Below are 192267 nucleotides of genomic sequence, written 5' to 3'. Positions count from 1 at the left end.
ACATAAGTACTGAGATAGGATAATAAATCATCGGTTTATCAAAAATTGGAAGTAACTGTTTACTTACTCCTTTAGTGATCGGATATAAACGAGTGCCGGAACCTCCAGCTAAAACAATGCCTTTCATGATAATAGATTACAGATCAAATATTAATCAATAGAACTATTTGGATACTGATTTTCCTCTATCATCTTCAGCATATCTACAGCCTCCTGTTCATCTATCGATAAAGTTTTATTATCCCAATAATCTATAATTGCATGAGCTTCCTTTGCCAACTCTTCTTCAAAAACTTCTCCATAACAATATGTCAAAAGCTGACACTTGAGCAAAGAAGACGGGAGAGACTCTAACACAAGCAAGGAACGATCCAGAATAACCTGTTTCTTAGATTCCTTATCGCCATAATCATAGATTGTTGCATTGTAGCCCATCAAGAGAGCCAGGCAAAGTCGTGCTTCTTCTTCCGGATTTTCTCCTTTCAAAGCAAACAAAGCATCAGATTTTTGAAGCACTTCAGTGTTTAATTGACGGAAACTGTCGGCATAGATAGGAGAACCGTCAGCGCCCAAATACAATAATTCGTGAGCCACATGTTGCAGCTCATGAATCTGGGTCATAAGAGTATTCATTTTATATGATAAAATATTACTGATTACGGTGCGAGAATGCGAAGGTAGCTTTTAGGAACCTTGACACTGGCAGATAAAACGCCACGAATACGGATAGTGACATAAGTACGATTAGAAAGACTGGCCAGTTCACCTTCAACTCCACAAAAATCTCCCTTGATAACTTGTACTTTGGTGCCAACTGCGAAACAATCATCGTTGAGGATAACAGCAGCAGGGTCGAGATTCATGACAAACATAAAATCTTTCATCTGCTTATCGGGAACAATAAGCATACTCTTAGTGTCAAAATCACGCATATAGAAAAGACGAACCCCGTATTCGTTGGCAATAGCACAAGCAAACTCTTTGGTAGCATGTACGAAAATAAGATTACGAATGACAGGAACTTCTACACGACGCCGGCGATATTTCAATTGACGAATGACAAATTGGGTCGGCAAAAAGTACTCGACGCCTATTTTCTCTAATGCGTCACGAGTAGTAAGCTCCTGATCCTTACGGGTACGGGCAGCGAACCAATATTCTTGTTGTTGAGACATTTAGAAGGATATATTCCTGAGTGATTTACTTAAGTCCGGGTATGCTTCGCAGTTGGGTGAGACTCTTTTTCTCAGCCAAACTGCAAGATTTTTTATGACTTATTTTAGGTGGAAACGAACGGATTCGATCAATTGATGTTTCAAAAGACGTTCGTTTAATAGCACAAAGGTATAAACTAAATTTTGATGTACAAAATATTTTTAGATGAAAAAGTAAATATACTTCTTTATATGCTGATTATCAGATAATAATCTGGTAATAAAAACAGCTTTTTACTTATTTTGCATGTGGTCTTTTATCTCCATAATTGATGTTTCAAAAGACGAACGTCTTTTGAAACACATTCACTACTGAATATCAGTTAATTACCAAAGAATTTACTCTTTTTGTTCTTTTTACGTTTACCACATAATATACTGATAATAAACAAATTACCCAACAAAATAAAATCTTCATTATTCTATCTATAAAGGTTTAGAAACTATATACTCCCAAAAGCATTCTGTCACATTGTATTTTGAGTAACTTCAGGAATCCCTTATTTACGGACCACTGACTTAGTTGTTATAAAAAACACCAGGATTCCATTTTCACCAATATCATATCTCCACCAAATAAATCAGATCACCAGTCACAAGTTCAATAAACATGTACTAATTTCAATCAGTAAGCAACGGCAAAGGCATCCTATACCTCCAAAATAACATTCAGGAATGATTCATATTGACCTATGTTACAGAAAAGAATTCTATAGTTTTTGTTCAATAAATGAAACCGTTAGGCAAAAAGTAGGAGAATTTTCAATAAAAATGAATTTCGTAACTATACGAAGTTAACTTCGTATTTTCTTATAACTAACTTCTTCTTCACAAGAAGTTAATGTTTTGCAAAGACGAAGTTAACATCGTATGAAGAGTACACGTATGAAGAAACGAATTAAAGGCAAGTTAATGCTCCATCACTTGCTATTTCATCACTTTCTCAAGACAACAGAGTTTTTAAAACAAGAAAAAAGCAGACTTAAAGATATCAGAATCTCTATTTTACTATCAGAATAACAGAAGAGGCAAACTTAATGAGGAATAGAAAAGGAAGTCGACAAGAGATAAAGTATTTACCTCCCGTCGACTAATAATGATTTTATGATCGTGATACTTGGAATCCCTTATCCGACAGCGTCATTTCAACGAAGCGTGCACGAGGATTCGGAGCGTTTTCTGTCAGTATCTTACGAATACGAACAGCAGCTTGCGGATCTTTCGCTACCATATATAGGTACCCGCCACCACCGGCTCCCGGCAATTTATATCCCAAAGTATAATCTTTTATCAGATCGATAATTGCCTCCACAGCCGGAGGATTCGTTCCGCTATCCAATGCTTTGTTTTGTTCCCAGGTTTTTCCTACTAAACGGCCAAACTCAACAAAACTTCCACGCTGTATAGCTTCATTCATATCCAATGCATGTGCCTTCATTTCCGAGAGCAAATTGAGATGCAACGATGAATTGAGGAACATGGAACTGACTATTTCTGCCAAGATTCCTTTTGCCGTACGAGTTATGCCGGTATAATAAAGCAAGTGACAGTCTTTATATTCAGGATGCGTAAATAAATGATCGGGCAGCCACCGCACCAATGGGCTTTGAGCAAAGCCCGCCTCGGTCTGAAGAAGCTTCACACCCTGCAACACACCTCCATACTGATCCTGCCATCCACCACCGGTAGTCAACAATTGTTCAAGAACAAGGGTGCGTTGACAAATCTCATTCTTATCCCAGGCTAAACCACAGAAATCGTTAATGGCACCAAGTACGGTAGAAGCTAAAATAGAACTTGTACCCAAGCCGGAACCTGCCGGAATAGCCGCCAATAAAGTCACTTCAATACCTGCACCGAAATCTTTAAGCTGTTCCTCCAATGAAGCATAAGATACAGCAGAAAACGCAGGTGCAAAGCCTGCCAACGATAGAGCGGCTTTCGGTATAGAGAATGGTGAACCGATCTTCTTATAATCCTGCAATTCATCAAACGTAGATACTATTTCCATGGCACCCATATCGATAGAACGCAGGACGATATGGAAGTCTTTGCACGGCTTCACATAAACCTGTAAGGGAGGTTGTCCGTTCAACTCAATGGCCAGATTCACAACGTTTCCTCCCGAATAAAGTGAATAAGGAGGAGTGTCGGTCCACCCTCCTGCCATATCGATACGTACAGGACTGCGTCCCCAAACAATCTGATCGGAATATACATCCAGTTTTGGTTCACTCTTGCGGTTGCTGATCTCGCCCAACAATCCATCGCGCAGCAGATCAAAAGCAGCCTGTTCTTCCGGACGATAGTCTTTCCCATCTAATTTCAAAATACGCGCACGCAACATCCGGTTATGGATTCGTGACATCTGCAGAGCATCCTCAGGCAATAACTCAGGCATATCCAAACCAAGACGTACAAAATCTTCGGCCGCATCGGCCAGATCGAGCTGATAAAAAACACTTTTTTCATGATTAACGGCCAATGCTTTCCAGTTTCCTTTCCGAAACTCTTCACGCTGTGCATACAAACGTTTCAGATTGGCACCTGCCGAAATCTCGTCTGCAGAGAAACGTTCGGAACGTAACCAAATGCTCTTTCCCTCTTCCAACTCAGGTTCGGACAGCATCCACCTCAACACCAATCCCAATTCTTCAGCAGATTTAACCAAAGGAAATATAGAAGCAGCCTGCAAGTCGTCCGTACGTCCTTTCAAATCTGTATATGAAAGACCACGTTTCGCCATCCATTCACCCAAAGGAATACCCGTCAGGGTTGTTTTAGAATCTCTCAAATCTCCTTTGAAAACATCGTCCAGACCGTATGGACGGGCAACAAAGCCCTTATCTCCCATCGGAACCACATCTACACACACTCCGGCAGGAACAGTCAATGTCCAGTCATTTTCCGGTACACCGGTTATGATATGTCGTGAAGCTATCTTCCACTGAGCCCCTATATGGCTGTTTTCAATCCATAAATCAGCATTTTCTGCACAGAGAGGTATCTGCACTACAGCATTTTGGACAAACATAGCCGGATTGGGTTTTACTTTACGATGCATGATACGACGCTGATCGTACACTTTATTCTGCACAGAAAGAGTGGAAGAAATCAGCTCTTTACTGGTACCATAATGATAAAACTCTCCCCCGGGCAAAGGTAAAATAGCAACCGACAAAGTATTCACCTCTTCATCTTCAATGCACGGGTGTGCGCCAAGAGCCAATCCAAAATCGGAATAAAGATCGTAATATCTCAGTTCCTCAGAATTCTCTTTATAGGAACGCTTCATCAACACCTCCACAGCACGGTCACTCAAAAGCCAGATGCCAATATCCATCAGAAAAAGATGAGTCTTTGACAATGACTCCAGTTCATCCAAAGAAGGTTTTTGGAGCATGAAGTCAAGTTTTTCAGGATGTTTCCGGTCGGAAGCAAATACACCATGATGAGTGGCCAATGAAGGATCAACCCATAGTCCATAGCAAACTACATCTGCATCCGGAATGGTTTGTAAAGGCTTCTCCGAACGAATATATACATCACCGCTCGCAATCAATGTATGCAGATTTTCCGGAGCTAAAGACATGATCTTTTCATACAGAGGCAACTGTAAGGAAAGCAAGTTCTGCCCAAGGTGTTGCCCCCTCTCCCATCGGAACACAGGAACCGGTGTCAGTATCTTGCCCGATGGTGCGTAACCGGGCAGACGACGGCTTTGTCCGCCTGCATGCAACAGAATTCTTTTCTCTTTTCCCAGCCACCCGGAAAAAGAGATCCCGTCAGCAAATTCGTTATAACATTCTTTCAGTAACCAAGCTGTTCCACCTCCGGAACCAAGTTTTTTGCCTACCGGATCGGAAGTACAAAACCAATCGGTACGGTTTACCCGCTCTAATTCATGAAAGGACTGAACCAGATTAGGAGGCAAAGATAGTAGTTTTTGCATATCGTCAGAGTTTAAATATACGTTCCATCATTTTCCATTTCTCGTGTGATGCTTGTCCTGGCAACGAACGCTGGAAACGGGACATATAAGCTTCCCATTCAGCCTGCCGAGGCAGTTTAGCCAGACGTTCGTTATCTTTTATCCAATCGAATTCATCTACCGTATCGACAATCATAAAGAGAGTATGTTCGTGGATATAAATCTGCATATCGAGTATCCCGACTTCACGGATACCTGCTTTAATTTCCGGCCACACATGCTGATGTTCTGCAACATAAGCACGAATCAATTCCGAATCGTCGTACAATTCGAGTGTTTGGCAATATCTTTTCATGGTATTATAAATTAAATAAATATCTTATTTCTAAAAAGGCAAAGGTCCGTCATTGCTTCCTCCGAACGGATTACCTCCCTGAGGGGCAAATTCAGCTGGAGGCGGAGGTACACTCCCGGTATTATTCATGCGCGACCCCAACATAGCTCCTGCATCAGGCAACGGAATCACCATATCGTCATCCGGATTCTGGAAACGGGTATATTCACCTTTGAATCGCAACAGAACATCGCCAACTGCACCATTACGATGTTTAGCGATAATAATTTCGGCCATTCCACGGAGATCGTTTCCTTTATCATCCTGAAATATCTTGTAATATTCGGGACGGTGAATGAAGCACACCATATCGGCATCCTGCTCAATGGCACCGGATTCACGAAGGTCACTCAACTGAGGACGCTTTCCTTCAAGTCCTTCACGACTCTCGACACCACGGTTCAACTGTGACAGAGCAATAATCGGGATATTCAACTCCTTGGCAAGTCCCTTCAATGAACGTGAAATGGTACTGACCTCTTCCTGGCGGCTGCCGAATGCCATACCGCTGGCGTTCATCAACTGCAAGTAGTCAATGATGATAATTCTCACTCCATGCTCACGTACCAACCGACGCGCCTTGGTACGAAGTTCAAATACGGAAAGTGAAGGTGTATCGTCCACATAAAGCGGTGCATCCAGCAAATCCTTTAGTTTATAATCGAGCTGTTGCCATTCATAAGCTGCCAATTGTCCGCTCTTGATTTTTTCACTCGGAATTTCACAAACGTTCGAGATCAGACGATTGACCAACTGAACGTTACTCATTTCAAGAGAAAACAAGGCTACCGGATTCCTAAAATTCACGGCAATATTCTTAGCCATTGAAAGTACAAAAGCCGTTTTACCCATGGCCGGACGGGCTGCAATAATTATCAAGTCGGATTTCTGCCATCCGGAAGTCATCTTATCCAGTTTGGTATATCCACTCTCCAATCCGCTCAGACCATCGGTACGTGCGGCGGCTTTCTGAATCTGTTCGTAAGCTTCCGCTATGATCGGATTGATCTGCGTATAGTCTTTCTTCATGTTCCGCTGCGAAATCTCAAAGAGTTTTCCTTCAGCTTCTTGCATAAGATCATCTACATCAAGAGTCTCATCAAACGCCTTACTCTGAATATTACTTGTAAAAGTTATAAGTTCTCTTGCCAGATATTTTTGTGCTATGATACGAGCATGATATTCAATGTGAGCAGAAGATGCCACTTTACTGCTCAATTGAGTAATATAAAATGGTCCTCCGACTTCTTCCAATTCGCCACGCTTACTGAGTTGCTCTTTTACTGTCAGAATATCTACCGGTTTTTGATTAACGGCAAGGTCGGTAATAGCAGCATAAATCAACTGATGCCGATGTTCATAAAACGATTCCGGACGGAGAATCTCACTCACCAGCGAATAAGCATCTTTTTCAATCATCAAGGCCCCGAGCACAGCTTCTTCCAGTTCCGGCGCTTGCGGCTGGATACGCCCATAATCATTTACGGGTTGAACCTTGGACTTAGTGGTACTACGGGTATTTCTTCTTTGTTCGGCCATCTGTTTTTTTATTGAAATATAGAAAATGAATAGTGGATTAAGTTGTATACATCCACAAAATGTAGGCAAAGATAATTCTCTATTATCAATTTTCCATTATCAAATCTGAATTATTTATTTAACTTTGCGTCCATTAGATAGCATTAATCATTAACCACGAATCATTAATAGTCCAAAGACATGATTACATTTCCGAATGCCAAAATAAACCTGGGGCTGAACATTACTGAAAAACGTCCGGACGGATACCATAACCTGGAAACAGTGTTCTATCCTGTACCTCTGGAAGATGCTCTGGAAATTACAATATTGAATGACTCTAAACAGAAATTTGCTTTGCATCAATCCGGTCTTGAAATCAGTGGAGAACCCGAAAACAATCTGGTAGTAAAAGCTTATCTTTTACTTGATCGGGAATTTCAATTACCCCCGATAGATATATACTTGTACAAACACATTCCTTCGGGTGCCGGATTAGGAGGTGGCTCTGCAGATGCTGCTTTCATGCTGAAGCTGCTAAATGAAAAATTTCACCTGCATCTGACAGACGAGAAACTGGAAGAATATGCTGCCATGTTAGGAGCAGACTGCGCTTTTTTTATAAAAAACAAACCAACTTTCGCAGAAGGTATCGGAAATGTCTTTTCCCCTGTCGATTTATCACTGAAAGGGTATCAGTTAGTACTTGTAAAACCCGATATCTTTGTCTCGACGCGGGAAGCTTTTTCATTCATTAGGCCCCGCCATCCCGAACATTCATTAAAAGAAATCATCAAACGTCCGGTAAACGAATGGAAAGACAACATGCTGAATGATTTTGAAGAAAGTGTCTTCCCACAGTACCCTGTAATCGAAGATATCAAAAAAGAACTTTACCGCAAAGGAGCCGTATATGCTGCCATGTCTGGTTCCGGTTCATCTGTCTTCGGTTTATTCAACCCTGAAGAAGAAATAGCAGATTTAGATTTCGGCCAGGCATTCTGTTTTCAAACGAAATTGAAATAGCCCCATCATAAATTATAATACAATGAAAAACTACTTATTGGCATACGGATGTGCTATGCTTTTATTAGCCTCTTGTACCTCTCCATCAGGAGAAACGAAAGCGCCCGGACAGATAGATATTGTTGGAAAAATTAAAAATCCAACGGAACTTAAAGCTTCCGATTTTCTAAAGGAAATCAATTATATAGCATTAGAAACCACAGACAGTTGTCTGATCAATAACAATCCGGATATACAAGTTTATAAAAACAACATTATCGTTAGCACAAACAAGCAATGCTTAGTCTTCGATAAAACCAACGGCAAATTCATACGTTCTATCGGACATGTAGGTAACGATCCGGGAGGATATAGTGAAGCGACTTTCTGGATCGATGATGTGGCAGAAGAACTATATTTTGTCGGGTGGAACGGTAGTTTAATGCGCTACGATCTGAAAGGTAATTATTTAGGCGAAGTTAAGGTTTCCAAAAGCTTAGGCCCAAGAAATCCTGCTTGCTTTGTTTTCACAGATTCATTAATCATCAGTTACCAATCCGACCTTTTCCCGATAAAAGGAACGGAAAAGAAGCCCCCTTTTCTCCTCCTTGACAAAAAGGGGGAAATATTAGACAGTATCCCATCTCTACTGCCAGTTATACCCGTAGCCATAAATACAATACGAATAAACATATTAAAGAATGAAAAAGCACGAGAGTTCTACGGCAACATGGGGATCTATGGCATGATAATAGCATACTTTAACAGTGATGAGGTCATTGAATCTCCACGGATGCTTTCTACATTATGGAAACATGATGGAAAAGTACGTTTTAAAGAAGCTTATCTGGACACAATCTACACCTTATCCGGAAATAAGTCACATCCTTATCTGGTTTTCAATACAGGAAAATATCATTATCCGGTAGAAGAAAGATACCAGAAAAAGAAAAATGATGAAAGAATTAAAATCGATCATGTGATGGAAAGTGCTTCAATCATCATATTCCAGTTCAGGCAGAGAGATGAGGTATACACCGGCATATACAATAAAAACACTCAAACGACTCAAGTGAGCAAAGGACAGAGTTTTATGAACGATATTGATAACTTCATGCCTCTGAATCCCCGTAGATGTAATGCTGATAATGAATATGTAGATCTTATTCAGGCAAGTAGTGTTTTAGAATGGATGGAAGAGCATCCGGAAATTAAACCAAATGGCAAGTTTGCTTTTGCAAAAGAGATCAACGAGGAATCTAATCCGGTAGTCATCTTTATGAAATAGATTTTTCAAGAATCAAAAAACTAAATATTTTGGTTATTTAACTACAACAAATAGTTTAATCACTAAAATATTTAGTTTATTTGTCCTTCATAACGAACAACAGGTATTTTATAACCTAAAATAAATGATAAAAACATGAAGAGACAAATTGTACCATGTGGCATTTTCGCCCTATTATTATTGCCTTCTTGCAATAGAACACAGCAAACCTCGGAAATCAATCAGATAGATATTGCCGAAGGAATAGAAAAACTGGCAGAGCTCAAAGTATCTGATCTTGGAAAAACAATCCAATACATCCCTTTAGAAACAACAGACTCTTGTTTAATCGGAGATTTTCCGGAAGTTAAACTTTTGGATGATAAGATTATGATCCATAATGGGAAACAATGTTTGTTGTTTGATAAGCAAACCGGAAAGTTTATTTGCTCCGTAGGACATAGAGGAGATGATCCGGAGGCTTATAATAGTACTAATGGATATCTGAATCCACAAAACCAGTTGTTATATTTTAACCGTGAACCTAGTCAACTGGTAAAATATGACCAAAAAGGTAAATTTGCGGGAATCATTACCATTCCCACTCCGGAAACCTCAACCGGCAGTATTCAAATAAATCGTCCCGGACTCAACGGATTTATATTTTGTGATTCTATTATTGTAGGACATTATGTAGGTGGTTTGGGTCAGAAATGTCCCAGTTCGGTATTATACTTTTCTGAAAAAGGCAATTTTATAGATACAATCCCTAATATTATACCTGAATTAGGTACAGGGCAGGTAGACGATATTAGCAGTATTTCCGTACGCAAAGGATTCGGACTGTTAGGTGGTATCATCCACATACAATACCGTAATGGAAAGCAGAGCATTTGTGTGCCTAATCATACGGCACTTTGGAAAAATAATAATGAAATCCGTTTCAAGGAATTGTTTACTGACACCATTTATACATTGAAAGATTATCAATTGGAAAAACACATGATATTCAATACCGGCAAATATCATTGGCCGGCAGAAGAACGAACACTTTCGGAAAACAATAGTGACCGTATCCTGGTCAGCTATGCAATAGAGAATAACAAATTACTCTATTTCCAATTTATCAGAGGACTATACACAGAAAAGCCTGTTTTATACAATGGAATTTATGATAAAAAGACGAAGGTAACCCATATAGCTTTAGCTGATAATAAATTCATCGATGACTTAACTCAGCTTATGCCTTTCAACCCTACTTTCTTTAATGAAAAAGGAGAATATGCCTCTTTAGTCCAGGCAGACGACATTCTTAGCTGGCTGGAGGAACATCCTGAAATAAAAATAGAGAAAGAACTAAGTGTCTTAAAAGAATTGAATGAAGAATCGAATCCGGTAGTAGTATTGGTAAAGTGATTTAAAAGTGTAATCACATTTTGTTCTCAGACAATAATCTGACAAAGCGGAAGAAGATAAATCAAATAAAGTTCATAATAAAAAAACAGTACCACGACTCACGTCGTAGTACTGTCACAACACAAACACAAAATAAAACACGACAAAACTACTATGCAATCTTACCTGTCTATGCCGGGGAGGCATAAGTACCAATTATGGATATTCACATACACATAAACAGCATCAGGCCGATTTGCATCCTATAAACAAATGTATAAAAACATTTGTTCATTTCTTATATGTTAATTAAAACAATATTCTAATTTATTGGATACCTCTTTCACGAAGTTTCAACTGCCAAGCCCATGCAGAGCGCAGTGTATCTTCAAGAGTTTCCTGTGCCTTCCATCCTAATTCATTGTTTGCATAATCAGGATTAGCCCACACTTTTTCTATATCACCGGCACGGCGCCCTACAATCTGATAGTTCAGTTTTACGCCTGTAGCTTTCTCAAATCCGTTGATCAGTTCAAGAACCGAAACTCCACGACCTGTACCGATATTGAAAGTCTCAACTTTATCTTTTTGTTTCTTTTCAAGAATACGTGCGATAGCAATCACATGTGCTTTGGCAAGATCTACAACATTAATAAAATCACGGATACATGAACCATCGGGTGTATCATAATCATCACCAAACACGCTCAGTTTTTCACGAATTCCGATAGCTGTCTGGGTTAAATATGGAACAAGATTTTGTGGTACGCCATTAGGAAGTTCTCCCAATAATGCTGTTGGATGAGCACCGATCGGATTAAAGTAGCGCAACAAAATAGCATTTATCGGAGCACCTGAAGTTACAGTATCCCTGACAATCTCTTCGTTAATCTGTTTTGTATTTCCATAGGGAGAAGTAGCTTTCTTAATCGGAGCATTCTCTGTTACAGGTAATTCATCCGGTTCACCATATACAGTACATGAAGAAGAAAATACAATACCTTCTACACCATGTTTTGGCATCAGCTCAAGCAGATTGATTAAAGAAACCAGATTATTGCGGTAGTACAGCAATGGTTTTTCTACAGATTCACCTACTGCCTTGCTGGCTGCAAAGTGAATAATTGCCTTAATACCTTTATATTTATTGAACACGGCATCCAAACCGTTAAAATCCAAACAGTCCAGTTTCTCAAAAACAGGACGAATACCTGATACTTTCTCGATGTTATCTACTACATCAGCATTTGAATTAGATAAGTTATCAATGATGATTACTTCGTATCCACTGTTTTGCAGCTCTACTACAGTATGAGAGCCGATATATCCGGTTCCGCCTGTTACTAAAATTCTTTCTTTCATAACGTGTATAATGGTTAGTTTTTTCGGTTTTCTTGTAAAGTGTTTGCAAATGTAACAAAATAAATTTAGATAAATGCACAAAAAACGAATATTATTTCATGATGGAAATGTGCATTAAGACAAAATAACAGAAAAAGCGACGGAAGAACTACCTTAACGATAGCCTGTCCGCCGCTCATCCTTCAGTTGTTTGTCGTCAGGATTTATACCACTCCGGAGAATCCCATAAATGCCATAGCCAGCAATCCGGCTGTAATTAAAGCAATCGGAGTTCCCTTCATACCTTCGGGAATTTTCACAAGGCTCATTTGCTCACGGAGTCCGGCAAAAAGCACCAAGGCTAAGCCAAAACCGATAGCAGTAGAGAATGCATAGACAACTCCCGTCAATAAATCATAATCTTTCTGGATAACAAGAATAGCCACACCCAAAATACAACAGTTTGTCGTAATTAAGGGAAGGAATACGCCCAGTGCCTGATAAAGTGCAGGGGAAACCTTTTTTAGAATAATTTCCACCATCTGGACCAGTGCCGCAATGACCAAAATAAACGTAATAGTCTGCAAGTACTGCAATCCGAAAGCATCGAGCACAAACTTCTGGATCAGGAACGTTACGATTGTGGCAATGGTAAGCACAAAAGCCACCGCTGCACTCATACCCAACGCTGTATCCACTTTCTTGGAAACACCCAGAAACGGACAGATTCCCAGAAATTGCGACAACACAATGTTATTAACAAAGATTGCCGAGATAAATATCAATATATATTCCATAATCGTTTATTTTAATTTGCTTTCTTAAGGCTGTTAATCAGCGCAATCAGATATCCTAATGCAATAAACGCACCCGGAGCAAGAACAAAGACAAGCATACCATATTCTTCGGGGATGATTGACAAGTTGAATATCTTACCTGTACCCAGAAACTCGCGGACAGCTCCCAACAATGTAAGAGCAATCGTAAAGCCCAGTCCCATACCAATTCCGTCGAACATGGACGAAAGAGCATTATTCTTAGCTGCAAATGCTTCTGCACGTCCCAATACAATACAGTTCACAACAATCAACGGAATAAAAAGCCCTAATGTAGCATACAATCCAGGGACATAAGCCTGCATCACCATCTGAAGCAAAGTCACAAAAGACGCGATTACCACAATGAATGACGGAATGCGTACCATGTCCGGAATCAAGTTCTTTATCAACGAGATCACCACATTAGAGCAAATCAAAACAAACATAGTGGCAAGTCCCATACCCATACCGTTAATGGCCGAAGAAGTCGTACCCAATGTAGGACACATACCAAGCAGGAGCACAAATGTCGGATTCTCTTTAACAATCCCATTCATCAATACTTTAAAGTTATTCATATCTTTATACTCCTTTCTTATTTAATAACTACTGAATCGACAATCGCAGTTTCAGACTCCTGTACTGGAGCGGCTTTCTGAGAAGCACCGGTTGTCCCGTTAGTATCGCCATTGCCTTTATAAGCACCATACGCAGCGTTCACGGCATTCAAGAAAGCGCGTGAAGTGATTGTAGAAGCGGTAATAGCATCTACCTGTCCACCATCCTTACTTACCGTTAACGGTTGCTCACCCGGATTCATTCCTTTAATACTACCTTTATTGCCTTCCTTAAACCAATCGGCCGCTTTTGAACCAAGCCCGGGAGTCTCGGCATGTGACAACAATGAATAGTTATAGATTTTGCCTTCGGCATCAAAACCAACCAGTACTTTCAGCTCTCCGCCAAATCCCATCGATTTAGCTTCAACCGCCGTCCCGACCCATTGTTCTCCGTTTTTAGCCGGATAAATAATAAAGTCAACAACCTTCTTACCGTCTTTCTCACTAAACATAGTATCACACTCTGCAACCGGATTATTCGTGAATTCGGGTAAGACTTCTTTTAAAGCCTCATTCAGTGTTTTTGCATTTGCTTCTGCAATAGGCCCTTTGGTCAACTCATTCACATAAGCCAGCAGAGCTACCGAAATAGCTGTTACTCCCGTGAGTACCAGCAACATATTTTTCAATGATGATTCTAACTTTTTCATTTCTTCTTCGCTACCTCCCCAAAGCGTTTTGGTTTACAATATGTATTGATTAGCGGAGTGAATGCATTCATAATCAGAATAGCAAATGACATACCTTCCGGATATGCACCGAATAAACGGATAACAACTGTCAGCAAACCGATGCAAACACCATAAATCAGCATACCTTTTTTACTCATCGGAGAAGTCACATAATCAGTCGCCATAAAAATGGCACCCAGCATCAGACCTCCCGAAAGCAACTGGATTACCGGAGAAGCATAAGCTTCCGGATTGGCCAGGTACATAATGCCTGAGAATACAAATACAGTGGCCAGAATAGATACCGGAATATGCCATGTAATGATTCTCTTCCATAACATATAGAGGAGGCCCAAAATCAAAGCAGCTGCACTCACCTCGCCCAAACATCCGCCATTATTGCCAATGAACAAATTCCAGGCATCAGGAAGTTGGCTAAAAGCTGAGGCATCACCATGAACGGCTTGTTTCATCAAGGCTAACGGAGTAGCAGCGGTAGTAGCATCAGTATAGGCAGTCAACTGACCAACCACCGGCCACGAAGTCATTTGCACAGGGAATGATAACAACAGAAACACACGTCCTGCCAATGCCGGGTTAAACGGATTATTTCCCAATCCGCCAAATGACATCTTACCGACACCAATAGCGAATAAAGCACCTAAAATAATGATCCAAATAGGCAGGTTCGACGGAAGATTGAATGCCAGCAACACCCCTGTGATGATAGCAGACCCATCACAAATAGTAGTGGTTTCTTTCTTCAGCAAGAACTTACCGATTGCCCATTCAAAAAACAGACAGGCTATCACAGAAGTCGCTGTGACAATCAACGCACCCAGTCCGAAATATACGAGCGAAACGATGAAGGCAGGAATCAGTGCGATCAACACACCGTACATATTTTTCTGTACACTGTCTCCACCATGAACGTGAGGCGATAATGATACGATTAATTTATTTTCCATACTTATTATTTTTTAGCTTGACGTGCACGAATCATGGCACCAACTTTTCCTTTACCCAAACGACAATAGTCGAGTAACGGACGATTGGCAGGACAAGTGAATTGGCAAGAACCGCACTCGATACAATCCATGATTCTTTCTGATTCCATTCTTTCAAATTCTGTGTTCTCGGCCAAAGCGGAAAGCAGATATGGTTCCAGTCCCATCGGACAGGCACTTACACACTTCGCACAACGGATGCAATTTTGTATTTCTCCGCGTTTAGCCTCTTTCCGGTTCATAATCAAAATTCCGGAACTTCCCTTAGCAGTAGGAACATCGGTATTAACCAATGCTTTACCCATCATCGGGCCGCCTCCAATTACCTTTCCGGTGTCTTCGGGCAAACCGCCACAGGCATCAATCAGTTGTTGCATCGGAGTTCCGATACGTGCCAGGAAGTTGGAAGGTTTAGCAACCGATTTACCGGTCACCGTAATCACACGTTCAAACAAAGGCTTATTTTTCTGCACAGCCTGGTATACTGCAAATGCTGTACCTACATTCTGAACAACCGCTCCTGTAGAGATGGGTAGTGCACCACTCGCAACCTGACGTTTGGTTATAGCATCGATCAGCTGCTTCTCACCTCCTTGCGGATATTTCACCTTCAAAGGTACAACCTCGATACCAGCATAACTGGATGCAACTTTTGTCATCAACTCAATAGCATCGGGTTTATTGTTTTCAATACCGATAAATGCCTTATTTACCTTTACGGCTTTCATCAGAATGGAAACTCCTACCATTACCTCTTCGGCATGCTCCAACATCAACTGATGGTCGGCGGTTAAATAAGGCTCACACTCTACAGCGTTTATAATAACACATTCTGCTTTAAATGAAGGAGGCGGACAGAGTTTAACCTGAGTGGGGAAACAAGCTCCTCCCAAACCAACAATACCGGCATCGGCTATCTTCTTCACAATCTCTTCCGAAGTCAATTCGCACTCTTTCACCAGTTCAGGGCTGCGATCGATAGATTCTTCCCATTCGTCCCCGTCTACATCTATAAAAATAGCAGGTTTGGCATAACCACTCGCATCGACGATTGAATCAACCTTAGCGACTTTGCCACTGACAGAAGAGTGAATGGCAGCCGAAACAAAGCCATTGGCTTCGGCTATTTTAGTGCCCACCTTCACCACATCACCTTTTGCCACAATAGGCTTAGCAGGTGCACCGATATGCTGCCCCAAAAGTATCACAGCTTTTGCCGGAACTTCCGCCGTAATAATGGGTTGATGTGCTGACAGTTTATTTTCGTGTGGATGAACACCACCAATTGAAAATGTCTTCAACATACAATTCTGTATTTTATCTGTTTATTACTCGTTTTCTTAAGCTTCAGCTGTTTTAGCAGCTTCGGCAACAGGTGCTTCCTCTTTGGGTTTGCGCGGAGGGAAATTCAACTCGATGATAGTGTTCTGGGGACAAACTTCAACACACTTACGACAAGACTTACATTTGTTGTAGTCAATGTAAGCAAGATTGTTCTCAAGTGTGATTGCTTCAAACGGACAAGTCTTGACACACTTACCACAACCGATGCAACTTACCGTACAAGCTTTACGCGCAACAGCCCCCTTGTCTTTATTGACACAAGATACATATACGCGGCGGGATTTTTTGCCCTTAGCACGAAGTTCGATTATCGCTTTCGGACAAGCTTTGACGCAAGCACCACAGGCTGTACACTTTTCTTCATCCACTTCAGGAAGTCCTGTTTCGGGATTCATGTGAATAGCATCAAACTGGCAAGCAGCCACACAATCGCCACATCCCAGACACCCATAGCTACAGCCGGTTTCTCCACCATAAAGCGAAGCGGCAATAGCACAACTCTTTGCACCGTCATACATATTTGTACGCGGACGGTTCGTGCAGGTTCCGTTACATCTAACCACTGCCACCATCGGTTCTGCAGTTCCGGCGTCCAGCCCGAGGATCGAAGCAACCTGCGACATCACAGGTTGTCCGCCTACCGGACAAAACTTACCTTCCAGCGAACCGGCTTTGACGCAAGCATCAGCAAATCCGCTGCAACCCGGATAACCACATCCACCGCAGTTAGCCTGAGGCAACACTTCGGATACCTGGGCAATTCGTGGGTCTTCGTACACGGCAAATTTCTTGGAAGCAACATACAATATCGCAGCCAGTACAAGCGCAATAGCTCCCAAAGAAATCACTGCAATCAGAATCAAATTCATAATTTTTAGTTATTTATTGGTTTTATAGTAAAAGAAAATTTTTGTTTCAACCGAGTTCTGTTCAGCCATATTATATAATAATAAGGAACAAGCACCGCTAAAGCAGCAAGCGCTCCATATAGTTCACTATGAAGAACTGTCTTGAAAACGAAAAGGCCGAGAATTAAAAGAAAGAGAGGAATAACAAAGGCCAGAAATACAGCCTGCATACCCATGGAAGTAGCACCAATAATTGTCACCTCGTCACCTACCTTCCATACAGATGAAGTGTCGGTAATCTCAATTACCTTCTCTTTGCTATCTGCCGAAGAGCAATGTCCCTTGACACTGCAAGTTGAGCAGGCCGATGTTTGGATGATCCTCACAGAAACCTGAGAACCACTTATGTTTTCCACAATACCTTGATGAGTTATTATATTAGTCATTTTGCAAACTGCACATTACAAATTGCGGCAAATTTAAGCATAAGTTTGAGAACTACGAAGTATTTGAATGTTTTTTATAGCGCAATAAGAGTTCTTTTTGAAGTATTTTTTTACTCCATTAATCAGGAGTAGAAACAGAAAAAGCAGGCTTTTTGCCTGCTTTACTGCTAAATTGTTATCATCCTCCGATATTTTAAAATAAATTAGAAACAGAAACCGATTCTTTTATCACTTTCTGTTCATTTCCTTATTTTACATCTTCAAACATTCATTTATCTCAATCATCCGAATCAAATCTGTCCGTTGAATGGAAAAAGTGCTGCTTTCTTTCTGAACATACTTCAGTAAAGTGAGCCCGTCCTGGCGCAGTTTAGACTTTTGCAAAATATTAGACTCCATCTCATCCGAAATCTTCAGCAGGGTCATGGCAGCCAGTTCTATCTTTCCCATCCGGTTAGGATCTCCTTCATAATGGTCAATCAGTTCATCCGGATTCATACTCTGCAACTGCTCCTGAGGAAGTCCTAAAATCTGTCGTGTAAGACAGTCGTACTCTGTCCATTCATCCTTACGAAACTTCTTTTTATTCAAAATCATATTAACAATTAATGAAATGATTTCCTGAATCATTCGTATCAGATAATCTTGTTTAATCATAAGGCGCTTTCTTTAAGTATAACATTTTAATTACAGCGATGAAATTTGCACTACCGGAAACAACAGAGCCGACTGAAAACTCCAGCCGGCCCCATATTTATCTTTGTGTCAACTATTCCTTTACCATTTATAGTTCAGACCAAAACTGAGCAACTCTTTCAACTGGAAATAACTGCTACCGGTGGTCGGCTTTGCACTGTCATCAAAGCGTGCATGCACAAAAAGCTTAGTAGAAAGATAACGGTTCAATACAAAATTGAAAGTATTTTCCCACTCAATGCGTACCCATTTATAGTTAGTCAGATAGTTCAGACGGGAATCGACTACAATGGACGGAATAATGGTCCATGAAATGGTAGGTTGTACCTGTGCACCAAAGTCATTCTTTGAACATTTACCTTTATCCAGTCCGAACTTGGTTTCGTCCACATTTTTGTTACCAATATAACGAAGGTTATAGGTCAATGGAGACATGAATACGGAAAGGTTGAATTTTTTCTTTTTCAGCTTATAATCCATACCGACACTGACAATCACATCGGCAGGAGCAAGGAAAGCAGCAACCAGTTCTTCACTGTTAGCCTTATAACCTTTAACAAACTGAGTCTTAAACTCACCGGTGATAGTATAGTACCAATTATGTGCAGCCTGGATACCTAATTTGGAATACAAGCGCAACTGGTCGGTATTGACCAGATACTTATGATATTCATCCGATGGAGAAGAGTTGAATCCTAATTTAGCCTCCAACAGATTCTCAAACTGCACTTTCTCACGGTCATTGTAATTGGCAAACAACTGTAAATTAGCCATTACAGCATTGTTACTCTCACCACCTTTATACCAGTTGTCCGATATATAGTTCTGAGTAATTTGAAGCGAACCGTTACCTCCCGTCACCCACCAGTTAGGTTTCGAAATTACCATTTCTGCTTCACCTACATTCTCTTCTACCTTATCTGCACGGAACAGGCTTTTCACTTCCGTCTTCGGAATTTCAATCTTTTTATTGCCATGATACAATTTACGGCTCATTATATGATCTTCGGTAGTAACAACCAAATTGGGATGGTTCAGGTATAAATCCATCAAAGCAGCATCTACCAGCCGGGCCGATCTCTTGATTTTGGTAAACTGCAAAGTGTCACACGGTGATAACTGCTCATTAAGAGAAGGTGCAGTAAAAGGCTCTTTAAATTTCCAGCGCATAGTAGAATATTCCGCAATAGGCGAATAATAATAAGTTAGCGGAACAAACAGGCGGTAGTAATCCGGATCTGTTTTCACATAACGCATAGGTACTGAAGGATCATTGAGGTATTCCAACTCTCCTATATAATTATTATATAAGATGGACACTGTATCCATCTTGGGCTTCGGACCATCCAGATTCAGTTTCAGGAGAAGGTACTGCTGAAGCACCTCGGAAAGTGTATCAGCTTTCACTTCATTTTGCACTGTCTCGGAAACCGGTTTTATCGTCTTCTGCGCCATCACTGACGAAGAAAACAGGATTGCAAATGCTAATGTTGAGATGTGACTAGTCTTCATTTTTATAACAAATTTGAGGGCAAATTTACATTAAATAGTTTAGATTACATAAAATTCGCTCATTTTTAATAGGAATAACCGATCAAACGGATCGATGAAACAACCGATCTGTTTTACCGGAATTTGTATGGCATGCATGAGCTACACGGATTTATCCTGTAGACAGGTTTATGCTACTTATGCCACCACACGGATAAAGCCCCATTCATCCGTTAGAGGCATACAACTTTTTGTCGTCCAAACATTTCGGAACCCGGAATTGCATTTTTTAATAAATTTGTTTTGTAGAAAGCATCTGTTCTTCCCCATTTTTTTGTAATTTTGCGGTTTTTAAGATTCAAATCAAACGATTTAGAAACAAATTATTAAAACAGTTATAGCTGTGGGAGAAACAAAGTATATTTTCGTAACCGGTGGTGTTGCCTCTTCTTTAGGAAAAGGTATCATTTCATCTTCCATCGGTAAATTGCTGCAAGCAAGAGGTTATAAAGTAACTATCCAAAAGTTTGACCCGTACATCAACATTGACCCGGGAACATTGAACCCTTATGAACACGGAGAATGCTACGTGACTGTAGACGGCCATGAAGCCGACCTTGACTTAGGACACTACGAACGTTTCCTGGGCATCCAGACTACAAAGGCCAACAATATCACTACAGGCCGTATCTATAAGAGTGTCATTGATAAAGAACGCCGTGGAGACTATCTGGGAAAAACCATTCAAGTCATTCCCCACATCACGGATGAAATCAAGCGTAACGTCAAGTTGCTGGGCAACAAGTATAAGTTCGACTTTGTAATTACAGAAATCGGAGGCACGGTAGGTGACATCGAGTCCTTGCCTTATCTGGAAAGTATCCGTCAGTTGAAATGGGAGTTGGGACAGAATGCGTTGTGCGTGCATTTAACTTATGTACCTTTCCTGTCTGCCGCTCAAGAACTGAAAACCAAACCGACCCAACACTCTGTAAAAGAATTGCAGTCACTCGGAGTGCAACCGGATATTCTGGTGCTTCGTACCGAACATGACCTGAACGCCAACCTGCGTAAGAAAGTGGCATTGTTCTGTAATGTTGCCGAGAATGCGGTCGTTCAGTCAATCGATGCTTCAACTATATATGAAGTACCCCTGTTGATGCAGGAACAAGGCTTGGACGAAACCATACTTCAGAAAATGGGCTTACCTGTGGGCGAACGTCCGCCGTTGGGACCTTGGAAAGACTTCTTGAACCGTCGTGCCAATGCTACCGAAACGGTGACTATTGCAATGGTAGGTAAATACGTTGAACTGCAGGATGCGTATAAGTCTATCCTGGAATCACTGTCACAGGCTGCCACTTATAATGACCGTAAAGTTAAAATAGAATATGTATCATCCGAACACCTCACTCCGGACAATGTGGACGAACAGCTGGGACATGTAGACGGAGTAGTTATCTGTCCGGGATTCGGTTCACGTGGTATCGAAGGTAAGTTCGTAGCTGCCAAGTACACCCGCGAACATAACATTCCGACTTTTGGTATCTGTCTGGGTATGCAATGCATGGCCATCGAATTTGCCCGCAACGTACTGGGTTATGCCGATGCCAATTCTATTGAAATGGACGAAAAGACCAAACATAACGTTATCGACATCATGGAAGAGCAGAAGGCCATCACCAATATGGGAGGTACAATGCGTCTGGGTGCTTACGAATGCGTCTTGAAAAAAGACTCTAAAGTATACGAAGCTTATAAACAAGAACATATTCAGGAGCGTCATCGCCACCGTTACGAATTCAACAACGACTATCGCAAGCAATTCGAAGAGGCCGGCATGAAATGTGTAGGTATCAATCCGGAATCGGACCTGGTAGAGATTGTAGAGATCCCTACATTGAAATGGTACATCGGAACGCAGTTCCATCCGGAATACAGCAGTACGGTGCTACACCCGCATCCGTTGTTCGTATCGTTCATTAAGGCTGCAATCGATAAGTAAAATCACTATCGTATAGATTATTAATCATTAATCACTAAAACAAGAGAATGGATAAAAACACCATCACAGGCCTCGTTTTAATAGGTATATTACTGGTAGGATTCAGTTTTCTGAGCCGTCCCAGCGAGGAGCAAATAGCCGCCCAGAAGCGGTATTATGACTCTATAGCCGTGGTACAGCAGCAAGAAGAAGCACTGAAAGCCAAAACCGAAGCTGCACTGGCTAACGAAAAAGAGGAAACAGCCGCCGATTCGGCATCTCTCTTCTTCAATGCCACCCAAGGTAAAGAGGCGTTTACTACTATCCAGAACAATTTGGTAGAAATCACTCTGGATAACAAAGGCGGCCGCGTTTACTCTGCCCTGTTGAAAAACTACATGGGACAAGATAAGAAACCGGTTGTGTTGTTCAACGGCAGCGATGCTTCCATGAACTTCAACTTCTACAATAAGAAGGGTGCCCTCCAGACAAAAGACTTCTATTTCGAAGCAGTCAATAAAACAGACAGCAGTGTTACGATGCGTCTGGCCGCCGACAGTGCCAGCTATATCGACTTTATTTATACACTGAAACCGGATAATTATCTGATGAGCTTTGTGATTAAAGCAACAGGTATGGAAGGCAAATTGGCTGCTACTACAAACTATGTGGACATCTCGTGGTCACAACGTGCCCGCCAGATCGAGAAAGGATATACTTACGAGAACCGTTTGGCAGACCTCACCTACAAATATACAGGTGATGATGTGGACAACCTTTCGGCAAGTAAAGACGATGAAAAGTCAGTACCGGAGCGTCTGGACTGGATTGCTTTCAAAAACCAGTTCTTCTCTTCTGTATTCATTGCAGAACAGGATTTCGAAAAGACTACGGTCAGATCGAAAATGGAGAAACAGGGAAGTGGCTACATCAAAGACTACTCGGCTGAAATGAGTACGTTCTTCGATCCTACCGGTAAGCAACCGACCGACATGTATTTCTACTTCGGCCCAAACCACTATAAAACACTGACCGCATTGGACAAGGGACGTGAAGAGAAATGGGAACTCAACAACCTGGTATATCTGGGTTGGCCGTTGATTCGATGGATCAACAAATGGATCACCATCAACGTGTTCGACTGGTTGTCAGGTTGGGGATTAGGCATGGGTGTCGTACTGTTGCTATTGACAATTATGGTGAAAGTTGTGGTTTTTCCGGCAACCTGGAAGACTTATATGTCATCGGCCAAGATGCGTGTACTGAAACCAAAAATTGACGAGATCAATAAGAAATATCCCAAGCAGGAAGATGCGATGAAGAAACAGCAAGAGGTAATGGGACTATACAGTCAATACGGTGTAAGCCCGATGGGCGGCTGTTTGCCGATGCTTGTTCAATTCCCTATCCTGATGGCATTGTTCATGTTTGTGCCGAGCGCTATCGAACTCCGCCAGCAGAGTTTCCTTTGGGCGGACGACTTATCGACCTACGACGCATTCATCACTTTCCCGTTCCATATTCCGTTCTTGGGTAATCACCTCAGCTTGTTCTGCCTGCTGATGACCATTACCAATATCCTGAACACGAAGTACACGATGCAGCAGCAGGATACAGGTGCCCAGCCGCAAATGGCAGCAATGAAGTGGATGATGTATCTGATGCCGATTATGTTCCTCTTCGTTTTGAACGACTATCCTTCGGGATTGAACTATTACTACTTCATTTCGACTTTGATCAGTGTGGTAACCATGATCATACTGCGCCGGACAACTGACGAAGACAAGTTGCTCGCCGATCTGGAAGCAAAGAAAAAAGATCCGAAGCAAATGAAGAAGACCGGATTTTCCGCACGTTTGGAAGCCATGCAGAAACAGCAGGAACAGATGGCAAAAGAACGGGCTAATAAGCAGAATAAGCGATAAGAAATAAAAATTAGCTTAAAGACCGAAGAGCCGGGCAAGCAGTATATGTTTGTCCGGCTTTTTTTCCCCTTTATAGAATATATAAAAACATGACTACCAAATACACATACAAAGAGATATGGCTCATAGCCTACCCTATCCTGATCAGCCTGATCATGGAACAATTAATAGGTATGACAGACACTGCCTTCCTGGGACGGGTAGGCGAAATAGAACTGGGGGCCTCGGCCATCGCAGGCGTATATTATCTGGCCATTTTCATGATGGCGTTCGGATTCAGCATCGGAGCACAAATCCTGATAGCCCGGCGAAACGGCGAGCAACAATACCGCACCATCGGACCGATATTCTATCAGGGGGTCTATTTTTTGCTGGCATTGGCAATAGTGGCATTTACCCTTTCTTTATGCTTCTCTCCTCATTTGCTGAAACTGGTTATCAGTTCGCAGCACATTTATGACGCGTCCATCAGCTACATCAACTGGAGAGTTTTTGGTTTCTTTTTCTCTTTCGTCGGCGTGATGTTCCGGGCATTTTTTGTAGGTACCACACAGACCAAGACCCTGACATTGAATTCAATCGTAATGGTATTGTCCAACATAGTATTCAACTATATCCTGATATTCGGTAAGTTCGGCTTCCCCGCATTAGGTATTGCCGGAGCTGCTATCGGGTCGTCACTGGCCGAAATGGTATCGGTCATCTTTTTCATCGTCTATACCTGGAAGCGGATAGACTGTAAGAAGTATGCACTGAACCAGCTTCCCAGTTTCCAACCGGAAACATTAAAACGAATATTAAACGTATCTTTTTGGACTATGATCCAAAATTTCTTCTCACTATCCACCTGGTTCATGTTCTTCCTTTTTGTGGAACATCTGGGCGAACGCGCACTGGCCATTACGAACATTATCCGCAACGTATCGGGTATTCCATTTATGGTTGCGATGGCATTTGCCACCACATGCGGCTCCCTGGTGAGCAACCTGATAGGCGCAGGAGAGATTAAAAGCGTACCCGGAACTATCCGGCAGCATGTACGCATCGGCTATGTTTTTGTATTACCTCTGGTACTGTTCTTCGCCCTCTTCCCTGATCTGGTGTTAAGTATCTATACAGATATACCGGATCTGAAAGAGGCTTCCATCCCCTCGTTATGGGTATTATGTTCCGCCTATCTGATATTGGTCCCGGCCAATGTTTATTTCCAGGCGGTATCCGGAACGGGCAATACACGTACGGCACTGGGATTAGAACTCTGCGTGCTGGCTGTCTATCTGGCTTATATCACGTATGTCATCCTCTATCTGAGAGTAGACGTAGCCTTCTGCTGGACTACAGAGCATTTATACGGAATCTGTATCCTGACTCTGTCGTACATCTATATAAAGAAAGGAAACTGGCAAAAAAAGCAGATTTGACCTGATTTTTGCTTATCTTCGCAACTCAAATAATCAATTATTAAAAACTTATGAGACAAGTAAACCTATTTATTATGTCGGCAACAATGATGTTAGCATCCTGTGGCGGAACCAAGGATGCAGGCAAAACGGACCAGGCGCTGATCGGAAAATCCGATATCAAAATCGAGGGGAAGCGGATGACTCCCGAAGCACTCTGGGCAATGGGACGTATCGGCGGACTCTCTGTATCGCCCGATGGAAAACAGATAGCCTATACAGTGGCTTACTACAGTGTACCCGAAAACAAAAGCAACCGGGAAGTTTTTGTGATGAACGCAGACGGAACCGACAACCGGCAAATCACTCACACTCCTTTTCAGGAAAATGAAGTGACTTGGGCAACGGACGGAAGCAAACTGCTTTTCCTGAGCAACGACAACGGCAGCAGCCAACTGTACGAAATGAACCCCGACGGTAGCGGACGCAAACAGATTTCCAATTATGACGGAAATATCGAAGGATATTCCATCTCGCCGGACGGCAAGAAGATACTGTTCATCGCCCAAGTAAAGACTGTTAAAAGCACGGCTGACAAATATCCTGACCTGGACAAAGCAACCGGCATCATCATCACCGACCTGATGTACAAACATTGGGATGAATGGGTGACAACTGCCCCCCACCCCTTTATCGCCGATTTCGATGGCAAGTCGGTAACCAACATCGTAGACGTGCTGGAAGGTGAGCCTTACGAAAGTCCGATGAAACCATGGGGAGGTATCGAACAACTGGCATGGAACACGACCTCGGATAAAGTGGCTTATACCTGTCGAAAGAAAACGGGACTGGCTTATGCCATTTCTACCAACTCGGATATCTATGTATACGACCTCAATACCAAGAAAACAATAAATATCACCGAAGGTATGATGGGTTATGATACTAATCCGCAATATTCTCCGGATGGAAAGAGCATCGCCTGGCAAAGTATGGAGCGTGATGGTTACGAAGCAGACCAGAACCGTCTCTTCATCATGAATCTGGAAACCGGAGAAAAACGTTTTGCCAGCAAAGCGTTCGATTCGAATGTAGATGCATTCGTATGGAGCCAGGATGCCAAGACGATCTATTTCACCGGTGTATGGCATGGTGAAACTCAAATCTACTCACTCGATCTGACCAATGATTCTGTACGTCCTGTCACTTCGGGTATGTACGACTATGAAGGCGTTGCCCTCTTCGGTGATAAACTGATTGCCAAACGTCACTCTATGAGCATGGGAGATGAAATTTATGCCGTTTCCTTGGATGGGCAGACGACACAACTGACTCAAGAGAACAAGCAGATCTACGATCAGATAGAGATGGGCAAAGTTGAAGGACGCTGGATGAAAACGACAGATGGCAAAGAAATGCTGACATGGGTCATCTATCCGCCCCAGTTCGATCCGAATAAGAAATATCCGACACTGCTCTTCTGCGAAGGCGGTCCACAGAGCCCGGTAAGCCAATTCTGGAGTTATCGCTGGAACATGCAGATTATGGCTGCCAACGGCTATATCGTTGTAGCACCGAACCGCCGCGGACTTCCCGGTTTCGGAGTGGAATGGAACGAAGCTATCAGCGGAGATTACGGTGGCCAATGCATGAAGGATTATTTCACGGCAATCGACGAAATGGCAAAAGAACCTTTCGTTGACAAAGACCACCTGGGCTGTGTGGGTGCCAGCTTCGGAGGATTCTCCGTCTACTGGCTGGCAGGACATCACAACAAACGTTTCAAAGCCTTCATTGCCCACGATGGTATCTTCAACATGGAGATGCAATACCTGGAGACAGAAGAGAAATGGTTTGCCAATTGGGATATGGGAGGCGCATACTGGGAAAAGCAGAATCCGGTTGCCCAGCGCACTTTTGCGAACTCTCCGCACTTGTTCGTCGAAAAATGGGATACCCCGATTCTTTGCATCCACGGTGAGAAGGATTACCGTATCCTTGCCAATCAGGCCATGGCTGCGTTCGACGCTGCCGTAATGCGTGGCGTACCAGCTGAACTGCTTATTTATCCGGACGAGAACCACTGGGTGTTGAAACCGCAAAACGGTGTGTTGTGGCAACGCACTTTCTTCGAATGGCTGGACAAATGGTTGAAACCAAACACTACAGATTCCAAATAAAGGCTCTGTTCTGCTAAAATAAAGGCTCTGTTCCGACGGAACAGAGCCTTTATTTTAGCAGAACAGAGTGTCCGTTTACTCCTTCGGAAAGCTTACATCCGCTTCAACTTGACAATCTCTCCAAGTACCGGAATATACACGTCTATCCTACGTTTCTTTGCTTCGGCAGTAAAAACCTGCGGAGGGTCATGCAGAGGTTCGTCCGACAAGTCGAACGTACCATAATGCATCGGGATGGTAAGAGCTGCTTTCATATCGGTGGACGCTGTCAGTGCATCGTAAGGTGAAATGTGATTGGGCTGCATAAACCAACGCGGCTTATAAGCACCGATACCCACCAAAGCATAATCGGGTGTCCCGAATAGCTCGGGTATCTCACGGAAATGCCTGGAATATCCGGTATCGCCACTGTAATAGATGGAGATGCCGTCACCCTGTACCATAAACGCTCCCCACAGCCTTCGTCCTCCGTCACGCACCGAACGCTTGCTCCAATGCTGGGCAGGAAGAAAAGTAATCTTCAACCTGTCATCTTCTATCTGTTGGTACCATCCGGCCTCCGTTACCTCAAGCTCCGGAAACCAACTCTTTATCAATTCACCGGTACCCAACCCACAGAAAAGTTTCATCCGGGGATTGTTCTTCACCAGCCGGGCTACACTTTGCTTATCCAAATGGTCGAAATGGTCGTGACTGATAAGCAGGTAATCTATATCGGTAAAAATATCGGGGTTTGCCGGAAAATCACTCTGACGTTTGACAAAAGGGATATCTCCAAAAACAGGATCGAACATGACACGTTTTCCTGCCAATTGAAGGAAGAAGGAGTTATGCCCCAGCCATATCAGCGAATTACCGACCACCCCTTCCAATGAACGCAGATAACTCATCCGGGGATTCCACTTCACACTCTTCTTCTCTTTCCGCTGCGGATTGGGAGAAAGGCGCCATTTCAAGACACTTCCCATCCCGGGACGAAAACGATGCTGGCGATTGACAAACTTTCCTCTCACCACAGGATTACCCCGCCAATGCGGGTTTACCGTTGCCAGTCTTTCATTTCTTCTGAAACATATATGCTCGCCCATACACTTATATACTTTTTTCGTTGTGTAACAAACAAAAATAACAAAAGATTTGTGTATAGTCGCAGAATAAGACATTTTTTTAACTTAAAAAGATCACCCTCACGTCAAACAGGATTGTAACGTGAGGGGTAATCTTCGCAAGCGTCATCCGTATGCAGTATGGCGAGTACGACCAGCATCGCTCTCTACAAGCCAATGCTACCGATAAATAAATACGTTATCATTGTTTTTGGTTCCAGACAGTCAGTACCCTAACTTATCGACCCACTCACGAATGGATTTTTCATTGGCACGATTAAGTAATCTTCCCTCTTTCCATTTCAAATTGTGATAGTCTTTTTTCAATGCTGTCACACTACCTGTAATACTGCTTCCTCCCGAAGTGGCAAAAGGTATGATGATCTTATTTTTAAGATCATGACTTTCAATGAAAGTGTTCACAACCCGAGGTGCAAGATTCCACCAGATGGGATAGCCGATAAAGATCACTTCATAATCGGCTATGTTTTCTTTTTTATTCTTAAGGACCGGACGTGATTTCAGATCGTTCATCTCCACCGAGCTGCGCGATTGTTTGTTATGCCAGTCAAGATCGGCATTCGTATAAGGTTTTGCAGGAGTGATGGCATACAGTTCACCACCCGTAACCTGAGCCAGTTTCTTTGCAGCTTCCGCCGTAGTACCGGTTGCCGAAAAGTAGGCAACTAAAATTCGTTTACCATTGTGCCCCTGCTTTATGGGATTTTGTGCCGCTGCGTGTAAATTCATAAATAAGATTGCTAAAAGCGTTAGTAAAACAGATTTTGTTCTCATATTATTCAATATTTTAATAAGTTATTTTATTACTTTTCTCATACGTTTACGATTGCTGCAATGCAAGCCGTCGATCGTTGCCTGCCACCATCCTTTGCTAAAGCTCAAACCATACAGGAGTACTGTCAAATATACGGCAGTTATACTCCGAATTTAGCAACTCTTCATCTTCAGCTCTATTCAGGGACTATTGATTTGATGAATTTCGCCGGAACTCCTCCGACAATGACATTCGGCGGCACATCTTTTGTGACCACCGCTCCCGCCGCAATAACGGCATTGTCACCAATCATCACACCCGGAAGAATTGTGGCATTTGCCCCTACCCAGACATTTTTTCCTAAAACAATCGGAGCAGGATACGTTGTTCCGCGGTCTTCAGGAGCAAGCCCGTGATTAAGAGTGGCAAACACTACATTATGTCCGATTTGGCAACTGTCGCCAATGGTTATGCCACCGTGATCCTGAAAGTGGCAACAGGCATTTATGAATACATCATCACCTATCACTATATTCTTCCCAAAATCAGTATAGAACGGAGGAAATACGCAAAGTGTAGGCGGAACCGGACTTCCAAAAAGCTCGGATAATAAATTTCGCACTTCGGCCGGCGTATGGTAAGAAGCATTCAGCCTGAATGTAAAACGCCTTGCCTCGTTACTCATATCATCCATAAAACAGTGGATTTCTTCTGTGTTGAGAGGCTTACGTGACTTTACATACTCTTTAAAACTTTCGATAGTCATATTATTGTCGTTATAATTTTACTCATACATCTTTGGCTACATCCTATGTCGCGATACCAATCCGATAGCCGATATATTTAATTGCAAAATTACCGGAATAAAAAGGAGCGGTTGTATATGATTTACGGATACTCATACCCGAATCCCCGATTTTGAAATAAAACGCATATTATCTACAAAAAAAAATACCTTCCGGACACACAACGGAAGGTATTTCTACACATGTCAATCTATTCATGGACAGGTCATCCGACCAAAAGGAAAGGATAAGGCCATCCCAAATAAGACAGGTTGATAACAAAGATTACGGCTGCCAGCACCCACAGTATCAATAAAGACCATTTCAGTCCGGACACCATAGCCGGCCAATCAAATATCTGTCGGAGAATAGCATAAATGATCCCCGCCAAAGGTATGCCCACCAATGCTACTCCTGCAATACTTCCTACAATGGTCATCATCGGCGAAGTGGAGATCAGCGGTGACCAATCGACTGCTGGCAGCATATGATAGAGAGCAGCTCCACCACCAATGGCTACTGCAATGGCAGCAATCACCAGAGCAACAAAAACAATGGCAAGCACAAAAAGCACCGGACTGCATATAATGGCGAGCACCACCAGACAGGCTTTCAGAAAGAAACCCGCTATCGATACCAACGCATCGCCCACCTTCTGCAGAAAACTGCGGGGCTTACCTGAATTTACATAATTGTTCACCCCGTTGGCTACCCTTTCAAACCCATCAGTCACCGTCTTACCGATATTCTCTATGGTGATATCCTCACCGCGCATACTCAACTTCTCGGCTGCCGTACGGGCCTCGGGAATAATCAGCCAACAGATGATGTATATAGGAATCAACACTCCATATCCACAGATCAGCACAACGAACATAATCAGTCGCAACAGCGTTACATCCCAGTTCAGATATGCAGCCAGCCCGCTAATCACCCCTCCCAATATTTTATCATCCGGATTACGGTAAAAACGGCGATGAATGGTTGTGCCGGATTGTGCCCCTGTATGTCCGGCTGTCTTTTGAGGTTCGTCTTCCTCACTCTCCTCACCAAAATCTTCGGGTTTTCCCATCCGGGCAATCACTTCTTCTACGTCGGCAATCGTAATCACTTGCGATCCGGCAGCCAACTTCTCGGCAAATAGTTCGGAGATGCGATTCTCTATATCGTTCACAATCTCCTCTGCTCCTTCTTGTTTGCGGAAGTGAAGTTTTAGGTTGCACAAATAATTATCGAGCAACCGGTAGGCATCCTCGTCGATATGAAAAACGGTTCCACCTAAATTTACGGTTAATGTTTTTTTCATCTTTATTTCTTTTTAAATGGATTCTCTATTAGCAATATGATTCACAGTTTCGTTCAGCTCCCTCCACGAAAGTTCCAGTTCGCCAAGGAACAACTCGCCTTTCTCTGTCAGCTTATAATACTTCCGTGGCGGTCCCTGTGTAGATTCCACCCATTCGTAACTAAGTAAATCATCGTTTTTCAATCGGGTCAACAATGGATACAATGTGCCCTCCACCACAATCAGCTTTGCCTCTTTCAACTTCTGGATGATATCCGAAGCGTAAGCCGGCTCTTTATGCAACAGCAGCATGATGCAATATTCCAGCATGCCTTTTCGCATTTGCGACTTTACATTATCTACATTCATAAGCTTTACCTTTTTGATGCGACAAATATATGCATAACTTTAGTACTATGCAATGCAAAGTACCTTAAATTCATACTAATTAACTTATTAAGATACCTCCACCTTATTATAAAAGCAAATTATCACTATATTTGCGACATAAACCGAAAAATACAACAAACATGTTTACTATCCGAAAAGCCACTTCAGATGATTGCATACTGATTAACAAACTGGCGAAACAGGTATTTCCGACTACTTACAAAGAAATACTTTCGCCCGATCAACTTGACTACATGATGGAATGGATGTACGCGCCCCTGAATATCCGCAAACAAATGGAAAAAGAAGGACACGTATACTTCATCGCTTACCAGGAAGATGAACCTTGCGGCTATGTATCAGTACAGCCTCAAGGAGATGATGTGTTTCATCTCCAGAAAATATATGTCCTTCCCTCTTTTCAGGGAGCACACCTGGGAAGCAAACTATTTGACCATGCAGTACAATACATCAAAGAGATTCATCCGTCTCCCTGTCTGATGGAATTAAATGTCAACCGGAATAACAAGGCATTGCACTTTTATGAACATAAAGGGATGAAAAAACTACGTGAAGGTGATTTTCACATCGGAAACGGATATTATATGAATGACTATATCATGGGATTGGAACTCTGATGCGCATGTAAAGAAAATGCCAATATAAGAAACGCCCCATTACATATATTGTTATCGTAATAACAAATAATGTAACGGGGCGTTTGGTGTATAGATACAACCCGAAGGTTATGCTACTTTTTCAAGTTTCTTCATGATAGAGAAGATGAACAGAGCGGCCAGCAGACAGCATACGATAAGTACACTCCATACCATCCACAACTGCATGCCACCCCACAGATAACCAATGATGGCAACGAGGTAGTTACCAATGGCAGTTGCGGCAAACCATCCACCCATCATCATACCTTTGTATTTAGGAGGAGCTACTTTCGAAACAAACGAAATACCCATCGGAGAGAGGAACAACTCGGCGAAAGTAAGCACCAGATAAGTAGAGATCAACCAGTTTGGAGAAACCAGTGCGTCTTTCTCGATGCCACTGGCTGCCAGAGCATCCGGAGTAGGCAACCCGATAGACCCAATGGCCATTATCAAGAAACCGCATACGGCAATCATCATACCGATACCGATTTTACGCGGAGCAGAAGGTTCTTTCCCTTTTCTGGCAAGATATCCAAACACCGCCAGTGAAACCGGAGTCAAGGCAATCACGAAGAACGGATTGAATTGCTGGAAGATCTGAGGCAGAATATTAACAGTAGGATCCATAGAGCTATAGCTCCATCCCAGACAGAGAAGTGCGGCAGCAACTACTATACCGGCAATCATTTTTGATTTGCCGGTCTTTCCCTGGAACAGTGAAAAAAGTCCGTAAATAACAATCAACAAGAAGGTGAGGTTCACGATATTGAAGCCCAAACGGTCGAGTCCGGTCACCTCTTGTGCGGTATAATCACGTGCAAAGAATGTCAGTGTCAGTCCGTTCTGGTGGAAAGCCATCCAGAAGAAAATAACTACGGCAAATACAAGCAACAAAGCCACGATGCGCTGTTTGGTTTGTTCCGGAGTCAACTTCTCCTCAACTACGTTAGCCGGTTTAGCTTGTTTAGAGTTGTAGTCGGCATGTTTAAATGTAGAGCGGAAAGCGACGTAAATCAACATCGAAATAATCAATGATACACATGCCACACCAAATCCATAGTTATATGCTTCAGAAAGCTTATCGATATAAGTAGTACAGAATGTGGCAATGTCGCCGGTAAAGTTCTGTGCAGCCTGCAATGATTCCAAAGTAGCCTGGTTAGCAGGAGTGATTGTACCGTCAAGATATTGATGTGCCAATGAAGGAATCTGAGGAACATACGAAAGCCCTGCCTTGCCCAACATATAGTTGGTTACCTTTGTAGCAGCTGTCGGAGCGTACATCGCACCGATATTGATAGCCATATAGAATATACTGAACGCCGTGTCACGTTTGGAGCTATATTCGGGGGCATCATACAAATTACCCACCATTACCTGCAAATTACCTTTAAAAAGTCCGGTACCGCAAGCAATCAGAGCCAGTGCACCAAACATCATTACTTTGCCGGAATCGTTGGAAGTCGGGATGGCAAGCAGTGCGTAGCCGATAAACATGACTACAATACCCATTGTCACCATTTTGCCATAACCAAACTTATCGGCAAGAATACCACCAAAGAACGGAATAAAATAAACAGCAGCCAAAAAGCATCCGAAAATGGTAGAAGTTTCAGCAGCAGTGTAACCAAACTTTGCTTGTAGAAACAAAGTAAAAATCGCAAGCATGGTATAGTAACCGAATCGCTCGCCTGTGTTGGCAAGTGCCAGAGCATACAAACCCTTAGGTTGTCCTTCAAACATAAAATTAGAATATTAGATTATTAAATAGATATTTTCTGCAAATATATACTTTTTACTGAAATTAAACAGTATATAATACACAAACTTCCGCCCGAACCTCGTTTATTAGCTCTTTAGGATCAATTTTTATCTGTAATCCGCGTTGCCCCGCACTTACATAAATATACGGAAACTCCAGACAGGTTTCATGGATATAGGTGGGAAAATGTTTTTTCATTCCGACAGGCGAACAGGCACCGCGGATATATCCGGTGACGGAAAGAAGCTCTTTCATAGGAATCATATCACAACTCTTATTACCGGACACCTTTGCGGCAAGCTTCAGATTTACCTCTTTGTCTCCGGGAATCACGCAAACGAAGTATCCCGTTTTATCGCCATGAAGCACAAGAGTTTTAAAAACCTGATCAATATTCTCTCCCAAACTGGCCGCTACATGCACAGCACTCAAATCATTTTCGTCTACCTCGTAAGGGATAAGTTCATAGGAAATTTTGGCCTTATCCAACAGACGGGCAGCATTGGTCTTATTGATTTTCATAGATATATGTATATTGGAGCAGCCATAGAAAAAAGCTGCTATTAGTAAGTTAATAACGTAACTCTACAAAGTTAACTTCGTAGTTGCAGGAAGTTAACTTTGTACAAATACGATATTAACTCTTTATTATTTAACAAGTTAATATCGTATATACAAATTATCAATCGATTCTCAGTTCTTCGCGAAGAAACTTCGGGGTATATCCTTTTGTACTCTTCGCAACCTCTTCCGGTGTCCCGAAACTGAGAAGTTCCCCTCCCCCTTTACCGCCTTCGGGGCCCATGTCGATAATGTAATCCGCCATCTTTATCACATCCAGATTATGCTCAATGACGATCACAGTATTACCTTTATCCACCAATTTATTTAATACTCCCATCAGCACACGGATATCCTCAAAATGCAGACCGGTAGTCGGTTCATCAAGAATATACAAAGTCTTTCCCGTATCTCGTTTCGAAAGCTCCGTTGCCAATTTTACGCGCTGGCTTTCACCTCCCGAAAGGGTGGTTGATGATTGCCCTAATTTAATGTATCCCAATCCAACATCCTGGATAGTCTTAATTTTGTTCAGAATCTGAGGAACATTTTCAAAGAACTCTACCGCACGGTTAATGGTCATATCGAGCACATCGGCAATGGATTTTCCCTTGAAACGCACTTCCAGAGTTTCGCGGTTATAACGTTTGCCATGACAAACTTCACATGGAACATATACATCGGGCAGGAAATTCATTTCGATTGTCTTGTAGCCATTCCCGGAACATGCCTCACAACGTCCTCCGGAGACATTGAAAGAAAAACGACCGGGTTTATAGCCACGAATCTTAGCTTCCGGCAATCCGACAAAAAGACTGCGGATATCTGAAAAGACACCGGTATAAGTGGCAGGATTGGAACGCGGAGTACGCCCCAACGGAGACTGGTCCACATTGACAACCTTATCTATGTTCTCCAATCCTTCAATAGAATCGTATTCCAAAGGATCCTGCAAAGAACGATAGAACTTCTGCGAAAGTATCGGTTGCAAAGTTTCATTTATCAACGTAGACTTACCACTACCGGATACTCCCGTAACACAAATCAGTTTGCCTAACGGAAATTCGACATCTACATTCTTCAGATTATTCCCTTTAGCGCCACGCAACCATAAAGATTTTCCATTACCGGGACGCCGCTTGGAAGGCACTTCGATGGCAGTTTGTCCGTTGAGATACTGTGAAGTAAGCGTACTGGTCTTCAACATCTTTTGCGGAGTTCCGGCAAAAACAACTTCTCCCCCCAGTCGTCCGGCTTTAGGCCCCATGTCAATCACATAGTCGGCAGCCAGCATCATATCTTTATCATGCTCTACCACGATCACAGAGTTACCCATATCACGCAGTTCTTTCAAGGAGTTGATTAACCGCAGGTTATCACGTTGGTGCAGCCCGATGCTCGGCTCGTCAAGAATATAAAGCACATTGACCAGTTGAGAACCAATTTGTGTGGCCAGACGGATACGCTGACTCTCCCCACCCGACAGACTGACGGAACTACGGTTTAAAGACAGATAATCCAATCCTACATCCAACAGGAATTTTAAGCGGGTACGTATCTCCTTCAAAATCTCTGCGGCAATCATTTTCTGCTTATCCGTCAGAAATTCGTCCACTTTCATCAACCAGTCATACAACTCATTGATGTCCATATTTGAAAGTTCATTGATATTTTTATCATGGATACGGAAGTGGAGTGCTTCCTTATTCAGTTTCGCTCCCTTACATTCAGGGCAAACTGTGGTTTTGGCAAATTGTTCCGCCCATTTCTGTGCAGTGGCCGAAGCATCTTTCTCCTGCAACATCTGGATATACTTGACAACACCTTCATACGTCACAAAATAATCGGAAGAAGTACCTATCAAAGAGCTTTTTATCTTGATACGTTCGTCCGAGCCATACAGAATCTCGTCGATTGCATCATTTGGCAAATCTTTTACGGGAGTCTTCAATGACGCATCATATTTCTCCAGCAAAGCACCGATCTGCCAGAAAATCATTGCATTCTTATATTTACCTAAAGGAGCTATCGCCCCTTCATATATAGACAACTCTTTATCAGGAATCACCTTATCTACATCAATCTGACTGACTACCCCCAATCCCTTACAACGCGGACAAGCTCCCTGCGGAGAATTGAACGAAAAGTTGTGCGGAGCCGGTTCACGATACGACAGTCCCGTGACAGGGCACATCAGGCGTTTACTGTAGTGACGGATACTCTCTGTCTGTGCATCAAGAATCATCAATAATCCGTCGCCCTGCCGCATAGCAGTAGCGACACTCTGTTTCAACCTCTTGTCATCCTTATCTTCCACGATAAGCTTATCCACAACGACTTCGATGTCGTGGTTTTTATAACGATCCAGTTTCAGTCCGTGGGTGATTTCGCGTACTTCTCCATCTATACGGACATACAAATATCCCTTTTTGCGAATCTGCTCGAAGAGTTCTTTGTAATGTCCCTTACGTGAACGCACCAAAGGTGCCAGCATATAAATTTTCTTTCCTTTATAATCTTTCAGGATCAGTTCCAGTATCTGTTCCTCAGTGTATTTCACCATCTTTTCTCCCGAGAGATAAGAATAGGCTATTCCGGCACGGGCATAAAGCAGACGGAGATAATCGTAAATCTCTGTAGTAGTGCCGACCGTGGAACGGGGATTTTTATTCGTAGTCTTTTGTTCTATGGAAATAACCGGACTCAACCCTGTAATCTTATCTACATCCGGACGCTCCAGATTGCCCAAAAAGTTGCGGGCATAAGCCGAAAAGGTTTCAATATAGCGGCGCTGGCCCTCTGCAAATATTGTATCGAAAGCAAGAGATGATTTCCCGCTTCCACTCAGTCCGGTAATCACAGTCAGGCTGTCACGTGGTATTTCCGCATCAATGTCTTTCAGATTGTGTACGCGCGCACCGTACACATTTATATATTCTGTTTCCTGCATACTCTAACTTTTATTGAGTTGCAAAATTAATGTTTCCGCCCGAAATATAGTTTTAAAAAACACAATATTATTTTCTTAACTCAATATATTATGTGAATCTATGACATTATTCGTACCTTTGCCGTAATCAATTGAGAATTGAATAGTAAAAATTACAAATTAAGATTAATAAATTGATGAAATCAATCAAACGAATCTTCTTTCTCCTGTCTTTTATAAGTGTTTCCTATTTAAGCACATTGGCACAAGAGAACCAATCCTACTTCCTTCACACTATTGAAAAGGGGCAAAGCTTATATTCCATCTCAAGTATGTATGGAGTCAGCAAAGCAGATATTATTCGCCTGAACCCCGGTTGTGAGGACAAAATCTATGCAGGACAAGCCATCAAAATCCCACAGAACAAAACCGCCCAGAAAAGTGAAATGTTCCATACCATTCAACCGGGAGAAACCCTTTATCGGTTGACAACCACCTATAAAGTTTCTGCAAAAGCCATTTGTGACGCCAATCCGGGATTAAGTGCAGAGAACTTCCGTATCGGACAGGTTATCCGTATCCCTTCCGCTGCAGAAGCCATCGACTCTACAGTAGAAGCAGTAGTCACAACTCCCGAACAACCCATTATCCAACCGGCTGTAAAGCCCCGTTGCAGAGACATGCACAAAGTGAAACGCAGAGAGACTATTTTCAGCGTCAGCCGTGAATATGGCATTTCTGAACAGGAACTGATTGCAGCCAATCCGGAGTTGAAGAACGGTATGAAGAAGGGACAATTCCTTTGTATCCCCTATCCGTCAGAGAAATCGGCAGTCACTACTCCCCAGACAGACACCAATATCACACCGCCAAGCAACAGCGAATTGTTCCGTGAAAACAAAGAAACACCCAAAAGCATTTCTACCATCAAAGCGGCTCTCTTGTTACCCTTTGACGACAAAAGAATGGTAGAATATTATGAAGGCTTCCTGATGGCAGTCGACAGTCTGAAACGTACCGGCACTTCAATCGATCTATACGTCTACGATTGCAATAAAGAAAGTTCATCATTGAACAACATTCTGGCAAAAAGTGAGATGAAGAATATGAATGTCATTTTTGGTCCGGCACAGCAACAGCATATTAAACCGTTAGCAGCTTTCGCGAAGAAAAATGATATTCGCCTGGTTGTCCCTTTCTCTTCAAAAGAAGGCGAAGTATTCAGCAACCCGTTTATTTATCAAATCAATACTCCACAGTCTTATCTGTACTCCGAAGTCTACGAGCACTTCACACGTCAATTCCCGAATGCTAACGTGATTCTTTTGGAATCTTCGGTTGTGGATAAAGATAAAGTTGAATTTATCAAAGGCTTAAAACAGGAACTGGGAAGCAAAGGGATTCCGGTGAAAACATTAAAGGAAAACGCCCCGGTGGAAACGCTGAAAGCAACTTTGCGTAACGACAAAGAGAACTTCTTCATCCCCACCTCCGGTAACGATTTGACGCTTTTGAAAATCATTCCCCAATTGACATTACTTGTAAGAGATAACCCGGAAGCGCGTATTCATCTATTCGGTTATCCTGAATGGCAAACTTATACAAAGGATCATCTGGAAAGTTTCTTTGAGCTGGACACCTATTTCTATTCGTCATTCTACACGAATAATCTGCTACCTGCTGCAATCAACTTCACTCATGCTTATCGCAAATGGTACAGCAAAGAGATGGAAGAACGGTACCCGAAATACGGCATGCTGGGTTTTGACACAGGATACTTCTTCCTCAAAGGACTGTCCAAATACGGTTCCGAACTGGAAAAAAATCTCCCTCTGATGGATTTAACTCCTATCCAAACCGGATTTAAATTCCAACGTGTCAATAACTGGGGAGGATTTGTAAACAAGAAAGTATTCTTTGTCCATTTCACAAAGAACTTTGAATTGATTAAACTTGACTTCGAATGAAAAAGAATCAACTGAAATCAATCCTACTGGGAACTGCTTTGCTGGCAGGAATTGTACTGCCAGCAAATGCCCAGATAGGCGAACAACGACATAATTTTGCCATCGGAATTAATGGAGGTGCAAATTACAGTACCGTTTCTTTCCAACCTACCATTAAGCAAAACGGATTATTAGGAATTACCGGAGGAGTAACAGCACGTTATATTTCCGAAAAATACTTCGCTATGATTTGTGGAGCACAATTGGAACTTAACTTCTCGCAACGGGGATGGGACGAAAAATTCGACCCCGAGCAAGGCTTTTCTTCAGAAGACTCTTATGTCCGTACCCTGAACTACCTTGAAATACCTTTTCTTGCCCATTTGGCTTTCGGCAAAGACAGAGGAGCACAGTTCTTCATCAACCTGGGACCGCAAATAGGTTTCTTGTTAAGCGAAAACGAAAAAAGAGAAGGTAGTTGGAAAACAGCCAATCGGGCACCCAACGAACAATATGGAAAACGGATAGAAAATAAATTCGACTATGGAATTGCAGGTGGCGGCGGAATCGAAGTCAGGACTAAGGCCGGAAATTTTCTTTTAGAAGGAAGATATTATTTTGGACTGGCCGATTTTTATAACAGCACCAAAAAAGACTATTTTGCACGTTCGGCCAATAGTACCATTACAGCAAAAATCACTTATTTATTTGACATAAAGAAGTAAAAGCGTATAAATGAATTCACCACAAAGGATATGGTGTCCATAGAGACATCCTGTATCCTTTGTGGTGAATCTTTTTTATCGGAGACGGTCGGCAGCCTTTACCATCACTTCATCCCGTCCTATCGCACGAATAGCCAAATAGTTGAGAATAATCGAAATCAACGGCAGGCACAACGCCCATGAAATCTGAAAAGCAGCATTCAGATCTTTCTTCAGGACAAACATAAAAGCAAGAAAGGTAAGATAATAACCAATCAACAAAATGCTATTGAATATCGACATGCGAATCTGCAACATACGGTTCTTGAAAAGAAAGATTGTGGCAAATGCGATGATTGCACTAAGCAACAATATACCAAATACTCCCCAAGTAGAATAAAACATTCCGTTCTGTTCCACCCCCAATGGTTTGAAAGTATACATGGCAGCATCAGCACCCATAAAGCTGCCGACAGGCAGACACATACTTGTTATCAGTAATGCAGTAACAAGCAAAAGATAAATCGTTTGAATTCGTTGAATCATAGTTTTTAAAGTTGTGTTTAATCCGGAATAAAAAAGTCAAGCAATAAGAGATAGAAGAATAGACTCCTACTTACTACTTGACTGTTAACTCTTCAACCGACGAAGAAAATTACTGTAATTTTTCTTTTTCCTTTGCCGGGTTTCTATAATAGATCTTTCCTTCTACATACTCTTGCGCAGCAATCAAATCGGGTTTCGGCAATTTCTCGTAGTAACGTGAAATTTCGATCTGCTCTCTATTTTCAAATACCTCCTCCAAATTATCGTTGTAGGAAGCAAACTCCGCAAGTTTCTTGGAAAGGTCGTTCTTTATTTCCACACTGATCTGATTGGCACGCTTACCAATGATAGCTACTGTTTCATAAACATTACCGGTATCGGCACATAAGTCCATCATATCACGGGTAATGGTATTCGTCGGAGCATTTGTTTTCTTGTAATCCATAAATCTATTTATAATTTAGTCTTTAATTACTTTTTGAGAATCTTTGAATATCCTTTCGGCTTCCTTCAGATATTTACTTTCCGGAAATTCATTCTTGAAAGCATAATATTCGTCTACCGTTTCACGGTAACGATCCATCTTCTTGTCTTCCACACTATTCACCGCCATTTCATACTTGGCCCGGAGAATCAATATAGATAGTTCTTCACGATAATCAGTATAAGGATAGTCCTTTAAAGCATTCTGGGCAGTGATCACACAAGACATGAAGTTATTGCCCAGATAATTACCAAGATTATAATATAATCTGGCAGACAGAAGTTCTTTCAAAACCAACTTGTCCTGCAAAGCAAAAATCATATTTTGTGCCTCCTGTTTTCTGCTGCTCTGGGGATAATATTCCAGAAACATCTGCAACTGCTGGATAGCCTGATAAGTACTTGATTGATCCAAACGGGGTTCAGGAGTATCCAAATACAGAGCTTTACCGGCATGGAAGCGGGCCAACTCTGAGAACTGACCACGCGGATATGTATTGAAGTAAGTGATAAATGACTGGGCCGCAGTAGAATAATCTTTCTGATTATAATAACTCATAGCCAGCATGTATAATGATTCTTCTGCTTTATCCGTACCTTTCAAGATAGTTATCAACTCGTTCAGCAATGTAGCCGATCGATTATACTGACCTTTAGCGAAGTAGTTCTTAGCGGCCTCATACTTGTATTCGTAATCGGTGCTTTTTAGCAACTTATTGTACTCTCCACACGAGGATAAAACAGTAGCTGCAAGCAGCGTTATAATGATGTTCTTCTTCATTCTGTATTTAAATAATGCGCAAAGTTAAAGATTCGCGCTGAATAAACCAATTAATCAATGTTTTTTAAGATAAAAAAGAATGGAAGAATAGAGTTTAGTTACGAATAGTGAATAAGCGATGATGGATGGTTAATTTATAAACAATGCAACAGTCATTCACTAACCACCCATCACTACTCACAGGTTTTACAGTTTATACAGGTCGCTTGCCGCCAGCAAGTCAACTTTCTTCTCTGTTAACACCCGGATACAATTTTCCATATCGTTGGGACGGATAATCACATTTGCAGAATTATTATTGGCAAATGAATACATATATTCAATGAAAACCCCTTCATTGGAAAGATATTGTAATACTTTAGCCAACGCACCAGGCACGTTAGGGCAGTTAATACCTACCACCTCCGTCACATTGACTGCGAAATGGTTATCTTTTAAAGCTTTGTAAGCCTTATCCGGATCGGATACAATTCCGCGGAGAATACCAAAATCGGCGTTCTCGGCAATGCAAAGAGCCGAAAGATTAATACCTTCCTTTGCCAATACTTCAGTCACCTCTGTCAGTCGACCTGATTTATTTTCCAAAAAAATGGAAAGTTGTTTTGCTACCATAATAAATGACTTTATATTTATATTCGTTATAGTTTTCTATTATCAATTACACGCTTCGCTTTACCCACACTACGCTCGATGCTGCGAGGTTCCACCAACTTCACATCTACTCCCAAACCTAACACACTCTGCAAACGTGCTGTCAGCTTTTTCTTTAAAGCCAGCATCTTATTTATTTCATCCGAATAATAGTCCGGACGAACTTCAACTTTCAGTTCCATAGTATCCGTATTATTCTTACGGTCGATAGTCAGCAGGTAATGCGGCTCAAACTCTACCATTTCCAAAATAACAGATTCAATCTGTGTGGGGAATACGTTGACTCCACGGATAATAAGCATATCATCGCTGCGTCCCAGAATACGATCCATACGTACCAAAGTACGTCCACAAGAGCATTTTTCATAATGCAATGCGGTCAGATCTTTCGTCCTGTAACGCAATAGAGGCATACCCTCTTTAGTCAGATGGGTGAAAACCAATTCACCGGTTTGCCCGGGCTCTACAGGCTGTAATGTATGCGGATCTATTATTTCAGGGAAGAAATGATCTTCATTCAAGTGGGTACCGTTTTGACACTCACATTCATATCCGACGCCGGGACCTGCAATTTCACTTAATCCATATATATCATAAGCCTTAATCCCTAATTTTGCCTCGATGTCTTTACGCATGCTTTCTGTCCAGGGTTCCGCACCGAAGGCGCCTGCTTTCAGCTTAAACTCTTCACGCGGGAAACCGGAATCATTAATCGCATCAGCCAGATAAAGGGCATAAGACGGTGTACAACATAGGACGGTTGATCCGAAATCATGCATCAAAGTAATCTGTTTCTCCGTATTACCACTCGACATGGGAATAACTGAAGCCCCGATATTTTCGGCACCGGCATGTGCTCCCAGCCCACCTGTAAACAGACCGTAGCCATATGATACCTGAAATATATCCGAACGGCTTGCTCCATAGGCCGTAAAGGCACGGGACAAACACTCTGCCCAGGACGATAAGTCTTTACGGGTATACCCTACTACAGTCGGTTTGCCGGTAGTACCCGATGATGCATGGATACGTACAATCTGACTCATAGGCACGGCACACAGTCCGAATGGATAATTGTCGCGTAAATCTAATTTAGTGGTAAATGGTAGTTTGGAGATGTCTTCTATTCCGTTGATATCATCAGGAGTGATACCTAATTCTTGCATTTTCCTACGATAGAACGGCGTATTGTGATAAACGTATTCTACTATTTTCTTTAGTCTAATGCTCTGGATTTTACGCAAATTATCGCGTTCCATGCATTCGATGCTCTCATTCCAAATCATGTCTTTCGTTGTATTTTGTTAGTTATGTTGTGCAAAGTAAAGGATTTATTTTAAAAATCTATTTGTTTATCAAGAAAATTAATCATTAAAATCATAAACCACCAAACTTCAGAGCAGGAAAAGAGTAAGAGCATAATAAGAGAAGTCAATTAGAATCTTACTTTATCACCGAAAAAAACTCCGGTCCCTAAGAACCGGAGCTACCATAATAAAGGTCAAATAGAAATCCCTAATCCAATTACCTTATTCTTTCACTATTTCGCCTTTTTCATTCAAAAGAACAGTAACATCCTCTGTAGATTGATCTTCTTTAGTTACAGTCAATACAACTTTATAAACCTTGCCAGTTTCTTTTTCAGCTACAAAAGCGTTTTTTAATGCAGCACCTTCATAATCTTTGGCCAAGGCATTGATAACTACGGCAGGAACATCCTTAACATCAATTTTTGTAAATTCATCTTGGGGCGTCTGCATGGTCTGCTCTACTGCTAAAGTATCACCCGATACACCAGCGAATGCCACTGAAGTTCCCAATCCCATAATCATTGCTAACGCTACTAATACCTTTTTCATAATTGTAATCTTTTAGTGTGAATAATTAAAACTAACTCTTATGCCAAATAAAAAACAAAAGGCATGCCAGAATACGGACAGGATACAAAACATCTATCAAACAGCAAGTTAAGCACAAAGCAATATAAGGAAGACTGGGGAACAAATGGAGAATAGCCACACATCTTGGGGAATAAATACACAAAAGCTCCTAATCTTTCACCCCGGAGCATTACACATTATTATAATAACAAAGTTCACACCCAACTGATAAAGATAGTATCTCTACTTAGAATAGCAACTGCCAACCCTATAAATAAACACTTTTGGATTAACAGAATACCTATACAAAGCAGACTTTCACAAAGAGTTCAAAAGTAAATTGATTAATAGTCGTGAAAACAAACTCAAATAAAACCGACAACTCTCTTCAAGAGTAGAATTTGCACAAATCCTTATCAGTTTATTAAATATGAGAATTAATTTGTTTTTTATACAAGCATAAACAGAAAAAAATCATCCATATTTGCACGCAAAAATATATCTGCCGGTTTTATAACTGCCTGGTAGTTGAACCTTAACAAAGATAGAACAGTTCGACAAAGTAAGGCAGAACTTTAGGCAAGCCATCCAATCGCGACAGGAAAGCAATGGAATGAAACTATAACCATTATATTTTCATGAAGAAAAATAAAAACACTCAAACATTTTATGATCACATAAGCATTTATTTTTGCACGCATTGTTGACTAAGTCAACTATTCTATTTACATTTGCACCATGAAACAAGAGCATATAGATTATATCAGAGCTTTTAATAGGTTTTATACCAAAAATTTAGGTATCCTGAACAAAACCTATTTAGGGAGCGAATTGGGGCTTCCTGAAATCCGTGTTATCCAAGATGTTTATTTATATCCTAATCGGAATGCAAAAGCCATATCCATAGCACTTAATATGGATAAAGGATTATTATCCCGTATATTGAAAAAACTGGAAATGAAAGGTTATATATATCGGGAAAAAACAATAAAAGACAGCCGTGCAGAGTTAATAAGTCTTACAAACAATGGAATAAAAGTTTATCACACCTTAGATATAGCAGCAAACCAATCCGTCAAAGAGATATTTGCAGGATTGGAAGAAAATCAGTTGCTGGAAATTGTAAAAAGTATGAAAACAATATCTTTCATTATGGCACGCAATTAATTGGATATTGCAACTATGGCAAATGCAGGTAGTGCTTAGCTCGGCCATCTGTGACAATGAAAAAGGTTTATATTATCTTTTAGGTATAATTTATATATCTCATTTATGGATTATTTTACAAGTAACACCACTTGTTATAAATGTACAATAGTGACAGAATGCCTGCTACATCAATAAAATATTTGAATCGAAAAGAAGTTATTCTAAATTAAATACAAAAATAAAATGATAGAAATTGAAAAATATTCAGAGCGTGATAAAGATGAAATTATTGCTATAGTACTGCATTGTCAAAATGACGGAACTCGTCCATTGGTTAGCGTTGAAGATCAGCCGGAACTACTTTGCATACGCGAAAAATACATCGACAATGGAGGATGTTTTTGGGTAGCAAAAGAAAACGGAAAAGTTGTAGGAACTATCGGCTTGATGAACAAAGGAAATGGATTGTGTATACTGAAAAAATTTTTTGTGTATAAGCCTTATAGAGGAAATCCACATCATCTTGGACAGCAATTATACACAGTTTTCTTAGACTTTGCAAAAGTTCACGGCTTCTCAAAAATCATCCTCGACACTCCCAAAAACACTGATAGGGCACACTCATTTTATGAAAAATCTGGATTTAAGAAAATCGAGAAAGAAGAACTTCCGATCAAATACGATTATCCGTATGATGATTCTCATTTCTTCTATTTGGACTTATAGTAACGTGGAAACCTCCGGTAGAATAACACTGGAAGTTTTCACGGCACTAATTACAAAAAACAATCTATCATGATTGTTTTTTGTAATTAGTGCCGTACGTATGTATATGAAAAGGAATTATTTGCCAGCACAGCACTACAAATCACTGAAATTCATACAATTCTAAATCGTTACCACTACTTCTCAAAAACTCCGCTAAAAGTTTATTTTTTAATAGGTCGTGTCAAACCGATAAAAACTTAAAATATACATAGCATGGAAACTCAAAATCTTGACGATACATAATCCCTGATTATTTTCCAAGAGTTTATTTGAGTAGCATAATACAATCTGAAGAGCAACTGTTTATAAGATAATTTGAGAAAAACTATTTGTTTATCTCAACTATTTTGCCGAATATTGTCTTCTGAAAGAAAAAAGAAACATGAATTTTGAATTAACATCCGCATACAAGCCAACCGGAGATCAGCCGGAAGCAATCGCACAACTGACCGAAGGAGTTCTTGAAGGTATACCGGCACAAACGTTACTGGGTGTAACCGGTTCCGGAAAGACATTCACCATTGCCAATGTTATTGCCAATATCAATAAACCTACGTTGATTCTGAGCCATAACAAAACGCTGGCAGCTCAGCTATATGGTGAGTTTAAAGGATTTTTCCCCAATAACGCTGTCGAATATTACGTCTCTTATTACGATTATTACCAGCCGGAAGCCTACCTTCCGAGTTCGGATACATATATAGAAAAGGACCTCGCTATCAATGATGAAATTGACAAGCTCAGATTGGCTGCAACTTCAGCTCTCCTTTCCGGAAGAAAAGATGTGGTGGTGGTATCTTCCGTATCTTGCATCTATGGTATGGGAAATCCATCGGATTTCTATGATAATGTTATTGAAATAGAGAGAGGACGAACCATCAACCGCAATGTGTTTCTCCGACGATTGGTAGATAGTCTGTATATGCGTAACGACATCGAACTCAATCGTGGAAATTTCCGGGTAAAAGGAGACACGGTAGACATTTATCTGGCCTACTCGGACAATTTACTTCGGGTTACCTTTTGGGGGGATGAAATTGACGGCATCGAAGAAGTAGATCCGGTTTCCGGAGTAACCATCGCACCTTTTGAGGCTTATAAAATATATCCCGCCAACCTGTTTATGACTACCAAAGAAGCAACCTTACGCGCCATCCATGAAATAGAGGATGATCTCACCAAACAGGTTGCCTATTTCGAATCTATCGGCAAAGAATATGAAGCGAAACGCCTTTATGAGCGAGTAACATATGATATGGAAATGATACGGGAACTGGGTCATTGTTCCGGCATCGAAAACTATTCACGATACTTTGACGGTCGTGCAGCAGGTACACGCCCTTACTGTCTGTTAGATTTTTTTCCGGATGATTTCTTGATTGTAATAGATGAAAGTCATGTAAGTGTTCCGCAAATACGTGCTATGTACGGAGGAGACCGGGCCCGCAAAATTAACTTGGTGGAATATGGCTTCCGACTGCCTGCCGCAATGGACAATCGCCCGTTAAAGTTCGAAGAGTTCGAATCAATGGCTAAACAGGTTATCTATGTAAGTGCTACCCCCGCCGATTACGAACTGGTGCAATCAGAAGGCATCGTCGTTGAGCAAGTGATCCGCCCTACCGGTCTATTGGATCCTATTATCGAAGTACGCCCCAGTCTAAACCAAATAGACGATTTGATGGAAGAGATCCAACTCCGTATCGAACGGGAAGAGCGCGTACTCGTAACTACTCTGACTAAACGTATGGCTGAAGAATTAACGGAATATCTATTAAATAATAATGTACGTTGCAACTATATCCACAGCGATGTGGATACCTTAGAGCGCGTCAAGATCATGGATGATCTTCGCCAAGGTGTATATGACGTATTGATCGGGGTAAATTTATTACGTGAAGGACTTGACCTTCCGGAAGTATCACTGGTGGCCATCCTCGACGCAGATAAAGAAGGTTTTCTCCGTTCACACCGCTCATTAACCCAAACGGCCGGACGAGCTGCCCGAAACGTAAACGGAATGGTAATTATGTATGCCGACAAGATCACGGACAGCATGCGACTGACCATTGACGAAACTAACCGCCGCCGCGAAAAACAACTCGCATACAATGAAGAGCATGGAATCACTCCACAGCAGATCAAGAAAGCACGCAACCTGGCTGTATTCGGCAACGGTAACGAAATGGAGGAAACGCAAAAAACAACCCGTGCATACGTGGAACCCTCTTCACCCAATATTGCCGCAGACCCGGTCGTACAGTATATGAGTAAAGCTCAGCTGGAGAAAAGTATGGAACGCACCCGTAAACTGATGCAAGAAGCAGCTAAGAAGCTGGAATTCATTGAAGCTGCCCAATACAGGGACGAATTGCTCAAGATGGAAGACTTAATGAAAGAGAAGTGGCCAGGATAAAAAGCACCTTGGTTTTGATAGAATAACAAGTAGTTAGAATATATCGGAGAAACCATCTTTTTCTTAATTATCCTAACAAATTCAATTAAGAAATAAAATAAATGTTATAAAATCAGGCGTTTCTAATAAAACGCTTGCCAATATCTGAAAAAGCTGTATCTTTGCAATGTGTTTTTCATAGTATTAGATTTAAGGTTAACAAAGGTTGGAGCAAGGCGTTGCTCCTTTTTTTATGCTTTCAAGTCAACTTTCAACCCAAATCCCTATCTTTGCAAAGAACTCTGAATATAAAAAATGAAAAAGATTATCTTTATAGGAGCACCTTTATTGCTGACAGTTCTTGTAATTACCATCTATGTATGTAATCGGACTATTCAGAAAAACAGTGAAGCATATCTTTATTCAACAGTATCCGATATTCCCTATAATAAAGTAGGTCTGTTATTGGGCACCTCGCCCAAATTGAAAAACGGGAAAAACAATCTGTATTTCGACTATCGGATTAAAGCTGCCACAGAATTATATAACGCAGGAAAAATCAAATATATATTGGTGAGCGGTGACAATCGGAGAAATGATTATAATGAACCCGAAGAAATGAAGCAGGCATTAATTGCCACAGGTATTCCCGAACAGCAAATCATATTAGACTATGCCGGTCTGAGAACATTGGACTCTGTTATAAGAGCGCATTTAATTTTTGGTCTGGAGCGTTTCACTCTGATTTCACAAGAATTTCACAATGAACGGGCTATTTTTCTGGCTCAGCAAAACCATCTTCAGGTTATTGGATATAATGCTCAGGACGTGAGTGCATATGCCGGCTTTAAAACCAACCTTCGAGAATTACTGGCAAGAGTAAAAGTCTTTATGGATATCATTACCGATAAAGCTCCCAAACATCTTGGGGAAAAGGTAGAGATACCGGAATAATAATTTTAATATTTCCCTAATAACTCATTATCATGAAAAACATGCAAAAGTTGCTATTTCTTTTTTTATTGTCGCTGATGCCATTTTCTTTCCTGTGTCATGCTCAGACAACTTATCGAATGGTGACAAGAAATTACTCTCCGGTCACAGATTCTTATCCACAAGAGGTTTCTGATTTTAAAAAGGCAGACAGTGTCTACCATTTCACCGTAAAAGTATCCAAAGCTTATGACGATACCTTAAAAAGGAAAGCAGCAGAAAAGGCCCTTTATATCCCCAATGACATCTATGACGAAGAGGTTGCTCCTTATCTGAACCCAACCAAACTTATCGACTATTCTTCTCCTGCTATCGAACTCATAACAGACTCTTTATTCAAAGGTGAAGACAGTACAATGATAATTATTAAAAAAGGCTTAGAGTTTGTATCCCATTATATAAGTTTTGACGATTCTTTAGCCATGGCTATTTCAAAAGGTGATTGTAAAACATTGGATGTAAATCATATCCTCCAAAGAAAGAAAGGTACTTGTAGCGAATACACCAATTTGTTCACGGCACTTATGAGAAAGAAAGGAATTCCTTGCCGTTTTGTTGCCGGCTTTATTTTTATACCTGAACAAAAATTCTATGGATGTCATGCCTGGGCCGAATGTTACCTTAAACAATACGGATGGATGGCAGTAGACCCGCAATCTGGCAAAAGCTGGCTACCGACAACTATAATCCGACTCTTTGCCGGAAAAGATTATGCAGACTGCGGACTGAACTCTTTCATGGATTTAGTACCTAAATCTATAGAAATAGTAAAAGAATAAATACATATCAAAAATATAGAAAGGTGAATAACATTTAGATAATTATGGAACAACAACTTCAACTCAACGACCACAACAAACAAAAATATCCCCCTATGCATAGCATAAATCATTCTAGCTTATCACACTCAAATATTAGCCACAAAACGAAAATAAATCTTAAGAAACTATTCCTTTTTATTTTTATAATATTTGGCATGTCATCTTGTGCTGCTATAGACCCTATTACTCCAGTCAGTTATAATATTCTACTAACCAAAATTAATGACCTACTTAATCTATGTATCATACTTTTAAACCAGCCAGAGCAGTATCATGGACAAATAATTTCAAGACTTTATTATGGTTATTATCATTTAGCACGCTTACTATATATCAATTATTACAATTATGATGCAGGAGGGCATGGAAAAACATGGAAAAAACTACCAAAAAACATTTGTGAATTTGGACTAAAAATGAAAATATTGAGAGAAAAATATGATTACGATGCTATTGACTCAATAGATTTAAGTGAAAATATAGACATAGATTTTAAGACAATATTAGACGAAGAAGAGAATGCTAACAATTTATTAGAAGAACTTGAAAATACATTAGATAAATGCACCTACTTATCGAACAAAGACATAAAAAGATGCAAAAGTAAAATTAACGATATAAAAGAAACGCATAAAATATTAGTAGAACAAATAAAAGAAAAATAATTTTTACTACATACAATAATCAAATTGACAAATGAAATATTATTTAAAATAATATTTAACTAATAATATGAGCTGCAATTAGACTATATACAACCCTGCTTCAGGATGTATCAATTACATATATAACATATCATTAAAAAATTATCAACATCTACAATGGACTTAGAACTAAAATTACAGCAAGGAATTAAAATACTTCTGATGAAATCAGAAAATTCAGAAGAATATTACGTCATTGGTAAATCTTTCATCACAGATTTACTCAATGGTATGGGTAAATTATCTATAAAATACCATAAGCATCAACTTATAGACTTTCCTTATATCTATGGTGAAAGACAACTTGATAGTATTATATTACCGACTCTTTCAAAGATTTGTGATGGAGCCGTTTTAGCAGAGTTACCAACAAAAAGAAATTGTTTTCTAAAGAGTCACGAAATAGAGGATTCATCTGGTAGAATTGATTATTGGTGTATATATAAAGATTACTCCATTATACTTGAAGTAAAACATAGTTTCGATGCTTTTTTGACAAACAAAACTAGAGAAAAGAAAGTTGTTGAGAAATGGGAATATATGACAATAGACCAACTCCAGTCAATCAAAGACGACATAAAACAACAATGTGAAGAAAACACTAAAGGTATAATAAGGCTTGGGCTACACTTTATAACATCATATTCAGATAAACAACCAAGCATTACTATTATAAATAAATATAGCAAATTATTACCAATAATCATAAAGACATATATAAAATGAAAACAAGTTCCAAATAAATATAGATAAATCATCTATATATCAATAATTTATATACGAGTTTTTATTTTCAGTTGTTTTCTACGTTTTCTGTTGCTTTGCTTTTTTTAGGTGCATTTTTGTTTCTTGTTTGTTTCTTGATTTCGTTTTTTATTTGTACCTTTGTGATAGGAAATAACGAATAAAAGGACACAAATATGCCAAGGACCAGAAAGCCAATAAAAGTAAAGGAGCCGATTCGTCTTCGGACGAAGGAGTTGGCCAATGGCAGCAAGAGTTTGTATCTGGATATATACCGAAATGGTAAGCGGACATACGAGTATCTGAAAATGTATCTTATTCCGGAAACGGATCGTAATGCCCGCCAACAGAACGAAACGACAATGGCTGCCGCAAATGCAATCAAATCGAAGCGTATCATAGAGTTGACAAGTGGTGAAGCCGGTATCATGAATCACAAGGATAAGGTTTATCTGCTGGACTGGATGCAACTCTATAAAGAGGAACAGAAGAAACGTGGTAAGAAAAACATAGGCCAGATAAAATCTGTTACCGATATCTTGAAAGAGTATGCAGGAGAAAGATTCACATTAAATCAGATTGACCTCACTTTTTGCCACGGCTATATCGACTATATGCTGACAAACTACCGTCCCAAAGGAAAACCCATCTCGGCTTCTACGCGTAATACCTATTACCAGATTTTCAACGGTGCGTTAAATGCCGCTGTCCGTGCGAAACGGATCTTAAAGAATCCATTCAACGAAATGGAAAAATCGGAGAAGCCCAAGATGCCGGAAAGTGTGCGTTCGTATATGACTATTGAAGAAGTGAGATCATTAATCGCTACACCAATGCAGAACGAAGGGGTAAAAAGTGCCTACCTGTTCTCCTGCTTCTGTGGACTACGTATCAGTGACATTATCGGATTGCAATGGAAAGATGTGTTTATTGACAACGGCCAATACCGCTTGGCAGTAGCCATGCAGAAGACGAAAGAACCGATTTACCTTCCGCTCTCCAATGAAGCGTTGAAGTGGATGCCGGAACGTGGGGACAAGACAGCAGACGACCATGTGTTCGATTTGCCTTCTGGTATCAACCAGCTTATCAAACCATGGGCCAAAGCCGCCGGAATTTCCAAGCGATTCACCTTTCATACCGCCCGCCACACGTTCGCCACAATGATGCTGACATTGGGGGCCGATTTGTACACTGTATCTAAATTACTCGGTCATACATCTGTAAAGATGACCCAAGTGTATGCCAAAATCGTCAATAAGAAAAAAGACGATGCAGTAAATCTGACCAACGGTTTATTCGATTGACAATGCAATGAACATCAGATATGTAATCACTTATAAGGGTGTTGTTCCGACAGGATTCTCTTTCGGGAGCAACACTCTTATAATATATCATATAAATCCAATTTAAAATATTTCATCATGAAAAGACCTAACAATGGCTCTCTCTCTTTTTGGAGGGAAAAAACATCTGCACCATTTTGTTGCAGAACAGGATGTAGCGAAAGAATTATTCGCATTGCTCGTTGAAGCAAAAACAATGTATCTCCGTGATGTCGTGACGGGCAATAAGCAGTACTACCGTTACGTGGAGGATTTCGTAAACAGCCACCGGTATATCGACTGTGACCATGCGGTCTGCCGGAACTGCCATGAAATGAACATTCATATCGTCAAGGGGCTATTAAACGATTGCTCCCATCTTATCCGAGCATTTTTTACCGAAGCAGACTTCTCGTTCGAGAAGTGTATGGAACTGAAACGAACGTATGATACGTTTGTGCCACCATCACAGTCCGTCACGTGCTGCAAAGATGGACCGACAAGAATTTATCCTCTTTCTTTTGGATGCAATCTCACTCGTAAACAGATGATAGGTATTACAGCTTGTGCCAATGCTTATCATCTGTTTTGCGTTTCTACCCTACACGTTGAAGATATGGAAGCCCTGCTTTCCTGTAAAGAAGGATTCTGTATTCGTGTAAACAATATCCGCCATGTGGCCATCCTGTTTGATACACTCCTTGAGCACTCGTTTATCCAAGCCAAATGGCAGTCCGTTCTCAGTAGTGGGCGGTTCTTGCAAACCAAGGATGGAAAAGGATTCGTTTCAGCTTCAAGCCTTTCATCCGCTCTGTCTGCCTTGCGTAACAACATGACATCAACAGGTTACGGTATCAGACGAGCCATTGATGAACTGAGAGAGTGGTAAGAAGTGCCAATAAGCGAAGTATGTGAAAGGTAAAAGCGTGACAGTTGCCGTGATACGTGGTTACTATCACGGTACAAACTCACGCTGACCTTTTGGGTTGCCCTATCTTTGACCTCCGTTAGCGCGCTACATAACGGAGGATATACTTCATTGTCTAAATTTATAATAACTCATTTATGCAAAATAATAGATTGACATTCATGGAACGGCTGAGTGAACGGCTTACAAGCGTCGAAGCCATCCTAAAGAAATTAGATCCGATAGAAAGTCTGTTGGAACGCATCGCATTGCTGGAAAAAAATATATATACCACCAAACAGGTGTTTACCTTCCAAGAGGCTTGTATGTATATCGGAATATCCGAGAGTATGCTGTACAAGCTAACATCAGGCAAGGAGATTCCGCACTACAAGCCACGTGGCAAAATGATATATTTCGCCAAAGAAGATCTGGACGAATGGCTTTTGCAGAATTATGAACCAACCGTAGATGAAGCAGCACGTATGGCAAACGAGGCCGCTGCCACACAACCTTTCTTTAATCAAAGACGCCATGGAAAACGAAAGAAGAACTGAATATAATGTGGATATGAGGCCGGAGGAGGATTTCTTATCGGATATCCTCTCCGCCTCGCAGATTCGGGCGACGGATACCTATGAAACGCCGCCACAGATTATCTGGATAGACAACTCGACCATTGCTACGCTCGGCAACTTCAGCGCATCAACCGGCAAGGCGAAATCAAAAAAAACATTTAACGTTTCGGCCATTGTCGCTGCATCGCTGGCAGGGAAACAAGTGCTGAACTACCGGGCGCACCTCCCGGAAGGTAAACGCAAGATTCTGTACGTGGACACGGAGCAGAGCCGCTTCCATTGTCACAATGTACTGGAACGCATCTTGCGGCTTGCCGGACTGCCCACTACAACCGACAGTGAAAACCTCGACTTTATTTGCTTGCGCGAATACTCTCCGGCAATACGCATTGGGGTCATCGACTACGCCTTACGTCAAAGAAAAGGATACGGACTTGTTATCATCGACGGTATCCGTGACCTGATGCTTGACATAAACAGTACCGGTGAGTCCGTGGAAGTCATTAACAAGATGATGGAATGGTCATCAAAGTATGACCTGCATATCCACTGTGTGCTACATTTGAATAAAGGAGATAACAATGTGCGCGGGCATATCGGTACGGAAATGAGCAACAAGGCGGAGACTGTACTGGTCATCAGCAAAAACAACGATTGTCCCAACGTCAGCGAAGTTCATGCGTTACACATCCGTGAGAAAGAGTTTAAACCTTTTGCTTTCACTGTCAATGAGGGCGGGCTCCCGGTTCTCGCAGAAGGGCATTTGTTTGAGAATGCCCCACATCAGAAACCGAAACAGCGGACGGGTTTTATGGAACTAAGCATCGAACAGCACCGTGAAGCCCTTTCCGCTGCATTTGGAGACAAACCCATCCGTGGGTTTGAAAATATGCTGCAAGCCATGATGACTGCTTACGAGGCAATCGGGTTTAAGCGTGGGAGAAACGTAATGGTCAAACTGCTGCAATATCTGACTGACACCTTAAAACTGGTTATCAAACGAGATAAACTTTTTTATTATGACATGACACAGGCAGAAACCATGCTTTTCGATGAAGAATGAGAGCGGGCGCGGGCCTATATAATTCAGTTTAATTTAGTATTTATATATATAGGGACGCAAACTAAACTAAACCGCTTTTGTACAAAACAAGTGAAAAGAAATTTAATATGACCATAGACGAAGCAAAACGAGTGCGTATCGTGGACTTTTTGGCCCAGCTCGGCCACCGTGCGCAGTATATGAAATCAGAGCAATATTGGTATCTTTCGCCTCTCAGGAAAGAGGTGACGCCATCGTTCAAAGTCAATGACCGGCTGAATGAATGGTATGATTTTGGCGAGGCTACCGGAGGCGACCTTGTGGAACTGGGTAAGTACCTTTGCGGAACTAAAAGTGTGAGTGAAGCATTAGCATACATCAAACGGTATGTCAATGGTGTGTCGCTGCCGAGAACCCGGGCGTTGCCCGCAACCTCTCGACCAGTGGAAGCCGACATGAAGAATTTGATTATCGTGCCGCTGCGACACCACGCACTGCTCTCATATCTCCATTCACGTATGATTGATTCGGATATCGGACGAATGTTCTGCAAGGAAGTCCATTACGAACTGCGCCAGAGACGTTACTTTGCACTGGCCTTTGGCAATATATCCGGTGGATACGAGGTACGAAACCCTTATTACAAAGGATGTATCAAGAACAAGGACATTTCCTTGATACCCCAATCGCGTGGTGAGGCACAGAGCCGTGTCTGCCTATTTGAAGGATTCATGGACTTTCTGTCCTATCTAACCCTAAAACAGACGGACGATAGTGCCATTTGCATTAATGCCCCCTGTGACTACCTTGTTATGAACTCGGTCAGTAATCTGAAAAGGACATTGACGTATTTGCAAAAATACACGTATATTCACTGTTACCTTGACAATGACCTTGCCGGACAAAAGACAGTGGAAACCATAGCCGGGATGTATGGCAGATGCGTCTATAACGAATCAAACTGTTATGCCGGTTACAAAGACCTGAACGACTACTTACGTGGGAAGAAACAATGAACAACCCGCTCCCTAAGCCCTCCTTCATCACGGAGGGCTTTTTTTATATCCCGACTTTTCCTGTTTTCTTATCCAAAATCATATTTGAATATGATTTTGAAATATGATTTTTGGATTTTGAAAAAATATTATATTGAAACGATACGTTTTATAATCAATAATTTTATCTTTCAAATTATCCATTCTTATTTTGCACACACAACCAAATATAAAAATCATATTATACAAAAATATATGAAATCATATTTTATTTTCACCATTGTCCTGACGGTTGTCTATCTCGTCTATTATGCAGTTATCATCGTGCAGGACCTTTATGGAAAAAAAGGAAATGGCAAGCCGGAAGAAGAGGTATTTGACCTCGGTGCGCCAGAAGATGAACAGAGTGTGTACGTGACGGAGAGCGATACGGGATTCAATGTGGGTAATGAGAAATATGAAACAGATGTTGCCCCTACCGCTTCGCCTGCACCACAGGAGACGGAAACCGCAGACAATAATGGCGAGATAGCCGTGGCGGAGAAGCTAAAACGCCTGAAAGCCCAAGCGGAGGAACAGATGGAAGAAACCGAGACCTACCTGTCGGACGCATACACGGCAGACGAACTATACAAAGCAATGCTTGCCAAAGGAAAGACGGGCAACCGTCCGAAACTGGTATGGAAACCTCTCAAAGACCGATTGTAAAATGTCGAAAGCAAAAAAAATATTATGTGCACTGTGCTTTGTCCCTTATGCGGCATTCGCCAAAAGTGGCAGCGTAAACTACAGTTGGGGTGCAGACGCACTGGCAACGATGCACGACTTCGTGGTGACGATGATGCTGTACGTGCTGTACATCTGCTACGCTGTCGCCTCGGTTTTCGTAGTCGTTGCCGCGCTCCAGATCTATATCAAAATGAACACAGGCGAGGACGGCGTGGTGAAGTCTATCGTATCACTTGTCGGTGCGTGCCTCTTCATCATTGGAGCTTCAATCGTGTTCCCTGCTTTCTTCGGCTACCGCATATAGGTGGCTGATAGAAGTGTAAAATAAATTCAAAAACAAGAGTACCACAAAAATGTAATAAATATGTTTCAGAAATTTAAAAGAATGTGCCGAAAGGCAAAGAAAACTATCATGCAAGTTTCCACCAAAGTAAGAATGTTAATCATTGCCCTGTTGGGAGGCATACCTGCTATGGCTCAAAGTACGGCAGGCGATTACTCGGCCGGTACGACAGCTCTATCAACCGTAGCGGAGGAAATTGTGAAATACGTTCCTGTCATGGTCAAACTCTGCTATGCCATTGCTGGTGTCGTGGCCATCATCGGAGCCATTTCGGTGTATATCGCCATGAACAACGAGGAACAGGATGTCAAGAAGAAGATTATGATGGTAGTTGGGGCGTGCCTTTTCTTGATTGCGGCAGCCCAAGCATTACCTCTGTTCTTCGGAATTAACGCATAAACAGTCAAGAAATGATTAATGACGGACGTTATCCGGATTATCCGCTGTTCAAGGGGTTACAACGGCCTTTGGAGCTGATGGGATTACAAGGCCGCTACATCTATTGGGCGGCAGGCGTGGCTGGTGGAGCCATTGTGGGCTTTATCGCCGCCTACTGTCTTATGGGCTTTGTGGCCGGACTGGTCGTATTGGCAACTGTCTTATCTGCGGGAATCGTGCTTATCATCCTCAAACAGCGAAAAGGGCTGCACAGCAAAAATGTAAAACGTGGAGTGTATGTGTATGCCTATTCGCACAAAGTATGACTATAAGAAAAACCATCACGGCAATGTGTGTGGCTGATTGATTGTTGAACGCGGGCGGGTCCGCCTCCAGCCGAGGCAGACCTGCCCCTATTTAATGAACGAATATCGGAATGACCCTATATATCATTTTATTTTTCATCGCCCTATGTACGGGTATGGCCTTGTCAGTCTATACGTTCGGTACGGGCGGCAAGCGCAAGCACATCTTTCAGAATATCTATTTCTCTGTGGAAGATACAGATGGTGTGGGTGTGCTGTACACCAAGACGGGTGAATATTCCGCCGTCTTGAAAATCGAAAATCCAGTACAGAAGTATTCGGCAGACATTGACAGCTATTACGATTTCACGCATCTATTCTCTGCCCTTGCGCAAACACTGGGCGAAGGATATGCCTTACACAAACAGGACATCTTCGTGAGAAAACAGTTCGCGAACGAGCCGGAGCATAATCAAGAATTTCTTTCGGCATCGTACTTCCGTTATTTTAATGGGCGTCCGTACACGGACAGCCTTTGCTATCTGACTATCACACAGGAAGCCAAGAAGAGCCGTCTTTTCTCTTACGATAGCAAGAAATGGCGCGATTTCCTCGTGAAGATTTATAAGGTTCGAGACCTACTACGCGACAGCGGTGTACAAGTGAAATTCCTGAACAAAGCCGAGGCAAGCGAATATGTGGACCGTTACTTTGCGATGAACTTCAAAGACCGTACGGTCTCGATGACGAATGTCAAGTCTGACGACGAAACGGTATCTATGGGTGATAAACGCTGTAAGGTGTACAGCCTCGTGGACGTGGACTGCGCCGCACTCCCCTCGCTGATACGTCCCTATACCAATATCGAGGTGAATAATACCGAGATGCCAGTGGATCTTGTCTCGGTGGTGGATAATATTCCGAACGCAGAAACGGTGGTGTACAACCAAATTATTTTCCTGCCCAGTCAGAAGCGTGAACTGGCATTACTCGACAAAAAGAAGAACCGGCACGCAAGCATCCCCAATCCGAGTAACCAAATGGCCGTAGAGGACATCAAGCAGGTACAGGACGTAATAGCCCGTGAAAGCAAACTGCTCGTGTACACGCACTTCAACATGGTGGTGGGCGTGCCTGCCGACACCGACCTTCAAAAATGCACGAATCACTTGGAAAACGCTTTTGGGCGCATGGGCATACATATCAGTAAGCGTGCATACAACCAACTGGAACTGTTCGTCAGTTCATTTCCGGGCAACTGTTACAGCCTGAACGAGGAATATGACCGTTTTCTGACCCTCTCCGACGCTGCGGTATGCCTGATGTACAAGGAACGGGTGCAGCATAGTGAGGAAACGCCGATAAAAATTTATTATACTGACCGTCAAGGTGTTCCGGTAGCTATCGACATCACGGGAAAAGAGGGAAAGAACAAGCTGACCGACAACTCGAATTTTTTCTGCCTGGGGCCTTCGGGCAGCGGAAAGAGTTTCCACATGAACTCCGTCGTGCGCCAGTTGCATGAACAGGGGACGGACGTGGTAATGGTCGATACGGGTAACTCATACGAGGGGCTATGCGAGTATTTCGGCGGCAAGTATATCAGCTATACCGAGGAACGGCCCATCACGATGAATCCGTTCCGCATCAATCGGGAAGAGATGAACGTAGAAAAAACGGGATTCTTGAAAAACCTCGTCTTGCTTATCTGGAAAGGTACGCAGGGAACGGTCACAAAGACGGAAGACCGTCTGATAGAGCACGTCATCACGGAATATTACGACGCCTACTTCAATGGTTTCGAGGGCTTCACACCCCAACAGCGTGAGGACTTGCGTAAGAGCCTCGTTATTGATGACCGCAACAGCAGTGAGAAGCGGCACGAAAGCGAACGGGAACGCGCGGTCCGCATCGAGGGTATCATTGACGAGATAGAGGGCCGACGCAAGGAACTGAAAGTGGAGGAACTGTCATTCAACTCTTTCTATGAATATTCCGTGCAGCGCATCCCGGATATCTGTGAGGAGAACCGTATCACGGGCATCGACCTCTCGACATACCGCTATATGATGAAGGACTTCTATTTGGGCGGCAACCACGAAAAAACGCTGAACGAGAACATGGACAGCTCGCTGTTCGACGAGACGTTCGTGGTCTTCGAAATCGACAGCATAAAAGATGACCCGCTGCTTTTTCCTTTGGTCACGCTGATTATCATGGATGTTTTCTTGCAAAAAATGCGCATCAAGAAGAACCGCAAAGTCCTTGTCATCGAGGAAGCATGGAAAGCCATCGCCAGCCCGCTGATGGCGGAGTACATTAAATTTATGTACAAAACAGCGCGTAAATTCTGGGCCAGTGTGGGCGTGGTGACACAGGAAATACAAGACATCATCGGCAGCGAAATCGTGAAAGAGGCCATCATCAATAACTCGGATGTGGTGATGCTGCTTGACCAGAGCAAATTCAAGGAACGTTTCGACACCATCAAGACGATTCTTGGCCTAACGGACGTGGACTGTAAGAAAATTTTCACCATTAACCGCCTTGAAAACAAGGAAGGACGCAGCTTCTTCCGCGAGGTGTTTATCCGTCGGGGCACGACCAGCGGTGTTTATGGCGTGGAAGAACCACGCGAGTGCTACATGACTTACACGACCGAACGAGCGGAGAAAGAGGCTCTGAAGCTTTACAAGCGCGAGTTACAATGCAGCCACCAAGAGGCTATCGAGGCATATTGCCGCGACTGGAATACCAGCGGTATCGGCAAGGCATTGCCGTTTGCGCAGAAAGTTAATGAAGCGGGATGTGTACTGAACTTAACCACTAAAATAACATCATAATGAAAACGAAAAGGATTTTAATCACCCTGTCACTGGGCTACGGGATAAATATGATGGGGTTTGAAAGCAGCTTGACGCGCGAACAAATCTCTGTCAGCAATCCGGAACTCACTGTTTTGTCCCTCCGGGAGTTTTGTATGCTGTCCAAGGAGAACCTGCTCCGCATGGATGACATGACACCGGACAAAGTAGCCGCCATCGAACGGTTGTTGGCAGAGTATTCCCTTCGGTTGGGTATGTCCGATGTAGAACTGGAAGCGTATTTGAACCGGTATTATGAAGAAAACCCCAAAGAAAAGGAGTTTTACGATATGTGCGACAGGCTATGTAACAGCAAACCTGTCTTCGATGAAAACAGGTTTCGAGAAGAACTATTCAGGGAACTGAACAGTAGTCCGATGAGTGAAAAAAGACTAAGTGACTTGGGATGGCTACGTTATCAGACCGTGCGCGAAACTTATCTAAACCAGCCTTTCTTTTTGAGATGGTTCGGCTCCCAAGAAGCCCGGATCAAAAGGGCCATCAAGGATACTACCATCATACATGATATGTTCTGCCGACTTGTCACGGAGAATTGTATCGAATCTGAACGGTGGTATTTCAATCACAAGGAACCGGAATACATAAAAGAGGTCTGAAACGATGAAACGGCTGTTTATCTTTTGGGTTATCCTATTGCCTGCCCTGACACAGCATGTTCACGCACAATATTACAGCGTGAACTATGACGCTCGTACCGTGGCGGCCATGGCCGCAGCATTCGGCACGGAGGCAGTAGCCGAAAGCTACTACCGCGAGCAGGTGGATGATATTCTGAAACACTATACGGCGGCAGAAGTGGCGGCAGCAGGGATATTTTCTTCCAAATTTTTGGAACACAAGGCTCTGTCCGACCTTGGCATCTGGTGCAGCAGCACGGAAAATTACTACTATCGTCGAATTTACCACATGGTGGCAGAAAAAATCATGCCGAAAATATGGGTGGTGGCGAAGCTGATGCTGCGCTCACCACAAACAGCAATCCACTGGGGCAGCTACCTGATGAAAGTGTGCGACGATACGAAGAGCCTGTGTATGCAGTTCGAAAGTGTGGTGACAAACAGCACGCTGTCGTTCTCGGACATCGCTTTTCTGGAAATTGACCGCGACATTGCCACCTTGCTGAACCTCGCAGAACTGGGCGGTACCGATTGGCAACGGATGTTGGACAACTTTACCAAAGTGCCGGGCAATTTCACGATTGAGAACTTAAAGGGCGACATTGACAACCTTTATAACATGGGCGTAGGGCTGGCAACATCAGGTATGGAGAACCTCGGTGACGCTCTACTGCAAAGTAGTGCGTTCCATGACCTGTTGGGTGGCAAAGTCAATGAAATCGGCAACCTGTATGAACACTACAGTACTCTCTTCGAGCAGGCGGAACATGACATCGGCAGTCTGCTAATCGACATGGTGGGCGGTCAGGATAGCGTGGCCGCATTGTTCAATTTCAGCAATTACGACCTCACATCGTGGATGACCGACTATATGGACAATGCTGTCGGGAACTATTACACGCAACGGTGGTATATCGCACGGCGTGATCAAGGAAGCATTTCTCTATGCGACTACTACCCACCGACAGACGACAACAGCATATTGAACGGGGGTGCATGGACACGCTTTAACACGAGTGATCCGGGATTTTATCCGAACGCTTCGCAACGGGAGCAGGCCCTCGCCAATTCAGAACGGTATGCCGGATGGTCAAGAAGTCGAGTACAACAGCTCAACAATAGCAACGATGGCTACACCTATACTATCAATACCCGACAACAGGCCTATATCATCAGTAAGGGTAACAAACAGACAAAGAAGGCATACGCCTACGAGATACACGTGACACAGAGTTGGAATCGGACGGAGGTGGTCTATGAGGATGTCTTCGACTCCTATTCGATGGATTTGAATACGTTCAAAGCGCAACTCAATGCCCGCCTCTCGGAGTTCAATGACAACGAGGAAGGCTATGTCTATTACATAGCATCCGATGCACGGAACTATTATCAGGCGACGGACGCTGCAAAATTGCAGGGATGCGAAAGCGTGACCATCAGTGTAACCTGTTCAGACGGGGCGACGCTGGGACAAGGCTCGACACAATACAAGTGTCGCAAGTGTGGCGGCTCACTGGACGCCCATTCCAAAGAGTGCGTCATGCAGACCTCGGTAACGGAGAACGAACTGGATCTTTCAGAACTGGACGCACTGATACGGGAAGCGGACAATCAAGTCGCCGTTCTTCAATCTCAGATTAGTGCCTTGGAAAAGGAAAACGCCGACCTTCTGAAAAAAATTGCCGAGGCGAGCGTGGAAGACGCAGCAGCTTATCGGCAACAATATAACTCCAACCGGACACGTATCGAGGAACTGAAAAGCGAACTTGCCGAGTGGCAACAAAAACAGAAGGAGTACGCAGATGCGAAGCAGGAAGCGGAAGCAGAGAACGATGTGCCGACAGATGATTACTACCGCCTACCGGCTATCATGCAGGATTGCAAGACAGCCTATAGCCTCACTTGGCAGGACGGAGGTACATGGAGCGGCTATACGTTCGTCCGTAAGGCGACGATGCCGAACATCAATGGTATCATTACGTTCCGTGCGACTATTTCTATCGCACGGAAGCCGAAATACTTTCTGGGTATCAAGATTCACCGTGCCATTATCCAAATCAGTTGGGAATTGACTTCGGCATACACAGACACGCACGTTGCCGATGTACTGACACTCGATCCGAACCTGCCGAACGAGGAAAAGACTAAAATCGTGAATAATCGCATATCGGAAATCGCACGGGAATATCCCAACTGTAAAATCACTACCGAGTATGCCCGTACAGAACCTATGGAAGAAGTACCGAACAGCGACGTGTACCACCTGCTTTGGTCAAGTGACCGCCTCGAAATCGCACGAGAAGTGGATTCACGTATCACGAAAATATACGCCGACCTCGTATCCTTGGAGAAGATGATGCACTACAAGCGGAACATCATCGACGTACTGAAGGATGTGCTACCGGGACTCGATACGGACGAGGGTCGTAGGCTGACACTCGTGGAAGAGTGCCATGACCGCTGGGTAGAAAACGCACGGACATCCCGAAGTGGCAGAAAGGAGGTACGGCCATGAAACGCACTATACTGATAGCCATTACGTTGCTTGCGCTACTACCCGATGTCGCCAAGGGCCAATGGACATTCGATATCGTGTCGGTGGAAGCGTACATAAATGACCACAAAAAACAACGCAGCCTGTTGCTGGCCCGAAGCACGCTGGAATACAGCAACCAACTGCTGCATGAGTACAGCCGTGAGGAGACGGGCAAATACAAGGAAGTAAATATCGACCTTGACCGCTATACCCGTGCCTTTGATGTCATCGACGTGATGTACCAATCCCTGCGGACGGTGCTGAACGTGAAGGATACCTACAGCTCGGTAAGTGACCGTATCGGTGACTATAAGACCATGCTGGAGGCTTTCCATGAGAAAATCCTGAAACATGGGAACATCGAGCCGTCAGACGCACTGATACTGACTATCAATGAAAAAGCAATACGGGACATCGCCAACGAGGGCGAACACCTCTATAAGTCGGTGAGCGACCTCGTACTGTATGCCACGGGCGCAGCGGCCTGCTCGACCAGCGACCTGCTTATGGTACTGGAGTCCGTGAACAAGTCGCTGGACAGCATTGAGCAACACTTGAACCGGGCATACATCGAGACATGGAGATACATACAGGTACGTATCGGCTACTGGAAATCGAAGATTTACCGGGAACGTACCAAACGGGAAATTATTGACGGTGCTTTCGGACGATGGCGCAATGCGGGGCGACTGGATTATTGACGGTAAAAGAGGAAGGAGGTAAATAATGCCACAAGTTAGATTATGACTTCTATGTACCAAAATTGATAAGGAATATCTTAAAACGCAGGAAAAGCGTTTCGTCCTGAATGTTCGGAGAAGTACAAACAGAGAAAGAAACTTTAAGTACAAACAAGTCTATCTGGCCTATAACCAAGAGGCAAATGGACATTAATAAAAGATGTAATGAAAAAGATCGTTTTTGAAAAAGACATTACGCTATATAAAGCCGATTGCCTTGAAGTAATGCCTCTTCTCCCAGAATCAAGTATTGATTTAGTTCTATGCGACCCACCTTTTGGAATTACAGCCTCGCAATGGGATAAGATAATACCATTCTCGAAAATGTGGGAGGAGATTAGAAGAGTGAGAAAGGATAATGCGCCTACGGCTTTATTTGGCAGCGAACCGTTCAGCAGCCTTTTACGCTGTGGCAATTTAGCCGAATTTAAATATGACTGGGTATGGGAAAAGTCAAAAGCAAGCAATTTCCTTCTTGCTAAAAAGCAACCTCTAAAAGCGCATGAGCTAATCAGTATCTTTTGTAACGGCAGAACTCCTTATTATCCAATCATGGAGGAAGGTGAGCCTTATGAGAATCGTACAAAGAGAGGAAGTAACTGGACAGGAGTAAACAAGGTACCAAATCCTACATTCAGAAATGAAAACAAAGGAACGAGATACCCACGAAGTGTGAAATATTTTAAAACTGCGGAATCAGAGGGCAAAACGATTCATGTTAATCAAAAACCAGTCGCATTGTTGAAATATCTGATAAAAACATACACGAAAGAGGGTGACACAGTCCTTGATTTTGCCTCTGGAAGCATGAGCACTGCAATCGCCTGTATTCATACGAATAGAAAATGTATTTGTATTGAAAAGGATGATATGCACTTCTTGCGGGGAGAGGAAAGGATTAGAAATGAATATAATATAAAAAGAAATGTGGAATAATCCTGGTGATTAACTGATTGAAACACATTGAGTATTAAAAGATTAATAACAAATAACCGAAAGTAAATATGGACAGAATACTCTTACTCGTGACGGTTACAATAATTGCAACCACGGCGGCAAAGGCACAATCCGTGACCTATAACCACGATTCGCCGAAACAAAACCAAGTAACAGTAATGGAAACCGGTACGGGAGCACTCTCGCCCGACCTCTACTATTCCATACTGCACAACAAGTATAAGAAGTCGGCAGCAGTCAAGAACAAACTGTCATTCCGCACACTGGCGGGCGTCAACCTATACAACCAAACGGACGAAGCTGAAGCCATCGACTCGGCATTGGTGAGCCGGGCAAAGATAGAAGCCTTGAACGTGGCTGACCGTCAAGCGGACATCGCATGGGTCGCTGAAGGCGATAAGGTCAACGGACAGATGGTACGGCTCAAACGAAACATAGACCGCATCTTGCCTGTCGGGGGGACACCGGAGGATAAAGACAGATGGACGGAATATTACCATATCTACCAGTGCGCCATTGATGCAACGAAAGATGCCTATATGCCCAACGCACAGCGGAAGAAAGAGTATCTGCGCATCTACGAGGATATAACTCGACAGAACGAAATCCTTGTCGGCTACCTTGCCAAACGGCAGAATACTACGATAACAAGTACGCTACTGAATGCTACCGCTGACCGTACTCTGGATAAGGAGAGTATTGTCCGCGATGCGGTGAACCGATGGCACGAATCGCGCTTTGCCGTGCGCGGCCCGCAATCAGGCAATAACACGGGTGGCAGCGGCGACGGAGATGAAACAGTAAACAAAGGGAACTGAAAAAACAAAAACGTATGGCAGACGGAAATATACTCTCGGATTTCGGTATTAATATCCTTGAAGAAGAAATTGACGATGTGATTTTTCAAACGAACGAGTTCCTGACTGATGCGACTTTTACCGGCTCGCAGGGACCGTTCTGGTGGATACTACAAATGTGCATGGCACTGGCTGCCCTGTTCGCTATTGTGATGGCAGCGGGAATGGCGTACAAGATGATGGTGAAACATGAGCCACTGGATGTGCTGAAGCTGTTCCGTCCTTTGGCTGTTTCAATCATCCTCTGTTGGTGGTATCCGCCAGCAGACACGGGTATGGCTGGCAGTGGGAGCAGTTGGTGTTTCCTTGACTTCCTGTCTTACATCCCGAACTGCATCGGCTCGTACACGCATGACCTGTACGAGGCAGAAGCCACCCAAATAGCGGACAAATTCGAGGAAGTGCAGCAACTTATCCATGTACGTGACACGATGTACCAAAGCTTGCAAGCACAGGCAGATGTCGCTCACACGGGTACCTCCGACCCGAACCTGGTAGAAGCGACCATGGAACAAACCGGAGTGGACGAAGTGACGAAGATGGAGAAAGACGCAGCCGAACTGTGGTTTACCTCACTGACGGCAGGAGTCATCGTAGGTATCGACAAAATCATCATGCTTATCGCTCTGATTGTGTATCGTATCGGATGGTGGGCCACCATCTATTGCCAGCAAATCCTACTGGGCATGTTAACAATATTCGGACCTATACAATGGGCGTTCTCGCTGTTGCCCAAATGGGAAGGTGCATGGGCGAAGTGGCTTATAAGGTATCTGACAGTACATTTCTATGGTGCAATGCTCTACTTCGTCGGCTTCTATGTGCTACTGTTATTCGACATTGTACTGTGCATACAGGTAGAAAACCTGACGGCAATCACAGCAAGCGAACAGACAATGGCGGCCTACTTGCAAAACAGCTTCTTCTCCGCCGGCTACTTGATGGCGGCAAGTATCGTGGCACTGAAATGCCTAAACCTCGTGCCGGACTTGGCAGCATGGATGATACCTGAAGGCGACACGGCCTTCTCTACACGGAACTTTGGAGAAGGTGTGGCGCAGCAGGCCAAAATGACGGCTACGGGCGGTATCGGCTCGATGATGAGATAATGATAAACCTAATATTAAATATCCAAAAGATGAATGTACAACAGAAAATTGAGAAATGGTGCAGGAACGAGCGTTTCGTGCACTATGCAAATGAACGCATAAGCGAAGAACTCGTTTATGCACCTAACCACCGAATTGATCCGGAATATGAAGAACTGGACGAAGCCATTACATGGGACAACCGATATATTGTCCCTATGATGACTTACCTTACCTATCGTCTGCAACTGGTCAAATTGCAGAAAAATGCCAAGAATCGAAACCGCCGTGTCTGGTGGATATTCGTGCATGTAATCATGCGGGAAGATTACACACAGCTTTTTGACGGGAAGTTCGAAAAATTTCTGACGGAGTTGCATGATACAGTCATGACAATGTTACATGACGAATACACACGATTGTCTAACAAGAAAAAATAAAGGTATATGGTCATCAAACATTTGGAGAATAAAATCCGACTGGTGGGCATCATCTGCACTGCTTTTCTTGCAGGGTGTATCATCATCAGCGTATCAAGTATCTGGACTGCCCGGACAATGGTGACGGACGCGCAGAAAAAGGTGTATGTGCTGGACGGAAATGTACCTATACTCGTAACCCGCACGACGATGGACGAAACACTGGACGTGGAGGCCAAGAGCCACGTAGAAATGTTCCACCATTACTTTTTTACTCTCGCACCGGACGACAAATACATCCGCTATACGATGGAAAAAGCGATGTACCTGGTCGATGAGACGGGACTGGCACAGTACAATACCCTCAAGGAAAAGGGATTTTACTCCAATATATTGGGTACGAGCGCGGTGTTCTCGATATTCTGTGACAGTATCTCCTTTGACAAAAAGAATATGGAGTTCACCTACTATGGTCGGCAGCGAATCGAGCGCCGGAGTAATATCCTGATGCGCGAACTGGTTACGGCAGGGCAACTTAAACGTGTGCCGAGAACGGACAATAATCCGCATGGACTGCTCATAGTAAACTGGCGCACATTGCTGAACAAAGATATCGAGCAAAAAACAAAGAGTAACTATTAAATCACCAAAGATATGAATATCAAAGGATTCAAACGGATGTTGTTCGGCGAGAAGATGCCGGACAAAGATGACCCGCAGTACAAGGAACGCTACGAGCGAGAGGTGCAGGCCGGGCATAAATTCGCCAAGGCGACACGCATCGACCAAGCGGCGGCCAAGGTGCAGGGCTTTGCCAACGCACACCGGACGCTGTTTCTGGTCATCGTCTTTACATTCGTCATCGGAGCTTTCGTATGGAACGCCTACCGCTTGGTAACTGTGTACAGACACAGTCCGGTAAGTCGCACGGCGACGGAAAAGCAGGATTCAGTGCTTCGGGAACGGCACAAGCTGTTGCAGGAAGTCGAAATAAGGGAACATAAAAACAGAGGGGACAAACCATAGTAAAAAGAGTACTTATGAATACACGGCTTGAAAAATCAGTCCGTTCGTCAGACGAATGGTACACGCCAAAGGAGATACTGGACGCATTGGGCAAATTCGACCTTGACCCTTGCGCTCCCATCCATCCGTTGTGGCCGACTGCCGAGGTCATGTATGACCAGAACATAGATGGGTTGTCCCAGATATGGGAAGGGCGTGTGTGGCTCAATCCTCCCTATTCGCGTCCTCTTATCGAGCTATTCGTCCGGAAATTGGCAGAACATGGCAACGGCATTGCATTATTATTCAACCGTTGCGATTCCAAAATGTTTCAGGACGTCATCTTTCCAAAAGCGACGGGAATGAAATTCCTACGCCACCGCATCCGATTCTACCGACCAGGCGGAGCACGAGGTGACTCTCCCAGTCGCGGTAGCATCCTATTAGCTTTCGGAGAAGACAACGCAGAGATACTGAGAAATTGTGCCATTGAAGGCAAATATGTACAACTCAATTAAAAGATGTATAATGAAGATATTGGAGAAAATCAATTTTCGCCAGCCGAAATATATGCTTCCCGCCATCCTTTATTTCCCCCTGCTCGGCACGTCTTATTTCATCTTCGACCTGTTTCAGACAGAAACGATAGAAATAAAAGACAAGGCGTTGCAGACGACGGAGTTCCTGAACCCCGAATTGCCGGGGGCACAGATCAAGGACGATGGCATAGGCAGCAAATACGAGAATATGGCGAAATCATGGGGTAAGATACAAGACTACTCCGCTGTAGATAACATAGACCGGGAAGAACCCGATAAAAACAAGGAAGAGTATGAATCGAAATACACGCAGGACGACATCGACCTGCTCACGGAAGAACAACAGGAAAAAGCTGCGGCAGCGGAAATTGCCTCTGCCAAGACACGAGAACAGGAAGCACTTGCCGAACTGGAGAAAGCACTCGCAGAGGCGAGACTGAGAGGGCAAAACGCGACTGTACCCCCGGCAGAAACGGACACGGCCAACATTGCTCCACCACAAGGAGCAGCAGCCTCCGGAACCATCAACGAAGAGAGCCGGGCTGTGAAAACGCCATCAGCGGACGAACCGCCCAGCGAGGTGGTACGCAAGGTGAAGACAACCTCGGACTACTTTAACACACTGTCGAAGAATGTCCGTGAACCGAAACTCATCCAAGCCATCATTGACGAGAACATCAAAGCGGTGGACGGCTCGCGCGTGAGGTTGCGCCTGCTTGACGATGTGGAGATCGGCGAGTGTGTGATAGCAAGGGGAACATACCTGTACGCTACGGTAAGCGGATTCTCATCCGGGCGCGTGAAAGGTAATATCAGCAGCATCCTCGTGAATGACGAATTGGTGAAAGTGAGTCTCTCACTCTATGATACAGATGGCATGGAGGGGCTGTATGTGCCCAACAGCCAATTCCGGGAAACGAGCAAGGATGTAGCAAGCGGGGCAATGTCGGGCAATATGAACATGAGTATGGGAAGTACAACAGGAAACAGCCTTGCACAATGGGGGATGCAGGCGGTGAACAATGCCTACCAGAAAACAAGCAATGCCATTAGCAAAGCTATCAAGAAAAACAAAGTCAAGTTGAAATACGGAACTTTCGTGTATTTAGTGAACGGACAGGAAAAAAGGAATTAAAACGATGATGACATGGAAACAGATTTATCAGAATATCACAAAGGTACGGATGGGCTTTATTATGCGGACTATATAGCCCCCAATAAAGCCGAAACATTTATCGGAAAACTTGTGAGTACCGAATGGTGGCATCACAGAGGGCAGTTTGCCCTAATATGCAACTTCCGAACAGAAGACAGACGGAGGATTGCCTTATTCGCTTTTCAAAAACATACCGGTTTTTACGGACCAAGATACGGGAATGTTAATTTCAAAACAGTGGAGAAGGGCACTCTTTGGCAATGTGAAATCCAAATGACCCGGACGGGACGTTGTACTTGGGCGCGTGCCAGGCAGATAAAGAAATGAAGCGAAATAGGGAAAAGAAATCAATATAAATATTTTTAATCATGTGCCTATGAAATCTTCAAACTACTTAAAAAAATTATACGGGAATCCGACAGATGAAAAATATACACCGGGATATGGTGTATTACCCATTATCAAATATATACCCGAAGGCAAGATAGTCTGGTGTCCTTTCGATACGAAGCGCAGTGAGTTTGTGCAGAAATTCAAGGATGCCGGTTTCCATGTCGTGTATTCCCATATCTATAACGGACAGGATTTTTTCAACTATGAACCGTCCCAATGGGATATACTCGTATCCAATCCTCCTTTCAGCCGGAAGGTGGAAGTCTTTGAACGCTGTCTGAAACTCGGAAAACCATTCGCCTTGCTGATGTCCAACTATTGGCTGAACAACGTAGCACCCTGCCGACTTTTCCAGAATACTGATCTGGAATTACTCATGTTCGATAAACGTATTCAGTTCGGAAAAGGGAAAAACGTACCGTTCAACAGCAGCTATTTCTGCCATAAAATACTTCCGAAACAAATCATATTCGAACAGATAGATGTTACGGACAAATCTCCAAGTTGTATGCAGGATGACATCCCAGATAAGGCAAATATCAATTCGCAAGAGAATAAAGCAATCATGAATTTTCAATTATAACTCTGTATTTCAATGAAAAGGAATTTATTTGGCATTATGCTTCTATCAGGTATTTCCATTTTACCGAAAGCTAACGCACAAACTACCTACGAAGAAATGGAACAACTGACGGTGAACGAACAGATAACAACTGTCATCACGGCATCGGAACCGGTGCGTTTCGTGGATATTTCCACTGACAAGGTGGCGGGCGATCAGCCCATTGACAACATCATTCGCCTAAAGCCCAAGGAAAGCGGACACGAGGATGGTGAAATACTCGCCATCGTCACCATTGTGACGGAACGATACCGCACACAATACGCACTGATTTATACCACAAGGATGAAAGAGGCAGTAACAGATAAGGAGATATTGCTACAAGAGCGTAATGCGTACAACAATCCGGCAGTCTCAATGTCCACTGCCGACATGACACATCATGCACGGCGCATCTGGAACTCACCTGCAAAAATCCGCAACGTAGCTACCAAAGCACACCGCATGGTGATGCGTCTGAACAATATCTACTCGGTGGGTGACTACTTCTTCATAGACTTTTCCATCGAGAACAAGACGAACATCCGTTTTGACATTGATGAGATACGGATAAAGCTGACAGACAAGAAACTCGCCAAGGCAACCAACGCACAGACTATCGAACTGACACCTGCCCTGGTTCTGGAATCGGGCAAGACATTCAGACACGGCTATCGGAATGTGATTGTCGTGAAAAAGATGACCTTTCCCAATGACAAGCTACTGACCATCGAAATGACGGAGAAACAGATTAGTGGCCGTAACATCAGTCTGAACATCGACTATGAGGATATACTGGCGGCAGATTCGTTCCATGCAGATTTATTGGAGGAGGAATGACTATGAAAAAGACAATCATCGTGATAATTACCTGCGTGTGTATCGCTGCAAGTGCAAATGCACAACAAGGTAGCGGACGCCTCTCGCTTGGCACAGGGCTACTCTACAAGAACGGCATGGATATAACGCTCGCCTACGAACACGAAATGAACTATCGCCATACGTGGGAGTTCTTCGTCAACGGCTATCTACAATGGGCAGAGTGCGCTTCGTGCGGGCATATCTGCCCGGAATCATTTTGGCGAAACTACCGCAGCTACGGTTTTGGCGTGGCCTACAAGCCGTGCATGACGCGGGGACGCAACCACTATGGCAGTCTGCGTATCGGAGCTTCAGCCGGAAGCGACATGAATAAGTTCCTCGGTGGCCTGCACTTCGGTTACGAACACAACTATGTGCTACGGGCCGGATGGACACTGTATTGGCAAGTGAAAAGCGATGTGATGATAAAAGGTGCGGACGTGCTGCGAGCAGGTGTCGTGCTGGGTGTGAAACTACCTATAAAATAGGGAAACAAAAAAGAAAGCAATATGATACGAAAGATACATTTGGTGGCAGCGGCAACGGCTGCCGTGCTTTGCGCTGCCTGTGACACGCATATAGACGTACCCGATACAGCAGTTCGTCCAGGACATATCCTCTGCGAGGATGGAACAGCCTTGCCTTACGCACAATATGAACAATCGGGGAAAAAAGCGATAGCGGTTGTCTTCGATACCGAAAAACGCGGAGATACGGAGGGGGACGGTTATGCAGTTTACCTGTGGGACATTGCTCCACAGGCATTCGCCGACAGCCTCGGCATCGCACAAGGCACATCGGCTGACATCATGGCTTATGATGGCAATGAGAATACATTCGCACTGTATGATACACAAGAAACCGCTTCGCCAATGGCAGAAGCGGTTTTCGACCTATGGCGGTACGGGCAGAGTGCCTATGTACCGTCCGTGGCAGAGATGCGGCTGCTCTACACCATGCGAAAGATAATCAACCCTGTCATCGAACAATGTGGCGGTGAGCCGTTACCACTGGATGAAAACGACTGTTGGTACTGGACATCCACAGAAGTCGAAAAGCAACAGACAGCCAAGGCATGGCTCTATTCCATGGGGAGCGGCGCAATGCAGGAAACACCTAAAGTACAGGCGCACAAAGTACGCCCTATAATTACCATAAACGAATAAAAGATAGAAAGATATGAAAGATACGGATATATTTTTCAGCATAGCATTGATGATATTGGGAATTGTCCTCATGTATAAGTCCATGAAAGGTAATTCATGCCGACAAATACTGGCAAAACTCGCAGATTCCATAGCATCGGATAAAGAAGATATTAATTTTCAAATTAAAAGGTTCGGCTACCTTTTGGACGAAATGACTGCCGATAATGAAAAAAATTCAATCTTGAAGCGTCATGCCGACAGACTGGAGGAACTTGTCACGCAATTAGACCGCACACGAAACGAGCTTGAAACAAGTAATCTGTCAATGGCGGATATTAACGGAGAGTTGAAAAGAAGTAATGCCGAACTTGTAAAGAGAGCAACCCAATTACGCAATGAGATACAGCAAGACGAGCTTGTCATCCAAAAGATGCAAGAACGCCTTGATTCTCTCAAAAGAATCAAAGTGGGGCTTGAAATAGCCCTGAATAACATTCAGGCAGAAGAAGTACACTATCTCTCGGAACCGGTATTCAGTTTGGGTATTACCCCATCCATCAAAAGCCATCTTGAATCTCATGGAATATTATATATCGGAGACCTGATTCATCTTAACGAGCAATATCTCATGGAAATCTGGGGTATCGGTCCGGTAACACTTGATAAGATAAAAACAAAACTGAACGAGAATGGTGCATGGTTCGGTATGGATGTAATCAGAGTAGGTAATCATTGGTATCGTAGAAAACAAGGACTAATAACAGACTGACTTATGGAAGAAAGTAAGGAATTGCAAGGGTTCTATAAAATATTCCGCACAGTGGTATATGTGTCCGTGCTGCTGGAGTTCTTTGAATATGCCATTGACCCTGCAATGCTTGACCACTGGGGCGGCATACTGACCGACATTCACGGACGCATCAAACAATGGATGATTTACCACGACGGCAATCTTGTGTACAGCAAAATCGCAACGGTACTGCTTATCTGCATCACTTGTGTCGGAACGCGGAACAAGAAGCATCTGGAGTTCAACGCACGCCGGCAGGTGGTGTATCCATTGACGAGTGGGTTATTGCTGCTCGTACTCTCCGTATGGCTGTTCGGCCATACGATGGAAACAAGGCTTTATACCTTACCTCTGAATATCATTCTCTATATGATTGCCTCCATTGCTGGCGTAGTACTGGTACATATCGCATTAGACAACATTTCAAAGTTCATCAAGGAGGGATTGATGAAAGACCGTTTCAACTTCGAGAATGAAAGTTTTGAACAATGTGAAGAAAAAGTCGAGAATGAATACAGCGTAAATATCCCCATGCGATACTACTATAAGGGTAAATTCCGTAAGGGGTGGATTTCTGTAAGCAACTGCTTTCGAGGAACATGGGTAGTTGGAACACCGGGATCGGGTAAGACTTTCAGTATCATAGAGCCGTTTATCCGACAGCATTCGGCCAAAGGTTTCGCCATGGTGGTGTATGACTACAAGTTTCCTACATTGGCGACCAAGCTCTACTACCATTACAAGAAGAACGAGAAACTGGGCAGAGTACCCCAAGGGTGCAAGTTCAACATGATTAATTTTGTGGATGTGGAGTACAGCCGTCGGGTGAATCCAATTCAGGCAAAGTACATCAACAATCTTGCGGCGGCCAGCGAAACGGCGGAAACATTATTGGAAAGCCTACAAAAGGGTAAGAAAGAGGGAGGCGGCGGAAGCGACCAGTTCTTCCAAACCTCGGCGGTAAACTTCCTTGCCGCTTGTATCTACTTCTTCGTGAATTATGAACGTGAACCCTACGATGCCAACGGCAAGCCTCTATATGCGGAAAGACAGCAAGATCCGCAGACCAAATTCTGGAAACCGACAGGTATCGTGCGCGACCGTGAAGGCGGCAATATCGTGGAACCTGCCTACTGGCTGGGAAAGTATTCGGACATGCCACATATTCTGTCATTCTTGAATGAAAGTTATCAGACGATTTTCGAGGTACTGGAAACTGACAATGAGGTTGCTCCGCTGCTTGGTCCATTCCAGACAGCTTTCAAAAATAAGGCAATGGAACAATTGGAGGGTATGATTGGCACGTTACGTGTTTATACCTCGCGTCTGGCAACCAAAGAGAGCTACTGGATATTCCACCGGGATGGCGATGACTTCGACCTGAAGGTGAGTGACCCGAAGAATCCGAGTTACCTGCTGATTGCAAATGACCCGGAAATGGAATCCATCATCGGTGCATTGAACGCTCTTATCCTAAACCGTCTCGTTACCCGTGTGAATACCGGGCAGGGGAAAAATATTCCTGTGAGTATTATAGTGGACGAGTTACCGACACTCTACTTTCACAAAATAGACCGTCTGATAGGTACAGCGCGAAGCAATAAGGTGAGTGTAACGCTCGGCTTTCAGGAACTACCGCAACTGGAAGCCGATTATGGTAAGGTAGGTATGCAAAAGATCATTACGACGGTAGGTAATGTGGTAAGCGGCTCGGCACGTGCCAAAGAAACGCTGGAATGGTTGTCCAATGACATCTTCGGCAAGGTGGTCCAGGTCAAAAAAGGCGTGACTATTGACCGGGACAAAACAAGTATCAATCTCAATGAGAATATGGATAACCTTGTGCCTGCCTCGAAAATCTCGGATATGGCAACCGGATGGATATGCGGTCAGACGGCACGGGACTTTGTGAAGACGAAAACAGGTATGGGCGGTTCAATGAATATTCAAGAATCGGAAGAGTTCAAGACTACAAAGTTCTTCTGCAAAACAGATTTTGATATGGCAGAAATCAAGAAAGAAGAAGCGGCGTATGTGCCGCTGCCGAAGTTCTACACTTTCAAGTCGAGAGAGGAACGGGAGCGCATCCTATATAAAAACTTCGTACAAGTGGGGCAAGATGTGAAAGAGATGATAAAAGACGTTCAAAATAAGCGCAACGCGAAATAAAAATCCGGCTGTCTGACATATAATGTAAATAAAAACAACAAAAACCGTCAGTACAATCGTACTGGCGGTTTACTACTAACTAATCTCTTCTTCTGGTTTATCAGGTGAGCTACCTGCTTAATAATTGGGTGAGTTGCTGATGGCAATTTTTTCGTATTCCTCTTTGTCAGTACCGCATTCAATTGCCCTGTCAATGACATCCCCTAACTCGTTGTAACAAACTTCTTCATTGACACACTCTGCATCTTTGCCTTTCAACAGATATACCTCATAATAGTCCGACCCATTAAGTGCAATAATGACGTATCCGGTGTGTAACAGTCCGTTTACTTTGATACGAAGTGCAGGCAGGTCTTTGAAGATGGTGGCTGCAAACTCTGCGATACCCCATGACATGAGGACGGGCATAGGGGTAAGTCCTATCAACTGCTCTTGAATGGTCTGTGCTATTTGTATTACATACTCTTTTTCCATAACTATGCTATTTTTAAGATGATTATTGTTTTTTTATTCGAACCATTCCGGGTTGTCCTTTTTCAGTTCGGCAACCAATTCTACGTCTGTCAGTCGCAGGTTTGCCATGTCGGTAAAGAAGAAAACCTCGTCATAGATTCTTTCGGCTTCCTTGCTTGCGAAGCCTTCGTTTCCATCGTTGAAACTACCGGGCTGAAGGGCATCAAGCAAGGTAATCGAGCCGATAAGGAGTTCTTCACCCTCGTTGGATTCCACCACACGGCAAGGATAGTTATTGCCGCCAAATTGTACTTCTTGTGTTTTCATACGCTTGTTATTTTAATGGGATATGCTTTCCATTTGTCTTGAGGTATTCCATAAGACACTTTGCTTCTTCATGTGACGCACGATTGCGGTCATCATAGCGACGTGTCTCATCCGCCATCACAATGATGCACTCCTTAAACAATCTATAGAGGCTCTGTTGCAGTGTGGGGTGCATATCAGGTATAGCGGCTGCAAAACGCTTGGGATTGAAACTAAAACTATTCACTGCCATTTCCCATTCTTTGGCAAGTTTGTACTCTTTGCTTTCTTTGATGTTGTCCATTGTCATGAAATTTTAATGATTTATTTTTCTTCCCTCTGTTCGGTTCTATATTCTGTCTGAACCGCTTGGGATTTACAGATGCTTTACAGGACTGACGAACAAGCTACTTCCAACGCTTTTTTTGGAAAATTACTCTTTCACAGAAAGGAAGAATTTTATAAAAATGCACTTCAAAGCGATGGAATCAAGCGCGGCAGTCCACCTTCGCGTCTGGAAAACCAACCGGCGAGGACAGGAAGGAACCGGAGAAGGAATAAGATGGAAAAGATAAAAAGGAGGAAACTGATAGGTATAAATGAAGACGGGTGGCGGCGGGGTATCGGGAGGTAGCTATAAATGGGATAGAAAAGGCATAATCGCGCGGATGGCGGGTTTGCCCGGCAGACGCGCCGCCCGACAACGGTTTGGAGCAGTTGTCCGTGAACATCTTCACCTTAATCTAATTACAAATTAGGAACGAATAGAGGACAGATTACTCCACCCTCTATTCGTTGGTTACTGATTATGGTTAAGCTGCAATATCTTCCTCTTGTGGCTGTTCTTCGGTCTGCATCCCTACTTCGGATTGCTGTTTGTCAGATTGCTCCGCTTCCTGCTTTGCTTGTTCCTGCACCAAAAGAACGGCTTTTTTCTCTTCGATACGTTGGTGACGCTTCTCATACACTTCATTATGTCCGTTCTTGATGTCTGCCAACAGGTCGGGCATATGTTTTTGTGCGAAGTCAAGCAAGAGGGATGCAATGGCATTGTTGCCGTATGCGTTCTTGAAATTAGCAATTAGAAAATCCCTGCGAATAATCGCTTTCTGCTTGCTCGTGAGGTTGGCAATGATGTTTATCTTTTCTTCATCTGTAAGGTAGGAATAAGGCTTTTTTTCCTCGATACCTACCGCTTCGAAATGCTCTTTGCGGAGGGATGATAGCAAGAAGAAATAAATCATCTTGTCCTCGTCTTGCCCAAACTTGCAATCGGACATATCAACCTCCAAAATCTGTTTTTTTGTGTCCTCTACAGTCTTTTCAAGGGCAATTTCCTTGTTGCGTTTGTCTTGCTTTTCCAACTTCTCTACCGGTGAAAGCGTCTGCTCCTGTTTTGTGTCATTGGTAGTACAGGTAACTTTCGGAACATAACAGAGTACGATGTCCTTGCTCTCAATACGGAAATAAAGGATGATTTCACCTGCTTCACTTCGGGTACGGATTTCTTCGCATTCTTCCGTGTAATCGTTCAAATCCTGTTCGAACTCGCTCTGTGCCTGTTCGTATTCTTCGGTGGTGTCGTACTCATCTTTTCGGGGTGCTTCGGGCTGTTCGGGATATGCCTTTGCATAATAGTTAAGGCTTTCCACTTCGTAACCCATGGCGGTAAGACGTTCTACTACGGCTTCATTGCTGTTGAAACTTTCATAGCAGAGGGATACCTCAGGGCGTTCTTCCATAAGGCGCACGGCTTTCTCCGTGAGATATGCTGCATTCATTTCAGCAAGGCAAGTACGATTGGCGCAATTTCCGCAACCACCCTCGCAAAATAACATCATATTATTTGTATTGTGAGGACACGACAGACAGAGGGTCTTGTCAAATGCGTATCGCTCCAAGTCGGTGGTATATTGCCGTTCGATGTTCCGTGCAACATCAGAGGCTTTCATTCCTCGCCAACTATTGTACTGCACCCCCTCTTTAAGATGCTTGTTGTACACCTCTTTCTGAATATCTTCCCCATAACGGCAAATTTCGCTCGCTACGCTGATTGTGATTTCGTCCTGTTCCAAAAGCTGTGCGATTTCGGGCATTAAGGAAACGAATTTAAGGCGTGTGCGGATATAGCTTTCGTTTTTACCGAACTGCACCGCCAAAGACTGCACATCGTGGCGACCACTATCAATGAGCTTTTGGTAGGCATTTGCTTCCTCTATCGGGGTAACATCCTTGCGCTGGAGGTTTTCAGTTACCGCCATTTCTTCGGCAACTTCGTCTGAAATTTCCATAACGACAGCCGGAATGTCTTCCAATCCTGCCATGAGGGAGGCACGATATCGGCGTTCTCCAAAAACAATCTCAAAGCGGTTGTCTTCTATTGGGCGTACTCCAATAGGCTGTAACACACCCTGCTGACGAATACTCTCGGAAAGTTCTGCAAGGCTCGCTTCGTCAAAATTCTTACGTGGGTTGTAATTGCTCGGCTGCACGTTTGCCAATGCTACCATTGTGATGTTTTTCTCTACTGATTGAATTGCTGTTGCTTCCATAATCATAAAAATTTAATTGGTTTTAATATTTAATTTTTTATTTTCCCTTTGTTCGGTTCTCTTTTCTGCCTGAACCGCTTGGGATTTACAGATGCTTTACAAGGACTGACGAATAAGCGATTTCCGACGCTTTTTCCGGAAAATTACTCTTTCGCAGAAAGGAAGAATTTTATAGGAAATGCACTTCAAAGCGACGGAATCAAGCGCGGCAGTCCACCTTTGCGTCTGGAAAACCAACCGGTGATGGCAGGAATGGACCGGATGAGTGGCATTAAAAGAATATAGAAAAGGAAGAATACGCTGAAAGGCGGATGGTAAAACGGATGGAACTATAAAGGGATGATTAACGATACAACGGGACAAGCGGAAGGACGTAAGACCAGACGGTGTAAAACAGGAATGGAACTTACCAGATAAAAATCCTTTGAGCCATTTCGCTAAATAAATCTGTATCAATTGCCTGTTTTACCAGAAATTTGCATTATTTTTGCAGTAACGAAACAGCCGTTTCGGAAACAGCCGTTTCGGAAATAGCAATAAAAAAGGATAAGGATATGAGATTTTTTGACAGGACAGAAGAAATAGCCTCTCTTCGCAAGATTCGCGAAATGGCCAAAAACAATGCTCAGTTTACAGTGGTAACGGGACGTCGCCGTATCGGTAAGACATCACTCGTGTGGAAGGCATACGAGGACGAACCGATTCTCTATTTCTTTGTTGCCCGGAAAGCCGAAGGCGATTTGTGTGAGGACTACCGGCTTGAAATAGAGAACAAGTTGGGGGTCCCAACCATGGGGCGGGCCGAACACTTCACTGATGTGTTCGAGTACCTGATGAAACTTTCGGCAGAACGTCCCATCACACTCTTTATCGACGAGTTCCAGGAGTTTTTCCGTGTGAACAAATCGGTGTTCAGCGATATGCAGCGCATCTGGGATCTATACAGCCCGAAGTCCCGTATTAACCTGATTGTCTGTGGTTCGATTTATTCCATGATGACAAAGATATTCAAGGATAAGAAAGAGCCGTTGTATAACCGGCAGTCGCGCTTTATGACTGTGCGTCCGTTTACCCCAACTGTTCTGAAAGATATTCTTTCGGAATACAACCCCGGCTACACGGCGGAAGATCTGCTGGCCTTGTACGCTTTCACGGGCGGTGTGGCGAAGTATGTACAACTACTCGTGGATGCAGGAGCAACAGCCAAAACGACTATGCTCGACCAGATTATAAAGGCCGACTCCATATTTTTGGGCGAGGGTAAAGCGATTCTTATCGAAGAGTTCGGCAAGGATTACGGAATCTATTTCTCCATACTATCGGCCATTGCACGAGGAAAAACATCCCGTTCGGAAATTGAAAACGTGGTAGGCAAGGAAATCGGCGGTTATCTTACCAAGCTGGAGAAAGAATACGAAATCATATCGAAGAAGCAACCGCTGTTCGAGAAGAGTTCCGCCAAGAATGTCCGGTATGTCATCGAGGATAATTTTTTCACGTTCTGGTTCCGCTTCATCTACAAGTACAGCTATATGCTGGAGATAGAGAACTATGGAAGTGTGAAGATGATTATAGGTCGGGATTATGAAACTTTCAGCGGTCTGATGCTTGAACGTTACTTTAAACGTGTACTGATAGAACGGCAAGTCTATACGCGTATCGGAGGCTGGTGGGACCGCAAGGGTGAGAACGAAATAGACATAGTAGCTGAAAACGAACTGGACGATACGGCGACATTTTTCGAAGTCAAACGCAAGGCCGAAAATATCGACATGGAAAAACTGGAAGCGAAAGCAGCCGCTTTCATGCGTGCAACGGGAGAGTTCAAAGGTTATTCCCTGTCATACAAAGGGTTGTCAATGACTGATATGTAGCAATACATATCGGCATAACGTACTAACAGAAGTCACAGATTTAAAAGAACGGTAAGCGAGGGACATACCCTCACTTACCGTTTTTTTCCAAATACTCCTTCATCGCCTCATTTACAATGTCTCTCAATGACATATTCTTCTCAATAGCAAGGAATTTCATACGCGTATGAACACTCTTGTCGATAACGAAATTGCAATGTACCGCAGGCTCTTTTTCAGTTTTAAGTGGTGTGGCTTCCTTCTTTTGCGGAGATTTCTTCGTGGATGACAGCAATCCGTCCAGTCCGCTTTTCATACTGTCTTTCAATAAATCACTCTTGCCCATATTGTCTTATTTTAATTTCAAAACCTCTTGTGCTAAAGCCATATAATCTTTGGCTCCATTGCAGTTCTTATTGTACTCAAAGACGTTCTTTCCCTTTATAGGAGCTTCGGCCAGTGCCACATTGTCCCGTACAATCGTTTTGAACACTTTGTCACAGAAAGAGTCATTGATAATTTCAGCTACGCTCTTGTTGAGTGTCTTGCGCTTGTCAAACTGGGTAATAACAATGCCACCAATACTCAGGTTCGGGTTCAGGCGTTCCTTGACAATCTCAATTACGCTTGTAATCTTCGCCATTCCGCGCATGGCGAGGAATTGTGCCTGCACCGGAATAATCAGAAGGTCCGCTGTGGTAAGGGCATTGAGTGTCAGCAAGCCCAGTGAAGGTGGACAGTCAATCAGGATGTAGTCAAACTTCCGACTGTCAAGCAATTTCGCAATCAGGCCTTTCAGTATCAACTCACGTCCCGGCTCGTTTATCAGTTCGGATTCTGCCGCCGACAGGTCGAGACAGGACGGCACAACAGCAAGTCCGTTCTCCAGTTCGATAACCGGTAAGGGATATTCACCTCTCATTGCCCCATACACCGTTTGTTCTTCCTCAATGGAGAGACCACACGATTCTGTAAGATTTGCCTGCCCGTCCATGTCGATAGCCAGTACACGCTTTTTCTTCTGTCGCAAAGCAGCGGCAAGATTGATGGTGGTAGTTGTCTTGCCAACCCCACCCTTATGATTCAAAACAGCTATAATTTTTGTCATAATTTGATGTCTTTATATGCGATACAAAGATAATACTATTCTTAGTAAATACTATAATTAGTATATACTATTTTACTAAAAAAAGTATTTTAGTATTTACTACTATACTAAAATACTAATAAACTAAATGTAGTAAGTACTACTTTCAGTAATAGCTAACTTACTAACTTCCTACTTTACTATAATTAGTAAATACTACATTTAGTATTTGTTGTTGTTCAATACTATATGCACATCATCAGAACGGCAAGTCTTCCTTGTCCTCTTGCGGCATAGCTACCGGTGGTACAGGTGCATTGCTTGCGGCATCCGTCGGACTCTCTGCTTCTGAAGTTGTACCCTCACGCTTTCCGGTATTGATGAACTCCAATGCGTCTGCCGTAATGGATAGTTGAATCTGACAGTTTTCATCCTTATCCTTCCACAGTGAAGCCGAAAGTGTCCCTTCAATGAGCAGTAACCGTCCTTTGGTAAGATATTCGGATAGTCGAATATGGTTCTCTTTCTTACTCCGTACCCTTACCCAAGTAGTGATGCTGTTTCCATGTGAATAGTCATCTACCGCAATATCAAATGCAATGAATGAACCGTGTGCTCCAGTAATAACCTGGCAATCCTTGCCAATGCGACCAATTGTGTGAACGTATAACATAATAAATTCTTTTTGTGGCAGGTGGTTAATCCTACCGTTACCTTAGTTTATAAATATTCTTTATTTCCCTCTGTTTGGCCTGTTTGCGACCTCCGGGATGATTTTTTCTGCATCCAAAGGCGGCAGGAACAATCTGGCAAGGCTGAAGAGGAAAAATACGCTCACCAGCGGAGAGGAAGATTTTTGCGCTTCACTTGCGGCTGAATGCCGGCATTGACATGACTGGGACTGGCGATTACCTTTGCGGAAAAATTCAATCCACGGCAGGTTGCACGGCAGCAGAAAAGCGATAAATAGAAGTATATAAAAAAGGAATAGAAAACGCTAAAGCAGGGAATAATAAAACAGGAGAACGGACATGCAGGACTAAGATCCAAAGACTACCTTGAAACTGTGAATAGTGATATAGTTATATCATTCCGCAATTTCAAGTCTGTTCGTGTACCCTTTGAAAAATAACTTGACGCACTTTATGTAACGCGCTACACAAAGCGTGTCAGATTTTTCTTGTAGCAGGCTATCAGTCCTTATACAAAGGGATATAGAAAAAAATTATAAAAGTAACCGACAATAGCTAACGTCAAATACCCCTTGCTCCAATGACCTGATTAGACTATTAAGTCCATAATCACTTATATGTTCATGGATACACACGACGGCCATACAGATAATGACCGCTATTAATACAAAGTATCCGGATAGGGATTTACGCAGCAATGGAGCTTTGCGAATATTTTATGGTATTCTACTTATCAATATGATATGTACTATAAATAAAATTTTTAGCTTTCCTTTGAAAGTTCTCGTGAATTTCTATGGCTATTTGAAAGTAACATTTTTAAGTCATTTTTATTGATGCCCATGTATTTACATATTTTAAACTCACTTATGCCGTCTGATAACATTTCTTGAGCTGCTTTTCTATTCCTTTCATACGCTTCCAGTTTGTCAAAAATGGCATCTGTTAGAAAATCTATCCATTCGAAAAAGACCTTTTCCCCTTCTTGAGTACTAAAATCTATTGTACAGGTTTTCGCACACCTCCTATGAAGTATCAGATAATAAATTCCTCCAATCAGATTCGCCATAATAGCTTTAATATTGATTTTCGCCGGTTTAAACAGATTGTCATAAAACGCAATCAAATTTAGATTCATAATATCCCGTGTTTCTGCTGTTCTCTTTGTCGTTTCATTAATAACCGACATTTCATAAAGTAACAACTTTTGCATTACAGTGTTATCAGACAAGTTCCTATAAAGGGTCTTGAATGTTTCCGCAAAAAACTTTTTAGGTCCCAATATGTTCAGGCTGGAAACGTCAATAGTATCATTGATCCAGAAATCATACTGCTTGGCAAGCCTGTCGTAAAGGTTTTCCATTGAGCCGTATCTTCTATAAAACACATTAGCTTCTATGTTTGCAGCTTTCATCAATGCACTCAAATTGACATTACCAAAACCATATTCAGCTACAAGCTTTTCAAGTTCGGATATTACCTCCTTGTCTATTTGTTCATTTGTCCTCCTATTTCGAGCTTTCTTTTCTTTCTGTTTCACTATTATATAGTATGTTATAAAAATAAATCTGCAAAAATCAGTAAAAGGAAATATTTTTATTTTAGCTTTCGATAAACTTCTTCTTTTCTGAATTGACGATAATATCCCAAGGTAGGCTGTAAGTATTTATACAGCTATTCCATTCTCTTTTCATTTGTTTTGATATAGAGCAACTGGGTCTGTTGCAAATATACATTTTTATGCTTTACAAACAATAGACAGAATATAAAAACTACGTTTACCAATAAATTTGCATTTCAATAATAGACGTATTAATTTACTTATTTATTGCTATATTATAGGAAAATCTCCAATTTGAAAAAAGAACACTCACTACACGAAGAAAACTTGCTGCACATCTACATTAAATCCCTGATAGTTTCCGGTTGCGATAAGAGAAGTCAATTTAAATGAGACCCTAATGATTTCATATAAAGAAAACTTCATGTTGGATTATTCATGTGAGAATTATAAGAATGAAGAAGCATTATATATCGAAAAATGAAACTCTATTTTTTCTTTGAAAGAGGATGTATTACGTTTTATATTCACTGTGTAATGACATCTTATTATTTTGTTGAGAAGTGTTCTTTTACAAAGAATTTCGAAAAGGATAATACATCATCAAAATCATAGAACATATTATAAGTTACGGCTACTAAATAATCAGCTTCCACAAAAACAAGACACATAACAGGAGCCTCTGATATAATATCAATAATCGCATAGTCCTGTTTTTTTAATTCTTCTATTTTTGAGGTTATGGGGGCATGACTCTTTATATTAGATAGAATATTGATTTCTATAGAGTAATATTGTATATTTTTCTTTGATTTATTTGGGACTTTAATGAGATAATGCTTACAACAATATCCGATCTTAGCCAACTCTGTCTGTTCGTTCACATTATTACAAAAAGCGTTTAAAATAGGAGAGATTATGTATTTATGAGACGAGACAAATAAAGCAGTATCTTTGGAATTAGTATCCTCATAGACAATATTATTATCCCAACAATAATTGAAATTTTCAAGTACCTTATATGAAAACTTATCAGATATACTATCGCTACAGATTGCAGCAGCATGAAGATATGCACACATACAAAATATAGTACATAGTATATATTTTATGTTACACATAAATCTTATCTCCTTTTTATACTAACTTCTTTATAAAAATTCGCTTTAATATTGGGTGGAGTAGCATATTCAATTTCTATATAAAGTTTTTTATAAAAAACTAATTCAGAAATTGCACTATCCGCATCAACTTGAGTTGACCCCGATAATTCTTTTACTTGATCTTTAAACTCACTAAAACTTCCTATTATTTCAACGCACCCTGCTGCTCCCCATCCAATATGAGTAAGATCTTCAGGACCAGCGTGAATGTAAAAAGTTCCTTTTAGAACTATTGCACCATTATGTTGAGAATATGTATTATGTACCTCATAGGCTTTTTTATATTCTGGTGCAGGCTGCCTATTGAGCTTATGCAAGCCACTATTAACCCATCCAATTGTTTTATAAGAACTAAAATTTGGTGGGTTATAATACGGCATGAAGCGTAATGCTTTCCATGTATATTTTACACTTTGACCTTTATCATCAGTACCTTTGATATAGACATAATATACAGGGACTCCATAGAGCTCTATTTTGCTATTCTTATCCATATCACTGCATGGATAAGATTTTGCATAATAGGTATCCCCAGTTTTTGTACCAGAAATAATAATATCCACATCTCGGAGTTTCATATAAGTAAAGATTTCAATAATAAGACATATAATTTCAGCAACACATGACCCTGATAAATGATTTACAGATGGGCATAACTATGCCCATCTGTAAATTTAAAATTATTCAATACTATTCTTGATGATATTCGCTTTCCCAAATAGCATCTTCCGGATTATCGCCTTTATGACCGGCAAGCTGTATCACGAAGCTTTTTGCCGGGAAATACGGTGTGATGTGGATGTCAAGAAGCACACGGTCTTTCTGATTCGGGTCTTGTTCAATCTTCATAACCTTGAAGCGTTCGATGAGTTTGTTCGGTCCCATTACACTATCGAGGAATTTCACAACCTGACCACGTAAATCTGCTTCCGTGCGAGTAGTCCAATTTTCAAATGCCCGACGGTTCAGGAAGTCAATCAGTACCTTCGTTATATAGTCGAATACACGAACTACGGAGTAGGTCTGCAAGCCAAGATTATCTCCATTAAATAATGTCTTGGCGGAGAAAGCCATAACCTTGCTGTACTCGTTCACCATCGGCACAAGACCCATACGTTCAAGCTCGGAAATCTCGCTCTTGCGAAGGTCGAAGCGTACACTTTCTACTTCATTAAGTCCACCAAATTTCTTTCCGGCTACTACCTGAGACATTAAGGTGTTGTATATTTTTCCGGCAAGTGAAGAAGATGGCGGAATATAAAGATTTTCTTCTTCTCCAACGCTTTCCTCTCTTTGACGACCAAGCAACCAGTTACAGGTCATAATAGTATTCGATTTGAACACATCTCCACTCGTATGATTGGCATTGAAGAATATATCTACTACATCGTCCGGAGTTTCGAGGTCTTGGAAGTCTGTAACAAGAAAAACCTTGTTCTCGTATGCCATTTTAGACCACTTATCCAAAATGGCATTTGAGCCTATATATCCAGGAACGACAAGCAAGGAGTAGTTGCGACGCAGGTCAAGACGGTCAAAATTCTGTTTGAGTTCGTTGCTAATGTGGTCAGCGAAAATGGTATTGTCCAAATCCTGAAGCTGCTCCATGGTCGCATTGACAATGGTGACATTCTTCACCTTATCACTTTCCGTGTTCTTGTAAAAGAACGCAATAGTGCGATATGCGCTTTCAAGTTCCCGTGTCCTGGCAAGAGCATTCTTCAAGTTATGATTAAGAAGGTTCTCGGCGTTTTCTGCGGTTTCTTTGGCCTTGTCCCGCATTTGTTCGGCAGTGTCATTCTCACGTAAGAGTTTGAGCCATACGCTTAAGCGATTAACCAAGGCCTTACGTTCATTTTCCCACTGTTCATCCGTGAGGAAGATGTTGCGACGGGCCTTTCGTGCCGGATTAAGATTGGAATACCCATCTATGATATTTTCAAGAAAAGCGAAGCCACCAAATTCTTTGAGTTTGTCTATTGCCGATGCAGATGACTTTTGCGCCTGTTGTGATACGACTTTCTGTGAGGTTGTCGTACTGGCTGTCTGTTGTTGAGTTTCCTGCTTCATCTTAGTAAAAGATTAAAGTTCTACTTTCTTTTGATTTGCCAGAATCTCCTCGATTGATGATTCAATCACGTCCATAATGGCATTTTTGACTTCCGGATTTTCAAGTGCTTTCTGTAAAGCGCGGTTGGAAGTAAGCTGGCGAGTTATTCTGACACCCTGCTCTTTCTCAATGTCAAGTTTACTCAAGAAATCACTCTTCTCTTTAATCTTCTTGGCTCCGAAGTCTCCAAGTCCGGTGAATGTCATGATTTCCTTGATTTCATTACCTTCCGCATCCACGTGGCATAAGTCAACTGTTGGTTCAAAACGTTGGAACACATCTTCAATGGTTTCCAAACCATACACGCTTTCCGGAGCCGCAGGAGCTTCATCTGTCAGTTTTTGAACTATCAAAGTTCGGTTGGAGGGGATTTCCGCGATGGATTCGTTCGCATCGACTTTTACTTCGTTGCCTCCAATTCCATAATTGTAGATTGCCATAGAATTTACTTTTTAATATCATACTTTTTTTATAGCTCTCTTTTGGTTTTGTGACCGTGCGCAATATATGAATTATTTCTGAAACCGTCAAATTTTTAGGAGCATTTTATTGGCATCTAACAAGGAAAAGAGTATATTTGCGAAATAGAATAAAATAAAAGAATAGTATGACTTACCTGAAAATGCCATTACAATTGCAATCGGCTGTTGCCAAGAAATTGCAAAGGTGTTCCTATCAGGAATCGATAGCCCAACACATCATGCTACTGATTCTTTCTCACCATGGGGAAGTTATCGGCCGAGAAGACTTTGGTTCCATGATATGGGACCTTGAGTTCAACCAACTTGTGAAAATCAGCGATTGGGAGGAAGGAGTAAAAAACTCCTTAATAAAAACGATAGAGAAATATGAAAAGAGACTACGGAATGTAGATGTGAACGTTACCCTTTTGGAAATAGAAGAAGAAAATATAGATAAAGTATCTCATATCCGAAGAAAGGCACAAATAACGGTGACCGGAATAATGGATAGAACCAACGAGAAATTCAGTTTTAACACCTCATTATATATAAGCCCTTTATCACAATAATCGAACTATGTCAGACAAGAAACAAATTGCAATAAAGGAACGAATATTAAAGCAGGCTATGGAGTTTTGGGGTGTATCCGATATACGCGATATGGACCCCGTGATAGATTTGCTGCTTGAAGTTTTTGCCCATGAGTCCAACAAGCTGCATCAAGAAATAGATCAGTCCGATTCACGGATACTTCACCGCCTGTCCAGAATACTCATAGGAAACAAATGGTCGCTGCCAAAGCCGGCCCATGCGCTTATGACTATTACCCCCAATCATGGGGAATGTTGCGAACTTGATGCCGAAGATCACTTTTATGCAGAGAAAAACATATTTGGCAAAGGGGATATTCAAGTCTTTATAACCCCTTTGTTTTCCTATAAACTGGTTGATGCAAAAGTCAAAGCAATCGCATACAACGATAGTATAAGGCATTCAACCGATAGCTTTAGCACTCCAACACGCTTCCTTGGCCCTAAAAACCGGATAGCGGATTATTGCGTCTGGGTCGGGCTGGATGTGTCTAAAGAAGTCCTGCAAAACATGGACTCTGTAATGTTTTGTATCAAGCCTTCCGATATGGGGTTACTTCCGTTTATGAATATGGCTTTCTTCTATGACTGCACAGGAAACCGATTGAATGCAAAAACAGGCCTTCATGTTGAAGATCCATATAGTAATGCGCACTACTTTGATGAAATCCGCGATTTTTATAGTGACCTATATTTTAATGTGAGTATAAAAGATGCTTCCAAAGAGAAACATACCTACCGAGAAATGTTTCCCGGTTATGTGGCCGACTGCGAGGTCCCAGATGACTCTGAGAATCTCTTTTGGGTCAAGATAGTCTTTCCGGAAATATTCACGAAAGAAAGTCTTGAAAATCTGGAAGTATATTTGAACACATTTCCGGTTGTAAACAGACAAATCGTTTACAAACAGCATAATTTCCGTTCCACCGGACGAATTATACCCCTGAAATGTCCGGGCCGTACACAATTCTTGAACATACGCTCGTTTCAAGACAACAAAGGCCGGGAATATGTAAACCGACTGAACCAGTATGAGGAAAATCCGACAGGTATATTCAGTCTGTATTTTGGCGACCTTGAACGATTTGATTCGGACAGTGCCCGCTCATTAATTTCAAAAGTGTTACAATTAATGAAAGAAGACGGGAGTGCTTTTGCTTCAATGAATCCGGATGCACTTTCGACGCAGCTCAAAGAGTTGTTCAACAAGATAAATGATATAGAGAAAGGATTGGAGGCCACGCTAAAAGGAGATAACAAAATAAAGGCCTTTGTTTTAAGTGTCCCCCAAAAGGATGCGACCAATGCCGAGATAAAATATTGGGTGACTTCCGGATCTCTGGCGAACGGTTTCAATGAACGCACACTGATACAGCAATTCAACATAGAAAAATATGACGCTTCAGGCATCATGTTGCGCACTTGTATGCAAGGAGGAACAACGCATGATAGCGAACAGGAACTTATTAATAGTTTAAGGTATGGTCTGTTGTCCCGGGAACGGATTATATCTAAAGAAGACATCAAAAGCTACTTGTTTCACAAGCTGGGAAAACATGTTGAATCAGTCGAAGTCGGTAATGGCGTGACTATATCTCCTGACAGCAAAAAAGGATTAATCAGAGTGACAGAGGTCAAGATAAAGTTTGGACAATTTGATAAAGATGAAATTCCCAATCTGGAAGAATTGGCCCATTATCTTGAAAAAGATTTGACTGAACGCTCTGTATGTAATTCAAACTATAAAATCAAATTCGTATGAATGATAGCAATTATAGCCCAAGTTTGGTGTCTGCCCTTAAGATAGCAAGAGGAATGGCACTTCAAGACAAGCATAACACGTTCGGCGTGTCACATCTTGTCATGGCCATGTTTGCAGAAAACACGGGTCTAAAAGAAATTTTATCCTCGATGCAGAAGGATGTCGGCTACATAATGGAATGGTTTGACACCCACCGCGAAATGTATAGGTCCAGTGGCACTTCCACAGAAGAAGTGGAGCCTGACGAAGAAGTGTCAAAAGTCTTGGATGAGTCCGAACGGTCTAAAATTAAATTAGGAGCGGATTCCATAGACTCCATCTGTGTGTTTACCGCCATATTGCGTGAAGGTGTCGTATATTCGCATCAGCAGATAGAGATGCTGGATGTTTCGGAAGATGACATATTGTCCCACTACAATGCCCTTACCCCGTTGCATTCTTATCAAGGAGAGGAAATGCAGATAACAGCAAGCGTTCCTTATGCCGACAACCTAAAAAAGCAAGAAACCATCAATGCCGGTGGCTTTGTCGTCGGTAGGGAAAAAGAGGTCCGTACTATTTTAGAATGCCTCGAACGCTCAGAGAACAAGGGCATACTGATTGTCGGTGAATCCGGTATCGGGAAGAGTTCCATCATCAACGCCTTTGTCAAAGATATCTGTGAGAATGAAGACGAGATGTTAAAGCAAATATCTATTGTCGGACTCAATACGGCAAAACTGCTCGCATCAACCTCGTCTGAAACGGAGATAGCACAAAAAGTTGTCAATCTGATGCACAAGCTCAACCAATTGGAACAAGCTGTGCTGGTGATTGATGATTTACAGGTCCTTTTGGAGAACAGCGTATCAGGCAAAGCATCCACACTTATCAACATATTAAGTGCGCAAATCAGCGAGGGAGCCGCAAATCTTGTTCTCACACTCACGAACGATTCTTACCGGAAGAATATCGAAAAGCATCCGATAGAAGGGCGTCTTGATATCATAAAGATTGAAGAACTGGATACGGCTACACTTGAAAGTGCCATACAATTACATAAAAAAAGGATTGAAAACTATTACGAGCTGAGAATTTCAGATGCGTGTATTAAAGATTCAATCGCACTCTCCAAACGATATTTTAAGGAACGCAGCCTGCCATATGCCGCCATCGACCTGCTTGACAGAACCGCTGCTTCCGTCCGGCTATGCAATAAGAATGCACGAGCCAGTGTATCTGATTTGGAAGCGGATTTTGAGGAAATAAAGAGTCTCGACGAAAAAATATCTGAAGGGCCGCTTTACTTACTATACCGTTCTGTATTCAGCAAAATCAGTGTCGTATTGACCACCAAACTGTCAGACAACTATGTATGGGATAAAGAAGATGACATCGCGATAAAAGCAGGACGTTTGTCGGGCATCATCAAAGAATTAAAGGCACTATCCGACCAGTCTATTGAAGAGATACGCTCTTCGGAAATAGAGGCGATTGTAGCGGAGTGCACCAATATACCTATCGGAAAAATACAAGCCCGCGAGAAGGATCGACTTTTGAGCATCGAGAGCAAATTGCAAGAACGGGTCAAAGGACAGAACCGGGCCATTACGACTTTATCAGATGCCATTATAGAATCACGCAGCGGACTGAGTGACCCCAAGAAGCCTATAGGTTCATTCTTCTTCCTTGGCCCTACCGGAACGGGAAAAACAGAACTCACAAAATCACTGGCCGAGTTACTGTTTGATGACGAATCAGCCATGATCAGATTTGACATGTCCGAGTTCAAGGAAGAACATTCGGCTGCATTGCTGTATGGTGCACCTCCGGGATATGTAGGATATGAGGAAGGTGGTTTACTGGTCACTCAAATCAGACAGAAACCTTATTCGGTAGTGTTATTCGATGAGATTGAGAAAGCCCATAGCAGCGTTTATGATGTTTTCCTGCAAATGATGGATGAAGGCAAGATACATGATAAACTGGGCCGGGAAGGAGATTTTTCAAATTCCATAATCATTTTCACCTCCAATATCGGAAGCCAGTGGATTGTGGAACAAATACAATCCGGACATACTCCTGATTCCGGAAAGCTCATCGAGGTTATGGCACAGTATTTCCGACCTGAATTTTTGGGACGTCTCACCGAGGTGGTTCCGTTTGCGCCAATAGATGAAAATGTCGCCAAACAGATATTCAACCTCCATTTTGGAAGATTGCAAGAACAACTGATGAAACAGAAAAACATCCAGTTGAATTTGTCGGATGAAGCATTGCAACATCTGGCAAACAAAGGGTATTCTCCCAAATACGGCGCACGTCCGATAGCAGGAGTCATAAGAACTTATATCAAGAAGTCCGTATCTCGTCTGATTGTCTCTGAGCAAATCAAGTCGGGTGACAACATCGTCATAAACTATCGAAACGGTGAACTGATATGGGAACAATGTTAGCGCAAAAGAAACCCTTGGAAAGCATCCAACGCAGTCAGGCAATAAATTTTGTCGCAGAAATCTTTTATGATGAACTTCAATTTATTCTTGACCGGCGGCTGTTGGACCATACTATGGTTAATTGCCATGGTATGAACAGTCGTGTGAAATCCAGAGATGTATTAAGTGTTTCGGTACAGCATATCGCGGCGACAAATGCCGACAAAGAATATATATTGCTGAATCTGGCAAGAAACAGCATCTATCATCAATTGCCGGAATTACTATTTCATCCATTGGTGCTTAGCACACCGGGCATGAGCAACAAGGAGATAGTTGAAGCCATCCGAGCCAATGAAAAACAGGATAAAGAGCTTATACAATTCTTTGCACCCTTTGATACAGAGTTTTTCAAAGAAAAGGTCCGTATCAATAACCGCCATCTGAATTTCTTTTCAGACCCGGACTCCAAGAAGAACTTCATCAAGATGATTGAAGTTATGGAAAATGTCGAACTATCCATTACTTCCCATCAGAAATATAAGCTGTTCCTATTCCTCTGCAATGCAGAACGGTATAAAGAGAACCTGCCTGCTATCGAGCAACTGCTTCTTATCGTTTTGGGATTGAAGGTGAAACTGCGACTGGAAGTCCATGAGATTGATGAAACGGTTTACCTTTCCGTCGGTTCCGGATGTGTCGGACAGACATTAGGCCTTAATGGTCTAATGATAAGCGAAACCGATGATTTGACGGCGACAATCATCCTTGATACTCCGACAGATGACTATGAGGAGGTAAAAACGCATCTATCCAATGTCCGCCGGATACTTGATTTTTTCATCCTTTCAACAAGAAATATCGAAGTTGATTATCTGGTACGTGGAGAAACGGATTTTATACTCGGAGAAAACCGATTAGGATATAATATGAACTTATGAAAAATCTAATAATATGAAGATATTGCTATATTTCTTTGCACGTTATTTATTGGCTCCATTATTTGTAGCCGTGATGATATTTGTCTTGACTGGAATAAAAACGATCAAGAGCAAACTTAGCCTGAAGAAATTAATCATATTCATTCTTCTGGCTTCCATTGCCGTCGCTTTACCCAGCCTGTTCGGTTTCCTAAAAAACGAATACGTCTGGGGAGGCTTGACATTCACGATATTGTCCTATATCCTCCTTGGAGCATTGTTCTGCAAACTGTCAACCTCCGATTTGTTCGGAGCAATCGGTATTGGCAGTTCCCGAACAGCGGTCATTCTCACTCTAACCACAATATGCGCTTTAGGCGGATGGTGCTACTATCTGCTGTTTGAACTGATAAGCAAGCTACCTTATTCGCTATGGAACACAACAAATATCCTGTGGTTTGCAATCCCATATCTGATTATGTACAGCAGAACCCTGTTCCTGGACATCCCGCACCCGATATATACCCCATGGGAATTGAGCTATGGTACCTTTGACCGGAAATATTGGGACAACATAGACAACTTCGGCTTCCGAACGGTCAAAGTTAAGATCAAACGGAATATAAAAGACCCGACATACGCTTCGTTGGTTGTCCGCCTGCCCAATGAAATATCTCTTGGGAATTGGTTCAATTGGGTTATCGAAGACCAAAACAGGCGTTTCCCCCAAAACAAGATTGAAACAGAGAAGGAAGATATGCAAATCGGATGGATGTTCTATACCTCAAAATGGTTTAACTTCCCGTTGTTCATAAGAATACTTGACCCCACTCTGACGAGTGAGGGCAATAAGATTAAGAATAATCAAACGATATATATCCGACGTGTACAAGTAGAAACAAAAACATCATAATATATGAAAACACTAACATATTTGCCTGTAAACTGGGTCAATGGTCTGAAGCTGACCAGCCAGCATTTCTTTGCAAACCAGTATTGCCAAACGGAAGCTCTCAACCGCGAAGCAGGAAGGAGTCTGACCAGTTATAACTATGGTCTTGGAGAGGTCCTTGAAGGGATAGGTGACAATCTTGAAATAGAGATTTCAGGTGATACCATGTCTACTCTCTGTGTCCGCCTGAAAAGCTGCAACGCTATCACCAAAGGCGGTCTGCCCATCGTTTATTACGACGGTTTATACGGGGATGAGAAACCTTGTGCAACCATTTCAGAATCCGGTCTGCAAGCCGAGGACAGCGAGTATATGGTACTAATATCCGTAGATCCGTATCACTTGATACCTGTCGGTGAACCGGACCCGGAAGAGGTGCCTTTGCATCACCCGTATGTCTTGCCGAGCATAAAACTCCATATCGTTCCCAAAAACCAAGTCAACAAATCTTTCTACAGCCAGAATTTTTTGCTGGTGGCAGAGGTATGCAGACAAGGGAATACCTATAAAATCAATCATCAATATATTCCACCGGTACAACATTCCGCTTGCCACGATGGGATTAAAACATTCATTTCCCAATTGGCACGTACCCTACAGTCGATAAAAGAAGACGTGAAACTCATTTACAGCAGGAATGTTGCTGACAAGCGTAGAGATACGCTTGCCAATAATACTTTTGAGCTGTGTAAGGCTTTCTCTGCCTTTTACAACTCAAGAATCTTCTTTATCGAACAAATCGCCTTAGAGCAACCGCCGATATATCTTGTGCAGGCCGTGAATGAGCTTGCAAACGGCCTGAACTCCGCTCTTCAAAGTCTTTCCGAAACGGAAAGAGAACAATTGCTCCAATACTTCTATGAGTGGACCAATGTCACACCCTCTGAATTTATCACGAAGATAGAGAGCCTAACCAAGCTTATGTATGACCATACCAATATAAACCAATCATTGCAGACGGCAGGGGCATTTGTGACACTGCTCAGCAATATGTTCCACAAAATGAGTGAACTGGAATACATCGGAATGGTTCGTGAGAATATTATAGTAGGAGACGAAAGTCACGAAACAATAGAAGCTCAAAAGAAACGATCATGGTCGTTTATAGGTTGAGCGATTAAATCATAGCAAGTATGGAAGCAGAAAACAAAATAGCTCGTTTGAAAGCGAAACTCCGATTTACTTTGGTATTCGCTATCGCACTGATTGTTACCACAACCGGAGGTATCGTAACGATTGTGACTGCACAAAAGGGAATATCCCTTCTTGAAAGCAAGAAGGCCGAATATGACAATGTGTTCAAGAAACAGGCAGAACTTAACTTCCAGATAGAAGAATTGTTCCGGGACTTGAACAATCTGAAGACCAAGCGGCGAAATTCGAGTGAACACAAGCACATGCAAAAATTGATAACCAAAAAACGGTTATTAATGGAAAATGACATTGCAATGCAGGCCGATAAAAGCAAGTACGAAGTGTATAAAGCTATGCTTGAACAGATCCGTGTCATCCAATCATCAATGGATGACCTTGACCGCGAAAGCAAAAAGCGTGAAAGCAACATGGAGCAACTTGAAAAGTGTAGAATCAAATATCAGGAATTAACCAAGAATAAACTGACGAAGCCATGACAAAAGACGAAATGCTATGGGGAAACATCCGTTTCCTCCTGCTGCTGATTTTCTCAGTAGCCGCAATTTATATCATACTTTGCCGGTATATACTCAACGTACCGACAGAGGACAGTTCGGAGTTGATAAACGAAATCAACCATTCCGAACGCATTTTTGAAATCCAGCATACACATATGCAGCAAGCGCAGAACATCTGGAATGAGATTGACTCTCTGGACTTCAACATTCATCAAGTACAAAAGATGGACGAGGTGAAGGATGGGATTTACCAATTGCAGCATATATACAAGGAAAACAATATGAATACGAAATTCCTTTTCGGCGTGTTGTCCTCCAGAATGCTTAAATGCCAATTCGACATAAAAGAGGAATTGAACAGTCTGGTACATAACAATGCACTGATTGAACGGGATTTGGAAGAATGTAAAGCCAATTTATAAAACATTCGCAATGGATAATAAGAAAACTATAACAATCATCATATTGGGACTGGTTGCCATGGCAGGTATCCTTTTGTTTTTGTTCCTGCCTTCGAAGTCGCACCTTGCCAATATTGACTTTTATGTGTATGACACCAATGATAATTTTCATTATGAGGTCAATGAGCGGTTGGAGCTATTAGTCAACGATACGGCAGCGATTAAAGGCAAGCGGCTCATTTGGGAAATGGGAAACGGTGATACACTGATGAGAAATACGGATGTGTCATACACTTACCGTAAGGCCGGCAAATATCTTATTACTTTGAAAATAGACGGAAAACACTCCGTAAACAAGTATATCAAAGTTATCTCAGGGCTGGAGCATGAGGCCATTGATTCCATACCCCGTATAAATGGAGTGTCAGAGGGTTATCAAGGTGAAGAGCTGGTCTTTTCGGCAGAAGGCTATGGTATGGACACATGGCTATGGGAATTTGGAGAAAGCGGTACTGTGGACGCATACGAGCAGCAAGTCGTGTATTCGTATGATATTCCGGGAGAATACACCATCTCATTACAAACCAATACGACGAAATATCCGGTGAAGCACCGTATAACCATTCTCCCACGCTTTGAAAAAGCAGAGGAACTTGTCACGGTGGATTCGTTGGTACTGGTACAGAATGATATAAAAAAACACTTGCAAGCCATAGCTGACGCCAAAGTCTCACAAAAGTCGGTCTATTACGAACATACGAATTATATCCGTAACAAATATTTTTGCATTGATGCAGACCAGGTAGTGGTCGTCATCAATGATGAAAAATACAATGACTTCAACGGCTATTGCCAAGGACTGCATTTTCTTGAAAGCAACAGGAAAAAGCGTGTGAGTATTGATGATGTGAAAATTGACGATTTGAATTGCGTCAAGTCCATCCATGTGACACAAAGTTATATTGAAAAATGAAACAACTGAATCTCATACGAAATCTGTTTTCTGTGGCCGTGATGATTACTCTTGCGTGCAACGTATCTGCCCAAGTGTCCATCCGCGACAGAATACAAATAATGGATAGGGATATATTCAATTATCCGGAATCAACAGAAGCTCCTTTCAAAACAAAGAAAAGCAAGACAAACAGAATTGTCTATTCGGACAGGACTGGAAATCAAAGTTATGAAGACCCGTATTTCCAGCGTAAGCGGTCTTCACACGGGATTGGCACACCCTATTACATAGTAGGTGAAAAGAACGGAACCTACAAGCTCGTTCAGGCTGACCCAGACATTACAGGCAAGCCCAAGTCGATAATAGGTTTCCTGTATAACAGCAAGAGACACTTTAAGGAACCCCGTAAAGTCAATTATGCCGGATGGATACCATCGGAAAATGTACTGATGTACGACCATGCCCGTATCAATCCCCGCAACAACCAGCCGATAAGGTACCGTATAGGCATAAACAGCATTAACAAGCTGTTCGATATCCATCAATTCTTCAATGGAGATACCCTGAAAATATACGGAGAGCCGTTTTTGAAAACAACAACGGATGCGGTAGTTGTCAGCGGAGAGGTTGTTTACCTATACAAGTTAGACAAGAGCGGCAAATCCGCATTGATTTCCAATGTTCCCGCATTATCAGACAGTACCAAACGCTTTTTAGGGTGGGTTCCCGCTGACCTTCTTGCAGAAGTCGGCCAAAATGAGGTGTATCATATTGATTATTCACGATACCGTGATTCTTTGTTGTGTGCTGTCAACCTAATGTATCCCGATACGTTGGCATTACATAATGCGAATATTCAGGGTACGATGTTGTTCAACCTGGATGGAAACCTGGCAGGGCCTATGACGAATGGGAATATCCGGCTGAACTATCCTTTGTCCGTCTGGGACAAGAACTGGAATAAGATTATCAATATCAAAGGCGTAGACATCATGGTTTCCGATGTCCGAAAGATGGAAGCGGAAAACAAAAACGTGAACATACATGTACTGTTCAATGATGCCGACCTGCCTTATCTATCCCCATATATCAATGTACTACAGAACCTAAAGCTGAAAATGAAGCCCGGATATGACTACACTTTCTCAGCAACTTGCATATCCTCCAACGGAGAAAACAGACATTTGGCCCCAACCAAGGACTTTTCAGCCTGGCTCGACTATATCAAACAATCCATTTCTTCCAAACGGAAAAACGAGCAAGAGGAACAATCATCGTTTTACGGTTTTGGCGGGGCTATCAAACAAATCTCCCGTTATGATGACGAAAGCCGTTTCAGCAACAATGTATTTGTCATTTTAGGGTCAAAGCAAACTTTATCCTTGCACGAGCAACAACTCTCGTGGCTGGCAACCCAACCGGCAAGGCTTCTGTTTGTCCAGATAGACAGAGCGTCAGGCACTTCTTATCAGGACTTCCTATTGCAGGCCAAATCCATTCTGGACAGCCATTCTACGAAATACATAGACCATATATCCAATTATATCGCAGACAGCAGACTGGTAAAGACGGAGCTGTTCAAGAACATAGAAGCTACGGATGCCAACTTATACCTGTACGATGCTCCATACAACAGCCTTACGGTAGGAGGAATCTTATTCCCTAAAGGTAGAAACAGACTGGAAAGCAACGCTTTGGAAACAGCCTTGGATTCCGTATTATGGCAATCTTTCGAGACGGACAGCCTACTGTTGCACTCACTTAAAGATTATGAGCGAAATATAGGTGTCCTAAGAAGCCGTCCCACATCCGAACTGACGCATATATTCCATCATACGGAAAATCCTGACAGTATGAGCCTTGACGATATAGATAGAAACAGCGTGAATGACACCTACTATATAAAGGCCTCCGTAGCGGACAGTATAATGGACGGGTACGAATATGGATATCTACTCGATGACAAGGAAGTGATGGAACTGCTGCAAAGCTACAGGGGACTGCTCCCGGAGTTCTCAGATAACATAGGGAAAAAGGAGCTAAGAGTGCTTCGCAAGCAATTTAACCGGCAAAAGAAAAGCATAAACAGAAGTTTCTATCGAAAAGTATTGCCCAGAAATCCATATTTGGCTCAAATCTTCTATTGTAAGACGGGAGTCATGGCCAATGACAGCCTTTTAAATTCAACAAAGGTGAAGAAACTAAAGAAAAGAAAGGTTGAACTGACGGACTTTAATAGTGGCTATACAACCCTGATTTCAAAGATGAAGAGACTGGAAGACATATATCAACGCAACCTTTTCAGACCTGTATTCATCGCCGGCAAGAAATATTATTTTATTCCGAAACAATTAATACTGTAAATAAAATGGAACCAACAAGAGAACAACTACAGGCAGAGATTCTTGAAATCCTATATCAGAAGTGCCTCCAGAAGCCAATATGGGTATCTTGTGCAGAAATATTTTGGAGCATCAGCAACCTCAAGGTATCAGAACGGAGTGTCAAGGACGTTCTTGACTGGCTGGTAAAAAACGACCTTGTAATTTATCAAGCGGATAAATACCAGATTGCCAAGCGCGAATTTATGGATATATCAAGACGTAAGGCTCTTGAGAAAAAAGAGACCGAAGAAAATGCCGAAGTCCGGACTGTGGAGTATGGAACATCCATTCCGCCTCACACGATGAACCATCATCCATGGCTTGAACGAGAGTACCAACAACCTGTCGCAAAATCATCAAACACAATGTTTGCCATCATAGCATTAATAGCCTTTCTGATCAGCGGCACACTTGTTGGCATACTCCTGTTCAACAGCTTCGCAACGGAACGGCGCAATAATGCAGAACTGACATACCTTCCGGACAGCATACAGGTTCCCTCGTTACAGGTTAGCACGCCCGGATATATCCGTGACGCATATACGACCAACCGCAACTTCAAGAACATCCAAACTTCGCTGGAGACACAGCAACGGATTAATTCTGAACTTATGGATATCTGCAAGGCACAACAATCCCAGATTAATATACTGACAACTTGCTCCAAACAACAAGCGGCGGACATCGAACATTTGGAAAAGGAACGGAAGATCTACACATGGATGATTGCTCTTGCACTCCTGGTATTAAGTTCATTGCTCATCTGCCGATACGGGCGTAAGAATTAGGACATACGCAAACATTCAGACTGCATAGTCAATCTGCTAACGGTATCTGCCACTTTCATGCGGTGGATACCGTTTTTCTGCATTCCGGCAGCAGTTTTCTTTCCGACGGTTTCGTCCATTCCTGATGAAACTTCTTCTACAAGTGTTATTGTACAATACCGGGAATCAATTTAATAGCGACACATCATCAACGGGGCGTGTTTCTAATCATATAGGACAGTGGCTTTATACACGAACATTAGTTTAAAACGTGTTAAAATGAAAATAACAGCAAAAAAAACGCGCTAAAAAATTTGGAAAAATGAATATAAGCACTTATATTTGCTCACATCAAAGATGATGTTTTATTTTCTTCTCTTTTTCCCACAATAAAACTGAGTCATCCGGAGGCTGAGAGGAAATTTCAAAAAATCGTTTTTGAGGTTTTCTCTTTTTTGCATCTATACCGGTTAGGGCGCAAGGACGGAGAAACCGAAGTAAAATAATTAAGTTTAACCCATTAAATCCAAGTATTATGGCATTTAGAGCATCATTGGAACTTAACAACAAGGAATTTGACGTCCTTTATTCAAACTATGAGTTTAGTCGTAACACGGACCCTAAAGGTATGCCCTCTTCAAGCGTATTGGGTGGTAGAGTAAAAGCAACCATCGAATCAACAGAAGACACTTCGGTCATCGAAGCGATGTTGAACAGTCCTTTCAAACCTGTAGAAGGAAAGATTATCTACAAAAAAACGGAGGAAGATGCCAAGATGAAGGAGATTCAGTTCAAGAACGCATACATCGTTCACTACTCGGAAACTCTGGACGCGAACAACGATGTGCCTATGACAATCACCATTACGTTCTCCGCTGAAGAAATCATCGTCGGCAGCGCAGCTCTTGACAACCGTTGGCCGAAGAAATAAATCGGCGTACATAGGTAAATCCTAAATCAAAACATTTGTCAGGCCGTCCGACGGACTTCCGCCGGGCGGCTTTGGCAATTTGGATATAAACCGTCAAATATAATGCCGCCATGCTGGAACAAAAAAAAGTCACATTGGAAATAGCCGGCATACCCATGCCGTCGTTTGTGCAGTTGATGCTCAAACAGAGCATCAATGAGCATCACTACTTTGAGATAACGCTGGATATCCAAGCCATAGAAGCCTATGGTGTGGAAATCCCGGAGGCGTCAAAAGACTGGGTTGGGAAAAAAGTAATCATGGACTTCGGCGGCACTATTTTTGTCGGCGTGGCCACCATGGTGGGACTTCATCGTTCCGGTGGAACACACGGAAATATAAAAGTGACGGGATATTCGTCAACATTCCTATTGGAGTCAGACCACACTTGTGCCTCATGGTGCAACAAATCCTTGTCTGACATCGTTAAGGAACTTACAGACAAGGCGGGAGTGCAAGCTCTTGTCAATCCGGAAACGAAATCGAAGCTGGAATACGAATGCCAGTACGAGGAAACCAACTTCAGATTCATACAACGGCTTGCCCGCCAATATCAGGAATGGCTCTACTACGACGGACAGAACCTTGTATTCGGGAAGCCACAGGCCGGCTCGACGACCAAGCTGACATACGGCGAGGAACTATCCGTGCTCGATGTCTGCTCGCAGGCACTTGCCCGACCAATAAAGGGAAGTTCTTACCATTCGGTGAACGACCAGACCTATAATGGCCAATCCCCCGATACCGCAGCCGGACAAAACACATTAGGACAAGCGGCCTTTGACTCATCATTGGCTTTGTTTACTGCTCCCGCTGTCCAACGGGCGGAACCGCGCATAACCAATAAGGGTGAACTTGACGCCTATTTCCAACGCAGGCAGCAAAGCGACAGCGCCGCATCCAGTTTCATCACCGGGGAAAGCGATTGCCGCATCCTCACGGTGGGCAGTATCATAGATGTTCATACCGCTATCCATACAGGAATAGGTATCCACGTAAAAAATAGCATCGGCACCTATATCATTACGGAAATAACCCACGTAGCCGGTATGGGTGACAGTTACCAGAACTATTTCACCGCACTTCCGTCCTCTATTCCCACCCTTCCATGCCCGGATGTACCTCTGCCTGTCGCTCATACACAGCAGGCCGTGGTTGTCAGCAACGAGGACCCGAAAAAGTTAGGCCGCGTCCAAGTCAAGATGAACTGGCAGACCGGCCCGATGCAAACCTCGTGGATACGGGTGCTCACTCCTGACGCAGGTACAAGCGACAAAGTGCCCACAAACAGAGGATTTGTATTCATACCTGAAAAGGGAGACCAAGTCATGGTGGCATTCAGATATGATGACCCGAACCGTCCGTTTGTACTTGGCAGCTTATTCCATGGAAAGTCAGGCACCGGTGGCGGCAGTTCAAACAAAACAAAAAGCCTGACCACCCGCAGCGGTTGTACCATAACGCTTGATGATGAAAAAGGAAGTGTTACCATTGCAGATCCGACCGGAAGCACAATCATCTTGAACGGTGACAATACCATCACCATTGATGCAAAGGACAAAATAACCATCCATTCCAAAGAATTGGAGATACTTGCTGATGAAAAGATAAGAATTGAAGCCGATTCAGAGGTTGAGGTACTTGGTAAGACATCCACTTTTGAAGGTAAGTCCGAGGCAAAAATAAAAAGTGATACGTCCATTAAGGAAGAGGCAGCTACGATAGATATAAAAGCATCTGCAACACTGAAAGCAACGGGAGCAACCGTTGATGTGGATGGTTCTGCGATGACAAATATAAAAGGCGGTTTACTTAATTTTAATCCATGATAAACAACGAACATAATCCGATAGCCATAAGAATCAGCAACGTACAGGACTTATGGATTGAAAATCGGGAGAAATTTCCCGATGCAAAGATTTATTGTCTCGTTTGCGAACCGACTGATTATCAAATTGTAGAAGGATTCATACGGCTTGAAGCCTCCGAACATGGCTGCACGTCGGATATAATTGTCGGTTTCAAAGCTGACTATGATGATAAAACAGACTTTTATAAGTTCTTGATAAAAGCATGGATAGATTCGTTTTCCATGGATGTAGAGAAAAATCCCGATTGGGATTGGGCGGATTTTTCTTCATTTAAGTCAGAGTTGACATCTGTCAGTTCTCTAAGTGCAGATAAACTACGAGACTTGTATATTCGTCTTGTTACAAGTTTCAAGACATTTGTCGGAAACGACAATCTACTCGGCATAACCCTCTTCATATCCCGCATTGGCGATGTGGAAGCTCTGAATGAAGTAATAAAGGACATTGCCGAGCGACTGCCCGCAGGGGTTGCACTTATTCTAATTGACTATAAAAAGAGAGAAGTCTATGATATCCTGCTGTCTGAAATGAAAGGCAAGATATGCTTAATAGACATCCCCAATCAGAATATGACCGGTGCATACAAAGAAATTGCGACCCAAGGTAATCCACAAGATCCGAACGTAAAATATCGGAAATGCCTGTTTGAACTTGGAGAAGCGGCATCGAAAGGAAACAAGGATGAAGCAAAGAAGTTGGGACATGAACTGATAAGGCTAAGTCGTGAAATTGGCGGAACGGCATTTATGGCTTCGTCCTACCTTATGTTTGGGGGATTCATGGTAAAGTTTCATCGCGAAGCCGGATTCTGCCATGATTTGTTTGACAAAGGGATAGCTTTGGTCCTTCCCAAATACCATGATGAGCAGGATTGCGCACAAATCCTGTTACAACTCTATAATTACAAAGGAACTGTACACAGTTACAATAAAGATATAACAGAAGCCATCAAACAATTTATGACAGCCGTCAGAATAGCCAAGGAGGTCAATATGAAAACCGAGGTTGTAAATGAATACAACTATGCACTACTTATGGCATTGAAAAAAGACAGGCTTACATACGAACCGATCTTAAATGAGGCATTTGAGTATGGATACTCATTTTCTGACGAAGACTTAAAGATTATCAATCTCTCATTTATTGCCTCTACCTATCTTGACAAAACATACAGCCTTGATTCGTCAAAAAGAGACGAAATCTCAAAACGTATGTCTGACTTATATGGCGAGGACTGGCAGCTTTCCACAAAGGAACTGGCAGCCAAACTCGATGCGGAATACTCACTGAGAAACCCAAAATAACAGAATCATGTTACTCGCGGACAGTCATATCACTATGGTAGTCGGGGTTGACGTCCATGTGACGACAGCTCCCCCCTTCAATCCCATCCACCCTTACATAGGTATGGTGATGGACCCCGCCGACTACATACCGTTCCTCGGCACGAACGTGAGCGTGAACGGGCTGAAGCGCGGCGTCTCGGACACGGGCGGCATGATTATCCCCCTGATGCACATCCCGCTTGCCGGACCTTTCGCCATGGCTTCGATGATCGGGCACGAGAGCATGAACTTCTTCGCCTCGCAGACCGTGTTCTGCGACGGCAGCCGCATGAGTCCGAAGGGTCACATGGTGATGACGTGCAACGACGTGGGCATACCGCTGTCGGCAGGCATAGGCAAGAACAAGGCCGGAAAGACACGGCTCATACCGAGCCTTTTCGCCCCGACCTCCTTTTCCCTCCCTGTCCCCACGGGCAAGCCCGTCATGGTGGGCGGCCCCTATGTCCCCGACTGGGGCGGAATGCTGACAGGACTCGCGGCGAGCATAGGGTTCAGCTCCCTGATGAAGCTCGGAGGCAAGGGACTTGGCAAGGCACTAAAGACATTCAACCACAAAGTTCTCAAGAATACCAACATACAGAAGCGTTTCCCCTCGACGAAGAAGCTGAGCGCATACTTGTGCAAGAACGGCTTCGAGCCTGTGAACCTCGTTAACGGAGCTGTGGTTTACGAGGGTACGGACTTCGGCTTCCCGTCACCGCTTCCATTGGAATGGAGCCGGGCATGGTACTCCGATTCGGAGTACGAGGGCTGGCTGGGCCATGGCGTACACTGCTGCTATGACCGCACGGTGGAAAGTTTCGAGGACGAGGGCGTGACGATGCTCCGCATGGAGGACGGACGTGCCGTCGCTTTCCCGCCGATAGCACCGGGCGGCGAGTTCTACATGCGCACGGAACGCGTGACGCTGCGCCGCACCGAAAAAGGCTACGAGGCATACAGCCATGACAGCCTGCTCACATACCGCTTCGACATGCGGGACGGCGGCGCGTGGCGCATGACGCGCATAGAAAACCCCGACGGGCTTCATATACAGCTCCGTTTCAGCAACGGCAGGCTCTCCGGAGTGAGCGACCCTGCCGGACGCACGGTACACGCCGCCACCGACACGAAGGGACGCGTCACGAGCCTGTCGTTCGTCACCGGCAAGGGAGAAGAGCGTCTGGTGTCGTACACTTACGACGAATCCGGCAACATGACGGGCATCACCGACGCCATGGACAAGACCACGGAGATGTCGTATAGCGGCCACCTGATGACGGAGAAGACCGACCGCAACGGCGACACCTACCGCTGGGAATACGACAGCAAGGGACGGTGCGTCCACACCTACGGCACGGACGGCATGATGGAGGGGCGCATCGAGTACCACCCGTCCGAAGGCTACAACCTCGTGACCGACTCCACGGGCGGCACGACCACCTACCGCTATACGCCCGACCAGCTTGTGACCTCCGAGATCGACCCGCTCGGCAACGAGACGCGCCACAGCTACACGGACTTCATGGAGCCTTACCGCACCATCGACCCCGAGGGCGGCGTCACGGGCTACAGTTACGACAATGACGGCAACCTCACCGGTGTCACGTACCCCGACGGCAGCGGCGAGATGTACATATACGACGACAAGGGACGGCTGAGCATCCACGTGGACCGTGAGGGCAACAAGACCGTCCGCCTGTACGACACGGAGCGTCCGCACCTTGTCAGCCGCTTCATAGACCGTGACGGCGGCGTCACGGAGTTCACCTACGACAGCCACGGCCAGCCCGTGGGCGTCGGCAAGGGGGACCGCCGCTCCGAACTGTCCTACGACGGCTCGCTGAACCTCGTGTCATGGCACGAGGACGGAAGGCTGCTCGGCGGCTGGAAGCATGATGCCAGGGGCAGGCTCATCGAGCGAAGCTCTCCCGGCAACCGCACGGAGTTCTACGTGTATGACGCCCTGGACCGCCTGCGGCGCATAGACGCCCGTGACGGTAACGTCATACATCTCGGCTACGACAGCTATGACAACATCACGGAGGCGCGTGACGCGCGACGCCATGTCCGCATGGGCTACAACTCCGTGGGGAGCATGACATGGCGCGAGGAAGGCGGGAACAGGGTGAGCTTCCGCTACGACGGGATGGACCGCCTGCGCGAGGTGGTCAACGAGGCCGGTGCCGGGTATGTCTTCAGGCGCGACCTTGCGGGCAACATATCGTCGGAAAAGGACTACGGCGGCATAGAGCGCATATACCACAGGGACGGTTGCGGACGTGTGACACGCATAGATCGTCCCGGGGGGCGCAGCACCGCCTACACATACGACACCATGGGACGCGTGCTTGCAGCCGAGTACCACGACGGCACGAAAGAGGAATACGGCTACGACAGGAACGGGCTGATGGCCACCGCCGACAACGGTGAGGCGCGCATGGTGTTCGAACGCGACCCGATGGGGCGTGTGACAAGGGAGACGATGGGGCTTCCCGGAGGCGACAGGTTCATGGAGGTCATGTCGGTGGAGTCGGAATACAACGCATACGGCGAGCGCACCCGTGTGGTAAGCTCACTGGGAGCCGACACGGAACTGTCATACGACAGGCTCGGACTTGTCGGCGGGATAAAGGCCACCGTCGGGAAACCGGAAGCGGATGAAGCGTCCGCATACGGCGACGCCGGAGGGGACGTCCGGCCATGGGAAAGCACCATAGGCAGGGACGACGCCGGGCGTGAGGTGGAGCGTTTCACAACAGGAGGGATAAGGATCACCACGGACTACAACGACATGGGGCTTGTCCGCTCGCGCCACGTGCGTTCGGGCAACCGCCACACGGGTTGGAGAAGCTACCGCTGGGACGTGGGCGCGAGGCTGATGTCGATGCGCGGCAACCTGTCACCGGAGCCGGTCATCTTCGACTACGACTCGATGTGCAACCTCGTCAGGGGTGACTACTCCATGTATGAGAGCGTCTTCCGCACCCCCGACAAGGTGGGCAACCTGTACCGTGAGGACGGATGCAAGGGGCGCGAGTATGACCGTGGCGGACGTCTGCTGTGGGACGGCGAGTACCATTACCGCTACGACTGCGAGGGCAACCTCGTACACAAGAGCCGCAGGGATGTGTCCGTTCCGGAAAGCGGGCACACCGAAAAGAAGGGATGGCTCGGTATGCTGTTCTCTGCGGACGATGCCGACAACAAGGACAACAGCCGTGAGACTGACCCGTTCGCCGGCTGGCAGCCGGGCGATACCTGCTACGAGTGGCAGGCCAACGGTATGCTTGCCGGAGTGAGGACTCCCGACGGCAGGACGGTCACGTTCGGCTATGACGCCCTCGGCAGACGGGTGTCAAAGAGGACTGCCAACAACGTACACCGTTTCGGCTGGGACGGCAACGTGGTGCTGCATGAATGGGACACTGACGAAGCCGACAGGCCGAAGCTCGTCACGGACGAGACCGGGCGCGAGGAATACGACGGAACGGAGAAGCCGGAGGGCCTTGTAACATGGGTGTATGACGGCACGTCGTTCACGCCTGTGGCGAAGGTCACGGACGGGGAACGCTACACGATAGTGCATGACTACCTCGGTACACCGACGCAGGCATACGACAGCAAGGGAAAGCTTGTCTGGGAGATGCTGCTGGATGTGTACGGAGAGGTGAAGGAATGCCACGGAGACCGAACACTCGTGCCGTTCCGCTATCAGGGACAGTACGAGGATGTAGATACGGGGCTGTATTACAACAGGTTCAGGTACTACTCGCCGGATATGGGGATGTATATTTCTTCTGACCCGATTGGACTGGCGGGAAACAATCCGACACTCTATGGATATGTTGAAGATGTCAATAGCTACTTAGACCTGTTCGGATTAGAAAAATGCGCTTTAAGTGCGAGTGATATGAAAAAAATGGGACCTGCTCCTAAAAATATGTATAATCCGCATAGGCATCATATTGTAAGAGAACATGCTCCCTCTAATTGGTCTGCTGACGCAAGGAAATGGATAACTGACTCTCAAGATATAATAGCAGAAGTCGGAATAGATTTAAATTCTTCTATTGAAAATTTTGTTTGGGCTTCCAATGGATTAGGCAATCATTCTAAAAAAGCAGCTAAAACAGTATATGATGAATTATCCAAAGTAAGAGGAAACCCTGAAGCCATAAAAGAGACATTAGGTTCACTTGGAGAGATCTTCTCTGGAACTGGTTTTAAATAAAATAAAAAAACATGAATGAATTGTATCAAAAAATTGAGAAATACATAACACAAGGTAATAGTATTGCTTTGGAAAAAATTTTGCGAGAAAATAGCACATTGAATTTAAATGATGGAGAATTGTATAATTTAAATCCACCGCTATATCGAGCTGCAAAATTGGGCTTATATGATATTTGTAAAATTCTTATTGATTATGGCGCTGATGTCAATTATACAAAAGATCATATATTCTATCCTTTAGAAGGTGCCGCATCTTCTAATAATATTGATATTGTAAAATTATTATTAGACAATAATGCAGATGTAAATGGATACGATTTAGTAAAACTTTCTGCAATTGGAACAGCTTGCACAAAAGGGCATTATGATATGATGGCGTATCTTGTTGAGTGTGGAGCAGATATAAATAGATTAAATATCGGATTATATCTGAGTCCGTTGGATTTAGCTATAATATGGAAACATGAACATCTATTTAACTATCTAATTGAAAATGGAGCATTATCAAATGTAAATAGGGATTATGATTGGACTTCAGAAAATGGGGGAGGAATATCCGCCCACATAGATTACTATATTGGAAGAGTAATACCAAATCGCTTCAATATTTTGTCAAATGGGACATTTAATAGAATTGCAATAACAAATAGTAACAGCAACGTACTCTTATATACCATAGGTAATTATAGGTATAGCAATCCATCAACAGAATTTATAATGATTTTACCATTAGGATGGAATCCATATTCAAGAATTGCACCTTCAAATTTACCTTATTTGATTATGGAATGGTTGTCTCTATGGTTACAAAATGGTCGTATTTTTTTCGATGGAGAATTTATTCCTCTTGATAAAATATGTGATAATACACAATTAGAGTATTCGGGTTTTCATGTTGTTGAATATAATTACACAACATTAGAATGTGATAAAAATGACAATTCAGTTACATTGTTTACTCTAATTCCTCAAAAAAAGAAAAAAAATTCTCATTACGAACTTACATCTGTACTCTTAGAAAAATTGAAGAAAAAAAAATGGAAAACATTGGAATGGACATCTCTTCCAATATTATAATTGGATGAATCATGTTACTCGCAGACAGTCATATCACTATGGTAGTCGGGGTTGACGTCCATGTGACGACAGCTCCCCCCTTCAATCCCATCCACCCTTACATAGGTATGGTGATGGACCCCGCCGACTACATACCGTTCCTCGGCACGAACGTGAGCGTGAACGGGCTGAAGCGCGGCGTCTCGGACACGGGCGGCATGATTATCCCCCTGATGCACATCCCGCTTGCCGGACCTTTCGCCATGGCTTCGATGATCGGGCACGAGAGCATGAACTTCTTCGCCTCGCAGACCGTGTTCTGCGACGGCAGCCGCATGAGTCCGAAGGGTCACATGGTGATGACGTGCAACGACGTGGGCATACCGCTGTCGGCAGGCATAGGCAAGAACAAGGCCGGAAAGACACGGCTCATACCGAGCCTTTTCGCCCCGACCTCCTTTTCCCTCCCTGTCCCCACGGGCAAGCCCGTCATGGTGGGCGGCCCCTATGTCCCCGACTGGGGCGGAATGCTGACAGGACTCGCGGCGAGCATAGGGTTCAGCTCCCTGATGAAGCTCGGAGGCAAGGGACTTGGCAAGGCACTAAAGACATTCAACCACAAAGTTCTCAAGAATACCAACATACAGAAGCGTTTCCCCTCGACGAAGAAGCTGAGCGCATACTTGTGCAAGAACGGCTTCGAGCCTGTGAACCTCGTTAACGGAGCTGTGGTTTACGAGGGTACGGACTTCGGCTTCCCGTCACCGCTTCCATTGGAATGGAGCCGGGCATGGTACTCCGATTCGGAGTACGAGGGCTGGCTGGGCCATGGCGTACACTGCTGCTATGACCGCACGGTGGAAAGTTTCGAGGACGAGGGCGTGACGATGCTCCGCATGGAGGACGGACGTGCCGTCGCTTTCCCGCCGATAGCACCGGGCGGCGAGTTCTACATGCGCACGGAACGCGTGACGCTGCGCCGCACCGAAAAAGGCTACGAGGCATACAGCCATGACAGCCTGCTCACATACCGCTTCGACATGCGGGACGGCGGCGCGTGGCGCATGACGCGCATAGAAAACCCCGACGGGCTTCATATACAGCTCCGTTTCAGCAACGGCAGGCTCTCCGGAGTGAGCGACCCTGCCGGACGCACGGTACACGCCGCCACCGACACGAAGGGACGCGTCACGAGCCTGTCGTTCGTCACCGGCAAGGGAGAAGAGCGTCTGGTGTCGTACACTTACGACGAATCCGGCAACATGACGGGCATCACCGACGCCATGGACAAGACCACGGAGATGTCGTATAGCGGCCACCTGATGACGGAGAAGACCGACCGCAACGGCGACACCTACCGCTGGGAATACGACAGCAAGGGACGGTGCGTCCACACCTACGGCACGGACGGCATGATGGAGGGGCGCATCGAGTACCACCCGTCCGAAGGCTACAACCTCGTGACCGACTCCACGGGCGGCACGACCACCTACCGCTATACGCCCGACCAGCTTGTGACCTCCGAGATCGACCCGCTCGGCAACGAGACGCGCCACAGCTACACGGACTTCATGGAGCCTTACCGCACCATCGACCCCGAGGGCGGCGTCACGGGCTACAGTTACGACAATGACGGCAACCTCACCGGTGTCACGTACCCCGACGGCAGCGGCGAGATGTACATATACGACGACAAGGGACGGCTGAGCATCCACGTGGACCGTGAGGGCAACAAGACCGTCCGCCTGTACGACACGGAGCGTCCGCACCTTGTCAGCCGCTTCATAGACCGTGACGGCGGCGTCACGGAGTTCACCTACGACAGCCACGGCCAGCCCGTGGGCGTCGGCAAGGGGGACCGCCGCTCCGAACTGTCCTACGACGGCTCGCTGAACCTCGTGTCATGGCACGAGGACGGAAGGCTGCTCGGCGGCTGGAAGCATGATGCCAGGGGCAGGCTCATCGAGCGAAGCTCTCCCGGCAACCGCACGGAGTTCTACGTGTATGACGCCCTGGACCGCCTGCGGCGCATAGACGCCCGTGACGGTAACGTCATACATCTCGGCTACGACAGCTATGACAACATCACGGAGGCGCGTGACGCGCGACGCCATGTCCGCATGGGCTACAACTCCGTGGGGAGCATGACATGGCGCGAGGAAGGCGGGAACAGGGTGAGCTTCCGCTACGACGGGATGGACCGCCTGCGCGAGGTGGTCAACGAGGCCGGTGCCGGGTATGTCTTCAGGCGCGACCTTGCGGGCAACATATCGTCGGAAAAGGACTACGGCGGCATAGAGCGCATATACCACAGGGACGGTTGCGGACGTGTGACACGCATAGATCGTCCCGGGGGGCGCAGCACCGCCTACACATACGACACCATGGGACGCGTGCTTGCAGCCGAGTACCACGACGGCACGAAAGAGGAATACGGCTACGACAGGAACGGGCTGATGGCCACCGCCGACAACGGTGAGGCGCGCATGGTGTTCGAACGCGACCCGATGGGGCGTGTGACAAGGGAGACGATGGGGCTTCCCGGAGGCGACAGGTTCATGGAGGTCATGTCGGTGGAGTCGGAATACAACGCATACGGCGAGCGCACCCGTGTGGTAAGCTCACTGGGAGCCGACACGGAACTGTCATACGACAGGCTCGGACTTGTCGGCGGGATAAAGGCCACCGTCGGGAAACCGGAAGCGGATGAAGCGTCCGCATACGGCGACGCCGGAGGGGACGTCCGGCCATGGGAAAGCACCATAGGCAGGGACGACGCCGGGCGTGAGGTGGAGCGTTTCACAACAGGAGGGATAAGGATCACCACGGACTACAACGACATGGGGCTTGTCCGCTCGCGCCACGTGCGTTCGGGCAACCGCCACACGGGTTGGAGAAGCTACCGCTGGGACGTGGGCGCGAGGCTGATGTCGATGCGCGGCAACCTGTCACCGGAGCCGGTCATCTTCGACTACGACTCGATGTGCAACCTCGTCAGGGGCGACTACTCCATGCACGAGAGCGTCTTCCGTACCCCCGACAAGGTGGGCAACCTGTACCGGGAGGACGGATGCAAGGGGCGCGAGTATGACCGTGGCGGACGTCTGCTGTGGGACGGCGAGTATCATTACCGCTATGACTGCGAGGGCAATCTCGTACACAAGAGCCGCAGGGATGTGTCCGTTCCGGAAAACAACGGGCATACCGAAAAAAAAGGATGGCTCGGTATGCTGTTCTCTGCGGATGATACTGATAACAAGGACAACAGCCTTGAAACCGACCCGTTCGCCTGCTGGCAGCAAGGCGACACCTGCTACGAGTGGCAGGCCAACGGTATGCTTGCCGGGGTGAGGACTCCCGACGGCAGGACGATAACGTTCGGCTATGACGCCCTCGGCAGACGGGTGTCAAAAAGGACTGGCGACACCGTGCACCGTTTCGGATGGGACGGCAACGTGGTGCTGCACGAATGGGACACCGACGAAGCCCTGAGACCGAGGCTCGTCACGGACGAGACCGGACGCGAGGAATACGACGGAACGGAGAAGCCGGAGGGCCTTGTGACATGGGTGTATGACGGAACGTCGTTCACGCCTGTGGCGAAGGTCACGGACGGGGAACGCTACACGATAGTGCATGACTACCTGGGTACGCCGACGCAGGCATACAACAGCAAGGGAGAGCTTGTCTGGGAGATGCTGCTGGATGTGTACGGCAAGGTGGCGGAATGCCATGGGGATCGAACGCTCGTGCCGTTCCGCTATCAGGGACAGTACGAGGATGAAGAAACGGGACTGTATTACAACAGGTTCAGGTACTACTCGCCGGATATGGGGATGTATATTTCTTCTGACCCCATTGGGCTGGCGGGTAACAACCCGACACTCTATGGGTATGTGCAGGATGTGAATACGTGGATGGATCCGTGGGGACTGGATTGCTCTAAGGACGCACAAAAATTACGAGCTAACATGATCGCCGCTGGAAAAGTAGAGCCACCTTATCCCAATGCAGCACACCATATAGTTCTGTCTAATTCAAATGATTGGAGGATGGTTAGTCTTAGAGGTAAAATGGAAGCATTTGGTATAGATATAAATGATGCTGATAATGGTATCTTTTTGCCACGAAGTTCTTCCGTTAAAGAGCAATTTGCCATTGATGAAATAGCTCATAGTAGAGTTCATACAGAACAATATAAACAATCTATTTATGATATCTTAAGTCCGACTAAAAGTGAAGAAGAATTTAGACAAAAATTAAAAAGTATAAGATTCTAATGAAAGAAAACATAAAAATACAACAATTAGAAAAGGATTTTCAAGATTATGAGAAATCCTTTGGGTCTCTATTTAACGAATACATTGAACGTGTAAAACGGACAGTATATTCTAAAGGTTGGTATTATAATATATACCCATTTGAGAACGAAATAGACGGCTTCCGTAAAGGAAGACTCCTCAAAAACAAACCCGCTAAGATAAACAAAATAATGGAATATGGTTTTGACAATGATGGAAGGATTATTTTAGTAATAGAACATATAACGCCAGAAATATGTAACTATTCTTTTGTCAGTTATATCGACTCTAAAATTACTATATATAAGTATGTTGGAGGAATTCCTCTGTTGCAAAATATTACAATGGTAGTTCTATCTAAAACCGAACTTATTGATGCGTTATATAATTTTGGGAAGTATGGCTATAGAATTGACACTTATTTTTGTAACTCTTCAGATGAGATACTCAATGTACATAGAAAAGCAAAAGAGCACACATCTAATCAATTTATTGAATGCGACTTTCTATTTAAGTACAATGATGGGGAATTAAGCACAATTGAGCAGTCTTACACTAATGGATATAGTAAAATTATTTATAGCATTTAAATGTATTGTATAAATTTTGAAGTTATGAAATGCACGTTCAGAACAAGGAAGTTCCGTCTATAGGTAAATATGTAAGACATTCATAGTGCGTAGGTGTTCGGTGATTCCCCGAACACCTACCATACGTTTGGAGCTATTGTAGTACTTCTGCCTACTCAGGCATCAAGGACAGTATGAGGATGAAGAAATGGGATTGCATTACAATAGGTTCAGGTACTATTCGCAGGATATGGGGATGTACATTTCTTCTGATTCGATTGGACTGGAGGCTAATAATCCTACTCTGTGTGGGTATGTGCAGGATGTAACCCTGAATGAACAAAAATAGAGGTTGTCTCCTGCTGCTTATATATAAGAATTTAAATTACTATAACTGATATGGATAAAATATATACATGGCTACCATTCTATAAAGAACTATCCGAATGGCTACTTGGAAAACAGAATAACCAGCCAGAGCTTATATCTAAGTTAAAAGAAATCGGTATTACCGGTTTTCGCGATGGTACAGAAAAAGGTAAAGAGATCACACTGCAAGAAATAGACCCATTCACATTCTTGGCGTATCTCAACAAGTTTCACTCCGATGAAAAAAGGGTCGAAATTTTACAGGATTTAAGGCATAAGCTAAATTTTAGTTGTCCAGAACCAACAGATGTATCAGGCATCCCGACAACCCATCCCATGAAAGTGCATCTATTCCCATGGAAGACAATCAGGGGCAACAATGATATAAATGTATTATGGGAATTGTTCAGACAGGTAAAAGAAGGGAAAGTAGATGAACGACTTTTTCAAACGGCATTGAACATTAAAAGTGTCGGAAAGGGAAAGCTCAGCATTGTTCTGTTCTACGCTAATCCAGAAAAATATGTTCCTTTGGATTCCAACACTTCATCGTATTTAAGAAGCAAGAAACTGGGCTATACTTATGATAGCTTTGCATCATATAGTGAATTGTCAGAAAAAATAGTCAAGACCTTTGGAATGCATCCATGGGAGATTTCATACGAGGCATATAATTATACTCCGGAGAGGGATTCATCCAACATTGATAGTATCAAAATACTATTAGAAAAACTTGAGAACGAGTTAGAGGACAATATAGATTACCATATCTTTTATCGAGGACAGTCAGATAAGAATTTCGGATTGATACCCTCCATTTATCGAGAAGAGCTTTTAATAAAGAATGAGGATAAAATATTCAAAGATATTATTGCCCAATGTCCGGCTGATTTCAAAGGATATACATCCACCTTTGAAAAATTGGTCAAGATGCAGCATTATTCTTTGCCGACGCGACTCTTGGATATCACTACAAATCCTTTGGTAGCTCTGTATTTTGCATGTGAAAATGAAGATGTTGACGGTAAACTATTCCGGTTTGAAGTTAAAACGTCAGATATTAAATATTTTGACAGCGATGCGGTGAGTGTTGTATCCAATATTGCAAAACGCCCAATAGATTTCAGTATCGAATCCCTTCGGGATTTGGAATGTGAAGATTTTAATGATGAACCAGACATAGCCTATCTTCTGCATGAAATTAAGTACGAGAAACCTCATTTCCAAAATGTGATTGACTCAAAGGATATTGAAAGAGTCTTTTGCGTGAAACCTATGTTTGACAATCCTCGCATAATCCGGCAGTCCGGGGCATTTTTCCTTTATGGTATCAATGGCAATAAAAGCAAGCCTGCACAGCTTAACTTCAGATACAAAGTGTACATCATCAATAAAGCGCAGAAACAGAAAATCAGGAAGCAGCTTGAAGCTCTCGGCATAGACAAATCAACGTTGTTTCCAGAAGTCGAACACGTGGCCGAGCATATAAAGGACAAATATCATCTACCTAAATAACCTTTCCCTCATTTTAAAAAAACAAGCCGAGCTATTACGCGGATAGCTCGGCTCTCAACTTGAAAAAATTACATCAAGTCTTAATCTTGTGGTACATCTTGAACTTGCAAGCATTTCTCTACTTTGTATAAATAATACTTAGAAGGGAGGATAGCCTGTAAATAGAGTTTCTTCGATTTTGCTGGTTAATAAATTTAATTGATTGTTTGTTATGTTCAAAGGAAAATTCTATATTTGCGAAATATGATATCCTCCTTCTTGTCTTGAAAGCGGTCTGACTGCTTTAACCAAGGCGAAATGTCTTGGTTTTATAATAAATAATAAGATCAGCATGGCAGAATTAAAGGCAACCGTGTGCTTGCAAGGGAAGGATATAGAAGTGATTTCATCACATATTGAATTTAACCGCAAGACAGATAATAAAGGAAGGCCAGTGACAAATGTTATTGGCGGACGTATTACCATTACCGTTGAATCTACCAGAGAAACTACTATTCTTGAAGCAATGGTAAACAGTCCTTTCAAAGCGATAAGCGGCAAGGTGATTTATTACAACACTAAGGATAATTCAATCTTTCGTGTCGTGGAGTTCAAATATGCGTATATCGTATATTACAAAGAGGTTTACAATGTTGACAGGAAACGCCAAATGTATTCCACCATCACATTTTCTGCGGGTATTATTATGATAGGAGACGCATATTTAAGCAATCAATGGTAAGACTGACGATTCCTGCAAGCCTTTATTGGATCTTTCAAAGAAGAAACATGAAATTTAGTTGTTTGGATATTATTGTATTAAGAAATATCACTAACTTTGTTCATTGTGGATGTGGTGATAATGGATTTGCAGCGTCGTTTACTATTTCAATATTTAATGTTCTTATTGCTACATTTTTGTTTTCCAATGGAGTTAAAATAGAATTATGTTAATAACAAAGGTATGAATACTTTGATTCTTGATTTTTTAAACAGCTATGCTGATAATACTAATCCTCAGTATGCCGTGATGCTGAAAGGAAAATGGGGATGTGGCAAAACTCATCTTATAAAAGAATGGAAGAAGAGGTTTGATGGAACCGCAGATACCGACGAGGAAATTACGCTAAAGCCCATCTATATTTCGACCTATGGAATGGATAGCGTGAATGACATCAAGACAGCTATAGATAGGGAATTAAATCCTTTCTTCTATTCGAAAACGGGGCGTTTCATAAAGGGAGTTTTGAAATTAGCCGGTAAGGTAGTCTTCAAGACAAGTATGGATTTTAATGAAGACTCTAAAGAGGATGGTTCCTTTTCCGCAACACTGGATTCGTTGTCGTTACTACAAGTGAAAGACGACAGTATAAAAGGTGTAAAGTTTCTGATATTCGATGACATCGAAAGGTGCCTGATAGAGATGAAGGAATTGTTAGGCTTTATCAACTATTTTGTAGAGCATTGTAATTGTCATGTTGTCGTAATTGGAGATGAGAACCACCTTGAAAAACTTCCCAAGGCTGTATGGGATGAGTTTAAGGAAAAGACCATAGGTAGGGAATTTGAAATACAACCTGACATAGAAGAAGCCATCGAATACTTCCTTGGCGAAGTACCGGTATCCGATTATTTGAAAGAAATGCGTGATTTCATTATTGCCTGTTTTATGTGCACAAAATCCGATAACTTACGGGTTTTGAGACAATGTTTATATGATTTTAAAAGCCACTTAAACAAACTTCCTCCCGAGCTGGTTGAAAAGGATAATATCTTTCTTAAAAATATTCTTGGGTCATTTATTGCAGTGTATGCAGAGTATAATAATAGTGAGAACAAAGAGGTAATTTGTAATTGGAGTAGAGATTGTCGGATTTCACTACTCCAAGATAATAATGAAGATAAGCAAAGGATACATCATCTAAGGGAAAAATATCACTCTTTGAACAAGGAGTTAATTTATAATGTCTTAAATCCGGAGTATGTTACGGCTATTATACAATATATTATCACAGGTGCTCCACTTGTAGAATTTATTGTTACGGAGATAAGGGATAAGCAAAAAGAATTGAAACCTTGGGAAATGCTATCCGGCTTTTTCGATATGGAGCAGCAAAAACTTGAAAGAATTTGTCAAGATACTATAACATCCATATTGGATAGAGAGATAAAAGATGCTTATCAACTTGGTTATAGTATTGCGTATCTATCATACTTTCACGCTATTGGCATTTTCTATTTTATACAGGCTTATGTCTCTTTAATAAAAGTAAGAATAGCAGAAATGATTGATAGCCAAACCTGTTTAGAGGAACTTTATCAGCTAAGAGGGCTTTTTATTAGTGGATGTAATTATGTAACCACAGATTCCAAAACCCCAATAACGGATGATATTGTGGACTATTTCTTGCAGAAGATGAAATCAAAGATAAATGAGTTGCCGGATCAAATGCAAAAAGCACTGCGTAATTTGACTGAAGGAACAGTAGAACAACTTATAATCATAGACAGATTGCCTTATCCAGATAAAAGTTGTACATACGAACTTCGTGCTATATTTGCATATGAAGATGCCAATGCTCTTTTTGATGCTATCTGCAAACTAAGCAATAAAAGCAGAAATACTTTTACGCAATTTCTTGCTTATCATTATAATTTTGACTATGATTTACAAGATGTGGGAGACAGATATAAGGCAGATGTTCCTTGTTTACTCAAGTTGAAAGATTTGGTCGGTAATGAAATCAGTATATCAAAAGGAGTGGATAAACTTGCCTTCATAAGATTAAAAGATGCCTTGATTGAAGCTATTAGGAGGTGTGAAGGCAAAAGTGATACATTGCCACCAATGTAGAAGCTAAAAATGGCGTATCGCAAAAAACGGATATGCGATGAAAGAATATTATCTCTATTTGACTAAAAACAGAAGATATTAATAGCTATAAATGAGAATGGGTGGTGGCGGGGAATCGGGAGGTTATAAAGGGAGAAAGGATGCCATAAAAGAGTAGAGCCGTCGGCAGACCGGAGCGCAAAAAAATCCCTCTGCCCAGTCATCGCGACCATGCAGAGGGAACGGTTGAATTATGATTATGTCAAGCAGCTTCGGCAATAGCTTCGTGTTTGGCAGCCTGCGGTTGTTCGGCCTCTTTCAGGCTTTCATCAATCCTGTGCTGGAGTTCCTTACATTCCTGTTTGAGCCTTGACAGTTCATCGGCTTTGCTCCACTGACGGCAAATGATGTCCTGCAATGTGGGAATTTCGCTTTCTATCCGCTCTACCGCCTTTTGTTGCTTCTCGATAAGAGAGGGCAATTTGCTTAATGCTCCATGCGGATATTGTGCCGACTCAACAAAACCAAGCGGCAGCGCACCGCTCAGACCGCATCGGTATTTCAATCCACTTATACCCTCTACAAAGAATGTATTGCGGTCAAACGTACCGTCCATATTATACTCGCTATGCACCAACAAGTTTAGCCCTGCATACGTGCCAACTGTACCATACGCTCCGTTGCGGTAGGTCTTGGCGATACGGTGCAACTCCCGGCCAACTTCCTCGGTACTGGCTTGCGGCAAGTTCAAAAGCAGGGTTGCCTTTGCCCCATTATACGAGTTGATGTATTCCAAATCCCTCTTGAAATCGGCCTCAGTACGCTTTGCCTTTTCGATTTCTCCCTGACCGGCAGCTATTTTACGCTCGGCACGGATGCGTTCTTTCTTGAAAATAGCCTGTTCCTTTTCAAGCTGCATAATCTTGTTGTCGAGCTTCGTCTTGTTCAGCAAGTCGTTATTGCCTGACAGAATAGCCACGAACTCGGCGAAGTTCATACCGCTGTCCTCATCCATGCCTCCCTCGTCAATACGACGCACGGCGATTGTGCCGTTGTTAATTTGATTGATAAACATCTGCTTGTTTCTCAACAGATTGAACTTGTAGGCGTCAAGGGTCTTTTCCGTGCCGTAAATTACAATATCTACCACATTGCCACCCCACAGCTTTACAGTGTTGCCTTTGCGTACCGCCCTGCCGTTTCGTTGCTCCATGTCAGCAGGTCGCCAAGGTATTTCAAGGTGATGCACTGCCACAGCCCTTTGCTGGGCGTTCACACCTGTGCCTAACATGGTCGTACTTCCAAAAAGAACTCGCACCTTGCCGTTGTTCATTTCTTCAAACAGCTTTTTTCTTGCCCTCTCGGTAGTGGCGCATTGGATAAACTGTATTTCATCAGCAGGAATACCGAGTTGTACCAACTTTTCTTTGATGTCGGCATATATGTTCCATTCGTTCGGTTTGTATGTACCAAGATCGCTGAACACGAACTGTGTACCCCGATTGTCATTCGAGCGTATATAGTAGTCATAGATTGTCCTCGCACAGATAGAAGCCTTGTTATCGGCATCATCCTTGAACTTGCAACCCAACAAGCGCATATCAAGAGCCATTTTTCGGGCTACATTGGTCGCAACCAGCATTTTTGCCTTATCGAGATTGTCGGGTTGCGGAACGTCAAGTCCCAAGTCCTTCCACTGGCCGCTACCGGCAAAAGAAATCAAGCGTCCTATCATTTCCTCCTGCTCGATTGTCGGGGGATAAGAGAGGAAACGCACGTTCTTCTCAGGCACGTCAAGATTTATCATGTCGGCTGTACAGTAATCCGTAATCTCACGCAGGAACATTGCCAGCTCCGGTACTTTGATGTAAGTACGGAAACGCTCTTTGCGCTTCACCGAGCCTGTCACATTCAACTCATAATCTGCCGTTTTCTTTGTGAATATGGCTGCCCACGCATCGAAACAGCTAATCCGTTGCCGTTGAAGCTCCTGCGGACGCAAATACTTGAACATCACATATAGTTCGGTAAGGGCGTTCACGACCACCGTACCCGACAGAAACGTAGCCCCAAGGTCACGACCTGTACGAAGTTGGATGTCACGAATGGCGAACAAGAGGTTCATTGCCCTTTGAGAGCCTTTGGTGTTGCCGATACCTGCCACACGGTTATGGCGTGTCTGAAACATTAAGTTCTTGAAAATATGGCACTCATCTACAAAAATATGGTCTATTCCCATTGTGTGGAAGTCCACAGCATCGTCTTTCCGATTATTGATTTTCATACGCAGTTCTTGTAATTTAGCCCCAAGGTTCTGTTTGCGCTTTTCTAATCCCTCCTGCATCTTTCCGCTACGGTAACGCATGGTGGACTGCTCCAAAAATTCAAGGTTACGTTCCACATCGGCAAGCTCTTCCGTGAATATATCTATCATGGTCTCTTCTGACTGCGGTATCTTGGCGAACTGGTCGTGGGTCAGTATGATGCAGTCCCAGTTGTTGTTCTTGATTTTTGAAAAGACCTCTTGCCTGTTGGCAAGGGTAAAATCTTCCTTGCCCGGATAGAGAACTTTGGCCGTAGGGTATGCCTTGCGGAACGTATCAGCAATTTCGTGCACATTCGCTTTCAGTCCGATAATAAGCGGCTTGTGTACCAGTCCGAGACGTTTCATTTCGTAAGCGGTAACACACATTATCATCGTCTTGCCTGTGCCTACCTCATGCCAACAGATACCGCCTCCGTTCTGCTTAATCATCCAGATAGCATCTTTCTGTGAGGGATAGAGGCTATCGTATGGAAATTGCCCGAAAGAGAGCTGCGGAAAGGTTTGTGCCGAACCGTCATAGTGCGGCCTAACATAGCAGTTGAAACGCTCGTTATATACCCTTACCAGCTCGTCCCGAACCTCTATCGGCTGCCTGTCAAGCCAGCAGTTGAAACGGTCTCTAATCTCCTGTATCTTGGTGGCTGCCTCTTGTATGGCTTCCTCGTCCGGCACACGCACCTTATCACCATTGCGGTATATCTTTTTCGTAATTTCGGGTACAGTATCATGCAGGGCATGAACAAACAAATCCTCACCGTTATAGTTGCGGACGAAATAGGTGTTGTAAGCCACCGGAGAGTAACTTTGCAGACGTACCATGTAGGTGTCGTTCACATCGAAATACATTACACTTGTCTCTACCTTGAAAAGTTCAGTTGCAAAATCGGCGTATAACTTTGTGTCAATCCAACGCTCGCCCATGTTAATATCGAGTTCCTCGTAGGGTATCGCTTCGGGTGTCGCATCCGCCAAAGCCCTTACAGCAGTTTCCGTCCAATCTTTTTCCCTGTCCGTGAGTTCGGACAAGTAAGAACCTATCTCCTTGCATTTGGCTATGACATTGCCTGAAAGGAACTTGCCTTTATGCTCCCACTCCCCGATAGCGGGATTGTAAAATATTTCACCTTTGAGGTCGCCGATGATTTCTTCCTCGGCACTGTCCGTGGACTGCATCAGGTAGTCCATATCAACCTTGCCGTAGAAATTCAAGCTGCTTGCCAACGCTTCAATCGGTGTCAGCCGTTTGTTCGGGTCTATCTTCTTGAACGCCACAGGTTCACGCATGATGTCGGACTTGACTAAATCTTTTCCAAGCTGCATTTCTATTGTAAAGACTTCCACACCGAGGCTGTCAAGCATGATAAACTCCTTGTTGTCGTTCTCGTGGAAACAGCCCCATTTGGCAACAAAGGCATCGTATCGGGCGTTCAGCTCTCTACGCAATCCGTTATCCTCTTTTTGTTCTTCCCTTTCTTTGATTGACAGTTCAAAGTATGCTTTGCGTATAGGAAAATAATCTTTCGCCCTATCTGTATTGACCTTACCCTCGTCCACCGGCACAAAATCAATGGCTACCTCTTGATAAAGACTTGATTTTCGATATTGGATAGTACCCACCTGGCCCTCAAACAGTACCATTGCGCCGTCTTTCATCCATGCTTCCACCCCATCCGTGTAGGCTCGTTTACCTTTTTCTACTTGTTTCATCGCTACATTCCCGAAAAGGGACATTTGCATATGTTCGCTGCCCTGTCCGTTCCCTGTGAAAAGACTTTTGCGGAAATATCGACCAAAGTCGAGTTTCAGCAGTGCGGCGAGATATTGCGACATGGCATTTTCATTTCCCTGCCATTGGTATTTGCGCACATATTTTCCGTATTGGTTCTGTACAATGCGGCTACCTGTTGCAAGGGTAGTTTTCGGCATGGTAAACAATTTGTTGGCGTATTCGGTCATTGTGCCTATGGCGTCCGCCTTTTCCCTGCCTACTTGTAAAAACAGTTGTTCCCGTTGTGAGAGTACCGTCTTGTGCGTGTGCTTTTGGAATATCAGCAGGTCACTGCCTACCTCTATACCGCTTGTCTGCATGAAAAGCATATCGGGCAGACGGATTGCACTTATCAGGTCTGCATGATTTACAAGATATTCACGCACGAACTTGTTACCGGGCGTGTCGGCTATGCCCCTCGATGTGATGAAAGCCAATAATCCACCCTCATTCAACAACTCCATCGCTTTGACAAAAAAGTAGTTGTGTATGGTCTTGGTGGCCTGTTCGTACATACCGCCTTTCTTCCACAGCTCCGCATCGAATACCCGGAAATTGCCAAACGGGATGTTGGAGGCTATGACATCGAAAGTTGTATGCTCAAAACCTTGTTCTCCAATGGTTTCAAATGCAGCCGTCCGTGTTAGCGTGTTCTCATGGAGCAGGGAAAGTATCATCCCCGAAATGAGATCTTTCTCAATGGCATAGTCATACGTGCCGGACATGGCTATGGGCAGAAAACCGCCTATACCTGCACTCGGTTCGAGAAATGAACGCATTTTGAGGCCGTTTTCGCTGAACGTGGCGTGTATCTGCCGCACCACTGCATCAACAAGGAATTTAGGAGTGTAAAATGCTGTCAGTACAGATGCTTTGATACCCTCTATGACATTGTGTCGCATGGGTTCTGTGAAATGAGGGTAAGCATTGATTAACTCCTGCAATCTTTGTATCGGTTCTTGCATATCACCACCTATGGGCTTGTCCGTACCTATATTCAACACTTCTTTGATACCCCCGAAACCAGAATATCGGGATAAAATTTCTTTTTCTTCCGCAGTGGCCTGCCTGCCTTGAACTTGGATTTTCATTGCCGTTTCTATGGCTTCCACGTTCGCTACCAATGATTTCAATTTGTTGTAACTCATAATTTAACCTTTCTTTTTTTCCCTTTTTTCGGCCTGTTTGCGACCTTTGGGATTTATTTTCTGCCTCCAAAAGGTGGCGGAAACAATCTGACAAGGCTGATGCGGAAAAATACGCTCGACAGACGGAGAGGAAGATTTTTACGGCTCACTCGCAGCGGAACGCCGGCATTGGCAAGATTGGAGCAGCCTATTACCTTTGCGGGAAAATAAGTCCACGAGAGGTCGCACGGCAGCAGCAAAACGATAATAAATGACAATCAAATAGAAAGGGATGAATAAAACTGTAAAACAGGGGTGTTAAAACAGGGTAACGGACAATCGGAACGGATTGCCCGTACTATAATCGGAGGAAGGTGAACTATAAAGGGAGGTGGAATCGGGTGGATTGGCCCATCTCTTGATAATTGCAGACTATTACTCTCAGAATGACGACTATATTAAATGTCGTAAAAAAATGCAACGGACTATTTTTTTTGTATCATGAGCGTATTATTCAGCAAATTAGTTGTATCTTTGTAATCGCATAGATTTTTTTGAAATGAAAACAGCTATACAGATTGCTAAAATAAGAGCAGTGGTACTCTACATCATGCAGAGTTTCACTCAAGGAGTGGACTATATAAAGTTATTTAAAATACTTTATTTTGCCCAACAGGACCATCTTGTCAAATATGGCAAAGTGATTGTCGAAGACTCTTTCAGAGCATTGAAGCATGGCCCGGTGCCAGCCTATACCTACAAGGCACTGCAAATTGCAGAAGGCAAACCCTTGGATGGGAATTTTGACGAGTTCCTTTCAGACATAGAGGTTCGTGACAAGAAGGTATATACTTCTGCCGTACCCGATATGGACTATATATCAGGTGCCAACAAACGTTGTCTTGACGCTGCTATCGCTAAATATAAGGATACAGACCCTTATGACTTGTCCGATTTGTCGCATGACTCGGCATGGGAAGAAGCGATGACACGCATTCAGGATGATCCTCAAAAAAACTTCATTACCATTATAGATATAGCCCGGGCAGGAAAAGCTACCAAGGACATGGTAGATTATATCCGAGAAAAGCAGATTGTCAAGAACGCTTTATCTTAAATCAAATGGACGACAAAACCGGTGCATTGGAAAAGCTGAAAGCTATAATGGCCAAAGCTGAGCAAGTAGAGATGTCATCAGTCAAAATTGGTGACATTATTTATGTCCCCTTGGACGAAGAGGACGGACTGATACTAAAAGACGGATATAAAGACCGTAATAAATATATTGTTATTATCGGCTTTACTCCGGAAGGTGTCGCTATCGGTGCCTTACTGATAAATTCGGAAATAGATTCTTCCAAGAGGTCGGAAGAGCTACTGGACTGCCAATATCCTTTGATGGTTCGGAACTATCGTGATATTCTGGACTATGACAGTTGGCTGGATTGTTCCGATATATTCGAACTTTCAAAATTAAAAATCACGGAAAAGAACGGTAAACTGAAAGGTTGCCTGATTTCCGAAGACAGGGAACGGGTAATGCAGTTTCTAAGAGAGACAGAGGTGTTCGATAATGCAACTAAAAGACGTTATGGCATTATTAAATAATGGCGTTAAATCATAGGGAATGGATAGAATAGGTTTAGATACCAGAATTTCAAGGAAAGAATCGTTTCTATTGGCAAATGACGGTTTGTATTTAGGCAGATTGTCGTTGAACACATCTACTCCTGATTCCATATCCAACAACGAGAATATATACGGTAGTCACTTTTCAAGTATATCTTTCAAGAATCGGTATTCCATATATGGAAGTCCCAGTTCATCGTTAAGTCCATACAATCCGAATACATTAACCCCACCAGTTATTTATTTAAGAGGTGAGAAAATCGGTTGTTTGAGTAAAAATGTGAATCTTACAAATCGTGTAGATCCGGACGTGCTTAATGACTGGATGATAAGTCAGCGATTATTTGATTAGTTTTCCATACAGAAAAATACATAAGTCTCCAATCGTAAATTGGGAACTTATGTATTTAGTAGGTCAAATGCTGATGCCGTCCTTTAAAACGACTGGAGTTATCGTTGTAAGTGACAACTTCTTCAGACATCATTAATCTCTACTTTCCAATCTTATACATATTATCACGGGAGTCAAACCGCACACCGCAAAAAATGTAGTCAGGTGTACGCACTGCCCTTGCCGTGTATATATCCTTGCAGTTGCATTCTTCAAGGTATCCTGCCAAACTATCCACCATAATAGCGCAACTTAACTCCGCTGTTTGATGCTTGAACCGCCTGCCGTTTATTTCGACTAACACATAAGGGGTAAAAAAATCAAACGGGCTATTGCTTTCGGGGGATAAGATGCCAATGTCTATCAGTCTGACAGGATTTAACTTTTCGTCCTTTGCCTTGTCGTTGTCCTTTTCAATTTGTTCACGTAGCAAGCGAAGGTAGCAATCTTTCTTCGCTTCAAAAGTATGTATCGACTTAATCCACTCACGAATCCGTTTCTTAAAGTATGCCATACTATTGGAAACAAAGAGCGTTATCCGTCCGTCTATGACAAAACCGTAATCGGTCATACCACTCCATTTACCCATACATTTATGTCGTACAGGCTCCCATGTCTTGCCTCCTACAAGGGCGACAAATTCATCTACTGCTGCTTTCTCTTTCCTTTTCATTGTATATAGTTTTTAAAATTCAGGAATAGTTGCTTTCTCAATCAAAACGTTGTCGGCATAATACTCAATCGCCCCCATCGTAACACCAATATCCTGACAAACTGTTTTGAGATAGTTTTGATAGTCGTTTCCAGAAAAGTTCTTACCACATAAGTTTTTGAAAATCATCGGAATGGATATATCGTCTGTACTCGATAGTATCACTTTGCCATTCTGCCTAATCTCTGTTTTCATAATGTTATTTTTGTTTTTATTGTTACTATTTCCCTTTGTTCAACCTGTTTGCGACCTTTGGGATTTATTTTTCTGCCTCCAAAAGGTGGCGGAAACAATCTGACAAGGCTGATGCGGGAAAATACGCTCGACAGACGGAGAGGAAGATTTTTGCGGCTCACTCGCGGCGGAACGCCGGCATTGGCAAGATTGGAGCAGCCTATTACCTTTGCGGGAAAATAAGTCCACGAGAGGTCGCACGGCAGCAGCAAAACGATAATAAATGACAATCAAATAGAAAGGGATGAATAAAACTGTAAAACAGGGGTGTTAAAACAGGGTAACGGACAACCGGAACGGATTGCCCGTACTATATCGGAGAAAGGTGAACTATAAAGGGAGGTGGAATCGGATGGATTGGCCCATCTCTTGATAATTGCAGAATGACGACTGTATTAAATCATAGGGAATGAGTAAGTCTTTTTGATAAGGCAGAATGCAGTTCGGAACAGGCAACCAGAAAAACAATGTTTTTTGTTTGCTTATCCGCCAATTTTTCGTTATCTTTGTCAAAATGAAGACAGCAGACGGTACTTTCGGGTACGGTCATTGTCGTGACATGGAAGATTCATACTCGGCTTGGAAACAGGCGGAGATTGATATACATATTATACGTTCACTGAACGTCTTGGAATAGAAAACTGACACTTATCAAAAAGACAAGATGTATAGCAAAATATTCATACTGTATGTTTATACAGCAAGGGTTTGCTTATCTGCCTTTTAGGTATGGCAGTACCTCTATTCCGGAATAGCGTAGGTTCATGCTGTTCTTTAGGGTGCAAGGTGGACATAATTCTTAAAAACACATTGAATATGAAACAGATTTCCTTGCACGTGTATCAGTCCATCGACGGTTGTCCGGCTCCTTCGGACAAGCATTTTGATGCGGCTGTGGATGCCTCCAGTTGTGTGCTGATTGACGAAGAAACTTACCTGCGTATTTATATGAACCATTTGGGTTGGCCGATTACGGCGAAAGAGACTTTGGTTGTGACGAACGGCGGCATCGACCTGACGGAGAATGAACGAGTGAAGTTCATCCAAGGAGATGCAGTGGCAGAACTGAGACAGATGAAGGAAGACGGCGACGGTATGGTGGTGGCTTACGGTGAGGAAATCGGGGCTTTACTCTTGGATAACGGGCTGGCGGACGAAATCACAGTGACAACCGTTCCGGTACTAATCGGCGGCGGCGAAAAGGCATTGGAATGCGGATTGAATGACGGCAGAGCTTGGATTGTGCGGTCAAATAAGGTGCTGGTGGACGGAAAAATGAGGACGGTGTACGGGAAGGTCTAATATGACAAATAGATATTATAGCAAAAGTGCAGCAACCAATTGCTGCACTTATTTATAAAAAGACGTGCCTTAAACATGCTAAATAGGCGAAAAGTAAGGCAAGTATATTACTTTTTAAGCCGAATACTAAAAAAGGTAGAGAAAGATATAAGGAGGATGGAGCCTCCGAAGATATAAAAATACAGCAACACCAACTAAACCGGCACATAGGTAAAGCCGGGCAATACATCAGAACTAATAGCGTACTTTGCCATATCACGCTATGGCTGACAAAACAGCCTTTACATGAATGGCAAAGGAGTCACCGCTACGGCTCGGAATATGCGAAAACAAGATGGCTGTTATACGATTGAGCTGCCATAGAGATTTAGAACTTTTAGTCCATTCGCTGTAGCCTTACGATAAGTATAAAACGTACCACCCTTGGGTTTGCCGTCATACCAGGCAATAAGAGACGAACTTTGAAAAACCATATAGTCGTTGCGTCGAAGCAAACAGCCATGGTAGTAGTGTTCGCTCAGGATGATAACATCATCCGAGTTACAGAGAATAGTATCATACCGGGCTTTCATCGCATCGTTCCACCGCTCGGATTGTCCGCGATACGGTACTACGGCAATAACTTGCAGACCTGACAATTCGGACTGCAACGCAAGAGCAACTTCTGCCGCCAGCATATCAAACCCCATGGCACAACCACAGTAAAAATGACGATAACCTCCAGCGTATGCCTTGGTTATCGCTGCCTTTAATTGCAGCTTCAGTTGCTTCCTGTATAGGAATGGAATATTGCGGTGTCCACTGAAGCAAACGGACACTGCCTTATCATACTTTGTCTGGGTCATATTATTTCACTTTGTAATGGGTTCTTGCGAGGAATATACCTCCGAGTACATTAGCACCAAGGCTTTCAAGCTGATTGGCATAGGTAGCATAACTCAGCCCTTTGGTTATCACATCATCAAAGACTACCACAGACCTGCCGTTGAAAAAGGCCGAATCAAACTCAATGACGTTTACCTTACGGACTTCTTTCTCTGCCTTACGGTTTTCGTGAATGGTTAGCCTCTCACCACTCACTGATACATGGTCATAACCATTGATAGCTCCCGTCAGTTCGCATACTCTTTGGCAGAATGCTTTGTAACGTATCTCGTTCTTCTTATCGGTGGATGCCGGTACGGGAGAAAATACAATGTTAGTACATGATGTTCCATAACGTTCGGTCATGTTGGCTGCCGTGCGTTGAGCAACCTCTTCGTATGCCCGTCCATCCTTGAAATCAAAGACTAACTTGCGGTCTGCTATCTCACGCTCACTCACATTGCGTATGCGTGCAGGAAAATACTTACAGAACCATGCCTGTGGCTTGTCCAACTGTTTTTGAAGTTCTATGTCTATCGTCTTTGCCATAACTCTGATAATTTTTCTTTTTCCCTCTTTTTGAAGGCTGTTCAGCCTGCTGAGGGATATTTTCTGCCATCAACTGCCGCCCAAGAATACCGATAAGACAAAACGGGGACAAGAAATACGCTCTGACGTGTCAGAGGAAGATTTTTCGTTCCAGCGATAGTGGCGATTTGATGTTTGGTAAAAGGCGGCTTACTTTGCGGAAAATATGACTACAGCAGAGCTAACCGACAAACAGAATATGCTTTCTTACTACAGGCGGTTGTCATATAGACATGTAGAATAGGTGCAAGATTTATAAAAGGAATGGGTGGGCAGTGGAACGTCTGTGGCTTGCCGGTCCAAACTTCCCGATGAAGTGACCATACAACTTAGTCTCAAATCTGGCGAAGCGTAAACCTTGGCAGTTTGTGACCGAGGTGTACGGTCTTTTCATGTTTGGCTTCCGTAAAGAGTCTTTCACTCACCCCATAGCAGCTCTGCTGCCATAAGGTGAGTGAATGTCTCTTGCGGACAAGTCCTGTGACGCTCCGCTGATGGTGTGGGGCGAAGCTATAAAAACAAACAGACGGCATTGCCGGTTACAAAAGAACAGATAGCAGAGGTCGCTGCAAGGACAACAGATTGGCTTGATTGACACTTGTGGCAAATATGCCATCGTCCTTGCTTTATCCCAAAGACTGGTACACAGCATATAGCAGACTTGTATGCCATTTGCCGTGTACCGGTCAGGGCGAACATCTTCTATAAAAGTTGAGCATGTACAATTAAAAGAGGAAATTGTATGGGTAAGACTTTATGATATAAAAGTGATATGGCTTATAAATTATCGGTGCTATTTTAGATTAGTGCCACGATTTTGCTAACTTTGCAAGTGAGTGAAAACGAATTTGATATAAGTAATGAAGCCATAACCCCCATATCCGATTATGTCGAAATACACCGTAATGTTGTAAATAACCAGATTGAAACGGGCTGCTTCATTCAAATAAAAATACGATGAATGCAAGACTATTGTTCATACTCCTGCTTTTCACAATTGGGGCATTGTGGTATATTATCGGCTACTGGCGACGAAAAGCAGGAGAAGCGGCATTCGCCGCCGCACGGTTGACCGAAAAGAGCGAGGAACGTGAACGTTACTGTCGTCTGGCGGTAATGGCCGGTCATCGGGAAGCCTGCCGTATGTTCTGTCTCTTGCATCCCGAACGGTTTGATGGCCATTCTCCCCATAAGCCGTTCAAGTTACGAGGCATCCGAATCTCCTTTTACGGATATTACTATCCGTCACGATACAATGCGCTGCTCAATGATGAACAGAGGGCTTTCTGCCATTCCATCTACCAGTTCAAACAAGGAGATATACACGGAATCGAGTTCTTTAAAACGTGTATGAATGCCTTGCAACTGAAAAAGAGACCTTACCATATAATGTTCATGCCGTGTAGCAACTGGATAAAATACGGTCAACGGTTCAAACGGCTCGACTGGTACATCGGAAAGCACCGACAGGATTTAACTTCAGGACTGTACGACGTTGATATTTGCGATGCACGAGAAAGCCTGCATGAGGCCAAAGGTGGAGAGAAGCGTATCCTCGAACGAAACTACCTCATTACCGGAAAAATCAAAGGGAAAGAGATTATCATCATAGATGATGTGCTGACAACCGGGCAAAGCGTGGTGGATTACAAGGAAGAGATAGAACGGTGCGGTGGCAAAGTAGTGGCGGCTATCTTCTATGGCAAGACGCTCTCCATGCCTTCGATGCTCCTTGTACAAATACACGTCTGGGGCAACCATATTGCCCATATTATTGAACGGATGACAAAGTAACCGGAACGTTTTCAGCCCTTTTCACTTCTCTTTTACAAACCTGCCAATGCTGATATACACTCCTGCCGGATGGATTGGATATAATCGAGTATAAGCGAGGGGCTGATACTCCTGCCATTGAGTTTGCAGGTGATATGCAGGTGTTCGCCGGTGCTGCGTCCTGTGGAGCCGGTAATGCCAACCACATCACGAGGATGAACTATTGCCCCTTTGACGATAAGAATTTTAGAGAGATGACAATAACTGACGGTGTACCTACCATGCCGCAAGGTTACATACTTGCCGGAAGTCTTGTCCTGTCCGACCTTCACGACCACACCCTCCATCATGGCCATCACCTTGTCGCCACGTGCGCGCAAGTCCAGTCCGCCATGAAATTTACTCTTTCCCGTAAACGGGTCCTTACGGTAGCCATAAGGCGAAGTGACCTTGATATAACGTAACGGGTAACTTACACTCAAGTAACGATCCATCCACTTTTTCTTATCCATATCTGCGGATACCGGGATACCTGTTGAAACTTCCTGTACGGAAATCTCGCTTTCGGATGCCGGTTCCGCTTGGTCTAACCCCATATCCAATACCTCCATCTTGTAGCGTGTTGGGGTAACGGCAACGGTATTGAATTGTGCTTTGGCTGGCGTGATACATAATGAGACACCCGTCATCATCAATAATAAAATCTTTCTCATGGCAGCAAAGTTAGCACGCTCTTCTTATGGTCTGTCCATTGCCGACTGTTTTCTCTCCAAATATAACTATTTAATCAATTTTGAATATGATTATTTGCGAAAAATCATATTCAAAACATTAAAAATACCACTTTATAATCACTTATAAAGAAATGTTTTAGTCATCAGATAAGAAATCGCTCTATATTTGCTGAGTATAATTTTATAACATCGTTCAGAATATGAAAAAAGAACAATTTGAGTTCAACGAACTGCCTTATCCGACATTGGCCCGCTTTGGGCTTACCCAAGAAATGATTGAAGATTTGCCCCTGTGTATCCTGAAAGAAATCGGGAAAGGCGGCTACTCGCCGGTACTGCCCATGCGTGTCACTAACGAGAATGGCGAAGTAATCGAGAGTCGCAGTCGGTTTGCCTTTATCCGTATGGATAGCGGCGAGGTGGATGTGGTTTTTTATCCCACACTGAAGTCGTCACCACTGGAATGCTACAACGAGGAGCAGCAAAAACAGTTGCTTGACGGCAAATCCATCATTGCAGACGTGGCTATGGCGGACGGACGACGCAGTAAAGCTTTCGTGCAAATCGACGAGGAAACAAAACAGGTGATGTATGTTCCGACACCCATCATCGCCCGTAACCTGAAAGTGCTGGCAGAGGTAATGTACTTAGGTACAGTAGAAGTTAACGGAATGCAGCATGGTGAGCCTCTGACGGTGGCAGTGGATGGCGAACCTGTCACGGTAGGCATCGACCTTCACAACAAGACGGGCATCCGTTTCTGCGCAGGTGACGCGCAGAAATGGAAAGAGCAACCCAAGCGTGAATGGGATAAGTACACCTTCGGTTGCTACGGTTGCTGGGTGATGGATGATGACGGCAATCTCGACTACGTTCCAGAGGAGGAATACACCGAAGAACTGTGGAACGAACAGAAGAAAAGCGGTGAGCGTAACCGAGCGGCAGGTATTCACAAATAAGACCTATTTAATATAAGCGTATGGCACAACAGATATATTATCCCGAAGAGATTCTCGTCGAGAAGATGCAGAGCGGCGAATACGGCTGGCTCGATTACATCAACCATTTTTCTGCCGAGTGGCAGGAGGAGTACGCCCATTACTGTGAGGCAAAAGGACTCACGGTCTGCGAAGATTCTGCCGCCGGGTTTGTCCGTTTCAAAGACGAACAATTGGAAGCGGCTATGAAATACGGCAACGCATAACAAGTAACCATCATAACATCAGACTATGACGATACGAACAAATACTAATCCTCGGCAGATGGACTTGCAACCCGAAATGCGCAATCTACTGATGCGTAACGGACTTCAAGCCCATGTCGCATTTGACGGAGGCGGCTACCGGCTGATTGTGCAAGGGCATGATTCACCGTTATTGGTCTATCCTATAACAGAACGACAGATGTTGGCTCTGACGGACTGGGGAACGAATACGGCCAACAAGAAAGCCTACAACATACTCACGAGTATCATAGGAAAAGACTTCTATATGCCGAAAAATTTCGTCCATGCCCGCAATGCCAACGGTCGCGTGGCGATGGGGCTACATGGCTACCGCATCGGTATCGGTGAGTACGGACACATGGGGCGACTGGGTATGCCCCCTCCATTCCTTGGTTGGACACCACGCGAACAGTGGGGTTTCCACCTACGCAGAGTTGGTGGGCAGCTTTTCTTTCCGGGGCCATCCATCGTACCCGAACGCCCAGACGGGCGCATGAAGCCCGGCGAACTGCAATCGGGTGGCTACGGCTTTTACTACAAAGGCGGTCAACAGGAGCAACCCATTGTACAGCAAGATGTATTGAAGAACTTGCAGGAGGTCATTACACCGCTTGTCAGCCGTCCGCGCAGCAAGGAACCGGCACAAGCATACAAGGAGTTGATTGCTTCACCAGTCTATTTTTCCAACGAGAAATGGTCGGAGTGCCTTACTTCGCACGGTCTTATCGTGGATATGGAACGGAGGACACTGACCGTACAATCGGAAAGTGTCAATGCCGATATGGTCTATGACCTGACGGAAGAAGAAGTGAAAAAACTGGCTACCGCATCCATCGAGGAACAACCTGTGGAGAAACGGCTGGATCTGCTGAACGGCATTATCGGAGCGGACTTTGCCGATAAAGTAACGATGGAACAGCTCAACAGCGAACAACGCATCAGTATCGGCCTGCATCCCGAAGTGCGGCATGAACTGGAAGAACGGCAGCGGCAGGAACAAGAATTATTCATGCAGCAAGAAACTCCGATGCGGCAGGAATACATACAGGGCAGTATCGGTGCAGCCGTGGACGGTCGTGACCTGCAACTACTCAACGAAAGCAAAGGCTGGTATCGTGAGGAGAAACATGGCCGGGAAGTAGAGGTCAGTGACATTGCCGTGCAACCAGCACAGACGGAGGGTAAATACAAGATGTCCGCTGTTATTGACGGACAGGTCATCAGCCACGAAATCAGCCAGAAAGACTACGACAAGTTTCTTGCTGTGGATGATTACCACCGGATGAAACTTTTTTCGAAGATTTTCAACGAGGTGGATATGAAGACACGTCCTGAAGCGAACAAGGGGCTTGGCGTGAAGATATTCGCTGCCCTTACCGCCGGTGCTGTGGTGGCATCGGAAGTCGCACATGGCTTCCATCACCACCACTCTCCGGAGTTCTATGGCGAACGTTTCAGCGGACCGCCACATCCATACTTCAAGCCCGGCGTAGATACACCGAGAGATGTGGCCATCCGTAATTTCGAGGCACAGATGAATCAAGATATTAATGAAATGAGAAGAGGGAGGTAAACCTATGAGAGACGGAGACCTTACATACGATGACTTTCTGCAACGACTAAACATCCAGGACGTATTGATTGACGCAGGGTATCACCTGAACCGTCGTGACGGTCTGCGCTATCCCTCGTATGTTCGTTTGGACAGCGACGGCAGACGTATCCGTGGTGACAAATTTATTGTGACACAACAAGGAAAATGCTGTTTCCACGCACAACAACAGAAAGTTTATAACATCATTTCCTTCATCAAGGAGCATCCGCACTTTTTCACGGAGTACCATGCGGGTATGTCTCCGGACAGACTGGTGAATCTTGTCTGTAACAGATTACTGAACATTCCTGTCACTGAACGGAAAACCCGAATAGTGAACCCTAAACGAGATGTAAAGCCATTTGACATAGCGGATTACGACATTCATAAGTTCAATCCGCAGAATCGGGAAACGCAGAAAAAATTTTATCCTTATTTTAAAAGCCGAGGTATCGACCTTTATACACAATATGCCTTCCATCGGCATTTTTATCTGGCTACGAAACATCGGGAGGACGGTGCGACCTACACGAACCTGTCCTTTCCACTAACCCTGCCCAAAGGCGACGGAGCGATTGTGGGACTTGAAGAACGAGGACGTGCCCGTATGGACGGGAGCGGCAGCTACAAAGGCAAAGCCGCAGGGAGCAATTCAAGCGAGGGACTGTGGATTGCCAGCCCTGCCCGCACTTCTCTCACCTCCGCCAAACATATCTATTGGTTCGAAAGTGCTTATGATGCGATGGCATATTACCAACTTCATCAGGCACAGAACAAGGATCTGCGAAAGGCGGTATTCATCTCTACCGGAGGGGCACCGAGCCAGCAGCAATTCATAGGAGCGATAAAAGCAACTCCCCATGCCTCACATCATCTTTGCTTCGATCATGACCGTGCCGGACAAGTCTATGCTATCCACTTTGCTCTCACTCATGCAGGCTGGAACTTCTCCACCTGTCTGTCACAAACCGGCAGACTGATTGTACAGAACAACAGCGAAGACTATTCACAGTATGAAATAGAACTTGAACCATTCAATTTTGAAAAGATTACAGCCATTCTGGGTATAAATGATGCAAAACAAAATTTGAAGAATGGGGAGCGTGACGACATGGGAATTGGTGACGGCTATCTACAGGAAATGAGAATGGTTTGTATGGATGAGTACGAAATGGCTCGTGACGAAGGTTCTGCCAGTGAGGAAGAATTAGAGAAAATGAGAAGCAATCTGGAAGCCATCGAAAAAGCGATTGATGCTTCCATTTCCGGTCCGGAAGCTACAGGATGCATCTTGTATGAATCTGCCGCAGAGGGTTATAAGGATTGGAACGACCAGCTACTCGGCAAACGGATAAAACCAGAGAAGGATAACCTTGACGATTGGGAGATCAGCGGTAAAGCCACGCTGAATCATGCCTTGTCCGATTTGCCCGAAGTCAATCCGGAACATATCCGAAACGGATTATACGACGAAGCGGACCATGAGGCTGTGCGAAAGCGTCTTGAACGTGCGGACAGAGTAATATTCTCCTTTGAAACCAATGACCAAGGAATGTCAGATAAGGGTTTTCAGGAAATGTACAAGATACGGGAAGAACTTGCCCGGTTGGAAGTGGATATAACCAATTCTCTTTCCGGAATGAGAGAAGACTTTCATTCCCGTTTTCACCGATAATCCATAAAACCTATGCAGAGAACTTGTCACAAAACCATTGTCATCCATCCACATACCGGGCAATTTGTCATCAACGAGCTGCCCACTCTCGTGCTGTGCGGCACTGTATGGGTGTACGGAGGCATGGAAGGGCTGCCATTGACAGCTATTGCCACAGTAATTGCCTTGATACTCTCGTTACTGTTACTCTACCGTTATCTCTACCTGCGGCGAATCCGTTATTGCATCGGCACGGAACAACTTGTCAGTGAATACGGTATTATCCGTCGCAAAGTGGATTATATGGAGCTATATCGTATCGTGGATTTTCAAGAGCACCAAAGCCTGCTGCAACAATTTTGTGGGCTGAAAACCGTACGTATCCTTTCAATGGACAGAAACACGCCCCGTCTTGACCTGATCGGTATCTTCCATAGGGACGACCTCGTGTCAATTATCCGTGAACGGGTAGAAACTAACAAACGAAAAAAGGGAATATATGAAATCACGAATCATTAGTCTGGGGCTGGTTGCCTCGCTGGTATGCCTGCTTCCACAGGTGGCAGAAGCCCAAATTGCGGCTTCCAATCCGTTGGAATGGACTGCATTGGCCGAAGGTAACGAACTGATAAACGGGCAGATTGAAAAACAAATAAAGGGACAGACACAAACAGCCTTGCTCCAAAACAGCATCGCTACCGAGTTCAACCAAATCCACAAGTGGGAGAAGCAGTACAACAGTTACCTCAAGACAGCAAGCGGTTACGCTTCATCACTGAAAGCCTGTACGCATCTCTACAATGACGGTGTGCGGATTTTCCTCACGCTGGGGAAATTAGGCAAGGCCATCCAAAACAATCCGCAGGGCATTGTGGCCAGTATGAACATGAACAACCTCTATATAGAAACAGCAACGGAACTTGTCTCTGTTTTTACATTGCTGAATGACGCTGTGGCCAAAGGTAGCAACGAAAACATGCTTACGGGGGCAGAACGCAGCAAGACGCTATGGGCGTTGAACGACCAACTATCGGATTTTAGCCGGAAGTTACATCTGCTCTATTTGAGCATACGGTACTATACTTTCAATGATGTGTGGAACAACGTAACGGCAGGAATGCTTGACCGTGACAACGGTGAGGCAGCTCGTATGGCTCTGTCCCATTGGCACAGGGCGGCAGCTCTCGTCCGATAAAATATATCAGTTATGAAATGGACAATTTGGATAAGTATATTACTGCTGTGTCTTACCGGTATCGGTGAGGTACAAGCGCAGAATGACCCTGTACTGGCCGGAATGATTGCAGTATATACCGAAAAGGCAGAGAAGGAGCTGAAGAATCAGGAAAAGGTCATGCTGATGCAGACCACCGGACATATTTGGACAAAAGAAGAAGTGCAGGCGACAACAGACCTGCAACGAGAGTTTAATAACTATCTAAACTCTTTCCGGTCAATAGTCTGCTATGCGGCGCAAACTTATGGGTTCTATTATGAGGTATCGAGGCTGACAGACAATATGGGCGACTTCACCAAACAATTGAAGCGAAGTCCAGCCAATACGCTTGCCGTAGCCCTATCCACACAGCGCAACAAGATTTATAGGGAACTGATGATGAACAGCGTGGAAATAGTGAACGATATACGCACAGCGTGCCTTTCGGAGAACAAGATGACGGAAAAAGAGCGTATGGAAATTGTCTTTGGCATCCGTCCAAAGCTCAAAACTATGAACACAAAGCTGCAACGACTGACCAAAGCGGTAAAGTACACGACAATGGGCGACATTTGGCGGGAAATCGACGAGGGTGCACGTCCCGAAGCTGATAAACGTAGTATCGTGGACGCAGCCAAGCGACGTTGGCGACAGATTGGAAAGAATGTAAGACCTTAAAAATGTAATGATATGGGAATTTGGGATTCAATATTAAAATATGGCGGCAAAGCAGCAAAAGCTACCGGAAGAAGTATGGGACATGCTGCACTGCATCCTTCACAAACCTTACGGGGCACAGGACAAGCCGTCAAGACCGCAGCCATCGGCGGTGCAGTCGGTTATGTGGGTTGGGAGAAACTAACCACAGATAAGAGCGTGGTACATATCGTAAGCGATGCGGTCATAGGGAAATCGGCTACGGATACCCTTGCAGATGCAGCGGACGGTGTGCGAGAACTGACAAGCAAAGCCGGAGAAGCAGTCGGTTCCGTCAGCGGTACGGTAGCCGGCATAGACTCAAAACTGGGTGGAGTATCGAATTTTCTACGGCAAGTCTCCAATGGCGGAGTTTCCGATATGTTCGGTAACTTTTTCCGTAATCTCGGACAGGGTAACGTGTCGGGATTGAGTATAGCGGGACTGGTCGCAGCAGCATTTCTTATATTCGGACGCTTTGGCTGGCTGGGCAAGATTGCCGGTGCATTTCTCGGCATGATGCTTATCGGTAACAATGCCGGTATTTTCCGCACACCTGATACGAGAAGCATACAACGAATACAGACACCCGCTCTTCCCGTTGAAGAACAGACGAATAGCGGGGGGATGAAAAGATAAGAATAAGAATCAAATATAATCACATAATGAAATATACAGAAGAAATGATCCTGCAATCCGAAAGTGGATACTGTATGCCTTTTGAAGAACGGAAGGGCAAGGATGTGAAACTATCGCTCGGCTATGGCGAACAAACCGATCCGACAACGGGCAAAACATATTTTCATCATGGCATCGACTTCGATGTACGGTGTTACACACTGGCGGCTGTCGCCAGCGGTATCGTGTCAGGTATAGGCAATGACCCTATACTCGGCATCTGCCAAACTATACGCTATGGGGAGTATGAAGTGACCTATGGGCATTTGTCAAATGTCTTCGCCCAGTTCGGACAGCGTGTCAAGGCCGGACAGACTGTAGCTTTAAGCGGTGACAAGCTGCATATCGGGATACGCTTCAAGGGTGAGGAACTGAATCCGCTGGAATTTCTAACCATGCTGTATGGGAATATCCAAGCATTGTGTCATGCTGATGGAGGCGAAGCGGCAACATCTCCCAACATGGAGATGGCACTGACCACCGATTACGAGCAGGACAGACAGGAAATAGAGGAATTGATGCTACGTTTCCTGCCCTACTACATGGAAGACTTACAGCGTGGTGCATACCGACTTCCTCCACATACGGAGCAGTCACTCCGCCATGTCTTTACAATGGGAGCAGTCAAAGAATATTTCTATGAAAATATGCCAAGTATATCCAACCCACTCGGACTGGGACATAAAGCAATGCCGCTTGCTTGTAAGGTGCAGAACCTACTCATTGCGGACTTCCTGCATTACCTTGCCCTACGGCATGGCGTGTACTTATCGACGATGGGCGATGATGTAAAAAAAAACTCTACGACGAAGCCCTGACCCATAGTGGTATCATTGACCCACTGGCAGAATTAGACATAGACATCCAGAGCTTTGACATACCGAGAGCAGTCACGGTATATCCTGACCGGGCCGGTGTGCGCTGGTGGACGAAAGCATGGTTCAATAACCGGGAAGAGGGCGAAGCATCGGTGGAGATTGAGCGAGAACAAGCGATACGCTTCATTCACGACAACATCGAGAAGGATGTATGGCTGGAAGAGTTTTATCCCAAACAGATGGAAATTTACCACAACGCCATCGAGCAGACAAAAGAGCAATTATTAATGAATAGAATAGGATAAACATATAATACACTATGGACGGAATCAAGCATAGCGGACGGTTTGCAGAAATGGAACGCCTCGTGAACGACTATTTCAACTGCCATATCGCACCCATCATGTCAAAAACGCGGACTGACCTCATACGGAATCAGGGAGAGGAAATGAAAGAATATTCCACCTCTTTAGGTGGTATTCTCAGTATGATGGCATCTTCGGCACAACCAATGAGCGACCCCTATCAAGCACTCAAGGTCACAGGCGAATGGAACTCCAAAACAACAGAGGACTATATCGAGATGTGCAAGACGGAGATTACCGGTTCCGAGGAAATGCAGCAAGACCTTGCGTATATGGCCGGGCAGTGGCGGGATACCGTCGTGCAGGAAATCGGAAGGGCACGTTACAATGAGTTGTCAGAACAGCTCGGTTGTGACCTCGCCTATGCCTATATGGACCACCGAATAGAGGAACTGATGATTGACCGGTTGGTGAAAGAACGTATGCCCAAGTCTTCCGCTGACTACATCATCCGAAAGGCTGCCGAATCGAGTCTGCTGGGATTATCGCAGACGTTAAGCCGTTCACCGCTGACCGATGAAATAGAGGCACGAGGCGAAGCAGCTTACCGCCCGAACAGATGGGAAAAAGGTACGGGATGGATGTTGGGCACAGCCGCAGATACCCTGATGATGGGTGGTACTGGTTCATGGACGACACTGGCAAAGTTTACCGGTGCAGATGTGGCTATTGCAGCCATCACCAATCATTTTGAAGGCAAGAAGCCTGATACCCTTTCAGTAGAACAGTGCATCAGTAAAGGAGTGTTCGGCAGAGACAGAAACGTATTCGACGATTTTCGCAAAGAGGCAGCCCAAATACAAATCAAAGAGAACACGGCGATTGGTACAGACAACAAGCAACTGAAAAAGAAAATCCCTGTCATGGACTTTGGCTTCATGGAATGGACACAAAACCAGAATAGCGGTTTATTGTGGCCGAATGTACAGAGCAAGGAAGAACAGAAATATGAGGAACGGTACAAGGATGTGCCGATTGTTGTTGCTCCCGGACAGGAAGAAGCCTACTTGCAGTCTTTGGAACAATGTGACAAAGCGAAAATGGTCAGGACAGAACAGGATGAAATTATGAAAGAAGAGAAGCATGAAACTGTTGTTCCTGCCAATGATGCGGAACAACATGTACAAACGATACAAAGTGCGCAAGTAGCACAGGGAAACGGTTGGGGCGGACTGCTTGGTATGCTGGGACTGGATGGCATAGGTAATATCACAGGCAATCTCGGTTATGTAATGGCCATGCTCCCTGATGTTCTACTGGGAATATTCACAGGCAAGACAGAATCATTGCATTTGGAAGACAATATGTTACCGATAGCGAGCATTGTGGCGGGTATGTTTGTGCGTAACCCGTTGCTGAAAATGCTCCTGATAGGCCTGGGAGGTATGAACTTGTTGAATAAGGCAGGACACGAAGCCTTGAAAGAACGAACAGAGGGAAAACTGAACGTAACAAATGAGAACAATGTGCAGTACCGACGCTATACAAATGAAACTCTGAACCCACGTATAGTAAACCCTGTATTGCAAGATAGTACGTTGATTGCCACGATAGACCGAGTACCGTGTACCATCCAGTTGTCACCGATTGTAGCAGAAGCCTACCGTACCGGGGCATTGCCTTTGAACACGCTGGCAAATGCTGTCCTTGCCAAGAACGACCAGCTTCGCCAGGCTGCCGCACGGAATTATGAGGACGGAAAACTGGAAACCATCGTGCGCCCACGGGGTATTCAATAATCCTATAATCAAATAAACGATGAAAGAAAAATCGCAAATCGAAAAGAAAGCCGAGGAAAAACAAATCACCTTGCTTTCTACGGCTTTGAGTGAAGCCTCGAATGCCGGTGGACACTGGCTCAACGCATCAGGAAAGGGATACCCGCGCTTCTATCCAAAGGGTGTTTCTGTCAGCGCATTCAATGCACTATTCATGACGCTGCATTCTGATAAAAATGGATGCAAAACCAACCAGTTCACGCTATTCAGCGATGCCAAGGCACAAGGAGCCTCGGTGCGTGAGAATGAGCAAGGCGTTCCATTTTTGTTTTATAATTGGAACAAGTACGTTCACCGCAATAATCCAGAACAGGTTATCAGTCGTGATGACTACATGAAACTGTATGAAGAGGAACAAAAATTATATAAAGGTGTACATAACCGTGAAATTCGCACTTTGTTCAACATTGACCAGACGACACTACCCTACGTGGATAAGGAGCGATACGAAACGACGTTGCGGCGGTATGGAAGTGCAGTGGAAAGAGGATATACGGAAGCTGACAACCGACGGTTGCATATTCAATTCAACGACTTCCTACTGAGGATGCGAGACAACCTTGTGCCTGTTCGTTTGGATGGAAGCGGTGTACCCCACTACGAAACAGATAAGGATGCGGTCTATATGCCGCGACAAAGAGAGTTCAGACATTATCACGACTATATACAGGAAGCCTTGCGGCAAATCGTGAGTGCTACCGGACACCAACAACGATTAGCGCGTGAAGGTATGGTGATGAAGAACGGTGTGGCTCCTTCGGAGGATGCTGTCAGACAGGAACGGTTGGTAGTGGAACTGGCTTCAGGGATTAAAATGTTGGAACTGGGGTTGCCAGCACGGTTGTCTGAAGAAAGTCTGAAGACAGTGGAATACTGGTGCCGGGAGCTAAAAGAGAACCCGAACTTGATGGACGCTCTCGAAAGTGACGTAAACAATGCCATCGAAGTAATCAATAAAGCGGAACGGGGCGAGAAAATCGAATACGCCACCATGCGCAACCGGCGAGACACTTCAACCATGCAGGAGCAAATGCCCAAACATTATTTTGTGTCGAACGAGATTCGGCAGCATCCGGATAAAGAAACGAAAAAAATTGTGCTTGTTATTGACCCACAGGCAAAAACCGCAGATGTAATTCTTCCAGCAGGGGCTTCTACAGAGGCAGATAACGAGATACCGGGAATGAACAAGGGACGTATCATGCGAGCGTTGCAGAAAGATGGAATCGAGCAGGTACGCTTCTACAATACGGATGGTGCATTAGGTTATCGACCCGATGACAGTTATTTTGCCGAGAAGATAATTATGCTGGCCCGGCTGAAGAATTGGGCAATGGAGAAGCTCTCCACACTGGACGTGGCGTCAGCGGTCAAACAGGCGAATGAGATCGGATTTGACCACGTAGAGATGATTCAAGATGATAAGAAACGATGGGCACTTTATATCAAACCCGAAAATAAGAGCGGATATAGCATCTATCCTGATAAAGAAGATATAAACCGCTTCTTTTCAACACTCAAGCAAGCAATGGATAACATCGGTAAGGTTCGGATGGAACTGGCGCACAAGTATTATGCGCTGGCCGAGGTCAAACCTGACCTGAAGGTGGATTTGTTCAGCAGCGAAATGCCGGAAATAGACTTGAACCGTATCCAGCGTGTTTCGGTTTTCAAAACCAAACAAGACGGCATACAATGCGTCGCAACTATTGATGGGCAGAAACAGCCTGCCCGAAGTGTCACTCCGCAACAGTGGCAGCGGATGTGGATAGCGGAAGAGCGTGACAGCTACAAACGTCATTTGGCAGCTACCTTATTCGCAGACGTACTACAAAAAGGACAATCGCAGGAGGCACACACCGGAGAGAAACAACAGAAAGAAGCAGAGTTGTGGCCGATAGAAACGGTAGCGCAGGAACGGACGGAATCAGACAACAAGGGTATTTCACCGGAACGGCAGTTGTGGGACAAACTTAAAGCGAATCATCCCGATGCCTTGCAACTGCTTCGCACGAAAGATGGTTATCGGCTCTATAACGAAGATGCGGTACAGGGTGCAAAGATATTGGGCATAACCCTAAAAGAGTATCCGGAAGGGGACATTACGGCTTCAACGGAATTTTCAACGGAGCAGCTCGACAACTATCTGTCTAAGCTCGTCCGTGCCGGGGCACGGGTTGCTATAAGTGACATGGAGGAACAAGAAACACACAGAGGTTTTCATAGATAAGGAGTAAGGAAATGAGCAAGAACCAACAATACGCAATGAAATATGCAGAGTATGCTATGGAGCAGATGCGCCGGTACGGAATCCCCGCATCCGTGACGTTGGCACAAGGCATACTGGAAAGTTCCAACGGGCAAAGCCGTTTGGCGCAAAACGAGAACAATCATTTTGGCATCAAGGCTACGCCTGCATGGATTGCCGAAGGAGGAAGGTATGGTATATATACTGACGATAAGCCGAATGAGAAGTTTTGCAGTTATGACAGTGTGGGTGATTCATACGAACACCACTCCCGTTTTTTAAAAGAAAACAGCCGCTATGCCCAATGTTTTGCACTTTCGCCCGACGATTACAAGGGTTGGACACAAAATATCGAACAGGCCGGTTATGCCACAGGCGGAGAATATGCCGAGAGTCTGCAACGGATTATAGAGCAAAATGGCTTACAGCAGTATGACAAACTGGTGATGCAGGAAATGGAGACACAGGGTAAGCGGTTCGGTACGGAACATAATCCTCTCCGAACGTCTGAAAATTCAGAGTATGGTGCGAAGTACTCATTCCCGGTAGAGCGTGAAGAGTTTCTTTTTGTTACCTCGCCTTTCGGTATGCGGCAAGATCCGATGGACAACACGAAACAACAGATGCACAAGGGAATTGATATCCGTTGCAATGGCGATGCGGTATTGGCTACTGAGAACAACGGGAAGGTGGTGGCTGTGAATCAGAATAAGAACACGCCCGGTGGAAAATCGCTGACTGTGGAATATACCAGAACGGATGGCAGCAAGGTACAATGTACTTATATGCACCTTAAGGAGGTTACTGTAAAGGTCGGTGATGTAGTACAAGCCGGTGGGAAGCTCGGCACATCGGGCAACACAGGTACACGTACAACGGGCGAACATCTACATTTCGGCGTGACAAACTTCTATGCAGACGGAACAAAGCGTGACATCGACCCTGCGGCTTATCTGACTGAAATCGCACAGAAAGGTAATATCAAATTGGAAGTGTTGCACAACGGGAACAGCCTGCTCACCCGATATAAAGGAACAGAAGAGAATGCCGCCGGCAAAAACCTTTCGCCCGACGGATGGATGAAGAAGTTGCTTTCGTCAGAGGATAGCGGTGTGGGAATGTCAGGATGCAATGACCCTATAGTAGAGATGGCGATGACAGCCTTTAGTTCCCTTATGCTATTGGCCGTACAAATCGACAACAAGAACGAGGAGGAGCAAAAGACTGCCATATCCAAACAAATGGATAGTGGACGCATCAATCTGAAATCATTATTACCGGGCATGAAAAACTGCGAACTGGCAATCAGTGAAAATGGAAAGGCTATTCTGCGAGTGAACAATGGAGAACTGCGCATGTCACGTGAGTTGACTACTGCGGAGTTAAGCCGTCTGTCGGCAACACTGAATAACAATACTCTCACAGAAGAAGCCAAAAGGATACGTGTAACCGGTATGCTGAATACGGTTATCCTCTCGGAAGCGGCTTCACAGAATTTTGAACAAGGGATGTCCCAACAGCAGGGACAGACAGAGAACCTAAAAAGATAGAAGCGTGGCGATATGGTAAAATGCGTGATGATACAGCTATGCAGATGTCTGTTCGGACTGTCCTACCTTGCCTTGTATGTCCTGCTCTGCTACCAACTCTTCGGCTGGGTAGCAACGCTCATTATCGTGAGCGTTCAACTGTTCCTTGCCGGATGGCTGATCTGGGCAATGATACGAGCACCCGATTAAGAGCAATGATTTAGCAGTTCAACAACAAATCATGGCAACACAGTTGTCGGGTGATTATGTATCACATTAAAAGACAATAGAAATGATAAAATGTAATGTTACGGTATGTGGCGTTATCGGACGTGATGCGTCGATACGCACCAATAAGGAAGGGAAAACGTTCCTGGTTTTTCCTCTTCGAGTAATGATCCCTGACACTGACGGGAAGACTATGCCTATTGAGGTGGATGTCAGCAAAGATACTGCCGGAAAGGAGGTTTCCAAATATCGAAATGGTTCCCGCATCGAGGTTTCGGGGACAATGTATCTCAAACACCGTGGTGACAAACTTTATTTCAATCTTTTTATTAACGAAATTCGTACAGCTACGGCAGATGCGAAAGATACGGTCAAGGGCGAATTAGTATTTCGAGGTAAGGTCGGGCAGCATATCGAGGAAAAAAGGGATAAGAAAGACCAGCCTTACACAATGTTTTCGGCATTCAGTACGGAGAAAGTAGAGGATGGCTTTGAATACCAATGGGTACGTTTTTTCTGTTTTGGCAAAGAACGCGAAGCATGGTTACAGCCGGGCGTGCGAGTGGATGCCAAAGGTGAAATATCCCTTTCGGCATATAACGGAAAGCTGAATGTTTCATGCAAGGTGGAAGAACTTGTACAGTATGTAGCAGATTCGTCTAATTCCAATCAGTAAAGGATATGGCCGGATATAAAAAACAGCACACGGACGGGCCGAACAGCGAAGATAAAGCATTAGACCTCTTCGCTGAAATGATGATTGAGAAAATCGAGAGTATCCGTAAGGATTGGAGAAAGCCATGGTTCACAGAAGAAGCGTTACAATGGCCCTGCAATCTTTCCGGACGCGAGTATAATGGCATGAATGCCATTATGTTGCTTATACATTGTGAAAAGGAAGGTTACAAGATTCCGCGCTTCTGCACTTTTGAGTGTGTACAACGGCTCAACAAATCCGATAAGGACAATCAGGAGAAACCTCGTGTTTCTGTACTTCGTGGAGAGAAATCATTCCCAATCATGCTGACTACATTCACCTGCATACACAAGGATTCTGGTGAGAAGATTAAGTATGATGACTACAAAAAACTATCTGATAACGAGAAGAAGGAATACAATGTTTATCCTAAGATGCAGGTATTCCGAGTCTTTAACGTGGCACAGACCAACTTGCAGGAGGCAAGACCGGAGCTGTGGCAAAAACTCGAAAAGGAGTATTCGCTACCGAAGATTGAGAACGGAGAGTATTTCAGCTTCGCTCCCGTCGATGCGCTGATAAAGGACAATCTGTGGATTTGTCCGATCAAACCACAGCATCAGGATAACGCTTACTACTCTATATCGAGAAATGAAATCGTTGTGCCGGAAAAGGAACAGTTCAAATCTGGAGAGGCGTTCTATGGAACACTATTCCATGAGATGACACACTCGACCGGTGCGGAAGGAGTTCTCGACCGTATCAAGCCGACAACTTTCGGCTCGGCAGAGTATGCGCGCGAAGAATTGGTAGCCGAGTTAGGCAGCGCATTGGTTGCCCAACGTTACGGCATGACGAAACATATAAAAGAGGACAGTTGTGCCTACCTCAAAGGATGGCTCGACGAATTGAAGGAATCGCCACAATTCATCAAGACAACTCTGTTGGATGTGAAAAGAGCGGCTTCTCTGATTACCCAAAAGGTGGATAAGATTGCACTGGAATTGGAGCAGAACATTGATGAAGAGCAAACAGTAGCACCGAAAGAAAAAGTGTATTATTCTTCCGTGGCCTATCTTCAGCTTACCGATGACACGATGCGGTTGGACGCATTCAAGGATAAGGGGGACTACGAAGGACTGCTGACTCTCGCCAAGGAGTATTATGACGGTAACGGCATTAACGAAGAATATACTTATTCTTCTCCCATACAGAACCGAGGAGACAATCTTTTGATTGAGGACAAGGATTTTGCTGTGGTGTACAATGGGAGTGTCGGGGGAACTTATGAAGTGATGCTGAAATTCACGGAAAAGGAAGTACGCGACCATATCAGGCGTTATGGTATCGAACATGCTGGAGATACATTAAAAGGGGTAGCCAAGGAGATGGCTGCGGAACAATTCGCTATCATGACACAACAAAAGATTCCTGCATTTGAAATGCCGAATGGTGATGTGCTGTATGTCAGCTATAATAAAGAATCCGACATGATAGATATCGGGCCGGTTACTAATGCGGGACTTGTCGCACAACATCGTTTCCCATACGACCATAATGCTTCGTTGGATGCCAACCTGCAAACCGTGAACGAAAAGCTGAATAATATGGAGGAATACCGGGAAGAGCTACAAGAAGCAGAGTACAGCGGCGGAATGCGCCGATAAAACGGAAAAAGATGCGGAGCTGTTTGCTCCGTACCTTTTCTTGAATTTATTTTATTACTCTAACAAATTATCTATCATAGACTGTAAATTTGTTATATCGCAATACTGATTATGTCCCCCTCTGTAATCTTTCGCGTGTTGGGCTGTCCGGATTAAGAAAGAATCGAGTTCTATTTTTACACCGCTACCCATTCGGGACAAACCGGAAGAGTGACTGATGTAAACGAATTTACCGTTACGTTCTATGAAACAAGAGGTATTATAATGCCCCTTTAAGTTGAATGTTACTTTTGCGCCAACGGCTGTTGCGTACTTGGAAATCTCACGTACTAAGGCCGTTTGGAAACTGCGGTATTTTTTTGAAACATAGACTCCTGCATCTGCAAGGATTGCGTTCTGCCATTTGGTATAAAAATTCTGTGCCATATTTTTAATATTAATTCTGTAAATAATTCTCCCAATTCTCTTTGTCAATAGTTAATTTGTTCATTTCCCAATCGTATTCCACTTCCGGCATATCAGAATAAGGGAAATACACAGTGTAGCCTATCTGTCCATAAGAACAATGTAGCGGTATAACGCAAATCTCCTGACCACAATAAGGCTGTGGCGTACAATATTTCTTCCAATCAAAACGACCTGCTGCTATATTGCAGCAAAGTAATTTTAGAGTTACTATACCTTTCCAACTCTGAAAATCTTTTTTATAACCTTTTTTCATACTACTAATGTGCTATATTATAATAAACTTCGGGTTCACTTGACACGTTGTAAATCCAGCTTCCGCAACGTACCAATAGAGCATTCTTGCCATAATAGAGTTTCTTCATTCCGGTTATACTTCCTGTTATGTGAAAGTTAGGGAAACGACTGATGTCTATTTTCTGTGCATCGCATCTGTAGAGTGTTTTAGTTCTCATTGCATTTATTTTTTTAAGTTGTTTTTTATTTCCCTCTTCTTGAAGCCTTCCGACTTTACCCAAGAGGTTGTTTCATGTGCATTTTCAACGGTGGATGCAAGAACTATGAGCAAGTAACCGGAATGAAATTTTATGAATACCGGAATCTGTGATTGCGGAAGGTTACGTCAAATTTCATTTCAGGTAGCAACAGCGGTACTTGAACATCGTTTGCCACCGTACCTTTGCGCACGAAACAAACAATGGTGCATGTCGGGACTGTGAGAATGTAATACAATTAGAACAGGTAATATAGAATCGGTAAAAGAGGCTGTGAATTGGTAACAGAGGTTCGGCAGAACATGGTCTATAAAAGTAACCGGACTGTTATATAGGAAGATGATAACCACCCGCTTGAGTTGCGGGTGGCTTTAAAAAAATTATATGGAGTATCAGAAGTGATAGTCGATGACTCCTCCGATATAGAGTATCGTTCCCGGTTCAAGCGTACAGACAAACTCCATAAATGCAAAAGATTTTTCGGCAAATGACTGGTATCCCTCTCCGTCCAAATAGAAATGATACGCAATATCCAATGGATTTTCCAATGCCTTTTCAAGTTGATAAACAGGGCCTACAAACTCCAACATATTTTCCGTCGTAATAGCTTCAGCTTTCTTACGGATGTTAGTCACAAAGTTCTCTTTCCATTGTTCCACACCACCAATGTAGCGTATGGTGTCATCACCTACAAGTTCGAACATATCTTTTGGTAGAGCAGTATTGACCAAATAACGAATATCCTCCTTACGTTCTTCGTCATCTATCTCCGCACAATAGTCATAGAAACTGCCATCTCCTTGATGGAGAGTGTCTTCATTCAGATAGTTTTCTTTTTCTATCCACATTTTAGAAATCTGAAAAATTCGGCTGTGCATAATTTTGAAATTTAAATGATTAAACTTTATTCCCTTTACTTGAAGCTCTTTCGGCTTCTTGTCAGGAATGATTTTTATGCGAAATTGACAGCAAGGAAAGGATGGATAAGGCAAGTAAACAGTGAATGGAATGAAGTGGAATACCCAAATCTTCGATATGCGGAAGGCTGCCACAAGTATCCGGGAACTGTTAGCGCAGCGTTACTTGACGACCATTCTAAAGCTGTATCTTTGCATACAAAATCTCTCAGATAAGAACTGCCGATGTGCGATATAAAGAATATCTATAAAAGACTGGAGAAGCACTCTGAGACTGTATAAAAGGACTGAAGGCGACAAAGTCTCCAATCTGCATGAAATCAGAGAAGCTTATCGGATAATGATAGTTCGCTGCACGCTGTCAGCATACCGTCATTTCGTTTTCTGCATCGGATTAGTCTTAGCCTGCGGCATATTCATAGATGTTACAGAAAGAATTGTCGTTTTCATCTTTCCGTTGTTCGGCAATAGCAAGAATTTCTGTTATTGATTCGACAGACTGACCGCTTATCACCTCAAACCACTTGAATACTTCTGTCTGGTTGACAAAATATTCCTTGTACCATTTGTCGTCTGGAGTACATAGGTCTGCAATGTACTTTTCGGGAAAGTATTTACTCTCTTGGTCATTTGTCCAGTACTCCGCCAGACCCGACTCTTCCGATTGATAGAAATAACATAGTGTTGGGAATTTCTCACATACCAGTTCAAGTGTTTCATCACACGGAAACCAAGCCGTTTCCGTTGTGAATTTCAAGAATGTCAGGCCAATAAATGTGTTATACTGTTTAGAAACGGAGTACGACGAGTAAAAAAGGAATAGGACCGGTTGTGGGAGTTCGGTGGAGCATGGCTATAAGAGTAATCGGGCTGAATATACAATACAAGGAAATGCTATCCACCCGCTTTGGCTACAGGTGGATATGTTATTGTCATTCCGCACCTCTCATGATGGTGAGTTGGTCGGGACGGTTAGGAAACCAATAAGAATCACTGTCAATATATACACATCTGCCACTATTACAGAGATTCCCAAAAGCTAAGACCTCACAAGGTCCAAATATCACTCCATAATCGTTTGTAAACGCCACCATATCTCCCACACTCAAGTCGTTTTCCGTATCCATCACCTTGGAAAGGTGGTCGTAAAACTCAATACCTTCAGCTTCACGTTCTGTTTTCCAACGCAAAAAGTCTTCTTTATGACTTCTACCGGTATGTATCGGTGATAATTCAGAAGGAAAAACCTCCGCTTCCGAAGTATCAGATGCAATCAAAATAACGCTATCCTCTTCAATGTTTTCCGGAATAGAAGCCACTTGGTAAACCCCATTAGACAGACCACTATCTGGGTCATGCCAATAAAGAAGATTACCCAACTTGATAAAATCGTATTTTCCCATATTCTTTGATTTATTATTTCCCTTTGCTTGAAGCTCTTTCGGCTTCTTGCCGGGGATTGATTTTTATGCAGGATTAACAGTGGAATAAGGGCGATAAGACAAGTAAACAGTAAATGGAATGGAACGGAATACCCAACCTTCGAATGTAAGAGCAGAAGCAGGCTTGTCCTTTTATACCTTGCAATGAGAAGGGGACTGAAAGTCAATCTTTGATTTGAGGAAGGCTGCCGTAAAATATCCAGGAACCGTTAGCATAGCGGTGCTTGACAATCGTCCGGACACTGTACCTTTGCATATAAAATCTCTTCGGCCAGATTTGCCGATGGTGCGATAAGGGAATACTCAGAATGGAAAAACATAAAAAGGGGTATCATATTATAGGCGAAATATATAACAGAGCTAATATAAGTCCTAAAAAAATATTTTTGCTATCTTTGCCAGCGTATTATATAATATTAAGAACATAACAATGAAAAAAACATTTACACAAATCTGTGAATTGTTCGATCAATTCTCAAAAGATGCCAACCTCCAGATGGAGAAAGGCAACAAAGCTGCCGGAACTCGTGCCCGCAAAGTATCACTTGAACTTGAAAAACTTCTCAAACAGTTCAGAAAAGAGTCACTTGAAGCATCGAAATAATTTTCATTCTGGTTCTGACAGTAGGAAAATGGCGAACTTCACGTGTACCATATCGAAAAAGCCTCTTCGCTTCACAGCGGAGAGGCTTCATTGATTATGACAAAGTTAAACATCAATTATGCGAAATTTCTATTTCGCTTTTGGAAAAAACAACTCCACTTTCGTATGTCTGTTGGCTTCCACGGGCGTATAGTCGGCAATTCCACCTTTGCTAACTCTGATAATCCGCTTGGCTGGTATTCCACGTTGTTCCAGTTCTGCGGTAATAAAACCTGCTCTCGATATACTCAAAGAATCATTGATACTTGATGTTCCTGTAGAACTGTCAGCAGCACCAGTTACCCTCACGGATAAACTGTATTTCTTAGCTACACGAGCCAGTTCGTCAAGATTAAGCCTCTGTGAGGTATCCGTCAGATGTGTCGTATTGAGAGCAAAAAAGAAATAGATGGGTGTACCGATGCACTCTCCATCAGCGTATGAAAGAACCGTGGAATCCATAGCGAGGGTGTCCTGATGGGCGGACTGCACATTTCGGGAAGCCGTGTAATTATATGATGGCTTTCCATTCTCTGTCTGAAGAATAGTCGTGTCAAGAGGTGACGACCCGTCCCAATAGCTATGCTTCAATCTTGCACGAAGCGAGTTCAAACCGCTATAATTATTTATAGGATATCTGCATCCGGTTATATCGTCGTTGTCAAAGATATGGCTATATGTATCGAGTAGTCCTTCGATTTCCAGAATTTTCTTTAATTCCACGAGTGTTCGCTTATCTTGATTGTGACGTCCCACATAACGCCTGTTCTCCTCCGAAAGGAAGTTGCCATAATCGACAAGCAGTTCGTTCCGATGGATGTATGGTGCCGTATCCACCGCGCGCTTCCAGCCGACCTTACCGAGATGAAAGGTGAATCCGGCAGTCAGCGAAAGCATGTGATCGCCCAGACGGTTTGGATAGCCATATCCGTCGAAATCCTGGAATGTAGTTGTGTTAGAGAGTTCCAGCATAGCACTAACCCGTTTGGAAATACGGTATTGTGTTAGTATGCCGTAAGAAAGCGCAAAGGGATTGTTCCCGTTGGTGGCGTTATGTAGCAGACCGACACCCATAAAGGGTGCAAGCCTCCAACGTACCTGTTCCTGTCGGGCATATCTGCGTCCAAGGAGATTCCACAGGAGATCTGCATGGATATAATGGTAGTCCTGCGTAGATAATTGTGCATCCTTAAACTGCAAGCCACTATAATTTACCCTTGCGCCGACCAAAGGAGTAAACCATTTGCCGACGGCGAGGCTGTACGAAGGTTTCACTCGTCCAAAAAGGTCTTCACAACCGAGAGGTGTACCAAGAAAAACTGTCGCACCTCCGGATATGCTAACAAACCAGTTGCCGGTTCGAGATGCCGGAAGTAGCACCCCGTTGAGATAGACGGGCTGCATCGGTTGAAGCAATTCCGCTACTTCATAATGAATAGTGTGTCGTACAGTGTCCTTCTGTACGGGTTGTACACTTGCTTGTGCCTGCAACGTGCAGAGCAAAGCGAAGATGAAAATAATTTGTTTCGTCATATTCCAATGATTTCATTAGTTATACTTTTAATCTGGTGTAAGGCGTATGCCATTTACCGTTTAGATTTCTTGCCGATAGTCGAGCGCATCATGCGGCTCGCCATCCTCATACAGCGAAGTGCCCATGCTCGATTGTCCTCGTCCTCGTCGCGTCCCCATTTGAGGTCACTCCCTCCGCCTCCACCACCATGTGATTCGGCAAATGTAGTGGCATCATCTACCATTCCGAGAAATAGCATTGTCGCACAGTGCATGATTTCCGTACCCCGCTCGGCGATAGACTGTACCAGTGAACCGTCAAAGAGCTGCCGTTCTGAAACATTCATTTGTGCCGATGCGTTACGATACTCGCTGATTACACTCTCCAGTAGGACGTCTTTAAACAAGCTATCCACTTTGGAGTGTACATCACGGGAATATTGATAGGCCTCCTCTTTGAGTTCTTCGGTACGTTCTTCAATGGCTCCCATATCCTTTTTCAGTTCGATGAGTTGCCGGTCAGCCGTCTGCAACTTTTCCTGCTTGTCTGCCAGTTGCCTGATGATTCCTTGCAGCTCTTTTTCCAACATTTGTATTTGGATTGCCAATTCTGCCGCATTGCCTTTGTTTTCTTTTAAATTGTACTCGGCTGCCGATAACAAGGTTTCTTTTTCAGTTTTCTGCTTTTCAAGATTGCTAACCATTGTCGTAAGCCCTTTGACTCTGCGTTCTGCCAACCGGATGTCTGATTGAAGTTCACCCAATACCTGTTGATGGAGTTTGATATTATCCTCGATTGTTGTACACTCTTCAGACAACATTCGGCGGTATTCCTCAGTCGTTCTGTGCCGTGCACCCGTTTCGGATATGCTTGTTCCTCTTGACATTCCCCACTTTGTATTGACTTCTGCGAAAAAGTCCGTATGAAGTTGTTTCATTCTTGCACTATATTCAAACTTATCCTTACCGGCGAAGATTTCCTTGTACGCAAAGCGACTATCCTTGATTGGCAGAAGCGTACAGTGGATATGCGGGTTCAATTCATCCAGATGTACAATGAATGCAGCGATGTTCTGCTCACCATATCTGCCACAAACGAATGAATAAACATCCTTGGCCCAGCGTTCAATGTCACGCTTCCGTTCGATGCGGGTATTGTCCGCACCTTTTTCAAAGTCCACCTGTTGCGTACCGAAAGCAAGTTCCTGCATTCGCTGCCGTGAACCGCCGAAGATGATATTTACCACCGTGCGGTATTTTGGTTCGAGCAGCCCCTCATTAGGATCTTTGATTCCACGGTGACTTAATATGTCCGCCATCCGTTTGGGAATGCTACGGCTTGTGTCGATGGGATGTATTTTACCTCCGGGCGCAATCTCGAAGTTCAGCCGTTTACGCGTAGGATCATAATTTCCCTTACTCATAGCGTACTTCTCTGCCTTTTCACTACGGTCACGCAGATGTTCATTACTTTGGGCGGTGGTAATCCCTTTCGACACCTGCACGTCGAGTACCTGTTTTTGATTTGCCATACGTTTTTCATATTGTTTCGGACAATCTACCGTGTCCCAGCTTGCTGCTTGTTCGGACACCCTTCCCACCAACGTCAGGCAGGTGGGGTATTAGGCTCCCCCTTCCCTTTGTTCGTGGCAGGCGGGCAAGCCCGGATGCCTTCTATAACTGGCAGGGGGGCTTCACTGGATACAAAAGTGGATTGTTGCGGTTATACATTCTGTTTTCAACCTCCAATCTGATACGTTGCCTCCTGTGCCTTTGCCGCAAATGCCAGAAAAGGCTTAAAAAGCGTTTTAAGGAACTCCCTGTCATCTTCATCATAATCGGAATTTTCATCCCTATCTACATCAAGAATAAGCCCGGCAATACCTTTCGAAGTTGCAATAAGTCCTGTCCAGTCCCCATACAATTCCAATCGGAAGTAGTCCATAAACTCTGCACTGTCATCGAATCTCGACTTACGCAGTGCCCGTTGTATAGCGGCAAATGTAATGCACTCCAAAGCTACCATACGAATCTTGACAGCTCGTTCATCATCATCCGCTGCCGGATTGATGCGAGTGATACTGTCCGGAGATGGGCAGCTATCGCATATGCCAGCTTCATCCATTGCCCGACGAACAAGTTGCTCACACTTGATTCCGATCTCGTCAAGGGACACTTTGCCGATTATCCAATCGGACAATGCCTCACGTAGCTGTTCTGCAAGGTTCAACTTCTTCTGTCCATTGCAAGACTCCGTGGATTGGCTGGTTTGCACAGTCATGGTAATGATGACGCTTTTGGAAAGCCGGATGCGATTCAACAAGCCGAACTCTTCCATTACATCCAAAAAAGAACGGACAGTAGCCCTATGCCAATGCCATTCCGATGAAAGGTCAGAAACAGTCACGTGGCACTGGTTGGGTTGAAGTTCGTAGCCTTTGTTCCTTAAAAAAGGGGAAACAAAACCTGCCAAAGATTTATCCAATAAATCACAGAAGGCTTCTGTCTTTGTTTTTCGTTCACCGACTTTCTCCTTGAGGTAGTCAAATACTTCTCTGTCTGCCAATATAGGGACAGCTATTTTCTGCTTGGTTTTCATTTTCATTTCATTTTTTAATTATTACTATTGTGCGGATATATCAGTGTTGCCGCTATCCGCATCTTGCGGCAATATCGCGTGATGATGGTCATAATAACTTTCGGCTAATAGTCTGGGGAATTTCATCCATTCAGAGATTATGCCTATGTCCTGAAATTCGGTCATAACCCGAACAGAGGGATAGAACAGGGCAGCCAAAAGAAGATAGGCGGCAGTTACCGCCGTTGTGTACAAGTGTGGAACAAAACTGATGGCCAAAGCCACCAATGAGAGTATGACAAACATACATGATCGGTCACATAAACCTCTTAACAATCTGTCCGCTCTTCTAAATGAATATATAGTGGCACAGATAGCAGTTGAAAGAAAAACACCGAACTCGCCAACATGTCCGCTGATGTAAACATAGTGGAAGAGCAATAGCAGAATCAATACGACCTGTACATATAGTTTACGAGCCTTTACACTGTGTATCATAGCATCGTAGAACCTTACCATAAAAGAACGGTGGCTTTTGTACAATGCTAATGGCAATACGAAAAGCGTTATACAGAAGATAAGTTGTAGTATATTCCAAATCATAAATAATAGGGTTTCTCGCGTATTTGAATGGGGGATATCATCAACTCTAATTGGACAATATTGTGGGTGGCCAATAGGATGATAACTTCGGCGTCCCTCGGTGAAAGGTATATCGCTGCTTTCTTAATACGTTGCTTGAACGTATGCTCCTGCTTACGGTAGGCTGCCAATGCCTTATCCAGTTTATGTTCCGGAATTGTCCATGTCATGCCTTTGGCGTATGAGCCTTTGTCTTTGTAAGCCCGCAGTACCAACGTGCGGGAAACAATGTAATTGATATATCCGTTTCTTGACAAAGCATACTCCTTATAGAAATTGTCATCAACAACCTCTATCCATGTCCGGTATTCCCTAATCCAATAAACCATTTGTCGGTATAGTGTGTCCCGCATAACATGACCATTAAAGGAAATCCATCAAGAGATCGTCTTTGTTCTTCTTATACTTGAATGTGCCACTTTTGGAATGAAGATCCAAATCAAGGCACAGCTCGCCGTACATCTGCTCAAGAGAATCATAGATGGTGACAAGAATGCTATTTACCTTACCGTCTGCATCTGTCTTGCAATTCATCTTGAACATCTGTCCAAATGCCGGGTTGGAGTATGCACAGGTGCTATGCCCGAATTTGTCAGCGTGCGTGGGGATGTGGTGGTAGAGAGTTATAAGCTCCATATCGTCCTCAAACAGATCCATCACTTCCTCCAAATCGTAAGGGTCGCGTAGCGGGAAGGTCAGTAGGGCGTAGTCACCGTAGAATTGTGCTTCCTCCATTGTCGTCACATCGAGTAGTTGCGGTAGTTGCAGAGGGACAAATGTCATAAAGTCATTGAAAAAATGTCGTAACATATTCATTTTTTATATTGTTAGAGCGTCTGTATGAAAATATCCATAAGCATTCCTGGCAGTTCAGTCAGTTGACCACTTTCCGATTGCAGGATTCGGCTCAAGGTTTTGAACGCCACAGGTGTCTGTGCCGCCATCCTGTCAAGTTGTTTCCGTTCTTTATCGGAAAGCAATGTCATAGAGAATCCGTCCAATGAAGTATAAGGGTGGATAAGCATCCATATATAAGCATGTGCTTGCGAAGAAGTCTTGATTTTTTTGTTCCGAACATCTTCTATACAAATCTGCATATTTTGTATTTGGCGACGATTGGTGCGCATTGTCAAATAAAGCATAGCCTCCCGATAGGTAATCTCCTTTCTCTCAGCGGCAAAGAATATCTGCGAACAACACTGTTCAGTACCACGTGTGATGTCAGCCATACTCTCACCTTCGAAATCGTGCAAGTGAGAGAGGAACGCACGGAATATAGCATCTTCTTTAGTGATATAAGTAATCAGTTCATTGCGGCTATGTATGCCGTTACGGATAGTTCGGGTCAGTAACATACGGTAAGCCGCAAGGATTTCCTCTTTGTTACCCTTATGAAGCGGAAGATTATCCAGTGAGTTGAAAAACGGGCGGATTTCTCCAGCGGCATGATGCAGTTCCTCATCATTGTTATAAGGTGAGAACTCTCCTTTGAGAGCCAAAAGTTCCTGATAAGTACGCGTCTTTGAGAGGGCTAAGCGTGAGAACTCAGTGCGGATAGAATCATGCAGTCTGATACACTCTTCACGCTGATTGGAATGGGGGTGGCTGAGCGTATCATTCCGGAGATACCTAAAAACAGAGTCTTTTACTGTTTGCCATTGTAGGATATGCTTGGTCAATACTTGAAATGAGGAATCTTTCTGACGTCGTATATTGTACAAGTACTCCCTGTATATTCCGGCAGGATCGTTCGTAGCTTCAGACAATGATTTGCCATTTCTATCGCTGCATGATATCAGGCCCAATATGGCCAATGAAACGATACATCTTCCAGTCAAAAATGATGGAGTCTTGTAGTATGATTTTAAAATTTTCATATTTAACAATTCATATTTAACGATGCAAATCTATATATTATTTTTATTGTAAAAGCCCTTTTATATCGCATTTAGTATAATTTTTGGTATCATATTAATAATATGATTATCAATGAAAACAAGTGCAAGAAAAAAAGCTAAAAAAAGGATTTAGCGAGATTTTTGCCACGATATGATTTTAGATTAAAATGAAAGTGCTATATTTGCACTTGTTATCAAAACAGTGTATATTAAAATGGCAAAAGTTGGCTATATATTCAAGGAAAATAATGACAGTTTTGATGCTGAGAGAGAATGGATGCAGCGATATGGTTGTGTACAAATCGTAGAGGAAACAGTTGAACATGAAACATTGAGACCTATGTGGAAACAGCTTATGGCGAATCTTCAAAGGGGCGATGAAATAGTCATATCCAAATTCAGCAATGCTGCACGCGGTTTAAGAGAACTGGCCGCGTTCATCGAACTATGCCGTATCAAAATTGTACGTGTCATATCCATTCATGACAGAGTTGATACTCGCGGTGAATTATTCCCCAGTACGACAGCAGCCGATGTGTTGTGGATAATAGGGGCATTTCCGGAAGAAATTGCCGCACTACGAAAATATTCCGCTCATGTCGAGAAGTTACGCCAGAATATCAAAGCCCCGGCTGTGCCGAAGGTATTACCTAAAGCTGAACGAGATAAGACAATCGTGGATATGTATATCAACGGGCATTCTTTCGATGACATTTGGGCTGCAAGCGGTTTTAGCAGCAAAAGTTCTATTTGGCGCATACTCAATAAATATGGCGTAAAACTTGATCGTGGCCAAACCAGCGGTCCGCGTGTCAAACAGAACCCGAAAGAGGACGGAACAAATGAAGGTAACTCCTGATAGAATTTTCAGATAATCAGGATCGTATATTTGTTTTTCGGTTATTATTTTGTATTTTTATTATTGTTAAAACTATAAAAGTAAGACTTATGGGAGATATTATAATTGTATTGCTGGTATTCTGGGTTGTCGGCAAGCTCTTGAAGGGCGTGTTTGGCGGTTTCAGTAAAAGCAGCTTCAAAGATGATAAGTAGGCCAGCCAAGGGATGGGTAAATACGGTCAAAAAAGACTGGTTCAAGAGGCGTGAAATTGTAAAAAGGAAGTGGAATGGAATAAATATAAACGGAGCTTCCGGTAACAGGAATCCAGGATATATCGGTTGAGATATACCCTGAATACATGTCAGATATTGTCTGTCCGGAGATGTTTAGGCTTTCCACCTATACCCCTCGTCTGTCAGTTCCAAGTATTCCTCTAATCCCGGTTTTACGAAAAAGACAATTTCAAAGGCTTCGTTACTTCCGTTATCGGGGAATGTCATGTCGGTTTCTCCATTTCGGATAGTCCCTTTGCCCACGTTGGAACCAAGGTCTTCATCCGCATAGGCATATTGAAACTCGACGTCCGGAAATATCTCGGAGAGTGTTTGGATAAGCAGAGGCACACCTTCCCAAGCCGTATCAAACCAAAGCACGTTCGGTTCTTCAAAATTCTGATTAAAGGCATTCCATTTTGTACCCCAGTTGGCAATAGACCATTCATACCAAGTAGGATAACCGTATTTTCCCCAGTTTCTCAGATATGTCATTCCAAGTTGTAATGCTTCTTCCCTGACTTTTTCCTCCTGAATTTCCATCCATTGAATGACTTTCAGGTCGTCCTGTGAATTGAACGGTTTACGTTGCTGTGCTATGATATACTGCATACCAAATTCCCCAGAAGTGGACGCTTCTATCAGTAAGTCCTTTGGCATAGGGATAATGTTGTTGAAGTCAATATAGCAAGGCGTACTGTCTTCATCAGTTTTTCCTTTTAAGAAATCCATCACATTTTGTACTGTTTCTCTGTCTGCGTTTATTTCTAAACGGTTTGTTACATAATTAGGCATGATTTTAATGTTTAAAGAATTGGTTAGTATTAACTTTTATTTCCCATATTGTCGGTTCTTTACTGATTGAACCGTTTTGGGATTTATGGATGCGGTAAACGGATGTCGATACAGCTTCATACGGCAACTTTTCTTGCCAAATTACTCTTGCGCAGGAAGGAAGAATTTTGTAAGAAATACACTTCAAGTAGCAGGATCAAGCGCGATAGCCGACCTTTGCATTTGATAAAACCAAACCGGTGATAGGATGAAGAATAGATGGGAGATAAAATGAAAAATAATTAATATAAAAGAAGAATGCTATTCCTTTTGCAGAAATATAAAAAAGGAATAGAATGATATAATTATAAAAGAGGGACTATTATTACCCTCTCAATTATAAGAGGGTATGTTCTCAAACTCCGACCCTTATTTGTAATACTGTAATACCGCAACACCTCCGTTAAAGGTTATTACGGTATTTTTTTTGAATTATTCTTGTGTTACTTCCATAGCATTGCTGTATTCTTTGATTTGCTCCATTGTCAGCCATTCGGGTTTTTCGTTTTCTCGGAAGCTGTCGTGAATTTTCGTCATGTATTCAATTTGTGCCTTTTCAGAACCAGCCCACAAACGACGAGAACTTTTGTTTCCAAAGCCAAGATAATATTCACAGTCGGCTTGCAAACGCCCCAATAACATATACCTGAATTTTAAATCGTGCTGTAATACTTCTTCTATTGTCATACTCGTTTTCGTTTTTAATTAAGTTTTTTATTTTCCCTTTTTTCAAGTCTTTCGACTTTGCCGGAAGGGTTGTTTTTCATGTGCGTCCCAAACGACGAAGCAGGAACGCAGTGCAAGGAATCGGAAATGAAATTTTATGAATACCGAAATCTATGATTTAGGAAGATTACGTCAAATTTCATTTCGGATAGCGTAGCGATACTTGGATAGCGTTCGTTCGCCGTAATTTTGCACACGAAAACAAGACCGGGCGAAAGTCTGGATAACGACAGGAAACATCAACATTCATTACATAAGGGCTGTAAAAGAGAAGCAGGCAGTTACGCTGCTATAAAAGGGAAACAAGGAAATTAAAAAAGTGGGCACGGAGCAATCTGTAAAAAAGGGGGATGCCACCTGTCTTCGGGCAAAAGAAGATACCATACCGATAGGATTTAACCGATACGGTATCTCTTTGGTAGTCATCAGTACCATACTTTCAGAAAACCATTTAAAAACATTCGATATTCGCCTCTTGGAAAATCTGCGGGGCGTGCTGATAAAGCAAAGGAAGATTCAATACCGCCATTGGATATTCCACAAATCCGCTTCTACGCTTGTAACCTGAATAGGTCGCTAAATTATTTGTCTCCAGAAACTCCATTGCATCCGGATAATGATTCACATCAATAAATGTACGGTCTGGCAAATCGAGTGCATCCATGCTCTCCAAATTGACGGATAGCACGATATACTCTGTTTCATCTTCCACACTTTGCAAAGTAAGTGCTAACCAGCCATTGCCATAAAATTGAGGCATGAGATAAAAGCGTTCTCCACGAAACTCGTATTCTTTCCGCGTTAGGGAGCTGTCCGGCTCTACCAAGCGAAAATCATCCTCTCCAGAAACAAATTCTGTTGATGGGTCGCTGACATCCACATACGTTCCATTTACATTGTGACACAAATACTCTGCATTTTCTGAACGAACAATCACAAATTGAATTTCCATACTTTTAAAATTTAGCTATTAAACATCATGTTCTTTTTTTCCCTTTTTTCGGAAGCCTTTAGGCTTCTCCAGTCGGGATTTGATTTTTACGTGCATTCAAGATTGCCTTTAAGGAAAAGCAGGCAAGGAATTTGGACAGAATTTTTACAGTTGCGGTATGGAGCGTATACGACATTTGAGCGATTGAAAATCGGGAAAGCTACTGAAAAATTGTGTTCAAATAGCGTAGCGGTACTTGAATGTTTTTCCGTGGCAATACCTTTGCACAGGAAAAAACAAGTCCTGACTGGTAGCAGCCTGAAACGAAATAATTTCGTTTTATACAAGGGTAAAACGGAGTGATAAAAAAGGGAATGACCACAAAGAGCAGCCGACAAAAGCCGGCTTTCTTTTGTTCCTGTGGGAGGAGCTGGGACATTTAATCCGTTACATCATAATAATAGCTTAGCTCGTCATCTTTCAGATACTCCATTGCATATTGACTGGCTTGTGCCCAAAGGGTATTATACAATGTCGCAATTTCCGGCCTTGTTTCATAATACTGCCATATCTTATGGTTAAGCACTAAAACCAGTTCCGTGAGATACTTGTAGTTCTCTTTCCACTCCTCAAAAGCACGGTTGAAAGTGTCCTGTATCGCCGAAAGACCAAATCGGTCAGCAATGGAAAAATCATTCCAAAAGGTTGTTTGCAATTCATAACCGTTCTCTAACATAAATTCTCTGAATGTCATAATGCCTCAAATTTTAAGATTAATATTTTATTTATTTCCCTTCGATACTTCCTGTACCGAAAGGTTGATTATTTTTCTGCCCACGGGATTGGCGGCCAGAACGGGCAAGGAGGATGCGGAAAATACACTCTTCGATATTTCGGAGAGGAAGATTTTACAGCAGCAAGTGTCAGCGGTCCTTGACAGGACGGACAGCCGGCAATCGAATTTTGCAGGGAAATAACCAAGCTTGCGGGATAGAAATATAGGGGGGTAGCTGGATGGGGCTATAAAGGAGGGCCGGAGTCTAAAAAAGGAAACTGGCACAAGCGGCCACCTACAACAGTTGGGCGGGAACATTCATAAATGTGTAAAAAGGAATAGTTTCCCACCACATTTTATGCAGAATATATACGGCATAAAACACAAGTGCCGTAACAGCCTCTTGAGAAAGCGTTACGGCATTTGTTTAAGTACAGGTTACAGGCTATTTTACCTGAACGAGGTTGTCCTGTAGAGTTTTCCAGCCATACACTGCGGCCACATAGGGGTGGAGGGAACGTGTAACTTGGCGAAAACCATTCTCGTCAATTTCATAGTTGTAGATTTTTGCGGCAATCCGTTCTGCGTCGTCACGATTTTCAGCGACACGGTACAAAACATAATTCGTGCCATCATGGTGCGACATACGGCCTCGTATATCGTAGCCGTCACCGTACCACTCTGCATCATACTGTGTAGATTGTAATATCCCGGCAATGTTGTCACCCAAAATTTGATAGCCTTGTTTGCGTCCGTTCCACAATCCTAAATCTCCAAATGCAATAATGACTCCATTGACATCCTTGTTTAGGTTCTGCCGCTCATCCCCCAATTCATTATACACTTCGTCCGACCACTCTTCATCGCTGACCTTGTAGGCATCATCGTCCAGTTCTTCTCGCTTGAAATTTTGATAATACTCTCTTGCTGTTTCATCCAATAGAGCATCACTTGACCAAATTATTTGTTTCATACATTCTAATTTTTTATTTTCCCTTCCCTTCAGAGGCTTTTACCTCGTCCGGTGGGATTTGATTTTACGTGCAAACCACAAGGCGGAAGAAGGGAACAATGCAAGGAGGAAGCGGAATCCGAAGGATTTCATTTGAACGGCATTGACTGCAAATGAAACGCGCCTTGCAGGTTCACGTCCGACTTAACTTCGCACTGTAAAATTAATGGACGGCGGACGTAACCTCACTTTTGGGAAGAAATATGGTTATAAGAGGGACTGGAAAGCTGCTCAGAGGTATGGAATTGAGAGAGTCTTCTTTTTTCTATTGAAAATCGTAATCTGCCTGTTCATCAAGTGGAGCTAAGTATAACAGTATTACCGGGTGAAGATTTCATTTGGAGCTTGGCATCGCAACAGTCACTTATAAAAGTATGATGCGTATTAATCCGGTCATGAGCAAAACAAAAGCGACCAAAAGATCGCTTTGTTCATGATAAGGCAAGAATTATTTTTTGCCTTTTTTCACGGGCTTTACCGGCTTTTCAGGAACATCCTCCTTTTCGATAGGAGGATAAAACTTGACAGCCACCATAACAACACGATTGTGCTTCACACCGACCTTGTCGGTCCACTCTTCAGGCTTAAAGTAGCCTTCAATGGTGAGCATCGTACCTTTGGTCAGTTGGTCGAATGACCCAGTATTCTCGTTTTTACGCCAAGCCTCAATATTCATAAAGGCTGAAATGCGGTTGGTTTCCTCGGCATTCCTTTCCTGACGGCTTACGGCCAATGGGAAACGTGCGACACTGCTGTTGGTGAACTCTCGGATTTCAGCGTCTTTACCTAAGAATCCGGTTACTGTGAAATTGTTTTCAATCTTTTTCATGTTGAATTGCTTTTAGAAGTTATTAAATCAATTTTTACACTGCCTAAAAAGTAGATGTCGTTTAAGGGATGCACCAAGGATAGCGCGTCAATACGCTTTATTTTTAGCCACAGGTAAAATCGAAGGCTCGATAAAGGAAGATTGAAGCGGCTACGCCATTGGTCAAGACAACCATGTCGTTCCCGTCGGCATACTATCTTTGCAGAGGAAAAATGATGATTGCTTCGATAAAAAGCGATTATGGAAAATGGGAAACAAGTAAACCGGTAATGATAAGGAAAAAGAGCAAATCCAAATGTCGGCACAAAGGCGAGACATCCGTCCGAAAGTCAGTGAAGAATAGCAAAGCCAAAGCGAGACATGCCTGGCTTGAATTGAGACTGTAACAAACAGAATACCATCCAATCAGAAAAAAGGCCACTGCATAAGGAATGTGTCAGCCAAGAGTGGACAGAAGCGTAGGTAGCCCATCCTTGGAGGATAGTGATATCCGCATCGAAAAAAAAATGGAACTGGAAGGAAAAACGGCAGGAAGAACCAGACTTTTCACAAAGTGGTTTCCAATTCGCTTTGTGCGAATGGCTGGTTTCTACAAAAGGGAGTGGCGCAGCCAAAAGAAAAAGTTATAAAAGGAAAATGGAAGTAAGGCTGAAATGGGTGATTCCATTCCAGCCAGTCGATGATATTTGTCCAAGGTGTCATTGAAATTCAACCATCATAATACGATGCTCGAATATTTTGGTTTTGTCGCTGGGACGTCGCTGGCAAACCCAAAGGTGTCGTGCACCGTAACCGTATGTGAAATATTCATCAAGTGGAGTTTTTTTCTCCAACTGTCTCATGCTTTCACGCAATTCCGCCTCATTGCCAGAAAAAAGAATCGTGTTAATGATTCGGAAATAAAGTTCAGTTACCTCGTCACAATAGGGGCAAAAGCTGTGTTCAATTGTTACTTTCATGCTTCTTTTGATTTTTATTGTACTTCGATTATATCTTCAATTCGACCATATAGGACAGAACGTAGTGCGGTTTTGTCAATGGTATAATATTCGGCAATATGTCCGTGTTGTTTCACGAAATACCGTTTGAGAACATCGGAGAAGTCAAAACGGTAGCCCATTAAAGCGATACCTCTTTTGAAATGGCAGCACTCTTTCACATTGCGGGTGAGCCAGTTCTTTTCTTCCCGACTCAACTTGTCGCCATTATCAAGACGTTCCCGTAATTTGTAAACCTTGCTATCTTTCAGTTTTTCCAATTCGGGCACATCCCATTGGACGAATTTCATTGCTATCTGTGTCATGGTTTCTATGTTGTAAAATTGTAAAAATTACTTCATCACAGTATTTAATACTCTCTCTTTGCCACAGATGAAACGAACAGTGATTTTGTTGTCGAAATCACCGACAATCGTTCCATCCGTGTGTCTCTTATAGAATAAGCAAAGTGTAGGATAGACCATAATTTTACTTTATCTTCTTCTACTCATTCAGTTATTAATTTGACCTTCCATTCTCCCTGAGAGAATATTCTAAAGCTCACGTACTCGTCTTCAAATTCATAGGTTAGAATCTTGATATAGACTTTATCTTTGTCCTCCAACGATTCTACCAATTTTTTGATTTCTTCTTCTGGATACACCCAACGAGAGGAAAATTCTGCATCTACACTATCACCATATCGATTGGTAAATTCGCTGAAAGTGTCATCCAAGAAAGCCTCTATTTTGTCGAGGTCTGTTTTATTTTCCGTTCTTGCGTGGAAAATGTTGGTTGCATAATTTGCCATAAATACCAAGTTTTAAGTTTGTTACTTTCCCTCCTGTAGCATTTCACTTACTTTCGGGCTTGATTGAAATTATGTCGCTTCAACAGGTGGCATGGCTATGTATGCAGGGTTTCACTACAAAATACTACCTCTGCGAAGCGGAGCGTGGAGATTTTGTAGTGAACCTTCAGGTTACAACCTTGCATACAATAAAGACATGGCAAATACCTTTGCGACACAATTCCCATCGGGCAGACCGAAAGTTGATATGCGAGCATGTGGGAGTTTGCTCGGTACGGATGTGTGTAAAAGGTGGCTATGAAGTAAAAGAGTATCGCAGCGAAAAGAGAAAAGAGGCAAGAGCTTATCTTCTCTTTTGGCTGTATGGGTAGAATGGGAAAATCACAAAAAGTAACATGAAAATCCAGTTTGGTTTAGTTTGTTAGCCTTATATATGCTAAACTAAATTAAACTAAATATAGGCAGGCATTTTTGGCTGCCTGTACAAAAAAGATTATCTTTGCTACAAGCAATACAACTTCAAGAGATAATAATTTGTATTCTCTTTATGAGCTGCAAATAATTTGTTAGTTAAAGTTAGGAGCAAATTCTTCGAATGATGAGAGCAGATAAAATTGCTCGGAATGCACTCTGAAAGCAAACAAACGAAAAGAAAGAAACAGAGTGCAAATAGAAAAATGAGAAATCACTTTAATTCCTATTTTTGTTCCTTATTTGTTTCTCCATTAAAATTACCTTTCTTATAATATATTGATTATAAAATATTTAAGTGTATATTTTTAAGATGGTTAAGAAATTTGCCAACTATTCTAGAAAGAATAAAAAGTGATGTATGCAGATGTAAACCAACACTAACCAATCCTGACTATATGGCTTGTTGGATAATCCCCAAACAAATTGTTCTAGAAGGATTTCAAACTTTTCCAGGGCTCATCTTAATGGGAAAAATATTCAAACCCATACTACATAAGAAAATAATAAAGTAAATTAAGTAATCTCAATATAATCAGAAAAATTATGGAAATAAACCAAGCAGCCCCCAAGTTTCAGGATGTGTCAATTGCACCTATGCATACAGCAGAGCATTTGCTCAATGCTACTATGGTAAAAACATTCGGATGTCCACGTTCACGTAATGCACATATCGAAAAGAAAAAGAGCAAATGTGATTATGAACTTCCGGTTTGCCCAACCGAGGAGCAGATTCATGCCATTGAAGAAAAAGTAAACGAAGCCATCAATCGCCATTTACCTGTAACCTGTGAGTTCATGACACACGAAAAAGCCAAAAGCATCGTAGACCTGAGTAAGCTTCCGGAAAATGCAAGCGAAATGTTGCGTATTGTTAGAATAGGAGATTACGATGCCTGCGCCTGCATCGGGCAACACGTAGAAAACACATCGGAAATAGGCATCTTTAAAATTATCAGTTACGACTATGCCGACGGAAAATTACGCCTTAGATTCAAACTGATAAAATAGGCATGTAATGGTATCGAACGATCGAGGAATTTTTAACAAATATCTTATCAAAGTATAAATAGGAGAACAATTTGACAGCAAGATAGCAAATTTGACATTACATCTCTGACATTTAGTCAAATAAAGAAAGAATATGGCACTGGCACAGGTTTTGTATCTTCTTTAGTGAACAACGGTTCAAAAGAAAGAGCCGGAGTTCAAAAATTAACCTGAATGTTTAACTAAAAAGATAGGAGACTAAATTATGATGCCTGTTAGAAGATCTCAGAATTGGTTACCAAGTATCTTTAATGATTTCTTTGATAACGAATGGATGGTAAAAGCAAATGCTACTGCACCTGCTATCAACGTAATTGAAACTGAAAAAGCCTACAAAGTAGAGCTGGCTGCACCGGGAATGACCAAGGAAGATTTCAACGTGCGTATTGACGAAGAAAACAACTTGGTAATTTCAATGGAAAAGAAAACTGAAAACAAAGAAGAGAAAAAAGACGGTCGTTATCTGCGCCGTGAGTTTTCGTACTCAAAATTCCAGCAGACAATGATTCTGCCTGAAAATGTAGACAAAGATCACATTTCCGCACAAGTAGAAAATGGAGTTTTGAACATTGAATTGCCCAAATTAAGTGAAGAAGAAGTGAAGAAACCGGACAGAACCATTGAAGTTAAATAAGCTCATTGAATAAGGAAAGGTCCCCTAACACAAAGAGGACTAAGGGCTACACCGGAATTATTCTCCCTAAGGAGATGAAGTTCCGGTGTATTTTTTTATAAAGTGCAACACAATTAGCCCACGCCAAGATGGAATAAAACAAACATTATATCATTATTCCTTCAATAACATCAAGTCTGTCATCCATCTTTTTTGAATATTCAACCGGCACTTCATCAATTAGATTGCTTTAATTAGGAAATTTGGTAATATATGTTGTACCTTTGTAAAACTATTATTAACCTATTATATATACAATGGAAAAAGAAACGTTCGACTACTCAATGGTTCCCAATAATTTTAGTTTATGTACAGAACAAGATTGTCCAAATGCCGATACTTGCCTGCGTCGCATTGCGTACGATCATGTTCCGGCAAGTATAACTTTTCTGTCTATACTGAATCCGAAAGCAAATAAAGAAGCGACAAGAAAAAGATGTCAACATTACTGTTCAAACGAAAAAGTACGTTATGCTAAAGGATTTGTACGCACTACGGGAGTCCTGACGGTAAATGCAGCGAGTACATTCCGCTACAAGCTAATTGCCACTTGGGGAATCAGACGATATTACCAGAAGCGAAAAGGGGAAACTTTACTCTCTCCCGCCGAACAACTACAAGTCATCTCACTTGCCCAAAAGCTGGGCGTTCATCAAGAAGAATACTTTGATAATTATATAGAAGAGTACAAATGGCATAATGAAACCGATTAAAGGATCACTTCATATTACCGGATCTACCTTTTAACAATAGGGCCTAACTCCTCCGGCCCCAAAGGAATATTCCGTTTACATACCGGGGTAAAGACATTTACATACCGGGGTAAAAGGATTTACGCACGGAGGTAAAAGACGTTACATACCGAGGTAAATGGTTTTACATAGCAATGTAAAACCATGGTAAATATAACATTTTGATAATCAGCGATTATTTAGTAAACCATCATAAAGCAACATCCGGAGAATAGCAGTATTTACGTAATACAGACATTAGTCTTGCTTTATCTACCGGCTTGGCAAGATAATCATTGCAACCGGCTTCTAATGCAGCTGCCTTATCGGAGTCGAAAGCATGTGCCGTAAGGGCTACAATGGGTAATTCCTTATTGAACTTCCGAATCTCAACTGTTGCCGTCAGTCCGTCCATTACAGGCATTTTCATATCCATCAGCAAAAGATCAATCCTGTAGTTCTTCGCCATCTCTACAGCTTGCTGTCCATTCATGGCATGAAGCAAATTATAATGCTTACACAGCATGGCCGATAATAACAGATAATTACTTGAGATATCTTCTGCTATCAGAATCGTCTTTCTATCCAAAGCCGCATTCAGATTCCGGCTATATGTCATATTCTCTTCATCTGTGCTTGGCCCGATATGCCTTTCGGGCTCCCGCCCGGTTTTCACTTCCGGATTGCAAGGAATAATGGCCCAGAACAGAGAGCCTTCATGGTATTTAGATTCAAAACCGACACTTCCTCCCATCGATTCGGTCATTGCCTTACAGATAGAAAGGCCGAGCCCTGTGCCTTGAGCAAACTCATCGAGTTTCTCGAACCGATGGAAAACTTTATTCTTTTTCTCCTCCGGTATGCCGATACCTGTGTCTTTTACATACAGACGGATTCCTGTATCCATTACTTCATACCCCATTTCTATAGATCCTTTCGGAGTATATTTAATGGCATTTGTGACATAATTAGTCATCACTTGTGCCACACGGTTTCTGTCAAGTTTCACCAGACACACATCATAAGGATTAATCGTCACCAACCGGACTTCCGGATTAACCATCCGTTGCTTCATAGAAGATGCCATGCCATTAAAATATTCGGCCAGATCAAAATCTTCATATTTTAGTTCCACCGAACCAGACTCCAATTTCGACAGGTCCAGGATATCATTAATAAGTTTCAGCAACAGTTCGTTATTGGTATTGATAATCTGCATATACTCTTCTCTATCAGCCTGCTCCTCCGAGTTCATCAGTAAATCAGAGAAGCCGACAATCGCATTTAGCGGTGTACGGATTTCATGACTCATATTGGCAAGAAAAGCTGACTTAAGTTTATCCGATTGTTCGGCCAGCAGCTTCGCCTGTCTCAGTTCTTCGATCATTCTCTCTCTGTCAGTAATATCATCCACACGAATCACGATGCCATCTATCTCTTCACCTTCACCAAATACGGGAGTAGCCAATACCTCTACAATCCGGTTGTTTTCCGAATGAAACTTTATCTTTTCCATCTGCCTTGATGCCAATACTTTGCCTAACACACAATTTTCACAGGGAGAAGTCCGGTTATGGGCACTCTTATAACAGCACTCTCCCCGCTTATATGCCTCAAAAGAGAGGCTGGACGAACAGACCGATACATTTTCCCATTGCACAACATAATCTTTAGTGATATAAGCCAATCCGGAATTAGTATTATTCAGTACCAATTCATTCTGCCGGATCAGCCTCTTCAGTTTCTCCTTATTCTTCAGCAAAGTCAATTCTGTCTGTTTATAAGATTCAATGCTGATCGTCATGCCGGAGACATACTGATAAGGAGTATCATTAAGAATAGAGGTCTCAAGCACTCCACGGGTTTGCCACCATTCGTAATTCCCGTTTCCCCGCAAGTCCGCACGATATTCTATGTCCCATTCACCACTATCCTGCTTCAGCACTGCATCCATCGTACCGATGAACTGCCTCCGGTCGTCAGGATGCACACATTCTGCAAACTTTTCAAAAGTATTGATGTCCAAAGCATTCCGCCCTATCTTATCAAATCCCTCACCAAAACTGACTCTTTGCTTCGACGGCTCGTAAAACCAAGTATAAGCATTCATCACCTCCATGGATATGGAAAGAACCTTGGCACGGCGTTCAAGGTCATTCTGCAATTTCTGATCCCAACGAATATTGAGCAACAGACGCTTGCTACCATCATAAATGATATTCTTGCGTACAATGGTATCATAGCTGCGACCATCCTTCAGAATAATTCTTTCTACCCCAAAATAAGGCTTGCCGGTAGTAAAAACTTCCAAATCTGTTTTTTGCATGCGCTCCGCCTGTTCACGATCCAGAATGTCACTTACTGTTTCACCTTCATAGGTGCCAAACATCCGCATACTTTCTTCATTACAGAAAACATAACGAAAATCATCTTCCACATCTTTTATGTGTATAGGCAACGGTATGCTATTCAAAATGTTCTCTTGCAATAACTTCCGTCTTTGTAACTCTGTATTGTTTTTGCGAAACCCTACATACTTGACAACTTTTCCATCGACTCCCCTCTCATACGGAGAACAATTCAATTTACAATATTGCCACTCTGATGTATCGGACAGTCTAATCCGAATATCCATTTCATACAGACAATCACAGCCATTAAGCATATCAAGCAAAATAGGTTCCGCTTCTTTCCAATCCTCCGGATGAATATGTTTTTTATAATCTTCAATAGTGAGGGGCTGGGTAGGATCGCAGTTATTAAGTGGTTCATTCTCCGCATAGAACAAATGAGTGCGAACATCAAATTCCCATAAAACCACATCGGCGGCCTGCATGGCCAATGCAGTTTTTTGCTTGCTTTGACGTAATATCTCTTCGGTACGTACCGTTTCGGTCACATCCTGTGCTATAAAAAGGAACTTATCGATCTCCTTATTCTCATCATCCCGGACTACCGATACCGTAATTTCAAAATAACGTATCCCTGATAAAGTTGTCGGATAATAAAATTTGGCTAATTCAAAATCATACTTGACTGTAAAACGAATATTCTCTCCCGCACGCAAGCGGCTCTTCATTTCATCGGGAACATTCGGGTTTTCAAAAATGTTGATACCCAACATATCTTGTTTATCCTTCACCCCCATCATTTTCAGTCCTACACTGTTTATCTCTATCAGGCGGCCTTCACAATCATACAATTCCATCCCTACGGGAAGATTTTCATATATAGTTTGCTGAAGTCTATGGGTTTGAGAAGGGCTTGATGTTTGTTTGCTCATTACGTAATATCTTAGTATATCTGTTTTCTTTCTACAAAAATACACATAAGTTGCAAGCAAACACAGGTTTATCCTAAATTTTCCAGTCTGTTAACCACTTTTCGAATGCTTTTTGAAGCTCTCCGCTGCCTAATTAGCCACTCTTCCGATAGCTCTTCACCGCCCAAATATTGAAAAACAGCGCAAAGGCCAGCAAAGCTCCCAACTGCGGCAATAAATCGATAAACCCGCTCCCCTTGAGATATACCATACGCATCACCTGCATAAAATATTTCAGTGGATTGAGCATAGTGATCCATTGTGCCCACTCGGGCATACTGCGGACAGGAGTAAATAGTCCGCTCATTAAGATTAGAATCAGCATACAGAACCACATGACAAACATGGCTTGTTGCATGGTAGCCGAATGATTGGAAATGACCAATCCAAGACCGGATACAGCCAAAACAAAGATGATGGCAAAGAAATAGATCACCAGAAAATGGCCTGCAGGAAAAATTCCGTAAAGTGCCCATGCCAGAATAAAACAAAGTGTCAGAACCACAAAGCCTATCAACCAATAAGGAATCAGTTTGGCAAGGATAAAAGTGAACTTTCCGACAGGAGTCACATTGATCTGCTCAATCGTACCGGCCTCCTTCTCCCCTACTATATTCAACGCAGGCAAGAAGCCGCAAAGCATGGTAAGCAGCATCACCATCAGGGCCGGAATCATAAACAGTTTATAATCCAGATTAGGGTTGAAAAGATTCTGAGTAAGAATATCAATCCGGGGCAGATTCCCGTTGGCAGCAGCCGGAATGTTTCCACTCTCCGCCTGCAATTCCGTACCATAATCGTTGATGATGGCAGACAGATATGAACTGCCCAAACCGCCCTTGGTCCCATTTACGGCATTGGCGGCCACAAGTACGTGGGCAGCCTCGCCATTCACCCAGTCCTTCTCGAAATCTCCGGGAATTTCAAGCAGCACATCGGCTGTCCCCGCTTCAATCGCTTCCAACCCTTCTTTATAGGAGTCCGGTAAAGCAGTGGTCCGGAAGTAAGTTGAAGCCGTTATCTTATCGACCAGCCTGCGTGAAAGAGCCGAATGATCATTATCTATAATATTCATCCGGATATTTTTTATTTCAAGATTAGCAGCCCAGGGCATAAGAAGCATAATCATGCAAGGGAAGATAAAAATCAACCTCGGCAGGAAAGAGTTGCGGAGCAACTGCTTGAATTCTTTCTCTATAAGATATTTAATCATAACCTGTTTTTGAATTTCTTGAAGCTAATTGTTATCAACACGACTGCCATAAGAGCCAGAATACTGACCTCAGACAGCACAAAAGAAATATCTACTCCCTCAATCATCAATTTACGTACGGCCTGAATATACCAGCGGGCGGGCAGAATATCGGAAATCAATTGCAATACCAGAGGCATGCTCTCTATCGGAAATATCATGCCGGAAAGTAACATTGTAGGCATCATCAAGATCAACCCCGAAGCGAGCATGGCGGCCACTTGCGTCCGTGTCACCGTGGAAATAAGCAATCCCAACGCCAACGACACAAAGATAAAAAGCAATGATACCATTATCAACCAGAACAGGCTGCCTGCCACGGGTACATCAAGTACATAAACTGAAAGCAGCAGAATCGTCGTAAGATTGACAAACGACAGCACAAAATAAGGAACGGCCTTAGCCAGAATAACGAACAAAGGTTTCACCGGAGAAACCAGCAATATCTCCATCGTACCTGTCTCCTTCTCGCGGACAATGGATATGGAAGTCATCATGGCACAGATCAGCATCAGGATAAGTCCCATCACACCGGGCACAAAATTGTAGGCACTCTTCATCTGTGGATTATAGAGCAGTTTCACATCGGGCACAACAGAAGATGCGGACATTCCGGGAGGAAGCATTTCCTGTCGGACGGAAGCTATGACATTAGTGGCGTAACCGGCTTGTGTGGTAGCCATATTCGGATCGGTTGCATCGGAAACCAGTTGCACACGGGCATCGCCTGTATACAGATGATTGGCAAATTGTTCGCTGAATACAAGTGCCATGTCGATTTCATTTTCCTGAAACGCCCTTTCCATCTCCTGTGGAGAATGCAACAGGCACTTCACGGAAAAGTATTCGCTGGCATCCAAACGGTCGATGATCTTGCGGGTAACCATGTCATTCGAAGGGTCGAGTACACCCACACGTACATTTTTCACTTCGGTAGTAATGGCAAAACCAAAGAGAATGATCTGAACAACAGGCATCCCTAACAGAATCAACATAGTCCGTCGGTCGCGGAAAATGTGGAAGAACTCCTTTTTTACAAATGCTATAAACTGTTTCATAGGTTAATCGGCTTTACGCACTGCCTTACGGGCCAGTTGCTGGAATACATCGTCCATGGTATCGGCATGAAAACGTGCCTTTAGTCCGCGAGGGGTGTCAAGTGCCTCGATACGTCCGTCTACCATGATAGACACACGGTTACAATACTCGGCCTCGTCCATGTAATGAGTGGTTACAAAGACCGTTATCCCCCGATCTGCCGCTTGATAAATCAATTCCCAGAACTGCCGGCGGGTAGCAGGATCGACTCCTCCCGTAGGTTCGTCAAGAAACACAATCCGCGGATCATGGAAAATCGAAACTGAAAAGGCCAGCTTTTGTTTCCAGCCTAAAGGAAGGCTCTTCACAAGCGTGTCACGCTCGTCGCTGAACCCCAGACGATCGAGAAGCGCCTCTGTCTTTTCGGCTATCTCGCGGTCCTGCATTCCATAAATGCCGGCAAAAAGACGAATGTTTTCCCATACTTTAAGATCTTCGTATAGAGAGAACTTCTGGCTCATGTATCCAATATTCTTCTTCACTTCTTCAGGATGGACGGCAACATCAAAGCCGGCTACCCGTGCTATGCCGGAGGTAGGTTTGCTCAATCCGCAAAGCATACGCATGGCAGTGGTTTTTCCCGCACCGTTCGCCCCGAGAAATCCGAAGATCTCTCCCCGGTTCACCTGAAAGGAGATATGGTCGACAGCCGTGAAATGCCCAAAACATTTGGTAAGCCGGTCTACCTCAATGGCAAAATCATTTTCGGCATGTACTTCCGCACGTTCCAGACCGGGTGGACAAAGAATGTGACTGAACTGTTTCAGGATGCGTTCCGGCACATCGATCCCCTGTATCTCTCCTTCGTTGATAAAAGCGATACGGTCGCATTGCCGGGCTTCATCCATAATCGGAGTAGAAACGAGAATGGTGATTCCCTGCTCCTTGAGATGCCTCAACATTTCCCAGAACTCCTTGCGTGAAACCGGATCCACACCGGTAGTCGGCTCGTCCAGGAACAGAATGCCGGGTTTGTGAATCAACGCACAACTTAAGGCCAGCTTTTGTTTCATACCTCCCGACAAAGCCCCCGCTCTGCGTTTACGAAAAGGTTCTATCTGCTGATAGATATCTTTCACCAAATCATAGTTTTCGCGGATAGTCGTATGAAATACAGTAGCAAAAAAGTCGAGGTTCTCTTCCACCGTCAGGTCCTGATAAAGCGAAAAACGTCCGGGCATGTATCCCACCTGTTGCCGGATTTGTTTGTAATCCTTCACAACATCGAGCCCGTTCACCGTAGCCGTCCCACTGTCGGCAAGCAACAGTGTAGTCAGGATGCGGAAGAGTGTACTCTTACCGGCGCCATCCGGTCCGATGATGCCGAACAACTCACCGGGATTCACGGAAAAGGAAACCTTCTTCAAGGCTTCTACTTCACCGTAACATTTAGTCACGTCACTGACAGATACAGCTGGTTTCATCATCAGGCATCATTTAAAACTTCACTCCACCATACATACCTATTTTGAGCAGTCCGTCGTTCTCCACGGTTATCTTGACGGCATACACCAGGTTGGCACGCTCTTCTTTCGTCAGAATCGTTTTAGGAGTAAATTCAGAACGATCTGAAATCCAGCTTACGACTCCCGGATACTCTTTACGTTCGTTTCCTCCATAGTCGGAGAAAACTGTCACCCGGTTACCGATTTTAACCTGCGAGAGCTGTTCGGATGTGATATAAGCGCGAAGATACATATGATCGACATCTGCCACCTTGAAGAGTGGCTTGCCCACGGCAGCCAGTTCTCCTGCTTCGGCATATTTCGCCAATACAGTACCGCTGATAGGCGAAACAATATGGCACTTTGCCAACTGGTCTTCCACCTGTGCCACCTGAATGGCTACTGACGAGCCTTGTTCCGTAAGACTGTTCGTACTGTTTTGTAAAGACGACATCTGTGCCGCAAGCTGACGCTCGAGCAAAGCGACCTGCGCATCCCAATCATCCAGTTGCTTCTGATTAGCGGCCCCGGCTTTCAAAAGGTTTTCTACACGTTTCTTCTCCCGTTGGGCGGTAGCGATTTGCTGGCGGGTAGCGGCAATCTGCTTGTTGACATCCGGACGTTGGCTTTCAACCGACTTCATACTGGCTTGCAATTGCAGTTTCTTCAGGTAAAGTTGCACGGTATCGATCAATCCCACTTCTTCACCGGATGCCAACCGTGTACCTTCTTCAACATCAAAGCACAGAAGCCTTCCCGAAGCCTCGGCCGAGACCAGAACTTCAGTCGCTTCGAAAGTTCCCGTAGCATCATAATCGGTAGTTCTGCCTCCGCAAGCGGAAAGTAAAGACAGTAAAAATAGACATCCTATAAGTTTATTTGATTTCATAACTGCTATTATATTAGTTATTCGTAGTATATTTCAATTGATAAATATTCATCAGGAGCTGGACTTCATGCAAAGCCTTGGTCTGTCGAGCCAGATTCTCGGAAGTCATATCCCGGAGCATATCGGTAACGGTCATGGTGCCATTAGCCACTTTCGCCTCCGAAGCTTTACGGATATTAGTCCGCAAACGGATAATTTCATCATCATCCACCATCTGACGGCGCACGCTCTCCACGGCACTCTCCTGCTGAGTAGCCTGAATGCGGGTGTTAAACAGAAACACATCCCGGTTACTGTCCAACTGTCGACGACTGGTATCTATCACCCGCCTATCGTTACGCAACGTATACAGGCTGCCGAAGTTCCACGACAAACGGACTCCTGCCACATAATAAGGGGTGAACTCATTTTTCAGCATATTCAGTCCCGGATTGCCATACGCCCCCTGTACGAAGAGCCCGAGACGAGGCATCAGTCCGGTTTTCAAAGCTTCTTCCTGTACTTGTAAGCGTCCGTTCTGTGCATCGAACCATAGCAATTCCGGACGATTATTCGCCATCACCTGTATGTCCGACTCGGCGACCGGCTTCTGTAAAGACGCACTGGCAGGTACTTCTTCGCCTGTCAGCAGCGAAAGCATTGACAGATAGGCCTGGCGTGAAGTCGTTAACTCTATCCGCTTTTGCCGGGTGTTCAATTGCTCCACACTGACGGCATCGAGATCGGCCTGACTGGCAATGCCATTTTCAATGTACGAAGAAATCTGCCTGTGGGTACGTTCCAGTTCTTCCAGGAAGAGCTGATTCTGGCTCAATTGTTCGTCCAGTAACAGAATCCCGAAATATACCTGATTCACCCGCTCGGTAAGTGCATACATATCCACATTCAGCTTTTCCCGGTCTACGTCCGACATCGCCTTTACCTGCTCTTTCCTTGAACGGATTTCACCACCGTCCCAAATGTTCTGTTTCAGTTCCAACATTACCTGATATTGATCCTTGGACAAGCCCTTGATATCTACCCCGGGAATCTGCACGGGCAGCTCTGTTACCTCACTCTGCCAGGTAGCTTTGCCCGAAAGGGTGAACTGAGGCAGATTAGCTTTCGACGCATTTGCCAGATTATATTCTTTAGTCTTCTCTATCAACCCATACTGCCTCACCAACGGATAGTTTTCCCGGGTTTTCCGTTGGCACTCTTCAAGGGTGATCTGCCCATATATCAGCAGGGCAAACAGAGAAAAAGACAAAGAAAAAATAAATCGTTTCATATTCTATTCCTAATTAATTCTTCTTTCCTGCAAAGATAGAGAATAAGAACACGCAACCAGGTTCCAATTGTTTGCAATAATGTTCTATTAGTTCGATTCTTTAGAATAAATCATATGAATCAAATGCCGACTGTGGATTTATTCAGGATTTAAGATACGCTATCCTTTTATTGAAGCCATTTATAAATCCATACCTTATTAGAGTCCGCGAAAAGCGATGACCGAAAAAACAAACCCCGGAAGATGACTCTCCCGGGGTTCCATATTTAGAAATACTTCTTTCTAAATCAACATTGCCATATCTCCATATGGATTCTTCATTCTTTCACCTTTCCGATAAACAGAACATTATTATCATTCTCATTCAAAGTAGCTGCCAGTTCCTTAAGTTTCTTTTCATCCGGACCGGAGCATTTGCCGGAAGCAAGATGTTTTTCTATCTTTTCAATCAACTGGCCCGGTTCCATACTTTGGATAAAGTACCCGCGATAGAAACTGTGACCCGGAGCCGAAATAGGAAGATTACCGTAAAAGTCATTAACAAGGCGGAAATAAGAAGAAGCATTCTTCTTAGTGTCTACCAAGACATCTCCACCTCCTGTTCCCTTTTTCCCCCAATAGGTGACCATGAAATGATGAGGTAGTCTGTAATATAAATGTATCGGTTTCTCATTCATATTCGGGAAGGTCATGGTGAATCTTGGTAACAACTTATTGTTAGTGGAATCATAAGTAAAAAGAGTATCTATACTGGTATGGAAGAAATCGAAATCGTTGCAATTTCTGTATGAGAAAATTTCTCCGTCGAAATTCATCACCTTTGTTGCAGCTGTCGCAGGGATTTGCTTCAGTATATTTCCGTCCGTATCCATTTGGAAAGCAAGAGGCTCTCCCTCATTGAAAGGCATGTGTATAATAGATAAACTTCCATCTTCATTCACCCATATTTTCGGTTTATTGACTTGTATGGGAAGCTGGATATCCTTAATCCATTGCCCGTTTATATCATACATCATGATTCTCTTCCCCACAAAAGGCGTGAAGAATATATGACCATTCTTTTCATCAATGCATTCATCGTAAAGGGTGGTGTCATATTCACCGGGACCGCTTCCTACGGAACCGACATTATATAGGAATTTACCATTCCTGTCAAACAGCTTAAACACACCCCGATCCCCTTGGCGGATACCGATGTAATTGTCGGTAGCATTAATAAACCAGGCTTTGAAGTATGCCTCTTCGGAGGTCTCAAAACGAACAATGCGACAATCTTCGACAAACTCGCTGAGTGGCACTTCTATGGTGTCTTTTACGAGTGATAAGTCACATATAGTCAGTTTGCTTCCGGCAGTTTCGACAGTAGTGATGCTCCCATCGTCTGTTTTCATTTCTTTGGATTTCTGGCCGGAGGTGTTACAAGCGGATACACATCCCAGCAACAAAGCGGAGGATAAAAGTAAATAAGTGGTTTTCATGCAGAATTGTATTTAAGTTATTCGTCATCAACAAATATACGAATACTTCGTAATTACAGACTGTCCGTATAAACATATTTGCTCCGGATTAAACTATATTAACTTTTTCAGGACAAGCTTCACCCCACTGCCCATACCCCTATTATATTATCCTCCATGCTCATCATCCTCATCAGTATGTTGAGGTCCGGACCGGGATACATGCACACTATCTCATTGTGTTTTGGATAAAATATGCTATTCTTTTACTTGGCTCGCTTATAAATCGCATATTTTATCTAAGTTTGCCGTGTGATAACAACTGATTTATGGAAAAGAACAAACCTCTGGAACTGGCACTCGACCTGCTGAAGCACAGCAACATGGTATGCAACAACGAATATCGCTTCGTCACCCCGGATTTTGGCATTGTCATCAGCTTCGCCAATATGGAAAGCCACCTGTTCCGTTTGGGACAACCCTACCGGCTGAAGGAAGGAAGAATTATCCGCGGACTACGTGGAAAGGCACGGATCATTATCAACCTGATTGAATATACCGTCTATCCACAAACCATTGTCACTTTCATCCCCGGCTCCATTGTCGAACTTTTAGAGTTCACACCCGATTACGATTTTCAGATGATCGCAGTGGACAAAGACTTCCTGCCGCTCCTACGACGTGACCAGCTCTTTGAATCACACGTACGGCAGAACCTCGTCACCCGGGTGACAGATACCGAATGGAAGTTGTCGGATGCTTATTTCACTCTGATTTGGGAAACTATTCAGGAAAAACCCTTCCGCCGGGAGGTAGTACAACATCTGCTTGCAGCTCTACTGCATAATATAAAGTATATACGGACGGAAGAAGCCAATGACGCTTCTCACAGGTTTTCACATCAGGAAGAGATATTCTGGCGATTCATCACACTGGTGAACGAATCCAGCAAAAACGAACGTACCGTAGGATTCTATGCCGACAAGCTATGCCTGACTCCCCGTTACCTGAACACGCTGATCCGGCAGGTCAGTCACCAGACAGTGATGGAGTGGATCAATCAGTCTGTTATTCTCGAAGCAAAAGTATTACTGAAACACAGTGACCTGCTTGTATACCAGATTTCAGATGAACTGCATTTTCCGAATCCCTCCTTCTTCTGCAAGTTCTTTAAACGAATGACGGGCATGACACCACAGGAGTATCAAAAAAGATAAATCCACTTTGATAGCATATTTTAGATTTAAATAGAAAAACATCAAAGGTCACAAAACATTGAATTCTAATGAAGTACACAGTATTACAATATTATTTAATATCAGTTTCGTATTCCAATCCTTCCACCTCTGAATAATGAATGCCATCCCACTTTACAGGCATAAAGCAAAATTGCCACCTGCGTTGTCCTTCATCCCCATTCCAGTGGCCGAAAGGTACACGAACTAAAACCTTATTTAGCCCCTTCTTGAGACTAATCTTAATTGGTGCCCGATAAAAATATCCTTGCCCTGTAAGCGGTATTTCAATTCTCCCCTGTCCCCATCCTGACCACGGTAAACTTTCAAAATCCCAAACAGGAGGCTCAATCCTATTTTCATTGAGCCATATATCTCCTCCACTCCAATCCCAACTGCCTTGTTGCGGTGCTCTTTCGGAACGATACCCGCCCGAATGTCCCCACATACCATTAAATCCGCACATTAAAAAAACGTCTTGCTCCCTGAGGCTTTTAATATATGTCAATGCATAACATGTCCCATTGCCAATTCCCACATCATCAGACATTAATGTAGGCCATAAGTTAGGCTGATATCTATTGTTATGCATATTAAACATTGCGTACAAAGAACGAATTTGTACTACTCCTCCGTAAGCTGCCTCATCTTTCCATTTTAAAATCTTATTATTATCGATATATTCACTTTTTATAATCCGTTCAGGCTCAAAAGAGGTATCATTGATTCCCTTATGATCAAAGGGACCTATGATTCTCCACTTAAGCTCAGATTGCTTGACATAAGCAAAAGGAATTCCTTGAAAATATTTATCCCTGTGAGCTACTAAACGATTTTCAAACTCATCAAATGCGATCCATGCATTACTACCTTTTTTAGGCATGTTAGCAACAAACTGATTGGCTGATTCTTTAGCACCTCTCCATATTCTTTCGGCATATGTTAATAGAGTAGGATAAAATGGATATTGAGTTAAAATTTGCTTTTCGGGATATTCCCCAAGTCCACCGTCTGTCCATACACACATCACTCCCCCCAATGCATTTGTGTTTTCAGAAGCAACTTCGCATGGTTGCTGAAAGAATACTTGTTGTACGCCGGACTGAGAATCCATATAATCCATATAAAATCCATTACCATCAATATAAGGTATATCTGTTTTGATCTGATGTCCTGATTCACATTTACCCCAAAACATACGAATACAATCGTTATCTTGCTGGTAGCCGGGACTCCAAATAACAATCCGCTTGCCTTTATCTCGAATATACTTAATCATCTCAGGCATGAACTCAGGCATTGCAAACCTAACTTCATCGGATCCGATATGAAATAAAGAATCCTTGAATAATGGAATTACCTCATCCAATGCCTCTTTTAGTATAGCAATTCCTTTGGAGGTCTGCATATCATATCCTGTTGCCTTTTTAAAATACGCACTATGACCAGGCATATCAACCTCGGGGAGTACCCTTACGTTAAGAGAATCACAATAGGCAACAAACTCTTTAATTTCTTTTTGTGTGTAAAATTTTCCCGGCTGTCGTGTTTTCCAGTAAGAATTATAGGATGTCAGTTCAGGATGACTCTTAACCTCAATTCTCCACCCGGGATCATCAGTTAAATGAAGGTGGAGCATATTTATTTTGTACATAGACAATTTGCGGATCACTTCACGCAAAAAAGAGATCTCCAAAAAATTACGTCCTACATCAATCATCACCGAACGAACGCTAAATTCAGGGAGATCATCAACGTTACAATAATGTAAACGTAACATGCCGTGAGGTGATTCGGTAATCATTTGACGAAGCGTTTGTAAAGCGTTAAAATACCCACCAAATGCATTTGCCTCAATAATAATACCCTGTTTGTTAACTTGTAATGTATATGCTTCATTCGTTTTGAGCTTCCTTGAAGGAGTTGTAAATCTAATTTCGCATGTTTTTTTTCTCACCGACGTGAATTTTAGTGAATTAGAAATATCTATCACCTCTCTCTTCACTTTTTGTTGAGTAGAACAATCGACAGAACCAGAAAACAAGATCGATAATTCTGTAAAATCTATGGTTTTGCGAGTTGAAGCAATAAATTTAGGCTGCGGTATTATGGCAGGATGACAGGCCTCTTGGGACGGCGTCGGAAGAGTCCAATTCTGTGCATAAGCAATATGATTTGTAAATAAAAACAGACCTGCTATCCACAGGATCACTCTTATTGCTGATTTCATTATGATATTTTTAAGGTACAATAAATGCAAAGATAATAATTTATCGGAAGTAAAAAATATCTTAAAGAAAGAAAAGCTGTTCATTTACTAACCTTATAAACAAACTACCCGATATAGCGCATGCTACATCGGGTAGAAAATACAAAATGACATGATTGGCACTTTGCTATTTGAACTCTTCCAACACCAGTTTAAGTTCATCGATGGTCAGTTCTCCCACTTGCCTCCACAATTCGTGTCCACGCTGCAGAAGGATGAAAGCCGGAGCCGTCTCGATATTGAATGAATCCGCGACTGCCTTATCTCCCACTATATTCACTTTAACCACCTCGGAGACTTGTTTCTCGTAAGTCCGTACTACAGGTTCCAGCCATTCATAATGGGGAGACCAGTCTGCATAAAATTCTACCAACACCAGACGATTCGTTCCGGATGCGGCATCCAATTGCTCTGTTATACTCATTGTTACACGCTTTATTGATTTATATGTACTTTCAACAACAGTCAACAGAAAAAGTTCCGGATTTCAGGATTGTTAAGCAAAAGAGGAGAAGAGAAGACTGAACTTCTTATTTATATTCTTCCCATGACTTGATTGCTATATCGTCAATATCCATTGTACAGAACGCATTGATAAACGCACTCGCCAATCGGGCATTGGTAATCAGCGGGATGTTGAGGTCGATGGCGGCACGACGGATTTTGTAACCGTTATCCAGTTCACCGGCAGTCAGATTCTTGGGAATATTGACTACCATGTCGATCTCTTTCTTGTGCAACATCTCGAGTGCCTGGGGATGTCCTTCCTCACTGGGCCAGTAGACGCGGGTGTTCTCTACGCCATTCTCGGTAAGAAATTTGCTGGAACCTCCCGTTGCGAAGATATTATATCCCTTCTTCTGTAACATACGGGCCGCTTCGAGCATATCCACTTTCTGTTTCGGCGTTCCGGTAGAGAGCAGGATGTTCTTCTTCGGAATGCGATAGCCCACGGAAAGCATTGCTTTTAGTACGGCACAGGAAGTATCGCTGCCGATACAACCTACCTCACCGGTCGATGCCATGTCGACACCCAGCACAGGATCAGCTTTCTGAAGACGATTGAAAGAGAACTGACTGGCCTTGATACCGACATAATCGAGTTCAAAAAGGTTCTTGTTCGGCTTCTCAACAGGCAGACCGAGCATGACTTTCGTAGCAAGTTCGATAAAGTTGATCTTCAGCACTTTGCTGACAAAGGGGAACGAACGGCTGGCACGGAGATTACATTCGATCACTTTGATGTCGTTGTCTTTAGCCAGATACTGGATGTTGAACGGACCGGAGATATTGAGTGCCTTGGCTATTTCACGACTGATACGCTTAATGCGACGCACCGTCTCCACATACAACTTCTGCGGCGGGAACTGGATGGTGGCATCACCGGAGTGTACGCCGGCAAATTCGATGTGTTCGGAAATGGCATACGCAACGATCTCCCCGTTTTGTGCTACGGCATCCATCTCCACCTCTTTGGCATGTTCAATGAACTGGCTGACCACAACCGGGTGCTTCTTCGAAACATTGGCTGCCAGTTGCAGGAAGCGTTCCAGTTCTTCCTGATTGGAGCAAACATTCATGGCCGCCCCACTAAGCACATACGACGGACGCACGAGCACAGGGAAACCGACCTTGTCTACGAAGGAGTTGATATCTTCGAGCGAAGTAAGCGCACGCCATTCCGGCTGATCCACGCCGATGCGGTCGAGCATGGCGGAGAATTTATCACGGTCCTCGGCATTATCGATACTCTTGGCGGAAGTACCGAGAATATGGATATTCTGGGCATCGAGGCGCAGAGCAAGATTGTTCGGTATCTGCCCTCCGGTGGAGACGATGACACCATGCGGATTCTCCAGTTCAAGAATATCCATCACACGTTCGAAAGTCAATTCGTCAAAGTAGAGGCGATCGCACATATCGTAATCGGTCGATACGGTTTCGGGATTATAATTGATCATCACCGAACGCCAGCCTTCCTTACGGATGGTATTGAGTGCCTGCACCCCGCACCAGTCAAACTCTACCGAAGAACCGATGCGATAAGCACCCGAACCAAGCACTACGATGGAACGGTGGTCGCCCAGGTAGGTTACATCGTTGGCTGTGCCGCTGTAGGTCAAATAGAGGTAATTGGTCTGTGCCGGATACTCGGCAGCAAGCGTATCGATCTGCTTCACCACGGGAACGATGCCCAGGCTCTTGCGGTAATTGCGGACATAAAGGCTTCCGTCTTCCATATCACCTTCGTAACCGATGGCACGTGCTATCTGGAAGTCAGAGAATCCCTGTCGCTTGGCTTGCTTAAGCAGGTCGGCAGGCAAGTCGGCTATCTGCTTGTGATTATTCCCCCACTGATGAAGCTCCTCCGAAGTATTCATGATGTTCATCAGCTTTTGCAGGAACCATTTGTCAATCTTGGTCAGGTCGTGCACCTGATCGATGGTATATCCCGCACGGAAGGCCTTCGATATGACGAAGATACGTTTGTCGGTCGGTTCATGCAGCGCTTTGTCGATGTCGGAGATGACGAGTTCTTTGTTTTCCACAAAACCGTGCATACCCTGTCCTATCATACGAAGTCCTTTCTGAATCGCTTCTTCAAAGGTACGCCCGATGGCCATCACCTCACCGACAGACTTCATAGAAGAACCGAGTTCTTTATCCACTCCGTGGAACTTACCGAGATCCCAACGGGGGATTTTGCAGACTACGTAGTCCAGCGCCGGTTCAAAGAACGCACTGGTAGTCTTCGTCACGGAGTTTTTCAAATCGAACAGCCCGTACCCGAGTCCGAGTTTGGCAGCCACGAAAGCAAGCGGATAACCGGTAGCCTTCGACGCCAAAGCAGACGAACGGCTCAGACGGGCATTCACCTCGATCACCCGGTAATCTTCCGATTCGGGATCGAAAGCATACTGCACGTTACATTCGCCCACGATACCGATGTGGCGGATGATGCGGATGGCAAGCTCACGCAATTTATGATATTCTTTATTGGTCAAGGTTTGCGAAGGAGCAATCACAATGGATTCTCCGGTATGGATGCCCAGTGGGTCGAAATTCTCCATGTTGCAGACCGTGATACAGTTGTCAAAGCGGTCGCGCACTACTTCGTATTCCACCTCTTTCCATCCCCGCAGGCTCTTCTCAACCAGCACCTGCGGAGAAAAAGCGAACGCTTTCTCAACAAGTACGTCCAGTTCTGCTTCGTTGTCACAGAAGCCGGAACCTAATCCACCCAATGCGTAAGCCGCACGGACAATGACCGGATAACCTAATTCCCGGGCTGCACGACGAGCATCTTCGGCGTTCTCAACAGCTTCGCTCTTGATGGTTTTCACGTCAATCTCGTTCAGCTTCTCCACGAAAAGCTCACGGTCTTCGGTATCGATAATGGCTTGTACGGGAGTTCCCAATACACGTACTCCGTATTTTTCGAGAATGCCTTCGCGGTAAAGGGCCACGCCGCAGTTCAGTGCCGTCTGTCCGCCAAAGGCAAGCATGATACCCTCAGGACGTTCCTTCTGAATCACCTTCTCGACGAAATAAGGAGTTACGGGAAGGAAATAAATCTGATCTGCCACACCTTCCGATGTCTGTACGGTGGCAATATTGGGGTTGATCAGGATGGTTTCGATTCCTTCTTCTTTCAAGGCTTTGAGCGCCTGGGAACCGGAGTAGTCGAACTCACCGGCTTCACCGATTTTCAAGGCTCCGGAACCAAGGAGCAGTACTTTCTTTATATTGTTTTCTTTCATTATTAATTTGTTTTTGAGGTTAATCCACCACAGAGAACACAGAGAATATCTTTCTCTTAAACATCTTAATAAACAAGAGATTAAAACTCTGTGTCCTCTGTGGTGAATCGTATTCGTTTCTGATCATTTATGCAGAATATACTTCAGAGCAATTTCACGAACTCGTCGAAAAGGAATTCCGTATCGGTCGGTCCGCTTGCCGCTTCCGGATGGAACTGTGCGGAGAACCACGGGTTTATTTTATGGCGGATTCCTTCGTTGGAGCCATCATTCATATTGATGAACAACGGTTCCCAATCGGTGCCGAGTGTGTTGTTATCTACCGCGTAACCATGATTTTGTGAAGTGATGAAACAACGTTCAGTGCCTGCCATCCGTACCGGCTGATTATGACTGCGATGACCGTATTTCAGTTTGTATATTTTGGCTCCTCCGGCTTTGCTCAGCAACTGGTTACCCATGCAGATACCAAAAATAGGAAGTTTCGGGTCCTGCATGGCACGGCGGATGTTCTGCACCGCAGCATCACATGTATCCGGGTCACCCGGTCCGTTGGAGATGAAGAGTCCGTCGAATTCCAGATGATTGAAATCATAATCCCAAGGCACGCGAATCACTTCCACATCCCGACGAAGCAAGCAGCGGATAATGTTCGTCTTTACACCGCAATCCACCAATACCACTTTTTTCTTACCCGCGCCTTCATTGTAACGGATCACCTCTTTACAGGAAACCTTGTCTACGTAGTTCACCCCGCTGTAAACAGCTTCCGGAGCATTTTCCGGTTCATCGTCAAACACAATCCGTCCCATCATCACTCCGTGTTCACGCAGCACTTTGGTCAGCTCACGGGTATCGATGCCCGTAATGCCCGGCACTTGCTCCCGTTTCAGCCAGTCCGCCAGACTTTCCACTGCGTTCCAATGGCTGTATTCCTGTGAGTAATCGCTCACGATGATGGCTTCGGCATGGATGCGTTCGCTCTCCATGAATGTAGCCAGCCCGTTGGGTTCCATACTGAAAGGAGGCACACCATAGTTGCCTACCAGCGGATAAGTCAGTGTCATCAGCTGCCCTGCATACGAAGGGTCGGTCAGACTCTCCGGATAACCGGTCATGGCGGTATTAAACACGACTTCACCTGCCACAGGCTTTTCGTAGCCAAAC

Annotated in this window: 181 protein-coding genes and 1 pseudogene (1 of these 182 running past the window's edge); 99 read left to right on the top strand and 83 right to left on the bottom strand. The window is 43.7% G+C overall.

The genetic code is table 11. From position 1 onward, the window contains the following. From ISX59_RS12165 to dnaB, 6 genes are all read right to left on the bottom strand, one after another. The coding region (locus ISX59_RS12165; RefSeq protein ID WP_250727506.1) for a sugar phosphate nucleotidyltransferase at positions 1–127 on the bottom strand (127 nt) is incomplete at its 3' end. Between the two features lie 23 nt (positions 128–150). Then, positions 151–621 carry a UpxZ family transcription anti-terminator antagonist gene (locus ISX59_RS12160; protein WP_220575935.1) on the bottom strand — a complete coding sequence of 157 codons (471 nt, stop codon included), beginning with the start codon at positions 619–621 and terminating at the stop codon, positions 151–153. Positions 622–656: 35 nt separating this feature from the next. Continuing rightward, positions 657–1175, bottom strand: coding sequence for a capsular polysaccharide transcription antiterminator UpeY (gene upeY, locus ISX59_RS12155; protein ID WP_005778177.1), 519 nt, complete (start codon positions 1173–1175; stop codon positions 657–659). Between the two features lie 1141 nt (positions 1176–2316). Then, positions 2317–5166: a bifunctional fucokinase/fucose-1-phosphate guanylyltransferase gene (locus tag ISX59_RS12150; protein ID WP_032542581.1), complete on the bottom strand. Its 2850-nt coding sequence runs from the start codon at positions 5164–5166 to the stop codon at positions 2317–2319. A gap of 4 nt (positions 5167–5170) precedes the next feature. Further along, positions 5171–5500, bottom strand: coding sequence for an L-rhamnose mutarotase (locus tag ISX59_RS12145; protein WP_005778184.1), 330 nt, complete (start codon positions 5498–5500; stop codon positions 5171–5173). A gap of 30 nt (positions 5501–5530) precedes the next feature. After that, positions 5531–7078: a replicative DNA helicase gene (gene dnaB / locus ISX59_RS12140; RefSeq protein WP_032530667.1), complete on the bottom strand. Its 1548-nt coding sequence runs from the start codon at positions 7076–7078 to the stop codon at positions 5531–5533. A 180-nt stretch (positions 7079–7258) separates the two neighbouring features. Here dnaB and ispE point away from each other — a divergent pair, with 180 nt between their 5' ends. The 3 genes from ispE (at position 7259) to ISX59_RS12125 (ending at position 10745) form a co-directional block, all read left to right on the top strand. Further along, complete coding sequence (gene ispE, locus ISX59_RS12135) at positions 7259–8083, top strand: 4-(cytidine 5'-diphospho)-2-C-methyl-D-erythritol kinase (RefSeq protein ID WP_032530668.1); 825 nt, start codon at positions 7259–7261, stop codon at positions 8081–8083. Between the two features lie 22 nt (positions 8084–8105). After that, on the top strand, positions 8106–9350 hold the full coding sequence (locus ISX59_RS12130) for a DUF4934 domain-containing protein (RefSeq protein ID WP_220575934.1): 1245 nt from the start codon (positions 8106–8108) through the stop codon (positions 9348–9350). 135 nt (positions 9351–9485) lie between these two features. Continuing rightward, positions 9486–10745, top strand: coding sequence for a DUF4934 domain-containing protein (locus ISX59_RS12125; protein WP_220575933.1), 1260 nt, complete (start codon positions 9486–9488; stop codon positions 10743–10745). Between the two features lie 306 nt (positions 10746–11051). Here ISX59_RS12125 and galE read toward each other — a convergent pair whose 3' ends face one another. From galE to ISX59_RS12075, 10 genes are all read right to left on the bottom strand, one after another. After that, on the bottom strand, positions 11052–12086 hold the full coding sequence (galE, locus tag ISX59_RS12120) for a UDP-glucose 4-epimerase GalE (RefSeq protein WP_005778195.1): 1035 nt from the start codon (positions 12084–12086) through the stop codon (positions 11052–11054). Between the two features lie 203 nt (positions 12087–12289). Further along, positions 12290–12862 carry an electron transport complex subunit RsxA gene (gene rsxA / locus ISX59_RS12115; RefSeq protein WP_005778198.1) on the bottom strand — a complete coding sequence of 191 codons (573 nt, stop codon included), beginning with the start codon at positions 12860–12862 and terminating at the stop codon, positions 12290–12292. Between the two features lie 11 nt (positions 12863–12873). After that, a complete protein-coding gene (gene rsxE / locus ISX59_RS12110) occupies positions 12874–13461 on the bottom strand; it encodes an RnfABCDGE type electron transport complex subunit E (RefSeq protein WP_005778200.1) in 588 nt (195 codons plus the stop codon). 17 nt (positions 13462–13478) lie between these two features. After that, positions 13479–14153 (bottom strand): RnfABCDGE type electron transport complex subunit G, encoded by a 675-nt coding sequence (locus ISX59_RS12105; protein WP_044300231.1) that lies wholly within the window; start codon positions 14151–14153, stop codon positions 13479–13481. After that, positions 14150–15142: an RnfABCDGE type electron transport complex subunit D gene (locus ISX59_RS12100; protein ID WP_032540529.1), complete on the bottom strand. Its 993-nt coding sequence runs from the start codon at positions 15140–15142 to the stop codon at positions 14150–14152. Before ISX59_RS12100 ends, ISX59_RS12105 begins: the two co-directional genes overlap by 4 nt. A 5-nt stretch (positions 15143–15147) precedes the next feature. Then, a complete protein-coding gene (gene rsxC, locus ISX59_RS12095; RefSeq protein ID WP_005806533.1) occupies positions 15148–16485 on the bottom strand; it encodes an electron transport complex subunit RsxC in 1338 nt (445 codons plus the stop codon). A 36-nt stretch (positions 16486–16521) separates the two neighbouring features. Further along, positions 16522–17394 carry a Fe-S cluster domain-containing protein gene (locus tag ISX59_RS12090; protein ID WP_005778209.1) on the bottom strand — a complete coding sequence of 291 codons (873 nt, stop codon included), beginning with the start codon at positions 17392–17394 and terminating at the stop codon, positions 16522–16524. A 5-nt stretch (positions 17395–17399) separates the two neighbouring features. Beyond that, positions 17400–17819, bottom strand: a complete 420-nt coding sequence (locus ISX59_RS12085; RefSeq protein ID WP_005778211.1) for a SoxR reducing system RseC family protein — start codon at positions 17817–17819, stop codon at positions 17400–17402. 252 nt (positions 17820–18071) lie between these two features. Then, entirely contained in the window at positions 18072–18476 is a 405-nt protein-coding gene (locus ISX59_RS12080; RefSeq protein WP_005778212.1) for a hypothetical protein, read from the bottom strand. A 120-nt stretch (positions 18477–18596) separates the two neighbouring features. Further along, positions 18597–20027 carry a DUF3078 domain-containing protein gene (locus ISX59_RS12075; RefSeq protein WP_220575932.1) on the bottom strand — a complete coding sequence of 477 codons (1431 nt, stop codon included), beginning with the start codon at positions 20025–20027 and terminating at the stop codon, positions 18597–18599. Between the two features lie 382 nt (positions 20028–20409). Between ISX59_RS12075 and ISX59_RS12070 the strand changes: the two genes are divergently transcribed. From ISX59_RS12070 to ISX59_RS12055, 4 genes are all read left to right on the top strand, one after another. After that, positions 20410–22011 (top strand): CTP synthase, encoded by a 1602-nt coding sequence (locus ISX59_RS12070; protein ID WP_005806541.1) that lies wholly within the window; start codon positions 20410–20412, stop codon positions 22009–22011. A gap of 47 nt (positions 22012–22058) precedes the next feature. After that, entirely contained in the window at positions 22059–23915 is a 1857-nt protein-coding gene (gene yidC, locus ISX59_RS12065) for a membrane protein insertase YidC (RefSeq protein ID WP_220575931.1), read from the top strand. Positions 23916–24004: 89 nt separating this feature from the next. Continuing rightward, on the top strand, positions 24005–25336 hold the full coding sequence (locus tag ISX59_RS12060) for an MATE family efflux transporter (RefSeq protein ID WP_005820523.1): 1332 nt from the start codon (positions 24005–24007) through the stop codon (positions 25334–25336). A gap of 50 nt (positions 25337–25386) precedes the next feature. Continuing rightward, entirely contained in the window at positions 25387–27495 is a 2109-nt protein-coding gene (locus ISX59_RS12055) for a S9 family peptidase (protein WP_032540527.1), read from the top strand. Between the two features lie 92 nt (positions 27496–27587). On the opposite strand, the gene ISX59_RS12050 is transcribed toward ISX59_RS12055, so the two are convergent. From ISX59_RS12050 to ISX59_RS12030, 5 genes are all read right to left on the bottom strand, one after another. After that, complete coding sequence (locus ISX59_RS12050; RefSeq protein WP_032540526.1) at positions 27588–28583, bottom strand: MBL fold metallo-hydrolase; 996 nt, start codon at positions 28581–28583, stop codon at positions 27588–27590. A 243-nt stretch (positions 28584–28826) separates the two neighbouring features. Continuing rightward, a complete protein-coding gene (locus ISX59_RS12045; protein WP_032540524.1) occupies positions 28827–29396 on the bottom strand; it encodes a flavodoxin in 570 nt (189 codons plus the stop codon). 176 nt (positions 29397–29572) lie between these two features. Further along, positions 29573–30142: a sugar O-acetyltransferase gene (locus tag ISX59_RS12040; RefSeq protein WP_220575930.1), complete on the bottom strand. Its 570-nt coding sequence runs from the start codon at positions 30140–30142 to the stop codon at positions 29573–29575. Positions 30143–30387: 245 nt separating this feature from the next. Further along, positions 30388–31467 carry a PspC domain-containing protein gene (locus ISX59_RS12035; RefSeq protein WP_032540523.1) on the bottom strand — a complete coding sequence of 360 codons (1080 nt, stop codon included), beginning with the start codon at positions 31465–31467 and terminating at the stop codon, positions 30388–30390. Between the two features lie 12 nt (positions 31468–31479). Beyond that, positions 31480–31815, bottom strand: a complete 336-nt coding sequence (locus tag ISX59_RS12030; protein WP_005820533.1) for a PadR family transcriptional regulator — start codon at positions 31813–31815, stop codon at positions 31480–31482. A gap of 161 nt (positions 31816–31976) precedes the next feature. Here ISX59_RS12030 and ISX59_RS12025 point away from each other — a divergent pair, with 161 nt between their 5' ends. Next, positions 31977–32474 (top strand): GNAT family N-acetyltransferase, encoded by a 498-nt coding sequence (locus ISX59_RS12025; RefSeq protein ID WP_005778232.1) that lies wholly within the window; start codon positions 31977–31979, stop codon positions 32472–32474. A 108-nt stretch (positions 32475–32582) separates the two neighbouring features. Here the strand turns inward: ISX59_RS12025 and ISX59_RS12020 are convergent, their stop codons facing one another. The 3 genes from ISX59_RS12020 to uvrA form a co-directional block, all read right to left on the bottom strand. Further along, on the bottom strand, positions 32583–34241 hold the full coding sequence (locus ISX59_RS12020; RefSeq protein WP_005778234.1) for a peptide MFS transporter: 1659 nt from the start codon (positions 34239–34241) through the stop codon (positions 32583–32585). A gap of 61 nt (positions 34242–34302) precedes the next feature. Continuing rightward, positions 34303–34782 carry a Cys-tRNA(Pro) deacylase gene (ybaK, locus tag ISX59_RS12015; protein ID WP_005778236.1) on the bottom strand — a complete coding sequence of 160 codons (480 nt, stop codon included), beginning with the start codon at positions 34780–34782 and terminating at the stop codon, positions 34303–34305. A gap of 160 nt (positions 34783–34942) precedes the next feature. Then, positions 34943–37771, bottom strand: a complete 2829-nt coding sequence (gene uvrA / locus ISX59_RS12010; protein WP_005778238.1) for an excinuclease ABC subunit UvrA — start codon at positions 37769–37771, stop codon at positions 34943–34945. Positions 37772–37947: 176 nt separating this feature from the next. Between uvrA and ISX59_RS12005 the strand changes: the two genes are divergently transcribed. Both ISX59_RS12005 and ISX59_RS12000 read left to right on the top strand, forming a co-directional pair. Then, complete coding sequence (locus ISX59_RS12005; RefSeq protein ID WP_032540520.1) at positions 37948–39717, top strand: LysM peptidoglycan-binding domain-containing protein; 1770 nt, start codon at positions 37948–37950, stop codon at positions 39715–39717. Further along, the gene (locus ISX59_RS12000; RefSeq protein ID WP_005806564.1) at positions 39714–40421 is read left to right on the top strand and encodes a porin family protein; all 708 of its coding nucleotides are present in this window, start codon (positions 39714–39716) and stop codon (positions 40419–40421) included. The genes ISX59_RS12005 and ISX59_RS12000 overlap by 4 nt, the downstream gene beginning before the upstream one ends. A 75-nt stretch (positions 40422–40496) precedes the next feature. Here ISX59_RS12000 and ISX59_RS11995 read toward each other — a convergent pair whose 3' ends face one another. The 6 genes from ISX59_RS11995 to ISX59_RS11970 form a co-directional block, all read right to left on the bottom strand. Continuing rightward, positions 40497–40946 carry a DUF4293 domain-containing protein gene (locus ISX59_RS11995; protein ID WP_005806566.1) on the bottom strand — a complete coding sequence of 150 codons (450 nt, stop codon included), beginning with the start codon at positions 40944–40946 and terminating at the stop codon, positions 40497–40499. A gap of 109 nt (positions 40947–41055) precedes the next feature. Continuing rightward, positions 41056–41391 carry a DNA-directed RNA polymerase subunit omega gene (locus ISX59_RS11990; RefSeq protein ID WP_005778246.1) on the bottom strand — a complete coding sequence of 112 codons (336 nt, stop codon included), beginning with the start codon at positions 41389–41391 and terminating at the stop codon, positions 41056–41058. A gap of 15 nt (positions 41392–41406) precedes the next feature. Next, positions 41407–42210 carry an outer membrane protein assembly factor BamD gene (locus tag ISX59_RS11985; protein WP_005806568.1) on the bottom strand — a complete coding sequence of 268 codons (804 nt, stop codon included), beginning with the start codon at positions 42208–42210 and terminating at the stop codon, positions 41407–41409. A gap of 186 nt (positions 42211–42396) precedes the next feature. Further along, positions 42397–42822, bottom strand: coding sequence for a hypothetical protein (locus tag ISX59_RS11980; RefSeq protein WP_005778250.1), 426 nt, complete (start codon positions 42820–42822; stop codon positions 42397–42399). A 26-nt stretch (positions 42823–42848) separates the two neighbouring features. Further along, the gene (locus ISX59_RS11975; RefSeq protein WP_005778252.1) at positions 42849–44147 is read right to left on the bottom strand and encodes a phenylacetate--CoA ligase family protein; all 1299 of its coding nucleotides are present in this window, start codon (positions 44145–44147) and stop codon (positions 42849–42851) included. Between the two features lie 243 nt (positions 44148–44390). Continuing rightward, entirely contained in the window at positions 44391–44720 is a 330-nt protein-coding gene (locus ISX59_RS11970) for a hypothetical protein (RefSeq protein ID WP_032540518.1), read from the bottom strand. A 759-nt stretch (positions 44721–45479) separates the two neighbouring features. Here ISX59_RS11970 and ISX59_RS11965 point away from each other — a divergent pair. From ISX59_RS11965 to ISX59_RS11795, 35 genes are all read left to right on the top strand, one after another. Further along, positions 45480–45908, top strand: coding sequence for a MarR family winged helix-turn-helix transcriptional regulator (locus tag ISX59_RS11965; protein WP_050550833.1), 429 nt, complete (start codon positions 45480–45482; stop codon positions 45906–45908). Positions 45909–46133: 225 nt separating this feature from the next. Next, positions 46134–46616: a GNAT family N-acetyltransferase gene (locus ISX59_RS11960; protein ID WP_032540516.1), complete on the top strand. Its 483-nt coding sequence runs from the start codon at positions 46134–46136 to the stop codon at positions 46614–46616. A gap of 424 nt (positions 46617–47040) precedes the next feature. Then, the gene (gene uvrB, locus ISX59_RS11955; RefSeq protein WP_032540514.1) at positions 47041–49074 is read left to right on the top strand and encodes an excinuclease ABC subunit UvrB; all 2034 of its coding nucleotides are present in this window, start codon (positions 47041–47043) and stop codon (positions 49072–49074) included. Positions 49075–49368: 294 nt separating this feature from the next. After that, positions 49369–50007, top strand: coding sequence for a vancomycin high temperature exclusion protein (locus tag ISX59_RS11950; protein WP_005778255.1), 639 nt, complete (start codon positions 49369–49371; stop codon positions 50005–50007). A gap of 41 nt (positions 50008–50048) precedes the next feature. Beyond that, on the top strand, positions 50049–50825 hold the full coding sequence (locus ISX59_RS11945) for a transglutaminase-like domain-containing protein (RefSeq protein WP_032540540.1): 777 nt from the start codon (positions 50049–50051) through the stop codon (positions 50823–50825). 44 nt (positions 50826–50869) lie between these two features. Beyond that, complete coding sequence (locus ISX59_RS11940; RefSeq protein WP_032540513.1) at positions 50870–51532, top strand: hypothetical protein; 663 nt, start codon at positions 50870–50872, stop codon at positions 51530–51532. A 156-nt stretch (positions 51533–51688) separates the two neighbouring features. Then, positions 51689–52297: a hypothetical protein gene (locus ISX59_RS11935; protein ID WP_220575929.1), complete on the top strand. Its 609-nt coding sequence runs from the start codon at positions 51689–51691 to the stop codon at positions 52295–52297. 194 nt (positions 52298–52491) lie between these two features. Then, positions 52492–53622, top strand: coding sequence for a site-specific integrase (locus ISX59_RS11930; protein ID WP_004310193.1), 1131 nt, complete (start codon positions 52492–52494; stop codon positions 53620–53622). Positions 53623–53755: 133 nt separating this feature from the next. Continuing rightward, positions 53756–54529 (top strand): hypothetical protein, encoded by a 774-nt coding sequence (locus ISX59_RS11925; protein WP_004310192.1) that lies wholly within the window; start codon positions 53756–53758, stop codon positions 54527–54529. Positions 54530–54705: 176 nt separating this feature from the next. Beyond that, positions 54706–55104, top strand: coding sequence for a helix-turn-helix domain-containing protein (locus ISX59_RS11920; protein WP_004322056.1), 399 nt, complete (start codon positions 54706–54708; stop codon positions 55102–55104). Continuing rightward, positions 55082–56188: an AAA family ATPase gene (locus tag ISX59_RS11915; protein ID WP_004310190.1), complete on the top strand. Its 1107-nt coding sequence runs from the start codon at positions 55082–55084 to the stop codon at positions 56186–56188. Before ISX59_RS11920 ends, ISX59_RS11915 begins: the two co-directional genes overlap by 23 nt. A gap of 107 nt (positions 56189–56295) precedes the next feature. Next, positions 56296–57183, top strand: a complete 888-nt coding sequence (locus tag ISX59_RS11910) for a toprim domain-containing protein (protein WP_007901068.1) — start codon at positions 56296–56298, stop codon at positions 57181–57183. 234 nt (positions 57184–57417) lie between these two features. Continuing rightward, a complete protein-coding gene (locus tag ISX59_RS11905) occupies positions 57418–57870 on the top strand; it encodes a hypothetical protein (RefSeq protein WP_220575928.1) in 453 nt (150 codons plus the stop codon). A 1-nt stretch (position 57871) separates the two neighbouring features. Next, positions 57872–58195 (top strand): DUF4134 domain-containing protein, encoded by a 324-nt coding sequence (locus tag ISX59_RS11900; RefSeq protein WP_004310187.1) that lies wholly within the window; start codon positions 57872–57874, stop codon positions 58193–58195. Positions 58196–58255: 60 nt separating this feature from the next. Continuing rightward, complete coding sequence (locus ISX59_RS11895) at positions 58256–58633, top strand: DUF4134 domain-containing protein (RefSeq protein ID WP_004322059.1); 378 nt, start codon at positions 58256–58258, stop codon at positions 58631–58633. An 11-nt stretch (positions 58634–58644) separates the two neighbouring features. Further along, complete coding sequence (locus tag ISX59_RS11890) at positions 58645–58938, top strand: hypothetical protein (RefSeq protein WP_004310185.1); 294 nt, start codon at positions 58645–58647, stop codon at positions 58936–58938. A gap of 110 nt (positions 58939–59048) precedes the next feature. Continuing rightward, the gene (locus ISX59_RS11885; RefSeq protein WP_117860462.1) at positions 59049–61760 is read left to right on the top strand and encodes a helicase HerA domain-containing protein; all 2712 of its coding nucleotides are present in this window, start codon (positions 59049–59051) and stop codon (positions 61758–61760) included. Continuing rightward, complete coding sequence (locus ISX59_RS11880) at positions 61760–62398, top strand: hypothetical protein (protein WP_004322062.1); 639 nt, start codon at positions 61760–61762, stop codon at positions 62396–62398. Before ISX59_RS11885 ends, ISX59_RS11880 begins: the two co-directional genes overlap by 1 nt. Positions 62399–62402: 4 nt before the next feature. Continuing rightward, complete coding sequence (locus ISX59_RS11875) at positions 62403–64934, top strand: hypothetical protein (RefSeq protein WP_004310182.1); 2532 nt, start codon at positions 62403–62405, stop codon at positions 64932–64934. Then, the gene (locus ISX59_RS11870; RefSeq protein WP_004322064.1) at positions 64931–65656 is read left to right on the top strand and encodes a hypothetical protein; all 726 of its coding nucleotides are present in this window, start codon (positions 64931–64933) and stop codon (positions 65654–65656) included. The genes ISX59_RS11875 and ISX59_RS11870 overlap by 4 nt, the downstream gene beginning before the upstream one ends. A gap of 204 nt (positions 65657–65860) precedes the next feature. Continuing rightward, entirely contained in the window at positions 65861–66631 is a 771-nt protein-coding gene (locus tag ISX59_RS11865) for a site-specific DNA-methyltransferase (protein WP_004310179.1), read from the top strand. 68 nt (positions 66632–66699) lie between these two features. Further along, positions 66700–67470, top strand: a complete 771-nt coding sequence (locus tag ISX59_RS11860) for a DUF5045 domain-containing protein (RefSeq protein WP_005777394.1) — start codon at positions 66700–66702, stop codon at positions 67468–67470. A gap of 14 nt (positions 67471–67484) precedes the next feature. Then, positions 67485–68618, top strand: a complete 1134-nt coding sequence (locus tag ISX59_RS11855) for a hypothetical protein (RefSeq protein WP_004310177.1) — start codon at positions 67485–67487, stop codon at positions 68616–68618. 29 nt (positions 68619–68647) lie between these two features. After that, positions 68648–69037, top strand: coding sequence for a hypothetical protein (locus ISX59_RS11850; protein ID WP_004310176.1), 390 nt, complete (start codon positions 68648–68650; stop codon positions 69035–69037). A 6-nt stretch (positions 69038–69043) separates the two neighbouring features. Next, positions 69044–69658: a conjugative transposon protein TraK gene (gene traK, locus ISX59_RS11845; RefSeq protein ID WP_004310175.1), complete on the top strand. Its 615-nt coding sequence runs from the start codon at positions 69044–69046 to the stop codon at positions 69656–69658. A gap of 12 nt (positions 69659–69670) precedes the next feature. Continuing rightward, positions 69671–70042, top strand: a complete 372-nt coding sequence (locus tag ISX59_RS11840; protein WP_004310174.1) for a hypothetical protein — start codon at positions 69671–69673, stop codon at positions 70040–70042. A 14-nt stretch (positions 70043–70056) separates the two neighbouring features. Next, positions 70057–70539 carry a DNA N-6-adenine-methyltransferase gene (locus ISX59_RS11835; RefSeq protein WP_004310173.1) on the top strand — a complete coding sequence of 161 codons (483 nt, stop codon included), beginning with the start codon at positions 70057–70059 and terminating at the stop codon, positions 70537–70539. Positions 70540–70549: 10 nt separating this feature from the next. Then, positions 70550–71695, top strand: a complete 1146-nt coding sequence (gene traM / locus ISX59_RS11830) for a conjugative transposon protein TraM (protein ID WP_220575927.1) — start codon at positions 70550–70552, stop codon at positions 71693–71695. 12 nt (positions 71696–71707) lie between these two features. Beyond that, a complete protein-coding gene (locus ISX59_RS11825) occupies positions 71708–72043 on the top strand; it encodes a hypothetical protein (protein WP_004322067.1) in 336 nt (111 codons plus the stop codon). 49 nt (positions 72044–72092) lie between these two features. Beyond that, a complete protein-coding gene (locus tag ISX59_RS11820) occupies positions 72093–72692 on the top strand; it encodes a hypothetical protein (protein WP_007218153.1) in 600 nt (199 codons plus the stop codon). Between the two features lie 12 nt (positions 72693–72704). Further along, positions 72705–73550, top strand: coding sequence for a conjugative transposon protein TraN (traN, locus tag ISX59_RS11815; RefSeq protein WP_007218152.1), 846 nt, complete (start codon positions 72705–72707; stop codon positions 73548–73550). Continuing rightward, the gene (locus ISX59_RS11810) at positions 73547–74059 is read left to right on the top strand and encodes a hypothetical protein (RefSeq protein WP_004310169.1); all 513 of its coding nucleotides are present in this window, start codon (positions 73547–73549) and stop codon (positions 74057–74059) included. Before traN ends, ISX59_RS11810 begins: the two co-directional genes overlap by 4 nt. 21 nt (positions 74060–74080) lie before the next feature. Further along, positions 74081–74737 carry a DUF1566 domain-containing protein gene (locus tag ISX59_RS11805; RefSeq protein WP_004310168.1) on the top strand — a complete coding sequence of 219 codons (657 nt, stop codon included), beginning with the start codon at positions 74081–74083 and terminating at the stop codon, positions 74735–74737. 13 nt (positions 74738–74750) lie between these two features. After that, complete coding sequence (locus ISX59_RS11800; protein WP_004310167.1) at positions 74751–75488, top strand: DNA-directed RNA polymerase subunit alpha C-terminal domain-containing protein; 738 nt, start codon at positions 74751–74753, stop codon at positions 75486–75488. A 3-nt stretch (positions 75489–75491) separates the two neighbouring features. Then, complete coding sequence (locus ISX59_RS11795) at positions 75492–77678, top strand: type IV secretory system conjugative DNA transfer family protein (RefSeq protein ID WP_004310166.1); 2187 nt, start codon at positions 75492–75494, stop codon at positions 77676–77678. A gap of 117 nt (positions 77679–77795) precedes the next feature. On the opposite strand, the gene ISX59_RS11790 is transcribed toward ISX59_RS11795, so the two are convergent. The 4 genes from ISX59_RS11790 to ISX59_RS11775 all read right to left on the bottom strand — a co-directional run bounded on the left by ISX59_RS11790 (position 77796) and on the right by ISX59_RS11775 (position 80989). Further along, a complete protein-coding gene (locus ISX59_RS11790) occupies positions 77796–78152 on the bottom strand; it encodes a hypothetical protein (RefSeq protein WP_004310165.1) in 357 nt (118 codons plus the stop codon). Between the two features lie 33 nt (positions 78153–78185). Then, positions 78186–78458, bottom strand: coding sequence for a hypothetical protein (locus tag ISX59_RS11785; protein WP_220575926.1), 273 nt, complete (start codon positions 78456–78458; stop codon positions 78186–78188). Between the two features lie 7 nt (positions 78459–78465). Further along, positions 78466–78741, bottom strand: a complete 276-nt coding sequence (locus ISX59_RS11780) for a hypothetical protein (RefSeq protein ID WP_004322070.1) — start codon at positions 78739–78741, stop codon at positions 78466–78468. A 508-nt stretch (positions 78742–79249) separates the two neighbouring features. Then, positions 79250–80989 carry a ParB/RepB/Spo0J family partition protein gene (locus ISX59_RS11775; protein WP_008659497.1) on the bottom strand — a complete coding sequence of 580 codons (1740 nt, stop codon included), beginning with the start codon at positions 80987–80989 and terminating at the stop codon, positions 79250–79252. A gap of 48 nt (positions 80990–81037) precedes the next feature. On the opposite strand from ISX59_RS11775, the gene ISX59_RS11770 reads away from it, so the two are divergent. Then, positions 81038–81274 (top strand): hypothetical protein, encoded by a 237-nt coding sequence (locus ISX59_RS11770; protein ID WP_005777345.1) that lies wholly within the window; start codon positions 81038–81040, stop codon positions 81272–81274. A 269-nt stretch (positions 81275–81543) separates the two neighbouring features. Beyond that, positions 81544–82863 (top strand): ATP-binding protein, encoded by a 1320-nt coding sequence (locus ISX59_RS11765; RefSeq protein ID WP_008768657.1) that lies wholly within the window; start codon positions 81544–81546, stop codon positions 82861–82863. Positions 82864–82933: 70 nt separating this feature from the next. On the opposite strand, the gene ISX59_RS11760 is transcribed toward ISX59_RS11765, so the two are convergent. The 8 genes from ISX59_RS11760 to ISX59_RS11725 form a co-directional block, all read right to left on the bottom strand. Next, entirely contained in the window at positions 82934–83188 is a 255-nt protein-coding gene (locus ISX59_RS11760) for a hypothetical protein (RefSeq protein ID WP_004310159.1), read from the bottom strand. 6 nt (positions 83189–83194) lie between these two features. Continuing rightward, positions 83195–83950, bottom strand: coding sequence for a ParA family protein (locus ISX59_RS11755; RefSeq protein WP_007896781.1), 756 nt, complete (start codon positions 83948–83950; stop codon positions 83195–83197). Between the two features lie 238 nt (positions 83951–84188). Then, positions 84189–84602: a single-stranded DNA-binding protein gene (locus tag ISX59_RS11750; RefSeq protein WP_004310157.1), complete on the bottom strand. Its 414-nt coding sequence runs from the start codon at positions 84600–84602 to the stop codon at positions 84189–84191. 782 nt (positions 84603–85384) lie between these two features. Continuing rightward, positions 85385–86161 carry a TetR/AcrR family transcriptional regulator gene (locus ISX59_RS11745; RefSeq protein WP_004310156.1) on the bottom strand — a complete coding sequence of 259 codons (777 nt, stop codon included), beginning with the start codon at positions 86159–86161 and terminating at the stop codon, positions 85385–85387. 569 nt (positions 86162–86730) lie between these two features. Continuing rightward, the gene (locus ISX59_RS21440; protein ID WP_004310154.1) at positions 86731–87303 is read right to left on the bottom strand and encodes a hypothetical protein; all 573 of its coding nucleotides are present in this window, start codon (positions 87301–87303) and stop codon (positions 86731–86733) included. Between the two features lie 5 nt (positions 87304–87308). Next, the gene (locus ISX59_RS11735) at positions 87309–87923 is read right to left on the bottom strand and encodes a hypothetical protein (protein ID WP_004310153.1); all 615 of its coding nucleotides are present in this window, start codon (positions 87921–87923) and stop codon (positions 87309–87311) included. A gap of 112 nt (positions 87924–88035) precedes the next feature. After that, the gene (locus tag ISX59_RS11730; RefSeq protein ID WP_004310152.1) at positions 88036–89415 is read right to left on the bottom strand and encodes a DUF5458 family protein; all 1380 of its coding nucleotides are present in this window, start codon (positions 89413–89415) and stop codon (positions 88036–88038) included. Positions 89416–89427: 12 nt separating this feature from the next. Continuing rightward, complete coding sequence (locus ISX59_RS11725; protein WP_004310151.1) at positions 89428–89895, bottom strand: hypothetical protein; 468 nt, start codon at positions 89893–89895, stop codon at positions 89428–89430. Between the two features lie 167 nt (positions 89896–90062). On the opposite strand from ISX59_RS11725, the gene ISX59_RS11720 reads away from it, so the two are divergent. From ISX59_RS11720 to ISX59_RS11670, 11 genes are read left to right on the top strand one after another with little or no spacing between them, the layout of a single operon-like run. After that, a complete protein-coding gene (locus ISX59_RS11720) occupies positions 90063–90485 on the top strand; it encodes a GPW/gp25 family protein (RefSeq protein ID WP_004310150.1) in 423 nt (140 codons plus the stop codon). 7 nt (positions 90486–90492) lie between these two features. Further along, a complete protein-coding gene (locus tag ISX59_RS11715; RefSeq protein WP_032578517.1) occupies positions 90493–92268 on the top strand; it encodes a type VI secretion system baseplate subunit TssF in 1776 nt (591 codons plus the stop codon). Continuing rightward, positions 92265–94703 (top strand): AAA family ATPase, encoded by a 2439-nt coding sequence (locus ISX59_RS11710; RefSeq protein WP_220575925.1) that lies wholly within the window; start codon positions 92265–92267, stop codon positions 94701–94703. The genes ISX59_RS11715 and ISX59_RS11710 overlap by 4 nt, the downstream gene beginning before the upstream one ends. Then, positions 94688–95623 carry a hypothetical protein gene (locus ISX59_RS11705; RefSeq protein ID WP_220575924.1) on the top strand — a complete coding sequence of 312 codons (936 nt, stop codon included), beginning with the start codon at positions 94688–94690 and terminating at the stop codon, positions 95621–95623. Before ISX59_RS11710 ends, ISX59_RS11705 begins: the two co-directional genes overlap by 16 nt. Positions 95624–95636: 13 nt before the next feature. After that, a complete protein-coding gene (locus ISX59_RS11700; RefSeq protein WP_004322089.1) occupies positions 95637–96515 on the top strand; it encodes a TssN family type VI secretion system protein in 879 nt (292 codons plus the stop codon). 3 nt (positions 96516–96518) lie between these two features. Next, positions 96519–97667 (top strand): hypothetical protein, encoded by a 1149-nt coding sequence (locus ISX59_RS11695; protein WP_004310145.1) that lies wholly within the window; start codon positions 96519–96521, stop codon positions 97665–97667. Positions 97668–97687: 20 nt separating this feature from the next. Beyond that, positions 97688–98185, top strand: coding sequence for a hypothetical protein (locus ISX59_RS11690; RefSeq protein ID WP_005777317.1), 498 nt, complete (start codon positions 97688–97690; stop codon positions 98183–98185). Further along, complete coding sequence (gene tssO / locus ISX59_RS11685) at positions 98182–98628, top strand: type VI secretion system TssO (protein ID WP_004310143.1); 447 nt, start codon at positions 98182–98184, stop codon at positions 98626–98628. Before ISX59_RS11690 ends, tssO begins: the two co-directional genes overlap by 4 nt. Positions 98629–98638: 10 nt before the next feature. Continuing rightward, positions 98639–99580, top strand: coding sequence for a PKD domain-containing protein (locus tag ISX59_RS11680; RefSeq protein ID WP_004310142.1), 942 nt, complete (start codon positions 98639–98641; stop codon positions 99578–99580). Beyond that, entirely contained in the window at positions 99577–101925 is a 2349-nt protein-coding gene (gene tssR / locus ISX59_RS11675) for a type VI secretion system protein TssR domain-containing protein (protein WP_195652898.1), read from the top strand. The genes ISX59_RS11680 and tssR overlap by 4 nt, the downstream gene beginning before the upstream one ends. Positions 101926–101930: 5 nt before the next feature. Continuing rightward, on the top strand, positions 101931–102734 hold the full coding sequence (locus tag ISX59_RS11670) for a DUF5457 domain-containing protein (RefSeq protein WP_004310140.1): 804 nt from the start codon (positions 101931–101933) through the stop codon (positions 102732–102734). Here the strand turns inward: ISX59_RS11670 and ISX59_RS21245 are convergent. Continuing rightward, on the bottom strand, positions 102731–102853 hold the full coding sequence (locus tag ISX59_RS21245; RefSeq protein ID WP_005777306.1) for a hypothetical protein: 123 nt from the start codon (positions 102851–102853) through the stop codon (positions 102731–102733). The genes ISX59_RS11670 and ISX59_RS21245 overlap by 4 nt on opposite strands. A gap of 395 nt (positions 102854–103248) precedes the next feature. Between ISX59_RS21245 and tssD (ISX59_RS11665) the strand changes: the two genes are divergently transcribed. From tssD (ISX59_RS11665) to ISX59_RS11615, 11 genes and pseudogenes are all read left to right on the top strand, one after another. Then, entirely contained in the window at positions 103249–103644 is a 396-nt protein-coding gene (gene tssD / locus ISX59_RS11665; protein ID WP_004310139.1) for a type VI secretion system tube protein TssD, read from the top strand. 110 nt (positions 103645–103754) lie between these two features. Continuing rightward, on the top strand, positions 103755–105512 hold the full coding sequence (locus ISX59_RS11660) for a type VI secretion system Vgr family protein (RefSeq protein WP_195652900.1): 1758 nt from the start codon (positions 103755–103757) through the stop codon (positions 105510–105512). After that, on the top strand, positions 105509–106858 hold the full coding sequence (locus ISX59_RS11655) for a hypothetical protein (RefSeq protein ID WP_149921086.1): 1350 nt from the start codon (positions 105509–105511) through the stop codon (positions 106856–106858). The genes ISX59_RS11660 and ISX59_RS11655 overlap by 4 nt, the downstream gene beginning before the upstream one ends. Positions 106859–106865: 7 nt before the next feature. Further along, complete coding sequence (locus ISX59_RS11650) at positions 106866–111113, top strand: DUF6531 domain-containing protein (RefSeq protein WP_255580186.1); 4248 nt, start codon at positions 106866–106868, stop codon at positions 111111–111113. Between the two features lie 11 nt (positions 111114–111124). Further along, entirely contained in the window at positions 111125–112192 is a 1068-nt protein-coding gene (locus ISX59_RS11645) for an ankyrin repeat domain-containing protein (protein WP_007899833.1), read from the top strand. 11 nt (positions 112193–112203) lie between these two features. Next, positions 112204–116451, top strand: a complete 4248-nt coding sequence (locus ISX59_RS11640; RefSeq protein WP_220575923.1) for an RHS repeat-associated core domain-containing protein — start codon at positions 112204–112206, stop codon at positions 116449–116451. After that, positions 116451–117062: a hypothetical protein gene (locus ISX59_RS11635; protein WP_055256704.1), complete on the top strand. Its 612-nt coding sequence runs from the start codon at positions 116451–116453 to the stop codon at positions 117060–117062. The genes ISX59_RS11640 and ISX59_RS11635 overlap by 1 nt, the downstream gene beginning before the upstream one ends. A 166-nt stretch (positions 117063–117228) precedes the next feature. Continuing rightward, positions 117229–117390: pseudogene (locus tag ISX59_RS11630) on the top strand (RHS repeat-associated core domain-containing protein); the annotation flags it as partial. A gap of 50 nt (positions 117391–117440) precedes the next feature. Then, the gene (locus ISX59_RS11625) at positions 117441–118925 is read left to right on the top strand and encodes an FRG domain-containing protein (RefSeq protein ID WP_195653325.1); all 1485 of its coding nucleotides are present in this window, start codon (positions 117441–117443) and stop codon (positions 118923–118925) included. Between the two features lie 331 nt (positions 118926–119256). Continuing rightward, entirely contained in the window at positions 119257–119646 is a 390-nt protein-coding gene (gene tssD / locus ISX59_RS11620) for a type VI secretion system tube protein TssD (protein WP_117673231.1), read from the top strand. A gap of 222 nt (positions 119647–119868) precedes the next feature. Next, complete coding sequence (locus ISX59_RS11615) at positions 119869–121758, top strand: P-loop NTPase fold protein (RefSeq protein ID WP_118307120.1); 1890 nt, start codon at positions 119869–119871, stop codon at positions 121756–121758. Positions 121759–121999: 241 nt separating this feature from the next. On the opposite strand, the gene ISX59_RS11610 is transcribed toward ISX59_RS11615, so the two are convergent. Next, complete coding sequence (locus tag ISX59_RS11610) at positions 122000–126979, bottom strand: N-6 DNA methylase (protein ID WP_011203037.1); 4980 nt, start codon at positions 126977–126979, stop codon at positions 122000–122002. Between the two features lie 538 nt (positions 126980–127517). Between ISX59_RS11610 and ISX59_RS11605 the strand changes: the two genes are divergently transcribed. Genes ISX59_RS11605 through ISX59_RS21435 form a run of 3 tightly spaced genes read left to right on the top strand, consistent with a single transcriptional unit; the run spans position 127518 to position 128939 of the window. Continuing rightward, positions 127518–128075 (top strand): Panacea domain-containing protein, encoded by a 558-nt coding sequence (locus ISX59_RS11605; protein ID WP_004308669.1) that lies wholly within the window; start codon positions 127518–127520, stop codon positions 128073–128075. A gap of 5 nt (positions 128076–128080) precedes the next feature. Further along, positions 128081–128566 (top strand): hypothetical protein, encoded by a 486-nt coding sequence (locus ISX59_RS11600; RefSeq protein WP_007898928.1) that lies wholly within the window; start codon positions 128081–128083, stop codon positions 128564–128566. Positions 128567–128585: 19 nt separating this feature from the next. Further along, positions 128586–128939 carry a hypothetical protein gene (locus ISX59_RS21435; RefSeq protein ID WP_004323416.1) on the top strand — a complete coding sequence of 118 codons (354 nt, stop codon included), beginning with the start codon at positions 128586–128588 and terminating at the stop codon, positions 128937–128939. Between the two features lie 139 nt (positions 128940–129078). Here the strand turns inward: ISX59_RS21435 and ISX59_RS11595 are convergent, their stop codons facing one another. Together ISX59_RS11595 and ISX59_RS11590 are read right to left on the bottom strand one after the other, a co-directional pair. Then, complete coding sequence (locus ISX59_RS11595; RefSeq protein WP_007218123.1) at positions 129079–129651, bottom strand: hypothetical protein; 573 nt, start codon at positions 129649–129651, stop codon at positions 129079–129081. 12 nt (positions 129652–129663) lie between these two features. Next, positions 129664–129885 (bottom strand): hypothetical protein, encoded by a 222-nt coding sequence (locus tag ISX59_RS11590; RefSeq protein ID WP_007898927.1) that lies wholly within the window; start codon positions 129883–129885, stop codon positions 129664–129666. Positions 129886–130360: 475 nt separating this feature from the next. Here ISX59_RS11590 and ISX59_RS11585 point away from each other — a divergent pair, with 475 nt between their 5' ends. Both ISX59_RS11585 and ISX59_RS11580 read left to right on the top strand, forming a co-directional pair. Then, positions 130361–130561 carry a hypothetical protein gene (locus ISX59_RS11585; protein ID WP_007898922.1) on the top strand — a complete coding sequence of 67 codons (201 nt, stop codon included), beginning with the start codon at positions 130361–130363 and terminating at the stop codon, positions 130559–130561. A gap of 179 nt (positions 130562–130740) precedes the next feature. Further along, positions 130741–131226 (top strand): dihydrofolate reductase family protein, encoded by a 486-nt coding sequence (locus ISX59_RS11580; protein ID WP_004308674.1) that lies wholly within the window; start codon positions 130741–130743, stop codon positions 131224–131226. 341 nt (positions 131227–131567) lie between these two features. Here the strand turns inward: ISX59_RS11580 and ISX59_RS11575 are convergent, their stop codons facing one another. From ISX59_RS11575 to ISX59_RS11565, 3 genes are all read right to left on the bottom strand, one after another. Continuing rightward, positions 131568–132071, bottom strand: a complete 504-nt coding sequence (locus tag ISX59_RS11575; protein WP_004323417.1) for an SLOG family protein — start codon at positions 132069–132071, stop codon at positions 131568–131570. Position 132072: 1 nt separating this feature from the next. Continuing rightward, positions 132073–132639, bottom strand: a complete 567-nt coding sequence (locus ISX59_RS11570) for a ribonucleotide-diphosphate reductase subunit alpha (protein ID WP_004323418.1) — start codon at positions 132637–132639, stop codon at positions 132073–132075. A 460-nt stretch (positions 132640–133099) separates the two neighbouring features. Continuing rightward, positions 133100–133330, bottom strand: coding sequence for a hypothetical protein (locus tag ISX59_RS11565; RefSeq protein WP_011203042.1), 231 nt, complete (start codon positions 133328–133330; stop codon positions 133100–133102). A gap of 305 nt (positions 133331–133635) precedes the next feature. Here ISX59_RS11565 and ISX59_RS11560 point away from each other — a divergent pair, with 305 nt between their 5' ends. Then, positions 133636–134472: a phosphoribosyltransferase family protein gene (locus ISX59_RS11560; RefSeq protein WP_004308677.1), complete on the top strand. Its 837-nt coding sequence runs from the start codon at positions 133636–133638 to the stop codon at positions 134470–134472. Positions 134473–134504: 32 nt separating this feature from the next. Here ISX59_RS11560 and ISX59_RS11555 read toward each other — a convergent pair whose 3' ends face one another. Further along, positions 134505–135164 carry a M23 family metallopeptidase gene (locus tag ISX59_RS11555; RefSeq protein WP_004323419.1) on the bottom strand — a complete coding sequence of 220 codons (660 nt, stop codon included), beginning with the start codon at positions 135162–135164 and terminating at the stop codon, positions 134505–134507. Positions 135165–135385: 221 nt separating this feature from the next. On the opposite strand from ISX59_RS11555, the gene ISX59_RS11550 reads away from it, so the two are divergent. The 16 genes from ISX59_RS11550 (at position 135386) to ISX59_RS11475 (ending at position 151578) form a co-directional block, all read left to right on the top strand. Beyond that, the gene (locus tag ISX59_RS11550; protein WP_004323420.1) at positions 135386–136144 is read left to right on the top strand and encodes a DUF4099 domain-containing protein; all 759 of its coding nucleotides are present in this window, start codon (positions 135386–135388) and stop codon (positions 136142–136144) included. Between the two features lie 20 nt (positions 136145–136164). Then, a complete protein-coding gene (locus ISX59_RS11545; protein ID WP_004323421.1) occupies positions 136165–136389 on the top strand; it encodes a hypothetical protein in 225 nt (74 codons plus the stop codon). 25 nt (positions 136390–136414) lie between these two features. Continuing rightward, positions 136415–137983, top strand: a complete 1569-nt coding sequence (locus ISX59_RS11540; RefSeq protein ID WP_008659504.1) for a hypothetical protein — start codon at positions 136415–136417, stop codon at positions 137981–137983. A 4-nt stretch (positions 137984–137987) separates the two neighbouring features. Next, entirely contained in the window at positions 137988–139679 is a 1692-nt protein-coding gene (locus ISX59_RS11535) for a toprim domain-containing protein (protein ID WP_004323422.1), read from the top strand. A gap of 12 nt (positions 139680–139691) precedes the next feature. After that, on the top strand, positions 139692–140177 hold the full coding sequence (locus ISX59_RS11530) for a PH domain-containing protein (protein ID WP_004313632.1): 486 nt from the start codon (positions 139692–139694) through the stop codon (positions 140175–140177). Next, positions 140158–140853: a hypothetical protein gene (locus tag ISX59_RS11525; RefSeq protein WP_004308684.1), complete on the top strand. Its 696-nt coding sequence runs from the start codon at positions 140158–140160 to the stop codon at positions 140851–140853. Before ISX59_RS11530 ends, ISX59_RS11525 begins: the two co-directional genes overlap by 20 nt. A 12-nt stretch (positions 140854–140865) precedes the next feature. Further along, positions 140866–141552: a hypothetical protein gene (locus ISX59_RS11520; protein WP_004308685.1), complete on the top strand. Its 687-nt coding sequence runs from the start codon at positions 140866–140868 to the stop codon at positions 141550–141552. A gap of 12 nt (positions 141553–141564) precedes the next feature. Then, positions 141565–142209: a hypothetical protein gene (locus tag ISX59_RS11515; protein ID WP_004308686.1), complete on the top strand. Its 645-nt coding sequence runs from the start codon at positions 141565–141567 to the stop codon at positions 142207–142209. A 26-nt stretch (positions 142210–142235) separates the two neighbouring features. Next, complete coding sequence (locus ISX59_RS11510) at positions 142236–143066, top strand: M23 family metallopeptidase (protein WP_004313633.1); 831 nt, start codon at positions 142236–142238, stop codon at positions 143064–143066. A gap of 23 nt (positions 143067–143089) precedes the next feature. Beyond that, the gene (locus tag ISX59_RS11505; protein WP_009017568.1) at positions 143090–143371 is read left to right on the top strand and encodes a hypothetical protein; all 282 of its coding nucleotides are present in this window, start codon (positions 143090–143092) and stop codon (positions 143369–143371) included. 14 nt (positions 143372–143385) lie between these two features. Next, entirely contained in the window at positions 143386–145170 is a 1785-nt protein-coding gene (locus tag ISX59_RS11500) for a hypothetical protein (protein WP_004323424.1), read from the top strand. Positions 145171–145189: 19 nt separating this feature from the next. Next, complete coding sequence (locus tag ISX59_RS11495) at positions 145190–147439, top strand: zincin-like metallopeptidase domain-containing protein (RefSeq protein WP_004308690.1); 2250 nt, start codon at positions 145190–145192, stop codon at positions 147437–147439. A gap of 11 nt (positions 147440–147450) precedes the next feature. After that, entirely contained in the window at positions 147451–149007 is a 1557-nt protein-coding gene (locus ISX59_RS11490) for a glucosaminidase domain-containing protein (RefSeq protein WP_004308692.1), read from the top strand. Between the two features lie 12 nt (positions 149008–149019). Next, a complete protein-coding gene (locus tag ISX59_RS11485; protein ID WP_004313634.1) occupies positions 149020–149196 on the top strand; it encodes a hypothetical protein in 177 nt (58 codons plus the stop codon). Between the two features lie 82 nt (positions 149197–149278). Continuing rightward, positions 149279–149890: a hypothetical protein gene (locus tag ISX59_RS11480; protein ID WP_004308698.1), complete on the top strand. Its 612-nt coding sequence runs from the start codon at positions 149279–149281 to the stop codon at positions 149888–149890. 5 nt (positions 149891–149895) lie between these two features. Next, positions 149896–151578: a zincin-like metallopeptidase domain-containing protein gene (locus ISX59_RS11475; protein WP_004308700.1), complete on the top strand. Its 1683-nt coding sequence runs from the start codon at positions 149896–149898 to the stop codon at positions 151576–151578. Positions 151579–151632: 54 nt separating this feature from the next. On the opposite strand, the gene ISX59_RS11470 is transcribed toward ISX59_RS11475, so the two are convergent. The 4 genes from ISX59_RS11470 to ISX59_RS11455 form a co-directional block, all read right to left on the bottom strand. Beyond that, positions 151633–152004, bottom strand: a complete 372-nt coding sequence (locus ISX59_RS11470) for a hypothetical protein (protein WP_004308703.1) — start codon at positions 152002–152004, stop codon at positions 151633–151635. A gap of 10 nt (positions 152005–152014) precedes the next feature. Then, complete coding sequence (locus ISX59_RS11465; protein ID WP_004308705.1) at positions 152015–152299, bottom strand: hypothetical protein; 285 nt, start codon at positions 152297–152299, stop codon at positions 152015–152017. A gap of 4 nt (positions 152300–152303) precedes the next feature. Beyond that, positions 152304–152498: a hypothetical protein gene (locus ISX59_RS11460; RefSeq protein WP_004313635.1), complete on the bottom strand. Its 195-nt coding sequence runs from the start codon at positions 152496–152498 to the stop codon at positions 152304–152306. A gap of 431 nt (positions 152499–152929) precedes the next feature. Continuing rightward, positions 152930–153415 carry a hypothetical protein gene (locus ISX59_RS11455; protein ID WP_004323429.1) on the bottom strand — a complete coding sequence of 162 codons (486 nt, stop codon included), beginning with the start codon at positions 153413–153415 and terminating at the stop codon, positions 152930–152932. Positions 153416–153430: 15 nt separating this feature from the next. Between ISX59_RS11455 and ISX59_RS21240 the strand changes: the two genes are divergently transcribed. Beyond that, positions 153431–153670 (top strand): hypothetical protein, encoded by a 240-nt coding sequence (locus ISX59_RS21240; RefSeq protein WP_008659509.1) that lies wholly within the window; start codon positions 153431–153433, stop codon positions 153668–153670. A gap of 184 nt (positions 153671–153854) precedes the next feature. On the opposite strand, the gene ISX59_RS11450 is transcribed toward ISX59_RS21240, so the two are convergent. Both ISX59_RS11450 and ISX59_RS11445 read right to left on the bottom strand, forming a co-directional pair. Next, positions 153855–154211, bottom strand: a complete 357-nt coding sequence (locus tag ISX59_RS11450) for a hypothetical protein (protein WP_004308712.1) — start codon at positions 154209–154211, stop codon at positions 153855–153857. 175 nt (positions 154212–154386) lie between these two features. Beyond that, a complete protein-coding gene (locus ISX59_RS11445; protein ID WP_004308716.1) occupies positions 154387–154857 on the bottom strand; it encodes a hypothetical protein in 471 nt (156 codons plus the stop codon). 469 nt (positions 154858–155326) lie between these two features. Here ISX59_RS11445 and ISX59_RS11440 point away from each other — a divergent pair, with 469 nt between their 5' ends. Further along, positions 155327–155500, top strand: a complete 174-nt coding sequence (locus ISX59_RS11440; RefSeq protein ID WP_007898898.1) for a histone H1 — start codon at positions 155327–155329, stop codon at positions 155498–155500. 129 nt (positions 155501–155629) lie between these two features. Here the strand turns inward: ISX59_RS11440 and ISX59_RS11435 are convergent, their stop codons facing one another. The 7 genes from ISX59_RS11435 to ISX59_RS11405 all read right to left on the bottom strand — a co-directional run bounded on the left by ISX59_RS11435 (position 155630) and on the right by ISX59_RS11405 (position 162148). Further along, positions 155630–157072 (bottom strand): OmpA family protein, encoded by a 1443-nt coding sequence (locus tag ISX59_RS11435; RefSeq protein ID WP_004308721.1) that lies wholly within the window; start codon positions 157070–157072, stop codon positions 155630–155632. Between the two features lie 53 nt (positions 157073–157125). Then, complete coding sequence (mobV, locus tag ISX59_RS11430; RefSeq protein ID WP_004323434.1) at positions 157126–158583, bottom strand: MobV family relaxase; 1458 nt, start codon at positions 158581–158583, stop codon at positions 157126–157128. A 206-nt stretch (positions 158584–158789) separates the two neighbouring features. Further along, positions 158790–159650, bottom strand: coding sequence for a hypothetical protein (locus ISX59_RS11425; RefSeq protein ID WP_008640423.1), 861 nt, complete (start codon positions 159648–159650; stop codon positions 158790–158792). A 24-nt stretch (positions 159651–159674) separates the two neighbouring features. Next, the gene (locus tag ISX59_RS11420; protein ID WP_004308724.1) at positions 159675–160232 is read right to left on the bottom strand and encodes a hypothetical protein; all 558 of its coding nucleotides are present in this window, start codon (positions 160230–160232) and stop codon (positions 159675–159677) included. Next, complete coding sequence (locus ISX59_RS11415) at positions 160229–160624, bottom strand: hypothetical protein (RefSeq protein WP_008640424.1); 396 nt, start codon at positions 160622–160624, stop codon at positions 160229–160231. Before ISX59_RS11415 ends, ISX59_RS11420 begins: the two co-directional genes overlap by 4 nt. A gap of 10 nt (positions 160625–160634) precedes the next feature. Continuing rightward, positions 160635–161081 (bottom strand): hypothetical protein, encoded by a 447-nt coding sequence (locus ISX59_RS11410; RefSeq protein ID WP_004308726.1) that lies wholly within the window; start codon positions 161079–161081, stop codon positions 160635–160637. Positions 161082–161098: 17 nt separating this feature from the next. Then, positions 161099–162148, bottom strand: a complete 1050-nt coding sequence (locus ISX59_RS11405) for a hypothetical protein (protein ID WP_004323439.1) — start codon at positions 162146–162148, stop codon at positions 161099–161101. A gap of 235 nt (positions 162149–162383) precedes the next feature. On the opposite strand from ISX59_RS11405, the gene ISX59_RS11400 reads away from it, so the two are divergent. After that, on the top strand, positions 162384–163028 hold the full coding sequence (locus ISX59_RS11400; RefSeq protein WP_220575922.1) for a recombinase family protein: 645 nt from the start codon (positions 162384–162386) through the stop codon (positions 163026–163028). Positions 163029–163396: 368 nt separating this feature from the next. Here ISX59_RS11400 and ISX59_RS11395 read toward each other — a convergent pair whose 3' ends face one another. From ISX59_RS11395 to ISX59_RS11355, 9 genes are all read right to left on the bottom strand, one after another. After that, positions 163397–164077, bottom strand: a complete 681-nt coding sequence (locus ISX59_RS11395) for a hypothetical protein (protein ID WP_004308730.1) — start codon at positions 164075–164077, stop codon at positions 163397–163399. A 471-nt stretch (positions 164078–164548) separates the two neighbouring features. After that, positions 164549–164803, bottom strand: a complete 255-nt coding sequence (locus ISX59_RS11390) for an LPD11 domain-containing protein (RefSeq protein WP_004313639.1) — start codon at positions 164801–164803, stop codon at positions 164549–164551. Between the two features lie 490 nt (positions 164804–165293). Then, positions 165294–165794 (bottom strand): DUF4313 domain-containing protein, encoded by a 501-nt coding sequence (locus tag ISX59_RS11385; RefSeq protein WP_007218096.1) that lies wholly within the window; start codon positions 165792–165794, stop codon positions 165294–165296. A gap of 418 nt (positions 165795–166212) precedes the next feature. Beyond that, on the bottom strand, positions 166213–166527 hold the full coding sequence (locus ISX59_RS11380; protein ID WP_007218095.1) for a hypothetical protein: 315 nt from the start codon (positions 166525–166527) through the stop codon (positions 166213–166215). 466 nt (positions 166528–166993) lie between these two features. Then, on the bottom strand, positions 166994–167521 hold the full coding sequence (locus ISX59_RS11375) for a hypothetical protein (protein WP_004308734.1): 528 nt from the start codon (positions 167519–167521) through the stop codon (positions 166994–166996). 487 nt (positions 167522–168008) lie between these two features. Further along, a complete protein-coding gene (locus ISX59_RS11370) occupies positions 168009–168389 on the bottom strand; it encodes a single-stranded DNA-binding protein (RefSeq protein ID WP_004308735.1) in 381 nt (126 codons plus the stop codon). A 698-nt stretch (positions 168390–169087) separates the two neighbouring features. Continuing rightward, complete coding sequence (locus ISX59_RS11365) at positions 169088–169348, bottom strand: hypothetical protein (RefSeq protein ID WP_004308737.1); 261 nt, start codon at positions 169346–169348, stop codon at positions 169088–169090. A 14-nt stretch (positions 169349–169362) separates the two neighbouring features. After that, complete coding sequence (locus ISX59_RS11360) at positions 169363–169692, bottom strand: hypothetical protein (RefSeq protein WP_004308738.1); 330 nt, start codon at positions 169690–169692, stop codon at positions 169363–169365. A gap of 182 nt (positions 169693–169874) precedes the next feature. Then, a complete protein-coding gene (locus tag ISX59_RS11355; RefSeq protein ID WP_008659523.1) occupies positions 169875–170177 on the bottom strand; it encodes a hypothetical protein in 303 nt (100 codons plus the stop codon). Between the two features lie 71 nt (positions 170178–170248). On the opposite strand from ISX59_RS11355, the gene ISX59_RS11350 reads away from it, so the two are divergent. The 4 genes from ISX59_RS11350 to ISX59_RS11335 all read left to right on the top strand — a co-directional run bounded on the left by ISX59_RS11350 (position 170249) and on the right by ISX59_RS11335 (position 173084). After that, positions 170249–170548 (top strand): hypothetical protein, encoded by a 300-nt coding sequence (locus ISX59_RS11350; RefSeq protein WP_008777440.1) that lies wholly within the window; start codon positions 170249–170251, stop codon positions 170546–170548. Positions 170549–171194: 646 nt separating this feature from the next. Then, entirely contained in the window at positions 171195–171659 is a 465-nt protein-coding gene (locus ISX59_RS11345) for a hypothetical protein (RefSeq protein ID WP_005820550.1), read from the top strand. A 244-nt stretch (positions 171660–171903) separates the two neighbouring features. Further along, a complete protein-coding gene (locus ISX59_RS11340; RefSeq protein WP_005778266.1) occupies positions 171904–172332 on the top strand; it encodes an Hsp20/alpha crystallin family protein in 429 nt (142 codons plus the stop codon). 296 nt (positions 172333–172628) lie between these two features. Beyond that, entirely contained in the window at positions 172629–173084 is a 456-nt protein-coding gene (locus ISX59_RS11335; RefSeq protein ID WP_022012635.1) for a DUF6078 family protein, read from the top strand. A gap of 229 nt (positions 173085–173313) precedes the next feature. On the opposite strand, the gene ISX59_RS11330 is transcribed toward ISX59_RS11335, so the two are convergent. The 7 genes from ISX59_RS11330 to ISX59_RS11300 form a co-directional block, all read right to left on the bottom strand. Next, entirely contained in the window at positions 173314–176385 is a 3072-nt protein-coding gene (locus ISX59_RS11330; protein ID WP_220575921.1) for a response regulator, read from the bottom strand. Positions 176386–176518: 133 nt separating this feature from the next. Beyond that, positions 176519–177637, bottom strand: coding sequence for an ABC transporter permease (locus tag ISX59_RS11325; protein ID WP_005806587.1), 1119 nt, complete (start codon positions 177635–177637; stop codon positions 176519–176521). Beyond that, positions 177634–178734, bottom strand: a complete 1101-nt coding sequence (locus tag ISX59_RS11320; protein WP_032540508.1) for an ABC transporter permease — start codon at positions 178732–178734, stop codon at positions 177634–177636. The genes ISX59_RS11325 and ISX59_RS11320 overlap by 4 nt, the downstream gene beginning before the upstream one ends. Positions 178735–178737: 3 nt before the next feature. Continuing rightward, complete coding sequence (locus ISX59_RS11315) at positions 178738–180198, bottom strand: ATP-binding cassette domain-containing protein (protein WP_032540507.1); 1461 nt, start codon at positions 180196–180198, stop codon at positions 178738–178740. A gap of 13 nt (positions 180199–180211) precedes the next feature. Then, positions 180212–181108 (bottom strand): HlyD family secretion protein, encoded by an 897-nt coding sequence (locus tag ISX59_RS11310; protein ID WP_005778279.1) that lies wholly within the window; start codon positions 181106–181108, stop codon positions 180212–180214. Positions 181109–181121: 13 nt separating this feature from the next. Beyond that, positions 181122–182378: a TolC family protein gene (locus ISX59_RS11305; protein ID WP_032540506.1), complete on the bottom strand. Its 1257-nt coding sequence runs from the start codon at positions 182376–182378 to the stop codon at positions 181122–181124. A gap of 317 nt (positions 182379–182695) precedes the next feature. After that, a complete protein-coding gene (locus ISX59_RS11300; protein ID WP_032530063.1) occupies positions 182696–183856 on the bottom strand; it encodes a 6-bladed beta-propeller in 1161 nt (386 codons plus the stop codon). Positions 183857–184164: 308 nt separating this feature from the next. On the opposite strand from ISX59_RS11300, the gene ISX59_RS11295 reads away from it, so the two are divergent. Beyond that, positions 184165–185052, top strand: a complete 888-nt coding sequence (locus ISX59_RS11295; RefSeq protein ID WP_032540505.1) for a helix-turn-helix domain-containing protein — start codon at positions 184165–184167, stop codon at positions 185050–185052. A 91-nt stretch (positions 185053–185143) separates the two neighbouring features. Here ISX59_RS11295 and ISX59_RS11290 read toward each other — a convergent pair whose 3' ends face one another. From ISX59_RS11290 to carA, 4 genes are all read right to left on the bottom strand, one after another. Then, the gene (locus tag ISX59_RS11290; protein WP_032530062.1) at positions 185144–187300 is read right to left on the bottom strand and encodes a family 20 glycosylhydrolase; all 2157 of its coding nucleotides are present in this window, start codon (positions 187298–187300) and stop codon (positions 185144–185146) included. A gap of 166 nt (positions 187301–187466) precedes the next feature. Continuing rightward, on the bottom strand, positions 187467–187763 hold the full coding sequence (locus ISX59_RS11285; protein WP_220575920.1) for a thioredoxin family protein: 297 nt from the start codon (positions 187761–187763) through the stop codon (positions 187467–187469). A 106-nt stretch (positions 187764–187869) separates the two neighbouring features. After that, a complete protein-coding gene (carB, locus tag ISX59_RS11280) occupies positions 187870–191100 on the bottom strand; it encodes a carbamoyl-phosphate synthase (glutamine-hydrolyzing) large subunit (protein ID WP_005778290.1) in 3231 nt (1076 codons plus the stop codon). Positions 191101–191243: 143 nt separating this feature from the next. Beyond that, positions 191244–192267 carry the 3' portion of a glutamine-hydrolyzing carbamoyl-phosphate synthase small subunit gene (carA, locus tag ISX59_RS11275; protein WP_032537041.1) on the bottom strand. 53 nt of this gene lie beyond the right edge of the window, so only the last 1024 of its 1077 coding nucleotides appear in the window; its start codon lies beyond the right edge, outside the window; its stop codon occupies positions 191244–191246.

This window comes from Bacteroides sp. FSHCM14E1, from assembly GCF_019633785.1.
Classification (GTDB): domain Bacteria; phylum Bacteroidota; class Bacteroidia; order Bacteroidales; family Bacteroidaceae; genus Bacteroides; species Bacteroides hominis.
Note: the sequence above shows the minus strand (reverse complement) of the source record. Positions and strands in the feature narration are given on the sequence as shown.

Coding starts and splice junctions, on each gene's coding strand:
- ISX59_RS12160 (WP_220575935.1), bottom strand. CDS start 621: ATGACCCAGATTCATGAGCTGCAACATGTGGCTCACGAATTATTGTAT.
- upeY (WP_005778177.1), bottom strand. CDS start 1,175: ATGTCTCAACAACAAGAATATTGGTTCGCTGCCCGTACCCGTAAGGAT.
- ISX59_RS12150 (WP_032542581.1), bottom strand. CDS start 5,166: ATGCAAAAACTACTATCTTTGCCTCCTAATCTGGTTCAGTCCTTTCAT.
- ISX59_RS12145 (WP_005778184.1), bottom strand. CDS start 5,500: ATGAAAAGATATTGCCAAACACTCGAATTGTACGACGATTCGGAATTG.
- dnaB (WP_032530667.1), bottom strand. CDS start 7,078: ATGGCCGAACAAAGAAGAAATACCCGTAGTACCACTAAGTCCAAGGTT.
- ispE (WP_032530668.1), top strand. CDS start 7,259: ATGATTACATTTCCGAATGCCAAAATAAACCTGGGGCTGAACATTACT.
- ISX59_RS12130 (WP_220575934.1), top strand. CDS start 8,106: ATGAAAAACTACTTATTGGCATACGGATGTGCTATGCTTTTATTAGCC.
- ISX59_RS12125 (WP_220575933.1), top strand. CDS start 9,486: ATGAAGAGACAAATTGTACCATGTGGCATTTTCGCCCTATTATTATTG.
- galE (WP_005778195.1), bottom strand. CDS start 12,086: ATGAAAGAAAGAATTTTAGTAACAGGCGGAACCGGATATATCGGCTCT.
- rsxA (WP_005778198.1), bottom strand. CDS start 12,862: ATGGAATATATATTGATATTTATCTCGGCAATCTTTGTTAATAACATT.
- rsxE (WP_005778200.1), bottom strand. CDS start 13,461: ATGAATAACTTTAAAGTATTGATGAATGGGATTGTTAAAGAGAATCCG.
- ISX59_RS12105 (WP_044300231.1), bottom strand. CDS start 14,153: ATGAAAAAGTTAGAATCATCATTGAAAAATATGTTGCTGGTACTCACG.
- ISX59_RS12100 (WP_032540529.1), bottom strand. CDS start 15,142: ATGGAAAATAAATTAATCGTATCATTATCGCCTCACGTTCATGGTGGA.
- rsxC (WP_005806533.1), bottom strand. CDS start 16,485: ATGTTGAAGACATTTTCAATTGGTGGTGTTCATCCACACGAAAATAAA.
- ISX59_RS12090 (WP_005778209.1), bottom strand. CDS start 17,394: ATGAATTTGATTCTGATTGCAGTGATTTCTTTGGGAGCTATTGCGCTT.
- ISX59_RS12085 (WP_005778211.1), bottom strand. CDS start 17,819: ATGACTAATATAATAACTCATCAAGGTATTGTGGAAAACATAAGTGGT.
- ISX59_RS12080 (WP_005778212.1), bottom strand. CDS start 18,476: ATGATTAAACAAGATTATCTGATACGAATGATTCAGGAAATCATTTCA.
- ISX59_RS12075 (WP_220575932.1), bottom strand. CDS start 20,027: ATGAAGACTAGTCACATCTCAACATTAGCATTTGCAATCCTGTTTTCT.
- yidC (WP_220575931.1), top strand. CDS start 22,059: ATGGATAAAAACACCATCACAGGCCTCGTTTTAATAGGTATATTACTG.
- ISX59_RS12060 (WP_005820523.1), top strand. CDS start 24,005: ATGACTACCAAATACACATACAAAGAGATATGGCTCATAGCCTACCCT.
- ISX59_RS12055 (WP_032540527.1), top strand. CDS start 25,387: ATGAGACAAGTAAACCTATTTATTATGTCGGCAACAATGATGTTAGCA.
- ISX59_RS12050 (WP_032540526.1), bottom strand. CDS start 28,583: ATGGGCGAGCATATATGTTTCAGAAGAAATGAAAGACTGGCAACGGTA.
- ISX59_RS12045 (WP_032540524.1), bottom strand. CDS start 29,396: ATGAGAACAAAATCTGTTTTACTAACGCTTTTAGCAATCTTATTTATG.
- ISX59_RS12040 (WP_220575930.1), bottom strand. CDS start 30,142: ATGACTATCGAAAGTTTTAAAGAGTATGTAAAGTCACGTAAGCCTCTC.
- ISX59_RS12035 (WP_032540523.1), bottom strand. CDS start 31,467: ATGAAAAAAACATTAACCGTAAATTTAGGTGGAACCGTTTTTCATATC.
- ISX59_RS12030 (WP_005820533.1), bottom strand. CDS start 31,815: ATGAATGTAGATAATGTAAAGTCGCAAATGCGAAAAGGCATGCTGGAA.
- ISX59_RS12025 (WP_005778232.1), top strand. CDS start 31,977: ATGTTTACTATCCGAAAAGCCACTTCAGATGATTGCATACTGATTAAC.
- ISX59_RS12020 (WP_005778234.1), bottom strand. CDS start 34,241: ATGTTTGAAGGACAACCTAAGGGTTTGTATGCTCTGGCACTTGCCAAC.
- ybaK (WP_005778236.1), bottom strand. CDS start 34,782: ATGAAAATCAATAAGACCAATGCTGCCCGTCTGTTGGATAAGGCCAAA.
- uvrA (WP_005778238.1), bottom strand. CDS start 37,771: ATGCAGGAAACAGAATATATAAATGTGTACGGTGCGCGCGTACACAAT.
- ISX59_RS12005 (WP_032540520.1), top strand. CDS start 37,948: ATGAAATCAATCAAACGAATCTTCTTTCTCCTGTCTTTTATAAGTGTT.
- ISX59_RS12000 (WP_005806564.1), top strand. CDS start 39,714: ATGAAAAAGAATCAACTGAAATCAATCCTACTGGGAACTGCTTTGCTG.
- ISX59_RS11995 (WP_005806566.1), bottom strand. CDS start 40,946: ATGATTCAACGAATTCAAACGATTTATCTTTTGCTTGTTACTGCATTA.
- ISX59_RS11990 (WP_005778246.1), bottom strand. CDS start 41,391: ATGGATTACAAGAAAACAAATGCTCCGACGAATACCATTACCCGTGAT.
- ISX59_RS11985 (WP_005806568.1), bottom strand. CDS start 42,210: ATGAAGAAGAACATCATTATAACGCTGCTTGCAGCTACTGTTTTATCC.
- ISX59_RS11980 (WP_005778250.1), bottom strand. CDS start 42,822: ATGGTAGCAAAACAACTTTCCATTTTTTTGGAAAATAAATCAGGTCGA.
- ISX59_RS11975 (WP_005778252.1), bottom strand. CDS start 44,147: ATGATTTGGAATGAGAGCATCGAATGCATGGAACGCGATAATTTGCGT.
- ISX59_RS11970 (WP_032540518.1), bottom strand. CDS start 44,720: ATGAAAAAGGTATTAGTAGCGTTAGCAATGATTATGGGATTGGGAACT.
- ISX59_RS11965 (WP_050550833.1), top strand. CDS start 45,480: ATGAAACAAGAGCATATAGATTATATCAGAGCTTTTAATAGGTTTTAT.
- ISX59_RS11960 (WP_032540516.1), top strand. CDS start 46,134: ATGATAGAAATTGAAAAATATTCAGAGCGTGATAAAGATGAAATTATT.
- uvrB (WP_032540514.1), top strand. CDS start 47,041: ATGAATTTTGAATTAACATCCGCATACAAGCCAACCGGAGATCAGCCG.
- ISX59_RS11950 (WP_005778255.1), top strand. CDS start 49,369: ATGAAAAAGATTATCTTTATAGGAGCACCTTTATTGCTGACAGTTCTT.
- ISX59_RS11945 (WP_032540540.1), top strand. CDS start 50,049: ATGCAAAAGTTGCTATTTCTTTTTTTATTGTCGCTGATGCCATTTTCT.
- ISX59_RS11940 (WP_032540513.1), top strand. CDS start 50,870: ATGGAACAACAACTTCAACTCAACGACCACAACAAACAAAAATATCCC.
- ISX59_RS11935 (WP_220575929.1), top strand. CDS start 51,689: ATGGACTTAGAACTAAAATTACAGCAAGGAATTAAAATACTTCTGATG.
- ISX59_RS11930 (WP_004310193.1), top strand. CDS start 52,492: ATGCCAAGGACCAGAAAGCCAATAAAAGTAAAGGAGCCGATTCGTCTT.
- ISX59_RS11925 (WP_004310192.1), top strand. CDS start 53,756: ATGGCTCTCTCTCTTTTTGGAGGGAAAAAACATCTGCACCATTTTGTT.
- ISX59_RS11920 (WP_004322056.1), top strand. CDS start 54,706: ATGCAAAATAATAGATTGACATTCATGGAACGGCTGAGTGAACGGCTT.
- ISX59_RS11915 (WP_004310190.1), top strand. CDS start 55,082: ATGGAAAACGAAAGAAGAACTGAATATAATGTGGATATGAGGCCGGAG.
- ISX59_RS11910 (WP_007901068.1), top strand. CDS start 56,296: ATGACCATAGACGAAGCAAAACGAGTGCGTATCGTGGACTTTTTGGCC.
- ISX59_RS11905 (WP_220575928.1), top strand. CDS start 57,418: ATGAAATCATATTTTATTTTCACCATTGTCCTGACGGTTGTCTATCTC.
- ISX59_RS11900 (WP_004310187.1), top strand. CDS start 57,872: ATGTCGAAAGCAAAAAAAATATTATGTGCACTGTGCTTTGTCCCTTAT.
- ISX59_RS11895 (WP_004322059.1), top strand. CDS start 58,256: ATGTTTCAGAAATTTAAAAGAATGTGCCGAAAGGCAAAGAAAACTATC.
- ISX59_RS11890 (WP_004310185.1), top strand. CDS start 58,645: ATGATTAATGACGGACGTTATCCGGATTATCCGCTGTTCAAGGGGTTA.
- ISX59_RS11885 (WP_117860462.1), top strand. CDS start 59,049: ATGACCCTATATATCATTTTATTTTTCATCGCCCTATGTACGGGTATG.
- ISX59_RS11880 (WP_004322062.1), top strand. CDS start 61,760: ATGAAAACGAAAAGGATTTTAATCACCCTGTCACTGGGCTACGGGATA.
- ISX59_RS11875 (WP_004310182.1), top strand. CDS start 62,403: ATGAAACGGCTGTTTATCTTTTGGGTTATCCTATTGCCTGCCCTGACA.
- ISX59_RS11870 (WP_004322064.1), top strand. CDS start 64,931: ATGAAACGCACTATACTGATAGCCATTACGTTGCTTGCGCTACTACCC.
- ISX59_RS11865 (WP_004310179.1), top strand. CDS start 65,861: ATGAAAAAGATCGTTTTTGAAAAAGACATTACGCTATATAAAGCCGAT.
- ISX59_RS11860 (WP_005777394.1), top strand. CDS start 66,700: ATGGACAGAATACTCTTACTCGTGACGGTTACAATAATTGCAACCACG.
- ISX59_RS11855 (WP_004310177.1), top strand. CDS start 67,485: ATGGCAGACGGAAATATACTCTCGGATTTCGGTATTAATATCCTTGAA.
- ISX59_RS11850 (WP_004310176.1), top strand. CDS start 68,648: ATGAATGTACAACAGAAAATTGAGAAATGGTGCAGGAACGAGCGTTTC.
- traK (WP_004310175.1), top strand. CDS start 69,044: ATGGTCATCAAACATTTGGAGAATAAAATCCGACTGGTGGGCATCATC.
- ISX59_RS11840 (WP_004310174.1), top strand. CDS start 69,671: ATGAATATCAAAGGATTCAAACGGATGTTGTTCGGCGAGAAGATGCCG.
- ISX59_RS11835 (WP_004310173.1), top strand. CDS start 70,057: ATGAATACACGGCTTGAAAAATCAGTCCGTTCGTCAGACGAATGGTAC.
- traM (WP_220575927.1), top strand. CDS start 70,550: ATGAAGATATTGGAGAAAATCAATTTTCGCCAGCCGAAATATATGCTT.
- ISX59_RS11825 (WP_004322067.1), top strand. CDS start 71,708: ATGGAAACAGATTTATCAGAATATCACAAAGGTACGGATGGGCTTTAT.
- ISX59_RS11820 (WP_007218153.1), top strand. CDS start 72,093: ATGAAATCTTCAAACTACTTAAAAAAATTATACGGGAATCCGACAGAT.
- traN (WP_007218152.1), top strand. CDS start 72,705: ATGAAAAGGAATTTATTTGGCATTATGCTTCTATCAGGTATTTCCATT.
- ISX59_RS11810 (WP_004310169.1), top strand. CDS start 73,547: ATGACTATGAAAAAGACAATCATCGTGATAATTACCTGCGTGTGTATC.
- ISX59_RS11805 (WP_004310168.1), top strand. CDS start 74,081: ATGATACGAAAGATACATTTGGTGGCAGCGGCAACGGCTGCCGTGCTT.
- ISX59_RS11800 (WP_004310167.1), top strand. CDS start 74,751: ATGAAAGATACGGATATATTTTTCAGCATAGCATTGATGATATTGGGA.
- ISX59_RS11795 (WP_004310166.1), top strand. CDS start 75,492: ATGGAAGAAAGTAAGGAATTGCAAGGGTTCTATAAAATATTCCGCACA.
- ISX59_RS11790 (WP_004310165.1), bottom strand. CDS start 78,152: ATGGAAAAAGAGTATGTAATACAAATAGCACAGACCATTCAAGAGCAG.
- ISX59_RS11785 (WP_220575926.1), bottom strand. CDS start 78,458: ATGAAAACACAAGAAGTACAATTTGGCGGCAATAACTATCCTTGCCGT.
- ISX59_RS11780 (WP_004322070.1), bottom strand. CDS start 78,741: ATGGACAACATCAAAGAAAGCAAAGAGTACAAACTTGCCAAAGAATGG.
- ISX59_RS11775 (WP_008659497.1), bottom strand. CDS start 80,989: ATGGAAGCAACAGCAATTCAATCAGTAGAGAAAAACATCACAATGGTA.
- ISX59_RS11765 (WP_008768657.1), top strand. CDS start 81,544: ATGAGATTTTTTGACAGGACAGAAGAAATAGCCTCTCTTCGCAAGATT.
- ISX59_RS11760 (WP_004310159.1), bottom strand. CDS start 83,188: ATGGGCAAGAGTGATTTATTGAAAGACAGTATGAAAAGCGGACTGGAC.
- ISX59_RS11755 (WP_007896781.1), bottom strand. CDS start 83,950: ATGACAAAAATTATAGCTGTTTTGAATCATAAGGGTGGGGTTGGCAAG.
- ISX59_RS11750 (WP_004310157.1), bottom strand. CDS start 84,602: ATGTTATACGTTCACACAATTGGTCGCATTGGCAAGGATTGCCAGGTT.
- ISX59_RS21440 (WP_004310154.1), bottom strand. CDS start 87,303: ATGTGTAACATAAAATATATACTATGTACTATATTTTGTATGTGTGCA.
- ISX59_RS11735 (WP_004310153.1), bottom strand. CDS start 87,923: ATGAAACTCCGAGATGTGGATATTATTATTTCTGGTACAAAAACTGGG.
- ISX59_RS11730 (WP_004310152.1), bottom strand. CDS start 89,415: ATGAAGCAGGAAACTCAACAACAGACAGCCAGTACGACAACCTCACAG.
- ISX59_RS11725 (WP_004310151.1), bottom strand. CDS start 89,895: ATGGCAATCTACAATTATGGAATTGGAGGCAACGAAGTAAAAGTCGAT.
- ISX59_RS11720 (WP_004310150.1), top strand. CDS start 90,063: ATGACTTACCTGAAAATGCCATTACAATTGCAATCGGCTGTTGCCAAG.
- ISX59_RS11715 (WP_032578517.1), top strand. CDS start 90,493: ATGTCAGACAAGAAACAAATTGCAATAAAGGAACGAATATTAAAGCAG.
- ISX59_RS11710 (WP_220575925.1), top strand. CDS start 92,265: ATGAATGATAGCAATTATAGCCCAAGTTTGGTGTCTGCCCTTAAGATA.
- ISX59_RS11705 (WP_220575924.1), top strand. CDS start 94,688: ATGGGAACAATGTTAGCGCAAAAGAAACCCTTGGAAAGCATCCAACGC.
- ISX59_RS11700 (WP_004322089.1), top strand. CDS start 95,637: ATGAAGATATTGCTATATTTCTTTGCACGTTATTTATTGGCTCCATTA.
- ISX59_RS11695 (WP_004310145.1), top strand. CDS start 96,519: ATGAAAACACTAACATATTTGCCTGTAAACTGGGTCAATGGTCTGAAG.
- ISX59_RS11690 (WP_005777317.1), top strand. CDS start 97,688: ATGGAAGCAGAAAACAAAATAGCTCGTTTGAAAGCGAAACTCCGATTT.
- tssO (WP_004310143.1), top strand. CDS start 98,182: ATGACAAAAGACGAAATGCTATGGGGAAACATCCGTTTCCTCCTGCTG.
- ISX59_RS11680 (WP_004310142.1), top strand. CDS start 98,639: ATGGATAATAAGAAAACTATAACAATCATCATATTGGGACTGGTTGCC.
- tssR (WP_195652898.1), top strand. CDS start 99,577: ATGAAACAACTGAATCTCATACGAAATCTGTTTTCTGTGGCCGTGATG.
- ISX59_RS11670 (WP_004310140.1), top strand. CDS start 101,931: ATGGAACCAACAAGAGAACAACTACAGGCAGAGATTCTTGAAATCCTA.
- ISX59_RS21245 (WP_005777306.1), bottom strand. CDS start 102,853: ATGGACGAAACCGTCGGAAAGAAAACTGCTGCCGGAATGCAGAAAAAC.
- tssD (WP_004310139.1), top strand. CDS start 103,249: ATGGCATTTAGAGCATCATTGGAACTTAACAACAAGGAATTTGACGTC.
- ISX59_RS11660 (WP_195652900.1), top strand. CDS start 103,755: ATGCTGGAACAAAAAAAAGTCACATTGGAAATAGCCGGCATACCCATG.
- ISX59_RS11655 (WP_149921086.1), top strand. CDS start 105,509: ATGATAAACAACGAACATAATCCGATAGCCATAAGAATCAGCAACGTA.
- ISX59_RS11650 (WP_255580186.1), top strand. CDS start 106,866: ATGTTACTCGCGGACAGTCATATCACTATGGTAGTCGGGGTTGACGTC.
- ISX59_RS11645 (WP_007899833.1), top strand. CDS start 111,125: ATGAATGAATTGTATCAAAAAATTGAGAAATACATAACACAAGGTAAT.
- ISX59_RS11640 (WP_220575923.1), top strand. CDS start 112,204: ATGTTACTCGCAGACAGTCATATCACTATGGTAGTCGGGGTTGACGTC.
- ISX59_RS11635 (WP_055256704.1), top strand. CDS start 116,451: ATGAAAGAAAACATAAAAATACAACAATTAGAAAAGGATTTTCAAGAT.
- ISX59_RS11625 (WP_195653325.1), top strand. CDS start 117,441: ATGGATAAAATATATACATGGCTACCATTCTATAAAGAACTATCCGAA.
- tssD (WP_117673231.1), top strand. CDS start 119,257: ATGGCAGAATTAAAGGCAACCGTGTGCTTGCAAGGGAAGGATATAGAA.
- ISX59_RS11615 (WP_118307120.1), top strand. CDS start 119,869: ATGAATACTTTGATTCTTGATTTTTTAAACAGCTATGCTGATAATACT.
- ISX59_RS11610 (WP_011203037.1), bottom strand. CDS start 126,979: ATGAGTTACAACAAATTGAAATCATTGGTAGCGAACGTGGAAGCCATA.
- ISX59_RS11605 (WP_004308669.1), top strand. CDS start 127,518: ATGAAAACAGCTATACAGATTGCTAAAATAAGAGCAGTGGTACTCTAC.
- ISX59_RS11600 (WP_007898928.1), top strand. CDS start 128,081: ATGGACGACAAAACCGGTGCATTGGAAAAGCTGAAAGCTATAATGGCC.
- ISX59_RS21435 (WP_004323416.1), top strand. CDS start 128,586: ATGGATAGAATAGGTTTAGATACCAGAATTTCAAGGAAAGAATCGTTT.
- ISX59_RS11595 (WP_007218123.1), bottom strand. CDS start 129,651: ATGAAAAGGAAAGAGAAAGCAGCAGTAGATGAATTTGTCGCCCTTGTA.
- ISX59_RS11590 (WP_007898927.1), bottom strand. CDS start 129,885: ATGAAAACAGAGATTAGGCAGAATGGCAAAGTGATACTATCGAGTACA.
- ISX59_RS11585 (WP_007898922.1), top strand. CDS start 130,361: ATGCAGTTCGGAACAGGCAACCAGAAAAACAATGTTTTTTGTTTGCTT.
- ISX59_RS11580 (WP_004308674.1), top strand. CDS start 130,741: ATGAAACAGATTTCCTTGCACGTGTATCAGTCCATCGACGGTTGTCCG.
- ISX59_RS11575 (WP_004323417.1), bottom strand. CDS start 132,071: ATGACCCAGACAAAGTATGATAAGGCAGTGTCCGTTTGCTTCAGTGGA.
- ISX59_RS11570 (WP_004323418.1), bottom strand. CDS start 132,639: ATGGCAAAGACGATAGACATAGAACTTCAAAAACAGTTGGACAAGCCA.
- ISX59_RS11565 (WP_011203042.1), bottom strand. CDS start 133,330: ATGCTGTGTACCAGTCTTTGGGATAAAGCAAGGACGATGGCATATTTG.
- ISX59_RS11560 (WP_004308677.1), top strand. CDS start 133,636: ATGAATGCAAGACTATTGTTCATACTCCTGCTTTTCACAATTGGGGCA.
- ISX59_RS11555 (WP_004323419.1), bottom strand. CDS start 135,164: ATGAGAAAGATTTTATTATTGATGATGACGGGTGTCTCATTATGTATC.
- ISX59_RS11550 (WP_004323420.1), top strand. CDS start 135,386: ATGAAAAAAGAACAATTTGAGTTCAACGAACTGCCTTATCCGACATTG.
- ISX59_RS11545 (WP_004323421.1), top strand. CDS start 136,165: ATGGCACAACAGATATATTATCCCGAAGAGATTCTCGTCGAGAAGATG.
- ISX59_RS11540 (WP_008659504.1), top strand. CDS start 136,415: ATGACGATACGAACAAATACTAATCCTCGGCAGATGGACTTGCAACCC.
- ISX59_RS11535 (WP_004323422.1), top strand. CDS start 137,988: ATGAGAGACGGAGACCTTACATACGATGACTTTCTGCAACGACTAAAC.
- ISX59_RS11530 (WP_004313632.1), top strand. CDS start 139,692: ATGCAGAGAACTTGTCACAAAACCATTGTCATCCATCCACATACCGGG.
- ISX59_RS11525 (WP_004308684.1), top strand. CDS start 140,158: ATGAAATCACGAATCATTAGTCTGGGGCTGGTTGCCTCGCTGGTATGC.
- ISX59_RS11520 (WP_004308685.1), top strand. CDS start 140,866: ATGAAATGGACAATTTGGATAAGTATATTACTGCTGTGTCTTACCGGT.
- ISX59_RS11515 (WP_004308686.1), top strand. CDS start 141,565: ATGGGAATTTGGGATTCAATATTAAAATATGGCGGCAAAGCAGCAAAA.
- ISX59_RS11510 (WP_004313633.1), top strand. CDS start 142,236: ATGAAATATACAGAAGAAATGATCCTGCAATCCGAAAGTGGATACTGT.
- ISX59_RS11500 (WP_004323424.1), top strand. CDS start 143,386: ATGGACGGAATCAAGCATAGCGGACGGTTTGCAGAAATGGAACGCCTC.
- ISX59_RS11495 (WP_004308690.1), top strand. CDS start 145,190: ATGAAAGAAAAATCGCAAATCGAAAAGAAAGCCGAGGAAAAACAAATC.
- ISX59_RS11490 (WP_004308692.1), top strand. CDS start 147,451: ATGAGCAAGAACCAACAATACGCAATGAAATATGCAGAGTATGCTATG.
- ISX59_RS11485 (WP_004313634.1), top strand. CDS start 149,020: ATGGTAAAATGCGTGATGATACAGCTATGCAGATGTCTGTTCGGACTG.
- ISX59_RS11480 (WP_004308698.1), top strand. CDS start 149,279: ATGATAAAATGTAATGTTACGGTATGTGGCGTTATCGGACGTGATGCG.
- ISX59_RS11475 (WP_004308700.1), top strand. CDS start 149,896: ATGGCCGGATATAAAAAACAGCACACGGACGGGCCGAACAGCGAAGAT.
- ISX59_RS11470 (WP_004308703.1), bottom strand. CDS start 152,004: ATGGCACAGAATTTTTATACCAAATGGCAGAACGCAATCCTTGCAGAT.
- ISX59_RS11465 (WP_004308705.1), bottom strand. CDS start 152,299: ATGAAAAAAGGTTATAAAAAAGATTTTCAGAGTTGGAAAGGTATAGTA.
- ISX59_RS11460 (WP_004313635.1), bottom strand. CDS start 152,498: ATGAGAACTAAAACACTCTACAGATGCGATGCACAGAAAATAGACATC.
- ISX59_RS11455 (WP_004323429.1), bottom strand. CDS start 153,415: ATGCACAGCCGAATTTTTCAGATTTCTAAAATGTGGATAGAAAAAGAA.
- ISX59_RS21240 (WP_008659509.1), top strand. CDS start 153,431: ATGATTAAACTTTATTCCCTTTACTTGAAGCTCTTTCGGCTTCTTGTC.
- ISX59_RS11445 (WP_004308716.1), bottom strand. CDS start 154,857: ATGGGAAAATACGATTTTATCAAGTTGGGTAATCTTCTTTATTGGCAT.
- ISX59_RS11440 (WP_007898898.1), top strand. CDS start 155,327: ATGAAAAAAACATTTACACAAATCTGTGAATTGTTCGATCAATTCTCA.
- ISX59_RS11435 (WP_004308721.1), bottom strand. CDS start 157,072: ATGACGAAACAAATTATTTTCATCTTCGCTTTGCTCTGCACGTTGCAG.
- mobV (WP_004323434.1), bottom strand. CDS start 158,583: ATGGCAAATCAAAAACAGGTACTCGACGTGCAGGTGTCGAAAGGGATT.
- ISX59_RS11425 (WP_008640423.1), bottom strand. CDS start 159,650: ATGAAAACCAAGCAGAAAATAGCTGTCCCTATATTGGCAGACAGAGAA.
- ISX59_RS11420 (WP_004308724.1), bottom strand. CDS start 160,232: ATGATTTGGAATATACTACAACTTATCTTCTGTATAACGCTTTTCGTA.
- ISX59_RS11415 (WP_008640424.1), bottom strand. CDS start 160,624: ATGCGGGACACACTATACCGACAAATGGTTTATTGGATTAGGGAATAC.
- ISX59_RS11410 (WP_004308726.1), bottom strand. CDS start 161,081: ATGTTACGACATTTTTTCAATGACTTTATGACATTTGTCCCTCTGCAA.
- ISX59_RS11405 (WP_004323439.1), bottom strand. CDS start 162,148: ATGAAAATTTTAAAATCATACTACAAGACTCCATCATTTTTGACTGGA.
- ISX59_RS11400 (WP_220575922.1), top strand. CDS start 162,384: ATGGCAAAAGTTGGCTATATATTCAAGGAAAATAATGACAGTTTTGAT.
- ISX59_RS11395 (WP_004308730.1), bottom strand. CDS start 164,077: ATGCCTAATTATGTAACAAACCGTTTAGAAATAAACGCAGACAGAGAA.
- ISX59_RS11390 (WP_004313639.1), bottom strand. CDS start 164,803: ATGACAATAGAAGAAGTATTACAGCACGATTTAAAATTCAGGTATATG.
- ISX59_RS11385 (WP_007218096.1), bottom strand. CDS start 165,794: ATGGAAATTCAATTTGTGATTGTTCGTTCAGAAAATGCAGAGTATTTG.
- ISX59_RS11380 (WP_007218095.1), bottom strand. CDS start 166,527: ATGACATTCAGAGAATTTATGTTAGAGAACGGTTATGAATTGCAAACA.
- ISX59_RS11375 (WP_004308734.1), bottom strand. CDS start 167,521: ATGAAACAAATAATTTGGTCAAGTGATGCTCTATTGGATGAAACAGCA.
- ISX59_RS11370 (WP_004308735.1), bottom strand. CDS start 168,389: ATGAAAAAGATTGAAAACAATTTCACAGTAACCGGATTCTTAGGTAAA.
- ISX59_RS11365 (WP_004308737.1), bottom strand. CDS start 169,348: ATGAAAGTAACAATTGAACACAGCTTTTGCCCCTATTGTGACGAGGTA.
- ISX59_RS11360 (WP_004308738.1), bottom strand. CDS start 169,692: ATGACACAGATAGCAATGAAATTCGTCCAATGGGATGTGCCCGAATTG.
- ISX59_RS11355 (WP_008659523.1), bottom strand. CDS start 170,177: ATGGCAAATTATGCAACCAACATTTTCCACGCAAGAACGGAAAATAAA.
- ISX59_RS11350 (WP_008777440.1), top strand. CDS start 170,249: ATGTCGCTTCAACAGGTGGCATGGCTATGTATGCAGGGTTTCACTACA.
- ISX59_RS11345 (WP_005820550.1), top strand. CDS start 171,195: ATGGAAATAAACCAAGCAGCCCCCAAGTTTCAGGATGTGTCAATTGCA.
- ISX59_RS11340 (WP_005778266.1), top strand. CDS start 171,904: ATGATGCCTGTTAGAAGATCTCAGAATTGGTTACCAAGTATCTTTAAT.
- ISX59_RS11335 (WP_022012635.1), top strand. CDS start 172,629: ATGGAAAAAGAAACGTTCGACTACTCAATGGTTCCCAATAATTTTAGT.
- ISX59_RS11330 (WP_220575921.1), bottom strand. CDS start 176,385: ATGAGCAAACAAACATCAAGCCCTTCTCAAACCCATAGACTTCAGCAA.
- ISX59_RS11325 (WP_005806587.1), bottom strand. CDS start 177,637: ATGATTAAATATCTTATAGAGAAAGAATTCAAGCAGTTGCTCCGCAAC.
- ISX59_RS11320 (WP_032540508.1), bottom strand. CDS start 178,734: ATGAAACAGTTTATAGCATTTGTAAAAAAGGAGTTCTTCCACATTTTC.
- ISX59_RS11315 (WP_032540507.1), bottom strand. CDS start 180,198: ATGAAACCAGCTGTATCTGTCAGTGACGTGACTAAATGTTACGGTGAA.
- ISX59_RS11310 (WP_005778279.1), bottom strand. CDS start 181,108: ATGAAATCAAATAAACTTATAGGATGTCTATTTTTACTGTCTTTACTT.
- ISX59_RS11305 (WP_032540506.1), bottom strand. CDS start 182,378: ATGAAACGATTTATTTTTTCTTTGTCTTTTTCTCTGTTTGCCCTGCTG.
- ISX59_RS11300 (WP_032530063.1), bottom strand. CDS start 183,856: ATGAAAACCACTTATTTACTTTTATCCTCCGCTTTGTTGCTGGGATGT.
- ISX59_RS11295 (WP_032540505.1), top strand. CDS start 184,165: ATGGAAAAGAACAAACCTCTGGAACTGGCACTCGACCTGCTGAAGCAC.
- ISX59_RS11290 (WP_032530062.1), bottom strand. CDS start 187,300: ATGAAATCAGCAATAAGAGTGATCCTGTGGATAGCAGGTCTGTTTTTA.
- ISX59_RS11285 (WP_220575920.1), bottom strand. CDS start 187,763: ATGAGTATAACAGAGCAATTGGATGCCGCATCCGGAACGAATCGTCTG.
- carB (WP_005778290.1), bottom strand. CDS start 191,100: ATGAAAGAAAACAATATAAAGAAAGTACTGCTCCTTGGTTCCGGAGCC.